179 protein-coding genes and 2 pseudogenes (2 of these 181 running past the window's edge) are annotated in these 230,686 nt (G+C 70.6%); 115 read left to right on the top strand and 66 right to left on the bottom strand.

Going from position 1 to position 230,686, the window contains the following annotated elements; genetic code table 11:
- The 7 genes from ACWCPY_RS11885 to ACWCPY_RS11855 all read right to left on the bottom strand — a co-directional run.
- Positions 1–597: the beginning of a DEAD/DEAH box helicase gene (locus ACWCPY_RS11885; protein WP_451264173.1), read on the bottom strand. 1,551 nt of this gene lie to the left of the window's left edge; only the first 597 of its 2,148 coding nucleotides appear in the window; the start codon lies at positions 595–597; the stop codon falls past the left edge of the window.
- Between the two features lie 53 nt (positions 598–650).
- Positions 651–2,012 carry a BREX system ATP-binding protein BrxD gene (gene brxD, locus ACWCPY_RS11880; RefSeq protein ID WP_451264172.1) on the bottom strand — a complete coding sequence of 454 codons (1,362 nt, stop codon included), beginning with the start codon at positions 2,010–2,012 and terminating at the stop codon, positions 651–653.
- A gap of 70 nt (positions 2,013–2,082) precedes the next feature.
- The gene (pglZ, locus tag ACWCPY_RS11875; RefSeq protein ID WP_451264171.1) at positions 2,083–5,031 is read right to left on the bottom strand and encodes a BREX-2 system phosphatase PglZ; all 2,949 of its coding nucleotides are present in this window, start codon (positions 5,029–5,031) and stop codon (positions 2,083–2,085) included.
- Positions 5,032–5,110: 79 nt separating this feature from the next.
- Positions 5,111–9,004: a BREX-2 system ATPase PglY gene (gene pglY, locus ACWCPY_RS11870; protein ID WP_451264170.1), complete on the bottom strand. Its 3,894-nt coding sequence runs from the start codon at positions 9,002–9,004 to the stop codon at positions 5,111–5,113.
- A gap of 59 nt (positions 9,005–9,063) precedes the next feature.
- Positions 9,064–9,531, bottom strand: coding sequence for a PIN domain-containing protein (locus ACWCPY_RS11865; RefSeq protein WP_451264169.1), 468 nt, complete (start codon positions 9,529–9,531; stop codon positions 9,064–9,066).
- Positions 9,446–9,769 (bottom strand): type II toxin-antitoxin system Phd/YefM family antitoxin, encoded by a 324-nt coding sequence (locus tag ACWCPY_RS11860; RefSeq protein ID WP_451264168.1) that lies wholly within the window; start codon positions 9,767–9,769, stop codon positions 9,446–9,448. Before ACWCPY_RS11860 ends, ACWCPY_RS11865 begins: the two co-directional genes overlap by 86 nt.
- A gap of 79 nt (positions 9,770–9,848) precedes the next feature.
- Complete coding sequence (locus tag ACWCPY_RS11855; RefSeq protein ID WP_451264167.1) at positions 9,849–10,337, bottom strand: ATP-binding protein; 489 nt, start codon at positions 10,335–10,337, stop codon at positions 9,849–9,851.
- A 169-nt stretch (positions 10,338–10,506) separates the two neighbouring features.
- Between ACWCPY_RS11855 and ACWCPY_RS11850 the strand changes: the two genes are divergently transcribed.
- Positions 10,507–11,361 carry a helix-turn-helix domain-containing protein gene (locus ACWCPY_RS11850; RefSeq protein ID WP_451264166.1) on the top strand — a complete coding sequence of 285 codons (855 nt, stop codon included), beginning with the start codon at positions 10,507–10,509 and terminating at the stop codon, positions 11,359–11,361.
- A complete protein-coding gene (locus ACWCPY_RS11845) occupies positions 11,358–11,540 on the top strand; it encodes a DUF397 domain-containing protein (protein ID WP_402399071.1) in 183 nt (60 codons plus the stop codon). The genes ACWCPY_RS11850 and ACWCPY_RS11845 overlap by 4 nt, the downstream gene beginning before the upstream one ends.
- Positions 11,541–11,586: 46 nt before the next feature.
- Here the strand turns inward: ACWCPY_RS11845 and pglX are convergent, their stop codons facing one another.
- Together pglX and pglW are read right to left on the bottom strand one after the other, a co-directional pair.
- Complete coding sequence (gene pglX, locus ACWCPY_RS11840) at positions 11,587–15,279, bottom strand: BREX-2 system adenine-specific DNA-methyltransferase PglX (RefSeq protein WP_451264165.1); 3,693 nt, start codon at positions 15,277–15,279, stop codon at positions 11,587–11,589.
- Between the two features lie 93 nt (positions 15,280–15,372).
- On the bottom strand, positions 15,373–20,046 hold the full coding sequence (pglW, locus tag ACWCPY_RS11835; protein ID WP_451264164.1) for a BREX system serine/threonine kinase PglW: 4,674 nt from the start codon (positions 20,044–20,046) through the stop codon (positions 15,373–15,375).
- Positions 20,047–20,490: 444 nt separating this feature from the next.
- On the opposite strand from pglW, the gene ACWCPY_RS11830 reads away from it, so the two are divergent.
- The 7 genes from ACWCPY_RS11830 (at position 20,491) to ACWCPY_RS11800 (ending at position 29,576) form a co-directional block, all read left to right on the top strand.
- Complete coding sequence (locus ACWCPY_RS11830; RefSeq protein WP_451264163.1) at positions 20,491–20,673, top strand: hypothetical protein; 183 nt, start codon at positions 20,491–20,493, stop codon at positions 20,671–20,673.
- 65 nt (positions 20,674–20,738) lie between these two features.
- On the top strand, positions 20,739–21,359 hold the full coding sequence (locus ACWCPY_RS11825) for a restriction endonuclease (protein WP_451264162.1): 621 nt from the start codon (positions 20,739–20,741) through the stop codon (positions 21,357–21,359).
- A gap of 64 nt (positions 21,360–21,423) precedes the next feature.
- Positions 21,424–21,822: an effector-associated constant component EACC1 gene (locus ACWCPY_RS11820; RefSeq protein ID WP_451264161.1), complete on the top strand. Its 399-nt coding sequence runs from the start codon at positions 21,424–21,426 to the stop codon at positions 21,820–21,822.
- Entirely contained in the window at positions 21,819–25,508 is a 3,690-nt protein-coding gene (locus tag ACWCPY_RS11815; RefSeq protein WP_451264160.1) for a caspase, EACC1-associated type, read from the top strand. Before ACWCPY_RS11820 ends, ACWCPY_RS11815 begins: the two co-directional genes overlap by 4 nt.
- A 203-nt stretch (positions 25,509–25,711) precedes the next feature.
- Complete coding sequence (locus ACWCPY_RS11810) at positions 25,712–26,548, top strand: vWA domain-containing protein (RefSeq protein WP_451264159.1); 837 nt, start codon at positions 25,712–25,714, stop codon at positions 26,546–26,548.
- The gene (locus ACWCPY_RS11805; RefSeq protein WP_451264158.1) at positions 26,545–27,393 is read left to right on the top strand and encodes a hypothetical protein; all 849 of its coding nucleotides are present in this window, start codon (positions 26,545–26,547) and stop codon (positions 27,391–27,393) included. Before ACWCPY_RS11810 ends, ACWCPY_RS11805 begins: the two co-directional genes overlap by 4 nt.
- Before the next feature lie 2 nt (positions 27,394–27,395).
- Positions 27,396–29,576, top strand: a complete 2,181-nt coding sequence (locus tag ACWCPY_RS11800) for a hypothetical protein (protein ID WP_451264157.1) — start codon at positions 27,396–27,398, stop codon at positions 29,574–29,576.
- Between the two features lie 392 nt (positions 29,577–29,968).
- Here the strand turns inward: ACWCPY_RS11800 and ACWCPY_RS11795 are convergent, their stop codons facing one another.
- The 5 genes from ACWCPY_RS11795 to ACWCPY_RS11775 all read right to left on the bottom strand — a co-directional run bounded on the left by ACWCPY_RS11795 (position 29,969) and on the right by ACWCPY_RS11775 (position 34,005).
- Positions 29,969–30,220, bottom strand: coding sequence for a hypothetical protein (locus ACWCPY_RS11795; RefSeq protein ID WP_451264156.1), 252 nt, complete (start codon positions 30,218–30,220; stop codon positions 29,969–29,971).
- A 484-nt stretch (positions 30,221–30,704) separates the two neighbouring features.
- Entirely contained in the window at positions 30,705–31,370 is a 666-nt protein-coding gene (locus tag ACWCPY_RS11790; RefSeq protein WP_451264155.1) for a hypothetical protein, read from the bottom strand.
- Between the two features lie 50 nt (positions 31,371–31,420).
- Complete coding sequence (locus ACWCPY_RS11785) at positions 31,421–31,945, bottom strand: phosphorylase family protein (protein ID WP_451264154.1); 525 nt, start codon at positions 31,943–31,945, stop codon at positions 31,421–31,423.
- Between the two features lie 390 nt (positions 31,946–32,335).
- Positions 32,336–33,073 (bottom strand): hypothetical protein, encoded by a 738-nt coding sequence (locus tag ACWCPY_RS11780; protein WP_451264153.1) that lies wholly within the window; start codon positions 33,071–33,073, stop codon positions 32,336–32,338.
- Between the two features lie 53 nt (positions 33,074–33,126).
- Positions 33,127–34,005 (bottom strand): hypothetical protein, encoded by an 879-nt coding sequence (locus ACWCPY_RS11775; RefSeq protein ID WP_451264152.1) that lies wholly within the window; start codon positions 34,003–34,005, stop codon positions 33,127–33,129.
- Between the two features lie 169 nt (positions 34,006–34,174).
- Between ACWCPY_RS11775 and ACWCPY_RS11770 the strand changes: the two genes are divergently transcribed.
- The 10 genes from ACWCPY_RS11770 to ACWCPY_RS11725 all read left to right on the top strand — a co-directional run bounded on the left by ACWCPY_RS11770 (position 34,175) and on the right by ACWCPY_RS11725 (position 46,845).
- Positions 34,175–34,897, top strand: coding sequence for an NUDIX hydrolase (locus ACWCPY_RS11770; RefSeq protein WP_451264151.1), 723 nt, complete (start codon positions 34,175–34,177; stop codon positions 34,895–34,897).
- Positions 34,898–35,770: 873 nt separating this feature from the next.
- On the top strand, positions 35,771–35,893 hold the full coding sequence (locus tag ACWCPY_RS11765) for a hypothetical protein (RefSeq protein ID WP_451264150.1): 123 nt from the start codon (positions 35,771–35,773) through the stop codon (positions 35,891–35,893).
- A 267-nt stretch (positions 35,894–36,160) separates the two neighbouring features.
- Positions 36,161–36,706, top strand: a complete 546-nt coding sequence (locus ACWCPY_RS11760; protein ID WP_451264149.1) for a hypothetical protein — start codon at positions 36,161–36,163, stop codon at positions 36,704–36,706.
- 394 nt (positions 36,707–37,100) lie between these two features.
- Positions 37,101–40,532, top strand: a complete 3,432-nt coding sequence (locus tag ACWCPY_RS11755) for a CHAT domain-containing protein (RefSeq protein WP_451264148.1) — start codon at positions 37,101–37,103, stop codon at positions 40,530–40,532.
- On the top strand, positions 40,529–41,206 hold the full coding sequence (locus tag ACWCPY_RS11750) for a hypothetical protein (protein ID WP_451264147.1): 678 nt from the start codon (positions 40,529–40,531) through the stop codon (positions 41,204–41,206). Before ACWCPY_RS11755 ends, ACWCPY_RS11750 begins: the two co-directional genes overlap by 4 nt.
- Positions 41,206–41,871 carry an RES family NAD+ phosphorylase gene (locus ACWCPY_RS11745; protein WP_451264146.1) on the top strand — a complete coding sequence of 222 codons (666 nt, stop codon included), beginning with the start codon at positions 41,206–41,208 and terminating at the stop codon, positions 41,869–41,871. Before ACWCPY_RS11750 ends, ACWCPY_RS11745 begins: the two co-directional genes overlap by 1 nt.
- 40 nt (positions 41,872–41,911) lie before the next feature.
- A complete protein-coding gene (locus ACWCPY_RS11740) occupies positions 41,912–43,123 on the top strand; it encodes a macro domain-containing protein (protein WP_451264145.1) in 1,212 nt (403 codons plus the stop codon).
- A 194-nt stretch (positions 43,124–43,317) separates the two neighbouring features.
- Positions 43,318–43,998 (top strand): vWA domain-containing protein, encoded by a 681-nt coding sequence (locus ACWCPY_RS11735; protein ID WP_451264144.1) that lies wholly within the window; start codon positions 43,318–43,320, stop codon positions 43,996–43,998.
- A 316-nt stretch (positions 43,999–44,314) separates the two neighbouring features.
- On the top strand, positions 44,315–45,178 hold the full coding sequence (locus ACWCPY_RS11730; protein WP_451264143.1) for a protein phosphatase 2C domain-containing protein: 864 nt from the start codon (positions 44,315–44,317) through the stop codon (positions 45,176–45,178).
- Positions 45,175–46,845, top strand: a complete 1,671-nt coding sequence (locus ACWCPY_RS11725; RefSeq protein WP_451264142.1) for a DUF4189 domain-containing protein — start codon at positions 45,175–45,177, stop codon at positions 46,843–46,845. The genes ACWCPY_RS11730 and ACWCPY_RS11725 overlap by 4 nt, the downstream gene beginning before the upstream one ends.
- Positions 46,846–46,931: 86 nt before the next feature.
- On the opposite strand, the gene ACWCPY_RS11720 is transcribed toward ACWCPY_RS11725, so the two are convergent.
- From ACWCPY_RS11720 to ACWCPY_RS11680, 9 genes are all read right to left on the bottom strand, one after another.
- Entirely contained in the window at positions 46,932–48,203 is a 1,272-nt protein-coding gene (locus tag ACWCPY_RS11720; protein WP_451264141.1) for an ATP-grasp domain-containing protein, read from the bottom strand.
- Positions 48,203–49,219 (bottom strand): prephenate dehydrogenase dimerization domain-containing protein, encoded by a 1,017-nt coding sequence (locus ACWCPY_RS11715; protein ID WP_451264140.1) that lies wholly within the window; start codon positions 49,217–49,219, stop codon positions 48,203–48,205. Before ACWCPY_RS11715 ends, ACWCPY_RS11720 begins: the two co-directional genes overlap by 1 nt.
- Positions 49,216–51,318, bottom strand: a complete 2,103-nt coding sequence (locus tag ACWCPY_RS11710; RefSeq protein ID WP_451264139.1) for a chorismate-binding protein — start codon at positions 51,316–51,318, stop codon at positions 49,216–49,218. The genes ACWCPY_RS11715 and ACWCPY_RS11710 overlap by 4 nt, the downstream gene beginning before the upstream one ends.
- Positions 51,319–51,390: 72 nt before the next feature.
- Complete coding sequence (locus ACWCPY_RS11705; protein WP_451264138.1) at positions 51,391–52,662, bottom strand: phenylacetate--CoA ligase family protein; 1,272 nt, start codon at positions 52,660–52,662, stop codon at positions 51,391–51,393.
- Entirely contained in the window at positions 52,659–53,897 is a 1,239-nt protein-coding gene (locus ACWCPY_RS11700; protein ID WP_451264137.1) for an ATP-grasp domain-containing protein, read from the bottom strand. The genes ACWCPY_RS11705 and ACWCPY_RS11700 overlap by 4 nt, the downstream gene beginning before the upstream one ends.
- Entirely contained in the window at positions 53,894–55,183 is a 1,290-nt protein-coding gene (locus ACWCPY_RS11695; protein ID WP_451264136.1) for an MFS transporter, read from the bottom strand. The genes ACWCPY_RS11700 and ACWCPY_RS11695 overlap by 4 nt, the downstream gene beginning before the upstream one ends.
- Entirely contained in the window at positions 55,176–56,441 is a 1,266-nt protein-coding gene (locus ACWCPY_RS11690) for an aminotransferase class I/II-fold pyridoxal phosphate-dependent enzyme (RefSeq protein WP_451264135.1), read from the bottom strand. The genes ACWCPY_RS11695 and ACWCPY_RS11690 overlap by 8 nt, the downstream gene beginning before the upstream one ends.
- Positions 56,438–57,286: a N5-glutamine methyltransferase family protein gene (locus ACWCPY_RS11685; protein WP_451264134.1), complete on the bottom strand. Its 849-nt coding sequence runs from the start codon at positions 57,284–57,286 to the stop codon at positions 56,438–56,440. The genes ACWCPY_RS11690 and ACWCPY_RS11685 overlap by 4 nt, the downstream gene beginning before the upstream one ends.
- Positions 57,283–58,719, bottom strand: a complete 1,437-nt coding sequence (locus tag ACWCPY_RS11680) for an NAD(P)/FAD-dependent oxidoreductase (protein ID WP_451264133.1) — start codon at positions 58,717–58,719, stop codon at positions 57,283–57,285. Before ACWCPY_RS11680 ends, ACWCPY_RS11685 begins: the two co-directional genes overlap by 4 nt.
- Before the next feature lie 590 nt (positions 58,720–59,309).
- On the opposite strand from ACWCPY_RS11680, the gene ACWCPY_RS11675 reads away from it, so the two are divergent.
- From ACWCPY_RS11675 to ACWCPY_RS11655, 5 genes are all read left to right on the top strand, one after another.
- Positions 59,310–59,882, top strand: a complete 573-nt coding sequence (locus tag ACWCPY_RS11675) for a GNAT family N-acetyltransferase (protein WP_451264189.1) — start codon at positions 59,310–59,312, stop codon at positions 59,880–59,882.
- Between the two features lie 349 nt (positions 59,883–60,231).
- Positions 60,232–61,245: a DUF5937 family protein gene (locus tag ACWCPY_RS11670; protein ID WP_451264132.1), complete on the top strand. Its 1,014-nt coding sequence runs from the start codon at positions 60,232–60,234 to the stop codon at positions 61,243–61,245.
- A gap of 520 nt (positions 61,246–61,765) precedes the next feature.
- Positions 61,766–62,104 (top strand): chorismate mutase family protein, encoded by a 339-nt coding sequence (locus ACWCPY_RS11665; protein WP_451264131.1) that lies wholly within the window; start codon positions 61,766–61,768, stop codon positions 62,102–62,104.
- A complete protein-coding gene (gene pabB / locus ACWCPY_RS11660; protein WP_451264130.1) occupies positions 62,101–64,167 on the top strand; it encodes an aminodeoxychorismate synthase component I in 2,067 nt (688 codons plus the stop codon). The genes ACWCPY_RS11665 and pabB overlap by 4 nt, the downstream gene beginning before the upstream one ends.
- Positions 64,164–64,481: a hypothetical protein gene (locus ACWCPY_RS11655; protein WP_451264129.1), complete on the top strand. Its 318-nt coding sequence runs from the start codon at positions 64,164–64,166 to the stop codon at positions 64,479–64,481. Before pabB ends, ACWCPY_RS11655 begins: the two co-directional genes overlap by 4 nt.
- 132 nt (positions 64,482–64,613) lie before the next feature.
- On the opposite strand, the gene ACWCPY_RS11650 is transcribed toward ACWCPY_RS11655, so the two are convergent.
- Positions 64,614–65,036, bottom strand: coding sequence for an acyl-CoA thioesterase (locus ACWCPY_RS11650; RefSeq protein ID WP_451264128.1), 423 nt, complete (start codon positions 65,034–65,036; stop codon positions 64,614–64,616).
- A 239-nt stretch (positions 65,037–65,275) separates the two neighbouring features.
- On the opposite strand from ACWCPY_RS11650, the gene ACWCPY_RS11645 reads away from it, so the two are divergent.
- From ACWCPY_RS11645 to ACWCPY_RS11610, 8 genes are all read left to right on the top strand, one after another.
- Positions 65,276–66,859, top strand: a complete 1,584-nt coding sequence (locus ACWCPY_RS11645) for an amino acid adenylation domain-containing protein (protein WP_451264127.1) — start codon at positions 65,276–65,278, stop codon at positions 66,857–66,859.
- Positions 66,856–67,077 carry a phosphopantetheine-binding protein gene (locus ACWCPY_RS11640; protein ID WP_329819440.1) on the top strand — a complete coding sequence of 74 codons (222 nt, stop codon included), beginning with the start codon at positions 66,856–66,858 and terminating at the stop codon, positions 67,075–67,077. The genes ACWCPY_RS11645 and ACWCPY_RS11640 overlap by 4 nt, the downstream gene beginning before the upstream one ends.
- A complete protein-coding gene (locus ACWCPY_RS11635) occupies positions 67,074–68,399 on the top strand; it encodes a flavin monoamine oxidase family protein (RefSeq protein WP_451264126.1) in 1,326 nt (441 codons plus the stop codon). The genes ACWCPY_RS11640 and ACWCPY_RS11635 overlap by 4 nt, the downstream gene beginning before the upstream one ends.
- Before the next feature lie 130 nt (positions 68,400–68,529).
- On the top strand, positions 68,530–70,254 hold the full coding sequence (locus tag ACWCPY_RS11630; protein ID WP_451264125.1) for a class I adenylate-forming enzyme family protein: 1,725 nt from the start codon (positions 68,530–68,532) through the stop codon (positions 70,252–70,254).
- Positions 70,251–72,224, top strand: coding sequence for an FAD/NAD(P)-binding protein (locus tag ACWCPY_RS11625; protein ID WP_451264124.1), 1,974 nt, complete (start codon positions 70,251–70,253; stop codon positions 72,222–72,224). The genes ACWCPY_RS11630 and ACWCPY_RS11625 overlap by 4 nt, the downstream gene beginning before the upstream one ends.
- Positions 72,221–73,660, top strand: a complete 1,440-nt coding sequence (locus ACWCPY_RS11620; RefSeq protein WP_451264123.1) for a lyase family protein — start codon at positions 72,221–72,223, stop codon at positions 73,658–73,660. Before ACWCPY_RS11625 ends, ACWCPY_RS11620 begins: the two co-directional genes overlap by 4 nt.
- Before the next feature lie 7 nt (positions 73,661–73,667).
- Complete coding sequence (locus ACWCPY_RS11615) at positions 73,668–75,065, top strand: KamA family radical SAM protein (RefSeq protein WP_451264122.1); 1,398 nt, start codon at positions 73,668–73,670, stop codon at positions 75,063–75,065.
- Positions 75,066–75,067: 2 nt separating this feature from the next.
- Positions 75,068–75,697, top strand: coding sequence for a TIGR03086 family metal-binding protein (locus ACWCPY_RS11610; RefSeq protein ID WP_451264121.1), 630 nt, complete (start codon positions 75,068–75,070; stop codon positions 75,695–75,697).
- Between the two features lie 5 nt (positions 75,698–75,702).
- On the opposite strand, the gene paaI is transcribed toward ACWCPY_RS11610, so the two are convergent.
- On the bottom strand, positions 75,703–76,167 hold the full coding sequence (gene paaI, locus ACWCPY_RS11605; RefSeq protein WP_451264120.1) for a hydroxyphenylacetyl-CoA thioesterase PaaI: 465 nt from the start codon (positions 76,165–76,167) through the stop codon (positions 75,703–75,705).
- A gap of 108 nt (positions 76,168–76,275) precedes the next feature.
- Between paaI and ACWCPY_RS11600 the strand changes: the two genes are divergently transcribed.
- From ACWCPY_RS11600 to ACWCPY_RS11585, 4 genes are read left to right on the top strand one after another with little or no spacing between them, the layout of a single operon-like run.
- A complete protein-coding gene (locus tag ACWCPY_RS11600) occupies positions 76,276–76,671 on the top strand; it encodes an acyl carrier protein (protein WP_451264119.1) in 396 nt (131 codons plus the stop codon).
- Entirely contained in the window at positions 76,668–83,117 is a 6,450-nt protein-coding gene (locus ACWCPY_RS11595; protein ID WP_451264118.1) for a type I polyketide synthase, read from the top strand. Before ACWCPY_RS11600 ends, ACWCPY_RS11595 begins: the two co-directional genes overlap by 4 nt.
- Entirely contained in the window at positions 83,114–84,970 is a 1,857-nt protein-coding gene (locus ACWCPY_RS11590) for a beta-ketoacyl synthase N-terminal-like domain-containing protein (RefSeq protein WP_451264117.1), read from the top strand. Before ACWCPY_RS11595 ends, ACWCPY_RS11590 begins: the two co-directional genes overlap by 4 nt.
- Before the next feature lie 23 nt (positions 84,971–84,993).
- Positions 84,994–86,565 carry a fatty acid--CoA ligase gene (locus ACWCPY_RS11585; RefSeq protein WP_451264116.1) on the top strand — a complete coding sequence of 524 codons (1,572 nt, stop codon included), beginning with the start codon at positions 84,994–84,996 and terminating at the stop codon, positions 86,563–86,565.
- 78 nt (positions 86,566–86,643) lie between these two features.
- Here ACWCPY_RS11585 and ACWCPY_RS11580 read toward each other — a convergent pair whose 3' ends face one another.
- Positions 86,644–89,841: an amidohydrolase family protein gene (locus ACWCPY_RS11580; RefSeq protein ID WP_451264115.1), complete on the bottom strand. Its 3,198-nt coding sequence runs from the start codon at positions 89,839–89,841 to the stop codon at positions 86,644–86,646.
- A gap of 370 nt (positions 89,842–90,211) precedes the next feature.
- On the opposite strand from ACWCPY_RS11580, the gene ACWCPY_RS11575 reads away from it, so the two are divergent.
- The 5 genes from ACWCPY_RS11575 to ACWCPY_RS11555 all read left to right on the top strand — a co-directional run bounded on the left by ACWCPY_RS11575 (position 90,212) and on the right by ACWCPY_RS11555 (position 94,639).
- Positions 90,212–90,643, top strand: coding sequence for a DUF7144 family membrane protein (locus ACWCPY_RS11575; RefSeq protein ID WP_451264114.1), 432 nt, complete (start codon positions 90,212–90,214; stop codon positions 90,641–90,643).
- A 218-nt stretch (positions 90,644–90,861) separates the two neighbouring features.
- Entirely contained in the window at positions 90,862–91,725 is an 864-nt protein-coding gene (locus ACWCPY_RS11570; RefSeq protein ID WP_451264113.1) for a Gfo/Idh/MocA family protein, read from the top strand.
- A 380-nt stretch (positions 91,726–92,105) separates the two neighbouring features.
- Positions 92,106–92,804 (top strand): 4'-phosphopantetheinyl transferase family protein, encoded by a 699-nt coding sequence (locus ACWCPY_RS11565; RefSeq protein ID WP_451264112.1) that lies wholly within the window; start codon positions 92,106–92,108, stop codon positions 92,802–92,804.
- A gap of 23 nt (positions 92,805–92,827) precedes the next feature.
- Positions 92,828–93,970, top strand: coding sequence for a DmpA family aminopeptidase (locus ACWCPY_RS11560; protein WP_451264111.1), 1,143 nt, complete (start codon positions 92,828–92,830; stop codon positions 93,968–93,970).
- 99 nt (positions 93,971–94,069) lie between these two features.
- The gene (locus tag ACWCPY_RS11555) at positions 94,070–94,639 is read left to right on the top strand and encodes a hypothetical protein (RefSeq protein ID WP_451264110.1); all 570 of its coding nucleotides are present in this window, start codon (positions 94,070–94,072) and stop codon (positions 94,637–94,639) included.
- Between the two features lie 56 nt (positions 94,640–94,695).
- On the opposite strand, the gene ACWCPY_RS11550 is transcribed toward ACWCPY_RS11555, so the two are convergent.
- Positions 94,696–95,508, bottom strand: coding sequence for an acyl-CoA thioester hydrolase/BAAT C-terminal domain-containing protein (locus tag ACWCPY_RS11550; RefSeq protein WP_451264109.1), 813 nt, complete (start codon positions 95,506–95,508; stop codon positions 94,696–94,698).
- 163 nt (positions 95,509–95,671) lie between these two features.
- Positions 95,672–96,556, bottom strand: a complete 885-nt coding sequence (locus tag ACWCPY_RS11545) for an SIS domain-containing protein (protein ID WP_451264108.1) — start codon at positions 96,554–96,556, stop codon at positions 95,672–95,674.
- 185 nt (positions 96,557–96,741) lie between these two features.
- Between ACWCPY_RS11545 and ACWCPY_RS11540 the strand changes: the two genes are divergently transcribed.
- The 22 genes from ACWCPY_RS11540 (at position 96,742) to ACWCPY_RS11435 (ending at position 121,837) form a co-directional block, all read left to right on the top strand.
- A complete protein-coding gene (locus ACWCPY_RS11540) occupies positions 96,742–97,542 on the top strand; it encodes a DeoR/GlpR family DNA-binding transcription regulator (RefSeq protein WP_451264107.1) in 801 nt (266 codons plus the stop codon).
- Positions 97,543–98,340: 798 nt separating this feature from the next.
- Complete coding sequence (locus ACWCPY_RS11535; protein WP_451264188.1) at positions 98,341–99,315, top strand: ABC transporter permease; 975 nt, start codon at positions 98,341–98,343, stop codon at positions 99,313–99,315.
- A complete protein-coding gene (locus tag ACWCPY_RS11530; RefSeq protein WP_451264106.1) occupies positions 99,312–100,271 on the top strand; it encodes a carbohydrate ABC transporter permease in 960 nt (319 codons plus the stop codon). Before ACWCPY_RS11535 ends, ACWCPY_RS11530 begins: the two co-directional genes overlap by 4 nt.
- A gap of 57 nt (positions 100,272–100,328) precedes the next feature.
- Positions 100,329–101,969, top strand: coding sequence for a hypothetical protein (locus tag ACWCPY_RS11525; RefSeq protein ID WP_451264105.1), 1,641 nt, complete (start codon positions 100,329–100,331; stop codon positions 101,967–101,969).
- 52 nt (positions 101,970–102,021) lie between these two features.
- The gene (locus ACWCPY_RS11520; protein WP_451264104.1) at positions 102,022–103,194 is read left to right on the top strand and encodes a Gfo/Idh/MocA family protein; all 1,173 of its coding nucleotides are present in this window, start codon (positions 102,022–102,024) and stop codon (positions 103,192–103,194) included.
- Positions 103,195–103,565: 371 nt separating this feature from the next.
- Entirely contained in the window at positions 103,566–104,567 is a 1,002-nt protein-coding gene (locus ACWCPY_RS11515) for an MBL fold metallo-hydrolase (RefSeq protein WP_451264103.1), read from the top strand.
- 62 nt (positions 104,568–104,629) lie between these two features.
- The gene (locus tag ACWCPY_RS11510) at positions 104,630–106,000 is read left to right on the top strand and encodes an ATP-binding protein (RefSeq protein ID WP_451264102.1); all 1,371 of its coding nucleotides are present in this window, start codon (positions 104,630–104,632) and stop codon (positions 105,998–106,000) included.
- The gene (locus ACWCPY_RS11505) at positions 105,997–106,422 is read left to right on the top strand and encodes a roadblock/LC7 domain-containing protein (protein WP_329819483.1); all 426 of its coding nucleotides are present in this window, start codon (positions 105,997–105,999) and stop codon (positions 106,420–106,422) included. The genes ACWCPY_RS11510 and ACWCPY_RS11505 overlap by 4 nt, the downstream gene beginning before the upstream one ends.
- A complete protein-coding gene (locus ACWCPY_RS11500) occupies positions 106,419–106,772 on the top strand; it encodes a DUF742 domain-containing protein (protein WP_451264101.1) in 354 nt (117 codons plus the stop codon). The genes ACWCPY_RS11505 and ACWCPY_RS11500 overlap by 4 nt, the downstream gene beginning before the upstream one ends.
- Positions 106,750–107,364, top strand: coding sequence for a GTP-binding protein (locus ACWCPY_RS11495; RefSeq protein ID WP_451264100.1), 615 nt, complete (start codon positions 106,750–106,752; stop codon positions 107,362–107,364). The genes ACWCPY_RS11500 and ACWCPY_RS11495 overlap by 23 nt, the downstream gene beginning before the upstream one ends.
- Positions 107,361–108,635: a cytochrome P450 gene (locus ACWCPY_RS11490; protein ID WP_451264099.1), complete on the top strand. Its 1,275-nt coding sequence runs from the start codon at positions 107,361–107,363 to the stop codon at positions 108,633–108,635. Before ACWCPY_RS11495 ends, ACWCPY_RS11490 begins: the two co-directional genes overlap by 4 nt.
- A gap of 104 nt (positions 108,636–108,739) precedes the next feature.
- Positions 108,740–109,138: a cell division protein SepF gene (locus ACWCPY_RS11485; protein WP_451264098.1), complete on the top strand. Its 399-nt coding sequence runs from the start codon at positions 108,740–108,742 to the stop codon at positions 109,136–109,138.
- 108 nt (positions 109,139–109,246) lie between these two features.
- Positions 109,247–110,494, top strand: a complete 1,248-nt coding sequence (locus ACWCPY_RS11480) for an ATP-binding protein (RefSeq protein WP_451264097.1) — start codon at positions 109,247–109,249, stop codon at positions 110,492–110,494.
- Complete coding sequence (locus tag ACWCPY_RS11475; protein WP_451264096.1) at positions 110,491–110,859, top strand: nucleotide pyrophosphohydrolase; 369 nt, start codon at positions 110,491–110,493, stop codon at positions 110,857–110,859. The genes ACWCPY_RS11480 and ACWCPY_RS11475 overlap by 4 nt, the downstream gene beginning before the upstream one ends.
- Positions 110,860–110,982: 123 nt before the next feature.
- Complete coding sequence (locus ACWCPY_RS11470) at positions 110,983–111,558, top strand: DUF6099 family protein (protein WP_451264095.1); 576 nt, start codon at positions 110,983–110,985, stop codon at positions 111,556–111,558.
- Between the two features lie 58 nt (positions 111,559–111,616).
- On the top strand, positions 111,617–112,540 hold the full coding sequence (locus tag ACWCPY_RS11465; RefSeq protein WP_451264094.1) for an LLM class F420-dependent oxidoreductase: 924 nt from the start codon (positions 111,617–111,619) through the stop codon (positions 112,538–112,540).
- Between the two features lie 157 nt (positions 112,541–112,697).
- Positions 112,698–113,579 carry a homocysteine S-methyltransferase gene (mmuM, locus tag ACWCPY_RS11460; RefSeq protein ID WP_451264187.1) on the top strand — a complete coding sequence of 294 codons (882 nt, stop codon included), beginning with the start codon at positions 112,698–112,700 and terminating at the stop codon, positions 113,577–113,579.
- A gap of 44 nt (positions 113,580–113,623) precedes the next feature.
- Positions 113,624–115,183, top strand: coding sequence for a 3' terminal RNA ribose 2'-O-methyltransferase Hen1 (locus ACWCPY_RS11455; RefSeq protein WP_451264093.1), 1,560 nt, complete (start codon positions 113,624–113,626; stop codon positions 115,181–115,183).
- Positions 115,180–117,741: a polynucleotide kinase-phosphatase gene (locus ACWCPY_RS11450; protein WP_451264092.1), complete on the top strand. Its 2,562-nt coding sequence runs from the start codon at positions 115,180–115,182 to the stop codon at positions 117,739–117,741. The genes ACWCPY_RS11455 and ACWCPY_RS11450 overlap by 4 nt, the downstream gene beginning before the upstream one ends.
- A 110-nt stretch (positions 117,742–117,851) precedes the next feature.
- A complete protein-coding gene (locus ACWCPY_RS11445) occupies positions 117,852–119,084 on the top strand; it encodes an arginine deiminase (RefSeq protein ID WP_403770498.1) in 1,233 nt (410 codons plus the stop codon).
- 126 nt (positions 119,085–119,210) lie between these two features.
- Entirely contained in the window at positions 119,211–120,218 is a 1,008-nt protein-coding gene (gene argF / locus ACWCPY_RS11440) for an ornithine carbamoyltransferase (protein WP_451264091.1), read from the top strand.
- 176 nt (positions 120,219–120,394) lie between these two features.
- The gene (locus ACWCPY_RS11435) at positions 120,395–121,837 is read left to right on the top strand and encodes an amino acid permease (RefSeq protein ID WP_451264090.1); all 1,443 of its coding nucleotides are present in this window, start codon (positions 120,395–120,397) and stop codon (positions 121,835–121,837) included.
- A gap of 10 nt (positions 121,838–121,847) precedes the next feature.
- Here ACWCPY_RS11435 and ACWCPY_RS11430 read toward each other — a convergent pair whose 3' ends face one another.
- The gene (locus ACWCPY_RS11430; RefSeq protein WP_451264089.1) at positions 121,848–122,279 is read right to left on the bottom strand and encodes an ATP-binding protein; all 432 of its coding nucleotides are present in this window, start codon (positions 122,277–122,279) and stop codon (positions 121,848–121,850) included.
- Between the two features lie 289 nt (positions 122,280–122,568).
- Here ACWCPY_RS11430 and ACWCPY_RS11425 point away from each other — a divergent pair, with 289 nt between their 5' ends.
- Positions 122,569–123,396, top strand: coding sequence for an enoyl-CoA hydratase family protein (locus tag ACWCPY_RS11425; RefSeq protein ID WP_451264088.1), 828 nt, complete (start codon positions 122,569–122,571; stop codon positions 123,394–123,396).
- Positions 123,397–123,400: 4 nt separating this feature from the next.
- Positions 123,401–125,713: a bifunctional salicylyl-CoA 5-hydroxylase/oxidoreductase gene (locus ACWCPY_RS11420; protein WP_451264087.1), complete on the top strand. Its 2,313-nt coding sequence runs from the start codon at positions 123,401–123,403 to the stop codon at positions 125,711–125,713.
- On the opposite strand, the gene ACWCPY_RS11415 is transcribed toward ACWCPY_RS11420, so the two are convergent.
- From ACWCPY_RS11415 to ACWCPY_RS11405, 3 genes are read right to left on the bottom strand one after another with little or no spacing between them, the layout of a single operon-like run.
- Positions 125,700–126,131 carry a hypothetical protein gene (locus ACWCPY_RS11415; RefSeq protein ID WP_451264086.1) on the bottom strand — a complete coding sequence of 144 codons (432 nt, stop codon included), beginning with the start codon at positions 126,129–126,131 and terminating at the stop codon, positions 125,700–125,702. The two genes, ACWCPY_RS11420 and ACWCPY_RS11415, sit on opposite strands and share 14 nt — an antisense overlap.
- Positions 126,128–126,949: a GNAT family N-acetyltransferase gene (locus ACWCPY_RS11410; protein WP_451264085.1), complete on the bottom strand. Its 822-nt coding sequence runs from the start codon at positions 126,947–126,949 to the stop codon at positions 126,128–126,130. Before ACWCPY_RS11410 ends, ACWCPY_RS11415 begins: the two co-directional genes overlap by 4 nt.
- A 48-nt stretch (positions 126,950–126,997) precedes the next feature.
- Positions 126,998–128,599: an AMP-binding protein gene (locus tag ACWCPY_RS11405; protein ID WP_451264084.1), complete on the bottom strand. Its 1,602-nt coding sequence runs from the start codon at positions 128,597–128,599 to the stop codon at positions 126,998–127,000.
- 194 nt (positions 128,600–128,793) lie between these two features.
- Between ACWCPY_RS11405 and ACWCPY_RS11400 the strand changes: the two genes are divergently transcribed.
- Together ACWCPY_RS11400 and ACWCPY_RS11395 are read left to right on the top strand one after the other, a co-directional pair.
- Entirely contained in the window at positions 128,794–129,921 is a 1,128-nt protein-coding gene (locus ACWCPY_RS11400; RefSeq protein ID WP_451264083.1) for an acyl-CoA dehydrogenase family protein, read from the top strand.
- Positions 129,918–130,319 (top strand): RidA family protein, encoded by a 402-nt coding sequence (locus ACWCPY_RS11395; protein ID WP_451264082.1) that lies wholly within the window; start codon positions 129,918–129,920, stop codon positions 130,317–130,319. Before ACWCPY_RS11400 ends, ACWCPY_RS11395 begins: the two co-directional genes overlap by 4 nt.
- Positions 130,320–130,385: 66 nt before the next feature.
- Here the strand turns inward: ACWCPY_RS11395 and ACWCPY_RS11390 are convergent, their stop codons facing one another.
- Genes ACWCPY_RS11390 through ACWCPY_RS11370 form a run of 5 tightly spaced genes read right to left on the bottom strand, consistent with a single transcriptional unit; the run spans position 130,386 to position 135,867 of the window.
- Positions 130,386–131,519, bottom strand: a complete 1,134-nt coding sequence (locus tag ACWCPY_RS11390) for an FAD-dependent monooxygenase (protein WP_451264081.1) — start codon at positions 131,517–131,519, stop codon at positions 130,386–130,388.
- A 51-nt stretch (positions 131,520–131,570) separates the two neighbouring features.
- On the bottom strand, positions 131,571–132,140 hold the full coding sequence (locus tag ACWCPY_RS11385) for a GTP-binding protein (protein WP_451264080.1): 570 nt from the start codon (positions 132,138–132,140) through the stop codon (positions 131,571–131,573).
- Between the two features lie 6 nt (positions 132,141–132,146).
- On the bottom strand, positions 132,147–132,551 hold the full coding sequence (locus ACWCPY_RS11380) for a DUF742 domain-containing protein (protein ID WP_401529497.1): 405 nt from the start codon (positions 132,549–132,551) through the stop codon (positions 132,147–132,149).
- The gene (locus ACWCPY_RS11375) at positions 132,548–132,982 is read right to left on the bottom strand and encodes a roadblock/LC7 domain-containing protein (RefSeq protein WP_403770510.1); all 435 of its coding nucleotides are present in this window, start codon (positions 132,980–132,982) and stop codon (positions 132,548–132,550) included. The genes ACWCPY_RS11380 and ACWCPY_RS11375 overlap by 4 nt, the downstream gene beginning before the upstream one ends.
- On the bottom strand, positions 132,979–135,867 hold the full coding sequence (locus tag ACWCPY_RS11370; RefSeq protein ID WP_451264079.1) for a nitrate- and nitrite sensing domain-containing protein: 2,889 nt from the start codon (positions 135,865–135,867) through the stop codon (positions 132,979–132,981). Before ACWCPY_RS11370 ends, ACWCPY_RS11375 begins: the two co-directional genes overlap by 4 nt.
- A 245-nt stretch (positions 135,868–136,112) precedes the next feature.
- On the opposite strand from ACWCPY_RS11370, the gene ACWCPY_RS11365 reads away from it, so the two are divergent.
- From ACWCPY_RS11365 to ACWCPY_RS11315, 11 genes are all read left to right on the top strand, one after another.
- A complete protein-coding gene (locus ACWCPY_RS11365) occupies positions 136,113–139,040 on the top strand; it encodes a Na+/H+ antiporter subunit A (RefSeq protein ID WP_451264078.1) in 2,928 nt (975 codons plus the stop codon).
- The gene (locus tag ACWCPY_RS11360; RefSeq protein WP_451264077.1) at positions 139,037–139,639 is read left to right on the top strand and encodes a Na(+)/H(+) antiporter subunit C; all 603 of its coding nucleotides are present in this window, start codon (positions 139,037–139,039) and stop codon (positions 139,637–139,639) included. Before ACWCPY_RS11365 ends, ACWCPY_RS11360 begins: the two co-directional genes overlap by 4 nt.
- A complete protein-coding gene (locus ACWCPY_RS11355) occupies positions 139,636–141,291 on the top strand; it encodes a Na+/H+ antiporter subunit D (protein WP_451264076.1) in 1,656 nt (551 codons plus the stop codon). The genes ACWCPY_RS11360 and ACWCPY_RS11355 overlap by 4 nt, the downstream gene beginning before the upstream one ends.
- Positions 141,288–141,914 carry a Na+/H+ antiporter subunit E gene (locus tag ACWCPY_RS11350; RefSeq protein WP_451264075.1) on the top strand — a complete coding sequence of 209 codons (627 nt, stop codon included), beginning with the start codon at positions 141,288–141,290 and terminating at the stop codon, positions 141,912–141,914. Before ACWCPY_RS11355 ends, ACWCPY_RS11350 begins: the two co-directional genes overlap by 4 nt.
- Positions 141,911–142,249, top strand: a complete 339-nt coding sequence (locus ACWCPY_RS11345; RefSeq protein WP_451264074.1) for a monovalent cation/H+ antiporter complex subunit F — start codon at positions 141,911–141,913, stop codon at positions 142,247–142,249. The genes ACWCPY_RS11350 and ACWCPY_RS11345 overlap by 4 nt, the downstream gene beginning before the upstream one ends.
- Complete coding sequence (mnhG, locus tag ACWCPY_RS11340; protein WP_451264073.1) at positions 142,246–142,599, top strand: monovalent cation/H(+) antiporter subunit G; 354 nt, start codon at positions 142,246–142,248, stop codon at positions 142,597–142,599. The genes ACWCPY_RS11345 and mnhG overlap by 4 nt, the downstream gene beginning before the upstream one ends.
- 103 nt (positions 142,600–142,702) lie before the next feature.
- On the top strand, positions 142,703–143,548 hold the full coding sequence (locus ACWCPY_RS11335) for a hypothetical protein (protein WP_451264072.1): 846 nt from the start codon (positions 142,703–142,705) through the stop codon (positions 143,546–143,548).
- Positions 143,549–143,995: 447 nt separating this feature from the next.
- Positions 143,996–144,439, top strand: a complete 444-nt coding sequence (locus ACWCPY_RS11330; protein WP_451264071.1) for a DUF2399 domain-containing protein — start codon at positions 143,996–143,998, stop codon at positions 144,437–144,439.
- 101 nt (positions 144,440–144,540) lie between these two features.
- Positions 144,541–145,707 carry a hypothetical protein gene (locus tag ACWCPY_RS11325; RefSeq protein ID WP_451264070.1) on the top strand — a complete coding sequence of 389 codons (1,167 nt, stop codon included), beginning with the start codon at positions 144,541–144,543 and terminating at the stop codon, positions 145,705–145,707.
- A gap of 603 nt (positions 145,708–146,310) precedes the next feature.
- On the top strand, positions 146,311–146,529 hold the full coding sequence (locus ACWCPY_RS11320; RefSeq protein WP_451264069.1) for a hypothetical protein: 219 nt from the start codon (positions 146,311–146,313) through the stop codon (positions 146,527–146,529).
- Between the two features lie 1,148 nt (positions 146,530–147,677).
- Positions 147,678–149,807, top strand: coding sequence for a DNA/RNA helicase domain-containing protein (locus tag ACWCPY_RS11315; protein WP_451264186.1), 2,130 nt, complete (start codon positions 147,678–147,680; stop codon positions 149,805–149,807).
- Positions 149,808–149,863: 56 nt separating this feature from the next.
- Here the strand turns inward: ACWCPY_RS11315 and ACWCPY_RS11310 are convergent, their stop codons facing one another.
- On the bottom strand, positions 149,864–149,992 hold the full coding sequence (locus ACWCPY_RS11310; protein ID WP_403770523.1) for a DUF6408 family protein: 129 nt from the start codon (positions 149,990–149,992) through the stop codon (positions 149,864–149,866).
- Between the two features lie 388 nt (positions 149,993–150,380).
- On the opposite strand from ACWCPY_RS11310, the pseudogene ACWCPY_RS11305 reads away from it, so the two are divergent.
- Both ACWCPY_RS11305 and ACWCPY_RS11300 read left to right on the top strand, forming a co-directional pair.
- Positions 150,381–150,587, top strand: a pseudogene (locus ACWCPY_RS11305) (helix-turn-helix domain-containing protein); the annotation flags it as partial.
- Positions 150,545–150,719, top strand: a pseudogene (locus ACWCPY_RS11300) (IS481 family transposase); the annotation flags it as partial. The pseudogenes ACWCPY_RS11305 and ACWCPY_RS11300, both read left to right, overlap by 43 nt.
- Here the strand turns inward: ACWCPY_RS11300 and ACWCPY_RS11295 are convergent.
- The 5 genes from ACWCPY_RS11295 to ACWCPY_RS11275 form a co-directional block, all read right to left on the bottom strand.
- Positions 150,716–152,587, bottom strand: coding sequence for a DNA/RNA helicase domain-containing protein (locus ACWCPY_RS11295; RefSeq protein ID WP_451264068.1), 1,872 nt, complete (start codon positions 152,585–152,587; stop codon positions 150,716–150,718). The pseudogene ACWCPY_RS11300 and the gene ACWCPY_RS11295 sit on opposite strands and share 4 nt — an antisense overlap.
- A gap of 322 nt (positions 152,588–152,909) precedes the next feature.
- The gene (locus tag ACWCPY_RS11290) at positions 152,910–154,439 is read right to left on the bottom strand and encodes a helix-turn-helix domain-containing protein (protein ID WP_451264067.1); all 1,530 of its coding nucleotides are present in this window, start codon (positions 154,437–154,439) and stop codon (positions 152,910–152,912) included.
- Between the two features lie 274 nt (positions 154,440–154,713).
- On the bottom strand, positions 154,714–155,337 hold the full coding sequence (locus tag ACWCPY_RS11285; RefSeq protein WP_451264066.1) for an RraA family protein: 624 nt from the start codon (positions 155,335–155,337) through the stop codon (positions 154,714–154,716).
- 26 nt (positions 155,338–155,363) lie between these two features.
- Positions 155,364–155,867: a hypothetical protein gene (locus ACWCPY_RS11280; protein WP_451264065.1), complete on the bottom strand. Its 504-nt coding sequence runs from the start codon at positions 155,865–155,867 to the stop codon at positions 155,364–155,366.
- Between the two features lie 106 nt (positions 155,868–155,973).
- Positions 155,974–156,582: a GNAT family N-acetyltransferase gene (locus tag ACWCPY_RS11275; protein ID WP_451264064.1), complete on the bottom strand. Its 609-nt coding sequence runs from the start codon at positions 156,580–156,582 to the stop codon at positions 155,974–155,976.
- 68 nt (positions 156,583–156,650) lie between these two features.
- Between ACWCPY_RS11275 and ACWCPY_RS11270 the strand changes: the two genes are divergently transcribed.
- The 3 genes from ACWCPY_RS11270 to ACWCPY_RS11260 all read left to right on the top strand — a co-directional run bounded on the left by ACWCPY_RS11270 (position 156,651) and on the right by ACWCPY_RS11260 (position 161,269).
- A complete protein-coding gene (locus ACWCPY_RS11270) occupies positions 156,651–157,121 on the top strand; it encodes a hypothetical protein (RefSeq protein WP_451264063.1) in 471 nt (156 codons plus the stop codon).
- A gap of 273 nt (positions 157,122–157,394) precedes the next feature.
- A complete protein-coding gene (gene acnA / locus ACWCPY_RS11265) occupies positions 157,395–160,109 on the top strand; it encodes an aconitate hydratase AcnA (RefSeq protein ID WP_451264062.1) in 2,715 nt (904 codons plus the stop codon).
- Positions 160,110–160,624: 515 nt separating this feature from the next.
- Positions 160,625–161,269, top strand: a complete 645-nt coding sequence (locus ACWCPY_RS11260) for a histidine phosphatase family protein (protein WP_451264061.1) — start codon at positions 160,625–160,627, stop codon at positions 161,267–161,269.
- An 86-nt stretch (positions 161,270–161,355) separates the two neighbouring features.
- Here the strand turns inward: ACWCPY_RS11260 and ACWCPY_RS11255 are convergent, their stop codons facing one another.
- Positions 161,356–165,201 carry a GH92 family glycosyl hydrolase gene (locus tag ACWCPY_RS11255; RefSeq protein ID WP_451264185.1) on the bottom strand — a complete coding sequence of 1,282 codons (3,846 nt, stop codon included), beginning with the start codon at positions 165,199–165,201 and terminating at the stop codon, positions 161,356–161,358.
- 500 nt (positions 165,202–165,701) lie between these two features.
- Between ACWCPY_RS11255 and ngcE the strand changes: the two genes are divergently transcribed.
- The 9 genes from ngcE to ACWCPY_RS11210 all read left to right on the top strand — a co-directional run bounded on the left by ngcE (position 165,702) and on the right by ACWCPY_RS11210 (position 177,909).
- Positions 165,702–167,150 carry an N-acetylglucosamine/diacetylchitobiose ABC transporter substrate-binding protein gene (gene ngcE, locus ACWCPY_RS11250; RefSeq protein WP_451264060.1) on the top strand — a complete coding sequence of 483 codons (1,449 nt, stop codon included), beginning with the start codon at positions 165,702–165,704 and terminating at the stop codon, positions 167,148–167,150.
- A gap of 50 nt (positions 167,151–167,200) precedes the next feature.
- The gene (locus tag ACWCPY_RS11245) at positions 167,201–168,124 is read left to right on the top strand and encodes a carbohydrate ABC transporter permease (protein WP_451264059.1); all 924 of its coding nucleotides are present in this window, start codon (positions 167,201–167,203) and stop codon (positions 168,122–168,124) included.
- Positions 168,125–168,215: 91 nt separating this feature from the next.
- Positions 168,216–169,133: a carbohydrate ABC transporter permease gene (locus tag ACWCPY_RS11240; protein ID WP_451264058.1), complete on the top strand. Its 918-nt coding sequence runs from the start codon at positions 168,216–168,218 to the stop codon at positions 169,131–169,133.
- 199 nt (positions 169,134–169,332) lie between these two features.
- Positions 169,333–170,532, top strand: a complete 1,200-nt coding sequence (locus tag ACWCPY_RS11235; RefSeq protein ID WP_451264057.1) for an ROK family transcriptional regulator — start codon at positions 169,333–169,335, stop codon at positions 170,530–170,532.
- 122 nt (positions 170,533–170,654) lie between these two features.
- Positions 170,655–171,752, top strand: a complete 1,098-nt coding sequence (locus ACWCPY_RS11230; protein WP_451264056.1) for a substrate-binding domain-containing protein — start codon at positions 170,655–170,657, stop codon at positions 171,750–171,752.
- A 268-nt stretch (positions 171,753–172,020) separates the two neighbouring features.
- Positions 172,021–172,815 (top strand): ATP-binding cassette domain-containing protein, encoded by a 795-nt coding sequence (locus ACWCPY_RS11225; protein ID WP_451264055.1) that lies wholly within the window; start codon positions 172,021–172,023, stop codon positions 172,813–172,815.
- A complete protein-coding gene (locus tag ACWCPY_RS11220) occupies positions 172,812–174,125 on the top strand; it encodes a sugar ABC transporter permease (RefSeq protein ID WP_451264054.1) in 1,314 nt (437 codons plus the stop codon). Before ACWCPY_RS11225 ends, ACWCPY_RS11220 begins: the two co-directional genes overlap by 4 nt.
- A gap of 174 nt (positions 174,126–174,299) precedes the next feature.
- Complete coding sequence (gene dxs / locus ACWCPY_RS11215) at positions 174,300–176,228, top strand: 1-deoxy-D-xylulose-5-phosphate synthase (RefSeq protein ID WP_451264053.1); 1,929 nt, start codon at positions 174,300–174,302, stop codon at positions 176,226–176,228.
- 169 nt (positions 176,229–176,397) lie between these two features.
- On the top strand, positions 176,398–177,909 hold the full coding sequence (locus ACWCPY_RS11210; protein ID WP_451264052.1) for an amino acid permease: 1,512 nt from the start codon (positions 176,398–176,400) through the stop codon (positions 177,907–177,909).
- Positions 177,910–177,980: 71 nt separating this feature from the next.
- On the opposite strand, the gene ACWCPY_RS11205 is transcribed toward ACWCPY_RS11210, so the two are convergent.
- Positions 177,981–179,084, bottom strand: a complete 1,104-nt coding sequence (locus ACWCPY_RS11205; protein ID WP_451264051.1) for an LCP family protein — start codon at positions 179,082–179,084, stop codon at positions 177,981–177,983.
- A 181-nt stretch (positions 179,085–179,265) separates the two neighbouring features.
- On the opposite strand from ACWCPY_RS11205, the gene galE reads away from it, so the two are divergent.
- The 8 genes from galE (at position 179,266) to ACWCPY_RS11165 (ending at position 191,806) form a co-directional block, all read left to right on the top strand.
- Positions 179,266–180,273, top strand: coding sequence for a UDP-glucose 4-epimerase GalE (galE, locus tag ACWCPY_RS11200; RefSeq protein ID WP_451264050.1), 1,008 nt, complete (start codon positions 179,266–179,268; stop codon positions 180,271–180,273).
- Positions 180,274–180,357: 84 nt separating this feature from the next.
- Positions 180,358–181,464 (top strand): hypothetical protein, encoded by a 1,107-nt coding sequence (locus tag ACWCPY_RS11195; RefSeq protein ID WP_451264049.1) that lies wholly within the window; start codon positions 180,358–180,360, stop codon positions 181,462–181,464.
- On the top strand, positions 181,461–182,987 hold the full coding sequence (locus ACWCPY_RS11190; protein WP_451264048.1) for a hypothetical protein: 1,527 nt from the start codon (positions 181,461–181,463) through the stop codon (positions 182,985–182,987). Before ACWCPY_RS11195 ends, ACWCPY_RS11190 begins: the two co-directional genes overlap by 4 nt.
- 182 nt (positions 182,988–183,169) lie before the next feature.
- Positions 183,170–184,411 carry a CDP-alcohol phosphatidyltransferase family protein gene (locus ACWCPY_RS11185; protein ID WP_451264047.1) on the top strand — a complete coding sequence of 414 codons (1,242 nt, stop codon included), beginning with the start codon at positions 183,170–183,172 and terminating at the stop codon, positions 184,409–184,411.
- Positions 184,408–188,961 (top strand): bifunctional glycosyltransferase/CDP-glycerol:glycerophosphate glycerophosphotransferase, encoded by a 4,554-nt coding sequence (locus ACWCPY_RS11180; RefSeq protein ID WP_451264046.1) that lies wholly within the window; start codon positions 184,408–184,410, stop codon positions 188,959–188,961. The genes ACWCPY_RS11185 and ACWCPY_RS11180 overlap by 4 nt, the downstream gene beginning before the upstream one ends.
- On the top strand, positions 188,951–189,754 hold the full coding sequence (locus ACWCPY_RS11175) for a rhamnogalacturonan acetylesterase (protein ID WP_451264045.1): 804 nt from the start codon (positions 188,951–188,953) through the stop codon (positions 189,752–189,754). Before ACWCPY_RS11180 ends, ACWCPY_RS11175 begins: the two co-directional genes overlap by 11 nt.
- A gap of 13 nt (positions 189,755–189,767) precedes the next feature.
- Positions 189,768–190,511 carry an Ig-like domain-containing protein gene (locus ACWCPY_RS11170; protein ID WP_451264044.1) on the top strand — a complete coding sequence of 248 codons (744 nt, stop codon included), beginning with the start codon at positions 189,768–189,770 and terminating at the stop codon, positions 190,509–190,511.
- Complete coding sequence (locus ACWCPY_RS11165; protein WP_451264043.1) at positions 190,508–191,806, top strand: phosphodiester glycosidase family protein; 1,299 nt, start codon at positions 190,508–190,510, stop codon at positions 191,804–191,806. Before ACWCPY_RS11170 ends, ACWCPY_RS11165 begins: the two co-directional genes overlap by 4 nt.
- Before the next feature lie 128 nt (positions 191,807–191,934).
- Here ACWCPY_RS11165 and ACWCPY_RS11160 read toward each other — a convergent pair whose 3' ends face one another.
- The 5 genes from ACWCPY_RS11160 to ACWCPY_RS11140 form a co-directional block, all read right to left on the bottom strand.
- Positions 191,935–194,064, bottom strand: a complete 2,130-nt coding sequence (locus tag ACWCPY_RS11160) for a 3-hydroxyacyl-CoA dehydrogenase NAD-binding domain-containing protein (RefSeq protein ID WP_451264042.1) — start codon at positions 194,062–194,064, stop codon at positions 191,935–191,937.
- The gene (locus ACWCPY_RS11155) at positions 194,061–195,290 is read right to left on the bottom strand and encodes a thiolase family protein (RefSeq protein ID WP_451264041.1); all 1,230 of its coding nucleotides are present in this window, start codon (positions 195,288–195,290) and stop codon (positions 194,061–194,063) included. The genes ACWCPY_RS11160 and ACWCPY_RS11155 overlap by 4 nt, the downstream gene beginning before the upstream one ends.
- A 303-nt stretch (positions 195,291–195,593) precedes the next feature.
- Positions 195,594–196,868 (bottom strand): HRDC domain-containing protein, encoded by a 1,275-nt coding sequence (locus ACWCPY_RS11150; protein WP_451264040.1) that lies wholly within the window; start codon positions 196,866–196,868, stop codon positions 195,594–195,596.
- 115 nt (positions 196,869–196,983) lie between these two features.
- Positions 196,984–197,646 carry a helix-turn-helix transcriptional regulator gene (locus ACWCPY_RS11145; protein WP_024488613.1) on the bottom strand — a complete coding sequence of 221 codons (663 nt, stop codon included), beginning with the start codon at positions 197,644–197,646 and terminating at the stop codon, positions 196,984–196,986.
- A 294-nt stretch (positions 197,647–197,940) separates the two neighbouring features.
- The gene (locus ACWCPY_RS11140) at positions 197,941–198,600 is read right to left on the bottom strand and encodes a DUF3000 domain-containing protein (protein ID WP_451264039.1); all 660 of its coding nucleotides are present in this window, start codon (positions 198,598–198,600) and stop codon (positions 197,941–197,943) included.
- A gap of 91 nt (positions 198,601–198,691) precedes the next feature.
- Here ACWCPY_RS11140 and hemE point away from each other — a divergent pair, with 91 nt between their 5' ends.
- On the top strand, positions 198,692–199,765 hold the full coding sequence (gene hemE, locus ACWCPY_RS11135; RefSeq protein WP_451264038.1) for a uroporphyrinogen decarboxylase: 1,074 nt from the start codon (positions 198,692–198,694) through the stop codon (positions 199,763–199,765).
- A gap of 25 nt (positions 199,766–199,790) precedes the next feature.
- Here the strand turns inward: hemE and ACWCPY_RS11130 are convergent, their stop codons facing one another.
- Both ACWCPY_RS11130 and ACWCPY_RS11125 read right to left on the bottom strand, forming a co-directional pair.
- Positions 199,791–201,176: an FAD-dependent oxidoreductase gene (locus tag ACWCPY_RS11130; RefSeq protein ID WP_451264037.1), complete on the bottom strand. Its 1,386-nt coding sequence runs from the start codon at positions 201,174–201,176 to the stop codon at positions 199,791–199,793.
- Positions 201,177–201,213: 37 nt separating this feature from the next.
- Complete coding sequence (locus tag ACWCPY_RS11125) at positions 201,214–202,188, bottom strand: DUF4349 domain-containing protein (protein WP_451264036.1); 975 nt, start codon at positions 202,186–202,188, stop codon at positions 201,214–201,216.
- A 125-nt stretch (positions 202,189–202,313) separates the two neighbouring features.
- Between ACWCPY_RS11125 and hemG the strand changes: the two genes are divergently transcribed.
- Both hemG and hemQ read left to right on the top strand, forming a co-directional pair.
- Entirely contained in the window at positions 202,314–203,801 is a 1,488-nt protein-coding gene (gene hemG / locus ACWCPY_RS11120; RefSeq protein ID WP_451264035.1) for a protoporphyrinogen oxidase, read from the top strand.
- Between the two features lie 4 nt (positions 203,802–203,805).
- Positions 203,806–204,534 carry a hydrogen peroxide-dependent heme synthase gene (hemQ, locus tag ACWCPY_RS11115; RefSeq protein ID WP_093542266.1) on the top strand — a complete coding sequence of 243 codons (729 nt, stop codon included), beginning with the start codon at positions 203,806–203,808 and terminating at the stop codon, positions 204,532–204,534.
- 161 nt (positions 204,535–204,695) lie between these two features.
- On the opposite strand, the gene ACWCPY_RS11110 is transcribed toward hemQ, so the two are convergent.
- The 4 genes from ACWCPY_RS11110 to ACWCPY_RS11095 all read right to left on the bottom strand — a co-directional run bounded on the left by ACWCPY_RS11110 (position 204,696) and on the right by ACWCPY_RS11095 (position 208,896).
- A complete protein-coding gene (locus ACWCPY_RS11110; protein WP_451264034.1) occupies positions 204,696–205,502 on the bottom strand; it encodes a TIGR04222 domain-containing membrane protein in 807 nt (268 codons plus the stop codon).
- 79 nt (positions 205,503–205,581) lie between these two features.
- Entirely contained in the window at positions 205,582–206,643 is a 1,062-nt protein-coding gene (locus tag ACWCPY_RS11105; RefSeq protein WP_451264033.1) for a TIGR04222 domain-containing membrane protein, read from the bottom strand.
- A gap of 5 nt (positions 206,644–206,648) precedes the next feature.
- Positions 206,649–207,947: a DUF692 domain-containing protein gene (locus ACWCPY_RS11100; protein ID WP_451264032.1), complete on the bottom strand. Its 1,299-nt coding sequence runs from the start codon at positions 207,945–207,947 to the stop codon at positions 206,649–206,651.
- 163 nt (positions 207,948–208,110) lie between these two features.
- Complete coding sequence (locus tag ACWCPY_RS11095) at positions 208,111–208,896, bottom strand: peptidyl-tRNA hydrolase (protein ID WP_451264031.1); 786 nt, start codon at positions 208,894–208,896, stop codon at positions 208,111–208,113.
- A 71-nt stretch (positions 208,897–208,967) separates the two neighbouring features.
- On the opposite strand from ACWCPY_RS11095, the gene ACWCPY_RS11090 reads away from it, so the two are divergent.
- From ACWCPY_RS11090 to ACWCPY_RS11080, 3 genes are read left to right on the top strand one after another with little or no spacing between them, the layout of a single operon-like run.
- A complete protein-coding gene (locus ACWCPY_RS11090) occupies positions 208,968–209,645 on the top strand; it encodes an AIM24 family protein (protein ID WP_329819618.1) in 678 nt (225 codons plus the stop codon).
- Entirely contained in the window at positions 209,642–210,538 is an 897-nt protein-coding gene (locus ACWCPY_RS11085; RefSeq protein WP_451264184.1) for an ATP-binding cassette domain-containing protein, read from the top strand. Before ACWCPY_RS11090 ends, ACWCPY_RS11085 begins: the two co-directional genes overlap by 4 nt.
- A complete protein-coding gene (locus ACWCPY_RS11080; RefSeq protein WP_451264030.1) occupies positions 210,535–211,203 on the top strand; it encodes an ABC transporter in 669 nt (222 codons plus the stop codon). Before ACWCPY_RS11085 ends, ACWCPY_RS11080 begins: the two co-directional genes overlap by 4 nt.
- 1 nt (position 211,204) lies before the next feature.
- Here ACWCPY_RS11080 and ACWCPY_RS11075 read toward each other — a convergent pair whose 3' ends face one another.
- The 5 genes from ACWCPY_RS11075 to zapE all read right to left on the bottom strand — a co-directional run bounded on the left by ACWCPY_RS11075 (position 211,205) and on the right by zapE (position 217,819).
- Positions 211,205–212,080, bottom strand: a complete 876-nt coding sequence (locus tag ACWCPY_RS11075; protein ID WP_451264029.1) for a polysaccharide deacetylase family protein — start codon at positions 212,078–212,080, stop codon at positions 211,205–211,207.
- Between the two features lie 91 nt (positions 212,081–212,171).
- Entirely contained in the window at positions 212,172–214,394 is a 2,223-nt protein-coding gene (locus tag ACWCPY_RS11070; protein ID WP_451264028.1) for an FAD-dependent oxidoreductase, read from the bottom strand.
- A gap of 252 nt (positions 214,395–214,646) precedes the next feature.
- Entirely contained in the window at positions 214,647–216,047 is a 1,401-nt protein-coding gene (locus ACWCPY_RS11065; protein WP_451264027.1) for an alkaline phosphatase PhoX, read from the bottom strand.
- Between the two features lie 125 nt (positions 216,048–216,172).
- Positions 216,173–216,598 (bottom strand): OsmC family protein, encoded by a 426-nt coding sequence (locus ACWCPY_RS11060; protein ID WP_451264026.1) that lies wholly within the window; start codon positions 216,596–216,598, stop codon positions 216,173–216,175.
- 81 nt (positions 216,599–216,679) lie between these two features.
- The gene (zapE, locus tag ACWCPY_RS11055; protein ID WP_451264025.1) at positions 216,680–217,819 is read right to left on the bottom strand and encodes a cell division protein ZapE; all 1,140 of its coding nucleotides are present in this window, start codon (positions 217,817–217,819) and stop codon (positions 216,680–216,682) included.
- 37 nt (positions 217,820–217,856) lie between these two features.
- Between zapE and ACWCPY_RS11050 the strand changes: the two genes are divergently transcribed.
- The 4 genes from ACWCPY_RS11050 to msrB all read left to right on the top strand — a co-directional run bounded on the left by ACWCPY_RS11050 (position 217,857) and on the right by msrB (position 221,094).
- Positions 217,857–218,621: a pyrimidine reductase family protein gene (locus tag ACWCPY_RS11050; protein WP_451264024.1), complete on the top strand. Its 765-nt coding sequence runs from the start codon at positions 217,857–217,859 to the stop codon at positions 218,619–218,621.
- A 149-nt stretch (positions 218,622–218,770) separates the two neighbouring features.
- Positions 218,771–219,223, top strand: a complete 453-nt coding sequence (locus ACWCPY_RS11045) for an indole-3-glycerol phosphate synthase (RefSeq protein WP_072486051.1) — start codon at positions 218,771–218,773, stop codon at positions 219,221–219,223.
- 59 nt (positions 219,224–219,282) lie between these two features.
- Positions 219,283–220,677, top strand: a complete 1,395-nt coding sequence (gene murC, locus ACWCPY_RS11040) for a UDP-N-acetylmuramate--L-alanine ligase (protein ID WP_451264023.1) — start codon at positions 219,283–219,285, stop codon at positions 220,675–220,677.
- Positions 220,678–220,686: 9 nt separating this feature from the next.
- Positions 220,687–221,094 carry a peptide-methionine (R)-S-oxide reductase MsrB gene (gene msrB, locus ACWCPY_RS11035; protein WP_451264022.1) on the top strand — a complete coding sequence of 136 codons (408 nt, stop codon included), beginning with the start codon at positions 220,687–220,689 and terminating at the stop codon, positions 221,092–221,094.
- Positions 221,095–221,152: 58 nt separating this feature from the next.
- On the opposite strand, the gene ACWCPY_RS11030 is transcribed toward msrB, so the two are convergent.
- From ACWCPY_RS11030 to ACWCPY_RS11020, 3 genes are read right to left on the bottom strand one after another with little or no spacing between them, the layout of a single operon-like run.
- Positions 221,153–221,953: an ABC transporter permease gene (locus tag ACWCPY_RS11030; RefSeq protein ID WP_451264021.1), complete on the bottom strand. Its 801-nt coding sequence runs from the start codon at positions 221,951–221,953 to the stop codon at positions 221,153–221,155.
- Complete coding sequence (locus tag ACWCPY_RS11025; protein ID WP_451264020.1) at positions 221,950–222,924, bottom strand: ABC transporter ATP-binding protein; 975 nt, start codon at positions 222,922–222,924, stop codon at positions 221,950–221,952. Before ACWCPY_RS11025 ends, ACWCPY_RS11030 begins: the two co-directional genes overlap by 4 nt.
- Complete coding sequence (locus ACWCPY_RS11020) at positions 222,921–223,289, bottom strand: hypothetical protein (RefSeq protein WP_451264019.1); 369 nt, start codon at positions 223,287–223,289, stop codon at positions 222,921–222,923. The genes ACWCPY_RS11025 and ACWCPY_RS11020 overlap by 4 nt, the downstream gene beginning before the upstream one ends.
- A 68-nt stretch (positions 223,290–223,357) precedes the next feature.
- On the opposite strand from ACWCPY_RS11020, the gene ACWCPY_RS11015 reads away from it, so the two are divergent.
- The gene (locus ACWCPY_RS11015; RefSeq protein ID WP_451264018.1) at positions 223,358–223,759 is read left to right on the top strand and encodes a GntR family transcriptional regulator; all 402 of its coding nucleotides are present in this window, start codon (positions 223,358–223,360) and stop codon (positions 223,757–223,759) included.
- A gap of 147 nt (positions 223,760–223,906) precedes the next feature.
- Complete coding sequence (locus tag ACWCPY_RS11010) at positions 223,907–225,028, top strand: DUF1648 domain-containing protein (protein ID WP_451264017.1); 1,122 nt, start codon at positions 223,907–223,909, stop codon at positions 225,026–225,028.
- A gap of 52 nt (positions 225,029–225,080) precedes the next feature.
- Here the strand turns inward: ACWCPY_RS11010 and ACWCPY_RS11005 are convergent, their stop codons facing one another.
- Both ACWCPY_RS11005 and ACWCPY_RS11000 read right to left on the bottom strand, forming a co-directional pair.
- Positions 225,081–225,551 carry a hypothetical protein gene (locus tag ACWCPY_RS11005; RefSeq protein WP_451264016.1) on the bottom strand — a complete coding sequence of 157 codons (471 nt, stop codon included), beginning with the start codon at positions 225,549–225,551 and terminating at the stop codon, positions 225,081–225,083.
- 125 nt (positions 225,552–225,676) lie between these two features.
- Complete coding sequence (locus ACWCPY_RS11000; RefSeq protein WP_451264015.1) at positions 225,677–228,163, bottom strand: GTPase-associated protein 1-related protein; 2,487 nt, start codon at positions 228,161–228,163, stop codon at positions 225,677–225,679.
- 314 nt (positions 228,164–228,477) lie between these two features.
- Between ACWCPY_RS11000 and ACWCPY_RS10995 the strand changes: the two genes are divergently transcribed.
- The 3 genes from ACWCPY_RS10995 to ACWCPY_RS10985 form a co-directional block, all read left to right on the top strand.
- The gene (locus ACWCPY_RS10995) at positions 228,478–229,137 is read left to right on the top strand and encodes a double zinc ribbon domain-containing protein (RefSeq protein ID WP_451264014.1); all 660 of its coding nucleotides are present in this window, start codon (positions 228,478–228,480) and stop codon (positions 229,135–229,137) included.
- Positions 229,138–229,329: 192 nt separating this feature from the next.
- Entirely contained in the window at positions 229,330–230,214 is an 885-nt protein-coding gene (locus tag ACWCPY_RS10990; RefSeq protein ID WP_451264013.1) for a peptidase S1, read from the top strand.
- Between the two features lie 147 nt (positions 230,215–230,361).
- Positions 230,362–230,686 carry the 5' portion of a GNAT family N-acetyltransferase gene (locus ACWCPY_RS10985; RefSeq protein WP_451264012.1) on the top strand. 284 nt of this gene lie beyond the right edge of the window, so 325 of the gene's 609 nt are visible here — the first part of the coding sequence; the start codon lies at positions 230,362–230,364; the stop codon falls past the right edge of the window.

Raw genomic sequence — 230,686 nt, 5'->3', positions numbered from 1 at the left:
GGTGGCGGAGAGCCCGATCCGCTGGATCCGGTGACCGACCAGCCGCTCCAGCCGTTCGAGCACGGCAAGCAGGTGCCAGCCCCGGTCGTCACCCGCGAAAGCGTGCACCTCGTCGATGATCACGGCACGGACCCGGCCGAGCATGTGTGTGTGGTCGGTCTTGACACTGATCAGCATCGCTTCGAGCGACTCGGGTGTGGTGAGCAGGAAGTCGGGCGACTCGGTGCGGATACGGCGGCGTACGGACTCGGGGGTGTCGCCGTGCCAGAGCTCGGCGCGGCGGCCCAGCCACTGGGCGTAGGTGTCGACGCGGTGGACGAGGTTGTTGAGGAGGGCTTTGAGTGGGGCCAGGTAGAGGACGGAGGTGCCGGTCCAGTGCTGCTCCCGCATGGCGGACAGGACGGGGAAGGTGGCGGCTTCCGTCTTCCCGCCCGCGGTCGGCGCGAGCAGGATCGCGTCCTCGCCGTCCATCAGTGGTTCCACGGCGGCCTTCTGCAGGGGGCGCAGGTCAGGCCATCCGAGCGTGTTGACGATGTGGTGCAGGACGACCGGATCGAGGCGTTCGAGCGGGTCGGGGCCGGGCGGCTGGTCCTGCACGTGGGTAGCTCCCTGCGCTTGGTCTTCCGGGAACGGGAGGGGAAGGCGACGGATCAGAGGTCGAGATCGAGGTCGTCGGCCGACGCGGCCGCGGGGGGCGCGGCGAGGTTGCGTTCGGTGGCAGTGAGATCGCCGCTGCCGAGGGTCAGCTTGTAGTGCGCACGCGGATCGAAGTCGTCGAACTGATCGATCCGGTCGAGTACGTCCCCGACTAGCTTCTTCAGGTACAGGCGCGGTGCCACTCCGACTTTCCCGCCAAGGGCACCGCCCACGGCCCTCGCCAGGTCCGCAAGGTACGCGTCGTCGGCGAGCCGCTTGATCCGCTCGGCGGAGTCGGTGGAGGAGACGCCGTCCGCGTACAGGTCGCGGATGGTGACGCCCAGACCGGTCAGGGACTCCTCGGTGAATCCGGGAAGCCGGATCTGCACGGCACGCGGGTTGTCGAAGCGCGGGTCGGTGGTGAAGTCGGTGGCCAGGCGCTGGGCGAGCGGGGCGAGACGCTGGACGCCCTGCTGTCCGTCGTAGAAGGCTGGCGTGCCGGTGATGACGAGGTAGAGGCCGGGGAAGCGGCCGGAATGCACCTCGTCGATGAGCTGGCGCAGGGCGTTGAGGGCCTTGTCACGGGCGTCGGAGCGGACCCGCTGCAGCGTCTCCACCTCGTCCAGGACGAGGACGAGCCCGGCGTGCCCCGCGTCCTTGAGCATGGTCAGCAGGCCTTGCAGAAAGCCGAAGGCGCCGAAGTGATCGAGGTCGCCGCGGACTCCTGCGCTGCGACGTGCGGCAGCGGCGACGTGCGGCTGGCCGCCGAGCCAGGCCATCACCGCGGCGGCGGTCGCCTCGTCGCCGGCGTCCAGGGACTGCTTGTACCCGCGCAGGGCGGTGGCGAAGGCGGGGGCCTGGCGGGACACCTCGGCCAGGCGGGCGGTGAGCAGCCGGTCCACGGCCTGCGGCAGTTCGCTCTCAGCCGCGCCGTCGGCGAGCGCGTCCTCCTCAAGGGCGTAGAACCAGGCATCGGCGACGGGCCGCAGCGCGCTGGGCGGGAAGCTCGCGGTGGTCAGACGTTCGGTGAGCCGCCGGTAGACCGTCTCCAGCTTGTGCAGCGGGGTCTCGGTCTCCGACACCTGCACCTCGGCCACGGCGAAGGTGCGACGCTTGGCGCGTTCGCCGAGCCAGCGGGTGAAGAAGGTTTTGCCGGAGCCGTACTCACCGCGCACCGCCTTGAACACCGAGCCGCCGGCGGCGACGGTGTCCAGTTCCTCGTCGACCGCCTGCTCGAAGCGGCCCAGGCCGGTGGCGAGCAGGTCGAGGCCGCTCTCGGGGACGGCGCCGCGTCGCAGGGCGTCCACGACGGCGCGGCGGCGTACGGTGCCGACGGGGGCACCGGCACGAGGGGCTGAGGATCCGAACGCGTTCACCCGGACAGTCTCCCATCAGGGCGGTCGCCGGACCGCCGGAATGCCGGCGGACGGATCCGGTTCGTCGTGCTCACGGGGTGCGCAGTCCGAACTGTTCGATCAGCTGGGCCCGGTGCAGGCGCAGGGTGCGGTTGTCGGGGAGGATCTCCAGGATCTGGGCGCCGTCGTAGTTGAGGAGCTGGGCCAGGGTCGCGGCGAAGCCGGGGGCGCGGCCGACGGGCTGGCCCGCACGTTCGGCCAGGGCGGTCATGGGCAGGGTGCCCGCTTCGACGAGGGCGACCAGCGCCTTGGGCAGGACGGACGGGTCCCGCGGTTTTCGGGCGAGCAGGTCCAGCTGCGCCGCGTACAGCTCGGTGGCGACGAGCCGTTCCACGAGCGCGACGGCAGGCGGCTGGGCCGTGGTGGAGGGGGCTTCGGTCTCCGGGGCGGGGTCGGCGGGCTTCTGGGACGCGGGAGGTGCGAGAGGGGCGAGCTCCTCCTCACCGAAGAGACTGATGACGCCCTCTGCCACGGGCGGGGCGGCCTTCTTGGACTGCTTGGCGCGCGGACGCGACGGCGTGGCGACGGGGGCAGCGGTGCCGGACGAAGTGACAGCCTCTGCGCCGGATTCCGTCTCGATGCCTGTCTCGTCCGACCACCACAGCGGAGCCGGATCGCCCAACTCCCGCCATCCTTCCGGTGGTTCGGTTCCGAAGGGCAGCAGGGCGAGCAGCGGGATGGTGAATTCGGCGAGGGTCGCGCCGCCGTGGTAACCCGCCTTGAGGGCGGTGTACCGGGCGTCGTGGTCGCGCAGAGCGACGATGTGCGAGCCGGGCTCCGGCCAGACCACCCGCGGCCCGGCCAGTGCGATCTCGGAGGGTGCGACCGGGCCGCCGGGGTCGCGGTGGCGGGCCGAACCGATGGTACCGGCGGGCGCGTCGAGCTTGCTGCCCCGCCGTTCGATGACATGGCCGTGGTCGGAGGTCAGGAGCACGGTCATGCCGTTCGCACGCGCGGCCCGCAACAGCGGTTCGAGACCGCCGACCTCCTTGGCCTGCCAGGCGCCGTCCCCGAGTTTCTGTTCCTTGGCAAGCCGGTCGTCGACGGTGTTGAGGACGACGGCGACATGCATGCGCTCGTCGGCGAGGGCCTCACCGAGGGCGGTGGAGAAGGGCGAGCCGGTGTCGGGGCCGCGCAGGTCGTCCTTGTGGAAGACGGCCGCCGGGGCGCCCTGCCAGCAGGAGTGCTGGGGGAAGAGCCGCTTCTCGTCGTTCTGGCCGCCCTTCATCAGGGTTCCGGTGAAGAGCGAGGTGCGCGAGACAGCAGTGAGTGTGGGCAGAGCAGCGGCCACGGCACGCCGCACTGGTGCGCCGTGCGCCCCGGGAACCGGGTCGAACTCGGCCCACTGCTCGCGCAGTTCCTCGCCCAGTTCGGCCGCTATGGCCGCGCTCATCCCGTCCAGGAGCAGCAGCAGGACCCGGCGCCGCGGCTCGGCGACGACCGGCGCGACGATCCGCGTCAGGAGAGACTCGACGGTGAGCAGGGAACCGGGGGAGCTGCCGTCCGCCGTCCACACCGCGAGCCGTTCGCTGAAGGCGTGGTCGAGCGTGCGACGGGTCCGCCGCACCTGGTCGCCGATCCGGCTGTACGCGGCGGCGAGTACGGAGTCCGGGTCGCCGCCCGCCTCCAGGTGTTCCAGGGCGCGGTCGGCCCAGCCGAGTTCGCGGATTTGGCGGTCCGTCCCGTCGGTCACCGACCCGATCTCGTCCGACGGGTTCCCGGCCAGCCACCGTTGCAGCCGTACGGCCATCCGGACCCGCTCGATCCGGGCCCGGGTCTCGCCGTCGCCGGTGGCAAGGGCGTGTGCGCGGAGCGCGGTGACGGAGTCCGTGACCGCTTCGGTGGAGCCGCCGGTCAGCGTGTGACCGGCCGCGGTGAACCGGGCGTCGAGCCCGGCGGACAGGAGCGGACTGGCGGTGGCGGCGGCCTGCGCCCCGAACTGGGCGACGAGCTGTGCGGCCCGGGTCAGGACCGGGTCGGCGAGACGGTGCTCGCCCCGGTCGATGAGATCGCGTACGTACGCCTCACCGCTGCGGGCGAAGGAGGCCAGGAGCCGGTCGAGTTCATCGCCCTGGGCGGGCGGCTGCTCGCCGAGCCATCGTTCGGCCCGGCCGCGCGCACGGTACAGGTCGTGGTCGGCCTCCGCGTGTCCCCACAGGGCGGCGCAGACCACCGCGTACGCAGCTGCGTCGGGGCCGTGCTCGGCATCGACCAGGGCGGTGATCACCCTGCCCGTGGAGCCGCCCTGCTCAGGTGCGGCGAGGAAGTGGGCGAGGCCGGCCTTCTCCGGTCCGCGCAGCTCGCGCAGGAGGTCCGGGCCGCCGGGAGTGAGGGTCCACCGGAACAGGGCGACGGGGTCGACCCGGTCCGCCTCCCCTGGCAGGACGCGTCCTGCCAGCGTGTCGCCGCTGCTGTGGTCGAGGCGGAGGCGCCGCCGGGCCAGCCGGGTGAGGGCTTCGTCGCGGGAGAGCACCCCCCTGCCGATCGAGCGCCAGCCCCGGGTGCCCGCCGCATCCAGGAGCGCTTCGGCCGCCCAGGTCTCGCCGCGCAGGCGGGTGTCGAGGCCGCTCGCGCCGAACGCCTCCTGCACGACTTCCCAGTTGTCGACGGACCTGATGCGGCGACTGTAGACGCGGGCGAGCAGACCGGGGTCGAGCTCGGTGTTCTCCCGGTCGGTGAGGACGACGAGGACGCGCGGCTCCGGCGGGACCTGCGCCTCCAGGTGGTCCAGGATCTGCTCGTGCACCGCGAGGACGGACGGCGCGACGGCAACCCTCACCTGTGTCCCGCCCACCGTCGGCTGCATGGCAGCCCCGTCCCACTGTGGGGCGGCCCGCAGCAGCATGACGCGGACCGCGCCGTCGCAGAGCTTGCTGCGCGCGGCGACGAACTGACGGACCGTGCTCACCGAAAGGCGGGCGGGACCTGCAGCCGAGGGTCCCGGCCCGGCGGCGGGCGCGGTGGTGATCGTGCCGGACATCAGTGGGCGACCTTCCAGGCGGCGTCGACGGAGGGACCGGGGCGGGGCGAGGCGGACGTCGTCGCTTTTGGGCCGGACATCAGTCGACGACCTTCCACGTGACCTCGACGGTGGCGTCGGGGTGTGCCGCGGCGAGTGCCGCGATCTCGGCCTGCAGCTCCGCAGCAGCCCGGGCGGCTGTCGTCCGGCCGCCACCGGAGCGGGCCACCGGGCGTGCCGGATCACGCGGCGCGGGCGGCGTCGGCAGCACCTGCGGATGGGCGGAGCCGCTGTCCAGGGGCACCGTGTCGGAGCTGGGTGCCGGGGCGGCGGGCTGTTGTGGGGCCACCGGTGGACTCTGCCGGGACCGCAGCAGCGCCATCACCTCCCGGCTGCCCTTCTTCAGCATGGCCGGCAGGTCGGGGTAGTCGCCGGGGTCGCCGGCCGCGGCGTCGCGCACCCGCTCCAGGATCGCCGCACCGTCCCGGCCGAGCGTGTCCGCCAGCTCCAACTGTTCACCCCAGCTGGTGTTCTGCAGCGCATCGGCTACGGTCCGGGCACTGGTCAGCGACATGCTGTACCGGTGCGCGGTGAAGGCGCCGAGGTCGAATCCGGCCAGCCGGTCCACCACAGCCTTGGCGCCGAGGTTCTCCGCCCGCACCGCGTCCACCAGCTCCTGGGCCTGCCGGGCGAGCACGAGGCGGGGCGAGGCGTCGTCCAGGTGCAGGAAGCTGCGGTGCTTCTCCAGCTCCGTGACGAGCCGTGCCGCATCGGTGGCGAACGCGGTCGCGGCCCTGCGGATCTCGCCAGCGAACTGGTTCACGATCCGCCCGCGCCGCAACTGCGGTGCGGGCGTGCCGAACACCGTCTCGTACCGCTTGCGGGCTTCAGCCCAGTCCGCCTCGGTGGGCAGCGGCTGCTCCCGCAGCGCGTAGTCACGCTTCAGATCGCTCGGCAGCGGTGCGGGCTCGACCGCGACCCCGCCGCGCACCCACACACGGTCGGACATTTCCGCGTACGCGGCGGCGAGCAGCCGTCGCAGCGGGTCGGGCAGGCCGCGCGGGTCGGGCTGGTCGCTCCAGTCGGCGAGCTTGACCAGGGTCGGCTCAGCGACCCCGTCCCGCCGGGCCTGCGCGTTGAAGTGGTCGAGCCAGGCGTTGGACTGCCGGTAGTACGCCTCCTGCATCACACCGAGCTTGAGGCCGCCCGCGATCCGAGCCATGACCTTGCGGTCCTTGGACTCGACCTCCACCTGCCCGTCACGGTCCTCGGCGGCCTTGCGCACGTACTCGAAGACGGTCTTGATCTCGGCGGCCCGCGGCGGCTTCCCGGTGCCTTCCGGATCCAGATCCGGGTGGGCGGGGAACTGGTGGGCGAGCAGCTTCCCGGACAGCTGACGTGCGGCGTCGTCCATCTGCGCGCCGATCGGCAGTTGCAGATCCGCCACCTGCTGCTGGGCCTCCAGGTGGTTGCCGAAGCCGAGGTCGACGACGCCTTCCTGCTTCTGCGCGAGTCCGTACGCCTGCTTCAGCGCGCCCAGGACCCGCTCGGTGAGGACCTCCCGCTGCGACTGCAGCATGCCCTTGGCGCGGGCTTTGTCGTCGGCGTTGAGGCTGCGCGCGAACTCGGAGTCGAAGCGGGCCTCGTCGGACAGTGCCTTGTCGATGACGACGAGACGCTCGAAGTCGCCGCGGGTGGTGTCGGTGAGATGAGTGGGCAGCCAGGCCAGGGTCCGCGAGTCGCCGCCCGTCTTCTCCCGCAGCGTGCGCAGCCGCTGGAGGTCATCCATCGGCCCGAACTCGCCCTCGTCGTAAGGGAAGTCGACGACGAGCCGCCAGGCGTCCTCCTGGTTGGGCCGCAGTGCCGCGTCGGAGAGCGAGTCGACGTCGGCGACGTTCCCGAAGACCACCTCGACCTGCCGCTCGGTGCCCTTCCACACCAGGTCGAGTATGTCGTACGGGTCGAACCCGCCGGTCCCGTCGGTGACACCGAGCGACTCCTTGAGCAGGGTGCGCATCTTGGTCCGGCGGTTGCCCAGGTTGTTGTGGACCTGGGCGTTGGCGAGCACCGCGTCAAGGTCGACACCGGTCAGCTCCAGGCGCACGACCGCGCCGGGACCGGTGCCGGCGACCTTGATCTCGGGGAAGGTCGCCGCCCATTCCTTCGTCTTCTGCTCCAGGCGGCCGATCTCGGTTCCGGCGATCCGGGTGGTGATGGACCCGTGGTTGAGCGCGTTGAGCCGGGCCAGGGTCAGGTCGGACAGGGCGGGGACGCTCGGCGCGAGCGCGGAGAGTAGCAGCGTCTGGATCAGCCGGCTGTCACCGGTGAAGTCCCGGCAACGGGCCTTCAGCTGCGGGTCGTTGATCGTCTCCGGACGGCGCCTGTGCGTCTCCACGTCGTCCTCGGTGACCTGGTTGGTCTTCAGCAGGTACGGGCGCAGCTTCTCGCGGTACAGCTTGTCCGCCGCTTCGAAGTGGACGCTGGTCTCGCCGCTGAACGCCTTGTCGCCGCCGCCGACGATCGCCGGGTACAGATCGCCGAGCGGTACGAGCTGGCCGAGGCGCCAGTCGTCCCGGTGGTCGACCAGGAGCTGGCTCATCAGCTTCAGGCCGGTGCGGGAGCGCTGCAGCGCCCCGGAGATGTGCACCAGGGTGTCCATGAACGCCGGCGGGAAGGGGTACGTCCGCCGGAAGGCGTCCTCGTCCGCGCCGGTGGTGGAGTCCTTGTGGCCGAGCAGTGTCTGCCAGACGTCCGGGCCGAGCTTCTTGGCCTCGTCGAAGGCTGCCGCGACCTTTGCCTCGGCCTCGTCGTCGACGGGATTCAGCAGACGGGCCTGCGCGATCGTCGGCAGGTTGCGGTCCTCCAGGACGATCGAGTCGTACCGGCCGCCGTTGAGCTTCAGCGTGTCCTGCACGGCGGCCTCGGCAGCGCCGGACATCTCCTCGCCGACCAGCTCCCGCAGGTCACGCTGGCGGGCGATGAACGAGACGACGGGGATGGCACGGCGCTCGTCGGCGCCCTCCACGAAGTTGGTGACCTTGCCTGCCTCGCGGCCGAGCGCCTTCTGATCGTGGATGAGGGTGGCCAGCCACAGGATCAGCTCGTCCATGAAGAGGACGAGGCCGTCGTAGCCGAGGGACTTGGCGTGCGCGGCGATGATGCCGAGGCCCTTGTCCAGGGAGACGAACCCGTCGGCGTTCTCCGAGGCGTTGCGTGAGAACGACGGGAAGAGGGTCTTGGTCAGGTCCTGGACGAGCCGGGCCCGCAGCTCCTGCGGGGTGGTCGGGTTGTCCAGGTCGAAGCCCTTGGTGTTCTCGTGCTCCTCCTGCGCGGTGACGGCCCGGTCGAGCAGTTCGGTGGTCCAGGCGAACGCCTCGCCCCACTCGTCGCCCTCACCGCTGTCCGCCTCGGCGAGCTGCGCGATCACCCGGTCGTCCCCGCTGCCACGGCGATGCGCGGCGAAGTCCTCGAAGAGGCCGTCGGTCAGATAGACCTGCGGCAGATCGCAGCCGGGGTGCACCTTGCGTACGTGCTCCACGTACTTGCCGAGAATGCGCTGTTCAAGGGACTTGGCGCCGAGCATGTGGTACGGGACGAGGAGGAACTTGCGATCTCCCGCGTCCAGCCAGGAGTGGTGCGCGCGGACGGGGTCGAGGCCCGTCTTGGTACGGGCGGCCTGGTGGCCGGAGAGCAGGGCGTAGAGCACCGCCATGAAATGCGACTTACCGGAACCGAACGAGCCGTGCAGATAGGCAGCCTTGGAGGAGTGGCTGTCGAGCGCAGACTTGATCAGGTCGAGCGCCTCGTCGAAGTTGCCGCGCAGGCGGTCGGTGACGACGTAGTCCCGCAGGGCTGCCTCGGCGCCCTCGGGGGTGACGGCCTCACCGAGCTTCAGCACGAAGTCGGACGTCGACACCCGCTCCGGGATGTCGATCAGCTCCCGGAGGAGGGGCCGGTCCTCGGGACGGGGAGTGTTCCTGCTCAAAAACGCCATGGTCTGCCTGCGGCTCCTCACCCTGCGGGTCCTTCAGCTCACAGAACCGAGCTGCCCGATCAATCGTAAGGGGCGGCACTGACACCAGGAAGGAGAGATCGTGTCCCGCTCTCCCGTCCAGCTCTCCCTCGCGTGGTGATCGAGCGCACGCCGGGCAGGCCGTCGAAGGCGGCCTTGCCGTCCTTGGTGACCAGCGTGCGGGCGGTGCATGCCGCGGTCGCCGCGGTGATCAGGTCGTGCCCGCCGCGCGGCTTGCCCTCCTGCCGTACGTGCGCGAGCAGGCGGGCGTGGATCCGTGCGACATCGGGGGTGTAGTCCTCGACGGGGACCAGGGCGTGCACGCCGTCGACGAACGCCTGCCGGCCGGGGCGCCGTGCCTCGTCGGCCAGCTCCACCCCGAGCAGCAGCGCGGCGAAGGTGAGGGCGGCGATGGCCACGTCGTCACCGTCGTCGAGCAGCCGGGCGAGGCCGCCGCCCCGCGCTCGGCGGATGATCACGCCGGTGTCCAGGATCAGGCGTCGGGCCATGCCGCCCCAGATCGTCGGTCGTGAGATCGCGTACGGACTCCACGTCCGCGGCGAAGTCGTCGTCCACGGGGTGTCCGGCCAGGAACTCCATCAGCGCCGCGCCGTTCCCCGCGGGAGCCGGGGACAGTATGGCCAGGCGCCGGCCACCACGGGTGATCGCGATGGTCTCGCCGCGCTCGGCGCGGTCGAGTACGGACGCGAAGTTCCTGGAAGCCTCGGTTGCCGTCATCGTCTTCATGGAGCCAGAGTGTCCGATTTCTGTAGTTCGTGGCAGGTCATGCAGGGTGGTTGCCGAACGTCGTCCCGGGGTGGGCGGGCTAGGCGGGGCGGAGGTCGTGGAGCTGCGGCCTGGTCGGGTCTGGCGGGTCGGCCGGCTTGGTCTGTGCCCATACGGTCTTGCCGGGGCCGGTGCGGTCCGCGACGCCCCAGCGGTGGGCGACGGCCTCCACGAGGGCGAGGCCGCGTCCGCCGTCGGCATCCGGGTCGGCCATGGTGGCCGTCGTGGGGTCGGGGCGTCGTGGGTGGGTGTCGGAGACTTCGACGTGTACGGCGGTGGCCGCGTGCTCGTACTGGAGGCGCAGCTCGAAGTTCCGTCCCGGTACGCGGCCGTGGCGGGCGGCGTTGGCCGCGAGCTCGGCGACGAGGAGGGCGACGGTGTCGGAGAGCGGACTGCCGGGCGGGACGCCCCAGTCACCGAGCGTGCTCATGGCGGTCCGGCGGGCGAGGCTCGCGCCGAGGCGAGTGGCGGGGAAGGCGTGCGTGAACTCGCGGATGGTCTGGGGCGGTTGGACCTGCGATGTCGTCATGCGGTCAGCCTTTCGGCTGCCCTGTTGTGTCGACAGGAACGGCACCCATACAGATCCATCTGTACTGGTTCATGCCCTGGACTGGGCGGGTAACTCCCTGTAACCCTGGGCAGGTTGACCGACGCGGGGCGCGGGGCGCGTGGTGTGCGGCACGGAAAGCGGGGCGGCAATGACGGCGGACCAGGACGGCAGTGGTACGGCGGCGGGTGGTGAACCTGAACTATCGGACAGTCTCAAGACGTTCGGGGCTGTCTTGAAGGCGCTGCGGGAGGCTGATGGCCTGACCCAGGAGGAGTTCGCACCGCGTGTGCGCTACTCGGCGGCGTACGTCGCGAAGATCGAACAGGGCAAGCGGTTCCCTCCGGAGAACCTTCCGGACCGGACGGCCGAAGTGCTGGGGCCGGTCGCGGGCAAGGTCCTCGCGGCAGCGGCGAAGAGCCTGCGGAGGAAGGCCGGGCTGGCGTCCTGGTTCCTGCAATGGGCGGGGATCGAGGAAGAGGCGATCACGCTGTACGCGTATGAGTGCCGGGGGATTCCGGGGTTGTTGCAGACCGAGGGATACATCCGGGCAGTCTTCGACCGACGCCTGCCGCCCTTGTCGGAGCAGCAGTTCGAGCAGCAGGTTGCTGCACGCCTTGAGCGACAGGAGCTGTTGGGCGCGCGACCCAACACCTCGTTCTCGTTTCTTATCGAGCAAGCCGTCCTGGAACGCCAGTTGGGAGGACCTCAGGTGACTTCCGCCCTCATCGACAACCTGCTGACGCAAGGCCGTCGACGCAACGTAGAAATCCTCGTCATGGCACTCAAGCAGCCTGACCACTCGGGCATCGACGGCCAGATGTACCTCGCCGAGACCTCGTCCAACAGCTGGTTCGGATACGTCGAAGGTCACGACAGCAGCACTCTCATGGCCGACCCGAAAGTGGTCAGTGCCATGCTTCAGCGCTATGGCAAGATGCGCTCACAGGCGCTGAGCCACGAGGCCACAGTCGGCCTGCTGAAGCAGATTCAAGGAGCGCTATGAGCACCGAACTTGACTGGGTCAAGAGCAGCTACAGCGGCAGTGGTGGCGACAACTGCGTTGAGGTCGCGGTGGGCGCCGAAGCGGTCCACGTCCGGGATTCCAAGGACCTCGGCCGCGACTCGTTCGCCGTCGCCTCCGGCGCCTGGGCAGCCTTCACCGCGCACGTGTCGGGTTCCTGACTGTCGACGGCGGGGCGGCAGATCTGCCGCCCCGCCGACGCACTGCTCAGTCGGACTCTGCGGAGGCCGCCGTCTTCTTCTTCGGGGCGGCGGCCTTCTTCGCGCGGGTGGCGGGGGAGGGGCGCCAGGCGCGCAACGTGTCGTCGGTCAGGCCGAGTTCACCCTGCTTCTGCTGCCGGAAGGCGAGAATCTCGGCGGCAGGGGACGCGCCGAACTCGGCGTCGTACTCGCCGTACCACTGGTTCAGCCAGGACTGGAGCTCAAGGAGCCCAGCCAGGAACGGCACGATCTCCTCGCTGCCGAGACCCGCGGTCTGGATGTACGAGGCGAGCGCGAGCGCCTGCTCCAGGTGGTCCCAGCCGGCCCACCCATACAGCTCGGGCGACTGCGCGTTCACCGTGCCGTACGAGACGAACCGCTCCTTGGGCACGTCGAGCTTGCCGCGGGCACGCCAGTAGCTGGGCTTGAGGAAGTCGGGGGGAGAGGATGTGTACTTCGGAGGCACGGGCGTCCGCTCACGGATCTTCCGCTTCGCGGGCTCGTCCGGCGCAGCATCCTCCTCACGCTGGAGATCCCAGACGTGCTCCCAGTCCGCACGCTTTTTCAGCCCGGAAGGCTTGTAGCGGAGAGCCGAGACGAAGGGGACATGCTCCTCGGAGAGCAGGTCACGGACGGTCTTGGCGAAGTCCTGACGGGGGGCGTAGAGATCGGCGACGGAGGTGAAGTCCTCGTCGGCGGACAGGGCTTCCGCGAGACGGGCGAGGGTGGTGACGGTGGGGTTACCGTTCGCGTCGAACCAGTACGAGCGGTCTTCGATGCGGTCGAGCAGCCAGGACTTCAGCGCCTCCTGGCGCATCGAGTCCCAGCCTTCGGTGGCCCAGCGGCGCTTGTACTCGGGGCGCTCGATCATGTTGATGGCACGATTCGACTCGATGACGTCGATTCGCTTTTGGACGATTGCACGGTAGTCGTCAGGCCAGTGGGACGGGATTTCAGTGATGGGCGTGTACTTGTGGTTATGGTGACGGAACCAGGATGTGTTTACTTCGCCGCATTCCAGTTTACGGGCGAGTGCAATAGCGAACGCGCGTTCTGCTGGGGTGATTTCTGGAGTCGCCTCAGGATCGATGGTCAAATCCTGGTCCAGGATTTCGTACAGGGAGTAAACCTTCCAGTCGAGCTCCTCTTGAATGGCAATCATTTGGGTTCTAATTGTGCGGTATTGGGCTTCTGCGTCACGTAGTGCTGCAGCTGTGGGAGTGCCCGTCGAGGTGACGGCTGCAGGGGTGCTTCCAATCAGCTGCAGGGACAGTTTTTCAAGCTTGCAAGAGAGTTGATGAGGATACTCGGTGGGGAGTGGGAATTCGGCGAGTTTTGCTCCGTTGAACTGGAATCGATGCTCCCAGGGTTCGTCGGCTCCACCAGAATCAGCGCCAGGGCGCCCCATGTCGTGACTGACCTGGCGAAGCCAAAGTCCAGCCGTTGAGCTATTTAGCAACCCGAGCAAGTTCAAATGGTCTGCTTCGGTCGCGTTTGCTTTCAGCTTGATGTAGAGGGCTGAATTCTTGAATACGGTTTCCTCCCTGTGTAGAACGAAATGGTTGTGTGTTGCGATGAATGCGTAGGCGATGGTCCAAGGGTGCGCCGAGGGGCTCGATGTCACTTGATGCCATTCGTACCAGGGGCGCCCGTCGGAAAAGTATGTCCCCTTGGAGAAGGTTGCCCGATTTCCTAGGACGGTGCGTCCAGGCCACATGATTTTGTGTGCGGACGATTTCATGTCGAGCGGAATGAGTTCAAACTTCCCATTTTGGTGCTCGTATGGGAAGAAGGCGTAGGTCTCTTCGGAGTGTACCCAGTCCCGCAATTCGTCACCGAGTACTACGGTGCGGCCAGATTTGATTTCTCCACCCTGGCGCGTCCAGTTCTCTCGAGTGGTCAGCATCATGCTGTCTGCATTGGTTTGTCCTGTATACCCAATGCGCTCGGTGATTTCCTGAAGTTTATGACCTGCAGCGCCGAGGGTGCTCGAAATTTCTTGTCCGCCTGCGTTGAGGATCCACGGGTGCCACGCAAAGAAATCGCGACTTGCGAGATCATCGACTGCTACCCACTGGCTTGTCGAGCCGGGGGAGTCGATTTGAGCGCTGATTGAACTCCAAACCAGCCCTTCTTCCTCTTTCCCTTCCTCTGGCACTGAAGGTTCCCCCTGTACGCTGCGCACTGTGCGGATCGTAGTCCGCCGTTGCGATCCCTCTTTTGAGGATCCAACCAAGATCACAGTCGGAGTTCCGTGCCCAGGGATGAATGCCCCCGATGTGTCGATGACCTCAGTGAGCTCGACCTTGTGGGCGAAGTACTCTTCGATTAGCTTGGCTCCGAACTCCCGCTTCATAAACGAGTTCGCTGTGATCTGCCCGACCATGCCATAGCCGTGCCCATCACCCCCACCCCGCCTGGCCAGCTCGAAGAATCGCTGGGCGAACGGCACGGACAGCGCGTACGTTCCCGCGCACGCGTCATACAGCTCCCGATAAAGCTGGTTGAGTTTCTTGTCCTTGACCGTGATGTACGGCGGGTTGCCCACCACCACGTGGTACCGCCCCTGCTGCAGAATCCCCGGGTACTCGTGCACGTCCTCCGTCGCGTACGAGAATTCGGCCAGGGGGTCGCCAACCGCACCCTCCTCGCCGAGCCCCAGCTGAAGTTCCAACTGCCGGTCCTTGATGAGCGAGTCGCCCACCGCCAACTGGATCGGCCACTCGTACTCCCGAGCCGTCCCCAACGTCCGCAGCCCGCTCGCAGCCATCGCCGCAACGAACAACCGGAACCGCGCCACCGCCACCGCGAACGGGTTCAGGTCCACCCCGTGCACCGACTCCAGCGACGCCCGCACCCGCTCGTACGGTCCGACCTCCGGCCGCTCCTCGGCCCACAGCCGCACCAGCCGCCGGAACGCGCCGAGCACGAAGTGCCCCGACCCACACGTCGGGTCGATCATCTTCAGTTCTTCGAAGCCGAACTCGCGGACCGCTGGCGTCATCGTCCGGTCGAGGATGAACTCCTCGACGAATTCCGGGGTTTGGAGCAGCGCGTACGTCTTACGCGCCGCCTCGCTCAGGTCCTGGTACAGGTCGCCCAGGAACCGGGTGTCCCAGCCCTTCGTGCCGTCCTCGCTCAACGGGTCGGTGAAGTCGTGAACCAGCACCGACGTGCTGCCGGAGCCGTCCTCCGCCTCTACTGACTTCTGCTCCCGCCAGAACGCAAGGAGCGCGCCAGCCCCGTCGTGCGACAGCGGAATCTGGTACAGCGGGTTGTGATCCCGGTCGAACAGCAGCCGCCCCGCCTGCCCCGCGCCCAGTTCCGCGAACGCCGTCTCCAGCCACCCGCGATACGTCGGGTCGGCGTCCTTCGCCATGTACTCCTCGTACCGGGCCTGGGCGACCTCCCGCCCCGCCACGTCCGGCGCCGTGATGTACGGCTCTGCGATCAGCCGGTTGTCCTCGCTGAACCGGACGAAGACCGTGCCGAGCACCCATGCCACCGCGACCTGGGTGACCCGCTCACCGAGCCAGGAGTTCCAAGTCGCCGCCGTACGGCCCAGCTTCTTCGCCTGGTCGTACTCGCCGCGTAGCCGTGCCCCGACCTCGGGAACGGCCTTGACCTGCGCGTCCAGGTCGGTCTCTCCCGCCTTGACCTGCTTCTGCAGGTCACTGAGGAGGCTCTTGCGGTCGATCACGGACTGCTCCCGAAGTTGTGACTAAAAGGCGAGACGAGAAGGAGGAAGGAGGAGAGAAGAGGCGACGATCCGCCGCACGTCAGGCGCCAGCCATCAGACGTCCGGCCCCAGATGTTTCCGTGCCACCCACGCATCCGGCACGACGATCCACTCGTCGAACCCGGCCTGGTACGGAACGCTCTGCCCGGCCAGCCTCGGCGCGCGCGCCGGGTCGGACTGGGCGACGAGCAGCCACAGCGGGCTGCCGCCCTGCCGGGATTCCTCGGCGAGCCGACCCAGGAGGTCGAACGCGTCGTAGCGGGCGAGTGCCGCCGTGTCGGTGAGGAGGAGGGGACCGCCGCCCGTGTCCGCAAGGCGGTCGCGGAGCAGCGGCTCGACCCGGCCCCAAGCCTTGTCCGTACGGACCCGCAACTGCTGGTGAGGCCGCGTGCCCGCCTCGGCGGCGTCCGCCTTGAGGACGGTCTCCCAGGTCGGCCGAGCCGCCTCGGCGATCACGCCGCGCAGCTCCGCCAGGAACAGCCCGGTCAGCGACACCACCGCCGCGCCGTAGGGCTCGCCGGCCAGCCGTCGTGCCGCCGTCTCCGCGCCCCGGTCCGGCACGGTCAGGACCCGGAACCCGTCCTGACCCGCCGAGTGCACGAGCCGCTGCTCGGCCTTCACCGCCGCCGCGACCGCCGCGTCCGCGTCGTACTGCGTGGGCGCAGACCGCCGCACCGCCGAGGCCGCGACACCCCAACTCGCGGACGTCAGCCCGCTGGTGAACTCCCCGGCGGGCCGGTCCGGGACGAGCCGGAGGGTCTTGTCGTAGCGGGTCGCCAGCTTCAGCTCGAAACCGGCCTGCTTCAGCAACCGCACCAGCGCGCTGCCGACCGGCAGTTCGCGCGGGACGAGGGGATCGTCGCCCAGGTCGGGGAAGCGGGTCGCGACCCGTTTGTGCAGGGCTTCGACGGTGAGCCCCGGCTGGCGCTCCTCCTCGATACCCGGCTGCACGGCGACCACACCAGCCTGCGTGATCCGCAGGGCCCGGACCAGGTCCAGATCGCGCGGGTAGATCTCCAGGCGGGGCGTGAGCGCGGCCCCCGGAGATGCCGCGACCGCGATCTCGGCCGTCCGCCGCTCGTCCCAGCCGAGCGCCCCCGGCGGCTGCCGCACCGCGGCCAGCTTGGTGAGGACCGTGCTCGCCGTCGGCAGGGACTCCAGGCCCGCCAGCTCGTCCGCCTGCGTACCCAGCTTGAGCGCGTACTCCTGGAGGGCCGGCAGGGTCGGGGTGTCCGCCCCGTCGTCACTGTCCTCTCCGTCGCGGACGTCGATGACGATCAGTCCGAGCACCGGCTCTGCGCCCTTGGGCAGTCGGGCGTGGAAGTAGCGGAACCGCGGCGGCGTCTCCTCGTACTGCTCCCGGAACTGCTCCCGCTCCACCACCGCACGCAGCAGCGACAGCGCCAGCGCACGCCGGTCCCGACGCTTCGCCACCTTGCTGCCCCGTTGGGCGAGCAGCGCGTCGGCGAGTTCGAGCACCGGCACGACCCGGCCGCGCTCGGCGACCAGGTCGATCAGTTCGTCGCTCAGGAGCTTCAGCGCGGGATCGTTGTACCAGCGCTCGCGCGATTTCTTCACGATCTGCGGGATGCGGCCCACCGTGAGGTCAAGGGCCTTGGCGACGTCCGTCTGCCTGACCCAGGGCAGTCCCTCGGGCAGCTCGCCCTGCTCGTCGGGAAGCCGGAGCAGCAGCCGGACGGCCTCGCGCTCCTTCGCGTTGGAACGGGCGCTGCCACCCGACGGACGCGGCACGAGGCGGGACGCCAGCGCGTCCAGACTCAGCCCGCGCAGCACCTCCGGGCCGGTGTCGCCGCCGCCCGCCGCGACCGATTCGGCGACCGCCTGCTCCAGCTCGGTGACCTCCTCGCGGGCGGCCTTGAGCGCCTCCTTGCTCATCGGCGCCGGTGTCTTGACCAGCCGCAGGTTCCACTGCTTCTGCCGGTTCTGGATCTCCGTGCGGGTCCGTGCGCCCATGCCCGGCGCGGTCAGGAACTTCCGCACCGAGTAGTCGAGGACGTCCCCCACGGTGTTCAGGCCCAGGTCGAACAGCTGGGACTGCGCCGCGAGCGTCAGGCCCGCCACCGACAGCGGCGTGGAACGGTCGGCCCGCTCCGCCTGTTCGTTACGGATCTCCTCGGCCGAGGTGTCGTCGTCGCCCTGGCCGATCTGCGGCGCCTCCTCCCGCACCGCGTTCTCGACCGCCACCACCTTGTTGCCGTGCCCGGAGCTCGGCGCAGTCGTCCGCTGGGCGTCCAGGAAGATCGCGTTCCAGGCGCGCTCCATCGGCTTCAGGTCCGGGAAGCGGTTCTTCACGTCCCGGGCCAGGGCCTTGCGGAAGAAGGCCACCAGGCCGTCCCGCACCGGATCGTCGAAGGCGTCGGCGGCCAGCTGCGGGTACGGCCACTCCTTCGGATCGGTCTGCCGGGGCGTGACCGAGCCGTCGCCCCAGCGGGGCAGCTCGCGGGACGCCATCTCGTGCAGCGTGACCGCCAGCGCATACCGCTCGGCGTGGCCGTCGTACGAACCGCGCGTGATGATTCCGACGAAGGGGTCGAGATAGCCCTCGGTGCCCGCCTCGATCTCCTTCGCGGGATAACCGGCGAGCGAGAAGTCGATCATCACGAGCTGGCGGGTGCCATTGGGACGGATCCGGATCGCGATGTTGTCCGGCTTCAGGTCCCGGTGCCAGATGCCCTCCGCCTCCAGGTGCTCCACCGCGCCGAACAGGTACTTTCCGTACGTCTCCAGCTGGTCCATGCGGAGGCGGCCGTAGTCCCGCAGCTGACGGGCCACGGTGTCCTCGCGTCTGCGTGCGGGCTTGCCCGTGCCCTCCGTGTCCAGTGCGCGGCTGTCACCCACGTACTCCAGGGCGAGCACCCTGCGGCCAGCGAGGGTCAGCGGCTCCCGCTCATACAGCGCGATGATGCTGGAATCCCGGTGGATCCGGCCCAGGACATCGGCCTCCCGGTCGAGCACTATGTGCTTCGCCTCGCTGAGCGCGACCTTGAGCACCGCTACCGGCAGGCTCCCGCTGCGCCGCGGCTCACCGGCCAGGTCACGGACGAGAAACGCCCGTGACGTCGAGCCCGTACCGAGACGGCGCACGACCTCCCACCGCCCGGCCAGCACGTCGCCGGCCACGGACTCCAGGGGGTCCTTCTCCGGCTGGGCCTGCTCCGCGCCGGATTCCGGGGGCGAACCGTCACCGGCCGACCCCCCGCCCGCCGCGGCTTTCTCGGCGAACGCCTCCTCGACGAATTCCAGCATCTCCAGGAAGTCGTCGACCGTGGAAAGACGGCGGATCGGCTCGTACGCGGTGGACGCCTCCACCAGGTCGTCGATGTCGGGGTTGAGACCGTCCACCAGCGCGCTCGGGGCAAGCGTCTCACCCGCCTCCAGACGGGACAGGACCTCACTCTGGGTCGCACCCGGCGCCTGCCCGGTGATCAGGAGATACGTGAGAACGCCGAGCCCGTACACATCGAGCCGGACCGGGTCCGCCTTGGGGATCCGCAGCTCGGGGGCCAGATACGGGTCGGCCTGCTGGGAGACGTGCAGACCGGACACATGGGAGGTGGCCCGCGTCAGCGGCTTGCCCTGGCTGGCGCTGTGCCCGGAGGCGATCTGCCAGTCCGCGATCTGCAGCCGAGGGCTCAGCCAGCGCTGCTCCTCGCCCAGTTCGCGCCCGCGCGGACCGCGGTTGCGCGGGATCACGTGCACCGCGTGCGCCGACAGCGTGCGGTGATGGAGCCGGTTGGAGTGCGCGGAGCGGAGCGTCTCGGCGAGCTGGCGGACCAGCGCGAGACGGCCCGGCAGGCTGAGGCGCGCACCGTGCTCCACCAGGTAGTCGTCGAGTCTGAGGGTCTCCGGGTGGTAGTCGAAGAGAATCGTCGGGCCTGCGGGATGCCCCGACGGCAGGTAGCTCTTCAGCTGGACGACGCCCGGGTGCCGGAACCGGCTGAGTACCGTGGCCTCACGCGCGGCGGCCTTCTCCACCGAGGCGCGCTCGGTGTCCGAAGCGCCCCGCTCGCTGAGGAAGACCCGCACCCGCGCCAGGTCGTGCAACTGGGTGTGACGCCCCAGGTAGTCGGCCCAGGTCGGACCGGAGTCGAACGACTTCGTCTCCAGGAGATACGACCCCACCTCGTGCTGACGGCGGACGGACGCGATGCCGAGCTGATTGAGGGCCGCGTCGACCTGGCGCGAGACCCCGGCGGTCATCTGCCCCCGGGCATCCTCCGGCGGAACGGCGAGCATCTCGACCAGCTGCCTGATCTTGAAGACGCCATTCAGGTCGGCGCCCGCCAGGTTCACCCGGAACCTGTCGTCGGTGAAGCAGACCGCCTCACCCACCCAGATCCTCGGCCGCCCGGGGCCACGACCCACGACGTTCCCGATCAGGCCCGCCAGCTCCTTGGCCTTCTGATTGGTCAGGTGCAGCGGATTGCCGTGCCGACGCTGGGTGCCGCCGGGTGTCGTCTGCACCCAGCTGTTACCGCCGCCGCTCACCGCCCCGTGCCAGTCCTTCAGCTCGACCAGGAACACACCGGCCGGCGCGGTGACCATGAGATCGATCTCGCGGACGTGCCCGCTGTTCGCCGTGAAGGTGAAGTTCGACCAGGCACGCCAAGGCTCCTCGTTCGGCAGGAGCCTGCGGATCGCTTCAAGACCGCGGCGCTCATGCTCGAACTCGGACTCGGTGACTGTCGTCCACCGGCCATCCTCCATGCGGCTCCTGCCCCGTGTCAGCTCATGTGCGTGTGTGCCGGTCGTATTCCTGCTGGTGCGGCCCAGACAGCCCGGCTGAATTCCCTCGAAGAAATCCTAAACGGTGACACTGACAACAGGCGGTCCAGAAGTGACAGCGGCCATACAACGGCAGGCCAGAGGGCTGGAGGGGGTGCCGGCCGGACTGTCGGGTCAGCCGGTGGCCGAGGTGAGCGGCAGGACGGGCGTCCCGTCGAAGTCGGCGGGGTGTTCGGTGAGCGTTGCGGTGGCTGCGCGGGACGGCGTGGGTGAGGGGCGTGGGCGAGTGACCGGAACGCGGGCCCTGTGGTTCGTCCGAAGATGTACTGGTCGGAACGCACGACTCTCCGATACATATGAGGGATTGAGCGGGGGATCGGGGGGACAGTGCTGCTTGTCGTGGGATTACTAGGCATAGGCGGATGTGTGCTGGTGTCCCGTTGCGGTGGACCGACGCAGTACCACCGGCCGTGCCGCCGCAGGCGCAAAGGACTGTTCGCCCGTTGCCAGGATCACGGCTTCACCTTTGTCACGGTCACCGACCTGGCGGGACTCGCGCTGTTCGGCCTGGCCTTCGGAGTGTGGACGCTCTTCGGGGCGGCCGGCTGATGCGGCGCAGCCGCAGCCAAGGTGGGTGGGCCGCGATTCCCTGGTGGGCGTGGGGGCTCGGAGGCATGGCAGGGCTCATCGGGCTGTGGCAGGTGGCCCAGCAGTGGCCGGTGTGGACCGGGTTCGGGCTGGCTTCCGCAGCTGCCGGGCTGGTGCTGAAGCCGGGGCGATCGGCCCTGATGGCGCGGGCCGGCCGTTCGGCGCTTGCCGCAGGGCCCGTGCGCTATTCGCTGGCACATCTCGATTCCCTGGACCCCACGGCGTTTGAACTGGCGGTCTGCTCCCTGCTACGCAGGGACGGACTGGCTGCGCAGCATGTCGGCCGAGCCGGGGACAAGGGAGCCGACGTGCTGGTCATCGACGGGTCCCGACGACGAGTGGTCGTGCAGTGCAAGCGGCTGCGACCGGACCGAAGGGTCGGAGACCAGGACGTCCAGCGGGTCAACGGAACCTACCGCCACGACCACGGTGCCGAATTCGCTGTGATCGTCACCACCGGAGGGTTCACGGCAGCCGCGAGAGCCAGTGGCCCGCGCTACGGGATCCATCTTGTCGACCGAGACGCGCTGGAGCGGTGGGCCGACCTGGGTGAGCCCTTGTACCGGATTCTCCGGATTCCCAATGAGCGGGCACGGAGCGGGAAACGAGGCCCCGGATCTTGGCGTGCAAGAAAGTCGCTGGGGTGACATCGCGTCAGCGGACAACACAACTCACCTTGCATACAAGTGCATTGACGACCCGAGGGGGAGTATGACCGGCCAGATCGAGTCCGCACGGATTCAGGTGTCCGGGGCGGACCCGCGTCACGCGGAGCTGGAGGCGCGAGAACTCCGCGACGTTCTGCGCCGGTTGGACGACACCGAGGTGCGCTTCGCCCCACCGGAACCAGCACACGACGCGGAGGGCTCGAAGGGGCCCGCACTGCTGACCCCGGACGTCGTGCTCGTCCTCACGGGAGGATCCTTCACGCTGGCCGGGACCGCCATCAAGGCGTGGGTCGCCGTGCGCAAGAGCCGCAAGGTGCGCGTCCTGCACCCGGACGGCACGGTCACGGAGTTCCAGGGCGGCGTCTCCGGGCGTGAGATCAGGAAGCTGCGGGACGGTGGCAGCGACGACAGTTCGGGCCCCGGCCCCGGAGCCGGGCGGTGAGCCGAAAGCATGCCCTGCTCGTGGGCACCGCCACCCACCATGATGTGAGCTACCCCGCCCTGCCTTCGGTGCGCGCGGACATCCACTTCCTGGGCCAGGTGCTGGAGATGCCCGCCGTCGGGGGGTACGAGAAATGCGCCCGGGTCGAGGACTCGCCGAAAGTGGCGGTCAAGCAGGCCATTGAGGGATTCCTGAGCGCGCGGGAACCCGATGAACTGGTGGTGGTCTACCTCAGCGGCCACGGGGCGTACGACCGCGAGGACGGTCAGCTGTACTTCGTCACCACGGACACCGAGGCCGGGCGGGAGCGGCAGACAGCCCTCGAAGCAGCCTTTGTCATTGATCAGTTGGAGAAGTGCGCGGCCCGCCGCAAGGTGCTGCTGCTCGACTGCTGTTTCAGCGGCAGCGCAGTGCAGGGCTTCCGCAGCAAGGGGGCACCCGCGACGGCCGCCATGCCGGTGGTCGAAGCCGGAGGAGTACACGTCATCACCGCCTCCCAGCACTGGGAGAAGGCGTTCACCACGGATGCCGACCAGCCTTCGCAGTTCACCCGGGCGATCGTCGAAGGCCTGCATTCGGGACGAGCGGACCTGGACGGCGACGGGCAGATCTCCGCGAACGACCTGTTCCGTCACATCAGCCGGGACCTGCAGAACGCACCGGACGGCCGTCGGCAGACGCCAACCCAGTCCACCCTGTCCGTGACCGGCGACATCTATCTCGCCCGCGCCGCCGCCGGCCGCCAGATCCCCGCGCTCAAGCCACTGCCCGCCGGGCTCACCGCAGTGACCGACGCCGCGGGGGACAAGTCACCGGCACCGGTCGAGCCCACCGAGGCGGCACACGACGACTCCGCCTTCACCGAGGCCGAATGGGCCCAGCTGCTGGCCTACTACCAGCAATGCCTGGAGGCGGAGGGCCGCACCGGCGGACTGCTGCCGCTGGCGGGCAGCGACCCGCCGCGAACGGTCTGGCCGGCCGGGGAGGAAGTCCTTCTCTCCGGCACGGAATCCAGTGTGCAGGCACCACAGCGCGTCGTGGACCTCGCCGAGCAGGCGCAGAAAGACGGCGCCGACCTCTGGTACGGGTACCCCGTCGCCGTGCTGTACGACGGCACGCGACAGGTGTGCGCACCGCTTGCCATGCGCCGGATCGAAGTCGAACCCGGACCACAGGGGCGCAGCGTCGTCACGCCTTCCGGACCGATCGTCCTCCACCCCGAACTCGTCCTGAACCGGCTGGGCAAGGACGAAGGACGGGAACTGCTCGCCGCCTACCAGCCCAACTGGCGGCCAGGATTCCGCGAGGACATGATCCGCGACCTGCGCAGCCTGCTGCAGGAACTCGGGCTGCCCGACACCGAACACCTCGATCCTGGGGCCCTCGGTGATGGCAGCTCGCTGCGCGCGGCACACGAGGGTGCCCGCAACGTGGCGGTCGTCTATGCAACCCGGTCGGACAGTGCGGCAACGGCGCAGCTGATGAAGGACTACACGACGCTGCAGCGGAGCATCGGGCAGTTCCCGGACACGGCACTCGGAGCATTCACCGCGCAGGACGCAATGGATCCGAGCGCCGAGCAGGACGTACAGATCGTCGCGCCACTGGAACTCAACGAAGGACAGGAAGCCGTCATCCGGGCCGCCATGGTCCGCAGGCTCACGGTCGCCACCGGACCACCCGGCACAGGCAAGAGCCAGCTCATCGTCAACACGGTCGCCACCGCCAGGGCGGCCGGACAGACCGTGCTCGTCGCCTCCACCAACAACAAGGCGGTGGACGAGGTCTGGCAGCGGTGCGAGGAACTCGCCCCGGGGCTTCTCGTGCGGACAGGCGCGCAGTCGGTCGTCGACAAGGAGGTGAGCACACTGGAGGAACTCACCCACAGCGTCCGGCCCCGGCAGTCCTCCCAGACGTACCGGGGCGAACTGCGGAACCATCTCCGGACGCAGGAGTCGCTGCGGCACCGGCTCGCAGAGATCGCCCGCTGGGAGCGCGACCTCGCCGACCTCGGCCGGCTGCGTTCCGCCTACGCGGAGAAGCACCATCAGGACCCCCTGGCACTCGCCACCGCGCTGGGCGACGACGTCGCCCTGGGACGGTGGCTGCGCCGGGCCCGTGCAGCCGCCCGTCTCGGAATCTTCGGGGGATGGCTGCGCAGCCGGTGCGTGCGCAGGCTCGACCCTGTGCCGGTCCAGTTCGCGGACCGTCAGGACTTCGCCGAACTGCTGATGTTCGCCGAAGCGGAAGCCGACTGGCGGCGGATGCGCATCGTAGCCGAAGCGGCGCCCGACGACGCCCAGCTCCACGCCACGCTCCAGGATGCCGACCGGCGAGTTCGTGAGGCCGCGACAGCACTGCTGCAGTCGTCGGTGGCGGAGCAGGCGATGACCGCCCGCGCTGCCATCCACGAGCGCATCGAGGCGGTGCGGGCACGATCACCGAGGCAGTGGTCGACCCTGGACCGCATCCTGCCGCAGGTCTCGGGGTGGGCGGTCACCGCGCGGTCCGCACGGCGGTTCCGGGACCGGGCCGCCCTCTTCGACCTGGTCATCGTGGACGAAGCCAGTCAGTGCTCCGCACCGGATGTGCTGCCGCTGCTCTTCCGTGCCCGGCGTGCCCTGGTGATCGGCGACCCCATGCAGCTGCAGCACATCACCACACTGCAGCCACGCCAGGAGGCGGAGGCGCACCGGGGAGCAGGACTGCGGGCCAGCTGGCTCGACGAACACCGGCTCGAGCACCGCCGCTACTCCTCCTTCCATGCTGCTGCCCATGCGGCAGGGGAGACGCTGCTGCTCGACGAACACTTCCGTTGCCACCCGGACATCGTCGGCATCGCGAACCGGCACTGCTACGGCGGCCGGCTGACCGTCCTCACCGACCCCCGGTCGCTGCGGCGCATCGATGGAGTCGACGCCGTGCAGTGGCTCGACGTGACGGGAACGGTGCGCAGAGGCCACAACGGGTCGTGGCAGAACCAGGACGAGGCCGACCGCGTTCATCTCTCGGTGGAGCGCCTGCTCAAGCGGCTTCCGCACGGTTCGACCGTAGGCGTCGTCACTCCCTTCCGGGCCCAGAAGGACCTGATCGCCGGCCGCTGGCAGCACGAACCACGGGTCAGGGTCGGGACGGTGCACACCTTCCAGGGAGGACAGCAGGATGTGATCCTCCTGTCCCTCGTCGCGTCCGACCGGATGCGTCCGAGCGCCGTCAGTTGGCTCTCCCGCGAGGTCAACCTCTGGAACGTGGCCATCACACGGGCCCGTTCGCATCTCATCGTGTTCGGCGACCGCGACTTCTGGTCGGTCCGGCCCGGCATGCCGCACGCACTCCTCGACGCGGCAGAGGCCAAGGACGGCCTCCCTTCGCTCGGCGTTCACCCGGAACATTCCGACGAAGACGTCGGCGACCGGCTGCAGTACCTGCTGGGGGACGAGATTCCGGGAGTCCTGATCGACCGGAATGCCACGGTGGACGGCTATCCCTACGACTTCGACGTCCGCCGCAGCTCAAAGAGCGTTCGGATCCGACTCGACCACGGTGCGTCCACCGGCGCAGAGGCCGCACGTCACCTGAGACTCGCACTCGGCCGAACGGCCCTGCTGCCCAACGGTGTGCGGATCCCTGCCTGGCAGGTGTGGGACGGGCGGACGGAACGGGTGGTGGGCCGGCTCGACAACTGAAATGCGCAGGGAGGGGCGGGCAGCGCTGCAGAACGCACCGGGACGAGCGCGAAGCGCGATACGACTGCGACAGCCGAAGCCTGTCCCTATCATCGGACCGGGGGATCTCGGTGTCCCGGCCGGCACGCCGGAGACCGCTGCGTCGGCATGCCGTACGAGCTTCTCCGACGACCGGTTTCTTCTCATTCCGCCAGGAGTTCACCGTGCCGTACACGGCAGAGATCAGCCGCTCCAACCCGACGAGCATCATCTTCCTCGTCGACCAGTCCACCTCCATGAGCGATCCCATCGGTGGTGAAGTGCCACAGCAGAAGGCCGATGTCGTCGCCGACGCCATCAACCGCCTGCTCACCGAACTCTCCGTCAAGTGCGCGAAGGAAGAGGGCGTACGCGACTACTTCCACGTCGCGGTCATCGGCTACGGAGCCACCGTGGGCTCAGCGCTCGCGGGGCCGCTCGAAGGACGGGACCTCGTCCCCCTGAGCGAGGTGGCGGACAACCCGGCCCGCATCGACGAGCGGAGCAAGAAGGTCCCCGACGGTGCCGGCGGCCTGGTGGAGACCGCCGTCAACTTCCCCCTGTGGATGGATCCGGTCGCCCACGGCGGGACCCCGATGAACCGTGCGCTGCAGTACGCGGAGGGACTTGTCGCCGACTGGACCGAGCGGTATCCGGCCGGATTCCCGCCCATCGTCATCAACCTGACGGACGGCGAGTCGACCGACGGCGACCCCACCGCGGCCGCCGAGGCCATCACCTCCCACGCTACGGCGGACGGAGCGGCGCTGCTGTTCAACCTGCATGTGTCCGCGGCAGGCGGCACACCGACTGCGTTCCCCGACTCGGCGGACACCCTTCCGGACAGCTACGCCCGGACCCTGTTCGGCATGTCCAGCCCGCTGCCGAGCCACATGCGCTCGTACGCGGCCTCGCAGGGGCAGCGGGTCAGCGAGACCACTCGCGGTTTCGTTTACAACGCCGACATCACCACGGTCGTCCAGTTCCTCGACATCGGTACCCGGGCCACCGAACTGCGGTGACGACCTCCACTTCCTGCGTGTACGTCACGCACCTGGTGGCCCCCAAGGAAGGAAGCACGGCAGCGGAATGCGAGGACGCCGTCGCCGTGCTTCCCGGGCATCCGCACGATCACATGCTGCGGGAGCCATTCGCGGCAGGTGTCTGCGACGGAGCCACGGAAAGCGCACTGGCCAAGGACTGGGCCAGGCTGCTGTCCCGCGCCGCGGCCGAACACGCCATGACCCTGCCGGACGCGCTGGCGGGCGGGAGCGCCTTCGAGCAGTTCGCAGCGTCCGTGGTGGCCCGGTGGGATCCCTGGCTGGCCGACTACATGTTGGCTCGCCAGGCAGAAGGGCGTCCACTGAAGTGGTACGAGCACACCAAGCTCGCGGAGGGTGCCTACGCGACGCTGCTCACGGTGCGCGTCGACCCGGAGAGCGTCGCCCACGACGGCGCAGCGGCACCGTCCTGGCGGTGGCGTGCCGCTGCGCTGGGGGACAGCTGCCTGTTCCACCTGCGCGACAACCAGCTGATACAGACGTTCCCGGTGTTGGCCGTCGAGGAATTCGGCACCACTCCCGATCTCTTCGGCAGCCGCAACCGTGACGCCGCGCTCCTTGCCGACCGCACGAGATTCACCGGAGGGAACTGTCATCCGGGAGACCGCCTGCTCCTGATGACAGATGCCCTGGCCGCTTGGCTCATGTCGGCCCCGGACCAGGCCGACGCAGTCGGCCAGCTCCTCGAGTACGCCGGGCCCGACGACCTGGACGATTTCAACAACTGGCTGAACGGGCTACGGGACAGCCGGCAGTTGCGCAACGACGACGTGGCATTCGTACGGATCGATTTCGAAGGACGGTGAACATGGGCCCGGCCACCGGTTCGCAGCGCCGGTTCCCCAGCGGCGCCGAGTACGCGGAAGCCCTGCAGCACACCCAGCTGTGCTTCCATCATCCGGAACTCAAGGGCGCCCGGCCCGAGCTGACCGGACTCGGCCTGCCGCGCCCCATCTCCGGCGCCTTCGCCAGTGTCTTCTCCCTGACCTCGCCCTCATCGGGCCGCCGGTACGCGGTCAAGTGCTTCACCCGTCACGTCCCGGACCAGGAACGCCGGTACGAGGCCATCAGCTCCCGACTCGCCCTGCTCGATCCGGCGGAGCTCTCCCAGCCGTGGAACCTCGGCTTCGAGTACCTTCCCGACGCCATCAGCGTCGGGCGGGAACGCTACCCGGTCCTCAAGATGGAGTGGGCCGAGGCCGTCACCCTGTCCTCCTGGCTCGACGACAACCATGCGGACCGGATCGCCGTCGATCGCCTGGCTGACCGGTTCGAGGAACTGATTCGGGACCTGGCGGACCACCAGATCGCCCATGGCGATCTGCAGCACGGCAACCTGCTCGTGGCGAGCGACGACACCCTGCGGCTGGTCGACTACGACGGCATGTACGTCCCGGCGTTGGCCGGCCTGGGCGGGACCGAGCGAGGGCACCGGAACTATCAGTCGCCCCTGCGGGGGAACGACGACTTCGGAGTGGATCTTGACCGGTTCTCCGCCTGGGTCATCTTCCTCTCGTTGAAGGCGATCGCCTCCGAACCGGCTCTGTGGTCCCGGTTGCACGAACCCAGCGGCGAGTTCCTCCTGCTCACCGAGGACGATTTCACGAGCCCGGCCGGGTCCGCACGACTGCAGACAATGCTCACTCATCCCGACCGTATGGTGAGCGGACTCGCCGACCAGGTGCGGACCCTGGCCTGCCAGCCCCTGGATATGCTGCCGCCGCTCACCCTGGCCGTGCCCAGGCAGAGCCCAGCCGCAACGGTGATCACGGACACTACTGCTCACAGCGGAGCCGCCGCCCCGGGTACGGGCGGTCTGCCCGGCTGGATGGCAGGACACGTCGCCTCTGCGGCGTCGCCGACGCAGCCCGCGCCCTCGGTCGCCTCACCGGACAGATTCCAGGTCAGGACGCCACTGGATGTCGCCGTAGCCGTCGTCTGGCCCCTGATGCTGGCAGTGACCGTACTGGCTCTTGTCGTGGGCCTCTCGACAGCCCCATTCGGTCCGGCAGCCCCGGTGTTCGCCGCCGCCGCGTTCTCGGTGTTCGGGCGGGCCCGCCGCACGGAGCGGGCTCAGGCACGGACCGTTCTCTCCGGGCTCACAGCAGAACTGGACCAGCTCGACGACCCGGTCAAGGCCGAGGGGAAGCTACGCAAGGACCGGGCGAAGTTCGACGCCGCAGAGGCGAAGCGCACCGCGGACCACCCACGAGCACAGAGCAAGCTCACCGCGAGCTACCGCGGCGAGCTCCAACAGATCGAGAAGCGCAGGGTCCGTAAGCGGCAGGAGCTGGACAAGAAGATCGCGGGGCTTTCGGAGGAGCGAGGGAAGGCACTGAGAACGGCGCTTGCCACCCGGCAGTCCGCCTACGTGCGGGAGCGTCTCGGGCGACGGCTGATCGCCCAGAATCCGCCGCACGGCATCGGACCGAAACTGGCCGCGCGGCTTGCGGCAGCTGGAGTCCGTACCGCAGCCGACTTCACCGGATACCGAACCGTGCACAATGCGCGCTACGACAGCGTCGGTGCCGAACTGGTGCTCAGCAACGGCCGCCGTATCGACGTAGAGGGCATAGGTGAGGCCAGGGCCATGGCGCTCGATGCCTGGCGCAGGCAACTGGTCGCCGCTGCCGAAGCCGGTCAGCCCACTGCGCTCACCGCACAGGAACGACAGTCGATCGACCAGGGCATCGAGGTCCGGCGCGCCCGCCTCACCGCTGAGCTCCGCTCCGTGGACGCGGCAGCCGAAGTCTCACGGACGAAGGCACAGAAGGAGCTGGAGGACGGCCAGGCGCGGCTCTCCCGGGAGAACACTCTGGCCGGCGACCGGGCCCGCCGACAGCGGCAGGAGTTCAGCCGGCGCGCGGTCACGCTCCAGCAGAACAGTGTGCGCCATGCGGCGCTGAGCTCAGCTGCCGAGACTGCCGAGGCACACCAGCGCAGGCTGTCCCTCGTGCGATACCTGCGATTCCTCTACACCGGTCGCTGAACCGCGCCCCTGGAATGCGCGATGTCGCATCCACGGTCGACCTCGTGCTCCATACGGTCCGAAGGCGCGCATTGCTCCGGACGCGGGATCGCGGTGGCTCAGACCCGTGGAGGAGCGCACAGTGATGTCCGCCAGGTCGGCCGGGCGGGTGGTGGCGAAGTCGAGTTCCTGGCTCGGGCGGTGGACGATGCCGTGGGCCCGGACCGCGTAGCTGCCCCTGAGGGCCAGCCCGCAGGGGAGTCCCAGGTCGAGGGTTTCGGTGAAGAGCCGCCGGTGATGATCGGGCAGATCGGGCAGGCTCTGCCGAGTCACGCAGCGGCCTCGGTGGAGTTGGTGTACAGGCCGGGAACGGTTTCCTCCCATGCGGTGCGGATGCCGCGGCCGACCATCTTCTACAGCCGGGGCCAGGAGCAGGCCAGCAGGTCGCCGTCGAGGTAGCGGACGTAGTCTTCGTACAGGCCGGTGTTCAGGGCGATGCGGCACATGCCGAGGCGCAGATTCCCGTCCGAGAGGGCGAACGTACGCAGGCCGGAACAGGCGAGGTGCAGGGGGAGGCTCACGGTGCCGCTGGTGGGGCCGGTCAGCTCGGACAGGGCGGCCGGTAGCTGATTGGGGTCGGGACCCCCGCCGGGATGTCGGACCATCGGCCTGCCAGAGTCCGCTCTGCTCTCCCGCCTGGAGTGGTCCTGGACCGTGCGTGTTCATGGGACCGCGGTAGGACGGTGGAGGACTGGAGCGCAGGGTTGCGACGGACGGAGCCTGGACCCGCGACGCTCGTTTGACGCTCGCACCCCTTCGAGGCGTGTCAGGGGATGGTGTAAATGTTGCCTGACCTGCAGTTTCTCAAGGTGTCCTCTGATCGGACGTCATTTCGATGACGCATCATGTGGAGTGCGTGGCGATCCTGGAGCCGGTGAAGTAGGGCTCTGGCCTGCGGTTTCGCGGTATCCGTTGCCTGCTCGACCTGTTCTCACTCGTCCAACAAGCGAAGCACGGGGCTCATCCGCGTGCCCGCCTGATCTGAGGTTTCAGGCGGCACACCGTGTGCCCACGCGGGCGTCGGGTTGTTGACGCTCGTGCGACGCTCGTTGTGCAAGACCCATCACATCGGGAAGGTTCCCCGGTTCGTCAGAGGAGAGGTGTCGGGAGAGCCGGTGTGGAGTGTGTCCAGGCGGCGTCGAACTGGCGCAGGGCGGCGGTGTACAGAATGCCAGGAGCCCGGGCGTACAGACAGGGAGAGTTCCTTCCGTGTGCCGACGCACTGTAGAAAGTGAGGTAGGCGGCACGGTCCGTCACGATCACACGGCAGTTGTTCGGCAGGTTGAAGGTGCGCAGTTCGATGCCGTCCCTCGCTTGTGTCACCCGGGCCAAGTAGTCGATGTTCGTTCGGACCTGGCTTCTGAGCAGACCTCGGGTGAAGCCCGGGTCGAACCGAGATACCTCCTGAGAGCGCCGATCGAGCCACGAGTCCTCTCGGGGGCGGGGGTCGGGCAACAGGATCTGGACGGACTGTGGGCCCGGCTCTGACGACCACAAGGGTGAGAAGACTTCACGGGTGAGCACGTTTCCTCGGCCTGCCAGGACTTTGACCCAGCGGGCTCGTCGTAGGTCGCGAGCGAGGTCCTGTTCGGCGGAGGACTGGTGGAGGTAGACGCGCCCGAGCCCGGTCCTTGTGTACCGGGAGCAGACGGATACCAGCCACCACATGGGGCGGGCGCCGCGCAGCAAGCCGAGAACGAGGAGGATCGCGCTGGCTGCCAGAGAGCCGAGGATGCCTATCAGAAAGTCGTTCATGTGGAGCCCTCTTCCGGTGTCGGGTTGCATTCGGCGGGGCATCGATTGCGTCAGCAGAGGAAGGGCAGCAGAAGCCGTAGAACATGGGCGGCGTTTCGGGCTGCGAGCTCGTGGTGTGCGTGTCCCTTCTCTTCGTCGGCGCTGTCGGAGACGCCTCGGATGACGATCCAGCCGGGGTTCATCTCGTCGTGGATGGAATTCTCCTGCCAGTACTGGCTCAAGCCGCCCGCTTCCATGTCCACCGCCAGTACCTTCTCGTTGTAGTGCGCGAGGTATCGGCGGATGTCGCTGTCGCGATCGGCGACGACTGCTTCACCGGAGCCGATCAGCCCCGGATACACCTCATATTCCTGTGAGGATCGCGAGGCGAGCTGACCGTTCACACGGGCGGGGGTGCCGTGCTCGGTGAAGAATGCGTTCACGGCATGCACAACTTGGGCCGGGGCCTGCCGGTGTTCGCCACGCCTGCGGACGTCACCGAGCGGATTGACCTTGCGGTTCTCGTAGTAGACGACCTCGGTCGAGACGATGACGTTCCCGATGCGGGCGTGCTCGTCGTGGATACCTCCCCCCACGCCGATGAGGGGCCCACAGCCGAGGCGCGTAGTGGCGTCGCAGATTCTCCAAGGCGGCCATGGTCGACCGCTGCCCCTGACTCTGAGTCTGAGTGGCGACGATGCGGACGGTTGAGTCCGGAGTGGAGTGTTCTCCGCGATAGAAGTAGAGGCCGCCTGGTTCCTTGTGCCGTTCGAGTTTCAACTCGTCGCACAATGCGCGCAGTTCCTCGCTGAGGATGGTGACGATCCCGATGTCCCACGTGCCCCGATCCGTTGGTGCCACGGAGCCGGTCACCGGTGCACCGATTCGTTCTGAGGGTGGTGTCGCGATGACTCGGGCATGGTTGCCCACGGCGTTGTTGCTGATGGTGTTGCCATTTCCGTGGAAGTTGATGCCTTGGTTGGTGTTCACGGATTTCCTCCGTCGCTGGGGCTATCGGTCCCCGTGGCAGGGTGCGCCGGTGCGCCGACTTGGGCCGCATCGCCTACGGCGTTGTTGCTGATGGTGTTGTTGTCGCCGAAGTTGAAGATCCCGCTATTGATGATCTTGAGTGCTCGATCGTTGAACCCTGACGCGTCCACGTCCTTGGCCAGCAGGAAGTCGCCTGCCGCCCGGAGCAGACGTTGTTCGATCGTCTTCATCCGGCCAAGAATGTCGGTCTTCTCCAGTTGCACCTTGGACCACGCCTGGGCCGATTGCTCCCGGACGCTCACGCGACTGCCGATGAGGACGTTGCGTATCGGTGTGGAAGTGAGATCCGGGGGGAGGATGGCGGCTTTGATCAGGGCGCGGAGATAGCGGATGATCCGCCACGAGTGCTGCACCTGCTGGGGGAGGGTGGACAGTTCACGGAAAGCGGCCCATAAGACCGCGATGAGGCCGTGCTGGCCGAACTCGGCTGTCCGCTGGAAGGACCTCGGCGTGTGTGCGAGCACGCAAGCCGCCGTGGAGATGATCAGGGTCCGTCCCCGTACGCTGACGTGGAGCAGGACGGTCGCGATGTACTCCGCGCCCTCCAGCGGTGTCGTGACCTCTAGGAAATGATGCCCCCTCGATCCTGGCGTGTTGATGATCTCCCGTAGATCCGCGTCGGTGAGCTTCTGGGGGAGTAGGGAGTGATCGGTCGCCACGTCGGTCTCGGACACATAGACGCGGTCCCTGACCTGCGCGGGCAGACGGACATCGTGGCTGTCAGTGTTCAGTAGGTGAACCGCGTCGCGCAGGTGCTCGACGAGCTCGTGGGCCTGGAACGGGGGGACGGGGTGTTCCCGTTCGTGCAGGGGGTGTCGTCGTCCTCGACGGGGCGCAGGAGTTGGACGCTCATGGGCGGGTTCCATTGGTAGACGATCTCTCCGGCACCGATGAATGGCGACTCCTCCCCGAAGAGGGTGAACACAGTCAGGTCATCGTCAGCTGCTTCCTCGTCCTGGCTGTGGCGGGGGCGGCGATACACGGTGTGAACGTCCCTCTGCTGAGCGTCGGCCACCCGCTGCCGGCGGGACAGCCGACCGGGGCGCAGGGTCGGTGCCCGAAGGATCCGGTTGAGCTGCAGTTGACGTAACGCTCCGACGGCGAGGCACATGAGCACGATGCTCGCCCCCATGTGAAGGGCCGTCGTGACGTGATGGGGGTGGATGAGTCCGATCACGAGGCCGGTCGTCGCCAGACCGAGCGCGATACCTCCGACGCGTTGTAGCGCCTGTGACTTCTCCGATTTCCTCCGTGGGAGGATCCGTTGGAGACGGCGCCGATGACGGTACTGCAGCTCCTTGTTGCGGCGTCCGGGCTTTCGGTTGCTCCGGGGCTCGCGGTCGCCCCGATGTATGAGCAGGGCCAGGCGGAGCAGCCACAGGAGGGCGAGGCCACATGCCACGAGAGCGCTCGCGGGCAGGGCGCCGGCGCATGTAGGCGCGATCACGGCTCCCAGCAGCGTGACGCGCACGGCAGCCGCAAGGGGGGCGGCCCGCCACGCGTGGCGCATGACGGGGACTATGTCGAAGCCGTAGGACGGGGCGACCCTGCGGTGTGGCGACGTGCAGATCTTGTCGATCACGAGGTCGCGGAAACGCTCGTCCACGTATGGGCCCGCGCATAAGTGGCGTGTTGCAGACGTGAGTTCTTCGCCGGAAACCTTTGCTGGTGGTACAGGGGGAGTAGCCATGCCCTGCCCTCGCCTCCTGAGGTTAAGGTCTATGTGACCATAAGTGGCGAGAGTGTTTAAGTCAATGTGACCTTTAGGGGGTCTGGTGGATGACTGGCTGAAAGACTCCGATGAGGTGGAGGCCTCGTGGGTGACGGTGGACCTGGCGATTTTCACGCTGCGGGGCGATCGCCTGATGGTGCTCCTGGTCGATCGGGGGGTGGAGCCCTTCCTCGGTCGGCCTGCGCTCCCTGGCGGGTACGTCCAGAAGGGCGAGACCTTGCGAGAAGGGGCGCTGCGCGAGTTGGGGGAGGAAGCCGGCATCGACGGTGGGTTGTTGCACCTGGAACAGTTGGGTGCTTACGGTGATCCTGGCCGGGATCCGAGAGGGCGAGTGGTCACCGTCGCATACCTGGCCCTGGGACCTGATCTGCCCGTGCCTGTGGGCGGCACCGATGCGGAACACGCCTACTGGGCAACTGTGGAAGAGTTCGACCGGGACGGGACGAGGCTGGCATTCGATCACTCTGAGATCCTCGCCGAGGCTTTGGAGGAGGTCCGGCGCAAACTCGAATACACCCCTGTCGCCACGGCCTTCTGTGCCCCGGAGTTCACCCTCAGCGAGTTGCGTACGGTCTATGAAGTCGTCTGGGGACAGCCGTTGGATCCGAGCAACTTTCGGCGCAAGGTACTGAGGACCACAGGATTCGTGGAGGCCACGGGCGAACAGAGGATGCCCTCTACGGGTCGCCCGGCCGCGCTCTACCGCAGAGGAAACGCATGGGTGTTGAGCCCACCACTCCTGCGTACCGGCGGGCAGCCTGCGTAGTTGGCCGAGTTTCGAGGTCCTGTATCGACGCAGGGTGTGGGGTCGCTCCAAGGACGAGGAAGCCCAGTAGCCGGTGAGAGGGTGAATGAGCGAAGCTCCGCTCCGGTTCTGGGAACCCGATGGGGACTCACTAGATGTGCCGCGCACGTCAACCACAACCATGGACGGCCACACAACCCGCTTCTAAGCGCATGCCATCGCGCTCGCCGGGTGCCACCACGCCCATCCCGCCGACCGAGAGCGAGGCACCTTGAAGAAGTGCGTCGCCTGCTGGACCGCAGCCGCGGCATGAGCCCCACTCGCACTCACCGGAACCGCCGAGGCCTCCGATGCCACCATGGCCGAACCCAAGACGTAGTACTCCGCCGTCTTCTGTGGTGTCGAGAAGATCGGAAGGGGCGACCGCGGAGCGATGCAGCTCAAGGGCATTGGAGAGGGGGGAGAGTAAGTCGGGGGCTCAAAGGGCAGCCCAGCGAGATGTACAGGCCCAGATCAGTAAGAAGTGCGGATAGGGGGAACCGGGCGTATCACTGCACCTTCCGCAGCTCCAGACGCTAGGACCCACGCCCGTGGAAGTACGTGAGCAGCAGGAAGCGTAAGAAGCTGCCGAAGCGGCTGGCCGCGGCCGCCGAGACGGATGTATCGGACTTCTCCAGCGACTCCTCGCCCAGGGGGGCGATCCCGGCGCCTGCGCCCCTGACGGAGCCACACTGCTCTAGCTCGCCGCCGTCCAGGGCGATAGCCGCCGTGCCGAGATGCTCCTGGAGGCCGGGGCCTCGCCCGATGCCGAATCCCGGGTGCGGCGCAGCGGACTGCAACTTGCCGCGGCCGCCACCGAATCGAACCTGCCCCTCGTCGAGCCGCCGCTACCTCATGGAGCTGACCCGTACATCAGGGAGCCGGGGCTGCTCGGCGCTCGACTGGGCACGGGGCTGGAGCGACGACGCCGAGAAGCGGCAAGCCGTCCTGGACCGGCTGGGCGACCTCGCCGCTTGAGTCGTTCCCATCGCCTGGCCGGCGAGTGGCGGAGTGAGTAAGGGGTGGCCCAGCCGGCTGCCTCGGCACGGCGCCCGTGTCGCGGCGGTGCACACCCCCAGTGACCGGTGCGAGGGTTGGACGGGCCGGAATCAGGTTCAGGTCCCGCGGCCGGCGGGAAAGGTGGGCGGCTGCCGGGCGGAGGGTGGGCGAGCTCCGGGGCAGGGCTTCACCTGACGGGGAGCGGCTGCTTCGCTGGGGGTGTGACGGGACACGGATCGAGGCCGCGTGGATTCCGATAGCGCGATCGCGCCTTTGGTCGCGGTCGTCGGAGTCGTCGGGACGTTGCTGTCCGCGCTGTTGACGCAGCACGCCGCGGACCGCAGTCGGCAGCGGGAGCAGGAGCGTGCCGAGCAGTTGCGGGAGCGGCGCGGTGCGGCCGAGGAGCGGCGTTCCTGCTACGTAGCACTCAACACTGTTGCCCGGCAGTATCTGGCCGCGCTCACCGACCAATTGCACGCGCTGAGTCGCGACGGCGAACTGCGTTCCGCGCGGCAGCGGCTCGCCGACGCCCGCGATCTGCACCGGGACGTGTACGCGGAGGCCCAGATGCGGCTTCCGGAGAGCGTGCTCGGCATTGCGGGCGAGGTCAGCCACGCGCTCGGCGCGGTGTACGGCAGTCTCAGGCGTATGGACGACGGTGTCCCGCGACCCGGCGACTCGCCCGCCGCCGCGCAGAGGGACATCGACGCGCTCTGGGGCCGGCTGCGGGAGATGCGGCGCGCTATGCGGGCCGATCTGGGTGCGGACGGGGAGGATCGGCGTTCGGCTTGAACGAGGCCCCGTGGGGCGGCGATCCGGAAGCCTTCGACCGGGCCGCTCGGGAGGACGTGCGCCGCGTACGAACAGGTGCCGCTCGGCCGCATATGCGCGAAGGCGCCTGCCGACCGGCTCGGAGTGCCGGTACGTGTGTTCCCCCTGGTCCAGCGGGTTCGCGAGGCATCGGAAGGCATACCGAGCCCGCCGGCACCACAGCCATGACACGGCCCATGTGGCACCCGCGGGTTCATGCGCGTCGCCCTCGGATCCGGGTCCTGGCGAGGACGGCTGAACCGGTCGGCTGCCGGTCGCTTCCGGGTCGCCTTCCGTCCGCTCCCTGTGATCCGGCCTCCTGCAGCCGGGGGATCGGGCATCCTGTGAACACCGGGACGAGCGGAGCGGGGGCGCGATGGACCACGGCAGCGGCGGGACACGTGGACTCCGGGCCTGGGCGCGGGACGCCGCCGGGCGGGCCGATCTGCTGATCCCCTTCCACCGGGTGCCGCCTAGGGCGCCGCGCGGGGTTGTCGTCGACCAGGCCTTCTTCGACCGGACCCTGGATGAACTGACTGAGCTGGAAAGGCTGTTGGGGCCGAACGAGCGGGGGCGCAACGCCGTGGTGGCCCGGCTGGGGGTCCTGCTCGCCCTGCGGTACATGAAGGACGGCCCTGCTGAGGGTCGGGACCGGGCGCTCGTGCACCTGCGCGGAGTCCGCGAGGCGGAGCCGCAGGCACCCGAGTGGGAGCGGCGGTGCGCGGCGCTGGGCCTGCTGCTCCTGATGGCACCGCCACCACAACTCGGCGGCGGTATCGGCCTTGCCCCCGACTTCCCGGCCGCTCTGAACTGGTACCTGACGCAGATCGGCCGCGACGGAATGGCCGAACTGCCCGCGCTTCTCGGCGACGCCCAGAAGCTGCCGATGCCTCCCCAAATGCGTTCGGAAGTCGCCAGGTCGGCAGCGGTGATGCCTCTGCTCAAGGAGCTGCTGCGGCCGGGCGGCGCCGGCGACACGATGCAGCAGCGCCTGAACGACGCCATGCCCGAGGAGTTCCCCTACGTAGACCAACTCCGTGGACTGGCCGAGTCCATGGGGCTGCGGAACGTCCCTGGGATGCGATCGTCGCCGCCGCGCGGAGCAGCCGGCCGCGACGGCGTGCCCCGGGAGCCGGCGGAGGGCGGTTCCACCCGTCGGGTCTCCGGCGAGGCCGACGCCGAGATCTCCGCCGCGCTGCTCGCGGCAGCGGCAGCGATCGGGACGGGAGACCCGACGCTGCTGGACACGGCCGTGCGCCAGATGGCCGAGGCCACGGACCGGCTGGCGCCGGGGCACCCGATGACCCTCCCCATGAAGGCCATGCGCTCCGTCCTGCTGCACGGCGCGAGCATCATCGGCGGCAGCTACCAGGACGACGACTTCGCGCACCGCGTGACCGAGGAGATGAAGGCCGGTCTGGGCCTGGAGGACGCAGTTCCCGCTTCCGGCCCGGACGGCGACGCCCTCAACGCGATTCGTCTCCTCTCGGTGCTCTCCCGGATCTGGCGCGGCGAACGGGACGAGGATCTGGACGAGTTGGACGCCGTCCTGCTCGAACTGCGGCGTCTCCAGGCGACCGTGCCGAGAGACCATTCCTCCTGGATTCTCGTTCCGCTGGCGCTGAGCCAGGCGTATCAGGCCCGTGGCTCGCTGCTGGAGGACGAGTCGGAGATCCAGCGCGGGATCGCGCTCCTGGAGGAGTGCGCGCGGTCGGCACCACCCCCTTGGGACGAGAAGCTGGGCGAGCTGAACAGGCAGGCGAAGCTCCTTCGCGGGCACTACGAGAGCGATCCGGCGCTGGTCGAGGAGAGCCTGCGCCCTGCGGGCCGAGTGGCTCCGGCGATGCCCATGCAGCGCCAGGTCGAAGAGCTCCGTACGGCGCTCGCCCTGATGGAGCGGTACCAGCACACCGATGACCCGACCGACCTGAACCGGGCCATCGCGAGCCTGGAGCGGATACGTGAACGCGCCCGGCAGGGCCGGGAAACGGCTTTCGCGACGGACGCGCTGTGGCACCTCGTCACGGCGTACTGGCTGCGGTTCTTCCGGACGCAGAACCCGGAGGAAGTGCACGCCGCCACCAATGCGGGGCTGGACGCCCTGCACGCCGTCTCGGCCGACGTACTCCTCCAGGTCGGCTCCGAGCACGGTCTGCAGGCGGCCCGGTCCGCGGCCAACCGGGCACTCATGACCGCCCGCACGGCGATCGGCTGCGGCCGTCCGGAGGCGGCGGTGACGGCCCTGGAGCTGGGCCGGGCGCTGGTGCTGCACGCCGCCTCGGCCTCCGCGGGAATTCCCGAGCTGCTGGCGGCGCGCGGGCACCGGGAACTCGCCGACACCTGGCGGAAGGAGACGGGAGCGACGCACACGGAGGGCGGCAGGCTCCTTCCCGGCAGCCTGCGCCGGCAGACCCTGGAAGTGCTCGGCTACCGGCAGCACGACAGCCGGACGACACTGTTCGCCACACCGTCGACGGCCGCGCTGAGAGCGGGAGTCGCGGCGGGCGACGCAGACGTACTGGTCTACCTGTTGCCCGGGCAGGGCGAAGCCCACGGGCTGGCGATCGCCCTGTGGCCGGACAAGGAGCCGGAGGTGCTCGACCTGCCGTCGCTGCTCGCCACGTCGAACGGCCCTCTGGCGGAGTACCTGAGCGCTGCGGCTGCCCGTTCCCGCGTGGGCGGCGAGGTGTCCGAGCGCAGGTGGGAGATGGCTCTCGGCCGCCTGTGCGACTGGGCCTCGTACGCGGTCATGGGACCGTTGACCGAACAGCTCGAAGCCCGCCTCGCCGCCCGCGCGGGGTGCGACACGGCGCGGCCCGCTCCCGGGCGCGGCCCCCTCCGCCTCGTGCTGGTGCCGTGCGGGAACCTCGGCGTCGTGCCGTGGCACGCCGCGCGCCGTCGTGACCGGGGCGAATACCGCTACGCCTGCCAGGACCTGGTAGTCACCTATGCGGCGTCGGGCAGTCAGTTCCTCGCGGCGGTGGGCCGCGACCGGCTCCCGGTGGATGCGTCACCGGTCCTTGTGGCCGATCCACGGATGGACCTCACCCACGCGGAGCGAGAGATCAGCGCGCTGCACCGTGCGTTCTATCCGCGCGCACGGCTCTACGGGGAGTTCTACCAGGCACCCACAGCGCTTCAAGCACCCGGAACACCGGACGAGTTGCTCGCCGAACTGGGTCAGGCGTCGTTGCTGCACGTGGCGTCGCACGGGTCCGCCGGACCACGGCCGACGGCATCGGCGCTGAGCCTGGCGTTCCCCGGCGACAGCGAGGCGTGGCCCGCCGAGCGGGGCGGCCCAGGGGCTCTGCCGGACCTGGGGATGCTGACCGTGACCCGGCTGCTGGACGTCCCGGACGGCGGCGCAGAAGGCATGCCCGCCACTGCCGGAACCGCCGCCGCCCCACCCCGTCGTGCCGGACCGCTGGTCGTGCTCAGCGCCTGCGAGACGGACCTGAGCACCCGTGATCACGACGAGGCGTTGACGCTGGCCACGGCGTTCGTGGCGCGCGGCGCGCGGAACGTGGTGGGGTCGCGATGGAGGACGTCCGACGGCGCTTCGGCACTGATGATGGCGGTGTTCCACCACTTCGTGGCGGTCGAGGGACAGACCCCGGCGAGCGCCCTGCGGTCGGCGCAGCTGTGGATGCTCGACCCCCGGCGCAGGGTTCCCGGAAGTGTCGGGGGCGCGCTGGCGCGCGACGCCCGACAGCCGGGACTGGACCGGCTGTCGGTGTGGGCCGCCTTCACCCACCAGGGGCATCCGGGGCTGTCGGCCACCACTGTGGCCATGGAGGGGGGCACATGAATCCGGAGGAACTGCTCGATCTCGTCCGCCTGCACTGGGACGACCTCCGCAGTGCGCTCGACGACGCGGACCGCGACGAGCTCGTGTCCAGGCTCGGTGCGCTCGCAGCCACTCCGCAGCAGGCGGAACGGGAGGTGCGCAGGGCCGTGCAAGGGGTACGGCTGGCGCTGCTGGACATCCTTCCGCCCGGACATCCGATGCGTACCGCGCTGGACGGCCTCCGGCTGGCCGGTCCGGCGATCTCCTGCCCCCGCGTGGTGGAGCAGGCGCGGGAACTGCACACCTGGCTCACCACGTCCGGCGGCCCGGCACCCGCTCCCCCCGCGGACCCCGAGGGGATCATCGCGGCTGTACAGCGACGGCTGCTGGCACAGCCGTCGCTGTCGGCGCGGGAGGTGCGCGACTGCTGCGCCAGTACGGACGGGCTCATCGCACTGGACGATCCGGTGGACGGACCCCGCTACCCGGCATTCCAGTTCGCCGGTGGCGGCGCGCCGATCCCCGTCGTCCGGCGGGTCAACCGGCTGCTCCTCGCGGACCAGGACCCGTGGGGCGCGGCCGACTGGTGGCTGAGCAGCAACGAGTGGCTGGGCGGGCGGCCCGCGACACTGCTCGGCATCCTGCCCGAGGACCTGCTGGTCGGTGCGGCCTCGGCGATGCTGGAGGTCGACTGATGCCCGACCGCCATCCGCCGACGGCGTACCGGATGACGCCGCACCAGTGCGTCCTGCCTGCCGGAACCGGGTTGTGGCGCTGCCACAACAGCGGCCGCCCCGCCGAGGGGTTCAACCCGGTTGCCGCCGACTCCCACTTCGGCGGCAACCGCTTCGACGGCACCCCCGAGGACTCGTACCCCTTCCTGTACGCGGGAGCCGAACCGGCCACCGCGCTGGCCGAGGTGCTGCTGCGCTCGCTGGCCTTCGACACGGACACGGGCCTGCGCCTGGTGCCCCGCGCGTGGGTGGCCGGCCGCTCGTTGACCCTGCTGCGGACCCGGGTGGAGCTGCGGCTCATCCGGTTGCTGTCGGAGGAGGACCTGGCCGCGGCGTGCCAGGACTCCTGGCTCCTGGAGACGGAGGGTGCGGGGTATGCGCAGACCCGGCGCTGGGCGAGCGAGTTGCGCACTCAAGTCCCGCAGGCCCAGGGCCTGGTGTGGCAGTCCCGACGGCACCGGCCGCGGCACGCGGTGGTCCTGTTCGGCGACCGCTGCGGCGAGGACCCGCTCAAGCCCGATCCCGGCAGGGAGGCGATCGACCTGGGGTCGCCGACGGGGATCACGGAGGCGAACCGGCTGCTCGCGCCCCTGCGCGCGGCAGTGGTCCCGGGAGAGCCGGGCTGACCGCTTGTGGCGGTTTGTCGCAAGGAGCATCCTTGTCGTCATGCCATCCGGGACAGCCATGCCATCCGAGCCGGCCGGTCATGCGTCGGACGGCCACGGGCCGGCCGACCGTACGTCGGCCGACCACGCCTCGGTCGTCCGTGACCTCGGGGTGCTCCGTCGCGCGGGGATCGTCCGGCTGCGCTCGCTGGAGCTGCCGGCCCTCGCGCACGCCGCGGCGCTGACCGGCCAGCCGCCCTCCTCCGCGGTGGAACAGCTGTTGCGGCAGGCAGTGGCGCGGCTGGACGGCGGCAGCCTGCAGGAGGCGGCCGCGTACACGCTGGGTCTGACGCCCGGCACCCGCGACTGGCCGGGTGCCGACCGGCGCAGGCGCGCCGCCGGGGTCTACGGCGTCAGCGTGGAGCGGCTCCGCAAGTACCACGAGCCGATGGTGCTGAACCAGATCGCCGAACAGATCGTGCAGCTCGTGCAGTCGACGGGGCACGTCCCGCCCGACGAGTCGGCCCCGGACACCCACCGCGCACTCCTCGCGCGGGCGGGCGGCCGGACGGTACCGGTGACCCTGCACATCCATCCCGTCGATCTCCTGCGGGACGTGGACGTGATCGTCTCGCCCGCCAACACCTACTTCGCGCTGCCCGAGGCGTACAAGTCGTCGGTATCGGCCTCGCTGCGCCGGGCCGGGGCGCGACGTGGCCTGACCGGGGACCTGGTGGAGGACGGCATCCGCGACGAACTGCGGGAGTGGGCCGCGCGGCAGCACACATCGGGACGCCCGGTGCTGCCCGGCACTGTGGCGGCCACGGGTTCCGGCGCCCTGGCGGAGCAGGGCGTACGCCGCATCTACCACGCGGCCGTCGCCGTGCCCCGGGCCGGGACCAACGACTACGACGTACTGCCCGCCGACGTGACCCGGGCGGTGGCCCGGGCCCTGACGACGCTGGCCGAGGAGCGCGACCGTTTCGACCCGCCGCTGCGTTCGGTGTGTCTGCCCCTGGTCGGCTCCGGACGCGGCGGGCTGTCGTACCAGCAGAGCCTCCACGCCCTGTGGGCGGCCGTCGAGGCGGAACTGGCCCGCGGGGCCGACTGGGACCTTCATCTGATCGTGCGCCGGGCCGCTTCGGCCGACCTGCTGACGCACACGCTCACGGGTGACGGGGCCGCCGGTGTCCGCCCCGGTTCCGCCCGGTCCGCGACCAGCCCGCCTGGTGTGCTGGAACAGGGGAACGAGGCGGACTCACCGGATCGGTGAATCCCAAGTCCTTTGCGCACTGACGGGGTGAGGCACTCCGATGCGCGACGGTGCCCGCCGGCCCACCGGATCCGGACCCGGCCGGAAGGGAACCGGGGCCCGCGGAGAAGCGTCCCGCACAGCACGTGGTTCCCAATCCGAAAGCGCGGCACACAACAGGCAGTCACAGCCGAGACGAGACGGACACACTGACGATGAAGGAAAGCAACCGGGGGCATCTGCTCCCCATCTACGTCCTGGCCGACGAATCGGGCTCGATGTACGAGCACATCGACGACCTCAACGACGGGCTGCGGTCACTGCATCAGGCACTGCTGGGAGAGCCGATGGCGGCGGCCAAGGTGCGCTTCTCGGTACTCGGATTCTCCGACGACGTCATCGAGCGGCTGCACCAGGTGGACCTGCGCAGTGCGAACGAGTTCCCGAAGCTGCACACCCGCGGATCGACGAGCTACGCCGCGGCGTTCGAGGACCTCGCGAACCGTATCCCGGTCGATGTCAAGGAGCTCAAGAGCCAGGGCTACCAGGTGCACAGGCCCGCAGTCTTCTTCCTCAGCGACGGAGTTCCGAACGGCGGGGAGAACTGGCAGGAAACGCTCCGCCGCCTCACCGACCGCTCGGTGACACCCGCCGCGCCGAACATCATCGCCTGCGGCATCGGTGACGCGGACGCGGAGACCATCAACAAGGTCGCCACGCGGGCGGAGTTCGGCTTCGTCGCCGACAGGGGCATCGATGTCGGTGCGGCCATCTCGAAGTTCTGCGCCGCCCTCACCAAGAGTGTGATCGCCTCCGGCCGCTCACTCGATTCGTCGAACCCGCACCTGCAGGTCGACAAGCCGGAGGGTTTCACCGTAGCGATCGATGTGATCTGACATGGTGCCGCGCTTCAACCGCCGCCGGGGGGAGACGCAGAGCGAACCCGCCGGGTACGTGCCACCGCCACCGGGGCCACCGCCGATGCCGCCGCGGGCGACACCGACACCGCCGCCGCAGAACCCGGAGGGCCATCGGTTCGGCGAGGCGTCACGGGGCGCGCCCCGTGGCCTGCCCGACGGCATGGCCGATGAAGCGCCGTGGGGCCCGGGGACAGGCGTGGCCGGACACGGTCTCGCTCCGGCGCCGCTCCGGCACCCGGGCAGTGTCCCGCACCCACCGAACGCCCCCGTGGACCAGTGGGGTCCTGTCGTCGTGGACAGAGCCGTGGTGGCCTTCGACCCGGTGCCGCCCACGGGGATGTCCTACCGTCCCGACACCGTCTGCGACGGCTGGTCGACGGCGGCCCTGGACGTACGGCTGGCGTCCGTACGAGGCTACGAGCACCGGCACGACGGCACGCAGCGCGAGGACGACGCGGCGATCGCGTGGGACCAGGGCACCGGCACCGTGGTGTTCGCCGTCGCCGACGGTGTGTCCGAGGCCCACCAGCCGCACATCGGCTCACAGCTGGCGTGCCGCAGCGCGGTCGACGAGATGCTGTCGCAGGTGCGGAACGAGGGTGGCTTCGTCGCCGACTGGCACAAGCTGCTGTCCACCGTGCACTGGCAACTGCGCGAGCAGGCCCGCCGGCTTCTGCACCTGCGGGAGGAGGCAGGGGTGCAGGAGACGGCCGAGCTGCTGGGTACGACCCTGGTCGCGGGCACGGCCACACCCACCGAACGGGGGGTGGAGGTGACCGTGGTCTGGGTGGGCGACTCCGGTGTGTGGCAGCTCAGGCACGACCGCTTCCACGCGTTGGGCGGCGGCAAGCGGACCGGGCCGGACGGGCTCCTGTCGTCCGCGGTGGACCCGCTGCCCCTCGTCCCGGCGGTCGTCCGCCCCGTGTCCTGCGTCCTCGAACCCGGCACCGTCCTGCTCATCGGCACCGACGGTTTCGGCGACCCGCTCGGTGACGGTGAGGGAGCCGTGGGACACCTGTTCCGCTCCGAACTCCGGCGCCCCGTGACGCCGTTGAGGTTCGCGCACCTGCTGGACTTCTCCCGGGAGACGTTCGGGGACGACCGCACCCTGATCGCGCTGTGGCCCCGCGAGACGGCACCGGGAGCCCCCCGGTGAAGGTCCCGTGGGTACGGCCCGACCAGCTCGGGCCGTACACGACGCACCGCCTCGGCGACGGCGGGCAGGGCATCGTCTACGGGGTGCCCCGGGCACCGGGCAGGCTGAGCGGACAGCTCGCCTACAAGGAGTACCGGCCACAGGTGCGCCCGGACCCCGCCGCGCTGCAGGCGCTCGCCGCCTCCCTCTCCACCCTCGACCCCGCCGACCAGTCCTTTCTGTCCGAGCGGCTGGCCTGGCCGATCGCGATCGTCTACACGGGCAGTGCGCCCTCGCAACTGCCGCTCCCGGCGAACTCCGGCACCACCGTGGTCGGATTCCTCATGCAGCGCGTGGGGAACGAGTTCGAGTTGAACAGCGCTGCGATCGGCGGTGTCAAACAGCAGGGCCTGGAGTTCCTGCTCAACCCGGAAACATTCCTGCAGACCATCGGGCTGACGCTCGACGACCGCACCAGGCTGGACCTGCTCACCGACCTCGCCTCGACGCTCAGCCGGCTGCACAAGGGGGGCGTCGTGGTGGGCGACCTCTCGCCGAAGAACGTCCTGTTCACCCTGGACGGCGCGCCCCGCGTCCTGCTGATCGACTGCGATTCGATGCGGTACCGCACCCAGGACGTACTGCCCCAGGTCGAGACCACCGGCTGGAGCGTCCCGGAGTCGGCGAAGGCCACACCGGCCTCCGACACGTACAAGTTCGGGCTGATCGCCGCAAGGATCTTCAACCAGGACCAGGTCAGTACGGATCTGGGGCCGCTGCGTGGCGTCGCGGCCGAACTCGCGGACCTCGCGCAGCGCAGCACGCGGAGCGACCCGGCCCGGCGACCGGCGCTGGCGGAGTGGCTCCATCCACTGGAACAGGCGCGCAAACGGACCCATCCGGGCAAGCGCACCAAGGTCAAGGCCCCGAGGCCGCCGACGCCGCGCCCCGCACGGCCCACTGCGCCGCACCATGTGCAGCCCACGGCGCCGCACCACGTACGGCCCGCGGTACCCACGTCCCCCGGGGTCAGAACGGGCCCGGCAGGAAACCCGGGTGGAAAGTCGTCGGGCAGGACCGCCGCGGGTGTCGCCGCAGCCATCGTGGGAGTGATCCTGGTGTCCGCGCTCGCGCACGGCCACAGCACGGCGGGCGACGACTCCGGCTCCTCCGCGGTCCCCACTGTTTCCGCCTATCCGTACGTGCCCGACGAGCCGGCGGACGACGCCCCCACCGTGGATCCCGTCGTCCCGGTCGACACGGCGACGGAGGACCCGTCGACGGAGGCACCGGACCCCGATCCGTCCACGGAGGCACCGGAACCCGATCCGCCGACCGACGATCCCGCCCCCGAAACGACGCAGGCCCCGGCCCCGCCGCCTGCGCCGGCTCCCCGGCCGAACTACTACGGCGCCATAGCCGTGGCGACGAACGGCGCCTACGGCAGAGCCTGGGACCACAGATCCGCCGGCGCTGCCCAACAGGGCGCGCTGAACAGCTGTCCCGGCAGCTGCAAGGTCCTCGTGACGTTCGCCAACGGCTGCGGTGCTGTGGCCTACAACCCCGACACCCATCGCTACTGGGGTGGCCACGGTGCGAGTCAGGCCGAAGCCGAGAACAGCGCGATCAGCCATGCGGGCGGCGGGCAGTGGATCACCGCGGTGTGCACCACGCGGTACACCTCCTGAGCAGTGGGGCCGATCCCGTCCCGGAGGTCGCCGGCCACCGGTGCCTCCGGCGGTCGGGCCGCGTGATCACCCCCTCCCGGGTGCCGTCACAGAGTGCGCGAGGGATCGGTCAGGGACAGATCCAGGGAAAGGGCCGCGCAGGCTTCGGCCGCTGTTTCGCGGGCGAGCGCCAGGGCCTCCTCCGCGGTGGTGCCGGTCGCGCGCACCTTGACGACGCGGTCGTTCGTCGAGGCCAGCGGTCGCACCGGGTCGCCCTTCGTGCGCAGGGCGGTGACCTGGACGTGGTCGCCGGTGGGCAGGTCCGCGCCGGTGAATGTGGCCGCTTCGCGGGACGCTCCGAACCACACGGCCTGGTACGGGCGTCGGGGCGCGTGCGTCCGCAGGGTGGAGCGCACCTCGTCGAGGACGCACCGGCCGAGGGCCTGGTCGGGCTGGACCGTGTCCAGGTCGATCCCGGTCGCGGCGTGCACCATGAGCCAGATGTCGTCGCCGCCGACCCGGGCGTGCGTCTCGATCGGGACCGGACCTCCCGGGCCCAGGATCACCTCGGTGTGGCTCGGGCCGTAGGTCAGGCCCACGGCGTCCAGGACGTCCTCGGCGCACCGGGCCACGGCGGCCGCCTCGCCCTCGGAGAGGGGGGCCGGCATCACATGGCCGAGTTCCACCAGGGTGGCGGGATCCGAGTACTTGCGGGTGATGGCCAGTACGAGATGCCGGCCGTTCTCCGAGAGAGCCTCGACACTGAACTGCGGTCCGGTCATGAACCGTTCGACCAGTACGTCCTTGCCGTGTCCGGACGCCTCGCGGTAGGCGGCGTCGATGTCCTCCTCATTGCGGACCATGACCGCGCCGGCGCTGCCGGTGCCGGACACCGGCTTGAAGACACAAGGGAGCCCGATCCCGGCGACGGCGGCACGCGCCTCGTCGAGGCCGGTGGCGAGACGGAACGGCACCGGGTACAGGCCCCGTTCGTCGAGCGCCCGGCGCATCAGCGCCTTGTCGGCCACCCGTTCCATGGCCGCCGGCGCGTGGAAGGGCACACCGATGGCCGACATCGCCACGGCCGCCTCGTACGCCAAGTGGTCGACGAGGGCCAGGGCATGGGTCAGCGGCACCGCGGCGTGCACGGCCCGCACGGCGTCGGTCCACGCCGTCGCGTCGGCGTCGTCGGCCAGGGCGATCACGGCGTGGGCGTGCTCGACGCCGTCGCAGGCCGCCAGCCGCGACCGCGGGACGAACAGGGTGATCCGGACGCCGCCGCCGAGGATCTTGAGGGCCCGGTCGGGGATGTCGAAGAGGTCACCGAAGACGGCGAGGTGGTGCTCGGTCTTCGCGGGGGGCGGAGTGGCTGCGGACATCATCGGTCTCCCGGCTGGTCTTCGGTGGTTTCGGGCTCGGGGGCGGGGCGGGCGCCGGTCGCCGCGGGTACGGCGTCCGGCGCCGCGTCGGCTCCCGTCTGCCGCGCCGTCCTGCGCCGCTGGATCAGCTCGAACAGTTCCTGGCACTCCTGGGCGCCCTCGGCGGCGTAGGGGCCCAGTTCCTCTGCCGCCGAGGCGAGAGAGGTGTGGAAGCCGGCGGCCCGGTCGGCGTCGACGAGAGTGTCGAGCCGCTGGAGCGAGGACATCAGATCCTTGCGACGCGCGCTGCCCTGCGCGTTGGCGCGCTGGATGTCCCAGTAGATCTCCGGCGGGGCCGCCAGGATGCGACAGGCCAGCGCCACCAGGGTGCGGGCCGGGGGCGGAGCGATCCGCATCAGGGTGGCCACGTCCACCGGTGCGGCCAGGAGCGCGTCCACGAACGAGAGGATCGCGGCGTGCGGCAGCGCCTGGAGCACGGACATCGACGCGTCGTGGTCGGACGGGCTCATGACGGAGACCGTCATGGCACCGGCTCGAAGACGAGCCGACATCCGGGTGACGTGCGGGTCCGCGTCCGTCGCGGACTCAGGGGCGATCACCACGACCGACTGGCCCATGGAGGGCAGGGTGGGCGAGAACATCGGGTTGACGCCGCGCAGTCGCGGGCGGAGACCGAGCTCCGACGCGGCCTCGAACAGGGGGAGTTGGACCGAGCAGGTCGACACGACCACCGCCTCGGGGCGGGCGGACCCGGCCAGCCACGGCAGGCACGCCGCGGCGACGTCCTCGGGCAGGGCGAGCACCAGCTCGTCGGCGGCGGCGACGGCCGAGCGCAGGCCCGCCGAGGGCGTGCGCACGTCCACGTCATGGTCCGCGCCGGCGGAGAGGTCGGCGGTGGTCACGGTGTCGGCGGCGCCGGTCAGATGGGTGCGGTACCAGCGTCCGACGGTGCCGGCCGCGCCCAGCAGCACCGTGCGCCGGGGAGCCGTCGCAGCCGCCGCGGTCGTGTTGTTCATGCCTTGTCCTCCCGCTGCCAGCCGCGCAGCCCGAAATAGGGCACGCTCGCCTTGACCAGGGTCTCCTCGTACTCCTCGTCGGGGTCGGACTTCGCGGTGATCGCGCCGCCGACGCCGAACCGGGCCGTGCCGTCGCGTACCACCGCCGTACGGATCACGATGTTCAGATCGAGCGCACCCGAGAACGACAGCCATCCCAGGGCGCCCGAGTAGATGCCTCGCGCCGTGCCCTCGAGTTCGTCGATGATCGCCATCGTCCGCTTCTTGGGGGCGCCCGTCATCGAGCCGCCCGGGAAGCAGGCACGTACCGCCGAGAGCGCGGACTCGGTCCGCCGCAGCCGTCCCCGGACGGTGGACACCAACTGATGGACCGAGGAGTAGCTCTCGATGGAGAAGGCGTGCGGGACGTGGACACTGCCCGGCACGCACACCGAGTTGAGGTCGTGGCGGACCAGGTCGACGATCATCAGGTTCTCGGCCCGGTCCTTCTCCGAGGACAGCAGTTCCCGCCGCAGCGCCTCGTCCTCCTCGGGCGTCGCGCCCCGCGGGCGGGTGCCCTTGATGGGCCGTGACTCCACGATGCGGCTCTCGTCCACGCGCAGGAAGGTCTCGGGCGAGGAGCACAGCACCTCGATGCCACCGGCGCGCAGATAGGCGCCGGCGGGAACCGCGCTGACCGCACGCATGCGTGTGTACGCGGGCAGACCCTCGTCCACTCCGGGCAGCTCGGCGTGGTTGGTGAGGCAGATCTCGTAGCTCTCGCCGTCGGTGATGAGGCGCTGGCTCTCCTTGATCTTCGCGATGTACGCGCCGCGGTCGTCGCGCAGGTTCAGCAGCTGCTCGCGGACCGGTCCCGGTGCGTACGGGGCGGCACCCGCGCCCGGTTCGGGCGCGCTCCTCGCCGTCCGGGGCGGGGCGACGTCCGGTGCCGGCGGGGCGCCCTCGTCCACCGGGACCAGGCGGCATGCGAGGGCGAGACCGCGATGGTGGTCGAAGACGGTGAAGGAACGGGTGTGGAGGAACCACGACTCCGGCTCCGGCGAGGGGTGGCGCTCGTCGCCGACGGTGAGCGCCTTCAGTTCGTACCCGAACCATCCCACCAGACCGCCGCGGAACGGCAGCTGCCAGTCCGCGGGCACGGTGACCTCGACGGCGTCGACGATTTCCCCGAGGAGGGTGAAGACATCGCCGGTGACCTCCTCGGTGCGGTCGGGTCCGTGCAGGGTGAGGCGGCGCCCCGCCAGGTCGTAGCCGAGGGCGACATCGCCCCGCTCGCCCCAGGCGCCCATCAGGGAGTACCGGGAGCCCGGGTGCTCGCTGCCCTCGGAGTCGAGCCAGAACGCGTACGGACGCTCGGCGTAATGGTTCCGGAAGAAGAGCTCCGGGGGCTCCGGGTCCGTGACGGTCCCGGTCTCCAGACGCATCCGCAGCGCGCCGCCCGCCCTCTGGAACGCCGCCACGGACGGCGCCAGGTCCACCGCGGTGCCGGCTGCCCCGTCGACGGGCGCCGTGCCGTCACCGCGGTGGTGGCGGGCGGCGAGCGCGACGAAGTTGGCGAGGACCTCGTGGCCGCCGGCCGACTCGATGGACTCGGGGTGGAACTGCACCCCCCACACCGGCCTGGAGCGGTGCGCGAGGGCCATGACGAGACCGTCCCGCGTCCAGGCGGTGCACTCCAGGGTGTCCGGCAGATCGGTGCTGACCAGCGAGTGGTAGCGCACCACCGGCAGGTCCTGCGGAAGCCCGGCGAACAGGCCGGTGCCCAGGTGCGCGACCGTGTCGACGACGCCGTGCGCGGGCGTCGGCGCGTGGCATGTGCGCGCGCCGAAGAACTCGGCTATGCCCTGATGCCCCAGACAGACGCCGAGCAGCGGCAGTCCGCAGCGCTCGACGATCTCGCGGCAGACCCCGAAATCGGCCTTGCGAGACGGTCGTCCGGGGCCCGGGGAGAGAACGACGGCGCCGCATTCGTCGAGCGGCAGGGCGTCGTAGGCGACGGTGTTGGGCAGCACGACCGGCTGCACCCCGGTCACCTCGTACAGGTACTGCGCGATGTTGAGCGTGAAGGAGTCGAAGTTGTCGATGATGAGGGTCTTCACCGGTCGTCGGCTCCGTTCGGCTCCGCCATCAGCACGTCTTCCCGGGCGTATGTCCCGGCCTCGTCCGAGACCCTAGTCGCGGTCATCGCCGTCCTCCTCGCTCCAGAAGAACGGTGCCTTGGCACGGGCGGTGATCCGCGGCGTCGCCCCGGCGTCGACCGTGAGGCCGGCGAAGATCGCTGATCCGACGACCTTGCGGAGGGTCTGGTGCCCGCCGAGGGCGGCCCGTACCGCCTCTTCCGTCAGGCCGCCCAGCGCGGCGCCGCGCAGGGTCAGCCGCAGCATTCCCCGCTGTGAGCCGTACCCGACCTGGTAGCGGGCGTCCGAGGGCAGGCCGAGCGCCGTGTCGAACATGGAACGGGTGACCAGGGTGCCGATCAGATTGGCCGACACGTCGTCGCGGGCCCCGATGCGCAGCACCTGGGCCGTCGAGCCGCAGGGGCATGCCGAGGGCCGGAGACTGGCGCGGTCGCCGACGAGATAGCGCACCAGCGCGGTGCCGCTGTCGGCCAGCACGGTGACCGCGAGCATGCCGGGTACCCCGTCCGGCAACCGCCGGCCGTCGTCGTCCACGACCTCGGCGATCACCAGGTCCTCGTGCACATGGTGGTCGGTACCGGTGAGATGACCGCACTGGTATCCGATGGGCCCGGTCTCGGTGGTGCTGTACGCGAACGAGCGCACGGCGCAGCCGGCCGCCACGAGCGCTTCGGCGGCCGGTGAGGCCATCCGCTCTCCCAGGTAGTACAGCGTGCGCAGCTTGTGCATCTCCGCCGGGATCTCGGCCAGCAGGCGCTCGACGTAACCCGGCAGACCCACCATCGCGCCGACGTCGAGATCGGTGATCAGTTCGGCGAGATGGTGCGCGGGCATGGACGTCCCGGCCGGGAGCACCGCGGCGCCGCGGCGGGAGAGCACCGCATCGGCGAAGCCGAATCCCCCGAACAGGTCGCCCGGAGCGAGTGAGTTGAGGACGTAGGGGTTGGTTCCCAGTCCGTCGAGGCACAGGCCGCGCGCCCCGATCGCCTCGACCCGCTCGTTGAAGGGGCGGTCGTGCAGCAGGGTCCGTACCCGGCCGGACGAGCCGCTCGAACGCAGCACCAGGCGGATGTCCCCCTCGGTGATGCGGTTCGGCGTACCGGGATCCACACTCCACTCGGCGAGCCGGTCGCGGCTGGTGAGGGGGACCTGCGGCAGTCCTTCGGGGGTCAGGGAGCCCTCGTACGGATGCAGCGCCGTACAGGTGCGTGAGCGGCGTACGGCGTCGCGCATGAGCGCCAGGTTCTCGGCCTGGACGGTCAGCAGCTCCGGTCGTGGCAGCGTGTGATCCGTGAGGAGCCTCACTGTTCCTCCATCCGTAGGGTGATGGCCCGGCAGGCCTGTTCGGCGGCCGCGGTGGCCGCGGCGGTGTCGGAGCCCACGGCGACGACCTCGCCCAGCCGCTCCCAACTCGCCGTCGCCGGGCGCACCGTGTCGCCCGGGCTCGTCCAGATCTGCACGCTGTGCACGCCCGGCAGCGTGACCGCCTGCGCCACGCCCTCGACCGCGCCGACGCGGCCGGTGCGGTCCGCCAGCAGATACCGCTTCACGGCCGCGGCTCCGAGCGGTGGTACGGCGGGCGGCAGCGGCACACCGCAGGCATGGGCGAGCATGTCGGCCTCCACGTCGCGCCCGGTGACCAGGGCGAGGAGGCCGGGGATCTCGTCGCCGCCGGTACGGGCGTGGGACTCGACGAGATGGATGCCCTCCTCGCCGACGATGACCTCGGTGTGGGCGGGCCCCTCGCGCAGCCCGACATGGTCGAGGAAGGCGATGACACGGTCGACGACGGCCCGGTGCAGCCCGGCGTCGAGTCCGGCGGGGACGAGGTGGCCGGTCTCGACGAACGAGCCGCCGACGAGCTTGCGCACCACCGCCCGTACCTCGTGCTCTCCGCCGATGCTGAATGTCTCGACGCTGAACTCCTCGCCGGGGGCGAAGGGTTCGACGAGGTACCCGGTCACGGGCAACACCTCGTGGTAGTGGTGGTCGTTGCGCAGGGTGCCCTGCACCCGCTGCCACGCGTCGTCGAGTCCGTCCGGGCCGTCGACCTTGAGCACCCCCAGGCTGGCGGAGCCGTCGACGGGCTTGAGGATCAGCGGCCACCCGGCGCTCCTCGCGACCCGGAGCGCGTCCTCGGGGCTGTTCAGCCGGGCCCAGGGGGTGCGCAGCGAGGGGTCCTTGTCGAGCACCTCGTGGGTCCGGGCCTTGTCGCGCAGCAGCGCGGCGACTCCGGTGCCCGGTGCGACCAGCCCCAGGTCGAGGGCGATCGCTTCGGCGGCCGTGCAGGCGGGTTCGTGATTGCTGCACACTCCGGCGAAGCCGAACTCCTCGTGGAGCGTGCGGGCGACGGCCAGGACGCCGGGCACATCGAGGAGGTCGACGCCGACCGAGCGCAGGCACAGCGGGTCCAGCGAGGGGTCGGTCATGGTGGGCGCCTGGAGGTGCACCACATCGAGGCCGAGGCCCAGGGCCTTGTCGACGACCCGGCGACTGCCGCTGAGCAGCAGGAGCACGGGGCGGGGCGCGGACGGTGTCACAGGACGTTCTCCCTTGTCAGCGTCGAGCGTCGGGCCAGGGCGACGCAGTACGGCATGGCCAGGGCCGAGACGAGGAAGAGGGCGCCGAGCACCAGCCACCCCCAGGAGCCGTGGGACAGCAGGAGCCAGGTGAGGGCGAGCGGTCCGACCGCCTCGGCGATGGTGGAGCCCATGCCGAAGAAGCCCTGGTACTCGCCGTACCGGCCGTCCGGCACGAGCCGGAAGCTGATCTCGTTCATGCTGGACGTCTGCCGCATCTCCCCGAAGGTGAGGACCGAGACCGCCAGCACGAGCAGCCCGGCGGCCCCCCAGGGCGACGAGGGCAGCCCGGACAGGGAGTACAGCGCCATTCCCGCGAACAGCAGCACCCCGCCGATGCGCAGGCTGCGCAGACCGGCGTCGATGCTGGTCACGGTCTGCGACACCCGGTACTGCAGGACCACCACCAGAGCGGTGTTGATGACGAAGACGGCGGCGATGCTCCAGTCGGGAGCCCGTGTCTCGTGGACGATCCACAGGGGCAGCGCCACATCGATCAACGGCGCGTGGAGCGTCAGGAGCAGGTTGGCGGCACTGACGGCCACGTAGCCCCGGTCACGGAACACCTGCAGCGGCGAGCCCTTGACCGCCGCGGCCGCGGTGCCGCCCGCCGGGGTGCCGGGCACCGTGCGCAGCGTCGCCGGGACCTTGAGCAGCAGCACTGCGGCGAGGAAGAACGTCGCCGCGTCCAGTGCGAACGCCAGCCGGTAGGCGGTGCCGGTGTCCACGGAGATGACGAGGGCGCCCAGCATCGCGCCCACGGCCAGACCCGCGTTGGCAGTCGAGATCAGTACCGCCCGCACCCTGGTGACCTGATCGGCGGGGAACGAGCGGGAGACCAGGGCGGAGCGGGCGGACTGGGTGCCCTGGCTGGAGACCGCCAGCAGACAGGCCCCCACGAAGAACAGCGGCACGCTCGAGGTCACCAGGTACAGGCAGACCGACAGGCCGGCCACCGCGAGCAGGGTGGTGGCCACGGTCCGGGACTCGAACCGGTCGGCGAGACGCCCGACAGGCACGCTGAGCACCATGGCCAGCAGCCAGGACGCGGTCAGCGCGGCCCCGTACGTGACCGCGTCCAGGCCGACCACCCGGGTGAAGTACAGCGCCGCGCAGACATAGAACAGACCGTCGCCGAGATGGGTGACGAAGTGGGACACGGCGATGGGACGTACCAGTGGCCCCAGCCCCGGGCGGGGCGGTCCGGGCCGCTCCGCCGCGGCCGGCGGAGTGGATTGTTCAGTCACGGCCGTCGAGCTCCTGACCGCCGCTGTAGTGTCCGCTCTCCTCAAGGGTGTCCGCGAGAAGGGCCAGGTCCTCCTCGCTGTGCAGTGCGGAGAGGGCGAAGCGCAGCAGGGACTGTCCCTGCGCCACCGTGGGGTAGAACGCGGGGAGCATGATCACACCGCGCTCCTTGAGGCGCCGAACGGCGCGCAGCCCCTCCTCCTCGGAGCCGAACACCGCTCCGCGCACCGGGGTGCGCAGCCCCGCGTTGGAGAGCTTGCCGCCGGTCAGTTCGTCGAGCCGGGCGGCGTTCGCCCACAGCCCCGCCTGGAGTTCGGCGATCTCGGGGGAGAGGTGGATGCGGGCCGCCGCGACATTGGCCGCCATCATCGGCACCATCACCGAGTGTCCGAAGACCAGCGGGTTGGCGAGCTTCCTGACGACGGCGACGTCCTCGCCGGACGCGGCCAGGAGGAAGCCGCCCGAGCCGCCGAAGCCCTTGGACAGCGAGCCGGCCAGGACGACGTTGTGGGGGAGTTTGCCGCCCAGCGCGTCGAAGGCGTAACCGCAGCCCGCGGCACCGTCGATGGAGATGCCGTGGGCGTCGTCGACGTAGAGATAGCCGCCGGCGGCCGCCGCCCGCTGTGCCAGGTCGTGCACGGCGATGAGGCCGTTCATCGAACCGACCCCGTCCACCAGGAGGACGGGGGTGCGCCCCTCCGCCGTCGCCCGCTGCAGCGCCTCGTCCACCGAGGCGGAATCCTCCGAGCGGAACCGGTCGACCGGCCCGAACTGCGCGAAGATTCCGCGCAGTACCTGCATCGAGGCGTGAGCGGTGCGGTCCACGAACAGATGGGGTCCGCCCTGTACGGGATAGCTGGGCAGCGACCCCGAGGCCAGGAGCGGCAGCACGCCGAGGTGGACGTTGCTGGTGGAGGTGAACACGCAGGGCTGGGTGCCCGGATAGATGCGAGCCAGCAGCTCCTCCAGCTCGGGGAGGTAGGAGGGCCGCATCCGGTTGCGCGAGGACGACAGGTGCACACCGAAGCGGCCGACGGCCTCGACCACGGCCTCCCCCAGCGCGGGGTGGGACTCCAGCCCGAGGTAGGAGCACGACACGAACTCCGTGGCCGTGGTGCCGTCCTGGAGGGTGACCCGCTTGCGGTCGCGGGCGACCACGGTGTGCCCGGTCAGCCCCTCGGCGAAGCACTGGTCCAGGGCCGAGGACGTGCGGTCCCTGCGGGTGGTCAGCCAGTTCTGCGGTGTCCGGTCCGTGCTCACCTGGTACCTCCCTGGCGGGTGCGGCGGGCGACGGTGATCCGCGGCTCGCCGGCGGTGTCGACGAAGGTGGTGATCTCCTCGAAGGAGTCACCGTGCAGGAGCTCGCGCACCTGCTCGGGCTGCGCCCGGTCGTGTTCGAGCGCCAGATGCCCGCCCGGACGCAGCGCCGCGGCGGCGAGGACCACGATCCGGCGGATCAGATCGAGACCGTCGGCACCGCTGTAGACGGCGGCCCGGGGCTGGTGCTCGGACCATTCGGGCAACAGCCGCACATCGGGGGAGACATACGGCGGGTTCGCCATGACGAGGTCGGTCGTACCGAGGTACGCGTCGAGGCAGCCCGGCTCGGTGAGGTCGGCGGCGTGCACGGAGACCGTGCCCAGCACGTCCCGGTGCCGCGCCGCGTTGCGGTTCAGGTACTGCAGACAGGTGTCGTCGCGCTCCACGCACGTCACCGACGCGTCGGGGCGGCGCCGCGACAGGGCGAGGCCGAGGGCCCCGACGCCGGAGCACAGGTCGAGCGCGGTGCCCTCGTACGGCAGTGTCTTCTCGTCGGCCGCCCAGGCCACCAGCGCGGTGCTCTCGTGCCGTGGTACGAACACGCCGCTGCCGACGAGGAGTTCGAGGCCGTCGAACCCGGCCGATCCGATGATGTGGCCGAGCGGGATGCGCCGGCAGCGTTCCGCGACGGCGGCCTCGAAGCGGTCCACCGCCGCGGGTGTCACCGCGGCGAGGAAGCGCTCCTCCAACGCGTCCAGGTCGCCCTCGACGTCCCACACGCCCGCCTCGGTCAGGCGGGTGCGGGCCGTCTCGCGGGCGGACCGCAACTGGTCCGCCGTCATCATGACCACTCGCCGTAGTAGCGCGTGAGGGACTCGCGGATGCCGTCGGTCATGGCGGCGACCAGCTCGGCGGGGGGAGTGAAGGACGGGTGCAGCTCCTCCACCAGGGCCCCGTAGAAACGGCGCAGGTGCCGCTCGATGCGCGGCGGCCACTCGGGCGCGACGTTCCACCGGTACTCGTAGCCGGTGGCCATCATGTGCTCGACCGTCGTCGTCACGACCTGCTCACGGGTCCCGCCGGCCAGTGGAGCGCGCACCGGGGAGAAGGACGACAGGAAGTCGTACTCGCTGGTGCCGCCCTCGACGAGCGTGGCGATGTGCCGGGCCAGCAGCGGCGACTGGTGCAGACCGTCGCGGTAGGTGCCGGTGGCCAGCCACAGGCCCTCGGCCCCGGCCGCGCCGATCAGGGGGAAGCCGTCGGCGGGCACCGGCCGGTTGCCGACCTGCACGGACAGCAGCGACGACTCGGAGAGGTTGGTGTGCAGCTGGTCCACGGCACAGCCGAGCAGGAACTGGAGGTCCCCGACCGCGGCGAAGCGGCGCGGCTGCTCGGAGATGATGTTGGTGGCCCCGAGGTAGAGCACCCCGTCGGCGCGCGGCACGGCGTGCAGACCGCAGGCGAAGGCCCGGTTGGGGGTGCGCACCACGGACGAGGGCAGCGCGCGGTCCTCGGTCTCCACCAGTGCGGAGACTCCGTAGCCGCTCACCATGGGAGGCATCTGGGCGCGTGCCCCGGCCACCTCGTCCAGCAGCGTGAGGGACCTGGCCCCGGCGGCCACGACGACGTGGTCGGCGGACAGGACCTCCCCGCCCACCAGCTCGACGCCGGTCGCGCGGCCGTTCGTCACCCGGACGCCCAGCGCCTCGGCATCGACGATCTTGCCGCCCGCCTTCACCAGCGCCTGATCGAGCTTGACCAGCAACCGGTGCGAATCCACGGCGCGTTCACCCGGGATGAACATGCCGCGTAGCGAACGGGAGAGATCGTTCGGCGCCAGCCAGTCCAGTTCCTCGGGGTCGACCGTCTCGTACGGCTCCTCGTACTCCCGCAGCGTCGCCTCGATGGCCCGGAAGTTGCCGGAGTCGACGGGTGCCGATCCCATCGTGTTGAGCAGGACGAACGTCCCGTCGGCGCTGAAGAGGGTGCGGGAGTCGCCCGAGTCCTGGCTGAGCCGCTCGTCCCACTCGTTCCAGTAGCGACGGGCCCGGTGGTCCATGTCGAGCTTGGCCCGCCCGTGGTCACTGGCCAGCAGCGAGGTGGTGACCTCGCCGAAGCAGCCGAGCATCGCGCCGGCGGCGAGGGAGGCGGCGTACGGACGGTTCTCCCGGCCCACGCGCGTGACCTGGAATCCGCGGCTGCTCAGCTCGTAGGCGATCGAGGCGCCGACCGCCCCGTTGCCGACGACGACGGCAGTCTGCTGTGGCCCTGCGTGCATGATTCTCCTCGTGACTTCGGGCAGGGCACGACGCCGCTCGGGCGCGTGCTCCAGCCGTGAGAAAGGGTCGTATGCGGATGTCGTAGTGCCTGGAGCGGTCACTCCGGCCGGGCCGCCCGGGACGTAGGTCGTCGACGAGGCGGAGGGCTGGGCGCCGTTTCGGGGGACAGGGGTCGCGGGGCAGGGGACGGCCGGCAGGGAACCGGTTCGGCGGGCCTTGCCGGCATCGTTCGCCGGGGCGGCCTGCGGACGCGGGCGACCGCGGTCACCCGTCCATTCACCGCGCGCACGCCGCCTGCCACCGGGGCGTGAAGTGCGGTGGGAGTGCACATCGTTGTGCGACCGGACCGCGGCCCGGGTACTGCCGCGCCGCGTATCCGTCTGTTCCGAGCCGCTTGAAGGTGATCGGTGAGAAGCGGGCGGTGGGGTGCTGTGAGCCCCCACATACGCCCAGGACTGGCACATCGTCCATGTCGCCGCATCACACAGCGTTCCCCCGCTTGCAGATGCCCCTGGTCAGGTAGCGCAGTGGAGTCTAAGTTGCTGATGATGGGACGTCAATCATGGATTTCCGAGGAAGCCGGATGGGTATGAGTACGACTGTTTTCTCACAGCCGTTGACAACGGATCGGCTGGTTCTCCGTCTGTTTGCGGAGAATGACCTGGACGATATGCACGCATATCAAGGACTGCCCGAGGTGGCCAGGTATCTCTACCGGCCGCCGCGTGATCGCGCGCGCTGCGCGGAGGTCATCGAACGCATCGGGCAGGGCACCGGCTGGAAGGAGGACGGCGACAGCCTCACGCTGGCGGTCTGCCGTCGCGACACTCCCGGGGTGATCGGCGAGGTGATGGTCTCGCTGTCCAGCGCGCATGCCCGGCAGGCCGAGATCGGGTGGGTCTTCCACCCGGACCACGGGGGCCGGGGCTATGCCACCGAGGCCGCCCTCGCCCTGCGTGACCTGGCCTTTCAGCAGCTTTCCGTGCACCGGCTGTTCGCCCGTATCGATGCGGACAACGGGGCTTCCGTGCGGATCTGCGAGCGGCTGTCGATGCGCCGGGAAGCGCACTTGATCGAGAACGACCGCGACGACCGGGGCTGGGGCAGCGAGTACGTCTACGCGATTCTCGCCCGGGAGGCCGAACCCGCCGGGACCGACTAGGCCGAGGGCGGCCGGACCTCTCGGCACCCTGGCCCGAGGCTGCGATTTTCGGACAGATTCAAGGCCGATTTCTTCCGTGTCGGCCATCGGACCCAGTGTGTCCGGAATACCTCTTCATTTGTTCCGGTTCGGGCCGGCGTGAATCCAGGTCGGGACTTGCCGAGGCCGTCCGCTTTCGCCGGAACGGGCGCAGGCGGACGGCCTCTTCCATTCCGGATGGGCCATGCTCCGTTGTGGCCGCGTTGGTTCAGGTGTCCGGTTTTGGTTCCATGCGCGCACCTTCCCGGGCCTACCGTTCACCGGCACCCTTATCCAAGGGCGCCGGACCGATGGGTGGGACGGGGAAACGTTGATCAGCTACAGCGCGACCGCCGACGATGTCGCGAAGGTGCGGTTCTCGATGTCTCCGCTGGGGGAGACCGTCTACAGCTTCCGGACGCTGGCCTCTCCCTCGCGCAGAAGCCAGCACCAGCCATGGGTGGACGACATCCTCGGCAGACTGAAGGGGGTCGACCTGCGCCTTCTGCGGGCCGTGATCCCGGCGACCGGCTACGTGCCGGACTTCCTCACCCCGGCGCCGGCCGGGTCACCGGGGGACGTGGAGAGCGAACTGGAGGCGGTCCGCGCCACCGAGCCCGCCCACTTCGTGGACGAGGTGGCCTGGATGCTGGGGGACACCGGAACACCGGCCGGCTGGCGCCGGGAGGCGGCGTCACTGCACCGGAAGATGCTGGACGAGCCCGAGAAGGCCATCGAACAGATCACGCAACTTCTGCGGGTCTACTGGAAACTGGCCCTTGAACCGTACTGGCAGAGGCTGTACGGCGGGCTCGTCTCCGACGTGCGTTCCCGGATGCGGCTGATGGAGAACGCGGGGGCGGCCTCCGTCTTCTCCGCCCTCAACGAGAGGATCGGGTGGCGCGACGACCGCCTCTCGGTCCGCAGCGCCTACCAGTTCGAGGAGACCCTCGGCGGCCAGGGCATCGTCCTCGTACCGAGTGTCTTCTGCGGCCCGGAGGTACTCACCATGCTGCCGCCGCTCCAGCCGATGATCGTGTACCCGAGACCCGGGGCCGCGGACATCTGGCACCACGACGGGCAGGACCGCCACAGCTCGCTCGCGGCGCTCCTCGGCGGTGTCCGGGCCTCCGTGCTGGAGGCGCTCCTCATGCCGGCCTCCACCGGCGAGCTGGCCGCTCAGGTCGATGTCACCCCCGGAGCCATCAGCCAGCACGTCTCGGTCCTGCGGGGCTGTGATCTGGTGACGAGCCATCGGTCCGGGCAGCGGGTCATCCACTCGCTCACGGAGACCGGGGAGGCCCTCGTCCGGGGCGCCGTGAGCACGGGAGCCCGAAGCCTGTGAGCGGCCGCCGGCCCCGCGCGAACTCCCGTGCGCACACACCCTTTTAGCCACAGCTAAAAGGGTTGGTGGCCCCTCTGGCGTGTGTTTTGCTCTAGTCGCCACGTCGGCAGGCCGCAGGAAAGAGCGCCGTGCGATCTGTCGCCACGAGTTCCCGCACATCCCTGCCACCCAGTCGGAGGGAGCATCCCGCCACCGCGACCTCGTCCGAAGGCAACCACACGCGGAGCGCCGCTGCCGCAGGCAACGGCAAGGCTCGGCCTGTCACCGACCTCACCCCGATCCGGCCGTACTGGGCCGTGCGCATCACCGCACGGGGTGGGTCCCATCCGAAGAACGCGCCCTGGTCGGCACCCTGTCCGCAGCCCCGCTCGCCCATCCATCCCTCATCGCTGACGTCCTGCGCGACATACGTGGCCGGTCGCTTCCTGGCCGATGCACCGAGCTGTCCGAACGGCTCGGAGAATCAACGTGCCCAGGGGGAACCGCCCCGTTGCACCACGACATTCAGAAAGGCAGTGGCATGACGACGACCTCGAACGCTGAAGTCGCTCTGGAGAGTCTGCGCGCCGAACTAGACCTCGTCGACGCGACGTTGCTCGACACCCTGAAGAGCCGGATCGACCTCTGCGTACGTATCGCGGAGCACAAGCGGGAGCACGGGGTCCCGATGATGCAGCCGCACCGGATCGGTGTCGTGCAGGAGCGGGCCGCCCGCTACGGAGCCGAGCACGGAATCGACGGGACGTTCCTGCGGCGGCTGTACGACCTGATCATCGAGGAGACCTGCCGGGTCGAGGACCTGGTGATCGACGCGCCCGACACCGACCGGGGCCGGCCGGTCCGGGACACGACGTCATGAGCCGTTCCGTGCGCACGCTCCTGGTCGACAACTACGACTCGTTCACCTACAACCTCTACCAACTCCTCGGCGAAGTGAACGGACAGCCGCCCGTCGTCGTCCGCAACGACATCGACTGGTCCGCACTGCATCTGGGCGACTACGACAACATCGTGGTCTCGCCCGGCCCCGGGCGCCCCGACCGGGAGCGCGACTTCGGTGTCGGCAGCCGCGCGATCCGCGACTCCGGGCTGCCCGTCCTCGGTGTCTGCCTCGGCCATCAGGGCATGGCCGCCCTGTTCGGGGGCACCGTCGATCACGCCCCCGAGCCGATGCACGGCCGGCTGTCCCGGATCCGGCACAACGGCGAGGATCTGTTCGCCGGGCTTCCCTCGCCCTTCTCCGTGGTCCGCTACCACTCCCTGACCGTCACCGGACTCTCCGACGAACTGGAGGGCGTCGCCTGGACCGATGACGGCATCCTCATGGGACTCCGCCACCGCACCCGCCCCCTCTGGGGAGTCCAGTTCCATCCCGAGTCCATAGCGAGCGAGTACGGCCGCGAACTGCTCGCCAACTTCCGGGACCTGACTCTGAAGCGCGCGGAGACCGGGACGCCGGCCGTGTCCCCGTACCGGTTGCGCATACGCGAACTGGAGCAGTTGCCCGACACGGAGGCCGTGTACACGGAGCTGTTCGCCGGCCGTCCGCACAGTTTCTGGCTCGACAGCGGCTCCCACGCCGACGGGAACTCCCGCTTCTCCTTCCTCGGCGACGGCAGCGGGCCGCTCGCGGAGTACGTCACCTACCGCGTCGGAACCCGCACGGTGACCATCGAGCGGGCCGGCCGCCCCGACGAGCACGTGGCCGGCGACTTCTTCGACTACCTCGACGGTGAGTTACGGCGGCGCGCGCTGCCGGCCGGCACCGGGCTGCCGTTCTCCTTCAACCTCGGATACGTCGGCTATCTCGGCTACGAGCTCAAGGCCGAGGCCGGGGCGAGCGCCGCGCACACCGCGCCCACCCCCGACGCGGCGCTGCTCTTCGCCGACCGCGCCGTCGTCGTCGACCACACGGGGCGCCGCACGTACCTGATGTGCCTCGGCAACGGGCCCGAGGACCCGGAGGCGACCAAATGGCTCGACACCACGGCCTCCCGGCTCGCCCTGCTCCCCGCCGAGACCGGTCAGGAGCGCCCACCGCTCACCGAGGCGCCGGCGCAGACCGTCGCCTCGCTCGTGCAGCGCCACGACGAGCAGGGATACCTGGCGCGGATCGGGCAGTGCCTGGACAAGATCCGTGACGGGGAGTCGTACGAGATCTGCCTGACCAACATGGTCTCCACACCCGCCGTCATCGACCCGCTGGTCACCTACCGCCGGATGCGGGACATCAGCCCCGTCCCCTACGGCGCACTGCTCGACTTCCCCGGCGTGGCGGTGCTCAGCGCCTCCCCGGAACGGTTCCTGACCATCGGTACGGACCGGGTCGCGGAGTCGAAGCCGATCAAGGGCACCCGGCCGCGCGGCGCCACCCCCGAACAGGACCGGGCACTCAGCGAGGACCTGCGGGCCAGCGAGAAGGACCGCGCCGAGAACCTGATGATCGTGGACCTGCTCCGCAACGACCTCAACACCGTGTGCGAGGTCGGATCGGTGCACGTTCCCAAGCTCTTCGACGTCGAGACGTACCCGCCGGTGCACCAGCTGGTGAGCACCGTCCGGGGGACGCTGCGCGCGGGCGTCTCCGCGGTGGACTGCGTCCGTGCCTCGTTCCCCGGCGGCTCGATGACCGGTGCGCCCAAGCTGCGCACCATGGAGATCATCGACCGGCTCGAAGGGGGAGCACGCGGGGTGTACTCCGGCGCCCTGGGCTGGTTCTCGCTGGGCGGCGCCGCGGACCTCAGCATCGTCATCCGCACGATCGTCGCCACCGACCGGGGCACGTCGTTCGGCGTCGGAGGAGCGGTGATCGCGCTGTCCGACCCGGCCGCCGAGTTCGAGGAGACCCTGGTCAAGTCGCGGACGATGGTCGCGGCCCTTGCCGCGGGCGGGCTCTTACGGGGCGAGGCGGTGGACACGTGAGCGCGGCGCTGGGGGTACCGGCAGACCTCACCGAGGCCATGGCGGAACCGGAGGTCCGCGCACTGCTCGCCGACCTGGACGGGAAGATCATCTCGATGGTGCTGCGCAGGGTGGAACTCGCCCGGTACGACCAGTCGTTGCGGCGGCTGTCGGGCATGCCCGTCTCGGAGCTCGCCTGGGAGAACGGAGTGCTGGAGCGGTACGGCGACGAGCTCGGCCGCAAGGGCGTCGACATCGGACGGGCGGTGCTCGCGCTCTCCAGGCTCCGGGCGGAGCACCAGCCGGCACGACAGGGGCCGCCGGAGCCGGAGTGAGAACGACCGGGGGCTCGGGCCTGTCCGGTTCCGATCCGCGGACAGGCCCTGGCCGGGCATCCGGAAGTGCCCTCGGGGTGGAGCTCCCCCGGGTACTCCCCGATGCTTTGCCGGGAGAATCTCAGGCGAAATTCAGAGACCCATGATTTCCGGGTGATCGGCCAGCTTGGCGAAATGTTCGGCCGGGTTGGATATCATTTTCCTCTTGTCCAGGTCGATGAGTCCTGCGACACTCGACAGATCGCAGGCGAGGACACCGTCGGCCCGGCGGATTTCCTGTTCGACGCGGAATGTTTTTCCTTCGCCCCAGACCCACTTGCAGGTAACGTCGACTTCGTCTCCGCCGCGCAGTTCGCGATGGAAACGCATGGTGTTCTCCAGGACTGCGGGGCCTATTCGCGTGGAGATCAGTTTGGACTGCGAGATTCCGGCTGCGCGCAGGCTCTCCCAGCGGAGATGCTCGCAATATTGCAGGTAGACGGCCTGATTCAGGTGTCCCTGAGTGTCGAGTTCGTAACCCCGTACGGTGATTCGCAAGTGGAATGGATCCGTCATGTACAGTCGACCTCCTTTGTGGATTAGCTAAATTATTACCGCATGTAACCGAGATGGACAACCCCGTTCCGGATTCTCCATTTCCATGTGATGTGGACCACGTTGCCTGTTCTCCTTGACCCGTCGAGTGATTGTGGTGATAGCTTCATGCGCATGCCTTGCTCGGTGATCGACTTAGAAAAGATTCACTCGCGGCTCGTTATCCTTCTCGGCGTTCCTTCGAATGAAGGGCAATTCTGATGGCGGGTATTGTTCCCGCTCTTCTGGAAGTGGCCCGTAGCTATCCCGGCAATTGTGCCGTCGAATACGACGGGCACGGACTGAGTTATGCGGAGCTGGTGCGCGGGGTCCGCGCGACGGCCGAGGAGCTGGGGCCCGCCCCCGGACCCGTGGGGGTCCTGACGGACCGCTCCCCGGCCACCGTCGTCGCCCTCCTCGGTGTTCTGGCCGCGGGCGGGACCTACTGCCCGGTGGACCCGGCCTTCCCGGTCGCGCGGCAGCGGGCACTCCTCGAAGCCGCCGGCTGCGCCAAGGTGCTCGTCACCCGGCCGGGCACCCCTGTCCCGGAGGGATGGGAGCCCGTCGGACTGCCCGATCTCCGCTCCCTGCCGGACGGTCTGCGCTCCTCGCCGGACGAGGAACACCCCGTCCCGTCCGCTCCGGAGGCGGTGGATGCGGAAGCGCCCGCGTACACGCTCTTCACCTCCGGATCCACCGGCCGGCCCAAGCCCGTCCTCACGCCGAGGCAGGCCATCGCCGCCTCGGTCGCCTCGCTCCGCGGGCTCTTCGCCCTCACCCCGGCGGACCGGGTCCTGCAGTTCGCCTCGCTGAACTGGGACACCTGCCTGGAGGAGATACTCCCCGCGCTCACCACGGGCGCCACCCTCGTCTTCCACGACGAGGCGTACACCGGCTCGATACCCCGGCTGCTCAGGGCCGTCGACGCGGCCGGTGTCACCCTGCTCGACCTGCCGACCGCCTTCTGGCACGAACTCGTCCGCCACCTCGCGGAGGGCGACGAACAACTGCCCGACGGCGTAAGGACGGTGGTCATCGGCGGCGAGGCGGTCAGTCCGGCCCGGCTCGCACAGTGGCGTGCCCTGGCCACCGACCGGGTCCGGCTGATCAACACCTACGGCTGCACCGAGACCACCCTGATCACACACGCGGTGGACCTGCACGGCCCCGAGGCCCCCGGCCCCGGTGCCTGGTGGGGCGAGCGGGGCGTCCCCATCGGCAAGCCGCTGCCGCACGTCACCGACGCCATCGGTCCGGACGGTGAACTCAGCGTCGCGGGACCCGCGTTGGCGATGGGCTACCGGAACCTTCCGGAGGTCACCGCCGAACGCTTCGTGACCCTCGAAGGCCCCGGCGGCCCCGTTCGCTGGTTCCGCACCGGCGACCGGGTCTCCCGGCGGCCGGACGGCCACCTGGTCCACGAGGGCCGCCTCGACGCCGAGATCAAGGTGCGGGGCATCCGCGTCGACCCCGGCGAGATCGAGACCCACCTCACCGCCCACCCGGAAGTCGGCGTCGCCGCCGTCGTGGGCACCCGGACAGCGGATCGTACGACGGTGACCGCGTACGTGGTGCCGCAGCGCGCCGACGCCGACGCCACCGCCCTCGTCCGCGAGGTGCTGCGTGATCTGCGCGCGACCGTGCCCGGTCATCTCGTCCCGCACCGGGTGACCGTCGTCCCCGAACTGGTCCACACCGCCGGCGGAAAGATCGACCGGCTCGGCACCCATCGGCTGCACACGCCCGCCGCGGCCTCCGCCCGCACGGAACACCACAACAGCCCTACAGAACAGGACAATCGATGAGTCGCGACGACATGGTCGACATCTTCCGAAGGGTTCTGGAGACCGACAGCGTCTCGGTGGACTCCGACTTCTTCGCATCCGGCGGTGACTCGCTCCTGGGCACCCGGGTGCTGAGCGCCGTCGCGCGGGCGGAGGGCGTGGAGCTGAGCTTCGAGGACCTCGTCGAGGCACCCACACCGGCCGCGCTCGCCGACCGGGTCGCGAGCGTGACCCGATGAGCGTCGTCGTCGTGGGCGCCGGCATCGCCGGCCTCACCGCGGCCGCCGATCTCGCCGGACGCGGAGTGGACGTCCAGGTCCTGGAGGCCCGCGACCGGGTCGGCGGCAGGACGCACGGCATCGAGATCGCACCCGGCGAATGGGCCGACGCCGGTGCCGCCTACCTCGGGGAGCGGCACACCGAACTGCTGGAGCTGATGGCCCGCTACGACCTCAAGACCGAACCCACGGTCATGGAGGGCGACAGCCGCTTCGACGTCCGGGGCGCCGCCGAGGCGGAGAGCGTCCAGGGACGTTTCCCCCCGCTGAGCGGTGTGGCGCTGGGCGAGTTGTTCGACCTGCTGGACGAAGTCACCCGGTCCGTACGCGTCGACGCGCCCTGGCTCGGCCCCGACGCAGCACACCTCGACTCGCTGACGGCCGCCGAGTGGGCGGACGCCAACCTCCGCCACCCCGACAGCCGGCTGTTCTTCCCGCTCTTCCTCGGGGAGATGATGGCCGCGGCCCCGGCCGACGTGTCCGTCCTGCACATGGCCTTCTACCTGCGCTCCGGAGGCGGGCTGCGCTACCTCAACGCCTTCGCCGGGGGCGCCCAGGAGTGGCGGATCGAAGGTGGGGCCCACCGGCTGAGCGAGGCTCTCGCCGACGGGCTCGGCGACCGGGTGCGGCTGTCCGAGCCGGTCACCGCGGTGGAGCAGGACGACACCGGTGTGACCGTGCGCTCCGCGAGCGGCGCCACCCGGGCCGACGCGGTGATCATCGCACTGCCCCCGGTCCTCGCCGACCGGATCGACTTCACGCCCGGACTCCCCGCCCCGCGGTCGGGGGAACGGACCGGACCCGGCTGCGCGGTCAAGGTCCACCTGATCCACCCGTCCCCGCTCTGGCGCCGGCAGGGACTGTCCGGCTGGTCGGTGAGCGCGGACGGGCCGTTGCTGTCCACCGTCGACGACTCGCCCGCCGACGGCTCCGCGGGCGTGCTGACCGGATTCGTCACCGGTGAGGAGGCCCGCAGGTTCGCCGCGCTGCCCGCCGGCGAACAGCGGGCCGCCGCCATCGCCCAGGCCGGCCGGCTGTTCCCCGGCCTGCCCGAGCCGATCGGCTTCCATGTGACCGACTGGGTCAACGACCCCTGCAGCCGGGGCTGTTACGCCGCCCTGTTCGGCCCCGGTGACTGGCTCGCGCTCGGCCCCGGCCTGACCCGCCCGCACGGTCGCGTCCACTGGGCCGGCACCGAGACCAGCACCGAGTTCTTCGGCCTCATGGAAGGCGCCATCCGATCGGGCCGACGGGCCGCCGCCGAGGCGGTCACCGGCTCGTAGGAGCCGTTCACCGGCAGGGCCTGTCCGGCCGTGACCCGCCGGACAGGCCCTGGGCAGTCCGGCCGGCCGAGGCCGGACAGCGACCGGACAGCACCGCCACGAGACCACCCGACGTCCTCAGGAGACGACCGTGACCATCAGCCCCATCGCCCCACTCGCCGTACGGCAGCAGTTCATGACCGACCCCACCCTGGGCGCCGGCAACTTCCTGCAGAAGGCACTGGAGGCGAACCCGAACAACACCGTTCCGTACGCCTTCACCCACACCACCGACCACCGCGGCCAGGTCGTTCTGCGCGGCCACAGCCTGCGCGACCTCGCCGCCCTGCGTGACCGGTACGCCCACTGGTACCGGACCAACGGGGTGGAACAGGGCGAGCCGGTCGCCGTCTACGTCGGCGAGGGCCTCGAACCGCTGCTGCACTTCCTGGCGCTCACCGCCCTCGGCGCGGTGCCGGCGCTCATCAACAACGCCATGCCGGAGCGCACCGCCCTGCGCTACATCGACCACGTCGGCGCGGTGGGTCTGATCGCCGACGACCCGACCCGGCTCGTCGCCGCGTACCGCGCCGACCCCAACCGCCGCCGACCGCGCTTCATCGTCCCGGCCGCCGAGATCAAGGCCTACGACCCGCTCGACGACCCGGGTGCCGCGCTGCCCGACGGCTACCCGCACCAGCACGCCGCCGACGAGGTCGTCGCGCTCATCCACTCCTCCGGCACCACCGGCACCCCGAAGTCGACGATGCTCGCGCACCACCAGTTCTGGGCCGGCAAGGAGCCCCGGATGGAGCGGTTCCCCGCCTCGTCCGACGACCGGCTGATGTCCCTGATGCCGCACACGCACGCCGGCGGGCTCAGCTACTTCCTCACCGCCACCCTGCTCGGACTGCCCACCGTCGTCATGAGCGACTGGCGGCGCGCCGCGGTGGAGCCGGTCATGGAGGCCTTCCAGCCGACCATGGTCGCGTCCTTCCCGCGCACGTTCGTCGAGCTGGCCACCGGTGCGCCGCCCACCCGGGGGGCGGCGAAGGTGCACAGCTGGTTCAACACCGGTGACGGCGCACACTACGGCCACATACGCCGCCTGGTGCAGCTGGGCGAGCGGCCCGCCGGACTCATCAAGCCGTGGCTGCTGCCCCGCGACCACGAGGCCGAAGCGGCCCTGCCCGGCTCGCAGTTCATCGACGGCCTCGGCTCCTCCGAGATGGGCATGGCCCTGTTCGGGCAGGTGACCACCCCCGAGACCGAGCGCAACGACCGCTGTGTCGGCAAGCCCACCGAGGCGGTCACGGCCGCGGCCGTCCTCGGCACCGACGGCGGGGAAGTGCCCGTCGGCACCGTCGGACTGCTGGCCGTCAAGACTCCCTCGCGCACTCCGGGCTACTGGAACGACCCCGAGCTGACCCGCAGTTTCGAGCTCGACGGCTACTGGCTGACGGGCGACGTGGCCCGCACGGACGAGGACGGGAACTTCTACCACCTCGACCGCACCGTGGACGTCATCGACACCGAGGACGGCCCGGTCTACAGCCTGCCCGCGGAGGAGGTGCTGCTCGCGGACTGCGGGGACCTCGTGCAGGACTGCGCCGTCGTCGGCGTGCCGTCCGCGAACGGCACCCTGCACGTCCCCATCGCCGTCGTGAGGATGCAGCCGGGTGCCGTCGAGCCCTCCGCGGACGAGCTGCGCGAGCGCGCCAACAAGGAGCTGGCCGCCGCCGGCCTCACGCCGCTGGCCGCCGTGATCGTCGCCGCCGACCCGGACGGCTTCCCGACCGGCGTCACCGGCAAGGTCCTCAAGCGGGAGCTGCGCACCCGGTGGGCCACCTTCTTCACCGGCGGCGTACAGGGATGACCACCCGCGTGCGGCAGCACAACACCCTCACGGTGTGCGTGGTGGGCGGCGGCCCCCGAGGGCTTTCCGTGGTCGAGCGGCTCTGTGCCAACGCCGCCGCTTCGCGGCAGCGCCTGACCGTGCACCTGGTCGACCCCCATCTGCGTCTCGGCGGGCGTGTCTGGCGGGCCGACCAGCCGTCCGTGCTGCTGATGAACACCGTCGCCTCGCAGGTCACCCTGTTCACCGACGAGAGCGTGACCTGCGAGGGGCCGATCTGCGACGGACCGAGCCTGTACGAGTGGGCGCGGCTCCTGGAGAGCCTCGAACAGGAAGTCCCCTGCCCACCGCACGTGTACGAGGAGTGCCGGCGCCTCGGCCCGGACTCGTATCCGACGCGGGCGCTGTTCGGGCGCTACCTCGGCTGGGTCCTCGACCGGGTGGTGCGCACGGCCCCCGACCACATCGCCATCGAGTCGCACGGCGCGACCGCACGGGAGGTGCTCGACGAGGACGACACCACCCAGACCGTCCGCCTGGACGACGGCACCCGGCTGACCGGCCTCGACGCGGTCGTGCTGGCCGTGGGCCATGTGGACATGCCGCGCAGCGCCGAGGAGCGGGCGCTCGCCGCCTTCGCCGCCGAGCACGGCCTCGTCCACCTGCCCACGGGCAATCCGGCCGATGCCGATCTCGACCGCGTCGCGCCGGGGCAGCGGGTCGCCCTGCGGGGCATGGGGCTCAATTTCTTCGACTACATGAGCCTGCTCACCGCGGGCCGCGGCGGCTCGTTCGTGCGCGACAGCACGGGCGGCGCGCTGCGGTACCGGCCCAGCGGCATGGAACCCGTGCTGCTGGCCGGCTCCCGGCGCGGTGTCCCGTTCCATTCGCGCGGCGAGAACCAGAAGGGAGCCACCGGAAGGCATCATCCGCTGTTCCTGACCCCGGAGGCGATCGGCCGACTGCGTGCCCGACGGGCGGCGGGCGAACCGGTCGGCTTCGTCCGGGACATCTGGCCACTGGTCGACCGGGAGGTCCGGGCGGTCTACTACCACACCCTGATCTCGGAGGGCCGCGGCCGGTACGACGGTGACGTCTTCCTCGATGAGTTCTGCCGGGGCGGCGGGAGCGCGGAGATCGAGGAACGGCTGCTGAGCCGGTACGCGGTCGACGGCGCCCGGCGCTGGGACTGGGACCGGATCGCCCGGCCGTACGGCCGGGCGACGTTCGCCGGCACGGAGGCCTACGACGCGTGGCTCATCGGCCATCTGCGCCAGGACGTCGCGGAGGCCCGGCGCGGAAACGTGCGCGGCCCGCTCAAGGCCGCCCTCGACGTGATGCGCGACCTGCGCAACGAGATCCGCCAGGTCGTCGACCACTCCGGCATCACCGGCGACTCGTACCGGGACGACCTGCGCTCCTGGTACACACCGCTGAACGGGTTCGTCTCCATCGGCCCGCCGCCGAACCGCATCGAGGAGATGGTGGCGCTCATGGAGGCAGGGGTGCTGCGGGTGGCCGGGCCGGGGATGACGGTCCACCCGTCGGCCGGGCGCAAGGCGTTCCTGGTGCGGTCCGCCGCGATCCCGGACGCCGAGGACGAGGCGACCGTCCTGATCGAGGCACGGCTGCCCGAGGTCGATGTGCGCACCACGGACGATCCGCTGCTGCGTCAGCTGATGAGCACCGGCGCCGCGAGCGCGTACACGATCCCGAACCCGAGCGGGAAGGGCCTGGCAACCGGCGGCCTCGCGGTCACCGGCAGGCCCTACCGGGTGCTGGACGCGAAGGGCGACGCCCATCCGTACCGGTTCGCCTTCGGGATTCCCACCGAGTCGGTGCACTGGGCGACCGCCGCGGGCATCAGGCCCGGATCCGACTCGGTGATCCTCGGCGACGCGGACGCCATCGCCCGCGCCTGTCTGGCCTCCGGGATCCGGTCCGGCGCGATCGGGGCGACGGCGCCCGGCACGACGGCGGAAGGAGAATGACCTTGGAGACGACCCGGACGGACGAGGAGACGGCCGGCGCGGTCGACGCGGGGCTGCTGAGCCCGGTGTGGGCCGCGGGCGGCGACCCGCTCGGCGACCGGGCGTGGGTCGCGGCCATGCTGGAGGTGGAGCTGGCACTCGCCCGCGCCCAGGCGCGGCTCGGCGTCGTGCCCGCCTCGGCCCTCGGACCCATCGAGGAGACGATCCGCTCCCGGCCCGTCGAGGTGGTCCGGCTCGCCCGGCTGGCCCGGGGGTCCGCCAACCCGGTGGTGGAGCTGGTCCGCGTACTGACGGAGGCGGTGCGCCGGGCCGATCCGGTGGCGGCCGAGTACGTGCACCGGGGCGGCACCAGCCAGGACATCCTCGACTCCGCCGCGATGCTGCTCGCCGCCCGCGCGCTGGACCGGGTCGAGGCGGACCTCGTCCGGGTCGCGGACGCGCTCGCCCGGCTCGCCGCCGAGCACGCCGGCACACCGATGGCGGGCCGGACCCTCACCCAGCACGCCGTGCCGATCACCCTCGGGCTCAAGGCGGCGGGCTGGCTCACCCTGGTGCTGGACGCCACCGACCGGGTCCGCCGGGTCCGGGCATCGCTGCCCGCCCAACTGGGCGGCGCGGCGGGCACCCTGGCCGCCTACCTGGAGTACGCGCGCCTGGCCGGCCTCGACACCGCCGGGCACGCCGCCGGACTCTCCGCCGCGTTCGCCGCCGAACTCGGCCTGCGCGATCCCGAAGCACCCTGGCACACGGTCCGCACCCCGGTCGCCGACCTCGGATGGGCCGTCGTCGCGGTCACCGGCGGCCTCGGCAAGTTCGCGACGGACGTCCTGGGCATGGCCCGCACCGAGGTCGCCGAGGCGGCCGAGCCCGGACCCGAGGGAACCGGGGCGTCCTCCGCCATGCCCCAGAAACGCAACCCCGTGCTCGCCACGCTGCTCGTGTCAGCGGCCCGTCAGGCTCCCGCCCAGGCCCTCGTGCTGGGGCAGAGCCTGCTCGCGGAGGACGAACGCTCCGCGGGGGGATGGCAGTCGGAGTGGCAGCCGCTGCGCGAGGCACTGCGCCTCGCCGAAGGGGCCGCGCGCACCGCGGCCGAACTCGCCGAGGGCATCGTGGTGTTCCCCGGCCAACTGCTGGACAACCTGCGTCTCACCGGAGGCGCGGTGGTCTCCGAGAGACTGAACGCCGTCCTTGCGCCCGTACTGGGCAAGGCCGCCGCCAAGAGCCTGCTCGCCGAAGCGGCGCGCCGGGCCGCCCGGCCGGGCCACACCTTCGAGGACGCTCTCGGGGCGTCCCCGGAGCTCGTCGGCGCGGCGCACAAGTTCACCGACGGCCCCGGGCTGTCGGACCTGCTCGACCCGGCCAACTATCTGGGTGCCTCGCAGGAGCTGGTGGAGCGCGTGCTGCACCGGCACCGCACCCGGCTGTCGATCAGCTAGGAATCTGATGAATACCTTGACGTCAGCGGGCCCGCACAGCCTGCCCGCGCAGCAGCCCTACGAGTACGAGCGCCTGATCCCCGTCGAACCCGACTGGCGCCGCCTGCCCGGCTGGCGGGACGTGACGCCCGCGCAGTGGCGCGACGCGCAGTGGCAGCGCGCCCACTGCGTGAAGAACGCCAAACAGCTGGCAGCGGTGGTGGGTTCGTTACTGGAGGACCGGTTCTACGAGGACCTGGCCGCCGACCACGAGCAGTTCGCCACCATGTCGATGCTGCTGACCCCGCAGATGCTGAACACCATGGTGCCCGACGCACCCGCCGACGCCGCCGGCTTCACGGACGCCTTCCTCGCCGACCCGATCCGCCGCTACATGCTGCCCGTCGCCTCCGACCGCGAGAAGGAGTGGCCGAGCCACCCCTACGCCGAACGGGACTCGCTGCACGAGGCGGAGATGTGGGTGGTCGAAGGACTCACCCACCGCTATCCGACCAAGGTCCTGGCGGAGCTCGTGTCGACCTGCCCCCAGTACTGCGGGCACTGCACACGGATGGACCTGGTGGGCGGCTCCACCCCGCAGGTGGAGAAGCAGAGGCTGACCCTCAGGCCGGCCGACCGCCAGGACCAGATGATCGACTACCTCAAGCGGAACCCGGGCGTACGCGATGTCGTCGTGTCCGGTGGCGACGTCGCCAACGTGCCCTGGCCGCGCCTGGAGTCGTTCCTGATGCGGCTGCTCGACCTGGAGAGTGTCCGGGACATCCGGCTGGCCACCAAGGCCCTCGCCGGACTGCCTCAGCACTGGCTCCAGGGGACGGTGCTCGAAGGCCTGGAGCGGGTCGCGCGGACCGCCGCGCGACGGTCCGTCAACCTCGCCGTGCACACCCATGTCAACCACGTCCAGTCGGTGACGCCGCTGGTGGCTGAGACGGCGCGGGCCGTGCTCGACACGGGCGTCCGGGACATCCGCAACCAGGGCGTCCTGATGCGCGGGGTCAACACCACCCCGAAGGCGCTGCTGGACCTGTGCATGGTCCTCCAGGGCGAGGCGAACATCCTGCCCTACTACTTCTACATGTGCGACATGATCCCGAACGCCGAGCACTGGCGCGTCGCGGTCTGGGAGGCCCAGGAGCTCCAGCACGCCGTCATGGGCTATCTGCCCGGGTACGCGACGCCGCGGATCGTCTGCGACGTGCCCTACGTCGGCAAGCGCTGGGTGCACCAACTCGTCGAGTACGACCGGGAACTCGGCGTCTCGCAGTGGACGAAGAACTACCGCACGGGTATAGAACTGGACGATCTGGACGCGCTCACGCGTCGTTATCCGTTCTACGACCCCATCACCACGCTGCCCGAGTCGGGTCGACGCCGGTGGCGGGAGAACACAGTGGAGAAGGGCTGACCATGACCGACACGGACACGATCACGGACACCTCGCAGGGCGGGATCCAGGAACTCGACCGCCGGGCCGTGCTGCGCAGCGCGGAGATCGTCGCGCAGGCCCGCGACGACCGGTGGGACGACCCCACCCCGTGCGGCACCTGGTCCCTGCGGCGTCTCCTCGCCCACATGACCGCGCAGCACCTCGGCTTCGCCGCGGCCGCAGAGGGCGGACCGGTCGACGAGGCGGTCTGGCAGGAGAAGCCGCTCGACGACCCCCGCCGCGCGTACGCCGACTCCGTCGACCGGGTCCTCGACGCGTTCGCCGCCGACGGCGTACTGGGCCGTACGGTCGTCCTGCCGTGGATCCACCCGACGATGGAGTTCGCCGCCCCGCGCGCGATCGGCTTCCACCTCGTGGACTACGTGGTGCACGGCTGGGACGTCGCGGCCTCGCTGGGCATCTTGGCGGCGTACGACGAGGACCTCGTCCTCGCCGCCGCCGAGGTCGCCCGCAAGGAGGTGCCCGACGGACCTTCGCGGGAACGCCCCGGCGCCTCGTTCCGCCCGGCGGTCGGGCTGACCGGCCCGGCGAGCGCGCAGGACCGCCTGCTCGCGTCGCTGGGCCGCGACCCGCGGTGGTCGCCCAGGTGACGGACTCACTCACCGTTCTCGGGGGCCGGCCGCACCGGCCGGCCCCCGAGGGTGTGGCTCTGGCCCCGGAACTCGGCGATCGGTACCCCGTCCGAACGGCGCACGGTCACGTCGTACACACCGCTGCGTCCGAACCGGCTGCGCTCCACGGCCTCCGCGACCAGGTCGTCGCCCACCTCGGCCGGACGGAGGAAGGTGACCTGCGCGCCCTGGGCCACGGTCGCCGGGCCGTGCGTGTTGCACGCGAAGGCGAAGGCCGCGTCGGCCAGCAGGAAGAGGAAGCCGCCGTGCCCCGTGCCGTGCCCGTTCACCATGGTCTCTGCGACCCGCATACCCACGGTCGCCCGCCCCGGTCCGGCGTCCCGCAGATCGATGCCGAGCAGTTCACAGGTGCGGTCCTTGGCGTACAGCTCCTCGGCGCGGCGGCGGGCCGCGGTCTCCAGGTCCTGCTCCCCGATGGTCCCCGTCATGACGCAGCCCTCAATTCCCTTGTGCAATACCGGACTTAGAGGACCCGATCCTTCCATCCGTGACCAGTGCGGTCAACCGGAACCGAATATCCGCGACAAAGGAGCAGCATGACTTCGCGCACCCCCTGGCTTCAGGAATTGTTCGACACTCCGCCGTCCGAACGCCGGACACTTCTCGAATCACTGGTGGTCGCGGAGTTCAAGCGTGAACTGATGATGGGCGAGGAGGATGTGCTGCCTCTTCAGGTGAGTTATTTCGAACTCGGACTGACCTCGCTCGGTGCCGTCGACACCAGGCAGCGCCTCGAACAGGAACTGGGCCGGCCGCTCGATTCGGCCTTCCTGTTCAACCACCCGACGGTCGGGGATCTCGTCGAATTCCTGACCACCGAGGTGGTCCCCGAGTACTTCTCCGCCGCCGCGCCCGGCCCAAAGGCCCAGCAGGATGCGGAAGTTTCCACGAAAGACCTGGTCAACGACGTTCTCAAGGAGCTCTACCAGTGACCGAAACGGCCTCGCCCCGCCCCGATGCCCTGCTGAGGAGCCTGCTTCTGGAGAAGTACGAGCCGATCGCCGTCATCGGAATGGGCATTCGGCTCCCAGGGGACAACAACACTCCCGAGGAGTTCTCCACATTTCTCAGGGAGGGGCGCTCGGGAACCGGCCCCGTACCCGGGGACCGTTGGGACATGGAGGCCGTGCAGGCCGCCGAGAAGGAGGCCGGCCGACGCCCTGTCGCGGCAGGTGGGGGATTCGTCTCCGGTATGGACGAATTCGACTCGAAGTTCTTCAACATATCCCCGAAGGAAGCGGATTTCATGGATCCCCAGCACCGCTGGGCCCTGGAATCCGCCTGGCGTGCTCTGGAATCCGCGCACATCGATCCGGCCGCCCTTCGCGGTGGAAACGGCGGCGTGTATCTGGGCGTCGGACAGATGGACTTCGCGATCGATGTCGAGGCACTGGACCCGCTGGACCTCGATGCCCATGTCGCGGCCGGCACCGCCCACAGCGCCGCCGCCGGACGCCTCTCCTACTTCCTCGGCTGGCGCGGTCCCTGCCTGAGCGTCGACACGGCCTGCTCCGCCTCACTGGTGGCGCTGCACCTCGCCGCCCAGGGACTGCGCCGCGGCGAGTGCGACATCGCCCTCGCGGGCGGCGTGAACGTGAACCACCATCCGCGCAACCACATCGTCTACTCGCGCGCCGGAATGCTGTCGCCCGACGGCCGCTGCAAGACCTTCGACGACTCCGCCGACGGCTACGGCCGCAGCGAGGGCTCCGGCATGCTCGTCCTGAAGCGGTACTCCGACGCCCGGCGCGACGGCGACACCGTGCTCGCGCTGGTCCGCGGCTCCTCGGTCCGCCAGGACGGGGAGAGCGGCGGCCTGACCGTCCCCAACGGCACCGCACAGGTCGCCCTGATGCGCGACGCCCTGACCGCGGCCAACCTGGAACCCGCGGACATCCAGTACGTGGAGGCGCACGGCACCGGAACCTCCCTGGGCGACCCCATCGAGCTGGGCTCCATCAACACCGTCTTCGCCGCGTCCCGCACGGACGGCGAACCGCTGGCCGTCGGCTCGGTGAAGACCAACATCGGCCACATGGAGGCCGCCGCGGGCGTCGGCGGCGTGGCCAAGGTCGTCCTCCAGCTCCAGGAGGGCGTGATCTACCCGCACATCAACCTGGAGACGCCGTCGCGCCACATCCCCTGGGACCGCTATCGCGTGACCGTCCCGACCCAACTGCGCGACTGGCGGGCCGACGGGCCCCGGCGTGCCGTGGTCAACTCCTTCGGCTTCGCCGGCACCATCGCCTCCGTCGTCCTCGAACAGGCGCCGCCCGCCACGGTGCCCCCGGCGGCGGCGGACGACGGCACCGCCGTCTTCACCCTCTCCGCGAAGGACCACGGAGGACTGCGGGCACAGGCCGAGGCCTACCGCCGCTTCCTCGACGCACACCCGGACCTCGCCGTCCCCGACCTCTGCCGCAGCGCCAACCTCGGCCGCGCCCACCTGCCCGCCCGGCTCGCCGCGCACGTCTCCTCGCGCGAGGACCTGGAGCGACTGCTCGACCGGCAGTCGGCGGGCGAGGCCCCCGCCGCCGACCTCCGCTTCACCGAGGCCGCGTTCCTCTTCAGCGGGCAGGGCGCGCAGTACGTCGGCATGGGACGCGGCCTCTACGACCGCTACCCCGAGTTCCGCCGTCACCTCGACGACTGCGACCGGCTCTTCGCCGACCGTCTCGGCCGCTCCATCAAGGAGATCATGTTCGGCGAGGCGCCGGACAGCGAGCAGGACATCAACCGGACCCTCTACACCCAGCCCGCGCTGTTCTGTCTGGAGTACGCGACGGCCCGGCTCTGGATGTCCTGGGGGGTACGCCCCGGCATCCTGCTCGGGCACAGCGTCGGCGAGATCGCGGCGGCCGCGGTCGCGGGCCTGTTCTCGGTCGAGGACGCGGTCCGGCTGGTCTCCGTCCGCGCCCGGCTCATGCAGTCGGTGTCGGCGGCCGGCGGCATGGCCGCCGTCTTCGCGCCGGCGCAAGAGGTCGCCCCGCTGCTGGAGGAGTACCCCGACCTCGGCCTCGGCGCCGTCAACTCCCCGCGTCAGTGCGTGATCTCCGGAGGAAGCGACTCGCTCGCCGAGGTCACCGAAGCCCTGCGGGCACGTGGCGTCGACGCCAAGCGGCTGCCGGTGTCGCACGCCTTCCACTCGCCCCTGATGACGGAGGTGTTCGACGCGTTCCGCGCGGCGATCGCCGACATCGCCTTCCACGAGCCGCAGCTGAGCTTCGTCTCGAACCTCACCGGCGAGGTGGCCACGCTCGCCGACGTGGGCACCCCCGAGTACTGGGTCCGACACATCGGCGAGCCCGTCGACTTCGCCGCCGGCATGCGCTGCGTCCAGGCCCGCGGGCCGCACGTCCTCATCGAGGTCGGCCCGTCCGCCGCGCTGATCGGACTGGGACGGCACAACGGTGACCCCGACGCCCACCTGTGGGTGTCCAGCATGGCCAGGTCCGACACCGGCGCCACCACCGTGGGCACCGCCCTCGCGCAGTGCTACCGGGCCGGACTCCCCATCTCCTGGACGGGCTACCACGCCGGGCGCGGCGGACGGACCGTGCCGCTGCCGGGCTACGTCTTCGCGAAGAAACGCCACCCGCTGCCCTCGACCCGCCTCCGGGCCACCCGGGCCGGCCACGCGTCCGGACCGGCCCACCACCCGCTGCTGGGCCGGGACATCACCACCGAGGACCGTCGCGCGGCGGGGGAGCGCGAATTCAGCGCGCTGATCGCCCCCGACTCCCCGGCCTACCTCGCCGACCACGTCGTCATGGGCCAGGCGGTGTTCCCCGGCGCGGGGTACGTTGAAGTCGTCCTGGCACTCCAGGACGCGGTGCACGGGGAGACCGGCCGGCTGATCCAGGACCTGCGCATCCACGAACCGCTCTTCCTGCGCGAGGACGAGCCGGCCGAGATCCGTACCCGACTGCGCCCTCACGAGGACGCAGAGGGCACCGACGGGCCCGCCGCCGTGGAGATCGTCAGCCGCGTGAACGGCAGGGACGGTGTGATCGAACGCGTCCACGCCACCGCCACCCTCGGCGCCGCGCCCACCGGAGCCGCGGAGCTCGGCGAGGTCGTGGACCGGCTGCGCAAGGCGGCCGCCGACCCGGGCGAGCCGCAGGCCCGGCAGCACGGCGAGGACCTCTACGAACGGTATGCCGAGCTGGGCCTGCCGTACGGACCGGAGTTCCGGCGCGTCGTGCGTGTCGACCGGTACGCCGACGGCCTCGCGACCGGTGAGCTGCGCGGCCTGGACACCCCCGCCGCCGAGCACCTGCGCGCATCGGTCCTGGACTGCGCGATGCAGACCCTCGGTGCCGCCGTCGAACTGGACGGCACCTATCTGCCCGTCGGCTTCGACGGCGTCGAACTGCTCAAGCGCCCCAAGGGCGATCTGCGCATCCTCATCCAGGTCGACCTCGACCCGGCCGGCGAGCTGCTCGCCGACCTCGTCGCTCTGGAGGGCGCCCGGACGGTCTTCGTCGTCAAGGGCGTACGCCTCAAGCGTGTCGCCGACGCCCCGGCCGACCCCGCCGAACGCATGCTGCTGCGACCCCGGTGGCTCAAGCGGTCGCTGCCCTCCGCCCGGACGGGCGGGGAGGGCCGCCGGGTTCTCGTCGTCCGGCCGGGCGACGGCCTGCCGGACGGCCTGTCCGACCGGCTCGCCGGCACCGGCATCGAGGCACTGCACGCTCCCGACGCGGCCGGCGCCGCCGCCCGGCTGGCCGAGGACGGCGCCGTCACGGACCTGTGCTGGTTCTGGACGCCCGAGCCCTCGGCCGAGGGCGAGGAGCGGCTGCGCACCGAGACCGAGCGCAACTTCCGCGAGCTGCTCGCGCTGGTCGCCGCGGCCACCGGCCCGGCCGCCGGCCGTGGCCCGCGGGTCATGCTCGTGACCGAACGGGCCCAGTGGCTGCCCGGCGACTCCGCCGCCACCGTGCCCCAGGACGCCCTCGGCGCCGCCGCCCTGTGGGGGTTCGGCGCGGTCCTGCTCAACGAGTACCCGGCCCTGCGGACGGTCCTGCTCGACCTCGACGGAACCGGCCTCCAGCCGCTCGTCGACGAGTGGCTCGCCGGTGACGGCGCGGGCGGCGAGCACCAGATCGCCTACCGGTCCGGCATCCGGCATGTGAAGCGGCTCTCCCCGCCCGCCCCCGGGACGCGCGACGACGTCAACACGGAACTCACGATCACGGAGTACGGCCAGTTCTCGGCCGTCCGCCCGGCACCCGTCGAGGACCGCAGGCCCACCGGCGACGAGGTAACCGTCCAGGTCCACGCCGCCGGACTCAACTTCAAGGACGTCCTGAACGCGCTCGGCATGCTGCGCCAGTACGCGCTGGACCACGACATCCCGTACGAGCCGCTCCCGCTCGGCTTCGAGGCCTCCGGAACCGTCGTCGAGGCGGGACCCGACGCCGCGTTCGGGCCCGGTGACGAGGTGGTGCTGAGCCGGATCGGCTCCATGCGCCGGCGGGTGACCGTCCCGTCCACGGTCGTCGTGCGCAAGCCCGCCGGCCTCACCTTCACCGAGGCGGCCGGACTGCCCGCCGCCTTCGTCACGGCCTACCACGCACTCCATCACCTCGCCGGCATCAAGGCGGGCGACCGGGTCCTGATCCACGCGGCCGCCGGCGGCGTGGGACAGGCGGCCGTCCAGCTCGCCCGGCTCGCGGGTGCCGAGGTGTACGCCACCGCCAGCCCCCGCAAGTGGCCCCTGCTGGAGTCCCAGGGCGTGGCACACATCATGAACTCCCGCACCCTGGACTTCGCCGACGAGGTGCTGGAGGCCACCGGAGGCCGAGGGGTCGACATCGTCCTCAACAGCCTCAACAAGGACTACATCCCGGCGGGACTGCGCGCTCTGGCCACCGACGGACGCTTCGTCGAACTCGGCAAGATCGGGGTCTGGTCGCCCGAGGAGATGCGGGCGGAGCGCCCCGACGTCGGCTACCACAACTTCGACCTCAGCGAGCTGCCCGCCGAGGAGCTCGAACGCCTCAACGGCGACATCCTGCGGACGGTCGCCGAGCACATCGAGGCCGGCCGGCTGACCCCTCTGCCGGTGGTCGGCTACGCGCCCGACGAGGTCGAGGAGGCCTTCGGCGTCCTGAGCCGGGGCGCCAACCTCGGCAAGATCGTGCTGGAACTGCGCGACGAACGCGACCTGCCCGCCCGGCCGGTGCGCGTCGACGCGGGGGAGACCTACCTCGTCACCGGCGGTCTCGGCGCGCTCGGGCTGGCCTCCGCGCGCAAGCTGGCCCGGGAGGGAGCCCGTCACATCGCGCTCGTCAGCCGCCGCGCCGTCGACGAGAGCGAGCGGGCCTCGATCGCCGCCGGACTCGGCGAGGGCGTCGAGGTCCACGTCCACCGCGGGGACATCGCCGATGCGGCCGACGTCCGGCGGATCGTCGGTGAGCTCGCCGCGGGCGCCCACCCGCTGGGGGGCGTCCTGCATGCCGCGGGCGTCCTCGCCGACGCCCCGCTCGCGGCCCAGACCTGGGAGAGCATGGACACCGTCCTGCGCGCCAAGGTCTACGGCACCTGGCTGCTGCACCGCGCGGTCTCCGAGGTCCCCACGGTCCGGTTCTTCGTGGGCTACTCCTCGGTCTCCTCGGTACTCGGCGCCGCGGGCCAGGCCAACTACGCGGCGGGCAACGCCTACATGGACGTCCTCATGCAGTGGCGGGCGGCCGCGGGCCTGCCCGGACTCAGCGTCAACTGGGGCCCTTGGGGCGACATCGGCATGGCCGCCTCGCTCACCGAGCGCCAGATCGACGGCATCGAGGCACGTGGACTGAAGTTCATCAAACCGGGCGCGGCGTTGAACGCGCTGTTCACCGCGCTCGCCCGGCCCGGCGCCCAGACCGTCGTCGGCGAGTTCGGCTGGGATGCCTACATCGACGCCCTGCCCACCCCCAACGCGCTCTTCGACGGGCTGCGTTCGGGCCGCGCCGGCGGACCGGACCGGACCGCGTTCGACATCGAGGCGCTGCTCGGCCGGCCGAAGCCCGAGCGCGAGGTCGCACTCCGCGAACTGCTGCGGGACCGGATCGCGAACGTACTGCGGTACGACTCGCCCGAGGAGATCGATCTCGACGCACGGCTGGTGGATCTCGGTCTCGACTCGCTCGGATCGGTGGAACTGAAGAACGCCCTGGAGACCGCGCTCGGGATTCCGCTGCCCGCCTCCACCCTCTTCGACTACCCCGCCGTGCGGCCCCTCGCCGCCTTCATCGACGAGCAGCTCGTACCGGACCGGACCCAGGAAGGACAGGACGCACCGTCGCGCCGGTCGCCCGGCGAGGACGTGCGCGATCTGACCGACGCCGAGGCGGACGACGAACTCGACGCTCTGCGCGGGATGTTCGAGTGACGGGCGACTCGACGGTGACGGGCTACATCGACCACCTGGAGACCCTGTCGAAGAAGCAGCTCATGGTGATGCTGGCCCGGCAGCACCACGAGCGGACGCAGCCGGTCGCCGTCATCGGCATGGGCTGCCGGCTGCCGGGAGGGCTCGACGACCCCCGGGCCCTGTGGAGCGCCCTGCGCGAGGGACGCGTCCTGTCCACCGAGACGGCCGAAGTGCCCACCGACAGCCTCGGCCGGCCGCGCTGGAACCTGGCGGCACCGGACCTGGCGCCGCTGGCCGGCCGGCTCGGCCAGGGCGCCTACCTGACGGATGTGGACCTCTTCGACGCCGACTGGTTCGGCATCGCGGAGGAAGAGGCCCGGCACATGGACCCGCAGCAGCGCCTGCTCCTGGAGGTCGCCGCCCAGGCCCTCGCGGACGCCAACCTCTCCCGGGAGCGCCTGCGGGGGCGCGACGTCGGTGTCTACGCGGTCGCCGGGCCGGTGGAGTACCCGTACGCCTGGCTGCGCGGCGGGCTCCCCGGAACAGGCCTGTCGCCGCACATGAGCACGGGCACCTCGCCCAGCGCCTTCAGCGGCCGGATCGCGTTGTCGCTGGGGCTCAACGGCCCGGCGGTCACCGTCGACACCGCGTCCTCGTCCATGCTGACCGCCGTGCACCTGGCGGTGCGGGCGCTGCGTGCCCGCGAGTGCGACATCGCCCTCGTCGGCACCTGCAACCTGCTGCTCTCGCCGTTCAGCACCGGCATCCTCGACCGCGCCGGGATGCTCTCTCCCACCGGTCGCAGCAGGCCCTTCACCCGGCGTGCCGACGGGCACGTCCGCGGTGAGGGCTGCGGGGTCGTGATCCTCGAGCGGTACGCCGACGCCGTGGCCGACGGAGACCGGCCGTACGCGCTCGTGCGCGGCAGCGCCGTCCATGCCCAGGGCGACCGGCCCAGCATCTCGGTGGCCCCGGCACGCGGCCAGCGGGCGGTCGTCGAACGGGCGCTGCGCGACGCGGGAACGGCAGCCGAGGACGTGGGTTACGTCGAGGCGCAGGCCAACGGCTCCCGGATCGGCGGCCAGATCGAGGCCGAGGCCCTGGCCGACGCGTACGCGCGGCGCGCGCCCGGCGCACCGCCGCTGTACATCGGCTCGTGCAAGGCGAACATCGGCTACCTGGAGACCGCCTCCGGCGCCCCCGGGCTGATGAAGACGGTGCTGGCGCTCGCCCACGCGGAGATACCGCCGCAGCCGGGCGAGGACGAGGCCGACCCGGACATCCCGTGGGACCGGATGGCGCTGCGGCTCGCCGCGAAGCCGACGGCCTGGCCGACGGCGGGCAGGAGGCGGGCGGCCGTCAGCGGCTTCGGCTTCTGCGGCACCCTTGCGCACGTCGTGCTGGAGAGTGTTCCGGAGCGCCCGGATCCGGACACCGGGGCCGCCGAGGACGCGGGCCCCTGGCCGCTCCTGCTGTCGGCACACAACGCCGAGGCGCTGGCCGGCACGGCCGGCCGGCTGGTGAGGCATCTGCGGGAGGGCGCCGACTGGTCTCCCGCCGCCGTCTGCCGGACGCTCGCCGAGGGCCGTGACCACCGTGCCGTCCGGTACGCGGCCGTCGTCCACGACCGCTCCGGCCTGCTGGCCGCGCTGGAGCGCGCGGCCTCGGGCGCACCCTGCGCGGGGTTCGACGGCGACGGCTCGCACGAGTCCGCCGCCGCGGCGCGGCACGGCCGGCGGTATCTGGCCGGGGAAGCCCCCGCCACCGCCGAGCTGTGGCCGCAGGACACCGCGCGCCCCCGGCTGCTCCACCTCCCGGGCCCCGCACTCGTCGGACGGCGGCACTGGCCCGATCACCACAACTGGCTCTGAACCTCCACGGACAGGAACCCCGCATGTATTACCCGAACCTCAGAACCGCCGCCGACACGGTGGCGTTCCACGCGACCCACCACCCCCGGCGCACCGCCGTGAACTGCGAGGGCCGGGAGGTCACGTACGAGCAGCTGCACCGGGAGAGCAACCGTTCGGCCCGCGCCCTGCTCGCCGCCGGCGCCGGGCGCGGCTCCCGCGTCGCCTACCTGGGCAAGGAGTCCGAGGACTACTACGAGATCTTCTTCGCCTGCGCCAAGACCGGAGCCGTTCTCGTCCCGATCAACTGGCGGCTCAGCCCGGGAGAGGTGGAGCACATCCTGCGCGACTCCGGCGCCGAACTCCTCTTCGTGGAGAGGGAGTACGCCGAGATCGCGGCCCGGATCCGTGCGGAGCTGCCCGCCCGCCCCGTGATCGTCGGGCTCGACGGCGGCTCCGACCGGGGCGCCGGCTTCCGGGAGTGGAAGGCCGGCCATCCGGATCACGGGCTCGCCGTCGAGGCCGCGCCCGACGACCCGGTCACGCAGATCTACACCAGCGGCACCACGGGTCTGCCCAAGGGCGTCGTCCTCGCCCACCGCAGCTTCTTCGCGATCCGCGATCTGCTCGCGGAGCACGGACTCGACTGGATCGACTGGCGCCCGCAGGACATCAGCCTGATCAGCATCCCCGGCTTCCACGTGGCGGGCATCTGGTGGGCCATGCAGGCGTTCAACGCCGGAGTGACCAGCGTGGCCATGCGCATGTTCACCCCGCACGACGCGGTGCGGCTGATCCGGGAGCTGGGCGTCACCACCACCTGCGCCGTGCCGTCGATGCTCCAGATGATGGTGTCCGAACGCGGCGTCGGACCCGCCGACTTCGCGTCGTTGCGCAAGGTCACCTACGGGGGGTCCCCGATCTCCGAGACGCTGATGCTCCAGTGCATGGAAGTCCTCGGCTGCCAGCTGGGCCAGTTGTACGGACTCACGGAGAGCGGCAACACCGCGCTGTGCCTGCCGCCCTCGGACCACCGCCCGGGCAGCCCGCGGCTGCGCGCCGCGGGCCGCCCGTACCCCGGCGTCTCGGTGCAGGTGGTCGACGAGAAGGGTGGCGTCCTGGAGCCCGGTGCCGTCGGGGAGATCTGTCTGCGTACGCCCGCGGCGATGCTGGAGTACTGGAACATGAAGGAGGCGACGGAGGAGACCCTCGCCGACGGCTGGCTGCACACCGGGGACGCCGGATACCTCGACGAGGACGGCTACGTCTATGTGTGCGACCGTCTCAAGGACACCGTCATCGTCGCCGGTGAGAACGTCTACCCGGCGGAGGTGGAGAACGCGCTGTGCACCCACCCCGCAGTGGCCGAGGCGGCCGTCATCGGGGTGCCCGACGAACGCTGGGGCGAGGCGGTGCGGGCCTTCGTCGTGCTGCGTCCGGAAAAGGCGGCCACCCCCCGGGAACTGAAACTCCACCTCCAGGGACGGCTCGCCGATTTCAAGTCCCCGAGCGGTTACGAGTTCATCGAGCGGATTCCGCGGAATCCCAGCGGAAAAATACTCAGGCGAGAACTCCGCAAGGATTTCTGGGCCGAACGCGAACGACAGGTGAACTGATTCGGGGGCCCTTTTCCCGATGCGGTTCCGGGACCGGTGGAAGCCGGTCCCGGAACCTGTGCACCGGTGTGCGGGAAATCAGCGGGAGCGGCAGCAGCCGACGTGCTGCCATTCCGCCTCGTGCCAGTAGTGGGCGGAATTCCTGCGCGCACTGGGCGCCGCGGCCCCGACCGTGTTGCGGGGCGCGGTACGGCCGGTGGCCGTGGCGGACGGACGGAACGGCGCGAGCAGCTCCGGTACGTCGTACGGGTGGCCGCCGACCATGACCCGGCGCACCGCCGCCGCCGCGTCGATGTCGGTGAGCGGGTCCCCCGCGACGCACACCAGGTCGGCCAGGTGGCCCGGCGCCACCCTGCCCAGCCGGTCTCCCAGACCGAGGACCCGTGCGGCGTTCCCGGTGGCCGTGAGCAGTGCCTCGCGCGGGGTGAAGCCGTACTTCACCATGATCCGCAGGTTCTGGTGGATGCTGATGCCGATGTCGTCCAGGGCCGAGTCGGTGCCCGCCACGACCAGGCCCCCGGCCCGCTGCACACGCAGCAGCATGTCGCAGTCCCCGACGGTCCAGGCGTGATTGAGCTGGGCATCCGCGCCGCCCGACGCCGCGTCCTCGGCCTTCTGGACCAGCCGGCCGTACTCCCAGTCGGGGTACAGCACCCGCGTCCGTTCGTCCTCGATGAGCGAACGGTCCTCGACGAACAGTTCGGAGGCGAACAGTGTCGTCGTGGAGATCCACATGCCACTCGCCACGAGCAGGTCCACCGAGTCCTGGAACGACCGCCCGGCGGCGAAGCTCAGCGTCCGTGAGTAGCCGAGGCGGTTGCCGCCCCCGGTGTGTTCCATGCCGTCCAGGCCGGTACGGGCCGCCGGGTAGAGGTAGTGCGAGGTCACGGGGATACCGGCGGCGTGCCCGCGGGCCACGACCTCCCGCTCGTACTCCAGCGGCAGCCGGATGTACGACTTCAGCAGGTCGTAGCGGAGGGCCAGGGCCCGCTGGATGTCCCGGTCCAACTGCTCGGGCGAGAGGACCGGCCGCATGACGTGGTGGCGTCCGCGGGTTCCCTCGAAGCCTTCACCGGAGCCGAAGTAGCGCGGCCCGACCTTGGCCCCGGCGGCCAGCGCCTCGCGCGTCTCGACCATCTGGTAGGACGGGTCGGCGGGGGTGCGGCTGGTGGTGACGCCGTAGGCGAGCCAGGCGCGGCCCTGCCGGTCGCCCCATTGGGGGCCTCGCCAGTGCCAGTGGTTGTGGGTGTCGATCAGGCCCGGCATGACGGTGAGGTCCGCGGCGTCGACGACCCGGTCGCCCCGCACGCTCCCGCGCCGCACGACCTCCTCGATCCGGCCGCCCCGCAGAACGACGTCGGCGCCGTGCCGCAGCGAGCCGGACGTACCGTCCCACACCGCGCCCGCACGCACCACGGTCCGCCCGGTCGGAGCGGGACGGCGGGTCCAGGACAGCCGGGTCGGCACGGTGCGCGGAGTGCCGCCGTCGAGGTCCACCGCGCGCAGCCGGCCCAGCGACAGGTAGAGCAGCGTGCCGGTGCGCGTGGCGACGGACAGGGAGTCGGCGATCTCGTCGGTGAGCCGCACCGGCTCGCCGGTGATCCGGCCGGCCGTGTCCACCGGGACCTTCCACGCCTGGCTCTCGATGCCGACGACGAGATGCGTTCCGTCGGGCGTCCACAGCGGGCCGTCGCCGTTGCGGGTGGAGAGCGAATGTTCCGGCGCCACCGGTTGGTAGCGCAGTTCGTTCGTGGTCAGGTCGACGGTGAGGATCTGGTTGACACCGTTGAGGCTGCGCCGGGAGTACGGGGCGGCCGCGGCGAGCGCCAGGATCCGGCCGTTGGGCGACCACGCGGCCGGGCCGGGCTGGTAGAGCGCGGGGGTGACCTGGGTGACCGAACCGTCGGCCAGGGTCAGCACCCAGTTCGCGCCGCTCTCGTCCTGGTACGCGATGCGGGAGCCGTCCGGTGACCAGCGGGGCGCGAGCTGGGCGTTCGGCAGATCGGTGATCCGCTCCGAGATGCCCTTCGCGATGTCGTACCGCCACAGGTTCGCGGTACCCGCCCGGTCACTGACGTAGACGAGGGACCGGCCGTCGGGCGCCCAGTCGGGGGAGGAGTTGTAGTAGCCGTCGGCGACGATCTTGACGGGCCGCTCGGCGCCGGTGAGCAGCCACAGCGCGTTCAACGCCCGGAAGGCGATCTTCCGGCCGTCGGGGGAGAGCGCGGGGTCGGCGATGCCCAGGACGTCCTGGGGGCGGCCGCCGGTCAGGTCGGGTCCCTGCCGGGCTCCGTGGTCCACCCGGCGCACCTCGACCGTGGCGGTGAACGGGACCTCGGTACGCCCGCCTCCGTCGAGGGCCCGCCGGTGGATCCGGCCGTCGGCGGTGTAGAGCAGCTCGCCGGACGGCAGCCAGACCGGTGCGAGCGGGAAGACGTCCTCGTCCTTCGTCAGGGCCCGGTCCCCGAGCATGAGCTCGGCGCGAGCGCCGGTGACCCTGATGTACGCGAGCCGGCCGTCGGGCCCGAACGACGGGGCGTACAGCGCGGCGTCCGCGGGGCCGGTCAGCAGCGTCCGGGCCGTTCCCGTGGCCACGTCGACCGACTCGATCGAACCCTGGTCCGCGACGTACGCCACCTGTCGCCCGTCGGCGGACCAGGTCGGCATCGAGAGGTTCCGGTCCTCCCGGGTGATCGCCCGCCGGGCACCCGTCGCCGTGTCGAGGATCTCGATGCGAGCGGCGTTGTCCCGGTCCGAGGCGAACGCGACGCAGCGGCCGTCGGGAGAGAACTTGGGCTCCTGGTCGTACCCGTCCCCGGTGGTCAGCCGACGTGCCCCGGAGCCGTCGGCGCCGACGCGCCACAGGTCGTACGTTCCCGAGCGGAAGGACTGGAAGACCAGGCTCTTTCCGTCCGGCGCCCAGTGGGGCTGCGTCGCGTCCAGCGAATCATCGGTGAGCCGGCGTGCCGTACCGCCCGCGGCCGGCATCAGCCAGATCGCGTTGAGCGCGTCGATGGCGAGCGTCCGGCCGTCCGGTGACAGCGCGACGCACAGGTTGGCGCTCTCATGGGTGTCGACCCGGACGAGGCCGCCGGTGGCCTCGTGGCCGGCCGGAGTCCCGTCGGCGTGGGCGACGGCACCCCTGCCGAGCTCGCCCGCGAACCACAGGGTTCCCAGCCCGACGGCACCTGAACGATGCAGCAGAGTACGGCGGGACAGATGGCCCGATCCTTCCTCGGGAACTCCCTCGGATGCTCCGGATGTCTGTGCGGTCACGGTTGATCCCCCTCGCGCGACGGAAGGCAACGCACGGTCATTCCCGATGAGTTGCCCCGCCGTTCGGACGTGTGTTCGTTCTGCGCATCGAAATATATGGCATCGGCCAATGCGATGGAGGGATTCAGGTCAGATCGTCGAACACGGCAGGGGGGATTTCCGTGCATTGATCCGAGGGTCATCCATTTCTCCGTCGCACGCTCCGGGACGCATTCCGGGTACCGGGCCCGACGGTGAGCCGCCGCGCCCCCATATACGGCGGGGTCCGGTGGCGGCACCAGGAAATTGCGGTGATCCTGGCAGAGGAACGTGGCTGTCTTCGCACGGGCCGGGAGCGTCGGTGGCCACGCTGTACAGGAAGGCTACGGACATGACAGCGATACCGAACAGGACGCCGCCGGGGCACAGGGGGTCCGGCAGCGCGAAGATCGACGGTGCGTCCCAGGTGGCCGGGGCCCTGCTGATGCTCAGCGGGCCGCTCAGCATTCTCGTGGGTGCGTCCGGTATCGCAGAGGACAACCTGTTCGCCGCCTCGACCCGGTACGCCTACCGGTTCGACCTCACGGTCTGGGGTGTGATCCACCTCGTGGTCGGTGTGGCGCTCGTCGTCGCCGGCCTGGCGATCCTGATGAACAAGAGCTGGGGCCGCGGGGCCGGTGTGGCTGTGGCGGGAATCAGTCTGATCACACAGTTCATGTTCGTTCCGTACTACCCGGCGTGGGCCATCCCCGTCATGGCACTCGACCTCGTGATCCTCTTCGCGCTGACGAGGTTCCATGTCGGAGCCGACCACGGCGGTTGACCCCGGGCGGGTCACGGTCTCGATCCGGGCCGCGCCGGAACGAGGCGCCGGACGGGCCCTCCGCGCGGGGGAACCGGCAGGGGGCAGCCGGACCGGGACGCCGCCGCGTGCCCCGTTCGTCCCCCGTGGGAGACTCGGTGCCGCGCTGCGCAAGGGGCGCCCCTCACGCCCGGGAGGGTGTGGTTCCGGGCCCGTCACCTCGAAGGGGAGCTCTCCGGATGCGCATCGGGATCGTCGGCACCGACAACAGCCATGTCGACCAGATCGTGCGCCACCTCAACGCCGACGGGGCGGCCGGCGACGCACGCGTCGTGGCGCTCAGCGGTGGGCGCGGCCGGCGCAACGACGCGCTGGCGGCCACCGGCGGGATCGCGGAGATCGTCGACGAGCCCGCCGGGCTGCTGGGCCTGGTCGACGCCGTCGTCGTCGCGGACCGCGACGGCGCACGCCACCGGGACCAGGCGAGTCCCTTTCTGGCCGAGGGCCTTCCGGTATTCGTCGACAAGCCCCTCGCCCGCACCGTCGAGGACGCCCGGGCCCTGATCGACACCGCGCGCGCCCATGGAGCGCCGCTCACCTCCTCCTCGGCGCTCCGGTGGCTTCCCGGCACCGAAGCGCTGGCGGCCCGTTCGGTCGCGGGAGGGAGGCCGGAGCTGGTCGTCGTCTCCGGGCCCGCCGATCCGGCCGGCGACCACGGCGGTATCTTCTTCTACGGCATTCACGCGGTGGACATCGCCCTCCGGCTCGCCCCCGGCGAGATCTCCGGCGTCCGTACGGACGTCACCGACACCACGGTCGTCGTGTCGTTCACGGCCGGCGGCACCCGCGTCGTCGTGAATCTCGTCAAGCCGGGCAGCACGGACCAGATCCCCTTCCACGCGATGACGTTCACCCGGGAGGGCATGGCCCAGCAGACCCTCGTCCCGGGCGCGGACTACTGCGTGCCCGGCCTCGAAGCGTTCCTGGAGATGGCCCGCACGGGCAGGCCGCCGATCGGCTACGCGGACCTGCTGCGCCCCATCGAGGTTCTGGAGACCGTCGCCACCGCCCTGACCGGGACGCCGGCCGGCGTCCGCCCGTAAACCGGGCGAGGCGCGACCGGGTTGCGGCCCGGCGAAGGGAAGGTGTGCAGCGCTCTTCTGCTGAACGCCGGTTCGGATCAGGACAGTTGGTTCCTCCCGGGCCTGCCGCCGGGGCGCCTGCCCGGGTGCGCCCGGATGCAGGGGAACGGGCGGCGTCGCCGCCTCGGCGATCCTGGTGGACCGGTGCGCCATGCGGATCCGCCGGCCGGGGCCCGCCGAGTCCTGAGGAAGGCGGAGGAAGGCGGAGGATGGCGAAGAGGGCGCTGACGGCGGGGCCGTGTCCGGTGCGACACTGTGGAGTCGGCGTTCGTGCCATCGGAAGGTGGGGAGAACGCCCGGCACCAGGCAGGATGGGGGAGTCCAGCCGGTAAGGGGAGATGATGATCGAGGAAATCCTGCCGTCCCGGGTAGCGGTGGCAGAGGCGTTCTCCGACCTGCCCGACGCCGTGCTGCTGCCCGGCGAGGAGGAGCTGACCCGCGGTTTCGTGGCGAAGCGGCGCAAGGAGTTCACCACGACGCGGCACTGCGCCCACCGCGCGCTCGGCTCGCTGGGCATCGCTCCCGTCCCCGTCCTCAAGGGCGAACGGGGTGCCCCGATCTGGCCGGAGAACACGGTCGGAAGCCTGACCCACTGCAACGGCTACCGCGCCGCCGCCGTGGCCCGCCGGCCGGATGTCCTCACCGTCGGCATCGACGCCGAGGAGAACGCGCCGCTGCCCGGCGACGTGCACAACAGCATCGCCCTGCCGACCGAGCAACGGCGCGAGCGCGAACTGCGCCTGGAGCACCCGGTGATCCACTGGGACCGGCTGCTGTTCAGCGCGAAGGAAGCGGTCTACAAGGCGTGGTTCCCGCTCACCCACCGTTGGCTGGGCTTCGAGGAGGCCGACATCGAGCTGCGCCTCGACGGCAGCTTCACCGCCGCACTGCTGGCCCCGGACCTGCAGCCGGTGCCGGGAGCGGGGGTGCCGGCCGTCCCCACCACCTTCCACGGCCGCTGGATGTCCGGGAAGGGGCTGCTGCTGACCGCGATCGTCATCGGGAACGCCCCCGGCACCCAGGGGCTGTCCGGCGGGTAGGTGTTCCCGTAACCTCTGTCCGCATGAGCGGAGATCACCCGGGCGAAGACCGCAAGCGCGCACGTGAGTTGGGCATTCCCCTGACCGGCGAGCCGGGTCCGTGGAACGCGATCACGGACGTGCCCGGTGTCGAGGTCGGCTACGTCACCCTCGTCGACGGCGACGACGTACGCACCGGAGTGACCGCGCTGCTGCCGCGCGGCCGGGACGGGGTGGGCACCCCGTGCGCGTCCGGCTGGCACTCGTTCAACGGCAACGGCGAGATGACCGGGACCGCGTGGATCGAGGAGAGCGGCTCGCTCGCCGTTCCGGTGGTCATCACCAATACGTACGCGGTCGGCCCGGTGCACCGTGGCGTGGTCGAGTGGGTGCGCGCCAACTGCCGTGGCATGGCGCCCGAGTGGCTGCTGCCGGTCGTCACGGAGACCTGGGACGGCCACCTCAACGACATCCACGGTCCGGCCGTGGAGTCCCGGCACGCGGCCGCCGCGATCGAGGCGGCCGCGTCCGGCCCGGTCGAGGAAGGATGCGTCGGCGGCGGGACGGGCATGCGCTGCTACGGCTTCAAGGGCGGCTCGGGCACCGCGTCGCGCGTGGTGGAGTACGGCGAGGACCGGTACACCGTCGGTGTATTCGTCCAGGCGAACTTCGGGGCACGGCGCGAACTGGTGGTGGCCGGTGTTCCGGTGGGCCGGGACCTGACCGACCCGGTCGGGGCGCCGGCCCCCGTGGCGGAGCCCGACGGGGAGCGCCCGGTGCCGCCCGGCGCGGGTTCGGTGATCGTGGTGGTGGCGACCGACGCTCCGCTGCTGCCGGGGCAGTGCAAGGCGCTGGCCCGTCGGGTGACGCTCGGCCTGGCGCGTACCGGCACCACCGGCAGCCATTTCTCCGGAGACCTCTTCCTGGCCTTCTCCACGGCCAACCCGACCGCGCTGACCAGTACGTTCCCCGAGGACGACGGCAGTGCGCCGTACGAGTCGATGCGCTTCGTTCCCTGGGGCCGGATGGACCCCTTCTACGGAGCGGTGGTCGAGTCGGTGGAGGAAGCGGTGCTCAACGTGCTCACCGGCGCGCACTCGATGACCGGCCGGGCCGGACACCACGTACCGGCGCTTCCGCTGGAGCAGGTGAGCGAACTCCTGGCGGCGCGGAGCGCGGTGTCGTAGCCCCATCGGCGTCATATACCTCGTTCTCCGGCGGCTCCCGCGGCCGTTCGGCGGCGGGCTCGCTGGCCCGGCACAGTTTCGTCGGCCATACTGCCCGCCGTGGAGCAGCGCATAGATCCGAACACTCAGCCCGGATACGCCGCAGGGACAGACCCGGCGTTCATCCCCGGTCTCACGGCCCCCGTCACGGCCGGGAAGCCGGATTCGAGCCTGGAGCAGACAGACCTGGAGCAGACAGAACCGGAACAGACGCAGCCGGAGCAGGCGGTGCCGGAACAGGCCGTGCCGGAACAGGGCGTGCCGGACGGGACGGTGCCGGAAGGGGCGGAGGAGCGGGAGGCCGACGCCGCCGAAGCCGGGTCCGACGCGGGGAAGGCCCCCGCGGAGGACGGACCCTCGTTCGAGGTGAGCGACCGCCGCGGTTCGATCACCGTGGACCGTGAGGGCGTCCGGTTCCGGCTGGACGACCAGGAGGCCGAGTTCCGGTGGGACGAGGTCGGCGCGGTCGAGGTGAAGACCCCGCGGTTCGGCCGCCGGTTCACCGTGACGGTCCACATGTCGACCCGCCGGTGGTTCAACGCCGAGGTCGAGGCACCGGCCAGGAGCAGCCTCAAGAAGTGGGCGGCGGACCTCGACGAGGTTCTGGACGCCTACTTCGAGGAGTCCTGACCGCGGCGGTGCCGTGGGAGGGTCCGGGCCGGCGGACGGAAAGCCCGCCGGCCCTCTCACGCACCGCCGGCCGCCCCGCGCACGCTCGGAGCGTGTGTGCCGCGCAGCGCGCCGAGTACGTGGGGCCAGGCGGCCGCCCCGAGGGCCGCGTCCGCCGCGGTCGAACCTCCGTACAGGAACTGTGTGGAGGCGGGTGCGGGGCCCTCGCCCGGCAGCCGTGGGCGGTGACCCGCGTCGGGGCCGCTGACGACCCGTACGCGCAGCCCGGCCGCCCTGCGGCGGGCGGCCAGCTCCTCGGCGGATCGCAGCGAGGGCCACATCCTGTCGTCGCCGCCCGCGACCAGGACGAGGTCGGCACCGGACCTCTCCACCGGGATGCCCGCCGCGTCGACGCGGCGGGCATACGTCCGCAGGCTCTGTTCGTACCAGCCGAGGACGGCCACGGGACCGCCCTCGGGCCCTGCGGGCACCGGCGCCCAGGAGTCGTCGAGGGGGACGAACGGCAGCGGCTCGCCCCGCCAGGTCCAGGAGGACCGGTACGGCCGGGCTCGACCGTCCCGGCCGGGGCCCACGTTCGCCCAGGTCACCGAGGTGGGCGAGAGCGCCACCACGACGTCGACACCGGGCAGGAGCACCGACAGGTGCAGGGCGGCCTCCGCGCCCTTGGACGTGCCGAGGACGCCGATCCGCCGCGCACCGCCCGCGCGGAGCACCCCGATCGCGGACTCGAACGTCTCCAGCGGGACCTCGCAGATGCCCGGCGGCTGTCCGGGGCCCCCGAACCAGCGGATCGACAGGGCGGCCATGCCCTCCCGGGCCAGGAGCCTGCACCGCTCCTCCTCGATGCGTCCGCTGGACCCGGACAGCACCAGCACCCCGACCTCGCAGCCGGGTACCGGCCCGCCCGCGGGCCGTGCGAGAAACCCCTCGCGAACGCCCTGGTACAGGGCTTCACGAGGGGTTCCGCGAGCAGCCTCGCGAGCGCCTTCGCCGGGATCACCGAATGTGCGCTCGACGATGTGCACCGGCCGGTCAGGCGTCCGTGAGCACGACCGAGCGGGTCAGGTGGCGGGGGCTGTCCGGGTCCAGACCGCGGGCGATGGCGCGGGCGACCGCCAGACGCTGCACGCGCACCAGCTCCGCCAGCGGGTCCAGCCCGCTCTCCACCCAGCGGGCGCCGGTCGCCAGTACCTGCTCCTCGAGGCCCTCGGGGGCGGCGCCGAACATCCAGGTCGCGGTGCCCGAGGTGGCGATGCTGATGGGACCGTGGCGGTACTCCATCGCGGGGTACGACTCGGTCCAGGACAGCGACGCCTCCTTCATCTTGAGCGCCGCCTCGTTGGCGAGCCCCGCCGTCCAGCCGCGGCCGAGGAAGCTGAACTGGGTGCAGTCCACCAGGCCTTCGGGCAGCGGCTCGGCCAGCGCGGTCTGCGCGTCGCGCACCACGTCCTCGGTGTGCAGACCCAGGTGGGCGCGGAGCAGGGTGAACGCGGTGGTGGCGAACCGGGTCTGCACGACGGACCGCTCGTCGGCGAAGTCGAGCACGACGACATCGTCGGCGCCCGTCATGACCGGGGTGTTCGGGTCCGCGGTGATGGCCACGGTGCGGGTGGTACCACGCAGCCGGCCGAGCAGCTCCAGCACCTCGGTCGTGGTTCCCGAGCGGGTGAGGGCGACGACCCGGTCGTAGCCCCGGCCGAACGGGAACTCCGAGGCGGCGAAGGCGTCGGACTCGCCCTGACCGGCCCCCTCGCGGAGCGCGGCGTACGCCTGAGCCATGTAGAACGAGGTGCCGCAGCCGACGACCGCGATGCGCTCGCCGGTGGCGGGCAGAGCGGCCGACTGCGTCCGGGCCAGCTCGGCGGCGCGACGCCAGCACTCCGGCTGACTGGCTGTCTCGATCTCGACAAATGACACTTTTGCACTCCGTACTCGTAGTGGGATGCTCGTTTGCGCACGTTATACGCGACCTGCGAGCATTATCAAGCATTCTGTTTGCAGAAGGCTTGACTGGGCGGAGCCTTGTGCGACGCTTGCGCGTGTCCGGTGACCGTACCCAAGGGGATGGGTGCCCGAAGCCCGGGTACGTAAGGAGAGTTGCCTTGTCCAGGGATGCCCGGTGGAACGCGCTGCTGGAGCTTGTCGGAAAGAACGGCCGGGTGGACGTCGAGGACGCCGCCACCGCGCTGGACGTCTCGGCCGCGACCATCCGCCGTGACCTGGATCAGCTCGCCGAGCAGCAGCTGCTCACCCGCACCCGCGGCGGCGCGGTGGCGCACGGCGTCAGTTATGAACTGGCCCTGCGCTACAAGACCGGGCGCCACGCCCCGGAGAAGCAGGCCATCGGCCGCGCGGTCTCCGAACTGGTGGCGGTCGGCGAGGTGGTGGGGCTGACCGGCGGCACGACGCTGACCGAGGTGGCCCGTTCGCTGGCGGTGCGCTCCGACGTCGTCGGCGACAGCGCGGCCCACATGGGCGGCCAGCCGACCCTGACCGTGGTCACCAACGCCCTCAACATCGCCAACGAGCTGGTGATCCGGCCGCAGATCAAGATCGTGGTGACCGGCGGAGTGGCCAGGCCGCAGTCGTACGAGCTGACCGGCCCGCTGGCCAGCGGGGTGCTGGGCGAGATCACGCTGGATGTCGCCGTGCTGGGCGTCAACGCCATCGACACCGAGCGCGGCGCGTACGTCCACCACGAGGGCGAGGCCAGCATCAACCGGCTGCTCGCCCAGCGGGCGCAACGGGTCGTCGTGGCCGCCGACTCCTCGAAGATCGGCAAGCGGGCCTTCGCCCGGGTCTGCGATCTGGGGCAGGTCGACTTCCTGGTCACCGACAAGGGGATCACGCCCGAGGCGACCGCCCGCTTCACGGAGGCCGGAGTCACCGTCATCGCCGTGTGAGGCGACGCCGGCCCGTCCGGCGGGACCGGGCGCGGGGCGCGGCGCACCGCTGATCGGCCTTGCCGGTGCGGCCGCGCGGTTCCACCGGGTGTCCGGTCTCGTTGTGCACCCGGCCCGCGCCGGTGCGCCGGTGGCACGTCCCGACGACGGTGGCCGGGCCGGTGTCCTCGGCGGTGTCGGGGGTGCCCCTCAGCCGTCCTCGTCGGCCTCCGCCGTGGCAGTCGCGGACATGGCGATACCGACAGCAGGAGCCAGTACGGCGACGGCACTTCCGGCGATACGGCCGATCCGGCGAGTCGGCCGAGTCGGACCTGGACACGCGAGAGCCCATACGGGCTCACCAGCCTCTGCTTGAGAATGTTGAATTCTGTGCCCATCAGCACAAAATCGAGCACGATGGCGCATCCTGAGCAGTGATCAACCGACCGACGAGAGGTTCGGTGATCAACATCGAACCTCTCGCACGTCCCATCTGCACCCTTGTCGGCCCCTCTCTGCGCTCTCCCTGTGCCTGTCCTATGCCTCTGACGTGCCCGATTACGGGTTTCCGTGAGATCGGAGGCGACTTCGGGCAAGGCTTTTCAATGTCCTTAGATGTTCGTTACCTGCGTGAAATGAACAACTCTTGCCATCGAGGTGCATGTCGTGAACCATGTGGCTGTCGCCGCGAGGGAGCAACGGCCGCACTGTCACCGGTGCGTGTCGCAGTCGTGATCGCGGGACACTCCCTTTGCTCCATCAGCCCTGGAGGTGCCTGTGACGATGGCAGATGCGCCGGTCTCGACCGTGCGGTCGCCTGTGCCGCAGCCCCATGACCCTGACGACCCGGAACGCTCCGGCGGGAAGAAGCGCAAGGACATACGCGTACGACTACCGCTCCGGCACCGTCTCAAGCGGGACAGATCACTTCTGCTGTTCTGCCTGCCGGGCGTCCTGTACTTCGCGCTCTTCTTCTACCTGCCGCTCGCGGGCAACGTCATCGCCTTCCAGGACTACCAGCCGTTCCTGGGTTTCAAGCAGAGCCCGTTCGTGGGTCTCGCCAACTTCACGGCGCTGCTCTCCGAGCCGGAGTTCTGGAGCGCGGTCTCCAACACGCTGCAGATCACCGCGATCCAGCTGGTGCTCTACTTCCCGGCCCCGATCGCTCTGGCGCTGCTGCTGAACTCGCTCATCAGCGAGAAGATCAAGCGGTTCATCCAGACCGTCGTGTACCTTCCGCACTTCCTGTCCTGGGTCGTCGTGGTCGCGATGTTCAAGCAGGTGCTCGGCGGCGCGGGATCCGTCACCACACTGCTGATGGAGCACGGGGTCAACATCGGCAATGTGATGACCGATCCCGGCACCTTCAAACTGCTGATCACCGCCCAGGCCATCTGGAAGGACTGCGGCTGGGGCACGATCATCTTCCTGGCGTCCATCGCCTCGATCGACATGGGCCAGTACGAGTCCGCCGCCATGGACGGAGCCGGCTGGCTCCGCCGGATCTGGCACATCACCCTGCCGGGCATCCGGCCGGTGATCCTCATGCTGCTGATCCTGCGGCTCGGCGACATCCTCTCGGTCGGCTTCGAGCAGATCATCCTCCAGCGCGACGCGGTCGGCCCGGACGCCTCGGAAGTCATGGACACCTACGTCTACTTCCACGGCGTCATCGACGGCAACTGGGGAATGAGCACGGCCGCCGGCCTGATGAAGGGCGTCATCGGATTCGCCCTCATCCTCGCCGCCAACAAGCTGGCCCACCGCTTCGGTGAGCAGGGAGTGTACCGATGAGTCAGCAGACCCTCTCGGCGCGGCTGCGCACCGCCCGCCCCGGCGCCCGCGGCGGTGAGCGCCGCCGCTCCTCGTCCGGCCGCCCGCCGTGGATGGAACGGCCCCACTGGTACGGGCAGGGCGCCAAGGCGGCCGCCCTGGTCGTCCTCACCGTGATCGTGCTCTACCCGTTCCTCCTCGCCATCGGCACCAGCCTCGCCGGGCGGGAGGAGCTCAATGCCAACGGCGGCTACGTCCTGCTGCCCGAGCACCCGACGCTGGAGGCCTACCGGGTCATCCTCTCCGGCGGGGTCGTCACCCAGGCGGCCCTGGTCTCCATCTTCATCACGCTGATCGGCACCGCGCTGAGCCTGGCCTGCACCGTGATGATCGCGTACGGCACCTCGCGGCCCGGCACCGTCCTCGGCAAGCCGATCCTGCTGCTGGTACTGGGCACCTTCCTCTTCGCGCCCGGCATCATCCCCACCTACCTGGCCGTCCAGCAGTTCAAGATGCTGGACACCTACGCGGCGCTGATCCTCCCCGTACTGCTCAACGCGTTCAACATCGTGGTCGTGCGCTCGTTCTTCCAGAGCATTCCCGAGGAGCTGTACGACGCCGCGCGGATCGACGGCGCGGGCGAGGTGACCGTCCTCTTCAGGATCGTGCTGCCGCTCTCCAAGGCGGTCCTCGCCGTGGTCGGCCTCTTCTACGCGGTCGGGTACTGGAACAGCTTCTTCAACGCGGTGCTCTATCTCAACGACTCCAGCAAGTTCCCCATCCAGGTGATCCTGCGCAGCTATGTGCTCAACGGCCAGAGCATCAACGCGCAGGCCATGGGCGTGCACGCGATCCCGCCCGCGACCTCCTTGCAGATGGCCGTGCTGATCATCGCCATCGTGCCCATCTTCTGCGTCTACCCCTTCCTGCAGAAGTTCTTCGTCAAGGGCGTCCTCACCGGGGCGATCAAGGGCTGATCCGCCCGCCCGGACATCCCGTCGCCCCACGCACTTCACATATTCCAAGGAGCACCCATGTCCACCAACATGTCCAGGCGCGGTTTCATGGGCGCGGCGGGGATCGCCGGCCTGACCGTGGCCGGTCTGACGTCCCTGACCGCGTGCGGCAGCGGAGCCGGCGTCAGCAAGGGCGGCGCCAAGGCGTCCGCCAAGCTCAAGCTCCCGTCGTACGTCCCCGCGCAGACCGCCCCCGCGGACCTCGCCGGCAACGCGGCCGGACTGGACGCCACGTATCTGCGCTACCCGAAGAAGCTGACCAAGTCCGTGGCCAAGGCGCCCGGCGACGGCAGCCGCATCACGGCCCTCACCGAGACGTTCACCACGCCTGCCCCGCCGCAGGGCAAGAACGGCTACTGGCAGGAGCTGAACAAGCGGCTCGGCGCGCAGTTCGACATGACGATCGTCGTCGACCAGGGCGTCGACGCGTACCTCACCAAGTTCAACGCCATGATGGCCAGCGGCGGCATTCCCGACCTGGTCTGGTTCCCGCCGAACCAGGGCATCCAGCGCGTGCCCGAGCTGCTGGACGCCAAGTTCCACGACCTCACGCCGTACCTGTCCGGCGACGCGGTCAAGGAGTACCCGAACCTGGCCAACCTGCCGACCACCGCGTGGAAGACCGCCGTGATCAACGGCAAGATCCGCGGCGTCACCGTCGCCTACGGCTCCATGGGCCAGGTCTACGTCGTCAACGAGGACTACTGGAAGCCGGTCGGCGGTGCCGAGTTCAGCAGCGCCGAGGACTTCCTCGCCAAGGGCAAGGAGCTCCTCGACGCCAAGCGCAACAAGTACGTCCTGGAACCGGCGTACGTGAACCACGTCGGCATGTTCGGCCAGTGGTTCGGCGCCCCCAGCGGCTGGCGCCTGGAGGGCGGCAAGCTGACGCACATGTACGAGACCGAGGAGTACCAGGAGGCCCTGGCGTTCGGCGTCAAGGTCGCCAAGGCCGGTCTCTTCTGGCCCGACCCCAACCTCTCCACCACCATGGAGAAGATGGCCCAGGGCACGCTGGGCGCCTATGTGCAGTCCTTCCCCAGCTTCCTGGTCGACGTCAAGAACTACGACTTCCCGTTCGGCATCATCGAGCCGTTCGCCGCCAAGCCCGGCGCGCAGCCGCGCTACAGCATGGGATACGGATCCGTCGGCTACACCGCCATCAACAAGAAGGCCGACGACAAGCGGGTCAAGATGCTGCTGGGCGTGCTCGACTACCTGGCCGCGCCCTTCGGCACCGAGGAGCGGCTCTTCCTCGACAACGGCATCGAGGGCACGCACTTCACCCGTTCGTCGGGCGGTGACATCAAGCTCACGCCGAAGGGGAACGCGGAGGCCGTCACCACCGCCATGCCGCTCGCCTTCCTGGCCGCCGGTCCCGAGTACATCTACCTGCCGGGCAAGTCGGAGCTGGCCGGCCGGATCCACGGCTGGCAGCAGGAACTCCTCAAGATCAACCAGACCAACCCGACGAGCGGCCACTTCTCCGACACGTCCACCAGCAAGAGCGCCTCCCTCACCACAGCGATGAGCGACTGCCAGAAGGACATCATCGCGGGCCGCAAGCCGATCTCCGCCTACAAGGAGGAGCTGCGCAAGTGGCGCTCCGGCGGCGGCGACAAGATGCGCGCCGAGTTCGAGGCCTCGATCGCCGGCAAGTAGCCGCAGTCAGTAGTCTCCGCCCGCACCACCCGTACAGACAGAAGGGACCCCCGTGTCAGACCTGCGACTCGGCGTCATCGGGCTCGGCCTGCGCCGTTCCATCGCGACGTCCGCCCACCACCCCGGACAGGGTTCGGCGATCACCGCCGTCTGCGACCTCGACCCCGAGGTGCGCCGGCGCGAGGCCGAGCGCTTCGGCACCGATGTCGCCGTCGAGGACTACAAGGAGCTCCTCGGCCGGGACGACCTCGACGCGATCATCGTCGCGACCCCGGACGACACCCACGAGACCATCGCCATCGACGCGCTGCGGGCCGGGAAGGCCGTCTTCGTCGAGAAGCCGCTCGGGATCACCGTCGAGAGCTGCGACAACATCCTGCGCGCCGCGTACGAGACCGGGACCCGGCTGTACGTCGGGCACAACATGCGCCACATGGGCGTCGTGCGGCTGATGCGCGACATCATCGCCCGCGGCGACATCGGCGAGCCCAAGGCCGTGTGGGTGCGGCACTTCGTCGGCTACGGCGGTGACTACTACTTCAAGGACTGGCACGCCGACCGGACCCGCACCACGGGTCTGCTGCTCCAGAAGGCCGCGCACGACATCGACGTCCTGCACTGGCTGGCCGGCGGCTACACCCGCCGCGTCAACGCGCTCGGCGACCTCCTCGTCTACGGCGACCTGCCGCGCCGCGAGGCGGACACCCCGCGCCCGGCGAACTGGCTGCGCGAGTTCGACTGGCCGCCGACGGCCCGCAAGGACCTGCACCACATCGTGGACGTCGAGGACGTCTCGGTGATGAACATGCAGCTGGACAACGGCGTCGTGGCCGCCTACCAGCAGTGCCACTTCACGCCCGACTACTGGCGGAACTACACCGTCATCGGCACCGAGGGCCGGCTGGAGAACTTCGGTGACAGCCCCGGTGACGAGGTCAAGGTCTGGAACACCGGTCCCAGCGGATACCGCGCCGAGGCCGACATCACCTACCGGGTGCCGGAGGCCAAGGGCTCGCACGGCGGCGGGGACAGCCGGATCATGGAGGAGTTCTGCCGGTTCGTGCGCGACGGGGGTGTCACCGACACCTCGCCGGTCGCCGCACGGATGAGCGTCGCCGCCGGTGTGCTCGCGACCCGTTCCCTGCGCGAGGGCGGTGCGCCCTTCGAGGTGCCGGCCCTCGACCCGGAGCTGATCGCCTACTTCGAGGGCGGCCAGGTCCGCTAGGCCGGTCCTGCGACCGCCACGTCCGGCGCGTCCGGCGCGTCCGGTTCGAGACTCGGGAGACCTCCGGGGACAGTGCCTTCCGGCACTGTCCCCGGAGGTCTCAGTGCGACTATTTTCAGCCATGCTCGGTGGGTAATCGGCTCATTCCGGTTTGGCGGCGGCTTGGTGAGGGCTTGACGCGATGCGTGACGCCGTCGGGTGAATTGGGGAAGGTTGTCCGGAAGGTGGCAGGTGAGGATCGAGTGCGTCGGTCTCGCAGGGTCACCATTCCCTCGTCGCTGGAGCATGAGGGCGATCAATTTACGCCAACAGGATCCCGGGGTGGCCGGGTTCGAACGCGTGGCCGGAATTCGGTCGGCATAATCGCGTCCATGTCGATCACGGGTGGAGACGTCGTTGACCTGGGGCAGGGCCTGTACGCATGGCTCCCGCCGAAACGGGGCTGGGGGCTGGCCAACTGCGGTCTGCTCGTCTCGCCCCGCAGTGCGCTCTGGATCGACACCCCGTACGACGCCGTGCTGGCCGGCCAGTTCCTGGCCGAGTCCACCAAGCGGCTGCCCGACGGCGTCGGCATCGACCGGGTGATCGTCACCCACGCGAACGGGGACCACTTCTGGGGCGCGGGCGTGCTCCCGGACGCGGAGATCATCGTCACCCGCGAGGCCCGCGAGCACATCCACTACGAACCCACGCCGAAGCAGCAGCACGCCCTCGTCACCGCAGGCGATCCGGCCACCCCGCTCGGCGGTTACCTCGCCCGGCACTTCGGCCCCTTCGACTGGTCGCAGACCGAACCGGTGGTGCCGACCACCTACTTCACCGGTGAGCTCGAACTGACACTGGGGGAGTACCCGGTCCAGATCACCGCGCTGCCGTCCGCGCACACCACCGGCGACCTGATGGTCCATCTGCCGGCGCAGGGAGCCGTCTTCACCGGGGACATCATCTTCTCCTCCACCCCGCAGCAGCCGGGCGACCACCCGGTCCACTGGGCGGGCCCGCTGAGCAACCTGATCTCGGCCTGCGAACGGGTCCTGGCCACCGGCGCCGAGACCGTCGTCCCGGGACACGGGCCGCTCCTCGACCGGGCCGGGGTCCGCGACCACATCGTGTACCTGGAGTACGTACGTGAGCGCGCCCACGCCTTCCACGCGGCGGGGATTCCCGCCGTCGAGGCCGCCCGCCGGATCATCGGCGAGGGACGCTACCCGGAACTGGGCCTTCCGGAACGGCTGGTGGTGACCATCGGCAGCGAGTACCGGCAGCTCGACGGCTCCGAACTGCCCGGCGTGCTCCAGGTGATGACCGAGGTCGCCGTGGTCGCTCAAGAACTGGAGGGGCCGCATGAGCCGGCCCGCCCCGCGGAGCAGTAGGCGGGGATCCTGCCGCCGCTTCGGCCGGCAGACCGACCCGACGACAGAAACGCGGTGACGGCATGGGATGGATAGTGGCGGTGATCGCCGTCGCCGCCGCCGTGGCGGCGGCGGTCCGCGCACAGAACTCGGCGCGCGCGGAGAACATCGCGCTGGCCCGGGCCGAGCTGGCCGAACGGCAGTCGAAGGCCGCCGACGCCCGTACCGCGGCCCTCACCGACGAGATCCGCCAGCTGGCCCGCAACCGGATACCCGCCGCCGCGCTCGCCCTCTCCCACCCCACCGCCAAGGTCCCCGGACTGCGCGAGGCGGCCGAGGTCGACGGCGATTCCGCACGGCTGCTCACCGAGGCGGTGCAGGCCGCCCGCAAGGCCGTCGTCGAGGAGCGCGGGCGCGTCGACGCGGCCGCCCGCGCGGCCATGCGCGGCACCTCCGCCAAGATCCAGTCCCTGCTCAACCAGTCCCAGCAACTGCTGCACGAGCTCCAGCACGAGTACGACGACCCGCGGATCCTGCAACTCGACTTCCGCAACGAACTGGCGCTGCGCCGCACCCAGGCCACCGCGGTCCTCTGCGACGCCTGGCCCGGCCTCGCCCGCCAGAACTCGCCGCTCGTCGAGATAGTGCTCGGTGCCCAGTCCCGGGTCGCCGGCTACGAACGCATCAAGGTCGCCAACCACCTGCGCGACGAACGGCTCGCGCTGGTCGCCCGCGCGGCCGAACCGCTCGCCATCGCACTGGCCGAACTCCTGGCCAACGCCACCGCGTACTCGCACCCCGACACCGATGTCCAGGTCACCGTCCAGCAGAGCGGCGGCCGGGGCGCGTTCCTGGTGGTCGACGACGCGGGCATCGGCATGGACGACGACGCGCTCGACCGGGCACGGGCCCTGCTGGCGGGCCCGCCCGAAGTCCTGCTGACCGAGCTGGGTGATCCGCCGCAGACCGGCTTCGCCGTCGTCGGCCGGCTGGTGCTGCAGTACGGCTTCAACTGCCACATCGAGGCCTCGCCGTTCGGCGGCATGCGCACGATCCTGCGCGTCCCCGCCCATCTGCTGACCGTGATGGAGGAGGACCGCAGCCTCTCCGCCCTCGCCCCGAAGCCGGTGCCGGCGCAGGCCGCCTCCGCCCGGCCCGCCCCGACCGAGCAGGAGACCGCCCCCGTGCCGCAACCCGCCGGCGGGGAGGCTGCCGCGCTGCCCAGCCGGCGCCGACGCGCCCCGCGTCCGGCCCCGGCCCGCCCCGCATCCGCCGACGCAGCCCCGGACCGCGAACAGGTGCCTCGTACACCGGAGCAGGCCGGGGCTTCCTGGGCGGCACTCCAGCAGGGCACCCTCAACGGCAGGAGCGTCGCCGGGCGGCCATCCGCACCGGCACCGGACGACCACGACCACCCGGACGACCGGGACGAGCAAGGAGACGACCTGACGTGAGCGCCCCCACTTCCACCGCCGGTGACCTCGCATGGGTGCTGACCCCGCTGCTGGAGCTGCCCGGAGTCCAGCACGCCGTGGTCGCCACCGGGGACGGCCTCGTCGAGGGCGCGTCGCCCGGCCTGGACCGGGCCTCGGGCGAACGCGTCGCCGCCATGACCGCCACGCTGCACGCCGCGGCACGCGCGTTCACCACGGCGTTCACCGACGTCGAGGCACCGCGCCTGGCCCAGACGGTCGTCGAGTCCGACCAGGGCTTCGCCATCGTCGTACCAGCCGGGAACAACACCACACTCGCCCTGTTCGCGGAACCCGGCGCCAAGCTCGGCGACATCGCGTACCAGATGCAGGTGCAGGTCACCGCCCTGACCCGGGCGATGAACGCACCCGCCCGCCTGCCGGACACCGCCGCCCGGCCATGACCTCCGGTCCGGGGCGCCGTCTGATACCCGCCTATCTGGTCACCGGCGGCCGTACCCGGCCCGCCGGCCCCGCGCTCGACCGGCTCGACGTACTCGTACGCGCCGACAGCGAGCTGCCCCCGGACACCGGCTCGGAACAGCGCAGACTGTGCGAGCTGCTCGAACCGGGGGCGCTCACCGTCGTCGAGTGCGCGGCCCACCTGGACCTGCCGGTCAGCGCCACCGTCTTCCTGGCCACGGACCTCGCGGCCGCCGGACATCTGCACACCCGACCGCCCATCCCCAGTGCCGGGGAGATCGACCGGTCGCTCGTCGAGAGGCTGCTCGTTGGACTCCGCTCCCTGCACTGACCGCACCGGCGTCGGCTATCTGCCGCCCGGGGCCCGGACCCTGATGAAGCTGGTCGTCACGGGTCCGTTCGGCGTCGGCAAGACCACCCTGATCCGGACGCTGTCGGAGATCGCCACGCTCCACACCGAAGAGGCGATGACCCAGTCCAGCACCCGGCTCGACGACACCGCCGGGCTGCCGGACAAGACCACGACCACCGTCGCCATCGACTTCGGCCGGCTCACCGTCCTGGACGACCTGGTGCTCTACATGTTCGGCACCCCCGGCCAGCAGCGCTTCCTGCCGCTCTGGGAGGACATCGCGCGCGGTGCGCTCGGCGCACTCGTCCTGGTCGACACCCGCAGGCTCGGCGACTCCTTCGCGGTCATGGACATGGTCGAGGAGCAGGGGCTGCCGTACGCGGTCGCGGTCAACCGCTTCCCCGACGCCCCCGCCCACCCCGACGAGGTCCTGCGCAAACACCTCGACCTCGCGCCCGAGACCCCGCTCGTGCAGTGCGACGCCCGCGAACGCCGCGGCAGCATCGACGCGCTGATCGCGCTGGCCGAGCACGTGCTCACCCGGATGCCCAGGCCCGAGGACCCGTCATGACGCCGTACGCACAGCCGCCGCAGCCCCTCGCCCTGTACGGTCCGGAATTCGCCGCCGACCCGCGGAGCCACTACCTCCACCTGCGCGAACACGGCCCGCTCGCGCCCGTCCGGCTCGCCCCCGGCATCGACGCCCTGCTGGTCACCGACTACCAGGCCGCCGTCGACCTGCTGCGCGACACCCACACCTTCACCAAGGACCCGCGCGCCTGGCAGGCCACCGTCCCCGAGGACTCGCCGGTCCTGCCGATGCTCGGCTACCGGCCCACCGCGCTCTTCAGCGACGGCGACGTGCACGCCCGCTACCGCGACGCCATCAACGACAGCCTCGCCCTGATCGAACCGCACGTCCTGCGGGCCGAGGTCGCCCGGGTCGCCCAGCGGCTCATCGGCGAATTCGCCGCCACCGGAAACGGCGACCTCATCGCCCAGTACGCCCGACGGCTTCCGCTGCACGTCTTCGTCACCTGGTTCGGCGTGGAGCCGGGCGACGGCGAACGCGTCGTCAACGGCATCGCGGGCATGTTCAACTCGGCCGAGAACGCCGCCACCGCGTACGCCGACCTCGTCGAGGTCGTCACCGCACTGGTCGCCGACCGGCGCGCCCGGCCGCGCCGCGACCTCACCTCGTACCTCCTCGGCCACCCGGCGAATCTCGACAACGACGAGACTGTGCGTCAGATCACCCTCATCATGAGCGCGGGCCACGATCCGACCACCAATCTGATCGGCAACGCACTGCTGCACATGCTCACCGACGCCCGCTACGCCGGTTCGCTGCACGGTGGCGCGATGACGGCGCACGAGGCGATCGACGAGGTGCTCTGGCAGGACCCGCCGCTGGCCAATCTCTCGGCCCACTACCCGCGGCACGACACCGAGTTCCACGGCGTGCGGCTGCGCGCCGGGCAACTCCTCCTGGTCTCCTACGCCGCGGCCAACACCCGTTCCACGCCCACGCCTTCGGACCTCGCGGTCCGCTCCGGGGCCAGTGCCCACCTCGCCTGGTCCGCGGGTCCGCACCGGTGCCCGGCGAAGCAGCCGGCGCTGCTCATCGCCATGACCGCGATCGAGCAGCTCACCAGTCAGCTGTGCGACGCGGAACTGGCTGTTCCGGTCAGTGGGCTGACGTGGCGTCCGGGGCCCTTCCACCGTGCGCTGGTCCGGCTTCCGGTACGGTTCACCCCCGTCGACATGAGTGCGGAAGCGCACCGGCTCAGGGCCGCCGGGGAAGCCTCGGACGGGGCGCCGGCGGTGTCGATCGGGCCATGAACCGTGTCGGTGGTACGCCGAACGGGTGAGTGGCGAGAGAATTGCCCGATGAACAGCGAGCGCAGCCGGCGCAACGCCAACCGAAGCACAGACGGGGTGGTCCGGTGAGCAGGTACGACAGGTACGACGTCACGGACGAGCAGTGGGAGGGGCTTGCCCAGGTCGTACCTCTGCGCAGCCGCAACGAGTGGCCGTCCAGGGTGGATCACCGCGCGGTCCCCGACGAGGGCCCGGCGTCGGAGCAGCGGCGGCTCGTCGTGCTGCGGGTCCAGGTCTTCGCGGACGCACGGGAGGTGGCCGAGTACCTGGTCGCCCAGATCCCGGTGCTCCTCGACCTGACCAGCGCGGAGACGGACGTCGCCAAGCGCATCCTGGACTTCACCAGCGGGGTGGTCTTCGGCCTCGGCAGCGGAATGCACCGGGTCGACCGGAATGTCTTCCTGCTGTCGCCGGTCGGCATGGAGGTCGAGGGAGTCACGGCGGCGGGCCTTCCGGGCTCGTAGTCCGCGCAGGGAGACCGGGCCGGGGTGAACCGGTTCATGTACTCCGATCGTAGGAAGGTCGTTCAGGCGGAACGGTTCGCCGGTCCATGGCACGCATACCGTCCGCCCATGACCGCACTCCGTCCGGAAACCACCCCGCCACTGCCGCCCGGCCCTTCCGAGCCCGGTGGCCCGCCCACCGTCGCCCGCACGCCCGCCCGTACGGGGGCCGCGCGGTCCCGGTACGGGCCGGAGCGCCCTGCCGGACCCGTCGTCACCGAGCTGCGGCTGTCCTCCTTCGCCTCGCACCGGGGAGCCGTCTTCCCGGTCGGCCCGGTCACGCTCTTCACGGGGCCCGGCGGCAGCGGAAAGTCCAGCGCGCTGCGGGCTTACGAGGCGCTGGCGCGGCTGGGCGCCGGAGACCCGCTGGACGAGGTGTTCCCGGACCCGGCGGGCTGCGTGCCGGAAGGGGCCGCGGCCGACGCGCAGGGCCGCCGCGGCTTCCGGATCGGCTGCACGTCGGACGGCCCGGCCGGACCGGTGCGGCTGGATGTCGCCGTCCAGGCGGAGCCCACTCTCCGCATCGTCGGCGAACGGCTCACCGGCGGTGGCGAGATCCTGCTCACCACCGCGTTGCGCGACCCGGGACGCTCCATGGTCCAGGCGGCCTGGCACACCGCCGGCGCGGTCCCGGTGACGCGTGCGCCGCTTCCGGACGACCGCCTCGGCACGGCACTGCTGCCGCTGCGCGTCGCGGGCCGGACCGAGGGGCAGTTACGGGTGCTGGCCGCCGCCGAACAGATGGTCGTGGCCCTGCGGTCGGTCTTCGCGTGCGAACCGCGGCCGCAGCGGATGCGTGCCCCCGTGCCGGCCGGCGACGGCAGGCTGCGCCGCGGCTGCGACAACATCGCGGCGGTGCTGGAGCGTACGCACACGCAGTGCGCCCGGCGCCATGCCCGGCTGGTCGCCGCGGCACACGCCGGATGCGCGGGGCCGGTGACCGCGCTGGGCGTCGAGCGGCTCATGGACGGATCGCTGCGGGCGACGGTCGGGCGGGGCGGAGGGCGGGCCACCCCGGCCGGACGGCTGGGGGACGGCGAACTGCGCTATCTCGCGCTCGCCCTCGTGCTGCTCACCGGCCCCGGGGTGCTGGAGGCGGACGCCGCGGGGGAGGTGCCGTCGGCCATGCAGACCCTCACCGTGCTGGCCGACGGACTCGACCGTGACCTGGACGGCAGGCAGTTGCGCGAACTGCTGTCCCTGGCCGTGTCGATCGGGGCGGCCGGACATCTCAGACTGGTCGGGACGGTCACGGAGTCCGGCGCGACAGGGGCCAGACAGACGCCCGGGGTGACGGTGGTAGACCTGGAGCCGTGACAGAACTTGATGTGCATGCCCTGCAGAGACGGCTCGCCGCGTTCGCGGCCGCACGGGACTGGGAGCAGTACCACACCCCGAAGAACCTGGCGGCGGCACTGAGCGTCGAGGCATCCGAACTGGTGGAGATCTTCCAGTGGCTGACGCCGGAGGAATCGGCGCGGGTGATGGAGCGGCCCGAGACGGCGCACCGGGTCGCGGACGAGGTCGCGGATGTCCTCGCGTATCTGCTGCAGTTCTGCGAGGTGCTGGGGATCGACGCGCTCACGGCACTGTCGGAGAAGATCGAACGGAACGAGTCCCGCTTCCCGCTACCGGGGCGCCAGGACTCCCCGGAATCGGGCGACCGTCACTCTTCGGAGTGATCGACTTATCCACAATCGAGTTAGTGTCCATAGATTTCCGAATTCCCCTGGCTTTTCGGTACCAGTGACCTCACTGTGGGTAATGGATGAGGTGAGCGGCTTTTCGTACGGACGGGGGAACGCATGGAAGCGGAACGGCTTGTAGGAGTCAGCCGGCGTGCTCTGGCTCAGAGCAGGGGGACGCCGGACATCATCGCGGAGGCCTGGCAGGCACAGGCGCTGGCCCAGGCGATCGGCAGCCGCCTGGCGGCCGAAGGGCCCAAGGAGTTACGCGGCGAGGCACGCGGGCTGAGCGAGATCGGCGGGCGGAGCAGCGGGGCGCTGGATCACCCGGCGGCGCGGGCCGGGGTGGCGCGGGCCGCGCAGCTCTCCGAGCTCGCCGAGCCCCGGGCGACGCTGACGGGGCTGGGCACACTGCTCGGGGAAGTGGGGATGGCGCTGGTCGGGGTGGCCTGCGAGACCGATGAGCAGGGGCTCTACTGGCAGTGCATGGAGGCGATCGACGCGGCCGACGAGTCCATGGACCGGGTCCACGGAATGCTCCGCCGCCTCGACGAGCAGGACAGGGAGCGGCAGCAGGATCTGGAGCGCGGCCGGGGACGGGACGGCCCGTACGGTGCGCACGGGCCGTACGGTGCGATCGGCGGACCGGCGGGTACGACCGCGGCCGGCCGCGGTCGTGCACGGCTCCGGGAGTGACCGCGCGGGGAGGCCGCGGGAGAGGGGCGGCCGGTGCCCTGAGGTGCAGGATGGAGGCATGGATCTTCGAATCTTCACCGAGCCCCAGCAAGGGGCGAGCTACGACACCCTGCTCACCGTGGCCAAGGCGACCGAGGACCTCGGCTTCGACGCCTTCTACCGCTCCGACCACTACCTCCGCATGGGGCCGGGGGACGGGCTGCCCGGCCCGACCGACGCGTGGATCACGCTGGCCGGGCTGGCGCGTGAGACCGAGCGGATCCGGCTCGGCACCCTGATGACCGCGGGGACCTTCCGGCTCCCCGGTGTGCTGGCCATCCAGGTCGCGCAGGTCGACCAGATGTCCGGCGGGCGCGTCGAGCTCGGTCTCGGTGCCGGCTGGTTCGAGGAGGAGCACAAGGCGTACGGCATTCCGTTCCCCAAGGAGAAGTTCGGCAGGCTGGAGGAGCAGCTGGAGATCATCACCGGGCTGTGGGCGACCAGGATCGGCGAGACGTTCAGCTTCGACGGCACCTACTACCAGCTCACCGACTCACCCGCGCTGCCCAAGCCGGCGCAGGCCGAGGTGCCGGTGCTGATCGGCGGCCACGGTGCGACGCGCACACCGCGGCTGGCCGCCCGCTATGCGAACGAGTTCAACATCCCCTTCGCATCGCTGGAGGACAGCGAGAAGCAGTTCGGCCGGGTCCGCGAGGCCGCCCGGACGGCCGGCCGCGCACCGGACGACCTGGTGTACTCCAACGCCCTGGTGGTCTGCGTCGGCAAGAACGACGCGGAGGTGGCGCGCCGTGCCTCCGTCATCGGGCGTGAGGTGGCGGAGCTGAAGGCGAACGGGCTGGCCGGCTCGCCCGCCGAGGTGGTCGACAAGATCGGCCGGTACGGCGCGATCGGCTCGTCCCGGATCTACCTCCAGATCCTGGACCTGGAGGATCTGGAACACCTGGAGCTGATCTCCTCCCAGGTCCAGTCCCAGCTCGGCTGAGGCCGGGGCCCGCGGACAGAAGGACAGAAGGACAACAGGAGGACGAAGGGAGTCACCTGTGCACCCCGCCCGGCCGTCCGGCGGCCCGTCGTCCCTCCGCGCATCCGCCCGGAAATCCGTCCGTACGCTCGGCAGTGCTCTTGCGGCGGGGCCCGTCGTGCTGGACGGGGGGCTCTCCAACCAACTGGAGGCGCAGGGCTGCGATCTGTCCGACGCCCTGTGGTCGGCCCGCCTGCTGACCGATGGGCCCGGGCAGATCGAGGCGGCCCACACCGCCTATGCGCGCGCGGGTGCGCAGGTGCTCATCACCTCCGGCTACCAGGCGACCTTCGAGGGGTTCGCGCGGCGGGGCATCGGGCGGGCGGAGGCGGTGGAGCTGTTCGCCCGCAGCGTCCGGCTGGCCCGACGGGCCGCCCGTTCGGTGGAGCGGGAGGTGTGGGTCGCCGCTTCGGTCGGCCCGTACGGGGCGATGCTGGCGGACGGCAGTGAGTACCGGGGCCGCTACGGGCTCTCCGTCGGGGAGCTGGAGCGCTTCCACCGGCCCAGGATCGAGGCGCTGGCCGCTGCCGGGCCCGATGTGCTGGCGCTGGAGACGGTGCCGGACGTCGACGAGGCGGAGGCATTGCTGGGTGCGGTCGAGGGGTGCGGGCTGCCCGTCTGGCTCTCGTACAGCGTGGCGGGCGGGCGGACCAGGGCGGGCCAGCCGCTGGAGACGGCCTTCGGGCTGGCCGCGGGCCACGACGAGGTGGTGGCCGTGGGCGTGAACTGCTGCGACCCGGCGGATGCGGACCGGGCGGTGCGGGTGGCCGCCGAGGTGACCGGGAAGCCGGTCGTCGTCTATCCGAACAGCGGCGAGCGGTGGGACGAGGGGGACCGGGGATGGGCCGGAGCGGCCACGTTCGACGCGGGCAGGGCAAGGGCCTGGGCCCGGGCCGGGGCCCGGCTGATCGGCGGCTGCTGCCGGGTCGGCCCGGACACCGTCGCGGAACTGGCCGGGCTGCTTGCCCCGACGGCGGCCGACGAGTCCGTGGACACGTGAAAATGCCTGGTGGGGGGAGAACGGACCGGACCATACTCGGACGTGTGTTCCTGACAATCAGTACCACCGGCAACCCCGGACGTCCGGCGACCGACCTCGGCTTCCTGCTGCACAAGCATCCCGAGAAGGCGCAGACGTTCTCCACCTCCCACGGCACCGCGCACGTCTTCTACCCCGAGGCGTCCGCCGAGCGCTGCACCGCGGCGCTCCTGCTGGAAGTGGATCCCGTGGCCCTGGTGCGCCGCGGCAAGGGCAAGGGCCGGGGCGGCGCTCCCGACGCGGCGCTCGCGCAGTACGTCAACGACCGCCCCTACGCGGCGTCCTCGCTGCTGTCCGTCGCCATGAGCGCGGTCTTCAAGTCCGCGCTGAACGGTGTGTGCCGCGCTCTGCCCGAGCGCGCGCAGGCGCCGATGCCGCTGCGGATCGAGGTGCCCGTGCTGCCGGCCCGCGGTGGTGCGGAGCTGGTGCGCAAGCTCTTCGGGCCGCTCGGCTGGACGGGCGTGGACGCCGTGGCCGTACCGCTGGACGAGCAGTTCCCGGAATGGGGGGACTCCCGGTACGTACGGCTGGTGCTCGAAGGCGAGCTGCGGCTGGCGGACGCTCTGCGGCAGCTCTACGTCCTGCTGCCGGTGCTCGACGACGCCAAGCACTACTGGGTCGCGCCGGACGAGGTGGACAAGCTGTTGCGGGCGGGAGAGGGCTGGCTCGCCGCCCACCCGGAGCAGAAGCTGATCACCAGCCGCTATCTCTCGCGGCGCTGGGGGCTGACCCGGCAGGCGATGCAGCGGCTCGAACTGGTGCGGCTCGCCGAGTCGGACGACCTCGACGTCGACAGCATCGACAACGCCGTGGACGAGACCACCGACACCGAGGAGAAGCCGGTTCCGCTCGCCGAGCAGCGGCGCGCCGCGATCCTCGGTGCGCTGCGGGCCGCGGGCGCGAGCCGGGTGCTCGACCTGGGCTGCGGGCAGGGCCAGTTGGTGCAGGCCCTGCTCAAGGACGTGGGTTTCACGGAGATCGTCGGCGTCGACGTCTCGGTGCGCGCCCTCACGATCGCGTCACGCCGGCTGAAGCTGGACCGGATGGGGGAGCGGCAGGCCGCCAGGGTCACGCTCAGGCAGGGCTCGCTCACCTACACCGACAAGCGGCTCAAGGGGTACGACGCGGCCGTGCTCAGCGAGGTCGTCGAACACCTCGACCTGCCGAGACTGCCCGCCCTGGAGTACGCGGTGTTCGGGTCGGCCCGCCCCCGGACCGTGCTCGTGACCACGCCGAACGTCGAGTACAACGTCCGTTGGGAGACCCTTCCCGCCGGGCATGTGCGCCACGGCGACCACCGGTTCGAGTGGACCAGGGCCGAATTCCGTGGCTGGGCCCGGGAAGTGGCGCGGCGGCACGGATACGGAGTCGACTTCGTCCCCGTGGGGACGGACGACCCCGAGGTGGGACCGCCCACACAGATGGCCGTGTTCATGATGACCGCGGCCGACGGGACCGCGAAGCCGCACCCGAACGAAACCACGAAGCAGAACACGCAGCACAACCGGGACGAGACCGCGAAGCAGAACGGCGACCGGACCGAGAAGGAGGCGAATGCCGCATGACCAGTACCCCACGCACGCTGCCGGTGACCGACCTCTCCCTCGTGGTCCTCATCGGGGCCAGCGGCTCCGGCAAGTCCACCTTCGCCCGCAGGCACTTCAAGCCCACTCAGATCGTCTCCTCCGACTTCTGCCGCGGCCTGGTCGCCGACGACGAGAACGACCAGAGCGCCAGCCATGACGCCTTCGACGTCCTGCACTACATCGTGGGCAAGCGGCTGGCGGCCGGGCGGCTGACCGTCGTGGACGCGACCAGCGTCCAGTCAGAGAGCCGCAAACAGCTCGTCCAGCTGGCGAGGAGCCACGACGTGCTGCCCATCGCGATCGTCCTCGACCTGCCCGAAGAGGTCTGCGTCGCGCGCAACGCGGCCCGCCCCGACCGCGCCGACATGCCGCGCCACGTCATCCAGCGCCACCGTCGCGAACTGCGCCGTTCGCTGCGCGGACTGGAGCGCGAGGGCTTCCGCAAGGTGCACATCCTGCGCACCGAAGAAGAGGCGGACCACGCCGAAGTGGTGCTGGAGCGCCGCTACAACGACCTGCGCCACTTCACCGGTCCCTTCGACATCATCGGCGACATCCACGGCTGCAGCTCAGAGCTGGAGTCCCTGCTCGGCAAGCTCGGCTATGTCGACGGCGCGCACCCCGAAGGGCGTACGGCGGTCTTCGTCGGCGACCTCGTGGACCGCGGCCCCGACAGCCCCGGGGTGCTGCGCCGCGTCATGGCCATGGTGTCGGCGGGCAACGCCCTGTGCGTGCCGGGCAACCACGAGAACAAGCTCGGCCGCTACCTCAAGGGCCGCCAGGTGCAGCCCACCCATGGGCTCGCCGAGACCATCGAGCAGCTCGACCGGGAGGACGAGAAGGACCGGGCCTTCCGGGGCCGGGTGCGGGAGTTCATCGACGGCCTCGTCAGCCACTACGTGCTCGACGGGGGCGGGCTCGTCGTCTGCCACGCCGGACTGCCCGAGAAGTACCACGGCCGCACCTCCGGACGGGTCCGCTCGCACGCGCTGTACGGGGACACCACCGGCGAGACCGACGAGTTCGGCCTGCCCGTGCGCTACCCGTGGGCGGAGGACTACCGCGGCCGTGCCGCCGTGGTCTACGGCCACACCCCGGTACCCAACACCTCCTGGGTCAACAACACCATCTGCCTGGACACCGGAGCCGTCTTCGGCGGGAAGATGACCGCGCTGCGCTGGCCGGAGCGCGAGCTCGTCGACGTCCCCGCCGAGCAGGTCTGGTACGAGCCGGCCAGGCCACTGGCCACCGAGGCACCGGGTGGCCGGGAGGGGCGGCCGCTGGACCTCGACGATGTGCAGGGCCGCCGGATCGTCGAGACCCGGCACATGGGCCGCATCGCGGTCCGTGAGGAGAACGCCGCCGCCGCGCTCGAAGTCATGAGCAGGTTCGCCGTCGACCCCCAGCTGCTCGGCTACCTCCCGCCGACCATGGCACCCACCGCCACCTCGCGCGAGGACGGCTATCTGGAGCACCCGGCCGAGGCCTTCGCGCAGTACCGGGCGGACGGCGTCGCCGAGGTCGTGTGCGAGGAGAAGCACATGGGATCGCGTGCGGTGGCGCTGGTCTGCAGGGACGCGGCCGCCGCCCGCGAGCGGTTCGGCGTGGGCGCCTTTGACACCGCCGGTGGCCCGACCGGGGCGCTGTACACCCGTACCGGACGGCCGTTCCTCGACGACGCCGCGCTCACCGAGGTGATCCTCGACAGGCTGCGCGCCGCCGTCACCGCCGCCGGACTCTGGGAGGAGTGGGGCACCGAGTGGGTGCTGCTCGACGCCGAGCTGATGCCCTGGTCCCTCAAGGCGGGCGGGCTGCTGCGTTCGCAGTACGCCGCGGTCGGTGCCGCGTCCGGCGCGGCCCTGCCGGAGGCCAACGCGGCCCTCGCGGCGGCTGCGGCCCGCGGTGTGGACGTCGGTGCTCTCGCCGACCGTCAGCGGGGCCGCGCCGAGGACGCCACCGCGTTCACCGAGGCGTACCGCCGGTACTGCTGGAGCACCCAGGGGCTGGACGGGGTGCGGCTCGCACCGTTCCAGGTCCTCGCTGTCCAGGGCCGCTCACTGGCCTCCGTACCGCACGACGAGCAGCTGGCCTGGATCGACCGGCTGGTCGAGCACGACCCGACCGGGCTCCTCCGGAGCACCCGCCGGCTCGTCGTCGACACGGGGGACGAGGCGTCGGTGCGCGCCGGTGTCGACTGGTGGCTGGAGATGACCGGCCGCGGTGGCGAGGGCATGGTCGTCAAGCCGCGGGCCGCGCTCGTACGGGACGGCAGGGGCAGGCTGGTCCAGCCGGGCATCAAGGTGCGCGGCCGGGAGTACCTCCGGATCATCTACGGCCCCGAGTACACCCGCCCGGAGAACCTGGAGCGGCTGCGCGACAGGTTCCTCGGCCACAAGCGCTCGCTGGCCCTGCGGGAGTACGCGCTGGGACTCGAAGCGCTGGACCGGCTGGCCGACGGGGAGCCGCTGTGGCGGGTCCACGAGGCGGTGTTCGCGGTGCTGGCCCTGGAGTCGGAGCCGGTCGACCCGAGGCTCTGACGGCTGTCACGGAGGGCAGGGAATCGCCGGCGGGTTTTCCGGTGCGATGTACGGAGAACCCGCTGGCGATTCGTGGGAGTGAAACGCCTGCGCACGGTGAGGATGGAGACATGGGATTCCACGTCGACTCCGAGGCCGGGCGGCTGCGCCGCGTCATCCTGCACCGCCCCGATCTGGAACTGAAGCGCCTCACCCCCAGCAACAAGGACGCGCTCCTGTTCGACGACGTGCTCTGGGTGCGCCGGGCCCGCGAGGAGCACGACGGCTTCGCGGACGTGCTGCGGGACCGAGGTGTGGCGGTGCATCTCTTCGGCGACCTGCTCCGTGAGTCGCTGGACATCCCGGTGGCCAGGCGGCTCGTCCTGGACCGGGTCTTCGACGAGAAGGAGTACGGCCCGCTCGCCACCGAGCATCTGCGGGCCGTCTTCGAGGAGTTGCCCAGCGGCGAGCTGGCCGACGCCCTCGTCGGCGGGATGACCAAGCGGGAGTTCCTGGCCGGGCACAGCGAGCCGACCTCCGTCCGCTTCCATGTGATGGACCTGGACGACTTCCTGCTCGACCCGCTGCCGAACCACCTCTTCACCCGGGACACCTCGGCGTGGATATACGACGGGGTGTCCATCAACGCGATGCGATGGCCGGCCCGGCAGCGCGAGACCGTGCACTTCGAGGCGATCTACCGCCACCACCCCCTCTTCACCGGTCCCGACGCGGGCGCCTTCCACCACTGGTCCCAGGGGCAGGACGACTACCCGTCCACCATCGAGGGCGGCGACGTACTGGTCATCGGCCGCGGCGCCGTGCTCATCGGGATGAGCGAACGCACCACCCCGCAGGCGGTGGAGATGCTGGCCCGGGGACTGTTCGACGCCGGTTCGGCCCGCACGATCGTGGCGCTCGACATGCCCAAGCGCCGGGCGTTCATGCATCTCGACACGGTGATGACGATGGTCGACGGCGACACCTTCACCAAGTACGCCGGCCTGGGCATGCTCCGCTCGTACACCATCGAGCCCGGCGAGGGGCCCAGGGACCTGAAGGTCACCGACCATCCGCCCGAGCACATGCACCGGGCGATCGCACAGGCCCTGGGCCTGGACTCGATCCGCGTCCTCACGGCCACCCAGGACGTGCACGCCGCCGAGCGCGAGCAATGGGACGACGGCTGCAATGTGCTGGCCGTGGAGCCGGGCGTCGTCGTCGCCTACGAGCGCAACGCCACCACCAACACCTTTCTGCGCAAGGAGGGCATCGAGGTCATCGAGATCCGGGGCAGCGAACTCGGCCGGGGCAGGGGTGGCCCCCGCTGCATGAGCTGTCCGGTGGTGCGCGACCCGGTCTAGGGCCTCTCGTTCGGATCATGCCGGGGCCGCGGGGTCCGGCGGGCGTGCCGTATAGCGATGCATGGTGTCGTATAGACTTCCAGAGTCACCGTACGTGCGATCCTCGCCCGACCCAGGAGCTGTCCCATGGCCATAGACCTCGCAGGCCGCCACTTCCTCAAGGAGCTGGACTTCACGGCCGAGGAGTTCCGCGGCCTGATCGAGCTCGCGGCCGAGCTCAAGGCCGCCAAGAAGTCGGGGACGGAGGCGCAGCGGCTGCGCGGCAGGAACATCGCGTTGATCTTCGAGAAGACCTCGACGCGTACCCGTTGCGCCTTCGAGGTGGCCGCCGCGGACCAGGGCGCTTGTACGACCTACCTGGACCCCTCCGGTTCGCAGATGGGGCACAAGGAGTCGGTGAAGGACACGGCCCGCGTCCTCGGCCGGATGTTCGACGGCATCGAGTACCGCGGTGACAGCCAGGCGGCCGTCGAGGAACTGGCCGCCCACAGCGGTGTTCCGGTCTTCAACGGGCTCACCGACGACTGGCACCCCACCCAGATGCTTGCCGATGTCCTCACCATGACCGAGCACAGCGACAAGCCGCTGGAGCGGATCGCCTTCGCCTACCTCGGCGACGCCCGCTTCAACATGGGCAACTCCTACCTGATCACCGGCGCGCTGCTCGGCATGGATGTCCGGATCGTCGCGCCGAAGGCGTACTGGCCCGCCGAGAAGATCGTCGCCGAGGCCCACCGGCTGGCCGGTGCGAGCGGCGCGACCGTCACGCTCACCGACGACATCGCCGAAGGTGTCAAGGGCGCAGACTTCGTCGTCACCGACGTCTGGGTCTCCATGGGCGAGCCCAAGGAGGTCTGGGCCGAGCGCATCCGGGCCCTGGCGCCGTACGCCGTGACCATGGACGTGCTCCGCGCCACCGGCAACGCCGATGTGAAGTTCATGCACTGCCTCCCGGCCTACCACGACCTCGGCACGGCGGTCGGGCGGGAGGTCGAGGCCGCCCACGGGCTGGCGGAGCTGGAAGTCACCGACGAGGTGTTCGAGTCCGCGCACTCGGTCGTCTTCGACGAGGCGGAGAACCGGATGCACACGATCAAGGCCGTTCTGGTGGCGACCCTGGCGGTCCAGGGCTGATCGCTGCATGGTCATGCGCCCGATTGGGTGAACATGCGTGAAGGCGACTAATATGTTGCCTCTTGGTGGGGTTCGAGCTCGCACGCTCGAACCCCATTTTCCGTGTGACGCCGGAGCCCCCACAGCCCCCGGTGCACCTCCCCCCCACGCGCTCCACCAGAGAAGAGACCGTCCCCGTGAGTCCGCTGCGCCCACCGAGCCCCCCGCACCCGTCCGGGCGGCGCATCAAGAACCCCCACCAGCTGATCGCCGAGTCCGGCGCCGACCTGGAGGGGCACGGCCTCAAGCGCACCATGGGGCTCTTCCAGCTGGTGTGCTTCGGGGTCGGCGCGGTCGTGGGCACCGGCATCTTCGTCGGCCTCTCCGACAGCGTCGCCGAGGCGGGCCCCGCGGTCGTGCTCTCCTTCGTGCTCGCCGCGATCACCTGCATCTTCACCGCGTTCTCCTTCGCCGAGCTGGGCAGCGCCATCCCGGTCTCCGGCAGCTCCTACTCCTTCGCCTACGCGACCCTCGGCGAACGCGTCGCGTTCCTGGTCGGCTGGTGTCTGCTGCTGGAGTACGGCGTCTCGGTCTCCGCGGTCGCCGTCGGCTGGAGCCAGTACGTCAACGAGCTGCTGGACAGCCTGTTCGGCGCGCAGTTGCCGGCCGCCCTTTCTGCGGGCCCCGGCGACGGCGGCGTGATCAATCTGCCGGCCGTCCTGGTCGTCATGATGGCCGCGACCCTGCTGGTGCGCGGCGTCCGCGAGAGCGCGACCGCCACCGCCGCGATGGCGGTCCTCAAGATCACCATCCTGGTCCTGTTCTGCGCCGTCGCCCTCACGGCCTTCGAGCGCGGCAACCTCACGCCCTTCTTCGCCCACGGCGCGGGCGGGGTCACGGCCGGTGCGTCGCTGGCGTTCTTCTCGTACATCGGCTTCGACGCCATCACCACCGCGGGCGAAGAGGTCAAAAACCCGCGCCGGAACATCCCGATCGCGATCATGGTCTGCATCGGCCTGGTCACCCTGCTCTACTGCGCGGTGGCGCTCGCCGCCATCGGAGCGCTGGGGCCGAAGGCCGTGGCCGACCAGCCCGCGGCGCTCTCGATCGTCGTCGACCAGGTCACCGACTCGACCGTCGGCGGCGGAATCATCGCCTTCGGAGCGGTCGTCGCGATCGCGTCCGTCGTGCTCGCGGTGATGTACGGGCAGACCCGCATCCTGATGTCGATGTCCCGTGACGGACTGATCCCGCGGGTCTTCGAGCGGGTCTCGCCCCGGACGTCGACGCCGGTCGCCAACACCTGGATCGTGGCCGTCGTCTTCGCGGTCCCGGCGGCCTTCTCGTCGCTCGACGTGGTGGTGAACCTGACGACCATCGGCGCGCTGGCCACCATGGTCGCGGTGAACCTCGCGGTGATCGTGCTGCGGCGCCGCAACCCGGAGGTGAAGGGGTCGTTCCGGGTACCGCTCTATCCCCTGAGCCCGCTGCTGGGCGTCGGCTTCTGCCTCTATCTGATGTACGGGACGGGCTGGGCGACCTGGGTCCAGTTCGCGGTCTTCCTGGCCGTCGGCTCGGCGGTGTACGCCTTCTACGGCCGCAGCCGCTCCCGGCTGGCCGGAGCCGGCGCGGCCCGGTGAGGGCGGCGGGTCAGCTCTGAGGTGTGAGGGACGGCAGGGTGAACCACACCGCCTTGCCGTGCTCCGTCGCGCGGTGGCCGCATGACGAGCTGAGCGTACGGATCAGCAGCAGACCCCGGCCGTGTTCCTGCCAGGGGTCCGGCTCGCTGTCGTGCCGCGGGAAGGAGAGCCCGCCCGGCGGGGCGGGGTCGCGGTCGTGCACCTCGACCTGGCAGCCGGTCGGCAGGAGCTCCACCACCAGCTCGATGGGTTCGTCGCTGCGGGTGTGCTCGACCGCGTTGGCGACCAGCTCCGCGGTGAGGAGCTCGGCGGTGTCGGTGTCGGCCGGTGCGTCGATGTCCGCGAGTGCGGTACGGATCAGAGCACGGGCGATCGGTACGGCCGCCGTCGAGTGCGGCAGCGCGATCCGCCACAAGGGGGGAAGGGGAACATCGGGGGGCACGGCATGGCTTCCGTTCCGGGGTTCGAGGGCGGATGCGGGTTCACGAGGGCGGAGACCCCCTGCGGGCTCCGGGGCCTCCGGGCTCTCCGGGGCCTTCTGGGAGTCAGGACTTCTCGGTTTCAACCTTACGAAGTGCAACGACGCGGGCAAGGGGCTGCCGACCGGTATGAAAGGGACGTTGGTCACTGTGTTCTCACGCTCCACGTATCGCGTGCTCGTGACGGAAGTCACGCACCAGTGATAAGTTCGGGGCAGGTAGCAGCCCGACGGCTGAAGGGGAGCCCCCTCCATGAGCCCGTTTCCCAGCTCCGCCCCGCACACGGACGACTGGCGCCATCTGCGGCTGACGACGGACGACGGGGTTGCCACCGTCACGCTCGCCCGGCCCGAGAAACTCAACGCGCTCACCTTCGGTGCCTACGCGGACCTGCGCGACCTGCTCGCCGAACTGTCCCGCGAACGCAGCGTGCGCGCTCTGGTGCTCGCGGGGGAGGGCCGCGGATTCTGCTCCGGCGGAGATGTCGACGACATCATCGGCGCGACACTCGCCATGGACACCGCCCGGCTCCTCGATTTCAATCGCATGACCGGACAGGTGGTGCGGGCCCTACGTGAAACCCCCTTCCCCGTCATCGCCGCCGTACACGGGGTGGCGGCCGGCGCCGGGGCGGTGCTCGCGCTGGCCGCCGACTTCCGGATCGCCGATCCGTCGGCCCGCTTCGCCTTCCTGTTCACCAAGGTCGGCCTCTCCGGCGGCGACATGGGCGCCGCCTACCTGCTGCCGCGCGTCGTCGGCCTCGGCCACGCCACCCGGCTGCTGATGCTCGGCGAACCCGTCCGCGCACCCGAAGCGGAACGGATCGGGCTGATCAGCGAGCTGACCGACGAAGGCCAGGCGGACCTACGCGCGGCCGCGCTCGCCCGCCGCCTCGCCGACGGCCCGGCCCTCGCCCTCGCCCAGACCAAGGCCCTGCTCACCGCCGAGCTCGACATGCCGCTCGCCGCCGCCGTCGAGATGGACGCCGCCACCCAGGCCCTGCTGATGCACGGCGAGGACTACGCGGAATTCCACGCCGCCTTCACCGAGAAGCGGCCCCCGAAGTGGCAGGGCCGGTAGCGCGATGGCGCCCGAAGCGGCTGCGGCCGGTACGACCCGGACCGGCGTGAAGCGCATCGCGGTCATCGGCGGCGGGCCCGGCGGACTCTATGCCGCGGCCCTGCTCAAGCGGCTCGACCCGGACCGTGAGATCACCGTCTGGGAGCGCAACGCTCCCGAGGACACCTTCGGCTTCGGCGTCGTGCTCTCCGACGAGACCCTCGGCGGCATCGAACACGCCGACCCCGTCGTGTACCGGGCCCTCAGGGACGCATTCGTACGGTGGGACGACATCGACATCGTCCACCGGGGCGTCACCCAGACATCCGGCGGCCACGGCTTCGCCGCGCTGGGCCGACGCAGGCTGCTGCGGATCCTGCGGGAACGCTGCCAGTCCCTCGGCGTCCACCTCCGTTTCCGTACCGGGGCACCGCCGGCCGCCGAGCTGGCCGCCACCCATGACCTGGTGATCGCCGCCGACGGTGTGCACAGCCTCACCCGCGCCGCCCACGCCGACACCTTCGGCCCCCGCCTCACCACCCACCGCTGCCGCTACATCTGGCTCGCCGCCGACTTCGCCCTCGACGCCTTCCGCTTCGAGACCGCCGAGACCGCGTACGGGGTGATGCAGCTCCACGGCTACCCCTACGCGGCCGACGCCTCCACCGTCATCGTCGAGATGCGCGAGGAGGTCTGGCGGGCCGCCGGCTTCGACAGCTGCGCGGTCGAGCACTCGACGCTGCGGTGCGCCAAGATCTTCACCGAGGCGCTCGGCGGCCGGGCGCTGCGCTCCAACAACTCCTCCTGGCTCACCTTCCGCACCGTCGTCAACGCCCACTGGTCGCACGGCAACACGGTCCTCATCGGCGACGCCGCCCACACCGCGCACTTCTCCATCGGCTCCGGCACCAAACTCGCCGTCGAGGACGCCCTCGCCCTCGCCGCCTGCATCGAGGAACAGCCCGACCTGCCGCGCGCACTGGGCGCGTACGAGGCCGAGCGCCGACCGGTCGTCGAATCGACCCAGCGGGCCGCCGCGGCCAGCCTGCGCTGGTTCGAGGAGCTGGGCACCTACGTCGACCAGCCGCCCCGCCAGTTCGCCTTCAACCTCCTCACCCGCAGCCGCCGCGTCACCCACGACAATCTGCGGCTGCGCGACGCCTCCTTCACCGCCGCCGTCGAGGAGGAGTTCGGCTGCGTACCGGGCGTCCCGCCGATGTTCACCCCGCTGCGGCTGCGCGGCCTGGAACTCCGCAACCGCGTCGTCGTCTCACCCATGGACATGTACTCCGCCGTCGACGGCGTCCCCGGCGACTTCCACCTCGTCCACCTCGGCGCACGCGCGCTCGGCGGCGCCGGACTCGTCATGACGGAGATGGTGTGCGTCAGCGCCGAGGGCCGCATCACCCCCGGCTGTACCGGCCTCTACACCCCCGAGCAGGCCGCCGCCTGGACCCGGATCACCGACTTCGTCCATGCGGGCGCACCCGGCACGGCCATCGGTGTGCAGCTCGGCCACTCCGGGCGCAAGGGCTCCACCAGGCTGATGTGGGAGGGCATCGACCAGCCGCTCGACCACGGCAACTGGCCGCTCGCCGCGGCCTCCCCGATCCCCTACGCGGACGGTGTCAACCAGGTCCCGCACGCCCTGGACCGGGCCGGACTCGACACCGTGCGCGAACAGTTCGTCTCGGCGGCCCGGCGCGCCGACCGCTGCGGCTTCGACCTGCTCGAACTCCACTGCGCCCACGGCTATCTGCTCTCCGGCTTCCTCTCGCCGCTCACCAACCACCGCACCGACGACTACGGCGGATCACTGAGCAACCGGCTCCGCTTCCCCCTCGAAGTCTTCGACGCCGTCCGGGCCGTCTGGCCCGACGACCGGCCCATGACCGTCCGGATCTCCGCCACTGACTGGGCCGAGGGCGGCACCACGGCCGAGGACGCCGTCGAGATCGCCCGTGCCTTCGTCGCCCACGGGGCCGACGCCATCGACGTCTCCACCGGCCAGGTCGTGCCCGACGAGCGCCCCGAGTACGGCCGTTCGTACCAGACCCCGTACGCGGACCGGATCCGCAACACCCTGTGCGTGCCCGTCATCGCCGTCGGCGCGATCTCCTCCTGGGACGACGTCAACTCCCTGCTGCTCGCGGGCCGGGCCGACCTCTGCGCGCTGGCCCGCCCCCATCTCCACGACCCGCACTGGACCCTGCACGCGGCGGCCGAGCAGGGCTACGAGGGACCGGGCGCGCCCTGGCCGCTCCCGTACCGTGCGGGCAGCCGCACCCCGCCGACCGGCCGCACGGACGCGCCGAAGCCGCGACTCACCCTGGGCTGACGGACGGACACTCGTGACACCGGCACCCGTTTGGGTGCGGGGCCCCGTGGTGGGCGTGCCGCTCCTCGCGGGCGACCCGCTCCAGCAGCGCGGCCAGCTCCCCGGCCTCCTCGCGGGTGCCTGAGCCCCGGCCCGCGCACCGCTTCAGCACCGCCGGTGCGTACACCAACTGCGCCCGGAAGGTGTGCAGATGACGGGTCCCCGTGTCGATGGTGATCCAGCGGCCGGTGTGCCGCCCGTGTCCCACCGTGGTGAGCTGCTGGTGACCCATCCCCGGGTAGGTGTCGACGACGTACACCTTCGCCCCGCCCCGGTACGCCTTCGTACCGGGACGCAGCTGCTGGCTCAGGTCCCCGTACCGCCGCCACAGCACCACGTTCGCGGCGACCAGCCAGACGGGTTCAGGCAGCCCGCTCATCGCTCCGCCGCGCTGACCACCAGCCGGTCCGAGACCGGCCGGTAGCCGATGCGCCGGTACACGCCGTTGCTGGTGGGGTTCGCGAGGTCGGTGAAGAGCAGTACCTCCTGCGCGCCGGCCTCCCGCGCCACCCGGCTGACCTCCGCCGTCACCGCGGCCGCGTAGCCCCGGCCGCGATGCTCCGGCGGGGTGTAGACCGTCACGACCCGCACCATGCCCGCGAGTCGCGGGGAGACGCCCGCCATCGACACCGGGACACCGCCGTCCTCCCAGAGCGTCAGCGCGCCGGACGCGGTACGGCCGTCGACCATCCGCTCGACCCGGGCGCCGGACTGGCCGACCTCGTCGGCGAAGGCGTGATGCCAGCGCAGCAGCAGCCCCCGGTCGGCGGCGACGGCGGTCCTGGGCCGTCCGGAGGGGGCGGGGGAGGGCGGGACCAGCGTCGTCAGCCGGTAGAGCCGCTGCTCCTCGTCGACCCGGTGGCCGGGCCAGGCCGCGGCGAGCGCCTCGGCGGTGGCCCGGTCCGCGTTGATCCGGGTCAGGGGCAGCGCCTCGGCCAGCGGACCGACCGCCTCCGGGGCGACGGCCCCCAGCAGCGGCGGATGCGGCGGGGTCCGCACCAGCGTCCCCGCGACCTCGCCGTCCGCCCCGCGCCACCAGCCCAGCAGCGGGGCGGCGTCCCCGTAGGCGTGCGGCCCGTCGCGCCGGAGCGTCGCGGTGACGGTCAGCACCAGGGTGTTCTCGGCGGGTCGGGCGGCCAGCGAGGTGCCGGCCGCGTCGAGGAAGACATCGACGTCATCGGTGAAGGTCCAGGGCATGGTTCATCCTGCCGGGTGCGCGGGGAGCACGGCACCCCCCTTTTCGTTTCAGCCGTCCCGCAGCCGGAAGCGCTGGAGCTTGCCGGTGGCGGTGCGGGGGAGAGCGGGCAGGAACTCGACGACGCGCGGGCACTTGTGCGGGGCCAGCTCGTTCTTCATGAACGCGCGCAGCTCCTCGGCCGTCGTCGCCGTGCCCTCGCGCAGCACCACGTACGCCACCACGATCTGGCCGCGCAGCTCGTCCGCCCGGCCCACCACGGCCGCCTCGGCCACCGAGGGGTGGCGCAGCAGGGCATCCTCCACCTCGGGGCCCGCGATGTTGTAGCCGGAGGAGATGATCATGTCGTCGGCGCGGGCCACGTAACGGAAGTAGCCGTCCGCGTCGCGCACATAGGTGTCACCGGTGAGGTTCCAGCCGTGCGCCACATAGTCCCGCTGGCGTTCGTCGGCGAGATAGCGGCAGCCGACCGGGCCGCGTACGGCGAGCAGTCCGGGCTCGCCGTCCTGGACCGGCCGGCCCTCACGGTCCAGCACCCGGGCCTGCCAGCCGGGCACGGGGACTCCAGTGGTGCCGGGGCGGATCGCGTCGTCGGAGGCCGAGATGAAGATGTGCAGCAGCTCGGTGGCGCCGATGCCGTTGATGATGCGTAGCCCCGTCCGCTCGTGCCAGGACCGCCAGGTGCCCACCGGAAGGTTCTCCCCGGCCGAGACGCAGCGGCGCAGCGCGCTCAGGTCGTGCCCGTCGATGCGGTCGAGCATCACGCGGTAGGCGGTCGGCGCGGTGAACAGCACCGAGACCCGGTGGGCGGCGAGCGCGGGCAGTAACTGGGCCGGACCGGACTGTTCGAGCAGCAGGGAACTGGCACCGGCCCGCAGCGGGAAGACCACCAGACCCCCGAGCCCGAAGGTGAAGCCGAGCGGCGGACTGCCCGCGAACACGTCCTCGGGCGTGGGCCGCAGCACATGCGCCGAGAAGGTGTCGGCGATGGCGAGCACATCCCGGTGGAAGTGCATGCAGCCCTTGGGCCGTCCGGTGGTGCCCGAGGTGAACGCGATCAGCGCGACGTCGTCCGCCGCCGTGTCCACGGCGCGGTACGGCCCGGTCCTGGCATCCGCCAGCCGCAGCAGGTCGTCCGGGGCGTCACCCCCGTACACCGTGACCCGCAGCCCGGGCACCTCGGCCTTCACCAGATCGTCGGCCGCCCGGACGTCGCACAGCGCGTGACTCACCCGGGCGATGGAGCAGATGGTCGACAGTTCGGCGGACCGCTGCCGGTCCAGCACCGTGACGGCGATCGCACCGGCCTTCAGCACCGCGAGCCAGCAGGCGGCCAGCCAGGGGGTGGTGGGGCCGCGCAGCAGGACGCGGTTGCCGGGGACGACCCCCAGCTCGGAGGTGAGGACATGGGCGATCCGGTCCACCCGCTCCCGCAGCTCCCCGTAGCTCCAGATCCCGCCGTCCGGGGTACGGAAGGCGGGGCGGTCGGGGCCCAGGCGGTCGGCCGTGCGGTCCAGCAGCTCCGCCGCGCAGTTGAGGCGGTCCGGATAGTGCAGTTCGGGCAGGTCGAAGAGCAGTTCCGGCCACTCGTCCCGGGGTGGCAGGTGCTCCCTGGCGAAGGTGTCGAGGTGCGCTGAGGTCTTCGGGTCCATGACGGATCGCCCCCTTGTCGCCTCTGGAGCGTATCGTTTGGGTGACGGTAGTCAACGGTCCGCGATAGGGCGAGTGGACTGGAATTCGAACAGGCGGGAAGACGAGCACGGGAACGGACAGGACGACAGGCCGGAGCGCCGATGCGAAGAACGGGCACGAGAAACCGAGAAGACGCGACAAGAGAGGTGCCGGTATGACGGCATTCTCGCTCGACCCGGCGCAAACCGCCTGGTGTGAAGAGCTGAGGACCCTTGCCGAGCAGAGTCTGCGCCCCCTCGCGGAGAAGGGTGACCCCGGACATGTCAACCGTCCCCTGATCGCCGCACTCGGCGAATCGGGCCTCCTCGACCGGATGCTGGACTCCGGCGCCCTGGGCCTCTGCCTGCTCCGCGAGTCCCTGGCCCGCGGCTGCACCGAGGCCGAGACCGCTCTGGCCCTCCAGGGCCTCGGCACCCACCCGCTGCTCCGCTCGGGCACGCCGGCCCAGCGCGAGCGTTGGCTCCCCGAGGTGCGGGCGGGCCGCGCCGTCGCCGCCTTCGCGCTCAGCGAGCCGGGCGCGGGCTCCGACGCGGCGGCCCTCGCCCTGAACGCCGGACACACCTCCGGCGGCTGGCGGCTGACCGGTGAGAAGTGCTGGATCTCCAACGCGCCGGAGGCCGACTTCTACACGGTCTTCGCCCGCACGACCCAGGATGCGGGCTCCCGCGGCGTCACCGCGTTCCTGGTCCCCGCGGACCGCCCCGGACTGACCGGTACCGCTCTGGACATGCTCTCGCCGCACCCCATCGGGGCGCTGGACTTCGACGGTGTCCCGGTCGGACCGGACGACGTCCTCGGCGAACCGGACCGGGGATTCCGGGTCGCCATGGACACCCTCAACCTGTTCCGCCCCAGCGTCGGAGCGTTCGCCGTCGGCATGGCCCGCGCGGCGCTCGACGCCACGGTGGAGCACACCGCCCACCGCACCGCGTTCGGCGGCCCGCTGAAGGACCTTCAGGCCGTCTCCCACCAGGTCGCCGAGATGGCGACCCGGACCGAGGCCGCCCGGCTCCTGGTGTACGCGGCCGCGGCCGCGTACGACGCGGGGGAGTCCGGCGTGCCGCGCCGGGCCGCCATGGCGAAGCTGTACGCCACCGAGACCGCGCAGTACGTCGTCGACACCGCCGTCCAACTGCACGGCGCCCGCGCCCTGCGCCGCGGCCACCTCCTGGAACACCTCTACCGGGAGGTCCGCGCGCCACGGATCTACGAGGGCGCCAGCGAGGTCCAGCGCACCATCATCGCCAAGGAGCTGTACGCGAGCCGGGAGGCGTCCGCATGAGTCCGGTCCACCGGATCAACCCCGTCGAGCTGTCCCCGCCCACGGGCTTCTCGCACGCCGTCACCGTGACCGGCGGCCACCTGGTCTTCCTGGCCGGGCAGACCTCCCTCGACCAGGACGGCAAGGTCGTCGGTGACGATCTGCCCGAGCAGTTCGCGACGGCGCTCACCAACCTGCTCACCGCACTGGGCGCGGCGGGCGGCGCCCCGACGGACCTCGCCCGGGTCACCGTGTACGCCACCGATGTGGCCGACTACCGCGAACGGGCCGAGGAAATCGGCCGGATCTGGCGGCGGCTGGCCGGCCGCGACTACCCGGCGATGGCGGTCATCGGTGTGGCCAGACTCTGGGACGAACAGGCCCTGGTCGAGATCGACGGGGTGGCCGTCCTGCCGTGAACGCGCCGTGCGGGCCCGGTGGTCCGGGCCCGCACGGTCATGGGCGTATCAGCCCGTCGGTGCCGGTCAGTACGGCTTCACCAGCACGTGCGCCGCACCCGGAATGCCGACCTTCAGCAGCTCGTCCTCCTCGGGCGTCGTCTCGTTGCCCGTCTCCTGCTTGAGCACCGCACGCGACATGGCCTGCACCCACATGGCCCGGGGGCGGCGGCGTGCCTCCCACACGTCGAGGGCCGCGGCCACCTCGGTCCCGGCGTCCAGCGACTCGGCGAGCACCAGCGCGTCCTCGACGGCCATCGCCGCGCCCTGCGCGATGTGCGGGGTGGAGGCGTGCGCGGCGTCACCGGCCAGCACGACCCGGCCGACGTGCCACGGCTCCTCGACCGTCACCTGGGAGATCCGCGAGTACACCACCGAGGCCGGGTCGGTCACGGTGGCGAGCGCCTCGGCGACCGGCCCGGAGAACATCGACAGCCGCTCCGTGAGCTGCTCGTGGGCCCGCTCCGGGTCCGGCCGGAAGTCCTCGGCCTCCGCGAACACCGCGCCCAGGTACATCAGTTCCTCGGTGATGGGGGTGAGCAGCGCCTTGGCGTCCTTGCCCGCGGTGCCCATCACCACGCCCCGCACCCGGGGCTGGCGCGGAACCGTGACCCGCCAGTTGGCGAAGCCGGTGTACTCGGGGGTGTAGCGGTCCCCGTAGAGCCGGGTGCGCAGCGGCGAACCGATGCCGTCGAAGCCGGCCACCAGGTCCCAGCGGCCCGAGGAACCGTCGGACAGGGTGACGTCCACGCCCTGGCCGTCGTCGGTCAGTTCGGTGATGGTGGTGCCGAAGCGGATCTTCGCGCCCGCGCCGACGGCGGCGGAGTTCAGCACCCGGGCCAGGGCGGGGCGCGGGATGCCGTTGTTGGAGGGGGCGTCGCCCATCCGGGGCTGGGGTATCTCGGCGAGCGTGTTGCCGGCCGGATCGGCGATGGTCAGGACCTCCCACTCGAAGCCCGCCTCCAGGCAGTCGTCGAGAACCCCGATCTCACGCATCACGTGCAGTGCGTTGGACGGCTGGATGATGCCGACGCCGAGCGCGTCCACCTCGTCACGGAGCTCGGCGACCTCGACGGTGTGGCCGCGCCGGGCCAGTGCGGTGGCGAGGGTGAGTCCGCCGATGCCGCCGCCGTGAATCAGGACGCGCAGGGGTGTTGCCATCTCAGGTGTCTCCAGAGCGAGAAAGGTGCGGGGAGTTGCAGGGGCGGACGGTCAGCCGGCCGCGACGGGCAGGCTCATCAGGTGGTCCACCAGGGCCAGCAGCACGTCCCGGCCGAACGGCCGCTCGCGGACGTCGCCGATCAGCAGCGGTACGTGCGGGTCGAGGTCGAGAGCGGCCCTGATCTCCTCCGGTGTACGGGTGTTGTGGCCGTGGAAGCAGTTGATCGCGACCACGAACGGGATGTCCCGGCTCTCGTAGAAGTCGATCGAGGCGAAGCTCGTCTCCAGCCTGCGGGTGTCGGCGATCACCACTCCGCCGAGCGCCCCGTTGACCAGGTCGTTCCACATGAACCAGAAGCGTTCCTGGCCGGGGGTGCCGAAGAGGTAGACCACGAGTTCGGGACTGACCGTGATCCGGCCGAAGTCCAGCGCCACGGTCGTCGTGTCCTTCTGGCCGATGCCGGCCAGGTCGTCGACGCCGATGCTGGCCTTGGTCAGGTACTCCTCGGTGCGCAGCGGCGCGACTTCGCTGACCGCGCCCACCAGGGTGGTCTTGCCGACGCCGAAGCCTCCGGCGATCAGTATCTTGACGGCGGCGGGGGCCGCCTGACTGCTTGTCATTTTGGTTCAGAGTCTCCGGAGTCCGTCACGAACGGCGGCCAGCATGCCCATGTCGGCCCCGCCCGCCACCCGCGCCACCGAGAGCGGGGCGCGGGCCAGCAGCAGGCCCTGGGCGACGAGGTCGGCCAGCAGGATCTTGGTCACCGATACCGGGAGGCCGAGGTCGGAGGCGACCTCGGCGACCGCGGCCGGGCGGTGGCAGCGCTCCAGGATCATCCGGTGTTCCGGCTGGAGCCTCCCGGGCCGGACCGGCGCACCGTGCTCGTCCCGGGGGTCCTGCGCGGTCGTGAGCACGGTGATGAGGCTGAAGTCGTCCCGCTCGGGAGCGGTCCGGCCCCGGGTGATCGTGTACGGGCGCACCATCGTGCCCGCCCCGTCCTCCTCGGCCTCGTCCTCCCAGTACGGGGTCACGCGCGCTGCCCGTCCCCGGTACCGAAGGCGTCGAACTCACGGGCCGGGGTGCTGAGCTTCTGGCCGACCTGCTGCACGAGGTTGTGCATGGCGAGCGACATGATCTCGGCGTCCACCTCCTGGGAGGCGATGACGGCCAGATGGGTGCCCTGGGCGGCGGCGATGATGAAGAGCCAGAGCTCGTTCAGCTCGACGATCACCTGGTGGACGCCGCCGCCGTCGAAGAGCTGGCCGACGCCGCGGGCCAGGCTCTGCTGGCCGGTGCAGATGGCGGCGAGCCGTTCGGCGTCGGAGCGGTCGATGGTGCGCGAGTGGCTCACCACGAGTCCGTCGTCGGACAGCAGGACGGCGTTCCGGGTCTCGGCCACCGAGTCCACCAGGCCGTCGAGCAGCCAGTCGAGATCCTGGTGGGTGGCGGTTGTGCGTGTCATGGCCGTTCTTCTCTCGTGGGCTGGGGGATGGCGGGCGGTGCGGGCTGCCGCGGCGCCTCGTCGGTCGCGCGGGCGGCACGGGACCGGCGCTGGAACGCGCCGATCGCGGCTCCGGTGCGGCGTGGCTCCGGTCGTGGCAGCGGGTTCTCCGGCCGGCTCGGCGGCTGCGGTGCGACGGGCCGGGCGGCCGGGTCGATGCGCAGTTCGTCGGCCAGGCTGGCCTGCCGGACCCGGCGCGGCAACGGGGGTTCCGCACCGGGGGAGGGGAGGGCGGGCGGCTCGGACCCGTGCCCGGTGTTCCGGGCGCGGACGGCTTCCGGCTCCGGCGGCGCGGGGTGGTCCGGCTCGGACACCGGCAGCGGTGCGGGCCGGACGCCTTCCGGACCGGACTGCCGGTGCGCCGGGACCGGCGGGGACGTACGGTCCGCCCCGGCACCGGAGGAGTACGGGGAGGCGTACGGCTGCTGCGGGTTCCCGTACGGCTCCTCGGGCGCCGGGTACGGGGGCTGGTCCACCGGATACTGACCGGCGGCCGTCATGTAGGGCTGTTCGGTCGGGCCGTAGGGGTCCTCGTGCGTCGCGAACGGCGCGGCGTAGGGGGCCGTCGGCGCTCCGAACGCCTCACCGGGTGCCGGGTTCGCGGGCTCAGGTGTGGCGTACGGCGGTTCCTGGCCCGTGAACGGGGTTCCGGCCGGCGGGTAGGGCTGTTCCTGCTCCGGTGCCGGGTACGGCTGCTCGGCGGTGGCGTACGGGACGCCCGCCGTGTTCAGCGCGGTGACTCCGGCCAGCGCCTGACCCTGTACGCGGGTGGGCAGCGCGTCGCCCGGCGCGGGGGCAGCGGGGGCAGCGGGTGCGGTGGGTGCGGCGGCGGGGGCCGGTACACCGGCCGGGCCGGTCCGCGGTTCGGGGACGGTCAGCTCGTCGGGGACGAGCAGGACCACGCGGGTACCGCCGTACGCCGAGGAGCGGAACTCCACCCGCAGGCCGTGCTGGTCCGCCAGCCGGGCGATCACGTACAGACCGAGACGGATGTCGTCGGAGTGGGCGAGCACGTCCATCCTGGGTGGCCGGACCATGAGTTCGTTGGCCGCCGCCAGCTGGTCCTCCTCCATCCCGAGGCCACGGTCCTCGACCTCGATGGCCAGACCCCGGCTCACCTTGGCGGCCCTGACCTCGACCGGGCTCGGCGGCCGGGAGAAGGTGAGCGCGTTCTCGATGAGCTCGGCGAGCACGTGGGAGACCGGGCCGACGGCCCGCTCGGACAGCCAGGGGCTGCCGTCGAGGTCCAGCACCACCCGCCGGTAGTCCTGCACCTCGCCCTGGGCGGACCGCATCACGTCCAGCAGCGGAACCGGCTTGCGCCAGCGCCGGTGCGGGGAACCGCCCGCGAGGATCACCAGGTTCTCCTCGTACCGCCGCAGTCGGGCGGTGAGGTGGTCGAGGTCGAAGAGCCCGTCGAGCACCTCGGGGTCCTCGTGCTTGCGCTCCAGCTCGTCCAGCCGCTTCAGCTGCTGGCCGATCAACTGCTGGGTACGGCGGGCGATGCGCTGGAGCAGCCGCTCGAAGCCGCGGTGCTGGTCGGCCTGTTTGACGGCCGCCGCCAGCGCACTGGTGCGCGCCAGGTTGAGCGCGTCGCCGAGCTGCGTCAGTTCGTCGCTCCTGCCGCCCTTGCTGTCGTGCTCGATGGCCCGCGCCTCGGCCTCGACATCGATCCGCTCGCCCTGGGCGAGCCGCTCGACGACGTCCGGCAGGGCCTTCTCCAGTTCCTCGGCCCGCTCCTGGAGGCTGCCGATCCGGCGGCGGAGGTTGCGGGTGAGGCGCCAGGTGGTCCAGATGACCGCGATCACGGCCACCAGACCGACGACCGTGGTCAGCACCATCTTGAACAGCAGCGACATGACGCTGCCCTTGCCCTCCTCGACCACGTCGGCGGTGCGGTGTTCGAGCAGCTTCTCGATCTGCGGGGTGAGCTCGTCCATCGCGCCGCGCCAGGTCTTCTCCCGGGCTTCGAGAGCGACGAACCCCTTCGCGTCGGCATCGGCCGGACGCAACACCTCGTCCTCGACCTGCGTCTTGGTCTTCCAGGCCGCGCTGCGGGTGATCTCCTCCCACATGGCCTTCTCGTCCGGGGGAAGCTGGGGAACGACCTTGGTGGAGTACTGGAGTTCCTGGCCGGAAACCGCCTCCCGGACCAGCTTCAGGTCCTCGGTGCTCAGCTTCCCCCTGGACCAGCCGCGCGCCAGCAGTGCGTCCGAACGGGAGATCATCTCCTTGGTCCAGAACAGGTCGACCAGAGGCTGCGAGAGCGTGGTGATCCGGCCGTTGTCGACATGGCTGAGCGCCGCGAAGAGCTGGAGGTCGACCGCGATCAGATCCGTGTAGTAGCCGTACACGGCCTTCTGCTGGTCGCTGCCGCCGTCGTCGACGAGGGCGCGCTGGGCGGGCAGCTGGTTGATGGCTTCGCGGGCCTTGCCCACCGCGTCACGGACCTCGGCGGGGGCGTCGTCGGTCGCCACGTCGGAGAGTGCCCGGAAGCTCTCGACGGCCTTGTCGGTCAGCTTGCGCTGCCGCTGGAGTTCCCCGGTGGCGCCCTTGTGCCGGGCGAGTGCCTCGGCGCTCAGCCGGCGCTCCTGCTGCAGGTTGTAGTACACGATGTTGGACGGCTGACCGGCCTTCTGCGCCAACTGCCCCTGGGCTGCCTGACGTTGGAAGTCCAGCAGGGTCTGGCCACTGGTGACGGCCCAGAGGGCGGCCAGTGCGACGCCGGGAACGATGGCCAGAACGAGCAGGGCTGTCCGCAGCGACATGGTGGTCGACTCGGTCCGCCGTGAGGCGCGCGTGCGCAGGGCGTGCTCCTTGATGATGCCAGCCTCAGGACTGGTCAAATCCGTTGAGAACTTCGACAGATAGATATTAGTCACAGTGAAAAAATGAAAAGAAAGTGGGCTCACAAGTGCATCACCGGTCACGCACAGCTCCGTCACAGCCATCCCGAAGCGCCGGATGCGGCGCGCCGTAAGGGTGAAGCGCGGTCGGGGATATATCTGTATTTAGTGCTCTTTGCTCGTGATGCATCGCCCAGGCCCCGGACCTCCGTCCCGGGCGGGCGCGGGGTCCCCGCCGGGGCCGTATGACCGCGCTCATCGTCTGCCACTTCGTCCTGGCCGCCTGCGCGCGCCCGCTGGTACGGAGGCTGGGCACACGCGCCTTCGTCGTCCTCGCGCTGCCACCGGCCGCCGCCACCGTGTGGGCGGCCACGCAGTGGAACACCGTGGCGTCCGGCGGTGCGGTCAGCTGGTCATGGCGGTGGATGCCGGCGTACGACGTCACCGTCGTCCTGCGGTTCGACGCGCTCGCCGAGCTGATGGTGCTGCTCGCGGCCGGGATCGGCACCCTCGTCCTGCTCTACTGCGCCTCGTACTTCACCGACGGGACCCCGCAACTGGCCGGATTCGCCGGGAACCTGCTGGCGTTCGCGGGCGCCATGCTCGCCCTCGTCCTCGCCGACGACCTGATCTCGCTCTATGTGTTCTGGGAGCTGACCACGGTCTTCTCGTACCTGCTGATCGGGTACGACAGCGAGCAGAAGCACAGCCGGCGCTCCGCGCTCCAGGCACTCACCGTGACCACCCTCGGCGGCCTCGCGATGCTCGTCGGCTTCCTGATGATCGGTCAGGCGGCCGGTACGTACCGCATCTCCGCGATCCTCGCCGACCCGCCACGGGCCACCCTCGCCATCTCCGTCGCGGTGGTGCTGATCCTGTGCGGGGCCCTGTCGAAGTCGGCGGTCTGGCCGTTCAGTCTCTGGCTGCCCAACGCCATGGCCGCGCCCACCCCCGTCAGCGCCTATCTGCACGCCGCCGCGATGGTGAAGGCCGGCGTCTACCTGGTCGCGCGGCTCGCGCCCGGCTTCGCGGACGTGCCCGTCTGGCGGCCCGTCGTGATCGTCCTGGGCGCCGCGACCATGCTGCTCGGCGGCTGGCGGGCGCTGCGCCTGAACGACCTCAAGCTCGTCCTCGCCTACGGGACCGTCAGCCAGCTCGGCTTCCTCACCCTGCTCGCCGGGGCCGGCAGCCGGGACACCGCGCTGGCCGCCGCCGTCATGATCCTGGGCCACGCGCTGTTCAAGGCCCCGCTGTTCCTCGTCACCGGCATCGTCGACCACGCGGCGGGCACCCGCGATCTGCGCAGGCTCTCCGGCGTCGGCCGGGCCCTGCCGCACGTCTGCGCGGTGGCGGTGCTCGCGGCCGCGTCCATGGCGGCCCTGCCCCCGCTGCTCGGCTTCGCCGCCAAGGAGGCCGCTTTCGAGGCGCTGTTGCACGGATCGGCCGCCGACCGCTGGGCGCTGGGCGTCACGGTCGCGGGCTCGGCGCTGACCGTCGCGTACACCGCGCGGTTCGTCTGGGGCGCCTTCGCCCGCAAGCCCGGGGTCGAGGACACCCCGGTGCACCGGGTCGGCCGGTCGTTCCTCGCACCGCCCGCCCTGCTCGCGCTCTGCGGGCTGGTGCTGGGGCCGGGCGTCGGATGGACCGACCGGCTGTTCGGCGCGTACGCGGACGCGTTCCCTCCGTCCGCCCATCCGTACCACCTCGCGCTCTGGCACGGCTTCGGGACGGCCCTGCTGCTCTCGGCCGTCGCCCTCGCGGGCGGTGCGGTGCTCTTCCTGGGGCGCACCACCGTGACCCGGCTCTCCCGGCGGATCGCCTGGCCGACCGCCGACAGCGTCTTCGGACATCTGCTGCTCGGCATGGAACGGCTCTCCCTCCAGCTCACCGGCTTCGTCCAGCGCGGCTCGCTCTCCGTCTACCTCGCCACCACCTTGCTCGTGATGCTGGCCGGCCAGGTCACCGTCCTCGCCGTGGACCGGCCCTGGCGCACGGCCGCGGCCCCGAGGATCTGGGACGTCCCCCTGCAGGGCGCCGTCGCCGTGCTGACCTGCGCGGCCGCCCTCCTGTGCCTCACCGTGCGACGCCGGATGAAGGCCGTGGTCCTGGCCGGGCTCACCGGATACGGCGCGGCGCTGCTCTTCGTCGTCCACGGCGGCCCGGACCTGGCACTCACCCAGTTCTGCGTCGAGACCGTATCGATGATCGTGTTCGTGCTGGTGCTGCGACGGATGCCGGTGCACTTCCAGGAGTCGGTCAGCACCTGGCGGCGGGCCGTGCGCATCCCGGTGGCACTGGCCGCGGCGGCGACGCTCGGCGTGGTGGTGTGGGTCGCCGCGGCTGCCCGTTCGGCGGCCCCGGCGGGCGCGGCCATGGTGGAGGAGGTCTCCCACCACGGGCTGAAGGACGTCGTGGCCACCATCCTCGTCGACCTGCGGTCCTGGGACACGATGGGGGAGTCCGCCGTGCTGGCCGCGGCGGCGGTCGGTGTGACGAGCCTGCTCTATCTGCACCGCCGGACCGAGGGACCTTCGCCGCGCGAAGAGGTACGGGGACGTACCGCCTGGTCGCTGACGACCCCCGGGTTGACGGGACTTCCGCAGGGCGACGAAGGGGCGCCCGAGCGCGACTGGCTCGCGGCCGGCTCCACGCTGGCGCCCGAACACCGCTCCGTCGTCTTCGAGGTCGTGGCCCGGCTGCTGTTCCACCCGGTCCTGGTGCTCTCGCTCTATCTGCTGTTCTGCGCCGAGAACATGCCGGGCGGCGGCTTCGTCGCCGGACTCGTCGCCGGACTCGCCCTGATCACCCGCTACCTGGCGGGCGGCCGGTTCGAACTGGCCGAGGCGGCCCCGCTCCAGCCCGGACTCTTCACCGGCCTCGGGCTGTTCGTCTCCACCGGTGTCGCTCTGCTCGGTCTCGCCGACGGAACGGTCCTGCACGCCTGGACCCACCACGGCCGGCTGCCGCTGATCGGCGATTACCACATCGGTACGCCCGTCCTCTTCGACTTCGGGGTCTATCTGCTGGTCCTGGGCGTGGTCCTGGACATCGTGCGCGCACTCGGCGCCAAGATCGACCGTCAGATCGAGCGCGAGGCGGCCGAGAAGGCGGCCGCCGCGAACACCGCCGCACCACCGCGTCCGGCACCCGGAACGGAAGGCACCCCCGGATGACCGTCAGCGCCTCCCTCCTGGCCACCGCCGCGGTGCTCTGCGCGGTCGGCGGCATCCTCATGCTCACCCGGCCGCTCACCCGCATCCTGCTCGGCGCCGTGATCGCCGGCAACGGCATCAACCTGCTCGTCCTCGCCGCCGGCGGACGGGCCGGTGCGGAACCACTCCTCTACGGCGTCCCGCTGGGCCGGGTCACCGACCCGCTGCCGCAGGCGATCGCGCTCACCGCGATCGTCATCACCCTCGCCACCACGGCGTTCCTCCTCGCCATGGCCTACCGCGGCCACCAGCTGACCGGCACGGACGAGGTCCACGACGACGACGAGGACCGGCGCATCGCACTGCGCGCCGAGGTGCTGGGGGAGCGGGACGAACTGCGCGAGCGCTACCGGGCCGCCTCCGACATCACGGACGAGCAACGCACCCGCTACCGCGAGGAGCGCCGCCGCCTGCGGGCCCGGCTGCGCGCCGACCGCGCCCTCCAGGCCCGCGGCCGCTACGCCACCGGGGACCTCTGGCACGACGTACTGGGCGCCGACCCCGAGGACTACGCGGCACCGCAGCCCCACCCCGACGCCGACCCGGGAGCCACCGGATGAACGCACTCGTCCCCCTGCCGGTGCTGCTGCCGCTCTGCGCCACCGGCCTGAGCCTCGCCTTCGGCACCCGCCTCAAACAGGTCCAGCGCCTCATCAGCGTCGCCGTGCTCACCGCCGTACTCGGGCTCTCCGTCACCCTGATGATCGTCGCCGACATCCGCGGCCCGCTCACCGTCCACCTCGGCGACTTCGCCCCGCCGCTCGGCATCACCCTGGTCGCCGACCGGCTGTCCGGACTGATGCTGACCGTCTCCTCGGCCGTCACGCTCTGCGTGCTGGTCTACTCCCTCGGCCAGGGCATGGCCGACCGCGAGGAGGAGACACCCGTGGCGGTCTTCCACCCCGCCTATCTGATCCTGGTCGCCGGGGTCTCCTGCACCTTCCTCGCGGGCGACCTCGTCAACCTCTACGTCGGCTTCGAGATCATGCTGGTCGCCAGCTTCGTGCTGCTCACCCTCGGCGGCACCGGACCCCGCATCCGCGCGGGCTCCACCTACGTGATCATCTCGCTGTTCTCGTCGATGCTCTTCCTCACCGCCATCGCCATGACGTACGCGGCGACCGGCACCGCGAACTTCGCCCAGCTCGCCGTCCGCCTCGCCGAACTCCCGCTCGGCGTCCAGACCCTGATCCAGGCGATGCTGCTCACCGTCTTCGCCATCAAGGCCGCCGTCTTCCCGCTCGCCGCCTGGCTCCCCGACTCCTACCCGACCGCTCCCGCCCCGGTCACCGCCGTCTTCGCCGGCCTGCTCACCAAGGTCGGCGTCTACAGCATGCTGCGTACGGAGACACTGCTCTTCCCCGGCAACCGGCTCGGCGATCTGCTGATGGCCGCCGCACTCGCCTCGATGGTCGTCGGCATCCTCGGAGCCGTCGCCCAGACCGACCTGAAACGGCTCCTCTCCTTCACCCTCATCAGCCACATCGGCTACATGGTCTTCGGCATCGGACTCGCCACCCGGGACGCGTACGGCGGCGCGATCGTCTACGTCGCCCACCACATCACCGTCCAGACCACGCTCTTCCTGGTGGCGGGGCTGATCGAACGCCGGGGCGGCACCACCGAACTCACCCGGATCGGCGGCCTCGCCAAGGCCGCCCCGCTGCTCGCCGTCCTCTTCTTCGTGCCCGCCATGAACCTGGCCGGCATCCCGCCGCTCTCCGGCTTCATCGGCAAGCTCGGGCTGATGCGGGCCGGGGTCGCCGACGGCAGCGTCTGGGCCTGGATCCTCGTCACCGGTTCGGCGGTGACCAGCCTCCTCACCCTGTACGTGATCGCCAAGGTCTGGAACCTGGCGTTCTGGCGGGCCGCACCCCCCGGCCAGGCCGCCGACGGCACCGTCCTGGAGTCCGACTCCGACGAGGGCGACGAGGACGGGGACGAGGGCCCCGACCACATCCCCGGCACCGGCGACGAACCGGTCCGCCCCCGCCACCAGCCCGCCGGACGGGCCGTCGCGGCCACCCTGCACGGTCACGCCGTCACCACCACCAGGAAACTCCCCCTGCCGATGACCGGAGCCACCGCCGCGGCCGTCGCGCTCGGCCTCGCCTTCACCGTGTTCGCGGGACCCCTGACCTCCTACACCGACCGCGCGGCCGCCGAACTCATCGCGCGGACCCCCTATGTGACGGCGGTGCTCGGCCGGTGAAGCGCCTGCTCAGACTGTCCTTCCGGAACAAGGACCTGCCACCCTTCAGCTGCGAGTTCGTCGGGCGCCGACGGCGCGTGCTCGACCTCCCGCTGATCGCCTGGCTCACCCTCATCTGGGTACTGCTCTGGTCCAGCCCGAACCTGGCCAACCTGCTCACCGGCGCGGTCGTCGCGGTGGTCGTCTGCCTGGCCTTCCCGCTGCCCCGGGTCGACCTCGGGCTCCGCCTGCACCCCTGGGGCATCCTGATGCTCGCCGGATATCTGCTCTACGACATGTACACCTCGGGCGTACGCGTCACCCGGCAGATCTTCGTCGAACACCCGCACCGGGCCGCCGTCATCGCGGTGCCACTGCGCTGCCGCTCCGACCTGATGCTCGCGGCCACCGCCGTAGCCGTGTCCAATGTGCCCGGCGGATCGGTCGTCGAGGTGCGCCGCGCCACGGCCACCGTCTTCCTGCACGTCCTCGACGCGGACCGGCCCGCCGTCCTCGACGCGGCACGCCGCTCCGTCTGGCGCCTGGAACGGCTGGCCGTACGGGCCTTCGGCACCCCCGACGAGATCGCCCGCGTCGCCGCACCACCGCCATCGACCGCAACCGACCGGGAGGGCGACGTATGAGCGCACCGGAGACCGTCGACCGGGTACTGCTCACCGCGGCCGTCGTGGTGATCGTCGTCGCCGGTGCGGGGCTCCTCGCCCGCATCTGGCGGGGCCCCTCCATGCTGGACCGGGCCATCTCGCTCGATGTGTGCGCGGCCCTCATCATCGCGGGCCTCGGCGCCAAGTCCGCCTTCGCACGCGACTCGTTCTACTTCCCGGTCATGCTGGTGCTGGCCTTCCTCGGGTTCACCGGGTCGGTCGGCATCGCCCGCTTCATCGCCGTACGCGACCGGCCGCCCCGGCGCGGCACGAACGGGGACGGCCCCGACAACTCCGAGGGGAGATCGCGGTGAACGTCTGGCTCCAGGTCCTCGACACGGGGGGTGCGGTCCTGGTCCTCACCGGCGCGGCCATCTGCCTGCTCGGCGTGATCGGGATGCTGCGGTTGCCCGATGTGCTCTCCCGCAGCCACGCCGCGACCAAACCGCAGACCCTCGGCATGCTCCTGGTCCTCGCCGGGGTCGCGCTGCGGCTGCGCAGCGGCATGGACCTCGCCACCCTGGCGCTCATCGGCTTCTTCCAGCTGATGACCGGTCCCGTGGCCGCCCATCTGGTGGCCCGGACCGCCTACCGCACCGGCCAGATCGACCACGAAGAGCTGCTCTTCGACGAACTGGACCAGCAGCTGACGGAAGAGAGCTGACGGAGGAGAACCGAGGAGAACTGACGGAGGAGAACCGACCGGGGCGCGAACGTCCCGCACGGGCTCCCACACGCGAGCGGCCCCCGCGACTAGCCTCCGCATCATGCTGCGCATCGCCGACACCCGCACCGGCCACCTCGTGGAAGTCCCCGCCGCCCCACGCCGCCTGCTGCGCAGCTGCGTCCACCTGCCGGAGATCGGCACGGGCCCGGACACCGGCACCGGGCTCGGCCCCGTGCACCTGCGCGTCCCCCTGATCGGCGACGTACTGGCACGCACCGCCGAGCTGAACGGCCTCCAGGTCGTCACGGTCCTCACCACCCCGGAGCTGACGCACGAACAGGCCCGCGCCCTGGACCGGGTGATGGCGGTGCTCGGCATCCATCCCCCCGCGGTCGTCGGAGCCCACCGTCCGGACGCCGCACTGGGCGGCCCCGCCGACCTCCACGTGGCCGCCGCCGGCACCACCCCGGACGACGCCGGGTCCGGCGCCCTGATCGAGGTGGGCCAAGTAGCCACGACTCCACCGACGGAGCACGCCCCCGCCGTCCCCGGCCTCGCTGCCCTCCCCGATCTTCCGGACGCGACGATGCCGGAGGCCGCCGATCCACTGGCGGTACGCCTGCTGCTGCTCGGCCGCCCCTACGCGACTCCGGTCACGGTCACCGGTCCCGCGCTCGCCGAGGCCCGGCGGACACTGCGCGACTGGCGGCGATCGGTCGCCGACTGGGCGCAGCGGCCGTCCAGGCCGATCCCCGTCGACCTGCTGCGGCAGTCGCACACGGCCCTCACCGAGAACCTCGACGTCGCCGCCGTCCTGACGCTGCTGGCCGAGGTGGCGGAACGGCCCGATGTACAGCCGGGCGCCAAGTTCGAGACCTTCGCCCATCTCGACCGCGTCCTCGGCCTGGACCTCGCCCGCGACGTCGGCCACCAGCGCCGCCCGTGACGACCGGCGGCTCCCGAGCAGGCATACTGCCTGAATCCGGAAGGCCGTCGGCCGCACTCGTACTGCCGGACGTCGCCGACGCGTACGGGATGTCGCATGGGCTAGATGTCCCGGGAAAGACCTGTGAATGCCGAGACCAGCCCTCGTGGACCGTGCCGTCGCCACCTCCCACCTCGTTCCCGCAGATCCGGCCGTCTTGCTTCCCGCCTTCGCGGCTCGGCAGTGCCCATACCCCTGGGCGGCGGCATTTCCTTGGCCGCCCTCACTCTTCGGGCTTCCGAGCACTGATGGGCTTCCCCGATGGGTCGGGCGCGGAGTGGCGCAAGGAGGCGTGGGCATCGGTGGGCCTACTCCGTGGCGGGCCGCCCTCAACGGTTCTCCCTGAATCTGCGGTGCACATCGGCCCTCGAATGGATGACAGGATCGGGCGAGCCGTCCGTATTGACCTTGCGCCAGCTGATCCGACGACCGCCCGTCCCGACCGCCCCGTCCGTCCGGATCTGCGAGAACCCGGCGGTGCTCGCTGCGGCTGTCGACTCACACGGCCCGCACTTCGCGCCGCTGGTCTGTCTCCAGGGTCAGCCCTCCGCCGCCCCTCTCACCCTCCTGCGCCGCCCGCTTGGGGGCGGGGCAACACTGCCCTACCACGGGGACTTCGACCGGGGTGGGCTGCGTATCGCCTCGGCACTTCTGCGCCGCGTCCCCCCGCGGCCCTGGCAGTACACGGCCACCGACTATCGCGCGGCAGCGGTACTCGCGGGCCCTCATGGCTCGCCGCACCGGCCGACCGACGCGCCCTGGGATGCCTGGCTCTCCGGGGCTCTCTTGGAACTGGGTATCCGTGTCGAGGAGGGGACGGTCCTCGATACGCGGCTGACCGACCCAGCGTGACGGCAGAGGAGGTGTGCGGCCCGGAGCCGGAATGCTTGATTGTCAGTGACGTCTGGTAGGCCTGCCGTGATGGTGATCGAACGGTTCGCACCGTTCTGGGGATGAGGATGGGTATCGGGATGGCGCCGAACGAACAGCCGGTGTTTCTGCTGGGCGAGGGACTGAGCGCACTGGAGGCTGCCGCCTTCGAGACCGAGGCCGAGTTCCAGATGCTGCTCGCACGCCATCCTCGGATCCTGGACTTCGGTTCGCTGGCCGATGGCCGGCCTTTGCGGCTCGTTCTCGTGGCACGCGAGATGAGAGTTCCGACCAGCAACGAAAGCGGCTCCACGTACTGGCTGGACCACTTGTTCGTGGACGCGGACGGGGTGCCGACCCTGGTGGAGGTCAAGCGGGCGTCCGACACCCGCATACGTCGGGAAGTCGTGGGCCAGATGCTCGACTACGCGGCCAACGGGGCACGCTATTGGCCTGCCGCGCTGCTCCAGCGGACTTTCGAGGAGACCTGCGCGAGGGACGGGCGGCCTCCTGAGGATGCCTACCGAGACCTGCTGGGAGGCCAGTCACCCGAGGAGTTCTGGAAGACGGTCGAGGAGCGGCTTGCGGCCGGACGGATGCGGCTGCTCTTCGTGGCGGACCGAATTCCCGTGGAACTGAGGGCCATTGTGGAGTTCCTGAACTGCCAGATGCGGCAGACCGATGTCTATGCGGTCGAACTGGCCCAGTACCGGGGCAGTGGTGATTATCGTGTGCTCGTCCCGAGGGTCCACGGCGAGGTGGCCACGGCGAACAAGACGCAGTCGAGATCCGGACAGACAAGTCGCAGATGGACGCGGGCCGATATGGACGCGACATTGGAGAGCCGTAGCCCGGAGGAACGGCGAGTCGCCCTGGCGCTGCTTGATCACGCGGAGGCGGCAGGGCGCCCCGTGGGGAACAGTGCGGCGTACCCAAGTTTCTCCGTCCACTGTCCGGCCTTGGGGAAGGAGGTCCCCGTCTGGACGCTGTCGCTGCGTGAGAATCCGGACAACGACGACCTCGCCTTCAACTTCGGGTCTATCACCCACCACCTGGGGCAGGACGCGACGGCTGCCTTCGCGGACGCTTTGCCCCCTGTGGACGGACTTCGGAACAGGATCGCTGCACAACGGGCAAGGGGCTTCAACGGCTGGCTGTCGGTCTCGCTGGCAGCGCTGTCTGCCCAGCCAGAGGCGTTGGGCCAGGTGCTTGCGGCGATCGAGCAGCTTATGAGTGAGGGTAGCGCCTGACTCGTTTGATCTGTGCGTGGCATGCGGCAGCAGATGTTCGCCGTCAGGCCCTCCCGGCGTGTACGGGGTTAAGGATCACCATGTGGTTCCAGGACATGCGCGATAGGGTCTATGAGGTGGTTTGCCCCTCTGTCGGGGCGTGGGTGTGGTGGAGTCCGAAAGCGGTAGCGTCGGGAGGAGGGTCAGCACCCGAGCCCGGTCCGCCGGGGCCCGTCCAGCAGTGATCCCGTGATCGCCCCGCGGCCTATGCCTGGGAGCAGGATGCGTTGGCCCACGCACGGAGACGGATGCCGGCGGCCGAGCCCTACCGGGCCAGGGCTGCCTTCTCCTTCACTGAGCACTCGGGCCTGGTCAATGATGCGATCTCCCCGTCGCGGTCCCTCTGGCCTGCTCCTGACCGAGATCAAGAGCGACCCAGGAGAGCTGCATAACACCGGCTCCACCTGGAACGGCGGATCACGACCGAGTTCGCCTGCCAGAAGCCGCGGCAGCTTCTCCGGACCATCGGCATTCGGTAGTCCAGCGGGCATCTGCGGTTCGGAGGCGCCTGAAATGTGCGCGCATCCGCCCGATGCCGGAGCGACCTGGGAGGATCGCCTCGCCATGCGCGACGACGGCCTGGTACAGGAGGAGGGCTGGGCCCGTATCTATCTGGTCAGCCAGGGGGCGACCGAGGCGGCTCGCAAGTCCACGGAACGTGCCGCTCGTCGCGAATACCAGGTGCTGCAGGGCATCAACCACTGCGGCATCATCGGCGCCGTCGAGTTCCGGGAACAGGAGGGCGGCCGGGCCGTCCTCTCGACCAGCACATCTTCAAGGTGACGCAAGGCAAGGAGAAGGCGGAGCGGCTGCCTGCCGAGGCCGGCGCCCCCAGCTCACCAACCACGAGCTGGAGCGTTTCGACGAAGACCTCTTCCAGGCACTCGACCAAATCGCCGGCAATGGAGTGCGCCACCGCGGCACCAAGCCCGATAGTTTAGGCATCCAGCGCCGCAAGGGCCGCCCCCGGCAGCTGAAGCTCTTCGACTTCTCACTGACCGACGCATCGGACCGGGATGTGAAGGCGGGCACCTGCGGCTACACACATCGACTGGAAGCGAAAGCGCTGTTTCGTGAAACCCATGGGCGGGGGCGGAAGGCAAAGCGGATCAGCACCGGATCGGGCCCTGGCGCTTTGTCCGAAGCGTCGCCGATGGTAGGCGAAGTGCTGCTGGGCGCAGGCTCGTCCCTCCGGCGCACACAGCGGGCCGTCCGGTCGCTGAGTGAAGCGCGTGGACACTTCCCGGAACGAGTGCAACCAGGAGGCACGCTCATCATTCGTGAAGCGGGCGGCGGCATGCACTGGTGGACACGGGGGCACCGGGTCAACGCCGCCCTTGACAATGTGGCGGTGCCGGGCCAGCGCGTCAACGATCACTGGATCCGGCTGCGCGAGCAGGTGACGCCGGCGTCCTGGAAGAGTTGCACCGCGGGTGCGGCGGACCGGCTCTGTCTTCCCACGGTCGATGAGCGGGCCGTACGATTGAAGTTCGCAGAGGCCCTTCCGCCGAGGCTGGAAGAAGCGACGCTTTCCGCGCGGCTGGCCTGCTTGGGCCTGCGGTCGCCGTGCTGGCCGGACCTGTGCGGTTCGTCTCGGCCGCCGGCCAATGAGGGTACCCATGAGTACGAACCGTCAGGTCTACGTACTCACACTCAGTGCCTCCTCAGCACAGGATGCAATCCTAATCAGCTTGGTAGCCGTACCGCACGCGGTGGCATGAAGGCTCCTTCGGCGTGTTCCTTGTCCACGTAGCACTGCGTGATCCAGCCATGCTCGCCGCAGTTCCGGCCGACAGCCGTGGTGACGTCTTAGGTGGGCCGGACCTTGTCTAGGATCACGACAACCGAATTGCGGCCCGACGGGCTTCCTGAACAGGACACGCCCCCACCCGCACGAGTTACTCGTGCCTTGGGGGAACCACCTCGTGTCCATGCTCCTGCTGAAGTTGTCGGCGCAGGATCTGCTCACCCTCGACTCGCGTGATCGGATGGTGCCGCACCTTGCTGCCCGGTGGCGGTATTTCCGGGGAGCGGATGCCTCTGAGTCAGAGCGTGCCGCGTGGGCGGAGAGCCTGGTTAACCTTGCGAGCGACCTGGTCGCGGCGGAACGCGGCAACGTAGAAATGATCGTCGAGTGTGCCGCTACGCTCGATGAGGCGGTCTGCCCCGGTGACCCCCGCCTCATCGATGTCGTTCTGGTGGGGCGTCATCCCGTGCGGCACGTGCCCTCCGTGCAGTTGGTCGAGTTGAAGCGTTGGTCGACGGTGAGCCGGGTGGAACGGGCGACCGCGGATCTGTTGCACGTGCCGGGTATCAAAGAGAAGAAGAAGCACCCGGCACTGCAATTGGGAGTCTATTACGAGGCCTTTACGAGTGATCGGGGCCCCTTTCAAGGTGCCGACTTCGAATGCGGCGGTTTTGCCTATCTGCACAACGCCACCGACGACTCCATACGGACTCTGATCGACGTGGACGCGCCGACAGGCTCGTATGCCCGCATATACACGAGTGACCGGCGCGAGCAGTTGCTATCCGATCTCAGGAGGACCTTTGCCGAGGAAGGCGCGGCCTCCATGGCCGAGAGGATGCTGCAGAGCATGGGCCTGCGTAACACCCCGCTGCTCGACGCCATGATCTGGTCTCGCGGAGCCGACACCGTCTTCACTCTGCGTGGGCGGCAGAAGGAGGTGGCCGACCAAGTGCTGGAGACAGCTTCGAAGGTCCTGCCAGACCCGCAGCGTCCCGCCTTGGTACAGGACGAGGGGCGTGTGATTTTCCTCGTGACCGGTGGCGCGGGAACGGGGAAGAGCGCGATCGGTCTGCAGATCAAGGCAGAACTGGAAGCCCAAGGCCGTACGGTCAATTACGCCAGTGGCAGCCGAGCCTTCAACGGGGCTCTTCAAGAGCATGTCGGTTACGGAGACCGGGAGTTCAGGCAGACGTTCACCTACTTCAGTAACTTCGTCTCCCCACCCGACCCGCTCTTGGACGTCCTGATCTGCGACGAGGCGCATCGTCTCCGGGACCGGTCGACCAATCGATTCTGGAAACCCGAGGACTGGGGTACGGGGCCGCAGGTGGACGAACTCCTCGCGGCGTCCCGGTTGACGGTGTTTTTCCTGGACGAGGGCCAGTCGGTGCGACCGAACGAGGTCGGCACCGTCGGTCTGATCGAGGACGCGGCCGAACGGCACGGCGCTCAAATCCTTCGGTACAAGCTGCGGGAGCAGTTCCGATGCGGCGGCAGTGGTTCCTACGTTCGCTGGGTACGGGCGTTGCTCGATGTGGCGAACGAGGAGCCGGGCGAGTGGCGGCCGGACGGACTGATGCACATCGAAGTGGCGGACAGCCCGGAGGAACTCGAGCAAATCATTCGTACGGAAGCACGTGCCGGCGCTTCCGCGCGCATGGTCGCCGGTTACTGCTGGCCGTGGACGAAGCCGCTCGGCAAGGAGCGACGACTGGAGGCCGACGTTCGCATCGGTGAGTGGCACCGGTCGTGGAACGCGGACAGCGAAAGCTTCTGCGAGGGCGAGGCGCCACCGTCGAGAATCTGGTCCGTGCATGAGAACGGCCTTGGCCAGATCGGCTGTGTCTACACTGCACAGGGCCTCGAATGGGACTGGTGCGGTGTGATCATGGGTGAGGACATGGTGCGCCGCGGTGACCGGTGGGTGTTTCGACGGGGTAAGGAACTCAAGACGGCGGAGCCGGGCATCAAGCGCGTTGCCGAGCCGGGTTCATTCGATCCGAAGGTTAAGGCCAGCAGCGTCGACGACAAGGAATTCGCACGCCTCGTCCGACATGCCTACCACGTGTTGATGACCCGGGCCAGTCGCGCCACGGTGCTCTATTCCACTGACAAGGAGACTCGGGACTATCTCAAGAAGCTCGTCGGCAAGGTCGAGATCCACGGATTGCGTCCCACCTGGGAGAACCTGCCGGTGGAGGCACGCAAGCAGCATCTGCCCCGGCCCGGCCGGGGTCGGGGTCGGGAGAGGGGCAGAAGCAAGCGTCAGAAGGGCGCGGGGTCGCAGGCCCCAGACCTGCGGCTGTTCTGAGAAGTGCTGTCGCGCGAGTGAGGTGGCGGGCTCGCCGGGCCCGCCACCGGTCTGCGCTAGAAGAGCAGACTTGCAACCGCCATCAGGGTCGTCACCAGTAGGTTGGAGACAACCGAGGCAGCGATCTCGATCAGGATCGCGCGGATCCGTTCACGACGCGCAGGCTTGTACTCGACCGAGGTCATGGCCACTCCAGAGCAGTTAGATCGGAATGGCAGGGGGACGCCCTACCGGGCATCCACGCTCGCGCCGCGTGTCACCACGCGGCGGGCACAACCATTCGTCATCCACAGCTCGTTGGAGCAAACTCAGGAACCGCAGCCGCGTACCCTCCGGGAAGGTGCGCAGCACGATCATGCTATCTCGTGAGTCGGCTTCGGGCGATGTGGTTTTCACGGCGGTACGCGCACGCACGGTCTCGGTGGGACTGCAGGCGCTGTGGAGGGCTAGTTGTTCTGTGCCGGGAGGTTGTGGGCGGGTGAAGCAGGTCTCGACTGAGGGTTTTTGAATGGGTGAGGGTTTTCCGGGTTCGGTGTGGACTCGACATCTCCACCGAACGATCAGAAGACCCTCGTGCCCCATCGTGATGTACCCCTGACCGAGACCGGCCGTCTGCGTCAGGCCCGCTGCGTGGCCGAGGACGGCCGGCCCCTGCGGCGGGCCGCCGAACGCTCCCGGGTCTCACCCACCACGGCCCAGCGGTGGGACACCCGCTACCGGAGCCTGGGGGAAGCGGGCATGCGCGACCGCTCGACGAATGGGCCTACGCTCGCCCCTACCGATTAGAAACCGGATAGCGCGAAGCCTTCCCCAGCTGGTTGCACACCTACAATCACCACCGCGGACACACCGCGCTTGCAGGTAAACCACCCGCCAGCCGCGTCCCCAACCCCCACCGGGCAATACAGCTAGAGCACCGACGGAATCAGTGAGCGGAGTTTCTCGCGGGTTTCCGCGTCTGTCGAGTAGACGATCGTGCCGATCATGCCCCGGGTCAGCAACACCTTGTACGTATTGCGGACGAGTCGGTCGACGTCCTCGTCCGGGGTGGCTTTGGTGAAGGACGGGTCTTTGGACGCGCTACGGTCCACGATCCATCGATCAGTACGCCACACAAGGTCCGGGCCCATGATCACTCCGGACCAGTCGTACTCGAACCCCTGCGCCGTGTAGACGCATCCGATCTGTCCGAACCCGGCGGGGTCGGTGGCCCAGAGGGGCGCTGGCGGCGCGCCGAGCAGGGCGCGGTCGCCATAGAGGTTCCAGGGCCTGGCCCAGTCGCCGATGACCACGTCGGTGGGCAGGGCGTGCATGCTGGAAGTGATCTTTGTCGTCCACTTCCAGCAATAGCCCGCAGACATGCGCGCGCCATAGCCCTGCGCTCGCCGGTCGGCCAGAAGGTCCTCCAACTCCTGCGGGCTGTCGGCAGTCAGGAGCCGTACCTTGCCGTCCGGCTCCCACAAGGTGGGCGCGTTGCCTTCGAGTCCCAGCAGGTCGACCACCCACCGCAGGTAGGCGTCACTGCCACCGCACCGGAATTGGCTGTCCAGCCTCACCACCGTGCAGTCCAGATCGAGTTCGGTCGCGGACGCCTGGATCTGTTCCACGGTTCCCATCTCACCCGGACGCACGACCTGGTGCTGGTCCAGCAGGAACACCGGAACCCGAGCAGCGTCCATCAGCTCCGCCACCTGCGGCCGGCCAGTTCGAAGAGTCGCCTTGGTGTAGCGGTTGGCGGAGGTCTTGCGGAGCCGGTGAGCCTCGTCGCACACGAGCACGTCGAGGTCGTTCGGCTCCGCTTCCATGAAGCTGTTGAAATAGCGGAAGAGCCGCTGGACCTCGGGCTTGCGGGCACCGGCGACCTTGCGCATCGTCTTGGTGAAGGACTGCGAACCGGTGGCGTGCAGGGTGGGCACCCCGCGCCGGTAGAGGTCTCCCAACAGGGAGAGCGCGATCACGCTCTTGCCGGAGCCCGGTCCGCCGGTTACGACCACGACCTGCTTGCGGTTGGACCGACGGGCCTGCCGGACCGCTGACATGACCGTTTCGTAGGCGAGTCGCTGTTCGTCCAGCAGCACGAACTGTTCTCGGGTTCGCACCTCCTCGGCGGCGACAGCCATAAGTTGTCTCGACGGCCGGATCTTGCCTTGCAACAGCGTGTCGGCTGCCTCGGCACCCGGCTTCGCCGCCAGTCTGGAACGGAGGTAGCCGATGAAGGCTCCACGCTGGTCGCCGGTAAACATCTGGCCCCGATCGTCCTCTGGCACGGCACGGAGCCCTGCGACCCCGAAGTCGGTCGCGTTGTGCAGGTAGGCGACCCCTGAGACCGACTCTGGAATGCTTTCCAGGGCTCCGTTGAACGAGACCAGATAGTCGCAGTAGCCCCGCACCTGCTCGATCGGGTTGAGGACTGGATCCGGATAGGCGTCGGTGCGGCACAGCAGCGGATCGTCCTCCTCCGGGTAGGCGTCGCTCCACTGCTTCAGCTCGACGACCACGTACGAGGGCTCGCCAGAGCTCGGATGGACGCCGGCCAATATCACGTCCGCGCGCTTGCTGGTCAGAGGCAGCCCGTACTCCAGCAGCATCTCGACCTCACCGAGACCAGCTTCGATCAGCGCGTTGGTCAACGCGGGGATGCTGCGCTCCCAGGAGCGCACCTCCGCCGGCTGAGGCCGGTGGCGGTGTTTGTGCAGGAAGTTCTCGGTAAGAAGCTGTGCCAGCCGGCCTTCGACGTGTGTGCGAGTGGCCAACGACGCCGCAGACTCACGGAACAGCAAGGGAATGCCCCCAGGCAGCACGAAGTGACTCGTGCGGGTGGGGGCATGTCCTTCAGGTCCACGCAAGTGGAGCGGAAGCCCGTCGGGCCGCTGAGATGGTCGTAGTCATCCTAGAGCAGGACGTGGATCACGCACTCAGAGCTGCGCAGCAGTCTCGAACGCCGGCTCTGGTGATGCTCCGCCGGTGAAGGCTGTCGTACAACGTTGATGACAAGGAACTCTGACCTGTGGTTTCGCCGAGCCCCCAGCTTTCAGAGCGTTCCCTCCTGGCTCGCATGCATGCAGGCCAGGAGGGGTGTGACGGCATGGCTTCTGAAGACGGTCAGATGTCGCGGAAGATCTCGATCTGCGCGCCCACCGAGTTGAGGCGCTCCGCGAGCTCCTCGTAACCCCGGTTGATGACGTACACGTTGCGCAGTACGGACGTGCCCTCCGCCGCCATCATGGCGAGCAGCACCACCACGGCGGGGCGCAGTGCGGGCGGGCACATCATTTCGGCGGCGCGCCACCGGGTCGGGCCGTCGACCAGGACGCGGTGGGGGTCCAGGAGTTGGAGTCTGCCGCCGAGGCGGTTCAGGTCGGTGAGGTAGATGGCCCGGTTGTCGTAGACCCAGTCGTGGATGAGGGTCTGGCCCTGGGCCGAGGCGGCGATCGCCGCGAAGAAGGGCACATTGTCGATGTTGAGCCCGGGGAACGGCATGGGGTGGATCTTGTCGATCGGCGCCTCCAGTTTGGAGGGCCGGACGGTGAGGTCGACCAGTCGGGTACGGCCGTTGTCGGCGGTGTACTCCGTCGTACGGTCGCAGTCGACACCCATCTCTTCGAGGACCGCGAGTTCGATCTCCAGGAACTCGATCGGCACCCGGCGTATCGTCAGTTCGGACTCCGTCACCACGGCGGCGGCGAGGAGGCTCATCGCCTCGACCGGGTCCTCGGACGGGGAGTAGTCGACGTCCACGTCTATGTGCGGAACTCCGTGCACGGTCAGCGTGGTCGTGCCGATGCCGTCCACGCGTATACCGAGTGCCTCCAGGAAGAAGCAGAGGTCCTGGACCATGTAGTTGGAGGACGCGTTGCGGATGACGGTGGTGCCGTCGTGGCGGGCGGCGGCCAGCAGCGCGTTCTCGGTCACGGTGTCGCCGCGCTCGGTCAGCACGATGGGGCGGCCGGGGGTGACCGAGTGGTCGACCTGGGCGTGGTAGATCCCCTCGGTCGCGGCGATCTCCAGACCGAAGCGGCGCAGCGCGATCATGTGGGGTTCGATGGTCCGCGTACCGAGGTCGCAGCCGCCCGCGTAGGGAAGCTTGAACCGGTCCATGCGGTGCAGCAGCGGGCCGAGGAACATGATGATGGAGCGGGTCCGGCGCGCGGCGTCCGCGTCGATCGCCTCCATGTCCAGCCGGGCGGGCGGGACGATCTCCAGATCGGTTCCCTCGTTGATCCACCGGGTCCGCACACCGATGGAGTTCAGCACCTCCAGGAGACGGTAGACCTCCTCGATGCGGGCCACCCGGCGCAGCACGGTGCGGCCCTTGTTGAGCAGCGAGGCGCAGAGCAGTGCCACGCACGCGTTCTTGCTCGTCTTGACGTCGATGGAGCCCGAGAGCCGACGGCCACCGACCACCCGCAGGTGCATGGGGCCGGCGTAGCCGAGGGACACGATCTCGCTGTCGAGTGCCTCACCGATGCGCGCGATCATCTCAAGGCTGATGTTTTGATTGCCGCGCTCGATGCGATTCACGGCGCTCTGGCTTGTGGCGAGCGCCTCGGCGAGCTGACTCTGTGTCCAGCCCCGATGCTGACGGGCGTCACGGATGAGCTTGCCGATGCGTACGAGGTAATCGTCTGACATGGCGAAAGGCTATCTCAGATATGAGATGAGACCGGTGCCGGGGTGTGGTGTTCGGGTGACACTCGCGCGTGTCGGCGCGGAAATTGCAGGCCGGGTCCGATGAAATGAGCGGGTCCGGTGCGTGCCGTGCGTTCCATGGTTCCCCCGGATCGCCGGGACCGCGCGCGGTGTGCGTCCGTACGGGGACCGGAGGGGGCAGGAGGGGACGGGGGAGGGGGCAGGAGGGGACGGGGGAGGGGCGACGACGTCGGGGCCCGACGCCGCCGCCCGGTGGTCAGTCCTCGAAGCCGCCGCTGCGCAGGATGCTGTCGATGCGGGCGCGGTGGGCCGCCTCCCACGCGTCGAGGGATTCGCCGGCCTCCTTGGCGGCCTTCGCCCGGGCGTCGATGAGCACCTGCTCGTGCCGGGCCCGGGGAACGACCACGATGCCCTCCTCGTCGGCCACCACGATGTCGCCGGCGTCCACCTCCACACCGCCGCACCGCACGCGGCCGTTGAGCGGCTCGACGGCCTTCTTGCTTCCCGGGATCGGGATGACACCCCTGGCGAAGACGGGGAATCCCCTCTCGCGCACCTCGGCGAGGTCGCGGATCACCCCGTCGGCCACGAACGCCGCGATGCCCCGGCGTTGGGCCACGGCACAGACATTGCCGCCGGCGAGCGCGTAGTCCACGTCACCCGACTCGACGACGATGACGGAGCCGGGCTCCGCGCGATGGATGGCCGCGTGCAGCATGAGGTTGTCGCCCGGCGGACACCGCACGGTGAACGCCGGGCCGGCGACCCGCGGGACCGAGGGCCACAGTGGCCGGATGCCGATGTCCATGACCTGCCCGCGCCCCAGGAGATCGGCGAGGGTGGTCGGGGAGATGTCCTTGAACCCGCTGGTGTCGTTCATGTTCCTCCGTCGTCCGGGCCCGCATGTCAGGTGTCGTACTGGCCGTCCCAGGGGGCGTAGAAGCCGAGGCAGTCGGGGTGGAGCTCGGCCCATTCGTCCTCGTGCCCGTCGTTCTCGTCCTCGCCGCCGTCGTGGCGTTCGACGACCAGACCGAACAGCACGCCGTCGACCGTCAGCCGGAAGGGCCGGATCGCGATGTCCCCGTACTCGCGTCCGGGAAGACCGTCGAGCAGCGCCGCCATCCGCGACTGTGCCCGCGCCATGACGGAGCCCTGGCCGTGCGGGCGTTGTTGCTGCTCGGCCCATGTGCCCGCGCGTTCGATCTCCGAGCCGGTGTGGCGGCCGTCGTGGTCGAACCGGTGGAGGACGGTGTAGAGGCGCTTGTGCTCCTCCCAGCCGTCGCCGGGCGTGAACCCGTCCGGGAAGGCGTAGGTGATCGAGGCCAGGAACTGGCCGCCCGTGTACCGCCCGATGGTGTCGGTCCGGTAGTCCGGCTCGTGGGCGATGGGGATGATCGCGGGGACTGCCATGGCGAAACCATAGACAGAGCAAGGGACATGAGGGCGTCCGGGGCGGCGGATCCGGCCGTGCCGGACCGGATCCGTCTCGGGCGGACCGGATCCGCCGCGGTTGTGCTCAGGCGCCGGCCGGACGGCGCGGCTCGCGCCACATGGCCCACAGCGTCGGCCCGTTCTCCGGCAGCCGCACCTCTTCGCGCACGGTGAAGCCGAAGTGTTCGTAGAAGGGGAGATTGGCCGCCTTGGAGGATTCCAGATAGGCGGGCAGTCCCGCCGCATCGGCCTTGGCCAGCCCCGAGCGCAGCAGGGCGGCGCCCTGCCCCTGCCCCTGGGCGGCGGGGTCGGCGCCGATCAACGCCAGGTACCAGTGCGGTTCCTCGGGCGTGTGCTGGGCGGCCGTCTCGACGGTTTCCTTGAACAGCCCGGCCCGGTCGCCGAGGATGTTCAGCAGCTCCTGGATGGTCTCCGCGTCGGGCACCGCCTTGGCCTGCGCCTCCGGCGGCACCCAGAAGGCCGCCGCGGACCCGGTGCGCTCGCACACACTGGTGTGGGAGTACTGCCGGGTGAAGATCGTGGTGAAGTAACTGACCAGTGAGGCCTGACGCGAGGAGCCGTCGGGGAAGAACGAGCGCATCATCGGGTCGTCGTCGAAGGCGAGGGCCAGGGAGCGGCTGATCTGCGCGGCGTCGTCGAGCGTTGCCGTTTTCGGCGTATTCGTTATCGGCATACGGACATTCTGCATCCGGTGATCTTGGACGGCGGGGCGGGGTTGTGGTCCTGAGGGGGAGTCAGGCGGTGGCGCGGACGCGCGAGGTGTACTGCTTCGACCACGTGAAGGACTTCGGGCTCAGCTGCCTGGCCGGCACGCACTGCTCCCGCGCGACGCTCCGCACGGACGCGCCCGTGGTGCTCGCCCTCGCCGGGGCACAGGCGAAGGACGAGGAGTACGAGGACGAGGGCGAGTACGAGTGCGAGGACGACCGGCTCGGCAGGGATGTCCGGCCGCTGCTGGACTCCCCGCTGCCGGACGAGGTGCTCCGTGCCGTGTGGCCGGCCGCCGTACGGCGGTGCTTCGACCCCGTCGGGGAGTACACGGACACCCGGTGGGACGGACCGGCAGAGAGCCCGCCGAACAGTTCGGATACGGCGCGGACCACCTCGACGAACAGCTGCCCCGCCGGCCGCACTGATCCGTCCGCGTGCCGTCCTCCGCTCCTGCCCGGGGATCGTGCGGGGCGCTGTCACAGGCTTGCCGCCCGGCGGTGATCCGCGGTCCCGTCCGCGGCAGAGGGCCTCACCCCCCGAATCGCGGCGCGAGAGATCGGTGCCGCCCGCGCATGACCGTGCGACGGTGATGTACTAGAGTTATCTCGACATCGAGATATATGCCGAAGGCGCACCGTAGTCCGTTAATCGGTAAGGGTTACCTAACTAAGCCTTACCTTAGCGGATGGTCGAGGGGCCGTAGGCGGCACCACGCGGCGCCCGGCCAGATGAGGCGCGGCGCGGAGTACGCGCACATTGATGAAGGAGACTGTCGTGTCGGCGAACAGCTTCGACGCCCGCAGCACGCTGCGCGTGGGCGACGAGTCGTACGAGATCTTCAAGCTGGACAAGGTCGAGGGCTCCGCGCGCCTCCCCTACAGCCTGAAGGTGCTGCTGGAGAACCTGCTCCGCACCGAGGACGGCGCGAACATCACCGCCGACCACATCCGGGCGCTCGGCGGCTGGGACTCCCAGGCACAGCCCAGCCAGGAGATCCAGTTCACGCCGGCCCGCGTGATCATGCAGGACTTCACCGGTGTGCCGTGCGTCGTGGACCTCGCCACCATGCGTGAGGCCGTCAAGGAGCTGGGCGGCGACCCGGCCAAGATCAACCCGCTCGCCCCCGCCGAGCTGGTCATCGACCACTCCGTCATCGCCGACAAGTTCGGCACCAACGACGCGTTCGCGCAGAACGTCGAGCTGGAGTACGGCCGCAACAAGGAGCGCTACCAGTTCCTGCGCTGGGGTCAGACCGCCTTCGACGAGTTCAAGGTCGTCCCCCCGGGCACCGGCATCGTCCACCAGGTCAACATCGAGCACCTCGCCCGTACGGTCATGGTCCGGGGTGGCCAGGCGTACCCCGACACCCTCGTCGGCACCGACTCGCACACCACCATGGTCAACGGCCTCGGTGTGCTGGGCTGGGGCGTCGGCGGCATCGAGGCCGAGGCCGCGATGCTCGGCCAGCCGGTCTCCATGCTCATCCCGCGCGTCGTCGGCTTCAAGCTGACCGGCGAGCTCCCGGCCGGCACGACCGCCACCGACCTGGTGCTGACCATCACCGAGATGCTCCGCAAGCACGGTGTCGTCGGCAAGTTCGTCGAGTTCTACGGTGAGGGCGTCGCCGCCACCTCCCTCGCGAACCGCGCCACCATCGGCAACATGTCGCCGGAGTTCGGCTCCACCGCCGCGATCTTCCCGATCGACGACGAGACGCTGAAGTACCTGCGCCTGACCGGCCGTGACGAGCAGCAGGTCGCGCTCGTCGAGGCGTACGCCAAGGAGCAGGGTCTCTGGCTCGACCCGGCCGCCGAGCCGGACTTCTCCGAGAAGCTGGAGCTGGACCTCTCGACGGTCGTTCCGTCGATCGCCGGCCCGAAGCGCCCGCAGGACCGCATCATCCTCGCGAACGCCAAGGAGCAGTTCGCCCAGGACGTGCGCAACTACGTCTCGGACGACGAGGAGTCGGGCAAGGAGTCCTTCCCGGCCTCCGACTCCCCGGCCGCCCACAACGGCGTCCCGTCGAACCCGACCACGGTCACGGCCCCCGACGGCACGACGTACGAGATCGACCACGGCGCCGTCACCGTCGCCGCGATCACCTCCTGCACCAACACCTCGAACCCGTACGTCATGGTCGCCGCGGCGCTCGTGGCGAAGAAGGCGGTCGAGAAGGGCCTGACCCGCAAGCCGTGGGTCAAGACCACCCTCGCCCCGGGCTCGAAGGTCGTCACCGACTACTTCGACAAGGCGGGCCTGACCCCGTACCTCGACAAGGTCGGCTTCAACCTCGTCGGCTACGGCTGCACCACCTGCATCGGCAACTCCGGCCCGCTGCCGGAGGAGGTCTCCAAGGCCGTCAACGAGCACGACCTGGCCGTGACCTCGGTGCTCTCCGGCAACCGCAACTTCGAGGGCCGGATCAACCCCGACGTCAAGATGAACTACCTGGCGTCCCCGCCGCTGGTCGTCGCGTACGCCATCGCCGGTTCGATGAAGGTGGACATCACCAAGGACGCCCTGGGCATCGACCAGGACGGCAAGCCGGTCTACCTCACCGACATCTGGCCCTCCGAGGCCGAGGTGAACGACGTCGTCGCCAACGCCATCGGCGAGGACATGTTCAACAAGTCCTACCAGGACGTCTTCGCGGGCGACGCCCAGTGGCAGGCGCTGGCGATCCCGACCGGCAACACCTTCGAGTGGGACCCGCAGTCCACCTACGTGCGCAAGCCCCCGTACTTCGAGGGCATGACGATGGAGACGTCCCCGGTCGAGGACATCACCGGCGCCCGCGTGCTCGCCAAGCTGGGCGACTCGGTCACCACCGACCACATCTCCCCGGCCGGTGCGATCAAGGCCGACACCCCGGCCGGCAAGTACCTCACGGAGCACGGCGTCGAGCGTCGTGACTTCAACTCCTACGGCTCGCGCCGGGGCAACCACGAGGTCATGATCCGCGGCACCTTCGCCAACATCCGCCTGCGCAACCAGATCGCCCCGGGCACCGAGGGCGGCTTCACCCGCGACTTCACCCAGGCGGACGCCCCGGTGTCGTTCATCTACGACGCCTCGCAGAACTACCAGGCCGCCGGCACCCCGCTGGTCATCCTGGCGGGCAAGGAGTACGGCTCCGGTTCGTCCCGCGACTGGGCCGCCAAGGGCACCGCGCTCCTCGGCGTCAAGGCCGTCATCGCCGAGTCCTACGAGCGCATCCACCGCTCGAACCTCATCGGCATGGGCGTCCTCCCGCTCCAGTTCCCGGAGGGCGCGAGCGCCGAGGCCCTCGGCCTGACCGGCGAGGAGACCTTCTCCTTCACCGGCGTGACCGAGCTGAACAACGGCACCACGCCGCGCACGGTCAAGGTCACCACCGACACCGGTGTGGAGTTCGACGCGGTCGTCCGCATCGACACCCCCGGTGAGGCGGACTACTACCGCAACGGCGGCATCATGCAGTACGTGCTCCGCAGCCTGATCCGCAAGTAGCCGGTCCGGCAGGGCAGTGGGCCGCACCTCTTCGCAGGACGAAGGGGTGCGGCCCTTTTCCGTACCCGCTCGCCGGGGTTCCCGGAGCCGGGGTCCTCGTTCCGGAGGCGAACCGGTCGTCCCCGTGGGCACGCCCAACACCATGTACCGGCTCGGCGAGGACCCGATGGTACGCCGGCCCCGTACGGATGGCGGCGATCGCCCGGCACGTCATCCCGGTGTCCACCGCCTCGTGCAGCCCCGCGTCGCGGCGGGCAGCCGGGGGCGAGCCGTGGCAGCCGGCGCTGCTCCGTCTCCACCGCACCGGCGGTCCCCACCGCGGGTCCACGGTGTGACGCCGCTCCGGTCCGTCCGGCTGGGGCATTGGGCGGAATGTCGCGGACCAAGCGGCTGCCGTACCCGGAAACGAGCCACCGCCCACCCCGTCGTGGGCGTGCGGAATGCGAGGGTTGCCCAGCGGGTTCACAGATCTGCGGACCACGCGGAACGAACGGCACACAGAGCGGATGACACCCATGGGCGAGCTGATCCTGATCCGGCACGGCGAGACGGAGTGGTCAAGGTCCGGGCAGCACACGAGCTACACGGATCTGCCCCTGACCCCCTTCGGCGAGCGGCAGGCCCGCGCACTGGCGCCCCTGCTCACCGACCGGCGGATCGCGCTCACCCTCGTCAGCCCCGCCGTACGCGCCCGGCGCACCGCCGAACTCGCCGGGCTCGCCGCCCCCCGCATCACGCCCGAGCTGCGCGAATGGGACTACGGCGGCTACGAAGGGGTGACCACCGACGAGATCCGCCGCACCCGCCCCGAGTGGAACCTCTGGACCGACGGAGTGGCCCCCGGGCCCGAGGCGCACCCCGGTGAAACCCCCGCCGAGGTCGGAGCCCGCGCCGACCGGGTGCTGGCCGAGGTCGCGGAGGCGGCGGGCCGTGCCGCGGGCGAGGACATCGCGCTCGTCGCCCACTCCCACTTCCTGCGCGTGCTCACCGCCCGCTACCTCGGCCTGACCCCGGCCGAGGGCACACTGTTCCAGCTCGCCACGGGTGCCGTCTCCCGGCTCGGCACCGAGCACGGGAAGCCGGTCATCACGGCATGGAACGTGACACTGCCCGAGGGCCTGTTCCCCCGGGCCGTTCCGGAGACCCCCGAACACGACTGAGCGGGAGCCGCGCCGCGGGCGGACCGATGGCCGGTACCCCGGGGCGGGGTACCGGCCATCGGCCGTGACACAGGTGGAACAGCGGGTCAGGAGAGCAACTCCAGCTCCGCCAGCGTGCCTTCACCGGCGAACACCAGGCGGTAGTGCGCGTACGTGCTGGGCTCACCCACCGAGAACACCCTCGTCTGCTTGTCCCAGGCGAAGGATTCGGCCGACCGCTTGTCGAGGTCCTTCCACGTCGTGCCGTCCGACGAGCCCTGGAGGACCCAGCCGGACGGGGCCCCGGCCGCCTTGTCCGACGTCAGCGTGTACTGGACCGCCTCCGTGGCCGAGGCGACCGGCAGGTCCACCGTGGCGGCCTTCGCCGAGGTGGCCGACGTGTTGTCGAACAGGGCGCCCTCGCCCTTGATCACGTCCGCCCGCGGCGACGCCACCTTGTCGTCCGTGGTGATCGAGGCCGGCGCCGCGTCCTTGCCGGTGCCCCACGACGACGGCTCGGGGCCCATGTCGAAGTCCAGCACCCCGCCCTTGGCCAGCAGGCCGTGCGGCAGGGAAGTCGAGGTCCACTTCTTGCCGTTGACCCTCAGGCCCTGCACATAGATGTTCTTCGCGCTGTTCTTCGGCGCCCTGACCACCAGGTCGCGGCCGTTCTCAAGACGGACGGTGGTCTTCTTGAAGAGCGGGGAGCCGATCGCGTACTCGCCACTGCCCATGACCAGCGGGTAGAAGCCGAGCGAGGAGAAGAGGTACCAGGCCGACTGCTCGCCGTTGTCCTCGTCGCCGTGGTAGCCCTGGCCGATGTCGCTGCCGGTGTAGAGCCGGCTCAGGACCTCGCGGACCTTCTCCTGCGTCTTCCACGGCTGCGAGGCCGCGTCGTACATGTACGTGACATGGTGCGCGACCTGGTTGCTGTGGCCGTACTGCCCCATCCGTACGTCACGCGCCTCCGTCATCTCGTGGATGACACCGCCGTACGAGCCGACGAACTCGGGACCGGCCGTCTCCGGTGTGGCGAAGTACGTGTCGAGCTTCTTCGCCAGGCCGTCGCGCCCGCCGTACAGGTTCGCCAGACCGCGGCTGTCCTGCGGGGCAGTGAACGCGTATCCCCAGCCGTTCGTCTCCGTGTAGTCGTAGCCCCAGACCCGGGGGTCGTACTTCTGCGAGGGGAGCCGCCAGCCGCCCTTGGCGTCCTTGCCCTGGAAGAAGCCGGCCTTGTCGTCGAAGAGCTGGACGTAGTTGCGGGCGCGGTTGAGGAAGTACTCGGACTCCTCCTTGTACCGGGCCTTCTTCGTCTTCTTGTAGAGGGCCTCGCCCATCCGCGCGATGCCGTAGTCGTTGAGGTAGCCCTCCAGCGACCAGGACAGGCCCTCGTGCGTCGAGGTGTCGGCGTAGCCGACGAAGGGGGACGTCGCCATGCCCTTGCGGCCGACGCCCGAGGACGGCGGGAGGGCCGTGGCGTTCTTCAGCGCCGCGTCGTACGCCGCCTCCGCGTCGAACTTCACGCCCTTGACGTAGGCGTCCGCGAACGCGACGTCCGAGGAGGTGCCGGTCATCAGGTCGGAGTAGCCGGGGGAGGACCAGCGGGAGATCCAGCCGCCGTCCTTGTACTGCTGGACGAAGCCGTCCACCATCTCGCCGGCCCTGTCCGGAGTGAGGAGCGAGTACGCGGGCCACGTCGTCCGGTAGGTGTCCCAGAAGCCGTTGTTGACGTACACCTTGCCGTCGACGATCTTCGCCCCGGTGTGCGTCGGGGTGTCGGAGCCGACCTGCGGGGAGAACGGGCTGGCGTACTTGTCCTTGCCGCCGACCTTCTCGAAGCCCGAGTTCGGGTACAGGTACAGCCGGTACAGGCTGGAGTAGAGGGTGGTCAGCTGATCGGCCGTGGCACCCTCGACCTCCACCTTGCCCAGGATGTCGTCCCAGGCCCGCTGCGCACGGTCCTCGACGCGGCCGAAGGAGCGGGAGGCGGGGATCTCGGCGGCGAGGTTCTGCTTCGCCTGGTCGATGCTGATCAGCGAGGTCGCCAGGCGCAGTTCGACCGTGCGGTCCTTGCCGGCGGCGAAGCGGAGGTAGCCCGTGACATCGTCGCCACCGCCGCCGGACAGCTTGCCGCTCGCGGTGACCGGGGCGTCGAAGACGCCGTAGACGAAGAGGCGGGTGGCACCGGTCGAGCCGCCGCTCTTGACGTCGGAGAAGCCGGTGAAGGAGCGGGTGGCCGGGTCGAGGGTGAGCCCGCCGTCGTTGGAGACGTTGTCGAAGACGACGCTCGCGTCGTCACCGGGGTAGGTGAACCGCATCCGGGCCGCGTGGTCGGACGGTGTCATCTCGGCCTTGAGACCGTTGTCGAACGTCACACCGTAGTAGTGCGGCTTCGCCGTCTCGTTCTCGTGGTGGAACGGCAGCGCACGCGCCTTGCGGGAGGCGTCCGGGGTACCGGTGGCCGCCGACGGCATCAGCTGGAAGGTCTGCCGGTCGCCCATCCAGGGGCTCGGCTCATGACTGGCGCTGAAGGCCTGGAGGGTGGGCAGATTGTCGTCGTTGTTGCCCCGCGCGTAGTCGTACAGCCAGCTCGTGGACCCGGCGTTGGTGACCGGGGTCCAGAAGTTGAAGCCGTTGGGGACCGCGGTGGCGGGGAAGTTGTTGCCCCGGGAGAAGGCACCGCTGGAGTTGGTGCCGCGGACCGTCGACGCGTAGTCCGAGAGGTGGGAGCGGCGCTTCCCGGGCGCCTTCGGGGCGATCTCGATGTCGTCGATCCAGCCCTGGAACTTCGCCGTGCCCTTGGGGGAGTCGTACGCCACCAGGATCCGGTCCACGGTCCTGCCCGCCGCGACCGTGCCGATCGTCGACTCGACCTTGTTCCACTGGTTGACGTACAGCCGCTTGGCATCGGCCTGGCCCTGCGGGGTCAGCGGGCCGCCGTTGCTGTCGGTGGCCCCCAGCTCGCTCAGATACGTGCCGTCCGTGAACGCCAGGTCCACCGCGACATGCGTCGCCGGGTAGGAGAGGTCGGTCTCGCCCATCTGCGGATAGACCAGATAGGACAGTGTGGTGTCACGGGTGACGGCCGTGTTCACATCGAAGACCTTGTTGTACGAGTACGCCCGGCCGTCCGCCTTGTGCGTACCGGCGTACCGCAGGGCCTTCTTGCCGCTGAAGCCCGCGCCCGCCTTCGCGGTGGGGGATCCGGAGGGGCCGCGGTCGACCTGGCTGCGCATCTCTCCGGGGGCCGGGGTGGAGGTGTCGCCGTCGGAGAACTGGACGTCGGCGAGCTGGGTGGCGTCGGAGGCGCCGTTGTTCTGCGTGATCTGCAGGCGGAAGTGCCGGTATGCGGTGTCGGAGGTGAAGTCGTACGACTTCGTCTGGAACCGCTCCGTGAAGGTCTGGCCGGTCCGGGAGTCGAGGTCCTTCCAGTCCTTGCCGTCGGCGGAGCCCTGGAGGGTCCAGTCCTTCGGGTCGCGCTCGGCGTGGTCATTGGCCGAGGTCAGCGCGTATGTCACGACCTCGACCGGTTCGTCGAGATCGAACTCGACCCAGCCGGTGGATTCGAAGGCCAGCCACTTGGTGCCGGACTCCCCGTCGATCAGGTTTTCCTTGACCTCTCCGCCACCGGTGTTCTCACCACTGGCACGGACGTCTGTCACCTTGTCGGTCACATTGCCCGGTATTCCTGCGGAGAAGCCGCCATCGACACCCGATGACCGCTTCTTTCCGTCGGGACCCTCTTCTACGGTGTTGCGCCAGTCCGGCTGCTTTTCATCCGCTTCGAAGGACGAGCTGAATGTCCGGTCCCCCGAGGGGGTCCGGTCCTTTTCGTGCGTGCCGGCCGGCTGTGCGGCGGCCACGGCGGGGGCGGTCACGACCAGGACCAGTGAAGCCGCGATCAGTGCGGCCGTACGGCTTTGTCTCTTGCGAGAACCATGTCGGGGCTGCATGTCGAGCTGTTCCTCCCGGGGGAAGTGCATCTGGACAACGTTGTCAGAGCGATACGCAAGGTCCAGTAGGGAGCCAAGTGCCGGGATGTGTCAAGGGTGTTGGGCGTGAATGGCAAGCGGAATCGACCGGAATGCGGAAATCGTTACACCCGGACCGAGAGCGTGCGGGGGCCATGTATCCCTGAGGTCTCAACTCGGGAAAGACTGCTGTTCAAACTCGCATTCGATCTTGCTCAGTCGGCCGTGAGTGGACTATACCTGTCGGCGTCTGCACAGCTTTTCGGCGACGCGGGCAAGGGGGACAAGGGGGAAGGCCGAGGACGGCACGACGGGTGCATCCGACGCCTGATCCCCCTGAGCCCCCCACTGCACATGGCTAGCCTGAAATCAGCACCACCCAAGCGCAACTGACCGCGGTGGCGGGGCCCTTCGCCTGAGGCGAATATCGACGGGCGACCGGTACACACCGCCTGAGTCCTGGAGAAGGCGAGGACTTGAGCATGGGATCCACCTCCGCCCACAAGAATGAGGGCCTTGGCCGTCGCGATGTGATCAAGCGATCGGCCGCACTCGGTCTGATCAGCGTTCCGACGATGGGCTTCCTGTCGGCGTGCGCGAGCAGCGACGGCGGCAGCGACAAGAAGGTCGAGAAGGGCAAGGCCACCAAGGCCAACCCGCTCGGCGTCAACGAGACGGCCCCGCTCGAGGTGGTCATCTTCGACGGCGGCTTCGGCCAGCAGTACGCGATCGACGCGGAGAAGAAGTACAACGCGGCGTTCCCGAAGGCCCCGAAGGTCAAGCACGTCGCGACCCAGAAGATCCAGTCGCAGCTGCAGCCCCGTTTCAACGGTGGCACCCCGCCGGACCTGATCGACAACTCCGGCGCCGAGCAGATGGACATGGGTGTCCTGGTCGGCAAGAAGCAGCTGCTCGACCTGACGCCGCTGATGGACGCCCCGTCCATCGACGACCCGAGCAAGAAGGTCCGCGACACGCTGCGCCCCGGTGTCCTGGAGATGGGTCAGTTCGACGGCGACCCGGTCTGGATCATGTACTACGCGTACACCGTGTACGGCGTCTGGTACTCGCAGACCGCGCTGGAGAAGCTCGACGCGGAGTACCCGGAGGACTGGGACGCCATGCTCGCCCTCTGCGCGAAGGCGAAGAAGCAGGGCATCGCGGGCTGGACGTACGCCGGTAAGTACCCGTACTACCTGCCGTTCTCGCTCTACCCGTTCATCGGCAAGATCGGTGGCCGGGAGGTTCTCGACAAGATCGACAACCTGGAGCCGAACGCCTGGAAGGACCCCGCGGTCAAGGCGGCCTTCGAGGCGTACTACGAGCTGTACCAGAAGGGCTACATCCTCAAGGGCACCCCCGGCCTGACCCACATCCAGTCGCAGACCGAGTGGACCAAGGGCAAGGCGCTCTTCCTCCCGAACGGTTCGTGGGTGGAGAACGAGGCCGCGCCGACCACGCCCAAGGACTTCAAGATGATGGTCGCGGCGCCGTCCAGCCTGGACTCGTCCGACAAGATGCCGTTCGGCACCATCTGGGCGTCCGGCGGCGAGCCCTTCATCGTCCCGGCCAACGCGAAGAACCCCGAGGGCGGCATGGAGCAGCTGCGCATCATGCTCTCCGAGGAGTCCTCGAAGAACTTCACCAAGCAGGTCAAGTCGCTCAGCGCCTTCAACGGCGGCACCGACGGTCTGACCCTGTCGACCGCCATGCAGTCCGGTGTCGACGCGCTGAAGAAGGCCGGCGACAACGTGGTGAACCCGCGTCTGCAGGACTGGTACGTGAAGCTCCAGAAGGAGCAGATCGGTGTCGCCGGCATCGGCGAGATGATGGCCGGCCGCGCGACCCCGGCGGAAGCCATCAAGAAGATCCAGGCCTTCGCCGACGCGGCGGCCAAGGACCAGTCCATCAAGCACTACAAGCACCAGTGAGCAACCGTCACCAGCGGCGGCACCCGCGGAAAGATCGGGGTCGGTAAACGATGCAGCACGGCAAGTACCGTTTCATCGTGGGATTCTTGGTACTCCCACTCGCGTTGTACGCGGTCTTCGTCATCTGGCCGTTCATCCAGTCCATCTACTACTCGTTCACGGACTGGACCGGCCTGAGCCCGGACTTCAAGATGGTCGGGTTCGACAACTACACGAGGATGCTGAAGGACGACATCTTCTGGAAGTCGTTGCAGCACAGCGTGTTGCTCGTGCTGCTGCTGCCGCTGGTGACGCTGGGCCTGGCGCTCTTCTTCGCCTTCATGCTCAATGTCGGGGGCCGGCGGCGCAAGAACGCCGCGGTCTCCGGCGTGCGGGGTTCCGGTTTCTACAAGATCGCCTATTTCTTCCCGCAGGTGCTCTCGATCGTCATCGTGGCCCTGCTCTTCCAGTTCGCGTTCAACCCCACCAGCGGGATGCTGAATTCGACACTGAAGGGAATCGGCCTGGATTCCGTCCAGCCGGACTGGCTGGGCGACCCGAGTCTCGCGCTGGTCTGCGTCATGACGGTGCTGGTCTGGTCGACGGTCGGATTCTTCGTCGTCCTTTTCTCGGCCGGAATGGCGTCCATCCCGAAGGACTTCTACGAGGCGGCGCTCCTCGACGGCGCCAACCGCTTCACCACGTTCTTCCGGATCACACTTCCGCTGCTCTGGGACACGGTGCAGTCGGGCTGGGTCTACATGGGCATCCTGGCCCTCGGTGTGGAGGCGTTCACCGCCGTACAGGTCATGACCGTGGGCCCCGGTGGCCCCGACTACTCGACCACGGTCCTGCCGCTGTACGTGTACCAGACGGCCTTCCGCGACGGGCAGGCCGGCTACGCGACGACGATCGGTGTCGGACTGCTCATCGTCACGCTGGCCTTCGCCGCCATCGTGATGCGACTGGGCCGCCGCGATCGGCTGGAGTTCTGATGCTGCGATTCCCGGGAGACGTCCCCCGGACCCCCAGCAGGCACCACAGGTCGGCCTCCGTGTCCGGCTCGACAGTACGAGGTGAGTACACGTGAAGACGACCGACACTCCTCCCGCGGCCCCGGCCGCGGACCCGGCTCCGGTGGCCAAGGCGCCCGCACCCGCCGCCAAGGAGAAGAGCAGCGAGGGCCAGGTCCTCAACGTCTTCTCGCACGGTGTGCTGATCATCTGGGCGATCCTGGTCGTCCTGCCGCTGCTCTGGGCTGTGATGGCGTCGTTCAAGACGGACGATTCCATCCTGTCGACGCCGTGGGCGCTGCCCGACAAGCTGCACTTCGAGAACTGGTCGCGCGCCTGGAGCCAGGCGCACATGAGCGACTACTTCTTCAACACCGTCGTGGTGGTGGGCTGTTCGCTCGTCGGCACCCTGCTGCTCGGCTCGATGGCGGCGTACGTACTGGCGCGGTTCGACTTCCCCGGCAACCGCTTCATCTACTACCTGTTCATCGGCGGGATGAGCTTCCCGATCATCCTGGCGCTGGTCCCGCTGTTCTTCGTGATGAACAACATGGCCCTGCTGAACACGCGGCACGGACTGATCATGGTCTACATCGCGTACTCGCTGCCGTTCACCGTCTTCTTCCTCACCTCGTTCTTCCGTACGCTGCCGACCTCAGTGGCGGAGGCGGCGATGCTCGACGGGGCCTCGCACACCCGGACGTTCTTCCAGGTGATGCTGCCGATGGCGAAGCCCGGCCTGATCAGCGTCGGTATCTTCAACTTCCTCGGGCAGTGGAACCAGTACATGCTGCCGACGGTGCTCAACACCGAACCGAAATACCGGGTGCTCTCCCAGGGCCTGGTCGAGCTGGCCACCAGCCAGGGGTACAAGGGTGACTGGTCCGGTCTCTTCGCCGGTCTGGTGATGGCGATGCTGCCGGTCCTCGCGGCCTACATCATCTTCCAGCGCCAGGTCGTCGCCGGGCTCACCGCGGGCGCGGTGAAGTAGCGGCACGCACCCCTCCCGTACCCATGAACCGCCCGTCGGCCACGCGCCGGCGGGCGGTTCACGCGTGTACCGGGTCCGTCATGGTGCGGGCGCCGCGCTCATCCGAGGCTTCGCTTGCTCAAGGTCTTGACGGGGAGTACCGCAAAACGCTCAGCTTAGAGTTCACATGTTAGAGAAAACGGTAGGAGTGAGAGAGTCGATGGAGACTCCGGGGTCGCAGACATCTCTGCATCGCGCCAACCTTGAGCGGGTCGTGCGCGCGGTACGCATGGCCGGCTCGCTCACCCAGGCGGAGATCGCGCGGAGCACCGGCCTGTCAGCGGCCACGGTCTCCAATATCGTTCGTGAACTGAAGGAAGGCGGCACGGTCGAGGTCACCCCGACCTCGGCGGGCGGCCGCCGGGCCCGCAGCGTCTCGCTCAGCGGCGACGCGGGCATCGTGATCGGGGTCGACTTCGGCCATACGCATCTGCGCGTCGCGGTCGGCAACCTCGCCCACCAGGTGCTCGCCGAGGAGGCCGAGCCGCTGGACGTCGACGCCTCCTCCGCGCAGGGGTTCGGGCGGGCCGAGCAGCTGGTCAGGCGGCTGATCGGGACGACCGGGATCAGTCCGGACAAGGTGATCGGGGTGGGGCTCGGAGTTCCCGGCCCGATCGACGTGGAGTCCGGCACGCTGGGCTCCACGTCGATCCTGCCGGGCTGGACGGGCATCAACCCCAGCAAGGAGCTCGCCGGCCGGCTCGGTGTGCCGGTGTACGTCGACAACGACGCCAACCTCGGCGCGCTCGGCGAGCTGGTCTGGGGGAGCGGCCGGGGGGTCAAGGACCTCGCCTACATCAAGGTCGCCAGCGGTGTCGGCGCCGGTCTGGTGATCGACGGACGCATCTACCGGGGGCCGGGCGGCACGGCCGGCGAGATCGGGCACATCACGCTCGACGAGTCCGGGCCGGTGTGCCGCTGCGGCAACCGCGGCTGTCTGGAGACCTTCACGGCCGCCCGGTACGTACTGCCGCTGCTCCAGCCCAGCCACGGGCCCGATCTCACCATGGAACGGGTGGTCCAGCTGGCCCGCGAGGGCGATCCGGGCTGCCGCCGGGTGATCGGCGACGTCGGACGGCACATCGGCAGCGGTGTGGCCAACCTCTGCAATCTGCTCAACCCCAGCCGGGTGGTCCTGGGCGGATCGCTCGCCGAGGCGGGCGAGTTGGTGCTGGCCCCGATCCGCGACTCGGTCTCCCGGTACGCCATTCCGAGCGCGGCCCGGCAGCTCTCGGTACTGCCCGGGGCGCTGGGCGGCCGGGCCGAAGTCCTGGGCGCACTGGCCCTCGTGCTCAGCGAGATGGGGGATTCGACCCTTTTGGAAAGCACCTTGCCGAAGACCACTCCTGCCTTCACTTAGATAACGAATGGCACCGTTGTCATCTCGTTAAGGATTTACTCCTTGACGCTGACGTTGTAGCCGAGTTGACTGCCAGCCACCTCGGCCGCAACGTTGCGGCCTCGTCAGGGAGGCAACCCGAAATGAACGCAACGACGCGACGCATCGTCATTGGCACGGCCGCACTCTCCATGGCCGTCTCCCTCGCGGCGTGTGGCAAGGCCGGCGACGACAAGGACTCCGGCAGCGGCGGCGACGGCAAGACCATCGGCCTGCTCCTGCCGGAGAACAAGACCACGCGTTACGAGACGTTCGACCGCCCCATCATGGAGGCGAAGATCAAGGCGCTGTGCTCCGACTGCGAGGTCAAGTACAACAACGCCGCGCAGGACAGCGAGACCCAGAAGAAGCAGTTCGACGCGCTCGTCACGCAGGGTGTGAAGGTCATCATCCTGGACACCGTCGACTACAAGGCCGCGAAGTCCTGGGTCCAGCAGGCCGCGAAGAAGGACGTCAAGGTCGTCGCGTACGACCGTCTCGCCGAGGGCCCGATCTCCGCCTATGTGTCGTACGACAACGAGAAGATCGGCCAGCTCCAGGGCGAGGCGCTGGTCAAGGCGATGGGCGCCAAGGCCAAGGACAGCAACGTTGTCATGATCAACGGCTCGCCGACCGACCCGAACGCCCCCTTCTTCAAGAAGGGCGCGCACAGCGTCCTCGACAAGCAGGTCAAGAAGGTCGTCTACGAGCAGGACATCCCGGACTGGTCGGCGGACGAGGCCAACAAGAAGATGGGAGCGGCCATCGACTCCCTGGGCAAGAACGGCTTCCAGGGCGTCTACTCCGCCAACGACGGCATGGCCGGCGGCATCATCACGGCCCTGAAGAAGCAGGGTGTGAAGGTCCCGGTCGGCGGTCAGGACTCCGAGCTCGCCGGTCTGCAGCGCATCCTCGCGGGCGAGCAGGCCTTCTCGATCTACAAGCAGATCAAGCCGGAGGCCGAGACCACCGCCGAGATCGCCGTCCGGCTGCTCAAGGGCGAGAAGTTCGACGACCTGGCCCCGGTCAAGGTCGACAGCCTCTCGGGCGAGTTCAAGGGCACCCCGTCCAAGCTGTACGACGCCTCGGTCGTGACCAAGGAGAACATCGCCTCCACGATCGTCGCCGACAAGGTCTACAAGGTCGAGGAGATCTGCACCGCCCAGTACAAGGCGGCCTGCGACGCCGCCGGCGTCAAGTAGTCACCCGCCGGCAGACGTCACCCCGGTCCGGTCCGGCGCCCGCCCCGTCACATGCCCCGCAGCAGGGGCGGGCGCCGGACTTCTCACCGGTTCCGGACCTCTCGCGGACCCCGGACTCCCGCGGTTGCGGCCTTCGGCGCGTCCTCGCCCCCGGGCGACGGCCTTTCGAGGGCATCCCCCGGGGCTCCCGGTCACTCCGGTGGCCCGGCGACCGGCTCCGCCCCCTGTGCTCAGCAGCACCATCCCCGCCGGTCAGGCGGCGAAGGAGATGATTCACGTGTCCGCTACGCCCGTGCTGGCGTTGCGCGGAATCTCCAAGCGGTTCGGCGCCGTACAGGCGCTCACCGATGTGGACCTGGAGATTCGCTCCGGCGAAGTGGTCGCCCTGGTCGGCGACAACGGCGCCGGCAAGTCGACCCTCGTCAAGACCATTTCGGGTGTCCACCCGATCGACGAAGGCGCCATCGAGTGGGAAGGCGCACCGGTCCGCATCAACCGGCCGAACGACGCCCAGGAGCTCGGAGTCGCCACCGTCTACCAGGACTTGGCGCTCTGCGACAACCTCGATGTGGTCGCCAACCTCTTCCTCGGCAGCGAACTGCGCAAGGCCTCCGTCCTCGACGAGATCGGGATGGAGAAGCGCGCCAAGGAACTGCTCGACACGCTGTCCATCCGGATACCCAGCGTCCGCATCCCGGTCGCCTCGCTCTCCGGCGGTCAGCGCCAGGTCGTGGCCATCGCCCGCGCCCTGATCGGTGACCCCAAGGTCGTCATCCTCGACGAGCCGACCGCCGCCCTCGGCGTCGAGCAGACCGCCCAGGTCCTCGACCTCGTCGAGCGGCTGCGCGAGCGCGGCCACGGCGTCATCCTCATCAGCCACAACATGGCCGACGTGCGCGCCGTCGCCGACAGGGTGGCGGTGCTGCGGCTGGGCCGCAACAACGGAGTCTTCGACGTGGCGACCACGTCCCACGAGGAGATCATCTCCGCGATCACCGGTGCGACGGACAACGCCGTCACGCGCCGTCAGGCCCGCACAGTCACGAAGGAGGACGCGAAGTGAGCGACCTCGCCAAGACCCCCAAAACCGCTGCCGACGAGCCCGCCGCCGCGATACCCGCGGCCGAGCCGTCGGCGGCCCCCGCCCCCGCGGTGGACCCGCGCCTGCTCGTCCGCGAGGAAGGCTTCAAGGGCTACTGGTCCGAGTTCACCCGCAAGGTGCGCGGTGGCGAGCTCGGCTCACTGCCGGTCCTGGTCGGCCTGATCATCATCGCGGTCGTCTTCCAGTTCCAGAACAGCAACTTCCTCTCCGCCAGCTCCATCGCCAACGTCGCCGTCTACAGCTCCGGCCTCGGCATCATGGCGGTCGGCATCGTCTTCGTGCTGCTGCTCGGCGAGATCGACCTGTCCGTCGGCTCGGTCGCCGGTGTCGGTGCGGCCGTCTGGGCCGTGCTCAACGTCAACCACGGCTGGAACGACTGGTCGGCGGTGCTCGTCGCGGTGCTCTCCGGCATGGTGCTCGGCGCGCTGCACGGCTTCTTCTTCGCCAAGATCGGGGTGCCGGCCTTCGTCGTCACCCTGGCCGGTTTCCTCGGCTGGAGCGGTCTGCAGGAGTGGATGATGGGCGGTGAGGGCTCGATCAACACGCCGTCCGGCAGCATCGTCGAGAACCTCACCAACTACTTCTTCGAGGACAAGGCCGTCGCGTACGGTGTCGCCCTGGTCGCCGTCCTCGCCTACGCCGTCTCGCTCCTGATGGACAGCCGGCGCCGCGGGGCCGCGGGTCTGCCCGCCCGTCCCACCACCGAGGTCCTGCTCCGCACGGGCGTCGTCGCGATCCTCTGCTTCGCCGTCGCGTACGTCCTGAACGAGCCCTCCGGCGCCCGCGGCCTGCCGCTGGCCCTGGTGATCTTCCTCGCCGTGCTGGTCGTCGCGGACTTCGTGGCCCGCCGGACCACCTTCGGCCGCCAGGTCTTCGCGGTCGGCGGCAACCCGGAGGCCGCGCGCCGGGCCGGTATCGACGTCGACCGGATCCGGATCACCGTCTTCGCGCTCTCCGGAATGCTGGGCGCCTTCGGCGGACTCTTCATCGCCAGCCTCTCCGGCGGTGCCACCAAGAGCGTCGGCGGCGGAAACACGCTGATGCTGGTCATCGCGGCCGCCGTCATCGGTGGCACCAGCCTCTTCGGCGGCCGGGGCAAGGTCTGGTCCGCGCTGCTCGGCATGATCGTGATCCAGTCGATCCAGCAGGGCCTGAACATGATCGGCATGGCCAACGCCATCCAGTACATGATCACCGGCGCGGTGCTGCTGGCCGCCGTGGTCATCGACTCGGTCTCCCGCCGCACCCAGAAGACCGCGGGCCGCGCGTAACCACCACGCCGCACGGTCCGGTGCCCGGCGCCCCGAAGCGGGCGCCGGGCACTTCCGGGTGCCGGGGACGGGGGTGGGACAGCACACTCCATGCCCGATGCCCGGGAGGACGAGCGGAACATTAGACTCATCGGATCGGCATGCTCGACCAGCTCAAGACGCAAGGAGGCACGGGTGGCTCTGCTGACCCGCATCGGTGGACCGCGTGACCTGGACCGGCTCACTCCCGAGCAGCTGGACCAGCTCGCCGAAGAGATCCGGACCTTCCTCGTCGACGCCGTATCGAAGACCGGCGGCCACCTCGGCCCCAACCTGGGTGTGGTCGAACTCACCATCGCCCTGCACCGGGTCTTCGACTCGCCGAAGGACAAGGTGCTGTTCGACACCGGTCACCAGAGCTATGTGCACAAGCTCCTCACCGGCCGGCAGGACTTCTCGAAGCTCAAGAGCAAGGGCGGCCTCTCCGGCTACCCCTCCCGTGCCGAGTCCGAGCACGACATCATCGAGAACTCGCACGCCTCCACGGTGCTCGGCTGGGCCGACGGCCTCGCCAAGGCCAACGAGGTGCTGGGCAAGGACGACCACGTCGTCGCGGTCATCGGTGACGGCGCGCTCACCGGCGGCATGGCCTGGGAGGCGCTGAACAACATCGCCGCCGCCAAGGACCGCCCGCTCGTCATCGTCGTCAACGACAACGAGCGCTCCTACGCGCCGACCATCGGCGGCCTCGCCAACCACCTCGCGACGCTGCGCACCACCGACGGCTACGAGCGTTTCCTGGCCCGCGGCAAGGACCTCCTGGAGCGCACCCCCGTCGTCGGGAAGCCGCTGTACGAGACGCTGCACGGGGCCAAGAAGGGACTGAAGGACTTCATCGCCCCGCAGGGCATGTTCGAGGACCTCGGCCTGAAGTACGTCGGCCCGATCGACGGCCACGACATCGAGGCCCTGGAGTCCGCGCTGCAGCGCGCCAAGCGCTTCGGCGGCCCCGTCATCGTGCACTGCCTCACCGAGAAGGGCCGCGGCTACACCCCCGCCCTGCTCGACGAGGCCGACCGCTTCCACGCCGTCGGCAAGATCCACCCCGACACCGGCCTCCCGGTCGCCACCTCGGGCCTCGACTGGACGTCCGTATTCGGCGAGGAGATGGTCAAGCTCGGCAAGGAGCGCGAGGACATCGTCGCGATCACCGCGGCCATGCTCCAGCCGGTCGGACTGACCAAGTTCGAGAAGGCGTTCCCGGACCGGATCTACGACGTCGGCATCGCCGAGCAGCACGGCGCGGTCTCCGCGGCCGGCCTCGCCACCGGCGGACTGCACCCCGTCTTCGCGGTGTACGCCACCTTCCTCAACCGCGCCTTCGACCAGGTACTGATGGACGTGGCGCTGCACAAGTGCGGTGTGACGTTCGTCCTGGACCGGGCCGGGGTCACCGGCACCGACGGCGCCTCGCACAACGGCATGTGGGACATGTCGATCCTCCAGTGCGTGCCCACGCTCCGGATCGCCGCCCCGCGCGACGCCGACCAGGTCCGCGCCCAGCTCCGCGAGGCCGTCGAGGTCGACGACGCACCGACCGTGGTCCGCTTCTCCAAGGGCGCGGTCGGCCCGGCGGTCAAGGCCGTCGGCCGGGTCGGCGGCATGGACGTGCTGCGCGAGCCCGGCACCACCCGGCCGGACGTCCTCCTGGTCTCCGTCGGCGCGCTCGCCCCGATGTGCCTGGAGATCGCCGAGCTGCTGGAGGCCCAGGGCATCTCGACGACCGTCGTCGACCCGCGCTGGGTCAAGCCGGTCGACGAGGCCATGGCCCCGCTCGCCGAGCAGCACCGGGTCGTCGTCACCGTCGAGGACAACAGCCGGGCCGGCGGCGTCGGCTCCGCCGTCTCCCAGGCCCTGCGCGACGCCGGGGTCGACGTACCCCTGCGCGACTTCGGCATCCCGCCGCGCTTCCTCGACCACGCCTCCCGCAAGGAGGTCATGGCCGAGATCGGGCTGACCGCGCCGGACATCGCCCGCCAGGTCACCGGCCTCGTGGCCAAGCTGGACGGCCGCTTCGGGAACGGCGCCGACGCCCGCTCCGTGATCGAGCCCGCCCGCGACTGACACGGCCGGCCCGCGAGAGCGCGCACCGATACGGCCGATGGGCCGGTCGAGTCACCCTGTACGGGTGGTCCGACCGGCCCATTCGCGTGAAATCGTCCGGTGCGCAGCCCTGCGTCGCCGAAGCGGTCCCAAATCATGGCGTACACGACGAGTGCGTGGAGGTACGCCGGTGACTGCCCAGCAGGACACACCACCCAGCAGCGACGGACTGTTCCGGACCAAGACGGTCGAGCAGTCCATCCGCGACACCGAGGAGCCGGAGCACGCGCTCAAGAAGTCCCTCTCCGCCCTGGACCTCACGGTCTTCGGAGTGGGCGTCATCATCGGGACCGGCATCTTCGTCCTCACCGGCAAGGTGGCCAAGGAGACGGCGGGCCCCGCCACCGCCCTGGCCTTCGTGGTCGCCGCCGTCGTCTGCGCGCTGGCGGCGCTCTGCTACGCCGAGTTCGCCTCCACCGTGCCGGTCGCCGGCTCCGCCTACACGTTCTCGTACGCCTCGCTCGGCGAGCTGGTCGCCTGGATCATCGGCTGGGACCTGGTGCTGGAATTCGCACTGGGCACGGCGGTGGTGGCGGTCGGCTGGTCCGGTTACGTCCGCTCCCTGCTGGACAACTTCGGCTGGCACATGCCCGACGCGCTCTCCGGAACGGATGCGGCGAAAGGATTCGGCTTCGACCTCCTGGCCTTCGTCCTGGTGCTCGTCCTGACCGTGGTGCTGGTGCTCGGCATGAAGCTGTCCGCCCGGGTCACGACCGTCGTGGTCGCCATCAAGGTCGCGGTGGTGCTGATCGTGATCATCGCGGGGCTGTTCTTCGTGAAGGCCGCCAACTACTCGCCGTTCATCCCCGAGGCACAGCCGCAGCCCGCGGGTTCCGGGCTGACGGCGCCGCTGGTCCAGCTGATGTTCGGTTACGCACCCACCAACTTCGGCGTCATGGGCATCTTCACCGCCGCCTCCGTCGTCTTCTTCGCCTTCATCGGCTTCGACGTGGTGGCCACCGCGGCCGAGGAGACGAAGCTTCCGCAACGTGACATGCCCCGTGGCATCCTCGCCTCGCTCTTCATCTGCACCGTGCTCTACGTCGCCGTATCGCTGGTGGTCACCGGCATGGAGCACTACACGGAGCTGTCGGTGGAGGCCCCGCTGGCCGACGCCTTCAAGGCCGTCGGCCATCCCGTCTACGCCGGGCTCATCAGCTTCGGAGCCGCCATCGGCCTCACCACCGTCTGTCTGATCCTGCTGCTGGGACAGACCCGGGTCTTCTTCGCGATGAGCCGGGACGGACTGCTGCCGCGGTTCTTCTCCAAGACGCACCCGAAGTTCGGCACCCCGTACCGCCCGACCGTCCTGCTCGGCGTGATCATCGCGATCGTCGCCGGTTTCACCAGCATCAACGAACTGGCGACGCTGGTGAACATCGGCACGCTCTTCGCGTTCGTCGTGGTCGCCCTGGGTGTGCTGGTGCTGCGCCGTACCCGCCCCGAACTCCACCGTGCCTTCCGCACCCCGTGGGTACCGGTGATCCCGGTCCTCTCGGTCGCCGCGTCGGTGTGGCTGATGCTCAACCTCCCCGCAGAGACCTGGCTGCGCTTCGGCATCTGGATGGTCATCGGCGTGGTCGTCTACTTCGCCTACGGGCGCGGACACAGCCGGATCAACGACCCCGTAGGCCGTCCGTAGCTCCGCCCGTACACCGCGGCACCGTCGAAGACCGACGGAGCCGCGGTGTACGGGTCGTGCCTTCCGCCCCGTCAGCCGCCGGTGGCGGGGGACTTCTTCGCGGACTCCGGGATCGTGCCGTCCTTGCGGATGGCCTTCCAGAGGTCGTCGGCCTGCGGCTGGGCCGCCACCACGCGGTTGGGGTCCTGCTTGTCGTACGCCACCGGCAGCATGATCGTCTCCATGGTGCCCGGGTCCACGCCGTTCATCGACCGCGCGAACTCCGCGAGCGATGTGAGCGAGGCGAGCCCCGCGTCGGTGGTCAGCGACTTGGTGGCCGAGTTGGCGATCTTGTAGGACTTGGTCGGACTGCCCAGCAGGTTCTGCGACTTGACCTCGCTCAGCAGGGCGAGGAGGAACTGCTGCTGAAGCCCGATCCGGCCGAGGTCGCTGCCGTCCCCGATGCCGTGGCGGGTACGGACGTAGGCGAGCGACTCGGTGCCGTCGAGCTTGTGCGGGCCCTTGGTGAGGTCGAGGCCGGACGACTTGTCGTGGATGTCCTGCGGAACATCGACCGTGACGCCCCCGATGGCGTCCACCAGATCCTTGAACCCGGCGAAGTTGATCTCCAGGTAGTGGTCGATCCGGACCTTGGACATCTTCTCGACGGTCTTGACCACACAAGCCGGACCGACCTGCGAGTAGACGGAGTTGAACATCACACGGTTCGCCGACGGCACCGTGGAGCCGTCGGCCTTGGCGCACTCGGGCCGGGTCACCAGGGTGTCACGGGGTATGGACACGGCGACCGCCCTGGACCGGCCCTCGGGAATGTGCACCACCATCGCGGTGTCGGACCGGGCGCCGCTGACGTCACCGCCGCCGCCCAGCTCCTTGTTCTCGGCACCGGCCCGTGAGTCGGATCCGAGCACCAGCAGGTTCTGACCGCTGGTGGGCAGCTTCTCGGGACGGTCGTCGCCGAGCGCCTTGTCGATGTCCACGCCCGTGATGTTCCCGTCGAGGCGGCTGTAGAGCCAGTAGACGGTGCCGCCGCCGGCGAGCAGCAGGACGAGCAGGACGCTCAGAGTGATCTTGAGGCCGCGGCGGCGCTTGCGAGGGGCGCCCCGCCCCTTCCGTCCGCCACCGGAGGCCGGACGACCGTCGTGCGTGCCCTGTGTCATGGCGTCGTGGGTCATCCTGGTCGAGTCCTCATATCTCGTGGCCCGAGGTGGGCTGTGGAGTGCGTGGGACTCGGGTGGGGGGTGTGGCCGGTCCGTGCGTGCATGGCTGAGCGTGCACTATAGAACAGAGGATCGTGCGAATGGGTGTTTTGGTCCCCGGAATCATGATCTGCGCTGCTCGAACTACTATTCGTTCATGACTTGGTTGATCACGGGTGGGGCGGGCTTCATCGGGGCGCATGTCGTCCGCGCTATGCGCGAGGCCGGTGAGTCGGTCGTCGTGTACGACGACCTGTCGACGGGCGACCGCTCGCGGGTGCCCGCGGATGTCCCGTTCATCCAGGGATCGACGCTCGACGCGGCCCTGCTGCGCAGCACCCTGGCGGAGCTGCCGGTGCGGGGCGTGGTCCATCTCGCCGCGAAGAAGCAGGTCGCGGAGTCCGTCGAACGCCCGCTGTTCTACTACCGGGAGAACGTGCAGGGCCTGCAGACCCTGCTGGAGGCCGTGGCCGACAGCGAGGTGCGGGCGTTCCTCTTCTCCTCGTCGGCGGCGGTCTACGGAATGCCCGACGTAGGGGTGGTGACGGAGACGACTCCGTGCGCCCCGATCAACCCCTACGGCGAGACCAAGCTGGCGGGCGAGTGGATGGTGCGCGCCGCGGGGAAGGCGCACGGCATCGCCACGGCCTCGATGCGGTACTTCAACGTCGCCGGCGCGGCCGCGCCGGACCTCGCCGACACGGGCGTCTTCAACCTGGTGCCCATGGTCTTCGAGAAGCTGACCCGGGGTGCGGCCCCGGTGGTCTTCGGCGACGACTACGACACCGCGGACGGCACCTGCGTACGCGACTTCATCCACGTCGACGACATCGCCTCGGCGCACCTCGCCGCGGCGCGGGCGCTCCTCGGCCGGGAGCCGGGAACCGACCTGACCGTCAACATCGGCCGGGGCGAGGGCGTCTCGGTGCGGGAGATGATCGAACTGATCGGTGAGGTGACGGGGTACGGGGCCGATTCGGCTCCGGTGTCGGCGCCGCGCAGGGCGGGCGACCCGGCGAGGGTCGTCGCCTCCGCCGACCGGATCCGTGCCGAGCTGGGCTGGTCCGCCCGGCACGACGTGCGCGAGATGGTCGCCTCGGCCTGGGAGGGCTGGTGCCTCGGGCACCCCGCGGCGCGCCGTCCCGCCGCTGCCGCCTCGACCTGAGCATGCCATGGCTTGTTTATGATGTCTCGATCCAGAGCCCGTGACCCGCGCGGGCCTGCTCACCGGGGAGGGTGACGAACGGCGATGCGCAGCGCCCCCCTACGTGAAGCGAAGCAGCGGAACGAGCCCGCGGCGGAGGAGCCCGGGCGGCCCTCCCGTGTTCTGGGCGGTCCCTGGCTGCTGACCGGACATGACGGCAGGCTGACCGCGTACGTCCACGTCGACGGTGCCGTGCTGCGATGGACCGAGTCGGCCCCCGGCGGCCGACAGTGGGCGGGTCCGGACGTCCTGCCCGCGAAGGGCATCGACCGGCTCACCGTGGTGCAGGGGCAGAATCGTTACGCCCATCTGCTGGGGCGCCGCGTCCGGCCGCGGGCCGACGGCTGGACGAACGTGGACATCATGTACGCCACGCAGTACCAGACGGGCCGCCCGATGACGCAGTGGCGCTCGCTGGGCAATCCGTTCAAGGAGATCGACAAGGCGGTCGAGATCGGTGCCCCGGCCGCCGCCGTCGCGAGCGACGGCTCGCTGTACATCTGTGTCCCGACCGGACCGGGCGGAGTGGCCCTGCGCCGCGAGGACAAGCGGGGCCGATGGGAGGCGTGGGCTCAGCTCCAGGTCTCCGGCGGCACCGACGGGCCGGTCCCCGCGGCGACCTCGTCCGGCCAGGTGGAGGTCCTGGTCCCCACCCGCACCGCCGCGCTCCAGCTGCGGCAGACGGAGCCGGGTGGCGCCCTGGTGCGCGGGTACGAAGCGGCCGTGGCCCCCCTGCCCGGATCGGTGACCGCGCTGGAGACCGCCCCGGGACGGCTGACCTACTACCTGACCGACGCACGGGGCTCCGGTGCCGTCGCGATCCGGGAAGGAAGCTGGCCGCTGCCGCTGGGGGGCAACCCCGGGGACGGTCGCATCGCCGCGGTCCGGACCACGGTGGACGGCTTCGACTGCACGGTGCTCGCGGTCCGCGGGGCCGACGGGACGGTCAACCTCGGTGTCTGCGCGACCGAGAGCGAGCAGGCCGGATTCTGGTGGACCGGTACCGGAATGAGCTGTACCGGAGATCCGGCGGTGGCGGCCGACGGCCTCGGAAGAGCCGTCGTCGCGGTCGTCGGCGCCGATGGCGGGCTGGCCGTCGTACGCCAGGAGGAAGGCCAGGGGCTCACCCTCGGCGACTGGAGCCGGGTATGAGCGCCACGAGTCCGACGCAGCGCGTGACGATCGTCGCCGTACGCCATCGCGAGGCGGTGGCGCTCGTCGCGGCGGAGGGCGCCGGCGCCGAGCTCACGGTCCTGTGCGTCGAGGAGGACGGCAAGGACGGACGGGCGGCACTGGACCGCGCCCTCGCGGACGCCGGACGGCGCGGCTGCAAGGTCGCGGGCTCCCCGCGCACCATCGGTACGCGGGACGGCGGCGACGCACTGCTCCGGGAGCTGCGCGCACTGCGCCCGCAGCGGGTGCGCCTGGCGGACCCCGACCCGGCGCATGTCTCGTACGACGACGAACACGACCTTCCCGTGCACGACGAGCCGGCCGAGCACGCCGCCGCCGCGCTCGCCGCGCTGACCGCGGCCCGCGAACTGCAGCTGGAGTCGGGGACCCCGGTCTTCGTCGACTGTCACCGCGCCGGCGCGGACGGACGGACCGGCACCGCCCCGCAGCCGCGCTACCCGTACCCGGCGCACTGGCTGACCGAGGGATTCGACGGCAGGCTCACCGCCTTCCTGCCCTCCGCGGCGGGCGTCGTGCGATGGACGCAGCGCGAACCCGGGGGCACCGCCTGGCAGGGACCGGAACTCCTGCCCGGCCCGCGCCTGATGCCCGGCCTCCGGGTGGTCCGGGACGCGCACGGCTTCCCGCATCTCTTCGCGCTGCGCCGGACCCCGCTCAAGGACGGCGGCGACGACATCGCGGTGGTGCGGGCCGCGCAGTACCGCACCGGCCACCCGCTCACCCCGTGGCACTCGCTGGGCAGCCCGAATCCCGGGAACCGGTACCGCAGCCGGGAGGTCGGCTTCCCGGCGGCCGCGTTCGACGGCGCGGGCGGCCTCTTCGTCTTCGTACGCAATTTCGGCCACAGCGTGAGCTACCGGCACCAGGGGGCCGACGGCGTCTGCACTCCGTGGCAGCACCTGCGGGGCGTCCGCGTCGCCGACGAACTCGTCGCCGTGACCACGGCCGGCGGAGAGGTCGAGCTCTTCGCCCGGGCCCGGGATTCCGCCGCGGTGCTGCGCTGGCACCGCTCGGGGCCCGACGGTGCGTGGACCGAGGACCGGTCGGTGCCCCTCGCGCCCCGCCCGGGATCGATGGCGGCCGGGCCGGAGCCCGGGACGATTGTCATCCGTGACCTGAGCACCGGCGAGCCCTGCGTCTGGTGGCCGGGCGCGACGGGCCCGGTACCGCTCGGCGGCGCCGGGGGAGCGGGCCCCGTCACCGGCGTCCGGGGCGTCGAGGTGGACGGCTGGGCGTACTCCCTGCTGGTCCGGTCCGGCCCCGGGGGAGCCTGTGCGGTGGGGATGCATGCGGAGGGCCGGGCGGATGCGGGCGTGTGGTGGAACGAGGTGCCCGCGGATTCGACGGTGATGCCCGCTGTTGTCCGGGATCGTGCGGGGACTGTTACTTTGGCGGCGCTCACAGCCGGATCACAGCTGGCACTCTCTCACCGAGAGTCACCTTCCGACGGGTTCGAATTCGGTCACTGGTACACAGTGTGACCACCTGTCGTCCTTGATGATCTTTTTTGCCACAAGGTTGGCCGAAACCTGTTCAGGTTTTGATAAAGTCTGTGAATCTTCAATGTGAAGGGTTCGGGGGGGTCTCGTGAACATTCGGATGCCCCTCGACTGTGTATGGATGGACGGGGGCCTGCCGCTGTCGTTCTCGTGACTGAGGGGTTATGGCCAAGCTGTCCTTGCGTGCCGTCCAGAAGCTCACCTGCAAGAAGCGCGACGCGTGGTGGACGGTGATCCTGGTCGACCCCGTGGCCACGCGGATGCTCATCGTGATGGCGCGGTTCAACTTCATCACGCCCAACCGTGTGACGTGGGCGGCGCTGTTCGTCGGACTCGGTTCCGCCGGGTTCTTCCTCAAGGGCGACATGCAGTCCCTGATCATCGGTGCGGCGCTCTATCACCTGAGCTTCATCCTCGACTGCATCGACGGGAAGCTCGCGAGGCTCAAGGGCAACGGCACCGTCTTCGGCGGCTGGCTCGACTACGTCTTCGACCGCATCAGGGTGCTCTTCTGTGCCCTCGCCCTGATGGGCGGGCAGTACCTGCGCAACGGTGATGAAAGGTTTCTGCTCGCCGCGCTGATGGTCGTCTTCCTCGACATGCTCCGGTACGTCGACGCGCTTCAGATCTACAAGATGCGCATGTCGATGCGGACGAAGATCGAGAAGGTCACCCAGGAACGCCGCGAGGCGGAACGCCTGGCCGCCGGCGCGATCCAGGCGGAGCCCGAGGCGCAGCGGATCCGGTTCATGGAGGACCTGCTGCGGGAGAACCCCGAGGCCGAGGCGGAGCTGCTCAAGGAGCAGGCGGGCGCCGGACAGGTGGTCGACCTGCACGCCCAGTTCCGCCACCGGTTCCCCTGGTACCTCCGGGTGCGGCAGGCGCTGCTGCGCAGCCGTATCAGGCCGCACCTCATCAGCGGCATCGAGTTCCAGATGTTCGTCTTCATCGTGGGACCGCTGATCGGCCAGATCCTCCTGACCACGGTGGTCTCCGCGGTCCTGCTGGGGATCTTCGAGCTGATCATCATGTACAAGTTCTGGCTCTCCACCCGCGACTTCACCCATGTGATGGCCGAGCTGTCGCAGACCCCGTCCGGCGCGGGCTCCATCGCCCCCCACCTCCACCGGGGCCGGCACCGCCGCGGTGTGCAGGGCGACCCGCTCGCCGACCCGGCGTTCCAGGCACCGCCGCCCCACGAGGACCCCGGATTCCAGCCGTACCCCGAGCCCTACCCCGCGTACGAGCCGCAGCTCCCGCCGCTCCCGGAGCGGCCGACGCAGATGTACCGGCCGCTGGGGACCCAGGGGTACGACCACCCGGCACCGGGGCAGCAGCAGGTGTACGCCCCTTATCCCGTGCCGCCCACCCACGGATACCCGGGAGATCGAGAGGGCGTCGGATGAACCGCGAACAGGACACACCCGACGTCTGGGTCACGGTGGTCATCCCCGCGTACAACGCGGCCACGACGATCGGCAAGGCACTCCAGTCCGCAGTCAACCAGACGTACGAGCTGGTCGAGGTCGTCGTCGTCGACGACGCCTCCACGGACAACACCCTCGACGTCGTGAAGAACTTCGCCGGGAACAACCACCGCGTCCGCGTGCTCCGCCGGCCCACCAACAGCGGCGGCGTCGGTGCGCCCCGCAACCTGGGCATCGCGCAGGCCGCCGGCCGGTACGTGATGTTCCTCGACGCCGACGACGAGCTTCCGCCCCGCGCCTGCGAGCTGCTGCTGGCCGGCGCGCTGGAGAGCGGCAGCGACATCACCGCGGGCAAGGCCGTCCGGGTCAACCGGGCCACCGGCGAGAGCGAGGGCTGGGCCCCCGAGGTGTACGCGCTGGCGCGCACCGTGCCGGGCCTGGCGGAGTTCCCGCTGATGCTCGCCGACCCGATCGCGGCGGCCAAGCTGTACCGGGTGGACTTCCTCCGGGCGGGCGGGGTCTGGTTCCCCGAGGGGGTCTTCTACGAGGACACCTACTTCTCCACCGTGGCGGGCTGCCTCGCCGACGGGATCACCATCATCACCGACCCCGTCTACCGGTGGATGTGGGAGCCCGAGGGCGGATCGATCACCGGCCGCACGGGCGAGCTGCGCTCCATCAACGACCGGGTAGCGGTGCACCGCGCCACGGACGCCTTCCTGCTCGACCGCGGCCTGTGGCAGCTCAAGGTCCGCAAGGACTCGAAGTTCCTCGCTCACGACCTGCGCCTGTACATGCGGGCGCTCGCGGAGGGCGACCCGGAGTTCCAGCAGGGATTCGCCGAGATCGCGAGCAACTACCTCTTCTCCATCAGCGACGAGGCCTTCGAGCTGTGCGACCCGGTCGACCGGGTCCGGGCCTACCTCGTCATGTACCAGGAGATCGAGGCGGCGCTCACCACGCTCGACTACGTGCAGCGCAAGAGCGTGCTGTCCTCCTTCCTCGTGGAGGAGGACGGGCGGGTCTACTGGTCGGGCGACCATCTGCATCTGCCGGACGCCCGGCGCATGCTCGATGTGACGGAACTCGGCCTCTCGGCGGCCAGGCTCGCCCAGGAACCGCTCTTCGCCCAGCTCGACCAGTGGTCCGTGGCCGACGGGAAGCTCCGCTTCGACGGCAGGCTGGTCAACCGCTTCGGGCGGATCGAACCCGGGCACGACCTCAAGCTGACCCTGGCCGTGCGCAACCGTCACACGAAGAAGGACGTCACGGCCCCGATCGACGGCGTCGAGGTCGACGAACGGTTCGTCGGCTTCGGGGGAACCGTCGATCTGCCCTCCGTCCTCGGCGACGAGTTCTCCGAGAGCACGGTCTGGAACGTATCGGTCGTCGTCGAGTGGAACCGCGCCAGGTCCCGCTCCCCGCTCAATGTGCGGGACGTGGAACTCTCCGGGCTGCACTTCTTCGCGAACGGGGAGGAGCTGGAGGGCTACCGCACGATCAGCGGCAACCTCGCCCTGCGGGCGGCGACGGCGGGCCGCCGGACCTTCGAGTCCGCGCAGAACGACCCCGACGCGCCGTGGATGTGGTGGCGCAACCGGCTCCACCCGCCGATATCCCGCCTCGACCACCCCTTCGAGATGGCCGTCGTCGTGCCCTGCTACAACGTGGCCAAGTACCTGGACGACTGCCTCGGGTCGATCGCGGCGCAGGAGGGCTTCGCCGCCACCCAGGTCATCCTGGTGGACGACGGCGCCACCGACGAGACACCCCGGATCCTCGACAACTTCGCGCAGTACTACGCCAACGTCACGGTCGTCCACCAGACCAACGGCGGACTCGGCAACGCCCGCAACAACGGCCTGGACCGGGTCACCGCACCGTATGTGACCTTCCTCGACTCCGACGACATCCTCGGCGAACGGGCCCTGTCGCACATGCTCCAGGCGGCCTGGCGGGACGGCTCCGAGCTGGTCGTGGGCGACCTGGTGAACTTCCCCGACCGGCCCTACGGCCCCTGGAAGCAGTACTTCGGCCAGGGCGACCGCCTCATCGACGACTTCGCCTCCGTACCCGATCTGATCTTCAGCGGATCCGCGTGCAACAAGCTGTTCAGCACGCAACTGCTGCGTGGGCTCGGGGTCCGCTTCGGCGAGGGAGTCCACTTCGAGGACTCCTGGGTCACGCTGCCGAGCATGCTGCGGGCCAACGCCATCAGCCTGGTCGACCGCCCCGTGTACTACTACCGCGGGCGCCCCGACGGGTCCTCCATCATGGACTCCCTGTGGAGCAAGCCGGCGAACTACCGGGACCACCTGCGGCTCAACCACTTCCTGCTGGACTGCACAGCGACCGAGCGGGCCGACGTCCGGCACATGTTCCAGCGCTATGCGGCCCGTACCTACAAGGGCTTCCTGTGCAACGCCCGTAACGTCATGGGGCGGACGCAGCTGGAGGAGATGTTCCCGGACATCTGCCGCCACTACGCGCAGATACCCGACGACGTCATCCTCGAATACGCCACCAACCCCGCCCAGCAGCTCGACCACTACGCGGCGAAGAGCGGGAACTTCGAGCTCTTCTGCAACCCGGAACCGGCGCTGGAGAACGCCCCGCTGGCACTGGAGATCGACGACGACGGCTTCCACCGGACCTTCCCGGGAGGCAGCCGGAACACCCGCACCGCCCGCGTCAACGACCCCAACGTCGTCGTCGAATCGGTCCGTACCCGAGGCGATGTGCTGGTCGTCGAGGGCTGCCTGGCCTTCCCCGGCATGAACATCAGCGGCCCCATGGAGAACCCGCTGGAGTTCGTCTACCAGACCGCGCACGCCAAGATCGTCGTGCCGCTGCGCCAGGTCGCCCGGCGCGACCTGTGGAACACCCGCAACGGCCGCGACCTGTACGCCGGCTGGTACGCGGAGATCCCGGTCGAGGACCTGGCACGCAGTGGATTCGGGGTCGGCGACTTCCGGCTCCGGGTGCACCGGGAGGATCATTCGCGCCAGCGCAACATCGTCATGAAGGCGCGCCTCCCGCTGCACCGGCTGAAGGGCCCCGGCCGGATCGCCGGCTACCGCTACATGCTGACCATCGGGGGCCAGGACGCGCTGCACCTGCGGCTCGTCGACCGGAAGGCCGGCGCGCGGGCGAAGCACCTGCTGTGGCGGATGTCCCGTGAGATCCGCATCCTCAAGACCCGCAACCCGGGCTGGCGGATGCGTCTCGCCTACTGGCTCGTCCATCCCTTCCTCAACCGCCGTGAGATCTGGCTCATCGGCGAACGGTCGGACACGGCCCAGGACAACTCGTACCACTTCTTCAAGTGGATGCGTACCCACCGCAAGCGGCGCAAGGCGTACTACGTCATCGACGGGAACTCGCCCGACTACGAGAAGGTCGCTCCCTACGGCAGGGTGATCAAGCTCGGTTCCTTCAAGCACCGGATGTATCTGCTGCATGCGACCAAGCTGATCGGCTCGTACGACTCCGAGTCGTACCTGCTGCCCGAGGGCTACCGGAAGGTGCTCTTCCTGCACCGGTTCGGCGAGCTGCTGAAGTACCAGCGGGTCTTCCTGCAGCACGGAATCATCTACAACGACGTGACCTCGGGTGTGGACCAGCGGATCACCAGTTACGACATGATCGTGACCACGGGCCGTCAGGAACGCGCCTACCTGGCGCGCGAGGCCGGCTTCGGCGACCGCGCGGTGCTGGCGGGCCTGCCCAGGTTCGACGCGCTGCGGCGCGAGCCGAGGGAGCGTCCGCGGATCCTGCTCATGCCGACCTGGCGGCAGTGGATCGTCACGGCCTCCTACAAGAAGTCCGCGGGCCCGGCCAAGACGGCCTTCACCCAGTCCGAGTACTTCCGGTTCTACCGGTCGCTGCTCTCGGACCGGAGGCTCGTCGCGGCCCTGGAACACCACGGCGTCGACCTGGAGTTCTTCCCGCACTACGAGATCCGGCCCTACCTGCACAACTTCCGGATCGACTCCCCGGCGATCGAGGTCGCCGACCCCGGGACGCGCAATGTCCAGGAAGCCATGAAGGAGTGCTCCCTCATGGTCACGGACTACTCGTCCGTCTTCTTCGACGTGGCCTACATGGGGATCCCGCTCGTCCATGTGCCCTTCGACGAGGAGGACTTCTACGGACGCCACTACAAGCGGGGCTACTTCGATCTGACGGAGCACGGCTTCGGCCCGGTCTGCCGCACGGTGGACCAGGCCGTCGACGCGATCATCGCCTCGATGGCCGGGAACTTCACCGTCGAGAGCCCCTACCGCGAGCGCGCGGAACAGTTCTTCGCGCACCGCGGCGCGGGCAACTGCGAGCGTGTCTACGAGGCGATCGACGCCCTGGGCACGGCGAGCGCCGCCGATCTCGGCCCCTCGGGACCCGTCGCCGCACTGCCCGCCGTCCGCACGCACCCGGACGACGGAACGCGGAGCGCGCGGGACATCGGCCGGACGGCCGTGCCCGCGGCGGACCGGGGGACGCACGAGGACGGGTGGGACCGTGCTGTCTGACGGGAACGCCGGGCAGGGCAGGCCCCGCCGGATCTTCCTCGCGGGTGACTCCGCCGCGGTGACGCGGGAGGCGAGCAAGGCGCCCATGACGGGCTGGGGCCAGGTGCTCCACTTCTTCCTCGACTCGCGGGAGGTGGAGATCGTCAACTGCGCGCGGGCCGGAGCGAGTGCCCGCACCTTCAGCGAGCGGGGCAGGCTCGACTGGATCCTCCAGCACATCCGCCCCGGGGACTATCTGTTCGCCTCCTTCGGCATCAACGACGCCAAGCCGGAGGAGTGGCTCCGCACGGAGGCGTACGGCGACTTCCCCCACCACCTGCGGAAGTTCGTCGACGGCGCGCGCGAACGCCAGGCCCATCCGGTGCTGATCAGCCCGCCGGAACGGGACACCCACGATGTGCACGGCAACATGCCGAGGAGCATCACGGAGTACCCGATGGCGATGCGCGACCTCGCGGCCGAGTGCAGCGTTCCGTACATCGACCTCTACGACCGGAGCCACGGCTGGTGGCAGGGGCTGGGGCCGGAGGGCGTACGTCCCTTCTTCATCCACCTCGAACCGCAGGAGCACCCGAACTATCCGGAGGGTTTCCACGACCCCGGTCACATGACGCCGGAGGGTGCCATCGCGTGCGCACGCTATGTCGCCTACGCGCTGGTGGAACAGCGGATCGTGCCGGCGCACTGGGCCATCAACCTCGACCGGGCGGACCTTCCCCCGGAGTGGGTGACCTGGCTCGACGAGGAGACACACGCCGAGCTGACCAGGTCACGCACGCTGGGCTCGAACTGAGAGTCGGACGATCATGAGTACCTTCACCCTCACCGGAATGCGCAGCGTCCAGCAGGACGATCCCTCGATCGTGGCGTACATGGAGCTCCGGTCCACCGCGGACCCCCGGCTGCCCGTCGAGCCCGGCCGGCAGATCGACTTCGAGTGGATCCTCACCCCGCACGGCGACGGCACCCGCTACTACGGCTACCTCATGGCCGCCTCGTTCGACTCGGTCGCCACCATCGAGAACATGGCCGGAATGAGCCTGCTGCCCTCGGGCGACCGGTACGCGACATCGACCGGCCCCGGCGTCGAACGCGTGGCCAGGTTCACACTCCGGGTGAACCGGCACGTCGCTCCCGACGCCTTCCTCGTCCCCGTCCTGCGCGCCGGCATCATCGCCGACGGCGGAAAGGGGCTCACCTCCACCACGTTCTCCCTGAAGAACCATGGATTCCGCATCGCCCCGCTGCCTCCGCAGGGACGGAGCATGACGGTGGTGCCCGGACACCGCGGAGTGCTGACCGGTCTCACCGCCGGGATGGGCGAGGACGTCCGGCTGGTCGGTGTCGGACCCGCCCGGCACGGGGTGACGAGCGCCGAGGCGGACGGCGCGGTGACGTACCACCCGTTCTCCGGTCATCTGGGCTACGACTGGTTCGACTACGTGCTCGACGCCGGCGCCGGCCGCCTGGTCCCCGGCCGGGTGACGGTCCACGTCGGGGACCTCGGCGAGACACCCGGAGTGCTCGGAGGCCGGGCACCGGGAGCATGAGGCCGTACCGGGGACGCCTCGCGCGGTGGTGTGCGGCCCTGCTGGCCCTGGCGGCGACGGCCACCGGCTGCACCGGACACGCTCCCGCCGGGCGCGACGTCCTGCCGCGCCCGTCCCGGCCGGCCGGGGAGTGCGGGCAGGGCCTGCCGTGCGGGGTGGGGGAGAAGTGGATCACCCGCCGGCTGGCGGACGGAGCGCGGGTCTCCATCGGCGTGGTGACCGTCCGTCCGTCCGCCCGTGTCACGGTGAAGCCGGTCGTCGGCGACCATCTCGCGACCACCGAGACCGTTCGCCGGACGGCGCGGCGCGAGCGGGCCGTGGCCGCGGTGAACGGCTCCTTCTTCGACATCGCCGGCTCCCCGGTCTTCAGCGGCTATCCAGGAGATCCGCTGGGCATCCTGGTGGTCGACGGCCGGCTGCTCAGCGAGGCGGCGAACGGCCGGACCGCGCTGATCCTGCCCGGCCCCGGAGGCCGGCCCCGCATCGACGAAGTGCGTTCCGGGATGCGGCTGACCGCGCCGGACGGCGCGGTGCGTGAGCTGGACGGGGTCGACCGGGTGCCGGGCAGAATCGTCGGCTGCGGGGGCACCGGCGGGGACCGGCTGGCCGGTACGGGGCTGCCGGAGCAACGGCCCCGGCACAACCGACTCTGCCTGGACGACAGCGAGATCGTCGCCTTCACACCCGACTGGGGCGCACATTCACCCCCCGGCGCACCCGGCAGCGTGGAGGCCGTGCTCGACCAGGACGGGCGGGTGACGCAGCTCCGCAACCCCGCCGGCGGCGAGATCCCGCGAAGCGGCTCCACCCTCACCGGGATCGGGGAGGGCGCCGACTGGCTGCGGGAGCACGCCCGTCAGGGACCGCCGTTCGTCCGCCGGACGACCGTGACGGACGGGAGCGGGCGGAGCATCCTGGCGCCGGGAGTCTCGGTGCTGGGCGCGGGCCCCGCGCTGCTGCGCGGCGGGGAGACATGGATCAACGCCGCGGCCAACGGCTTCACGGGCGACACGTCGACCGAGCGCCGGCCCCGCACGGTCGCCGCCGTGACGGCGGACGGCACACTCCTGCTCGCGGTCTTCGACGGCCGCAGCCCCGCCGACGCGGGCGTCACCCTGCGGGAGGCGGCGGGGATACTGCGCTCCCTGGGTGCTCGGGACGCCATCAACCTCGACGGCGGAGGCTCCACCACGATGGTGGTGAACGGACGGCTCCGCAACCGGCCCAGGGATACGGAGGGAGCGCCGGTACGGGAACGCGCGGTGGCCGATGCGCTGGTCGTCGTGGCGCGCTGACGTGCACGGGCGACCCGACACCTCGCGGGCGTACGCGGACCCGTGCGTACGCGGACCCCGCCCCATGCGGAACGGGCCGTACGGAGAGGTCTCCGTACGGCCCGTCCGATACTGCCGGCCGACCGGTGCTACGCCGGAACGCTCGCCACGCCCTGCGCGAGGAACTTCTTGCCGTTCACCCGCTCCGAGACGCCCTCACGGTCCAGGTACGGCGTGATACCGCCCAGGTGGAAGGGCCAGCCCGCGCCGGTGATCAGGCAGAGGTCGATGTCCTGGGCCTCGGCGACGACGCCCTCGTCCAGCATCAGACCGATCTCCTGCGCCACCGCGTCCAGGACCCGGTCGCGGACCTGCTCCTCGGACAGGACGGTGTCGCCCTGCTCGAGGAGGGCGGCGACCTCGGGGTCGAGGACCGGCGCGCCGGAGTCGTAGACGTAGAAGCCGCGCTTGCCGGCCTTGACGACCGCCGCGAGGTTCTGCGAGACGGTGAACCGGTCCGGGAAGGCGCGGTTCAGGGTCTCGGAGACATGCAGACCGATGGCCGGGCCGACCAGCTCCAGCAGCACCAGCGGGGACATCGGCAGGCCGAGCGGCTCGATGGCCTTCTCGGCGACCTCGACCGGGGTGCCCTCGTCGATGACGTTCTGGATCTCGCCCATGAAGCGGGTGAGGATGCGGTTGACGACGAACGCCGGGGCGTCCTTCACCAGCACCGCGGTCTTCTTCAGCTTGCGGGCGACACCGAACGCCGTGGCCAGCGAGGCGTCGTCGGTCTGCTCGCCGCGGACGATCTCCAGCAGCGGCAGGATCGCGACCGGGTTGAAGAAGTGGAAGCCGACGACCCGCTCGGGGTGCTTCAGCTTCGACGCCATCTCGGTGACCGAGAGGGACGAGGTGTTGGTGGCGAGGATCGCGTGCGCCGGGGCGACCGCCTCGACCTCGGCGAACACCTGCTGCTTGACGCCGATCTCCTCGAAGACGGCCTCGATGATGAAGTCGGCGTCGGAGAAGCCCTCCGCCTTGTCCAGCACACCGGAGACCAGGGCCTTCAGACGGTTGGCCTTGTCCTGGTTGATACGGCCCTTGCCGAGCAGCTTCTCGATCTCGGCGTGGACGTAGCCCACACCCTTGTCGACGCGCTCCTGGTCGATGTCGGTCAGCACGACCGGCACCTCCAGGCGGCGCAGGAACAGCAGCGCCAGCTGCGAGGCCATCAGACCGGCACCGACGACGCCGACCTTGGTGACCGGCCGGGCCAGGTTCTTGTCCGGTGCACCGGCCGGGCGCTTGGCGCGCTTCTGGACCAGGTTGAAGGAGTAGATCCCGGAGCGAAGCTCACCGCCCATGATCAGGTCCGCGAGGGCCTGGTCCTCGGCGTCGAAGCCGGCGCCCAGGTCGCCGTTCCTCGCCGCGGCGATGATCTCCAGCGCGCGGTAGGCGGCCGGGGCGGCGCCGTGCACCTTGGAGTCGGCGATGGCCTTGCCCCGCGCGACGGCCTGGTCCCAGGCCTCACCGCGGTCGACCTCGGGACGCTCGACCACGACCGTGCCGTTCAGCACGTTCGCGGTCCAGATCAGCGACTGCTCCAGGAAGTCGGCGCCGTCGAAGAGCGCGTCCGCGATCCCGAGCTCGAAGACCTGCTTGCCCTTGAGCTGACGGTTCTGGTTCAGCGAGTTCTCGATGATGACCGAGACCGCACGGTCGGCACCGATCAGGTTGGGGAGCAGCGCGCAGCCGCCCCAGCCCGGGACCAGACCGAGGAAGACCTCGGGCAGCGAGAAGGCGGGCAGCGCCCTGGAGACGGTGCGGTACGAGCAGTGCAGGCCGACCTCGACACCGCCGCCCATCGCCGCGCCGTTGTAGTACGCGAACGTCGGGACCGCGAGGCCGGAGAGGCGGCGGAAGACGTCGTGGCCGCCCTTGCCGATGGCCAGCGCGTCGTCGTGGTTCTTCAGCAGCTCGACGCCCTTGAGGTCGGCGCCGACCGCGAAGATGAACGGCTTGCCGGTGAGGCCGATACCGGTGATCGCACCCTCGGCGGCCTCCTTCTCGACCTGGTCGACGGCGGCGTTCAGGTTCGCCAGCGACTGCGGTCCGAAGGTGGTCGGCTTGGTGTGGTCCAGGCCGTTGTCCAGCGTGATGAGGGCGAAGCGGCCCGCACCGGCCGGAAGGTCCAGGTGGCGTACGTGCGCCTGGGTGACGACCTCGCCGGGGAACAGCTCGGCCGCACCCTTCAGAAGCTCGGTGGTGGAGCTCACTTGCTGCCTCCGTCTGCCTTGTCGAAGTGCGGGTTCTCCCAGACGACCGTCGCGCCCATGCCGAAGCCGACGCACATCGTCGTCACGCCGTAGCGGACCTCCGGCTGCTCCTCGAACTGCCGGGCCAGCTGCGTCATCAGACGCACACCGGAGGAGGCCAGCGGGTGACCGTAGGCGATGGCGCCGCCGTACTGGTTGACGCGCGCGTCGTCGTCGGCGATGCCGTAGTGGTCGAGGAAGGCGAGCACCTGGACGGCGAAGGCCTCGTTGATCTCGAACAGACCGATGTCGTCGATGGTCAGACCGGCCTTGGCCAGGGCCTTCTCGGTCGACGGGATCGGACCGTAGCCCATGACCTCCGGCTCGACACCCGCGAAGGCGTACGAGACCAGGCGCATCTTGACCGGGAGGCCCAGCTCACGGGCGACGTCCTCGGCGGCGAGCAGGGAGGCGGTGGCGCCGTCGTTGAGACCGGCGGCGTTACCGGCCGTGACCCGGCCGTGGGCACGGAACGGGGTCTTCAGACCGGCGAGCGACTCCAGGGTCGTACCCGGGCGCATCGGCTCGTCGGCGGTGACCAGGCCCCAGCCGGTCTCGCCGGCCTCGGCGTTGGTGCGGCGCACCGAGATCGGCACCAGGTCCTGCTGGATCTTGCCGTTGGCGTACGCCTTGGCGGCCTTCTCCTGCGAGCGGACCGCGTACTCGTCGGCACGGAGCTTGGTGATCTGCGGGTACCGGTCGTGCAGGTTCTCCGCGGTCATGCCCATGAACAGCGCGGACTCGTCGACCAGCTTCTCCGAGACGAAGCGCGGGTTCGGGTCGACGCCCTCGCCCATGGGGTGGCGGCCCATGTGCTCGACACCACCGGCGACGACGACGTCGTACGCGCCGAAGGCGATGGAGCCGGCCGTCGAGGTGACGGCGGTCAGCGCGCCCGCGCACATGCGGTCGATGGAGTAACCGGGGACGGACTGAGGCAGCCCGGCCAGGATTCCGGCGGTACGGCCCAGCGTCAGGCCCTGGTCGCCGATCTGCGTGGTCGCGGCGATGGCGACCTCGTCGATCCGCGCGGGGTCCAGGTCCGGGTTGCGGCGCAGCAGCTCCCGGATGGCCTTCACGACGAGATCGTCGGCGCGGGTCTCGTGGTAGATGCCCTTCGGGCCCGCTTTGCCGAACGGGGTGCGGACGCCGTCGACGAAGACGACGTCCCGGATGGTACGAGGCACGGTGGCTCTCCTCCAGGGTGCGGGATGGCACTGCTGCGCGGCCCGCCCGGAAGCGCGCCGCCACCATCATGCTACTTGCGGGTAACCAGACTGCCCACCCCCCGCGGCGGGAGCGGCGAAGGTCACATGCGGGCGGGCCCGGTGCGCGGGCCCTTCCGTCCCGGGCCGCGGCGTCGGCGCGCGGCGGCCCGGCCCCGGAAACGCCGATCGCCGGACGGGCTGGAACCAGCCCGTCCGGCGATCGGGAACACCACTCGGCCACCGGCCGCACAACCTGGCGCGATTGCGCCCCCGTCGGAGCCCTCAGGCCGCCGGCGTCAGCGCGCGGAGCAGCAGCGGCGCCACCTGCTCGATCTGCCAGCGACGCGCCCCGTACCCGGCGAGCGCGGTCTCCACCGCGTCCGGGGACGGGTTCCTGGGCGGCTCCCAGCAGATCCGGCGCACCGTGTCCGGGGTGATCAGGTTCTCCTGGGGCATGTGCAGCCGCTCGGCGAGCTCCGACACCGCGGTGCGGGCGGCCGAGAGCCGGGCCGCCGCGGCGGGGTCCTTGTCCGCCCAGGCGCGGGGCGGCGGCGGACCGGCGAGGGTCTGGCCGGGCTGGGGGAGCTCGGCGTCCGGCAGCGCCTTGGCCCGGTCGACGGCCGCCTGCCACTGCTCCAGCTGGCGCCGCCCCATCCGGTGACCGAACCCGGGCAGCGCGGTCAGCGCCTGGACGTTCGGCGGGAGCGCGAGTGCCGCCTCGACGATCGCGGCGTCGCCCAGCACCTTGCCCGGCGAGATGTCGCGGCGCTGCGCGACCTGGTCACGCGCCGTCCACAGCTCCCGTACCACCGCCATCTGGCGGCGACGGCGGACCTTGTGCATGCCGGACGTGCGGCGCCAGGGGTCCTTGCGCGGGGGAGCGGGTGGCGCCGAGGCGATCGCGTCGAACTCCTCGCGGGCCCACTCCAGCTTGCCCTGCCGGTCGAGCTCGTCCTCCAGGGCGTTGCGCAGGTCGATCAGCAGCTCGACATCGAGCGCCGCGTAGCGCAGCCAGGGGTCGGGCAGCGGGCGGGTGGACCAGTCGACGGCGGAGTGGCCCTTCTCCAGCGAGTAGCCGAGCACGTTCTCGACCATGGCGCCGAGGCCGACGCGAGGGAAGCCGGCCAGCCGCCCGGCCAGCTCCGTGTCGAAGAGCCCGGTGGGAGCCATCCCTATTTCGCGCAGACAGGGCAGGTCCTGGGTGGCGGCGTGCAGGATCCACTCGCTGCCGGTCAGGACCTCGCCGAGGCCCGAGAGGTCGGGGCAGCCGACGGGGTCGATCAGCGCGCTGCCCGCGCCGTCACGGCGCAGCTGCACGAGATAGGCACGCTGGCCGTAGCGGTAGCCGGAGGCCCGCTCGGCGTCGACGGCCACCGGGCCGGAACCGGCCGCGAAGGCGGCGATCACCCGGGCGAGGGCGTCGTCGGACGCCACCACCGGGGGAATGCCCTCGCGAGGTTCGAGCAAGGGGATCGGCGCCGGGGCGACGTCGTCCGGGGGAGCGCCCCCGGTGGTTCGCAGTGATGTGTCTGCTGCGGTCTCTTGGGCGTCGGTCACGTGTCAAGGGTATCTGTGTATGTACGGCGCCCGTCGACGGAACGTTCCGTCGACGGGCGCCGATGAATGCAAACCAGCCGGTCCGTGCCTGTGCGGACCCGCCGGAACGTGGGCGTCAGTGGATGATTCCCGTGCGCAGGGCGACGGCGACCATTCCTGCGCGGTCTCCGGTGCCGAGCTTGCGGGCGATTCGGGCGAGGTGGCTCTTGACGGTCAGGGCGGACAGGCCCATCGAGACGCCGATGGCCTTGTTGGACTGGCCCTCGGCGACCAGCCGGAGGACCTCGACCTCGCGGCCGGACAGTTCGCGGTAGCCGCCCGGGTGGCTCGGGGTGCCGGGGGGCCGGCGGTGCATACGGGCGGCGTTGGCGCCGATGGGGGCGACGCCGGGACGGGTGGGGTGGCCGATATTGGTACGTGTGCCGGTGACGACGTAACCCTTCACACCGCCCGCGAGGGCGTTGCGTACGGCGCCGATGTCATCGGCGGCGGAAAGGGCGAGGCCGTTCGGCCAGCCGGCTGCTCGGGTCTCGGACAACAGGGTCAGCCCGGAACCGTCGGGCAGGTGGACGTCGGCAACGCAGATGTCGCGCGGGTTGCCGACGCGGGGACGAGCCTCCGCGATGGACGACGCCTCGATGACGTCACGTACTCCGAGGGCCCACAGATGGCGGGTGACGGTGGAACGGACGCGCGGGTCGGCCACGACGACCATGGCCGTCGGCTTGTTCGGGCGGTAGGCGACCAGGCTTGCGGGCTGCTCTAGGAGAACGGACACCAGGCCTCCTGGGGAGTGGCGGGACGGGCCGGCTCGGGGATGAAGCCGGGGCGAACCGTGCTTGAAGGGTCATTGACCTCTTCGGCAGCAGACCCGTGCTCCTTTAGGGGAAGATCACGATTTCGTGAGTAACAATTCGGGCAAATCGGACATGCGATCGATTGTACGAAAAGAACGCCGGTAACTGGGCGGCGAATGTGACGCACAGTTACCGGCGGGGGATGATTTCGGCCAGAGGTGAAGTCCGGCGAAGAAGTCGGCGGGAGAAGAAGTCCGAGAGATCCGCGAGAAAGCTCAGGGAACCTGCGGGCCGCGACGCTGCGGGAGGGTCACCACCGCCGCGTCGACGGGACCCGACGGCGGCAGGCCGGCGATCTGGCACAGCAGATCGCCCCACGCCATGAGATGCGCGGCCGTGTCCGGCACCCCGCCCCGGCCCTCGCGCGGCGTCCATGACGCCCGGATCTCGATCTGGGTCGCCGGGCGTCGGGTGCCCAGCGCGCCGAAGTAGTGCGAGCCCGCCCGGGTCACCGTGCCGCCCGCCTCCCCGTACGACAGACCGCGCGCCTCCAGCGCACCGGTCAGCCACGACCAGCACACCTCCGGCAGCAGCGGATCGGCGGCCATCTCCGGCTCCAGCTCGGCCCGCACCAGCGTCACCAGGCGGAAGGTGCCCTGCCAGGCGTCGTGCCCGGCCGGGTCGTGGAGCAGCACGAGGCGGCCGTCCGCGAGATCGTCCTCGCCGTCGACGACCGCGGCCTCCAGGGCGTACGCGTACGGAGCCAGCCGCTTGGGCGGCTTCGTCGGCTCCACCTCCAGCTCGGGTCGGAGCCGCGCCGAATGCAGCGCGTCCACCGCCGACCGGAACGCGGGCGGGACGGAACCACCCTCCTCGCTGTCCTTGCTGTCAGCGCCATCGGTTTGATCGGAGAACTGTCCCTGAGCCGGAGCCATGCGGGGAAGAGTAGGCGGAACCGGCGCTTCGTGCAGGGAGGGACACCCGGGCGGGCCCGGCTGCATACCGCTTCGTGCGAAGATTCCTGGTGTGAGTGCCAACGATCGCCCCATGGGCCAGCAGACGAAGACCTCCGCCACCCATGAGTCGGCGTTCCTGAAGGCGTGCCGCCGCGAACCCGTGCCGCACACGCCGGTCTGGTTCATGCGGCAGGCCGGGCGCTCGCTGCCCGAGTACCTGAAGGTCCGCGAGGGCATCCCGATGCTCGACTCCTGCATGATGCCGGAGCTGGTCGCGGAGATCACGATGCAGCCGGTCCGCCGGCACAAGGTCGACGCCGCGGTCTACTTCAGCGACATCGTCGTACCGCTCAAGGCCATCGGGATCGACCTCGACATCAAGCCCGGTGTCGGCCCGGTCATCGCCGACCCGATCCGTACCCGCGCCGATCTGGCCCGGCTGCGCGACCTCACGCCCGAGGACGTCGGCTACGTCACCGAGGCCATCGGCCTGCTCACCGCCGAGCTGGGCGCCACCCCCCTGATCGGTTTCGCCGGGGCGCCCTTCACCCTCGCCAGCTACCTCGTGGAGGGCGGCCCGTCCCGCAACCACGAGCACACCAAGGCCCTGATGTACGGCGACCCGCAGCTCTGGGCGGATCTGCTGGACCGGCTCGCCGAGATCACCGGCGCCTTCCTCAAGGTGCAGATCGAGGCGGGCGCCTCGGCCGTCCAGCTCTTCGACTCCTGGGTGGGCGCGCTGGCCCCCGCCGACTACCGGCGCTCGGTGCTGCCCGCCTCGGCGAAGGTCTTCGAGGCCGTCGCCGGGTACGGCGTCCCGCGCATCCACTTCGGCGTCGGCACCGGTGAGCTCCTCGGCCTGATGGGCGAGGCGGGCGCGGATGTCGTCGGCGTCGACTGGCGCGTCCCGCTGGACGAGGCCGCGCGCCGGGTCGGGCCCGGCAAGGCGCTCCAGGGCAACCTCGACCCCGCGGTGCTGTTCGCGCCGACGGCGGCGGTGGAGGAGAAGACCCAGGAGGTGCTGGACGCGGCCGCCGGCCTCGAAGGCCATGTCTTCAACCTGGGCCACGGCGTGATGCCGACGATGGACCCGGACGCGCTGACCCGGCTCGTCGAGTACGTGCACACCAGCACCGAGCGCTGAGCCGCCGGAGCCGGGCACCGCGTACTCAGTCGGTGCCCGCCCGGCGCACCGCGGTCACCGCCTTGCGGGCCGCCACCAGGACGGGGTCCCAGACGGGGGAGAACGGCGGGGCGTAGCCCAGGTCGAGGGCGGTCATCTGCTCCACCGTCATCCCGGCCGTGAGCGCCACGGCAGCGATGTCCACGCGCTTGGCCGCCCCGTCCCGGCCCACGATCTGCACCCCGAGCAGCCGCCCCGTGCGGTACTCCGCGAGCATCTTCACCGTCATCGGCCGCGCCCCCGGGTAGTAGCCCGCCCGGCCCGTCGACTCGATCGTCGCCGTGACGAACCGCAGGCCCACCGCGCGGGCGTCCTTCTCGCGCAGCCCGGTGCGGGCGATCTCCAGATCGCACACCTTGCTCACCGCCGTGCCGACCACCCCCGGGAACGTCCCGTAGCCGCCCGCCACGTTGGACCCGATGATCTGGCCGTGCTTGTTGGCGTGGGTGCCCAGCGCGATGTGACGGGTGCGGCCCGCCACCAGGTCCAGGACCTCCACGCAGTCGCCGCCCGCCCAGATGTTGTCGTGCCCGACGACCCGCATCGACAGATCGGTCAGCAGGCCGCCGTGCGGGCCCAGCGGGAGGCCGACGGCGCGCGCCAGCGTCGTCTCCGGCTCCACCCCGATGCCGAGCACCACCACGTCCGCCGGGTAGGAGGCGTCGCCCGTGGCGACCGCGCGGACCCGGCCGTCCGGACCGGTGCGGATCGCGGTGACCTCGGCCCGGTCGACCGTGGTGATGCCGAGCCCGTCCATCGCGTCGTGCACCAGCCGCCCCATGTCGGGGTCGAGCGTCGCCATCGGCTGCTCGCCGCGGTTGAGCACGGTCACGTCGAAGCCGTGCTTCAGCATCGCCTCCGCCATCTCCACGCCGATGTAGCCCGCCCCGACGACGACCGCCCGCCTGCTGCCCGGCGCCCGGTCCAGCGACTCCAGCAGCGCCTGGCCGTCGTCCAGCGTCTGCACCCCGTGCACCCCGGGCGCGTCCATGCCGGGCAGCGCCGGGCGCACCGGGCGGGCGCCCGTGGCGATCACCAGCTTGTCGAAGCCCGTCCAGTACGCCTCGCCGCTGCCCAGGTCCACGGCCCGCACCCGCTGCCCGGCGACATCGATCTCCGTGACCTCGGTGCGCGTCCTGAGGTCGATGTCGCGGGCCCGGTGCTCCTGAGGCGTACGGGCGATGAGCGCGTCCCGGTCCGTGACGTCGCCGCCGACCCAGTACGGGATGCCGCACGCGGAGTACGAGGTGAAGTGGGAGCGCTCGAAGGCGACGATCTCCAGCCGGTCGGGGCCCTTGAGCCTGCGGGCCTGGGACGCGGCGGACATGCCCGCCGCGTCACCGCCGATGATCACCAGTCGCTCCGCCGTCATGCCTGGTCCCTTCGACACCGAGTCCGAAGGGACCACGCTACGACGCCGGGGGAGCGGGCGAGGAACCGGCGGCCCCGGACGTCCGCTGCTTGTGGCGTCCGGGCAGCCGGTGGCGCAGCAGCCGCCACAGCAGCAGGAGCACCGCGAGCGCGGCCAGGAACGGGGCCGCGGCGCCCACCGCCATCGCGAGCCACAGCAGCACCGTCACGAAGGCGTGCCAGCCGCCGGAGAGCGCGTCCAGGAAGCCGGGGCCGTCGTCGTCGCCGTCCTTCGCCGCCGTCTCCGGTTCCGAGAGGTCGAGGGTGATCGTGGCGAGCGAGGTGCGGTCCGCCAGCGACGCCTGCCGGGCGAGCAGCGACTCCAAGGACGCCTGACGGCTGCTCAGTTCGCCCTCCAGCGTGACCACGTCGCTGAGCTTCCCGGCCTGCTCCATCAGCTTCCGCACGCGCGCCACACTCGCCCGTTGGGTGGCGATCCGGCTCTCCACGTCGACCACCTGGTCGGTGACGTCCTTCGCCGTCGAGGTGCGCGACAGCAGCTTCCCGGTGCCCGCGAGCTCCTTCAGCACCGCGTCGTACCCGCCCTGCGGAACGCGCAGCACGAGGTGGGACGTCTCATGGGTGTCGTCGACGCGCTCGGTCTCCTCGTCGGCCACCAGACCGCCCGAACCCTCCGCGACCGAACGGGCGACCGCGGCCGCCCTCGGCACGTTCTTCACCTCCACCGAGAGCGCGGCGGTACGGATGACATGGGTGCCTGCGGGCAGGGCATCGGACTTCTTCCGCTGCGAGGGCGCACCGCCCGCTCCCTGCTCCGCCTTCCCGGACGCGGCGTCGGCGGCGCCCCGCTCCGCCGCGCCGAGCGCCTTCTTGCTGTCCCCGGAACTCGCGTCGCTCGCGCTGTCCGACGCACCGCAGCCGCTCAGCGCGAGGAGGCCGGCGACCAGACCGGCCGCCAGAAGCATGCGCGGACGACGGACGGTTGAACGGCCGGGATACCGGTAGGTCTGCATGACTGCCCCCCAAGGCGGGTCGTTGACGATGCCGGTTCGACGCAGGGCCCCCGCCGAGGGTTGCCGAATGACGGTTTCGAAGCAGTCACGTTCAGGACTCGGAAGAGGTTTGAGAGAGTGGGGGCATGCAGCGTTCACACAACCGCGCGGTCCAGGGCACCGGACATGTCGTCGTCATCGGCGGAGGCATCGCCGGTCTCGCGGCCGCCCACCGGCTCCTGGGGGCCGGACTGCGCGTCACCCTGCTCGAAGCCACCGAGCGGCTCGGCGGCAAACTCATGACCGGTGAGATCGCCGGGACCCGGGTCGACCTGGGCGCCGAGTCGATGCTCGCCCGGCGCCCGGAGGCGGTCGGCCTGGCTCGCGACGTCGGGCTCGGCGACCGGCTGCAGCCACCCGCCACGGCCACCGCCTCGGTCTGGACGCGCGACGCCCTGCGGCCCATGCCCAAGGGCCATGTGATGGGCGTGCCCGGCGATCCGGCGGCGCTCGGCGAACTGCTCTCCCCCGAGGGCCTCGCCCGCATCGCGCAGGAGCGCGACCTCACCCCGACCACCGTCGGCGACGACGTCGCCGTCGGCGCGTACGTCGCCGACCGCCTGGGCCGCGAGGTCGTCGACCGGCTCGTGGAGCCGCTGCTCGGCGGTGTGTACGCGGGCGACGCCTACCGGATCTCGATGCGCGCCGCCGTACCGCAGCTCTTCGAGGCGGCCCGGGAGGGCGGCTCGTTGCTCGACGGGGTCCGGCGCATCCAGGAGCGGGCCGCGGCCCGGCAGGAGACCGGACCGGTCTTCCAGGGCATCGACGGCGGCATCGGCACCCTGCCCGGCGCGGTCGCCGACGCCGTACGCGCGGCGGGCGGGGAGATCCTGACCGCCACCCCCGTCCTCGGTCTGAGCCGGACCGCCGAGGGCTGGGACGTACGCACGGACAGCCGGGTGATCACCGCCGACGGCGTCGTGCTCGCCGCCCCGGCCCGGTCCGCCTCCACCCTGCTCGCCGCCGAGTCCCCCGCGGCCTCCGCCGAGCTCGCCGCCGTCGAGTACGCGTCGATGGCACTCGTCACCATGGCGTTCCGCCGCTCCGACGTCGCCGCCACGACCGCACTCGACGGCCGCTCCGGCTTCCTCGTCCCCCCGGTCGACGGCCGCACGATCAAGGCGTCCACCTTCTCCTCCCACAAGTGGAACTGGGTCGCCGAATCGGCCCCGGACCTCTTCGTGCTGCGTACCTCCGTCGGCCGCTACGGCGAGGAGGACCACCTCCACCGCGAGGACCACGAACTCGTCGACGTGTCGCTGCGCGACCTCGCCGAGGCGACCGGACTGGCCGCGAAGCCCGTGGACACCGAGGTCACCCGGTGGACGGGCGGACTGCCCCAGTACCCCGTGGGCCATCTCTCCCGGGTCGCCAGGATCCGTGACGAGGTCGCCGAGCTGCCCGCGCTGCGGGTCTGCGGAGCGGTCTACGACGGCGTCGGCATCCCGGCGTGCATCGCGAGCGCCCACCGCGCCGCGGACGAAATCGCGGCCGGGCTCGGCGGCGGTTCCGGGGAAGAGATCATCGCCACGTCGACCCTGGTTACGGGCACACGGAGCGAGGCGGGACAATAGCCGTATGAGTGCGCCTGAGACTGTGAAATCAAGCAAGGGCCCCAACGCGGGTAAGAAGGCCAAGGACCTCAACGAGGTCATCCGCTACACGCTGTGGTCCGTCTTCAAGCTGCGCGACGTCCTGCCCGCGGACCGGGCCGGTTACGCCGACGAGGTCCAGGAGCTGTTCGACCAGCTCGCGGCCAAGGACATCACCGTCCGCGGGACCTACGACGTCTCCGGCCTGCGTGCCGACGCCGACGTCATGATCTGGTGGCACGCCGAGACGGCGGACGAGCTGCAGGAGGCGTACAACCTCTTCCGGCGCACCCGGCTCGGCCTGGCACTGGAGCCGGTCTGGTCGAACATGGCGCTGCACCGCCCCGCCGAGTTCAACAAGTCGCACATCCCGGCGTTCCTGGCCGACGAGACGCCGCGCAACTACATCAGCGTGTACCCCTTCGTGCGCTCCTACGACTGGTACCTGCTGCCCGACGAGGACCGTCGCCGCATGCTCGCGGACCACGGCAAGATGGCCCGCGGCTACCCCGACGTCCGGGCCAACACCGTCGCCTCCTTCTCGCTCGGCGACTACGAGTGGATCCTCGCCTTCGAGGCCGACGAGCTCTACCGCATCGTCGACCTGATGCGTCACCTGCGGGCCTCCGAGGCGCGGATGCACGTCCGTGAAGAGGTCCCGTTCTACACGGGGCGCAGGAAGTCGGTTGCAGACCTGGTGGCCGGGCTCGCGTAGCGAGCGGGCTCCGACCACCCCAACCCGGAAGATCAGACGGCGGGCACCGGCGCATTCGCGCTGCCCGTCGTTCCAGCGACACCGGGTTCGGCTCCGGGTGCGGCGCGCCTCCAGCGCGCCGCACCGGCGTCATCCGCACCAACCGTGACGGACCGGCGGTACTACCGCAGAGGTCCGCCCGCCCTGCCGCCGAGCGCGGCCCGCAGCGCCGGATCGGCCACGGCGCGCACACCCCGTACGGCGAGCGCCGCCAGGACATCGCGGTCCGCCCCCGCGGCCGGGACCTCATTCGCGGCCAGCAGTCGCTGACCGGCCGGTGAGGCCCACGAGCCGTACGGATGGATCTCCATCCGGGCAATGATCAGACAGCCGACGGTCAGCGCGAACGGCAGCCCGAACCAGACGAGCAGCGACATCACCGCCCCGCCGGGCCCGTGTTCCTGACCGGGCGTCAGCAGCACCGCACCGCCCATCGCGACCACCAGCACAGCCGCGCCCCGCACCGCGCGCACCGCGCCGACGACATCGCTCCCGGCATCGCCGGGCAGCGCCAGGCCGGCGGCGACGAGCCGGTCGGCCAGGGCGCGCACGGCGTCGGTGGTGACCGCGGCCGCCCGCACCGGCGTTATCCGGGACTGGCCCTGCGGACCTATCGCCCGTATCACCGTGCGCTCCATCTCGTCGCGGCCCTCCGGGTCGACGACCGTCGCCCAGCCGGTGTGGGCGAGCAGCAGCCGTCGGCGCAGATGCATGGTGGCCAGCGCCAGATCGACCACCCGGTGGGGGCCGCCGGCCAGGAACGCGGTCTCGTACAGGGTCAGTTCATGACCGGTGCCGGTGCCGGTGCCCGGCCCTGCCTCCTCGGACGCGTCGGACAGCAGCCCCGTGCGGGCCGATACGAGGCAGAGCCGTGCACACGAGATGGCTGCCGCACCCCATGCGACCAGCAGGAACAGAACCCAGAACATGGCGGATTCCTATGCGAGGCGGGCCGGGAAAGCCATGGCCTGTTCATCATGCGGACGAGCCGGCGGCGCCGAAAGGGCCCTAACTGCCACAACTGGAACCGCCACAACTGGAACCGCCACCGCAGCTGCTGCCGGAGGAACAGCTGGAACCGCTGCTGCCGCCGCAGCCGGAGCCGCTCGACCCGCCGCAGCCGGAGCCGGACCCCGATCCACAGCCTGACCCGGAGCTGCATCCGCCCCCGCCTCCGCCGCTGCCCCCGTCGCCGGAGCTCCCGCAACTGCCCTGCCCGGGGCTCGTACCGGCGCACCACACCACCGGAGCGAGGAGCAGGGCGGAGGCGCCCGTGGAGGCCGTCGCCGCCGTCCGCCCGTGCAGGCCCGCCCCCCGTCCGCCCGACTGCATCCGGGCCGCCGCGATCAGCTGGACCCGGAGCACGGGATCGGGGAGGGCCCGCAGCCCTTGCGTGGCGACCAGATGGGCCGGCTGCGGGTTGCCCGCCCGGGCGGAGCGGTACGCCTCGGCGGCCCGCCGCCCCGACCTGGTGACGCGTCCCCGGGCGATGCCGGCGCAGATGAAGCCGGTGAGGAAGCCGGGGATCAGGACCGGGAGCACCTTGAAGACGAACGGCACGGGGGAGTCCGGGGAGAGTTCGTCGGACAGCGACTGCGTGACGGTCGCCACGACGGTGAGCGGCACGGCCAGTACGCAGAGCAGTCCCTGGGCGATGCCCCAGCGGCGCAAGATCCGGCCCGAGGCGGGCGCGGCCAGCAGACCGCGGGCCGCGAGTCCGTCGCCGATCTCCTGCACCGCAGGGTGCCGCATCACTGCCTCGCGCAGGGTGTGCAGCGCGCCGCTGGGGGCCGTGGCGTGTTCCTGGAGCACCGCCCGTTCCACCGGGTCCCGGGCGTCGGCCAGCTGGACGGCGACGATTCCGGGACCGCCGACGGCGATCCGCCCGTCCGCCTGCATCGCGGTGAGCGCGGTGTCCACGACCCTGCCCGGACCGCCGTTGAGGAAGGCGGTCTCGTAGAGGTCGTGGACCGAGCCGCCGGCGCCGCCACGGGCCCGCGCCAGTCCCACGATCAGGAGGACGGAGGAGACCACGACGCCGAGATCCACCAGCAGTGCCAGGGTGTTCATGCCGGTCACCTTCCTGTCAGGGCCGCGCGGGCCGCTCGTACGAGCCGGGTGGTGCGGCGTGGCGGGCGTGCGCCGGCCCGGTCCTGCCACCAGTGGGTGAGCCGGCGCCGCGCGGCGTCATCGGCGGGCCCGCCCGCGATCAGCAGGTCCTCGGCGAAGTCCAGTGCGTCGCGCCGGTATCCGGCTGACATGGGACGGGCCGCGGCGTACGCGAGGAAGGCGTCCCGGTAGCCGGCGCCCAGGATCTCCGGCAGCTCGGGCGCCACCTTGGCGACGACGCCGGCCCGCTTGGCGGCCAGGGCGCGGCTCTGGATCCCGAGGCGGCGCCGGTCGAAGCCCTGCGGGGCGGGGCCGCCGGCGACCAGGGCGGAGAGCAGCGCGGTCTGGCCGGCCGCGAGCCGGTCACGGGTGACGTCCGGGGGAGCGGACACTGCGGTCCGCACGGCCGTGCGGACCTCCGGTGCGGGCCGCGTCGTGCTCGCCGCCGCCCGGTCCAGGGTGGCGCGGATCGTGTCCAGTTCGCCCGCCAGCTCCCCGGCGGGCGGGAAGTCGTCGTCGCGTTCCAGGAGGACGCCGGGCGGGTCGACCCGGGCGCGGAGTCCGGCGAGGACATCGAGTACGGGTTCGGTGACCGGGTGGGCATGGGTGTCGTGCCAGACGCCGTCCTTCTCCACACCGCCCGCCACATGTACGTACGCGATGGCCTCCACCGGCAGCTCGTCGAGCGCGGTGGCCGGGTCCTCGCCCCGGTTGACGTGGTTGGTGTGCAGATTGGCGACATCGATCAGCAGCCGGACCCCGGTGCGCTCGACCAGCTCCGCCAGGAACTGTCCCTCGGTCAGCTCCTCGCCGGGCCAGGAGATCAGCGCCGCGATGTTCTCCAGGGCCAGCGGCACCGGCAGCGCGTCCTGCGCGATGCGTACGTTCTCGCAGAGCACGTCCAGCGCGTCCCGGGTCCGCGGCACGGGCAGCAGATGGCCCGCCTCCAGCCCGGGCGAAGAGGTGCGCGGCCCCCCGGCCCGTACGAACGCGATGTGCTCGGTCACCAGCGGCGCGGAGAGCAGCTCGGCGCGGGCGGCGAGATCCGCGAGCCGTCCCGCGTCGGGGCGTTCGGCCCCGCCGAGGCCCAGCGAGACGCCGTGCGGCACGACCGTGACCCCGCGCTCCCTGAGCCGGGCCAGCGAATCGGGCAGATGGCCGGTGCAGATGTTCTCCGCCACCGCCTCCACCCAGTCGATCCCCGGCAGCGCCTCGACGGCCTCCGCGATCTCCGGCCGCCAGCCGATACCGATCCCCAGCCTCATATCGTCCCCCTCCTCCACTCCGTGCAGGGCTCATGGCCCCGGAGGGCGGTGCCGAATCCGAACAGGAGGACGTTCAGAGCTTGATTTGAGGTTCCCGGTCCGAGGAGGCCGGGGCGGGGACGGGCCCCGGGACCGGGCGAGGACGGAGCCGCCCCGACCGTGGTCAGCCGCGTCGCAGCGCCGGGTGGTCGGCGACCACCGTGCACGAGCCGGGAGCGATCTCGGTGAAACCGGCGTCACGCACCACCGGAAGCCCGCTCACGGTGAGTTCCCGCCAGCGATCCGCCTCCGCGGTGGCCACCGAGAGCGGAAAGCCGGCCTCGCGCCACGCCTTGCGCTCCGTCTCCGACAGCTCCCACCAGGCGAGCTGAGCGCCGTGCCCGGCCTGTGCCATGGCCTTGCCCGCCGACATGTCCAGCTCCGGGTTGAGCCACAGCACCGGCCCCGAGGGACCGGGCGCGGCCGGCGGCTCGGGGTCGTCCAGATCCGTCCCCGACACCTGAAGCTTCGCCAGTTCCTTCGGCCAGCCGTCCAGCGGCACCGGAGGGAAGACCCGCACCTCGGCGCTCTCGCCCGTGACCGTGATGCCCGGCAGCGCGGACGCCTTGCGCCACTCCGCGCCGCGCGCCCGCCGCACCACCTTGCGGATCCGGGCGTCCTGCCAGTCGCGCATCGCCCGTGCCCACTCGCCCTCGCCGTCCGAGCGCTCGTCGGAGAGCATCACCAGCACCGCGCGGGCGGCGGTCCGCAACGCGTCGGTACGGGCCGGGGGAGCCGTCTTCTCGATGTGCACGACCAGCGGCAGTACGTACTGCGGTGCCTCGTCGCGGTCGGTCGGCTCCGGCCTGAACGGACTGTCCGCCTCGGGCGAATAGGGCGTGTCCGGGGATCCGGACGGGGTCACGGGCGGGGTCACGGACAGGGTCGCGGGGGTGTCATCGCTGCTCACCCGTCCAGTCTGCCAGCCGCCCGGAAGCCGGTTCTTGGCGGAATGAATCGCTCCGGGTGAGGATGCACCGCATGAAGAGCGATCTCTTTTCCAGTGAGAACATGGCGCAGCAGGCAACCGCCCCCGGGATGACCCTGCAGAACGCCAAATCCATCAAGTACGCGGTCAACGGCGAGATGCACGCCCGTCAGGGTTCGATGATCGCTTTCCGCGGCGATCTGCAGTTCGAGCGCAAGGGGCAGGGCATAGGCGGCATGCTCAAGCGCGCCGTCACCGGCGAGGGGCTGCCGCTGATGGCGGTCCGCGGCCAGGGCGAGGCATGGTTCGCGCACGAGGCCGCCAACTGCTTCATCGTGGACATGGAGCACGGCGACGTCCTCACGATCAACGGCCGCAACGTGCTCTGCTTCGACGCCACCCTCTCGTACGAGATCAAGACCGTGAAGGGCGCCGGGATGACCGGTGGCGGGCTCTTCAACAGCGTCTTCACCGGGTACGGCAAGCTCGGCCTGATGTGTGAGGGCCACCCCATCGTGATCCCGGTCACACCGCAGCAGCCGGTCTGCGTGGACACGGACGCGGTGGTCGGCTGGAGCGCCAACCTGACCACCTCGCTGCACCGCTCGCAGAGCTTCGGCTCCATGATCCGCGGCGGGTCCGGGGAGGCCGTCCAACTGCGGCTGGACGGCGAGGGCTTCGTGATCGTACGACCCAGCGAGGCCAAGCCCGAGAAGGCGACGGCCAACTGAAGCTGACAGGCGTGGGCCGGCGGTACGGCCTCGGCGGACCCTGGGTGCTGCGCGGGGTCGACCTCGACCTGCCCGCGCACACCCTGATCCGGATCGAGGGCGCCAACGGCACCGGGAAGTCGACCCTGTTGAGGCTGCTCGCCGGGATCGACTCCCCGACGGAGGGCCGGATCACCGGCCGCCGGCCGCGTACGGCGTACGTCCCCGAGCGGTTCTCCGCCGCGCTGCCGTTCACCGCGGCCGGGTACCTCGTCCACCTCGGCCGCATCCACGGCCTGCGCACCCCCGAGGCGGCGGACCGGGCGCGGTCGTGGCTCGACCGCTTCGGGGCCGCCGGCCACGCCCGTACACCGCTTCCCGAACTCTCCAAGGGCACCAGCCAGAAGGTCGCCGTCGCCCAGGCGCTCCTCGCCGAACCGGAGCTGCTGATCCTGGACGAGGCGTGGACCGGGCTCGACACGGCGGCCCGCGACGAACTGGACCGGGCCGTTGCCGAACGGGTCGCGGCCGGCGCCACCGTCGTCTTCGTCGACCACGACCCGCACAGGCTCGCCGGGTCGGCCGCCGCCGTGCACCGGATCGAAGGCAGCGGCCTTCGCGCCGCGTCCAGCGCACCGGCCGCGCAGACGGGCCCGCGGACACGGATCGAGGCGGCGGGCCCGCCCGGCGCCGCGCTCCCCGCCGGGCTGCCGGGGGATCCGGAGCACACGCCCGCGGCCGACGGGGGCGTGCGGTTCACCGTCGCGGCCACGCACTCCGACGCGCTGCTGCGCGCCCTGCTCACCGCGCGACCGCCCTGGCACATCCGGCAACTGGCCGCCGCCCCCGGCATCGGGCAGGACCCGGGGACCGACGGCCCCGCGCACCGCACCCCGACCCCCGAGGCACCATGACCGCCCTCCTCCGCTACCAGACCGCCCTGCTGGTCCGCTCCCAGCGCTGGCTCGCCCCGGTCCTGCTGTACGTGGCCTTCGTCGGCATCGGCGTGCAGTGGGGGCAGCCCGTCCTCGACTCGCTCGGATACGCCGCCGCCGGGCTCCTGCCCGTCACCGCCTGGCTCGTACAGCTCTGCGCCGACCAGGAGCCGCCGGCCGCCCGGACCGTCACCGCCGCGGTGGCCGGATCACCGAGGGCGCATCTGGCCGCGCTGCTCGCCGGGACCGGCTGTGCCGGGCTGCTGGGCGCGGCCGCCACCCTGGTCGTGCTGCTGATCAGCAAGCCGGCCAGTACCGACAACGCCGTCCGGGTGGCGCTGCTGCCCGCCGGGATCGCGGGACTGCTCGCCGCCGTCTGCTGTGTGCTGCTGGGGGCGGCGATCGGCGCGCTCTGCACCCGTCCGCTGCTGCACCGGCGGGGCTGGTCGGTCGCCGCCACGGTGCTCGCCTCGCTGCTGGCCCTGGTGACCGCAGGGTCGCCCGCGAACACCGCCGTGACGGGCCTGGTCACCGGAGCACGTACGGGTACGGTCCACCTGCCCGTCCTGCCGTTCGTCGCGGCCGCCGCCCTCGCCGTCGCGGCGCACGCGCTCGCCTGCGGACTGGCCGCCCTGCGCGGCTGAGCTACGAGCCGGCCGCCGCGCGAATCAGGTCGGAGACCTTCACGAAGCGGTACCCCTGCTCGCGCAGTTCGGGGACCACCCGGCGTACCGCCTCGTCCGTGACCGGTGCCGCGCTGCGGGTGCAGTGCATGACGACCAGTGAGCCCGGCTTCACCCCTTCCAGCACCTGCGCGGCCACCGCGTCCGCGTCCGTCGCGAAGGCGTCGCCGCTGACGACGTCCCACTGGACCGCCGTCACCTTCTCGGGCGCGAGCGCGCGCAGCGACGCATCGTCGTAGCAGCCGCCGGGGAAGCGGAAGTAGGGCACCGTGTTGCGTACCCCGGCCTTTCGGAACGAGGCGAAGGCCCGTGCGGCATCGGCGCGCATGTCGCCCTTCGCCACGGCCGGCAGCCCGTAGCAGGGGGATCTGAAGGCGTAGTGGCTGTACGAGTGGTTGGCGACCTCGAAGAGGGGGTCGGCGCCGATGGACCTGGCCTGCGCCGGGTACTCATCGGCCCACCGCCCCGTCATGAACACCGTCGCGGGCACCTCCAGCTCCCGCAGCAGATCGATCAGTTCCGGATTGTCGAAGTGCTCGCCCGCCGCCGCGCGCGGCCCCTCGGCGGCCGTCATGTCGGCGTCGAAGGTCAGCGCCACCACCTTCTCGCCGGTCCGCGGGCCGTGCGTGAAGACCGGAGTCCGCCCGTCGGGGCCGGGAGCCAGGGTGGGCGGCGGTGCCGGGGCCGTGTGCGACCGTGCGTGGGCCACGGCAGGTGTACGCCCTGCGGCCGGGGGGCCGTCGGTGGACGTGATGCCGTGGCCCCCGCAGCCGGCGAGGCTGCCGAGCACCACACCAAGAACGGCCAGGTGAGTCGTTTTCCGTGCAGAATGGGTCACCAATGGAAAGTATCGACTTATCTGACTAACAGGTGGATGTGGTGCTTCTCCTTCGCGGAGTCGCGTACGGATTCACCCGGGCGATCCGCTTCTACGCGTACGCGCGAACCGCCACGATGTGCGCCGAAGGGGCTCCGTTGGTCGCCTCGACGACGATCCTCAGCGCCGTCGATGTCACCGGCTCGTCCAGGGTGTGCACCTGGCGGCGCCACCGGTTGTCCTTCGTGCGGGAGACGGTCCGCCAGGTGCCGTCGGCCTCGCGCACGTCGACGCGGTAGTCCCGCAGCAGGGTGGGCAGCGTCTCGAACGGCGTCCGGTGGTGGTGCAGGTTGATCAGATCCTCGTTGACATCGTTATCAGCGAGGACATCGATCCGGCTGAGCGTCACCGGCTGCGGCCAGGACAGCTCCAGCCAGGCCCCGACGCCCTCCCTGAGGGGCTCGGAGACCCACATGTGCGGACCGGCGTACGGGCGGGCGTAGCCGTCCACGGCCTTGGCGGGGGAGTACGCGGAGGTCACGCCCGCACGGAAGCAGAAGGCGCGGCGCAGCAGGCCGTTGTCGGTCCACTCGCGCAGCGGCTGCGGCGATTCGGCGGCCGGGTCCAGCGGAACGCGGGTGAACGCGAGCACGCCCGGGGCCGGCCCGTCGGCGCTGTACAGCGCGAGGTCCTCATTGGCCCGTACGACGACGAAGGCGTTGCGGGCGCTCCCGGGCGACCAGCGCAGGCCCGTACCGACCCACTGCTTCGACCCGGCGGCGACCGGGACGGTGACGGACCCGACGAGCCGGCGGGGTACGTAGTTCTGCCCGAGTTCCGGGTCGTGGAGCTCGACGACGAGTTCCGTGTCCCGCTCGGCGTCGACGAGCAGTTCGAGACCGCTCAGCCCGGGGTCGACGGGCAGCACCAGGCCCGCGTCGGCGGTCAGCGGCACGCGCTCCAGCGGTGTCCCGCTGCCGAGTCCGGTCAGGCTGGACGAGGCCGTTGCGGTGGCGCGCAGCGCCAGGTCGTCCGGGTCGGCCGACGCCAGGCCGATGACGGAGGCGTCCTCCCGCAGCAGGGTGCGCTGGAGTTCCGGTACGTCGAGCGCGCGGGGGGTGACGCCCCGCTCGGCACACAGCGCGGCGGCGGTGCCCGCGGCCTGGCCGATCGTCGCGCAGGTCGCCATCACCCGGGTCGAGCCGAAGGCGACGTGGCTGGCGGAGATGTTGCGCCCGGCGAAAAGCAGGTTCGTGGTGTTCACCGAGTACAGGCTCCGGTAGGGGATGTGGTAGATCCCGTCCGCGTAGCGCTGCTTGGCACCGTCCCCGTCGGCGTACATGCCCTTCGGCGGATGCAGATCGATGGACCAGCCGCCGAAAGCGACCCGGTCGGCGAACTCGGTCTGGCCGAGTATGTCGCCCTGGTGGAGCACGTAGTCGCCGAGGAAGCGCCGGTACTCGCGCTTGCCGGGCACCGAACCCACCCACTCCAGCGTCATGTTGCCGGCGTCGAACTCCCCGGAGTTCTTGATGTGGTCCCAGATGCCGTGGATGACCGCCCACAGCTCGTCGCGGATCTCCTCGTTGTCGTGCACCGTGTCCAGTTCGCCGCCGAACTCGATCCACCAGTAGGCACAGCCGTTGTCACCGGACTTGATGACACGGCGCTGCGGGATCGAGGTCTCGGCGATGTTCCTGGCGAAGGACGGGGGCACGTACTTGACCGGGTGTCCGGCGTCCTTGGTGTAGAAGAGCAGGGTCGAGCCCAGCGTGATGCGGTCGGCCTCCTCGGGCGCCCACGGTTCGAGGTACTCCGCCCGCGACTCCCGGCCGATGCGGTGCCGGGCCCCGGCGAGCGCGCCGACCAGGCCGTCCCCCGAACAGTCCAGGTACAGCTCGCTCTCGAAGCGGATCCGCCGCTCGGAGCCCATCGTCCAGCCGGTGACGGCGGTGATGTGCCGGGCGTCCTCGGGTCCGTCCGCGTCGACCTCCCGCACGTCGGTGTTGAGGTAGAGCGTGATCCCGGGCTCGGCCCGGACCGCGTCCAGCACGACCGTGTCCCAGTAGTACGGATTGCCGTCCGGGTTGCGGAACTGGTTCTCGACGAAGAGTTCGCCCATGATGCCGCCCTCGCGGGCGTTGTGGTTGTTGCCGTGGGCGGTGGCGCCGACGACCCAGACCCGGACTTCGCTGCTCGAATTCCCGCCGAGAACGGGCCGGTTGTTGATGAGTGCCACGGTGCGGCCCAGCCGGGCGGCGGCGATCGCCGCGCAGACTCCGGCCAGACCGCCGCCGATCACGGTGATGTCGTGGTGTGCGGTTTCTTGCCTCATGGTTCACGTCCCATCGGGGGTTGGCTGCGAGGCTGCGGAAAGCATGCGACGCACCGCCGAGGGCCGAGGCGTGTTTCGTTCCCCGTCGGTGCGGACGGGTGCCGCGGAGGCGCGCGGAACCAGGCGGGAGCCTATCCCCCCGTACGGAGTCCCGCCGGGGCTTCCGCGACCGATTCCCGCCGGGACGTGGGTCGTTCGGACAGCGCGAGAGGGGGCGGACGACGTCTGCCCGCCCCCCGGCACCTCAGCGCGTCAGCGCCACGGCCCCGTCACCGCGAACGTCGTCCCCGGTGTGTAGCAGTTCACGTACATCGTCCCGCCGTCCGGAGCGAACGTGACCCCGGCGAACTCCCCCCACTCGGGATCCTGCGGCGTCCCGATGTTCTGCCGGCCCCGTGCCATCGCGTACACCTCGCCGCGCCGCGTCAGGCCGAACACATGCTGCGCGCCGTCGCCGTCCTCGCACACCATCAGCCCGCCGTCGGCGGCGAGGCAGATGTTGTCCGGGGACTCGCCCGGCAGCTGCACATCGGTGCCGGGACCGAAGACGATCACGAGCGTGAGGCGGCGCCGCTTCGGCTCGTACCGCCACACCTGGCCGTAGTGGTCGGCGGCCGACCCCTGCGAGCTGTGCGCGAAGCTGGAGACGAAGTAGACCGAGGAGCCGCCCCAGTAGCAGCCCTCCAGCTTCTGCGCGTGCGTGATGCCCTTCGGGCCGAAGTCCTGGAACCGGATCGGTGTCCCGGCCGCCAGCGGATCCGGTACGGGGACCCACTCGATGCCCTCGAAGCTCGCCCCGGTCTCCTGGACCACGGAGAGGTCGGGCACGCCCGGCACCCGCATGGCCTCCAGATGGCCGCCGGCCCGCAGCGAGCCCGTACCGCCGAGCGGTTTGTTCGGCAGGAAGCGGTAGAAGAGCCCGAACGGCTTGTCGAACGCGTCCTCCGTCTCGTAGACGATCCCGCTCTTCGGGTCGATCGCGATGGCCTCGTGCTGGAAGCGGCCCATCGCGGTGAGCGGCACGGCCCCGGTGCGGTGCGGATCGGCGCCGTCCACCTCGAAGATGAAGCCGTGGTCCTTGGTGTAGCCGTTGGTGCCGGCTCTGTCCTCGGTCTCCTCGCAGGTCAGCCAGGTGTTCCAGGGGGTCCGGCCGCCCGCGCAGTTCACCGCCGTACCGGCGATGGCGACGCGTTCGCCCAGGACGTTGTTGCGGCCGTCCAGTTCCAGGGTCGTACAGCCGCCCTTGCCCATCGGGTCGTAGGTGAGGCCCTCGACGACCGGGACCGGGATCTTCGCGGTGACCCGGTTCTCGTGGTTGCGGACCAGGCGGACATGGCCGTGGCGGCCCGCGAAGGCGGCCATTCCGTCGTGGTTGCCGGGGACCTGGCCCTCGCCGGAGCGGAGCGGGTCGCCCTCCCGGGACAGGACCCGGTAGCGGAAGCCCTTCGGGAGGTCGAGCAGACCGTCGGGGTCGGGCACCAGCGGGCCGTACCCGCTGTGTCCCCGGGCTTCCGCGGTCCCCGCGAAGAGTTCGGAGAACGCCCCGGTGAAGGCGATGGAGGCGACGGCCGCGCCGCTGCCGGCCAGGACCTGGCGACGGGTGGCGGTCGGCCGTGACGTTTCTTCGGTCAGGCGTGACGTTTCTGATGACATGAGGCAACTCCCTGCTGGCGGACAGGAGAAGTGACCCGCATGTGTGTACCACGCGTATCGCCGCGCGGGAACCATGCGGGTCACCGGGCCTCAGGTGTGTCCCGTGCCGGGAGTGGCGCCCGTGGTCAGACCAGCGAAGCGGTGAGTGTGATCGTCGTGCCGGTCAGTGCCTGGCTGACCGGGCAGTTCGCCTTGGCGTCCTCGGCGGCCCTGACGAAGTCCGCCTCGTCGATCCCGGGCACCTGGCCCTGGACCGTGAGGTGGATGCCGGTGATGCCGGTGCCGGGCTGGAGGGTGACGTCGGCCGTGGTGGTCAGCTGGGCCGGCGGGGTGCCGGCTCCGGTCAGACCGTGGGCCAGCGCCATCGAGAAGCAACTGGAGTGGGCGGCCGCGATGAGCTCCTCGGGAGAGGTCTTGCCGTTCGCCTTCTCCGCGCGGGACGGCCAGGAGACGTCGAACTCGCCGATGCCGGAGGAGTCGAAGGTGACGACCCCCTTGCCTTCGAGCAGATTGCCGTCCCAGACCGTGTGAGCCTGACGCGTGGTTGCCATGCCGATTCCCTTCCAACGGTGTGCGCGGTCGATACGGGAGCCCCGGGGCGCTCGGAGGCGCCTCGGCGGTACGCCCCGAACCTACTGCGCCACCAGCCCCTTCGCGTCACGCGCCAGCGCCGTCAGCCGGGAGATCGCCCGGAAGTACTTCTTCCGGTATCCGCCGTTCAGCATCTCTTCACTGAACAGCCGGTCAAACGGCATTCCGGAGGCGAGCACCGGGACCTCCCGGTCGTACAGCCGGTCCGCGAGGACGACGAGCCGCAGCGCCGTCGACTGGTCGGGCACCGGCTGGACCTCGGTGAGGCAGACCGCCCGCAGACCGTCCGTCAGCGCGCCGTAGCGGCTCGGATGGACCCGGGCGAGATGGTCGAGCAGCGAGGGGAAGTCGTCCAGGCTGGCGCCCTCGGTGGCGTACGCGGCCCGGGTGACCTGCGCGTCGGAGTACGGCGGCGGGGCCTCGGGCAGCCCGCGGTGGCGGTAGTCCTCGCCGTCGATCCGCAGCGGACGGAAGTGCGCGGACAGCCCCTGGATCTCCCGCAGGAAGTCGGCCGCGGCGAACCGGCCCTCACCGAGCTTGCCGGGCAGTGTGTTGGAGGTGGCGGCGAGTGCTACCCCGGCCTCGACCAGCCTGCTCAGCAGCGACGACACCAGCACGGTGTCGCCCGGGTCGTCCAGCTCGAATTCGTCGATGCACAGCAGCCGGTGCCCGCTCAGCGTCTGCACGGTCTGCTGGAAGCCCAGCGCGCCGACCAGGTTGGTCAGCTCGACGAAGGTGCCGAACGCCTTCAGCGAGGCGGCGGCGGGGGTGGCATGCCACAGGGCGGCCAGCAGATGGGTCTTGCCGACACCGTAGCCGCCGTCGAGGTAGACCCCGAGCGGTGCCGAAGGGGCCGCGGGCTTCCGGCTGAACCGCCCGCCCGTCGCCCGCCACCATCCCTCAAGGGATGCGCTTCGCGCTCTTCCCCCTTTGCCGGAACCACTGGCATGCGCCCCGCCGAGCCCGGCCGCGAAGTCGCTCAGGACCTCGACCGCCCCGGTCTGGCTCGGCTGGTTCGGGTCCGGGACGTACGTATCGAAGCGCACGGAGTCGAAGCGCGGCGGCGGCACCATCTCGGCGACCAGCCGGTCGGCGGGAACGCGGGGCTCACGTGCGCAGAGGGACAGGGGGGCCGTTTCGGCTATGGGGCTCTGCCCCGGCAGGGCTGTGGAGGACGACACAACTCTCAACCTTAAGCGCCGTGCCAGACTGCAGAACATGCGACGCCTCTTCCCTGTGACCGACCTGACACCGGCTGACCACGAGGGGGAGTGGAGCCTGGACGCCCTGGCCGACGCCTACGCCTACCCCGAACAGGACGGCCCCTGGCTGCGCGCCAACATGGTTTCGACGCTCGACGGGGCCGCCCAGCACGACGGCCGCTCGCAGCCGATCTCCTGCGAGAGCGACATGCGGATCTTCGGCACCCTGCGCGGTCTGGCCGATGTGGTGCTGGCCGGCGCGGAGACGGTACGCCTGGAGGGCTACCGGCCCGCCAGGGCCCGGGAGGCCTTCGCCGCCCGCCGGGCCGCGGCCGGGCAGGGACCCGCACCCGCGATCGCCGTGGTGAGCGGCAGTCTGGACCTCGACTTCTCGTTGCCGCTGTTCACCGAGCCGCTCGTGCCGACCCTGGTACTGACCGGCGCCGGGGCCCCGCCGGGCCGGATCGAGGAGGCGCGCCGGGCCGGCGCCGAGGTGGTGGTCGCGGGGGACGGCTCCCGGGTGGACCCCGCCAGGGCCGTACGGGAGCTGGCGGACCGCGGGCTCAAGCGGCTGCTGACCGAGGGCGGCCCGAGGATGCTGGGGCAGTTCGTGGCGGCCGGGGTGCTGGACGAGCTCTGTCTGACCCTCTCGCCGATGCTGACCGCCGGGGACGCGCAGCGGATCGCGGGCGGCCCCTCGGTGGCCGTGCCGGAACGATTCGCCCTGGCGTCGGTGCTGGAGGAGGCCGGGTTCCTCTTCACTCGGTACCGTCGGAGCTGACAATCAGCGGAATTTGTCGTTCCGGTTAGCTTCCGGTGGGCACAATTACTCTCGCAGACCCCGTGCGAGCACGGGGAAGGATGGTTTCAGCAGTGACCGGCGACGGCCACTGAAGCAGAAGGGCGCCCGTGGTGTTCACCAGCGTTTTGATGATCGAGAAGCCCCTCACCTCCGAGGACGTCGAGTTCGTCACCACCCTGCACGGGGAGGAGCAGACCTCCTTCGTCGTGCTCATGCAGCCGCGCGGTGACCAGGCCGATGTGCTGCTGCGAGCCATCGACGACCTGGCGATGGGCGAACTGAAGGAGGCCGCCCGGGAGGGTGAGGAGCCCGAGGGCAAGAACGCCAGACAGCCCGCCGAACTCGCGCTCGAAGTATCACTGGAGGCACTGCGTCAGGCAGGCTCCGAAGCGGTCGGACAGGTGATCGAGGACCACCCCCTGGACAAGCTGAAATCCGTGGTCGACGACGCGGAGGCGGACGAGGTCATCGTGCTGACCGCACCGCACTACGTCGAGGAGTTCTTCCACCGGGACTGGGCGTCCCGGGCCCGTCACAAGGTCGGCGTACCGGTGCTCAAGCTCTTCGCGCACAGCGAATAGGCTGGGCGGGCACCCCGTACCGACTCGGGTACTCGTATCGACTTCTGGGAGACACACGCATGGCACCCGGTATTCCTGCCGCCATGGAACGGCCGCACTTCATCGGCATCGGCGGCGCCGGAATGTCGGGCATCGCGAAGATCCTCGCCCAGCGCGGCGCCGAGGTCGCCGGCAGCGACGCCAAGGAGTCGGGTACCGCCGAGGCGCTGCGGGCGCTGGGGGCGACCGTCCACATCGGGCACGCCGCCGGACATCTGGCGGACGACGCCTCGTGCGTGGTCGTCTCCAGCGCCATCCGCGCCGACAACCCGGAGCTGCTGCGCGCCGCCGAGCTGTCGGTCCCCGTCGTGCACCGCTCCGACGCGCTCGCCTCGCTCATGGGCGGGCTGCGCGCCATCGCGGTGGCCGGTACGCACGGCAAGACGACCACCACGTCGATGCTGGCCGTCGCCCTGACCGAGCTGAACCTCGACCCCTCGTACGCCATCGGCGGCGACCTGGCCGGCCCCGGCACCAACGCGGCGCACGGCGAGGGCGCGATCTTCGTCGCCGAGGCGGACGAGAGCGACCGCAGCTTCCAGAAGTACGACCCCGAGGTCGCGATCGTCCTCAACGTCGAGCTGGACCACCACGCGAACTACGCCTCGATGGACGAGATCTACGAGTCGTTCGAGGCGTTCGCCGGCAAGATCGTCCCGGGCGGCACCCTGGTGATCGCCGCCGACCAGGAAGGCGCCGTCGAGCTGACGGAGCGGGTCCGCGCCCTCCCCTCGCTGAACGTCGTCACCTACGGCGAGTCCGAGACCGCCGACGTGCGCGTCCACAAGGTCACCCCGCGCGGCCTGACCAGCGAGGTCACGGTCGTCCTGAACGGGAAGTACCTCACGTTCACGGTCTCCGTGCCCGGCCGCCACTACGCCCTCAACGCCGTCGCGGCCCTCGCCGCGGGTGTCGCCCTCGGCATCCCGGCCCACAACCTGGCCTCGGCCCTCGGCAAGTACACCGGGGTCAAGCGCCGCCTCCAGCTCAAGGGCGAGGCGGCGGGCGTGCAGGTCATCGACTCGTACGCGCACCACCCCACCGAGATGACCGCCGACCTCGAAGCGATGCGCGGTGCCGTCTCCGAGGCCCGTCTCCTGGTCGTCTTCCAGCCCCACCTCTTCTCCCGCACCCAGGAGCTCGGCACCGAGATGGGCCAGGCCCTCGCGCTGGCCGACGCCTCCGTGGTGCTGGACATCTATCCGGCCCGAGAGGACCCGATCCCCGGCATCACCAGCGAGCTGATCATCGACGCCGCGCGGGCCGCGGGCGCCGATGTCACCGCCGTCCACGACAAGAACGAGGTCGCCGGGACCATCGCGGGAATGGCGAAGCCCGGCGACCTCGTTCTCACCATGGGAGCGGGCGACGTCACGGAGCTCGGCCCGCAGATCCTGGACCACCTGTCGAGCTGAGGGAGCGACGTGTCGTACGACATCGAGAAGCCGGACGAGCAGTGGCGGGGGGAGCTGACGCCGGCCGAGTACGCGGTCCTGCGCCAGGCCGGCACCGAACCCGCCTTCGTCGGTGAGTACACCGACACCAAGACCACGGGCGTGTACTCCTGCCGAGCCTGCGGCGCCGACCTGTTCCGCTCGGACACCAAATTCGAGTCGCACTGCGGCTGGCCGTCCTTCTACGACCCGAAGGACACGGACGCGGTCGAACTGGTCCAGGACCGCAGCCACGGCATGGTCCGCACCGAGGTCCGCTGCGCACGCTGCGGATCGCACCTCGGCCATGTCTTCGAGGGCGAGGGCTACCCCACTCCGACGGACCAGCGGTACTGCATCAACTCGATCTCGCTGCGCCTGGCCCCGGACGAGGCCTGAGGGGACCGGGACGTGTGCCCCGGAGCATGGTCCGGGGCACACACCGCGCCGTGCGGGTTCAGTACACGTCCCTGCGCATCGGCACCAGCACCGCGACGAACGCCGCGGCCAGGGCGTAGCCGGTGAGCAGCAGTCCGCCGCCGACGGGGGAGAGCAGCGGCACCGGGCCGGTCGCCAGCTCCGCGGCCATCGTGTCCGCGGCGTAGTCGAAGCCGGTCAGGGCCGCCGTGGCGCCACCGGGCAGCAGCGGGTAGAGGAGCTTCACGCCCGGGATCATCATCAGCAGCAACTCGCCCGCGTACAGATAGCCGACGACGACGGCCAGCGCGGCGACCTGATGGCGGATCAACGCCCCCGCGGCCACGCCCAGCAGGGTGTACACCGCCATCGCCACCGCCGGCCGGACGAGCAGCCCCAGCACCTCGCCGGTGGCCATGCCCGGGGTCACCCCGCGCGCCGCCGCACCCCCGAAGAAGGCGGCCGCCGCCGTGCCGGTGAGCACCAGCCCGTACGCCAGACCGGCGACGCCGTACGCGACGAGCTTGGCGGTGAGCACCTGCCGGCGCCGCGGGGCGTGGAGGAAGGTGTACGTGACGGTGCGGTGCCGGTACTCCGACGTCATCGCCAGGGTGCCGAGCGCGGCCGGCAGGAACACCGTGAGGCTCAGCATCCCGAGGACGGAGCGGACGCCGTCCTCGGTGTCCAGGCCGGGCGCCGGCGGATCGAAGTTCTCCGGGCCGACCAGCGTCATCGCCCCCACCATGCCGCCGCCCAGGACGACGGCCGCGAGGAGTGCCCACAGCCACAGGCGGGTGGCGGCCAGCCGCCGGAACTCCGCCTGGACCAGTGCGTTCGTCATGGGTTCCGCCCTTCGTCCGTCAGTACCGCCGGCCGGTCGAGGCCTGCCGGTTCGCCGTCCCCCGCCAGCCGGAGGAAGAGCTGCTCCAGGCTCGTCCCGGCGGACAGCCCGTACACGCGCAGCCGCTCGGCGGCGGCCAGATCGGCGACGGCCGAGTCCGCCATCCCGTACACGCACAGCGTCCCGTCCGGCATGAGGTCCACCCGGTCGGCCGCCCCGCCCCGCGCGGTGCCGCGCAGCAGCGCGGCGCGCAGGGCCGCCGCGTCCGGCGAGCGGACCAGCACCGTGCCGGGCGAGAGCCGCTCGACCTCCGCCAGCGGTCCCGCCGCCACCAGCCGGCCGCCGCGGATCACCACGACGTCGTCGACGATCTGCTGCACCTCGCTCAGTACATGGCTGGACACCAGCACCGTGCGCCCCTCGGCCGCCAGCCCGCGCAGCAGGCCGCGCAGCCAGGCGATGCCCTCCGGGTCGAGCCCGTTGCCCGGCTCGTCCAGCAGCAGCACCCGTGGGTCGCCCAGCAGGGCGGTGGCGAGACCGAGCCGCTGCCGCATGCCCGTGGAGAAGGTGCGGGTACGGCGGTCGGCCGCCTGCGCGAGCCCCAGCCGGTCCAGCAATCGATCGACCCGCTCGGGCGGGTGGCCGCCCATGGTGCGGTAGATGTGCAGATGGTCGCGGGCCGAGTGGCCGGGGTGGACCGCGGAGGCGTCGAGGACGGCGCCCACGGTGGCGGAGGGCCTGGGCAGGTCCGTGTACCGCATTCCGCCGATGGTGGCGGTTCCCGCGGTGGGAGCCACCAGGCCGAGGATCATCCGCATGGTCGTGGTCTTGCCCGCGCCGTTGGGGCCGAGGAAGCCCGTGACGACGCCCGGCCGCACGGTGAAGCTCAGGTCCTCGACGGCGCGGACGCGGCCGAAGCGCTTGGTCAGCCCGCCGACCTCTACGGTCAGGCCCTGCGGACGTCCGCTCACCGGTGGCTCCCCAGCCGCTGCCCGATGAGCTGTGCCGACCGCTGGGCGTCGTCCAGTGAGAGGACCAGCTCGTCGAAGTCACCGCCGGCGGCGCGGTCCAGCTCCACGCGCAGTCCCGGCCTGCCCCGGTAGGCGGCCACGAGCTGACGGGGGCCGGTGATGAGCCCCCAGGTGCCGATCTTGGCGACTCCGGAGGCGTGCAGGCCCTTGCGGACGCCGTGGGCCGCGCGCAGCGGGTCGTCGACGACGGTGACCCGGCGGACCGCGGTGAGCGGGACGGTCAGGGAGCCGCGCAGGGTCCATATGCGCTCACGGCCGCTGAACCCGATGGTGAGGCCGGTGTCGGTGATGTTCATCAGTGCCATGGGAATTCATCCTCCAACGAGGCCTGAGCGTCTGTTCTATAAGATGTATAGCAGATAGAGTTGGGGGCGTGTATCTAGTGCTCGACCTCGACAGCGAGGTGCCGATCTATCAGCAGATCCGGGACCGGGTGGTGGAGGCCATCGCGGAAGGGGCGTTGGCGCCCGGTGCCGGACTTCCTTCCACCAGGCAGCTGGCCGTCGACCTGGCGATCAACTTCCACACCGTCAACAAGGCCTATGACCTGCTACGACGTGAAGGGTTCATCCGCATCAACCGCAAGAGCGGCGCTGCGGTCCGGCCGGACGTCAAGCAGCCCTCGGACGAACTGCGGGCCGGCGTCGACTGGGAGGCGCGGATGCGCACCCTCCTCGCCGAGCTGGATGTGCGAGGGATCGCGAAGGCGGAGGTGATGAGTCATGTCGCGGCGGTTCTGGACCGCTTCCCCGCGAGGGAGGACGAACAGCCCTGATCCCCGGGGCCGGCCGGGGGACCGCGGCGGCCCCTGCCGCGGCGCGACGTCCCCCGGACGACGGCTCCCTGAACGAGACCCCGGAACGTCGTGCCGTGCGCCGGCTCGGCGCCCCGCCCCGCCGGTGCCGGCGACAAGAACGGACAGGTGAAACCCTTGCTGGTCGACGCAGCTCTCAACTTCGGCATACTCGCGGTGCTCGGCGCCGTGCTGTACGCCGCCCCCAGCCCGCTCCTCAACCCCTCCGCAGTGCCCTTCGGCGTCCGCGTACCGCCGGACAAGGCGGGCGCAACCGCCGTCGAGGAACAGCGCAGCCGCTACCGCGGCGCGACGCTCGTCGCCGCGGCCGTCGTCACCGTGCCCGCCTCGGCGCTCGGCGCCGTGCTCGGCACCCCGGCCGCCGGAGTCGCCGGTTCGCTGCTGCTCTGCACCCTCGCCGCCGTCCTGTGGGTACGCGCCCACCGGGCCATCGCCCGCGCGAAGGCGGAGGGCGGGTGGTACGAACACGCCCGGCAGGGCGCCGTCGTGGACACGTCCCTGCGCACCGACCCGGTCCGCTTCCCCTGGGGCTGGACGGTCCCCGCGCTCGTCGTGATCGCCGTCAGCGTTGTCGCGGGCATCGCCGTCTACCCCGGCCTGCCCGACCGCATCGCGCTGCCCGAACGCTCGCCCGGCGGCACCGTGTACCGGATGTACCCGACCAGTGTGTGGACCGCCTTCGGGTTCGTCCTCGGCCAGGTCCTGCTCACCCTGGTCATGGCCGCCACCGTCGCCGGGCTGCTCCGTGCCCGCGCCGACCTCGATGTGGCGCGCCCCGTGGCCGGCGCCGCACGGTACCGCCGCTATCTCACGGTCACGGCCCGCTCCATGATGGGCATCGCCGCCCTGGTGGACCTGATGCTGCTCGGGCTGTCCGCGCTGATCTGGAGCGACACCCGCTCCACGGCCATGACCCTGGCCGTCACCGGGGTGCCGCTCGTCGGGGTCCTCGCCGTGACCGTCTGGCTCGTCCTGCGCGTCGGGCCCTCCGGGAGCAGGCTGCCGACGGACCCGGGCGAGAAGACCACCGGACTGGTCCCGCGCGACGACGACCGCTTCTGGCGCGGCGCCGGCACGGTCTACGTCAATGCCGACGACCCCGCGATCCTGGTGCCCAAACGGGTCGGCATCGGCTGGACGGTCAACCTCGGCAACCCGCGGTCCCTCGTCGTCCTCGCACTGGTCCTCGCCGTCGCGGTGGGAGCGACCGTCGTCCAGGCCGTCCGGTGACTCGGGGTCTTCCGTCCGGATCGGGCCGGATCAGGGGGGCGGGGCCCGGAGATCAGTCCTCGGTCCCGTCCTCGGTGCTCTCCGGCCGCAGCAGGGGATGGGCGACACCCGGGAACACCCGGGCCTGCACGACCGGCTCGGCGGAGCCGCCCCGGACCACGGTCTCGGCGACACCCCAGGGCCGCCCGGGCAGCACCACGGTCAGGATGTACGAGGACGCGCAGCCCATGCAGTCGTAACGGTCGGCCCACGTCTCCACGTCCGTGACACTGCCGGGGTAGCGCGCCACGTGGCGGTGGAGCGCGTGGCAGCGCTCGCACCGCTCGCCGGGCTCGCACGTACCGCCGCAGGGGCACGGGACGTCGAGCGTGTCGGCGGGACGCCAGCGCTGGGTGAGGACGGCCTCACGCGTGGCGCCCATGTCCTTCATGGCCTTCAGATTGCGGGCGGCGACGTTGTACGACTCGCCGGTCGCGGCCATCCGGTCCCGGATGACGTCCTTGCGTCCGCGGTTCGTCGTCATCTGTTCCTCCTGGGGGTGTCACGCAGCCCGCCGGGAGCGCACGAGATCGATAGGTCACACGGTACCGGTCACGCGTGACGGGCCACGACCTCCGTGGCCCGCCCGCGGCCGCCGGGGTGCGCGGCTCACGACCGCCGCACCCGGGCCGCCAGTCTGTTGCCGAGCCGCTTGCGGAGGCCGGCCGGCCGGTTCCACGTGCGGAACGCCTCCGCCGTGCGGCTGCTGCCCGCCCGTTCGGCGGCCTCCTCCGCCGCCGCCACCTCACCGGCGGACAGGCCGCGCACCACCGGACGCAGCACCTCCTCCAGCAGCGCCGCCCGGGTCTCGCTCCAGGCACGGCCCGCGTGCGGGTGGGAGCTCCAGACGGCGAAGCAGTCGGCGACATAGGCCGGGTCGGAGCGGAGCCGGGCGAGCACCGCGTCCTGCCGGGCGGCGCCGCCGTAGGCCGCGATGAGGCCGGGGTCGTCGCTGTGGACGAACGCGTACAGCTCGGCCTCCGGCCGGTCCGGGTCGAGCAGCCGCCGGGCCAGGGCGCCGAACGCCTGCTCGCGCACGCCCGGCTCCACCGGCTCGGCCCCGGCACACAGCTTCCGGGCCCGTTCCGCCCAGCCGGGCTCAGCCGCCCCCGAGCGGACGTCCCGTGCGAACTCCAGGAGGAGCAGCGCGCCGCGTGCCCGCGCGTCGATCTCCTGGGGGAAGCCGCGCAACAGGTCATGGGCGAGCCCGGGGGCCTCCGCGTCGTCGGCCGGGGCACCGAGCGCCGCCGCCACGAGAACGGCCCACGTTCCGGCCGTACGGTGCGCGTCGGACGTGCTCCCGGCCAGCAGCAGCCGCGCCTCGCCCGCTGTGGGGGTGGTGCCGCGCCAGACGAGACCCACCGCGGTGCGCAGTACCAACGGCTCGGTGAAGGGTGACATCCCACCGGCGCGCAGCACGGTGTTCAGCACCTTCACCCGGTCCTCGCCGCCGTCCGCCCCGGCCTCCGGCGCCGCCGCGCACATCCGCAGATGCGGCAGCGCCTGGGCCCCGGTGAAGGGCAGGGCGACATCGGCCAGCAGCCGTTGGGCCGCCAGGGGGTGGTGCGGGGTGACCCGGTCCAGCTCGCCCAGCAGCGCGGTACGGACGTCGAACTGCTCGTCCAGGAGGTCGAGCAGCACCCGTGCACAGTCGCCCGCGCCCTCGTCCAGCAGCACCCGTGCCATCCGGTGTACGACCCCGGGGAGCAGGTCCGCGCAGTCCACCTCCAGCAGTCGCGCGATCCGCAGCAACTGGACGGTGCGCCCCACACTCCGCCCGGGTGCGGCGTCCGGGGCCACGGGCGCACCGTTCTCCAGCTCGGCCCGCAGATCCTCGCCCAGGGCGTCGACGAGCGCCGCGGCGACGCGTTCCCCGTCGGGCCCGGCGAAGACCGAGCGCCCCGGGGGCGTCACGGAGACATCGCTCCCGTGGACCGCCTCCGTCACCAGCAGCGCGCCGAGGGAGGCCGTCACGGCTGCCGGGGCCCTTCCGTCGAGCGCGGTCAACAGCCTGGCCACGGCGGCGAGTTCGCGAGAGGTACGGTCGATGTCCCGGTCGGTCAGCGCGTCGGTGAGCCGGTGTGTCCGCTCCTCGTCCAGCGCGTACGGCCGCTCGGCGGCCCACTCGGCCGCCGCGGCCCGCTCGCCGGGGCCGAGCGGAAGACCCGCGCAGAGGGCGGTGACGGCGAGCGGGCCGGCGGCGAAGGGGCCGCCGGGCAGTTCGGCCGCCGCCCGGAACAGCTTCGGGGACCGGTTCCGCCAGATCCGGGCGCAGGTCTCGGCCCAGGCGTCGTCGACCGGCTCCCCGGGCCGGGCGCCCGCGCAGTCGTGGACCCGCAGCTCCTGCGCCCCGGGTCCGCCCGCTCGCGGTGCGTCCTGCGGGAGTACGCCGACGATCCGGTGCGGGGAGTGCGCCGGACGGCGGGTGTACGTCGTGAACGTCAGCCGGTGCGCGTGGTCCGGCGGGAGCACGGCCGAGGCGAGGGCGATCCACCGGGCCACATCGGCGCTCTGCCGCTCCACCAGGACCAGACGCCCCGCCGAAGGGTCCTCGCACACCCGGCGCAGGTCCGCGAAGACCGCCGCCAGCCAGGGGCTCCGGGAGACCGCGAAGTCGTTCAGCGCCTCCGGCCCGAAGGTGGCGGAGGCCGGCAGGGCGGATATCCGCCCGGGTGCGCCTCCGGCCGGCGGGGTGGACGCCCAGCCCGGCGAGCGCCAGGCGGTGATCGGCAGCGCGTCGTCCGGCAGGCGCGTACCGGCCGGGAGGTGCACCGCGTGCGCGTGGAACCCGAGGGTGCCGGGTCCGGTGGAGGACCCGGAGCCGTGACCGGCGAATGCCACCGTGCGGGCCAGCAGATGTCCGCCGTCCGGCAGTGCGCTGAAGCTGAACGCCTCGGGGAGGGAACGCAGTTGGTCGGGGGTCGGCCGGTGCGGGGCGTCGGAGGGCGGTTCGAGGCGGAGGAGCTGTTCGGCTTCGGCCAGCACCTGCGTGGGCAGTCCGGCGCTCACCGCCGTGAAGCGCGCGCCGCTCCCGCCCCCGTCGTCGTCCGCAGCGGCAGCCGAGGCAGAGGTGTAGTGCAACTGCGCGAGACTCATGCGTCGGGCCCTCTTCGTCCTTGCCGCAGACCTTCCCGTGGCGTCGGCACACCCTTACGTCGACAGCCCTCGGGGCGGACCGTACGAGCACGGCGACGACCCCGGCGGGAAGTGGGAACCGCGATCGCGGGAGCGACGCTATCAAGGCGTGCGCCTCCCCCGCGCGCCCCGCAGAACACCCGTGCCGCGCACCGGAGTCGTCCCGGGACGCGGCATTGCCGAACGATGACCCTCCGGCCGCACCACGGCCGTCGATGATTGCCATCATGACCTCTGAGGACGACCCGACGACGAGAGGGCTCAGAGGTACAGACGTGGACGACGAAATCTACTTCAGCAACAACTACAGCGACCTGTCGCAGCAGCACGGCACCGGTGCGGGCTTCCAGTTCGACTTCCGGTGCCAGCGTTGTTCGGACACCTGGCGCTCACCGTTCGAGCCCTTCAGATCGGGCCAGGCGGCAGGCTGGATAGGCAAGGGCGTCGGCGCCGCCTTCGGTCTGCTGGGCGGCAGCGCCAACACGATCAACAACGCCGCCGACGGGCTGGCCGGTGCGACCTGGGGCGGGGCGCGGGACGCCGCGTTCCGGCGGGCGATCGACAACGCGCGCGGGCACTTCAACCGCTGCCCCCGCTGCACCTCGTACGACTGCGGGCGGTGCTGGAACCCCGAGCAGGGCCTCTGCCTCCAGTGCGCCCCCGACACCGCCGCCGAGGCGGAGGCGGCCCGCCGACGCGGGCTCAACGACTACGTCTCCGACCGCGCCTACGCCGCCGGCCAGAACGCCGGTCAGGGCCACGACGCCGATACGGCCCGGCAGTTGGTCTGCCCGCAGTGCCGTACGGAGACCCGCGGCGGCGCCTTCTGCCCCGGGTGCGGCCACCGGCTCGCCCAGAGCCCGCAGTGCGCCTCGTGCCATGCGGCCGTGCCCCAGGGGTCCGCGTTCTGCCCGGGGTGCGGCTCGCGGCAGTAGCGGTGACGGGTGGCGCGCGGGGTGGTCGCGGAGACCGGCGCGCGGCGGATCGGGCCCAATGCGCCTCCCTCACCTCAATGGCCGACGCACCGTGCGCCGGGCCGGTCGTTGAGCGTCATCGGATTGGTCAAATCCCCCGAGGGCGCCATTCGTTCCGGCCCAAGGGTCCATCTGCGCAGAGGAGTTACTCCATTGAAGCTCAAGACTCTCTCCGCGGCGGCGGCCGTCCTGGCGCTGGCCGGTCTCGCCGGGACGTCCCCGGCCGGTGCGGTGCCCGGCACGGTCTCCGGAGACGGCGGCAACCGCATCGGCACCCTGCGGGTCAATGGCGACGCCTATGTGAAGGAGGGCGGCCTCAGCGCCACCTGGGTCAAGGAGTCGGGAAGCGTCAAGCAGATCACCCTCTCCGGCAACCGCATCGGCGTCCTCACCGGTGACGGTGTCGCCTGGGTGAAGGAGGGCGGCCTCAGCGCCACCTGGGTGAAGGAAGCCACCGACGTCAAGCAGATCGCCCTGTCCGGCAACCGCATCGGCGTCCTCAAGGACAACGGCGAGGCGTATGTGAAGGAGGGCGGGCTCAGCGCGACCTGGGTCAAGGAGTCCGACAAGGTCAAGGAGCTGGAACTCTCCGGCAACCGCATCGGTGTCGTCACCGGTGACGGTGTCGCCTGGGTGAAGGAGGGCGGCCTCAGCGCCTCCTGGGTACGGGAGTCGGACAACGTCATCGGCATCGACCTGGCCGGCGACCGCATCGGTGTCCTGGTCGGCAACGGTGTCGCGTGGGTGAAGGAGGGCGGGCTCAGCGCCTCCTGGGTGCGCGAGGCCGACGACGTCATCCAGCTCGAACTGTCCGGCAACCGCATCGGCGTCCTGAAGGACGACGGCAAGGCGTATGTGAAGGAGGGCGGGCTCAGCGCGACCTGGGTCCACGAGTACGACCAGGCCATCCGGATCGCCCTGTCCGGCAACCGCATCGGGGTGCTCAAGGGCGACGGCGACGCGCGGGTGAAGGAGGGCGGCCTCAGCGCCACCTGGGTCCTGGAGGCGGGCGACGTCACGGAGTTGGCGCTCTCCTGACCCGCCGTCCCCGCACATGACCCGTGCGATCCGCCGCGCCGCACACGGTGCCGCCCCAGGTGTGCGGCGCGGTGCCGCCCGGGAATGTCACCCCGCCCGGCAAAAATCGCTGGTCGGGAGGTGTGACGGTTCTGTAGAAAGGGGTGCATGAGCACTTCTTCCTCCGCACCGGCCGACCGTAGGACCTTCGTTCGTACCGCACTCGATCTGGGGGACGCGGTGCTGCGCCCCTGGAGCCGGGCGGACGCCGAATCGGAAACCCTGCTGGACGCGCTGGTGTCCGGCGCCGCCGATCCGGCGATCGCCCTCTGGAACCCCATGGCGACAGCCGACCGGGACGCGGCCCGCGTCTGGGTGGAGGCGCGTGACGGCGGGTGGGAGCGAGGCACGGCCGCCCCCTTCGCGATACTGGACGCCGTCGACGGCACCCTGCTGGGCTGCGTCAATCTGCGCTGGGTCGACCGCGCGGACG

This window comes from Streptomyces sp. NPDC002403, from assembly GCF_053593015.1.
The sequence above is the reverse complement of the archived record's forward strand: the minus strand, read 5'-3'. Positions and strand labels throughout refer to the sequence as shown.

Coding starts and splice junctions, on each gene's coding strand:
- pglZ (WP_451264171.1), bottom strand. CDS start 5,031: ATGTCCGGCACGATCACCACCGCGCCCGCCGCCGGGCCGGGACCCTCG.
- pglY (WP_451264170.1), bottom strand. CDS start 9,004: ATGGCGTTTTTGAGCAGGAACACTCCCCGTCCCGAGGACCGGCCCCTC.
- ACWCPY_RS11865 (WP_451264169.1), bottom strand. CDS start 9,531: ATGGCCCGACGCCTGATCCTGGACACCGGCGTGATCATCCGCCGAGCG.
- ACWCPY_RS11860 (WP_451264168.1), bottom strand. CDS start 9,769: ATGAAGACGATGACGGCAACCGAGGCTTCCAGGAACTTCGCGTCCGTA.
- ACWCPY_RS11855 (WP_451264167.1), bottom strand. CDS start 10,337: ATGACGACATCGCAGGTCCAACCGCCCCAGACCATCCGCGAGTTCACG.
- ACWCPY_RS11850 (WP_451264166.1), top strand. CDS start 10,507: ATGACGGCGGACCAGGACGGCAGTGGTACGGCGGCGGGTGGTGAACCT.
- ACWCPY_RS11845 (WP_402399071.1), top strand. CDS start 11,358: ATGAGCACCGAACTTGACTGGGTCAAGAGCAGCTACAGCGGCAGTGGT.
- pglW (WP_451264164.1), bottom strand. CDS start 20,046: ATGGAGGATGGCCGGTGGACGACAGTCACCGAGTCCGAGTTCGAGCAT.
- ACWCPY_RS11825 (WP_451264162.1), top strand. CDS start 20,739: ATGGCAGGGCTCATCGGGCTGTGGCAGGTGGCCCAGCAGTGGCCGGTG.
- ACWCPY_RS11820 (WP_451264161.1), top strand. CDS start 21,424: ATGACCGGCCAGATCGAGTCCGCACGGATTCAGGTGTCCGGGGCGGAC.
- ACWCPY_RS11800 (WP_451264157.1), top strand. CDS start 27,396: ATGGGCCCGGCCACCGGTTCGCAGCGCCGGTTCCCCAGCGGCGCCGAG.
- ACWCPY_RS11795 (WP_451264156.1), bottom strand. CDS start 30,220: ATGGTCCGACATCCCGGCGGGGGTCCCGACCCCAATCAGCTACCGGCC.
- ACWCPY_RS11790 (WP_451264155.1), bottom strand. CDS start 31,370: ATGAACGACTTTCTGATAGGCATCCTCGGCTCTCTGGCAGCCAGCGCG.
- ACWCPY_RS11765 (WP_451264150.1), top strand. CDS start 35,771: ATGGAGCTGACCCGTACATCAGGGAGCCGGGGCTGCTCGGCGCTCGAC.
- ACWCPY_RS11755 (WP_451264148.1), top strand. CDS start 37,101: ATGGACCACGGCAGCGGCGGGACACGTGGACTCCGGGCCTGGGCGCGG.
- ACWCPY_RS11750 (WP_451264147.1), top strand. CDS start 40,529: ATGAATCCGGAGGAACTGCTCGATCTCGTCCGCCTGCACTGGGACGAC.
- ACWCPY_RS11745 (WP_451264146.1), top strand. CDS start 41,206: ATGCCCGACCGCCATCCGCCGACGGCGTACCGGATGACGCCGCACCAG.
- ACWCPY_RS11740 (WP_451264145.1), top strand. CDS start 41,912: ATGCCATCCGGGACAGCCATGCCATCCGAGCCGGCCGGTCATGCGTCG.
- ACWCPY_RS11735 (WP_451264144.1), top strand. CDS start 43,318: ATGAAGGAAAGCAACCGGGGGCATCTGCTCCCCATCTACGTCCTGGCC.
- ACWCPY_RS11720 (WP_451264141.1), bottom strand. CDS start 48,203: ATGTCCGCAGCCACTCCGCCCCCCGCGAAGACCGAGCACCACCTCGCC.
- ACWCPY_RS11715 (WP_451264140.1), bottom strand. CDS start 49,219: ATGAACAACACGACCGCGGCGGCTGCGACGGCTCCCCGGCGCACGGTG.
- ACWCPY_RS11685 (WP_451264134.1), bottom strand. CDS start 57,286: ATGATGACGGCGGACCAGTTGCGGTCCGCCCGCGAGACGGCCCGCACC.
- ACWCPY_RS11680 (WP_451264133.1), bottom strand. CDS start 58,719: ATGCACGCAGGGCCACAGCAGACTGCCGTCGTCGTCGGCAACGGGGCG.
- ACWCPY_RS11675 (WP_451264189.1), top strand. CDS start 59,310: ATGAGTACGACTGTTTTCTCACAGCCGTTGACAACGGATCGGCTGGTT.
- ACWCPY_RS11665 (WP_451264131.1), top strand. CDS start 61,766: ATGACGACGACCTCGAACGCTGAAGTCGCTCTGGAGAGTCTGCGCGCC.
- pabB (WP_451264130.1), top strand. CDS start 62,101: ATGAGCCGTTCCGTGCGCACGCTCCTGGTCGACAACTACGACTCGTTC.
- ACWCPY_RS11650 (WP_451264128.1), bottom strand. CDS start 65,036: ATGACGGATCCATTCCACTTGCGAATCACCGTACGGGGTTACGAACTC.
- ACWCPY_RS11645 (WP_451264127.1), top strand. CDS start 65,276: ATGGCGGGTATTGTTCCCGCTCTTCTGGAAGTGGCCCGTAGCTATCCC.
- ACWCPY_RS11640 (WP_329819440.1), top strand. CDS start 66,856: ATGAGTCGCGACGACATGGTCGACATCTTCCGAAGGGTTCTGGAGACC.
- ACWCPY_RS11635 (WP_451264126.1), top strand. CDS start 67,074: ATGAGCGTCGTCGTCGTGGGCGCCGGCATCGCCGGCCTCACCGCGGCC.
- ACWCPY_RS11625 (WP_451264124.1), top strand. CDS start 70,251: ATGACCACCCGCGTGCGGCAGCACAACACCCTCACGGTGTGCGTGGTG.
- ACWCPY_RS11620 (WP_451264123.1), top strand. CDS start 72,221: ATGACCTTGGAGACGACCCGGACGGACGAGGAGACGGCCGGCGCGGTC.
- ACWCPY_RS11615 (WP_451264122.1), top strand. CDS start 73,668: ATGAATACCTTGACGTCAGCGGGCCCGCACAGCCTGCCCGCGCAGCAG.
- ACWCPY_RS11610 (WP_451264121.1), top strand. CDS start 75,068: ATGACCGACACGGACACGATCACGGACACCTCGCAGGGCGGGATCCAG.
- paaI (WP_451264120.1), bottom strand. CDS start 76,167: ATGACGGGGACCATCGGGGAGCAGGACCTGGAGACCGCGGCCCGCCGC.
- ACWCPY_RS11600 (WP_451264119.1), top strand. CDS start 76,276: ATGACTTCGCGCACCCCCTGGCTTCAGGAATTGTTCGACACTCCGCCG.
- ACWCPY_RS11585 (WP_451264116.1), top strand. CDS start 84,994: ATGTATTACCCGAACCTCAGAACCGCCGCCGACACGGTGGCGTTCCAC.
- ACWCPY_RS11575 (WP_451264114.1), top strand. CDS start 90,212: ATGACAGCGATACCGAACAGGACGCCGCCGGGGCACAGGGGGTCCGGC.
- ACWCPY_RS11570 (WP_451264113.1), top strand. CDS start 90,862: ATGCGCATCGGGATCGTCGGCACCGACAACAGCCATGTCGACCAGATC.
- ACWCPY_RS11565 (WP_451264112.1), top strand. CDS start 92,106: ATGATCGAGGAAATCCTGCCGTCCCGGGTAGCGGTGGCAGAGGCGTTC.
- ACWCPY_RS11560 (WP_451264111.1), top strand. CDS start 92,828: ATGAGCGGAGATCACCCGGGCGAAGACCGCAAGCGCGCACGTGAGTTG.
- ACWCPY_RS11530 (WP_451264106.1), top strand. CDS start 99,312: ATGAGTCAGCAGACCCTCTCGGCGCGGCTGCGCACCGCCCGCCCCGGC.
- ACWCPY_RS11525 (WP_451264105.1), top strand. CDS start 100,329: ATGTCCACCAACATGTCCAGGCGCGGTTTCATGGGCGCGGCGGGGATC.
- ACWCPY_RS11515 (WP_451264103.1), top strand. CDS start 103,566: ATGTCGATCACGGGTGGAGACGTCGTTGACCTGGGGCAGGGCCTGTAC.
- ACWCPY_RS11510 (WP_451264102.1), top strand. CDS start 104,630: ATGGGATGGATAGTGGCGGTGATCGCCGTCGCCGCCGCCGTGGCGGCG.
- ACWCPY_RS11500 (WP_451264101.1), top strand. CDS start 106,419: ATGACCTCCGGTCCGGGGCGCCGTCTGATACCCGCCTATCTGGTCACC.
- ACWCPY_RS11490 (WP_451264099.1), top strand. CDS start 107,361: ATGACGCCGTACGCACAGCCGCCGCAGCCCCTCGCCCTGTACGGTCCG.
- ACWCPY_RS11480 (WP_451264097.1), top strand. CDS start 109,247: ATGACCGCACTCCGTCCGGAAACCACCCCGCCACTGCCGCCCGGCCCT.
- ACWCPY_RS11470 (WP_451264095.1), top strand. CDS start 110,983: ATGGAAGCGGAACGGCTTGTAGGAGTCAGCCGGCGTGCTCTGGCTCAG.
- ACWCPY_RS11465 (WP_451264094.1), top strand. CDS start 111,617: ATGGATCTTCGAATCTTCACCGAGCCCCAGCAAGGGGCGAGCTACGAC.
- ACWCPY_RS11450 (WP_451264092.1), top strand. CDS start 115,180: ATGACCAGTACCCCACGCACGCTGCCGGTGACCGACCTCTCCCTCGTG.
- ACWCPY_RS11445 (WP_403770498.1), top strand. CDS start 117,852: ATGGGATTCCACGTCGACTCCGAGGCCGGGCGGCTGCGCCGCGTCATC.
- argF (WP_451264091.1), top strand. CDS start 119,211: ATGGCCATAGACCTCGCAGGCCGCCACTTCCTCAAGGAGCTGGACTTC.
- ACWCPY_RS11425 (WP_451264088.1), top strand. CDS start 122,569: ATGAGCCCGTTTCCCAGCTCCGCCCCGCACACGGACGACTGGCGCCAT.
- ACWCPY_RS11420 (WP_451264087.1), top strand. CDS start 123,401: ATGGCGCCCGAAGCGGCTGCGGCCGGTACGACCCGGACCGGCGTGAAG.
- ACWCPY_RS11415 (WP_451264086.1), bottom strand. CDS start 126,131: ATGAGCGGGCTGCCTGAACCCGTCTGGCTGGTCGCCGCGAACGTGGTG.
- ACWCPY_RS11410 (WP_451264085.1), bottom strand. CDS start 126,949: ATGCCCTGGACCTTCACCGATGACGTCGATGTCTTCCTCGACGCGGCC.
- ACWCPY_RS11405 (WP_451264084.1), bottom strand. CDS start 128,599: ATGGACCCGAAGACCTCAGCGCACCTCGACACCTTCGCCAGGGAGCAC.
- ACWCPY_RS11400 (WP_451264083.1), top strand. CDS start 128,794: ATGACGGCATTCTCGCTCGACCCGGCGCAAACCGCCTGGTGTGAAGAG.
- ACWCPY_RS11395 (WP_451264082.1), top strand. CDS start 129,918: ATGAGTCCGGTCCACCGGATCAACCCCGTCGAGCTGTCCCCGCCCACG.
- ACWCPY_RS11390 (WP_451264081.1), bottom strand. CDS start 131,519: ATGGCAACACCCCTGCGCGTCCTGATTCACGGCGGCGGCATCGGCGGA.
- ACWCPY_RS11385 (WP_451264080.1), bottom strand. CDS start 132,140: ATGACAAGCAGTCAGGCGGCCCCCGCCGCCGTCAAGATACTGATCGCC.
- ACWCPY_RS11375 (WP_403770510.1), bottom strand. CDS start 132,982: ATGACACGCACAACCGCCACCCACCAGGATCTCGACTGGCTGCTCGAC.
- ACWCPY_RS11365 (WP_451264078.1), top strand. CDS start 136,113: ATGACCGCGCTCATCGTCTGCCACTTCGTCCTGGCCGCCTGCGCGCGC.
- ACWCPY_RS11360 (WP_451264077.1), top strand. CDS start 139,037: ATGACCGTCAGCGCCTCCCTCCTGGCCACCGCCGCGGTGCTCTGCGCG.
- ACWCPY_RS11355 (WP_451264076.1), top strand. CDS start 139,636: ATGAACGCACTCGTCCCCCTGCCGGTGCTGCTGCCGCTCTGCGCCACC.
- ACWCPY_RS11345 (WP_451264074.1), top strand. CDS start 141,911: ATGAGCGCACCGGAGACCGTCGACCGGGTACTGCTCACCGCGGCCGTC.
- ACWCPY_RS11335 (WP_451264072.1), top strand. CDS start 142,703: ATGCTGCGCATCGCCGACACCCGCACCGGCCACCTCGTGGAAGTCCCC.
- ACWCPY_RS11325 (WP_451264070.1), top strand. CDS start 144,541: ATGAGGATGGGTATCGGGATGGCGCCGAACGAACAGCCGGTGTTTCTG.
- ACWCPY_RS11320 (WP_451264069.1), top strand. CDS start 146,311: ATGCGCGACGACGGCCTGGTACAGGAGGAGGGCTGGGCCCGTATCTAT.
- ACWCPY_RS11315 (WP_451264186.1), top strand. CDS start 147,678: ATGCTCCTGCTGAAGTTGTCGGCGCAGGATCTGCTCACCCTCGACTCG.
- ACWCPY_RS11310 (WP_403770523.1), bottom strand. CDS start 149,992: ATGACCTCGGTCGAGTACAAGCCTGCGCGTCGTGAACGGATCCGCGCG.
- ACWCPY_RS11290 (WP_451264067.1), bottom strand. CDS start 154,439: ATGTCAGACGATTACCTCGTACGCATCGGCAAGCTCATCCGTGACGCC.
- ACWCPY_RS11285 (WP_451264066.1), bottom strand. CDS start 155,337: ATGAACGACACCAGCGGGTTCAAGGACATCTCCCCGACCACCCTCGCC.
- ACWCPY_RS11280 (WP_451264065.1), bottom strand. CDS start 155,867: ATGGCAGTCCCCGCGATCATCCCCATCGCCCACGAGCCGGACTACCGG.
- ACWCPY_RS11275 (WP_451264064.1), bottom strand. CDS start 156,582: ATGCCGATAACGAATACGCCGAAAACGGCAACGCTCGACGACGCCGCG.
- ACWCPY_RS11260 (WP_451264061.1), top strand. CDS start 160,625: ATGGGCGAGCTGATCCTGATCCGGCACGGCGAGACGGAGTGGTCAAGG.
- ACWCPY_RS11255 (WP_451264185.1), bottom strand. CDS start 165,201: ATGCAGCCCCGACATGGTTCTCGCAAGAGACAAAGCCGTACGGCCGCA.
- ngcE (WP_451264060.1), top strand. CDS start 165,702: ATGGGATCCACCTCCGCCCACAAGAATGAGGGCCTTGGCCGTCGCGAT.
- ACWCPY_RS11245 (WP_451264059.1), top strand. CDS start 167,201: ATGCAGCACGGCAAGTACCGTTTCATCGTGGGATTCTTGGTACTCCCA.
- ACWCPY_RS11235 (WP_451264057.1), top strand. CDS start 169,333: ATGGAGACTCCGGGGTCGCAGACATCTCTGCATCGCGCCAACCTTGAG.
- ACWCPY_RS11230 (WP_451264056.1), top strand. CDS start 170,655: ATGAACGCAACGACGCGACGCATCGTCATTGGCACGGCCGCACTCTCC.
- ACWCPY_RS11225 (WP_451264055.1), top strand. CDS start 172,021: ATGATTCACGTGTCCGCTACGCCCGTGCTGGCGTTGCGCGGAATCTCC.
- ACWCPY_RS11205 (WP_451264051.1), bottom strand. CDS start 179,084: ATGACCCACGACGCCATGACACAGGGCACGCACGACGGTCGTCCGGCC.
- galE (WP_451264050.1), top strand. CDS start 179,266: ATGACTTGGTTGATCACGGGTGGGGCGGGCTTCATCGGGGCGCATGTC.
- ACWCPY_RS11195 (WP_451264049.1), top strand. CDS start 180,358: ATGCGCAGCGCCCCCCTACGTGAAGCGAAGCAGCGGAACGAGCCCGCG.
- ACWCPY_RS11190 (WP_451264048.1), top strand. CDS start 181,461: ATGAGCGCCACGAGTCCGACGCAGCGCGTGACGATCGTCGCCGTACGC.
- ACWCPY_RS11185 (WP_451264047.1), top strand. CDS start 183,170: ATGGCCAAGCTGTCCTTGCGTGCCGTCCAGAAGCTCACCTGCAAGAAG.
- ACWCPY_RS11180 (WP_451264046.1), top strand. CDS start 184,408: ATGAACCGCGAACAGGACACACCCGACGTCTGGGTCACGGTGGTCATC.
- ACWCPY_RS11170 (WP_451264044.1), top strand. CDS start 189,768: ATGAGTACCTTCACCCTCACCGGAATGCGCAGCGTCCAGCAGGACGAT.
- ACWCPY_RS11165 (WP_451264043.1), top strand. CDS start 190,508: ATGAGGCCGTACCGGGGACGCCTCGCGCGGTGGTGTGCGGCCCTGCTG.
- ACWCPY_RS11140 (WP_451264039.1), bottom strand. CDS start 198,600: ATGGCTCCGGCTCAGGGACAGTTCTCCGATCAAACCGATGGCGCTGAC.
- ACWCPY_RS11130 (WP_451264037.1), bottom strand. CDS start 201,176: ATGACGGCGGAGCGACTGGTGATCATCGGCGGTGACGCGGCGGGCATG.
- ACWCPY_RS11125 (WP_451264036.1), bottom strand. CDS start 202,188: ATGCAGACCTACCGGTATCCCGGCCGTTCAACCGTCCGTCGTCCGCGC.
- hemG (WP_451264035.1), top strand. CDS start 202,314: ATGCAGCGTTCACACAACCGCGCGGTCCAGGGCACCGGACATGTCGTC.
- hemQ (WP_093542266.1), top strand. CDS start 203,806: ATGAGTGCGCCTGAGACTGTGAAATCAAGCAAGGGCCCCAACGCGGGT.
- ACWCPY_RS11110 (WP_451264034.1), bottom strand. CDS start 205,502: ATGTTCTGGGTTCTGTTCCTGCTGGTCGCATGGGGTGCGGCAGCCATC.
- ACWCPY_RS11105 (WP_451264033.1), bottom strand. CDS start 206,643: ATGAACACCCTGGCACTGCTGGTGGATCTCGGCGTCGTGGTCTCCTCC.
- ACWCPY_RS11100 (WP_451264032.1), bottom strand. CDS start 207,947: ATGAGGCTGGGGATCGGTATCGGCTGGCGGCCGGAGATCGCGGAGGCC.
- ACWCPY_RS11090 (WP_329819618.1), top strand. CDS start 208,968: ATGAAGAGCGATCTCTTTTCCAGTGAGAACATGGCGCAGCAGGCAACC.
- ACWCPY_RS11080 (WP_451264030.1), top strand. CDS start 210,535: ATGACCGCCCTCCTCCGCTACCAGACCGCCCTGCTGGTCCGCTCCCAG.
- ACWCPY_RS11070 (WP_451264028.1), bottom strand. CDS start 214,394: ATGAGGCAAGAAACCGCACACCACGACATCACCGTGATCGGCGGCGGT.
- ACWCPY_RS11065 (WP_451264027.1), bottom strand. CDS start 216,047: ATGTCATCAGAAACGTCACGCCTGACCGAAGAAACGTCACGGCCGACC.
- ACWCPY_RS11060 (WP_451264026.1), bottom strand. CDS start 216,598: ATGGCAACCACGCGTCAGGCTCACACGGTCTGGGACGGCAATCTGCTC.
- ACWCPY_RS11050 (WP_451264024.1), top strand. CDS start 217,857: ATGCGACGCCTCTTCCCTGTGACCGACCTGACACCGGCTGACCACGAG.
- ACWCPY_RS11045 (WP_072486051.1), top strand. CDS start 218,771: ATGATCGAGAAGCCCCTCACCTCCGAGGACGTCGAGTTCGTCACCACC.
- murC (WP_451264023.1), top strand. CDS start 219,283: ATGGCACCCGGTATTCCTGCCGCCATGGAACGGCCGCACTTCATCGGC.
- ACWCPY_RS11030 (WP_451264021.1), bottom strand. CDS start 221,953: ATGACGAACGCACTGGTCCAGGCGGAGTTCCGGCGGCTGGCCGCCACC.
- ACWCPY_RS11020 (WP_451264019.1), bottom strand. CDS start 223,289: ATGGCACTGATGAACATCACCGACACCGGCCTCACCATCGGGTTCAGC.
- ACWCPY_RS11005 (WP_451264016.1), bottom strand. CDS start 225,551: ATGACGACGAACCGCGGACGCAAGGACGTCATCCGGGACCGGATGGCC.
- ACWCPY_RS11000 (WP_451264015.1), bottom strand. CDS start 228,163: ATGAGTCTCGCGCAGTTGCACTACACCTCTGCCTCGGCTGCCGCTGCG.